Origin of the sequence: Enterococcus sp. AZ163 (assembly GCF_050498925.1) — a bacterium.
Taxonomy (GTDB): domain Bacteria; phylum Bacillota; class Bacilli; order Lactobacillales; family Enterococcaceae; genus Enterococcus_A; species Enterococcus_A ferrettii.
In genome coordinates this window covers 852,501-1,083,186 of the sequence record NZ_JBIPAO010000001.1, presented here as the reverse complement: position 1 = coordinate 1,083,186, position 230,686 = coordinate 852,501, and the positions used below count along the sequence as shown (strand labels likewise).

Annotated in this window: 185 protein-coding genes, 1 pseudogene, 1 riboswitch and 1 other annotated feature (2 of these 188 only partly in view); of the genes and pseudogenes, 50 read left to right on the top strand and 136 right to left on the bottom strand. The window is 39.5% G+C overall.

The window, feature by feature from the left end:
* The 5 genes from spx to IGI46_RS05195 all read right to left on the bottom strand — a co-directional run.
* Positions 1 to 141, bottom strand: partial view of a transcriptional regulator Spx gene (spx, locus tag IGI46_RS05215; protein ID WP_429973053.1) — the beginning only. Its footprint begins 285 nt before the window's first position; the window shows 141 of its 426 coding nt (coding positions 1–141); it begins with the start codon at positions 139 to 141; the stop codon falls past the left edge of the window.
* 492 nt (positions 142 to 633) lie between these two features.
* Positions 634 to 966, bottom strand: a complete 333-nt coding sequence (locus IGI46_RS05210) for a MoaF-related domain-containing protein (protein ID WP_429973052.1) — start codon at positions 964 to 966, stop codon at positions 634 to 636.
* Positions 967 to 1,094: 128 nt separating this feature from the next.
* Positions 1,095 to 1,685 (bottom strand): hypothetical protein, encoded by a 591-nt coding sequence (locus tag IGI46_RS05205; protein WP_429973051.1) that lies wholly within the window; start codon positions 1,683 to 1,685, stop codon positions 1,095 to 1,097.
* A gap of 142 nt (positions 1,686 to 1,827) precedes the next feature.
* Positions 1,828 to 2,064: a hypothetical protein gene (locus IGI46_RS05200; RefSeq protein ID WP_429973050.1), complete on the bottom strand. Its 237-nt coding sequence runs from the start codon at positions 2,062 to 2,064 to the stop codon at positions 1,828 to 1,830.
* A 298-nt stretch (positions 2,065 to 2,362) separates the two neighbouring features.
* The gene (locus IGI46_RS05195) at positions 2,363 to 3,145 is read right to left on the bottom strand and encodes a PhzF family phenazine biosynthesis protein (protein WP_429973049.1); all 783 of its coding nucleotides are present in this window, start codon (positions 3,143 to 3,145) and stop codon (positions 2,363 to 2,365) included.
* A gap of 1,248 nt (positions 3,146 to 4,393) precedes the next feature.
* Between IGI46_RS05195 and IGI46_RS05190 the strand changes: the two genes are divergently transcribed.
* Positions 4,394 to 5,878, top strand: coding sequence for a helix-turn-helix domain-containing protein (locus IGI46_RS05190; protein WP_429973048.1), 1,485 nt, complete (start codon positions 4,394 to 4,396; stop codon positions 5,876 to 5,878).
* Between the two features lie 298 nt (positions 5,879 to 6,176).
* On the opposite strand, the gene IGI46_RS05185 is transcribed toward IGI46_RS05190, so the two are convergent.
* The 7 genes from IGI46_RS05185 to IGI46_RS05155 form a co-directional block, all read right to left on the bottom strand.
* Entirely contained in the window at positions 6,177 to 7,412 is a 1,236-nt protein-coding gene (locus tag IGI46_RS05185; RefSeq protein WP_429973047.1) for a hypothetical protein, read from the bottom strand.
* A gap of 12 nt (positions 7,413 to 7,424) precedes the next feature.
* Entirely contained in the window at positions 7,425 to 8,183 is a 759-nt protein-coding gene (locus tag IGI46_RS05180) for a hypothetical protein (protein WP_207705349.1), read from the bottom strand.
* Positions 8,184 to 8,198: 15 nt separating this feature from the next.
* Entirely contained in the window at positions 8,199 to 8,735 is a 537-nt protein-coding gene (gene lepB, locus IGI46_RS05175; protein ID WP_207705350.1) for a signal peptidase I, read from the bottom strand.
* On the bottom strand, positions 8,732 to 10,894 hold the full coding sequence (locus IGI46_RS05170) for a glucosaminidase domain-containing protein (protein WP_429973046.1): 2,163 nt from the start codon (positions 10,892 to 10,894) through the stop codon (positions 8,732 to 8,734). Before IGI46_RS05170 ends, lepB begins: the two co-directional genes overlap by 4 nt.
* A gap of 9 nt (positions 10,895 to 10,903) precedes the next feature.
* Positions 10,904 to 12,616, bottom strand: coding sequence for a class C sortase (locus IGI46_RS05165; protein ID WP_429973944.1), 1,713 nt, complete (start codon positions 12,614 to 12,616; stop codon positions 10,904 to 10,906).
* A 107-nt stretch (positions 12,617 to 12,723) separates the two neighbouring features.
* Positions 12,724 to 13,389 (bottom strand): pilin N-terminal domain-containing protein, encoded by a 666-nt coding sequence (locus tag IGI46_RS05160; RefSeq protein WP_429973045.1) that lies wholly within the window; start codon positions 13,387 to 13,389, stop codon positions 12,724 to 12,726.
* A 1-nt stretch (position 13,390) separates the two neighbouring features.
* Positions 13,391 to 18,103 (bottom strand): SpaA isopeptide-forming pilin-related protein, encoded by a 4,713-nt coding sequence (locus IGI46_RS05155; RefSeq protein WP_429973044.1) that lies wholly within the window; start codon positions 18,101 to 18,103, stop codon positions 13,391 to 13,393.
* A gap of 183 nt (positions 18,104 to 18,286) precedes the next feature.
* Between IGI46_RS05155 and IGI46_RS05150 the strand changes: the two genes are divergently transcribed.
* The gene (locus tag IGI46_RS05150; RefSeq protein ID WP_278253201.1) at positions 18,287 to 18,418 is read left to right on the top strand and encodes a hypothetical protein; all 132 of its coding nucleotides are present in this window, start codon (positions 18,287 to 18,289) and stop codon (positions 18,416 to 18,418) included.
* Between the two features lie 177 nt (positions 18,419 to 18,595).
* On the opposite strand, the gene IGI46_RS05145 is transcribed toward IGI46_RS05150, so the two are convergent.
* The 16 genes from IGI46_RS05145 to IGI46_RS05070 form a co-directional block, all read right to left on the bottom strand.
* Positions 18,596 to 20,389 (bottom strand): SpaH/EbpB family LPXTG-anchored major pilin, encoded by a 1,794-nt coding sequence (locus IGI46_RS05145; RefSeq protein WP_429973043.1) that lies wholly within the window; start codon positions 20,387 to 20,389, stop codon positions 18,596 to 18,598.
* Positions 20,390 to 20,610: 221 nt separating this feature from the next.
* Complete coding sequence (locus tag IGI46_RS05140; protein WP_347298792.1) at positions 20,611 to 21,360, bottom strand: winged helix-turn-helix domain-containing protein; 750 nt, start codon at positions 21,358 to 21,360, stop codon at positions 20,611 to 20,613.
* 560 nt (positions 21,361 to 21,920) lie between these two features.
* Positions 21,921 to 23,027, bottom strand: a complete 1,107-nt coding sequence (locus tag IGI46_RS05135) for a tyrosine-type recombinase/integrase (RefSeq protein ID WP_429973042.1) — start codon at positions 23,025 to 23,027, stop codon at positions 21,921 to 21,923.
* 2,348 nt (positions 23,028 to 25,375) lie between these two features.
* Positions 25,376 to 26,125, bottom strand: coding sequence for a hypothetical protein (locus IGI46_RS05130; RefSeq protein ID WP_429973041.1), 750 nt, complete (start codon positions 26,123 to 26,125; stop codon positions 25,376 to 25,378).
* 24 nt (positions 26,126 to 26,149) lie between these two features.
* Positions 26,150 to 26,842, bottom strand: coding sequence for a hypothetical protein (locus tag IGI46_RS05125; RefSeq protein ID WP_429973040.1), 693 nt, complete (start codon positions 26,840 to 26,842; stop codon positions 26,150 to 26,152).
* A gap of 230 nt (positions 26,843 to 27,072) precedes the next feature.
* On the bottom strand, positions 27,073 to 27,633 hold the full coding sequence (locus tag IGI46_RS05120; protein ID WP_429973039.1) for an RNA 2'-phosphotransferase: 561 nt from the start codon (positions 27,631 to 27,633) through the stop codon (positions 27,073 to 27,075).
* A 304-nt stretch (positions 27,634 to 27,937) separates the two neighbouring features.
* Complete coding sequence (locus IGI46_RS05115) at positions 27,938 to 28,153, bottom strand: hypothetical protein (RefSeq protein ID WP_429973038.1); 216 nt, start codon at positions 28,151 to 28,153, stop codon at positions 27,938 to 27,940.
* A 211-nt stretch (positions 28,154 to 28,364) separates the two neighbouring features.
* Entirely contained in the window at positions 28,365 to 29,057 is a 693-nt protein-coding gene (locus IGI46_RS05110; RefSeq protein ID WP_429973037.1) for a hypothetical protein, read from the bottom strand.
* Positions 29,058 to 29,144: 87 nt separating this feature from the next.
* The gene (locus IGI46_RS05105; RefSeq protein ID WP_429973036.1) at positions 29,145 to 29,498 is read right to left on the bottom strand and encodes a DUF3969 family protein; all 354 of its coding nucleotides are present in this window, start codon (positions 29,496 to 29,498) and stop codon (positions 29,145 to 29,147) included.
* A gap of 275 nt (positions 29,499 to 29,773) precedes the next feature.
* Positions 29,774 to 30,427, bottom strand: a complete 654-nt coding sequence (locus IGI46_RS05100; protein WP_429973035.1) for a hypothetical protein — start codon at positions 30,425 to 30,427, stop codon at positions 29,774 to 29,776.
* Positions 30,399 to 31,883, bottom strand: a complete 1,485-nt coding sequence (locus tag IGI46_RS05095) for an RHS repeat-associated core domain-containing protein (RefSeq protein ID WP_429973034.1) — start codon at positions 31,881 to 31,883, stop codon at positions 30,399 to 30,401. Before IGI46_RS05095 ends, IGI46_RS05100 begins: the two co-directional genes overlap by 29 nt.
* Before the next feature lie 17 nt (positions 31,884 to 31,900).
* Complete coding sequence (locus tag IGI46_RS05090) at positions 31,901 to 32,038, bottom strand: hypothetical protein (protein ID WP_429973033.1); 138 nt, start codon at positions 32,036 to 32,038, stop codon at positions 31,901 to 31,903.
* Positions 32,039 to 32,495: 457 nt separating this feature from the next.
* Positions 32,496 to 32,843, bottom strand: a complete 348-nt coding sequence (locus IGI46_RS05085; RefSeq protein ID WP_429973032.1) for a DUF3969 family protein — start codon at positions 32,841 to 32,843, stop codon at positions 32,496 to 32,498.
* 12 nt (positions 32,844 to 32,855) lie between these two features.
* Complete coding sequence (locus IGI46_RS05080; protein WP_429973031.1) at positions 32,856 to 42,293, bottom strand: DUF6531 domain-containing protein; 9,438 nt, start codon at positions 42,291 to 42,293, stop codon at positions 32,856 to 32,858.
* 22 nt (positions 42,294 to 42,315) lie between these two features.
* The gene (locus tag IGI46_RS05075; RefSeq protein WP_429962340.1) at positions 42,316 to 42,963 is read right to left on the bottom strand and encodes a hypothetical protein; all 648 of its coding nucleotides are present in this window, start codon (positions 42,961 to 42,963) and stop codon (positions 42,316 to 42,318) included.
* A complete protein-coding gene (locus IGI46_RS05070) occupies positions 42,926 to 43,540 on the bottom strand; it encodes a class B sortase (protein ID WP_429973030.1) in 615 nt (204 codons plus the stop codon). The genes IGI46_RS05075 and IGI46_RS05070 overlap by 38 nt, the downstream gene beginning before the upstream one ends.
* Positions 43,541 to 44,378: 838 nt before the next feature.
* Positions 44,379 to 44,555, top strand: a riboswitch (Lysine riboswitch).
* A 120-nt stretch (positions 44,556 to 44,675) separates the two neighbouring features.
* Between IGI46_RS05070 and IGI46_RS05065 the strand changes: the two genes are divergently transcribed.
* Positions 44,676 to 46,274, top strand: coding sequence for an ABC transporter permease subunit (locus tag IGI46_RS05065; RefSeq protein WP_429973029.1), 1,599 nt, complete (start codon positions 44,676 to 44,678; stop codon positions 46,272 to 46,274).
* Between the two features lie 17 nt (positions 46,275 to 46,291).
* Positions 46,292 to 47,035: an amino acid ABC transporter ATP-binding protein gene (locus tag IGI46_RS05060; protein ID WP_207704857.1), complete on the top strand. Its 744-nt coding sequence runs from the start codon at positions 46,292 to 46,294 to the stop codon at positions 47,033 to 47,035.
* A gap of 25 nt (positions 47,036 to 47,060) precedes the next feature.
* Here the strand turns inward: IGI46_RS05060 and IGI46_RS05055 are convergent, their stop codons facing one another.
* Positions 47,061 to 47,660 carry a TMEM175 family protein gene (locus tag IGI46_RS05055; RefSeq protein WP_429962337.1) on the bottom strand — a complete coding sequence of 200 codons (600 nt, stop codon included), beginning with the start codon at positions 47,658 to 47,660 and terminating at the stop codon, positions 47,061 to 47,063.
* Positions 47,661 to 47,817: 157 nt separating this feature from the next.
* On the opposite strand from IGI46_RS05055, the gene IGI46_RS05050 reads away from it, so the two are divergent.
* Positions 47,818 to 49,326 (top strand): helix-turn-helix domain-containing protein, encoded by a 1,509-nt coding sequence (locus IGI46_RS05050; RefSeq protein WP_429962336.1) that lies wholly within the window; start codon positions 47,818 to 47,820, stop codon positions 49,324 to 49,326.
* A gap of 1,372 nt (positions 49,327 to 50,698) precedes the next feature.
* Here IGI46_RS05050 and IGI46_RS05045 read toward each other — a convergent pair.
* The 7 genes from IGI46_RS05045 to ispE form a co-directional block, all read right to left on the bottom strand.
* Complete coding sequence (locus tag IGI46_RS05045; RefSeq protein WP_207701411.1) at positions 50,699 to 51,667, bottom strand: ribose-phosphate diphosphokinase; 969 nt, start codon at positions 51,665 to 51,667, stop codon at positions 50,699 to 50,701.
* Positions 51,668 to 51,769: 102 nt separating this feature from the next.
* On the bottom strand, positions 51,770 to 53,137 hold the full coding sequence (glmU, locus tag IGI46_RS05040; protein ID WP_207701410.1) for a bifunctional UDP-N-acetylglucosamine diphosphorylase/glucosamine-1-phosphate N-acetyltransferase GlmU: 1,368 nt from the start codon (positions 53,135 to 53,137) through the stop codon (positions 51,770 to 51,772).
* Positions 53,138 to 53,233: 96 nt separating this feature from the next.
* Entirely contained in the window at positions 53,234 to 54,052 is an 819-nt protein-coding gene (gene purR, locus IGI46_RS05035) for a pur operon repressor (protein WP_207701409.1), read from the bottom strand.
* A 144-nt stretch (positions 54,053 to 54,196) separates the two neighbouring features.
* Positions 54,197 to 55,030: a metal ABC transporter permease gene (locus IGI46_RS05030; protein WP_429962335.1), complete on the bottom strand. Its 834-nt coding sequence runs from the start codon at positions 55,028 to 55,030 to the stop codon at positions 54,197 to 54,199.
* Positions 55,003 to 55,683, bottom strand: a complete 681-nt coding sequence (locus tag IGI46_RS05025) for a metal ABC transporter ATP-binding protein (protein ID WP_429962334.1) — start codon at positions 55,681 to 55,683, stop codon at positions 55,003 to 55,005. The genes IGI46_RS05030 and IGI46_RS05025 overlap by 28 nt, the downstream gene beginning before the upstream one ends.
* A 19-nt stretch (positions 55,684 to 55,702) precedes the next feature.
* Positions 55,703 to 56,629 carry a metal ABC transporter substrate-binding protein gene (locus IGI46_RS05020; RefSeq protein WP_429962333.1) on the bottom strand — a complete coding sequence of 309 codons (927 nt, stop codon included), beginning with the start codon at positions 56,627 to 56,629 and terminating at the stop codon, positions 55,703 to 55,705.
* Between the two features lie 225 nt (positions 56,630 to 56,854).
* On the bottom strand, positions 56,855 to 57,706 hold the full coding sequence (gene ispE, locus IGI46_RS05015) for a 4-(cytidine 5'-diphospho)-2-C-methyl-D-erythritol kinase (RefSeq protein WP_207701405.1): 852 nt from the start codon (positions 57,704 to 57,706) through the stop codon (positions 56,855 to 56,857).
* 152 nt (positions 57,707 to 57,858) lie between these two features.
* On the opposite strand from ispE, the gene IGI46_RS05010 reads away from it, so the two are divergent.
* Positions 57,859 to 58,263, top strand: coding sequence for an Hsp20/alpha crystallin family protein (locus IGI46_RS05010; RefSeq protein WP_207701404.1), 405 nt, complete (start codon positions 57,859 to 57,861; stop codon positions 58,261 to 58,263).
* A 40-nt stretch (positions 58,264 to 58,303) separates the two neighbouring features.
* Here IGI46_RS05010 and mprF read toward each other — a convergent pair whose 3' ends face one another.
* The 9 genes from mprF to yfmF all read right to left on the bottom strand — a co-directional run bounded on the left by mprF (position 58,304) and on the right by yfmF (position 70,249).
* The gene (gene mprF / locus IGI46_RS05005; RefSeq protein ID WP_429964926.1) at positions 58,304 to 60,865 is read right to left on the bottom strand and encodes a bifunctional lysylphosphatidylglycerol flippase/synthetase MprF; all 2,562 of its coding nucleotides are present in this window, start codon (positions 60,863 to 60,865) and stop codon (positions 58,304 to 58,306) included.
* 183 nt (positions 60,866 to 61,048) lie between these two features.
* Positions 61,049 to 62,605: a ribonuclease Y gene (rny, locus tag IGI46_RS05000; RefSeq protein ID WP_429962332.1), complete on the bottom strand. Its 1,557-nt coding sequence runs from the start codon at positions 62,603 to 62,605 to the stop codon at positions 61,049 to 61,051.
* Between the two features lie 308 nt (positions 62,606 to 62,913).
* Positions 62,914 to 63,966, bottom strand: coding sequence for a recombinase RecA (gene recA, locus IGI46_RS04995; protein ID WP_207701402.1), 1,053 nt, complete (start codon positions 63,964 to 63,966; stop codon positions 62,914 to 62,916).
* 117 nt (positions 63,967 to 64,083) lie between these two features.
* Complete coding sequence (locus IGI46_RS04990) at positions 64,084 to 65,331, bottom strand: competence/damage-inducible protein A (RefSeq protein ID WP_429962331.1); 1,248 nt, start codon at positions 65,329 to 65,331, stop codon at positions 64,084 to 64,086.
* Positions 65,332 to 65,489: 158 nt separating this feature from the next.
* Entirely contained in the window at positions 65,490 to 66,071 is a 582-nt protein-coding gene (gene pgsA / locus IGI46_RS04985) for a CDP-diacylglycerol--glycerol-3-phosphate 3-phosphatidyltransferase (RefSeq protein WP_207701400.1), read from the bottom strand.
* An 18-nt stretch (positions 66,072 to 66,089) separates the two neighbouring features.
* Positions 66,090 to 66,959 carry a RodZ domain-containing protein gene (locus tag IGI46_RS04980; RefSeq protein ID WP_429962330.1) on the bottom strand — a complete coding sequence of 290 codons (870 nt, stop codon included), beginning with the start codon at positions 66,957 to 66,959 and terminating at the stop codon, positions 66,090 to 66,092.
* Positions 66,960 to 66,973: 14 nt separating this feature from the next.
* Positions 66,974 to 67,699: an elongation factor P 5-aminopentanone reductase gene (gene ymfI, locus IGI46_RS04975; protein WP_429962329.1), complete on the bottom strand. Its 726-nt coding sequence runs from the start codon at positions 67,697 to 67,699 to the stop codon at positions 66,974 to 66,976.
* 2 nt (positions 67,700 to 67,701) lie between these two features.
* Positions 67,702 to 68,994 (bottom strand): EF-P 5-aminopentanol modification-associated protein YfmH, encoded by a 1,293-nt coding sequence (yfmH, locus tag IGI46_RS04970; protein WP_429962328.1) that lies wholly within the window; start codon positions 68,992 to 68,994, stop codon positions 67,702 to 67,704.
* Positions 68,987 to 70,249: an EF-P 5-aminopentanol modification-associated protein YfmF gene (gene yfmF / locus IGI46_RS04965; RefSeq protein ID WP_429962327.1), complete on the bottom strand. Its 1,263-nt coding sequence runs from the start codon at positions 70,247 to 70,249 to the stop codon at positions 68,987 to 68,989. Before yfmF ends, yfmH begins: the two co-directional genes overlap by 8 nt.
* A gap of 142 nt (positions 70,250 to 70,391) precedes the next feature.
* On the opposite strand from yfmF, the gene mscL reads away from it, so the two are divergent.
* Complete coding sequence (gene mscL / locus IGI46_RS04960) at positions 70,392 to 70,838, top strand: large conductance mechanosensitive channel protein MscL (protein WP_429962326.1); 447 nt, start codon at positions 70,392 to 70,394, stop codon at positions 70,836 to 70,838.
* 96 nt (positions 70,839 to 70,934) lie between these two features.
* Here the strand turns inward: mscL and IGI46_RS04955 are convergent, their stop codons facing one another.
* From IGI46_RS04955 to IGI46_RS04875, 17 genes are all read right to left on the bottom strand, one after another.
* Positions 70,935 to 71,180 (bottom strand): Veg family protein, encoded by a 246-nt coding sequence (locus IGI46_RS04955; protein WP_010756310.1) that lies wholly within the window; start codon positions 71,178 to 71,180, stop codon positions 70,935 to 70,937.
* A 108-nt stretch (positions 71,181 to 71,288) separates the two neighbouring features.
* Positions 71,289 to 71,870 carry a sigma-70 family RNA polymerase sigma factor gene (locus tag IGI46_RS04950; RefSeq protein ID WP_429962325.1) on the bottom strand — a complete coding sequence of 194 codons (582 nt, stop codon included), beginning with the start codon at positions 71,868 to 71,870 and terminating at the stop codon, positions 71,289 to 71,291.
* Between the two features lie 70 nt (positions 71,871 to 71,940).
* Positions 71,941 to 72,465, bottom strand: coding sequence for an NYN domain-containing protein (locus tag IGI46_RS04945; RefSeq protein WP_429973028.1), 525 nt, complete (start codon positions 72,463 to 72,465; stop codon positions 71,941 to 71,943).
* Entirely contained in the window at positions 72,465 to 73,259 is a 795-nt protein-coding gene (gene rlmB, locus IGI46_RS04940) for a 23S rRNA (guanosine(2251)-2'-O)-methyltransferase RlmB (protein WP_207701392.1), read from the bottom strand. Before rlmB ends, IGI46_RS04945 begins: the two co-directional genes overlap by 1 nt.
* Entirely contained in the window at positions 73,243 to 73,647 is a 405-nt protein-coding gene (locus IGI46_RS04935) for a Mini-ribonuclease 3 (protein WP_429962324.1), read from the bottom strand. The genes rlmB and IGI46_RS04935 overlap by 17 nt, the downstream gene beginning before the upstream one ends.
* Positions 73,647 to 75,056 (bottom strand): cysteine--tRNA ligase, encoded by a 1,410-nt coding sequence (gene cysS / locus IGI46_RS04930; protein WP_429962323.1) that lies wholly within the window; start codon positions 75,054 to 75,056, stop codon positions 73,647 to 73,649. The genes IGI46_RS04935 and cysS overlap by 1 nt, the downstream gene beginning before the upstream one ends.
* Positions 75,049 to 75,582 carry a serine O-acetyltransferase EpsC gene (epsC, locus tag IGI46_RS04925; RefSeq protein WP_207701389.1) on the bottom strand — a complete coding sequence of 178 codons (534 nt, stop codon included), beginning with the start codon at positions 75,580 to 75,582 and terminating at the stop codon, positions 75,049 to 75,051. Before epsC ends, cysS begins: the two co-directional genes overlap by 8 nt.
* Positions 75,583 to 75,697: 115 nt before the next feature.
* Positions 75,698 to 75,905, bottom strand: a binding site (T-box leader).
* A complete protein-coding gene (gltX, locus tag IGI46_RS04920; protein ID WP_429962322.1) occupies positions 75,902 to 77,359 on the bottom strand; it encodes a glutamate--tRNA ligase in 1,458 nt (485 codons plus the stop codon). Its footprint overlaps the feature before it by 4 nt.
* 89 nt (positions 77,360 to 77,448) lie before the next feature.
* The gene (locus IGI46_RS04915) at positions 77,449 to 78,600 is read right to left on the bottom strand and encodes a PIN/TRAM domain-containing protein (protein ID WP_429962321.1); all 1,152 of its coding nucleotides are present in this window, start codon (positions 78,598 to 78,600) and stop codon (positions 77,449 to 77,451) included.
* A 131-nt stretch (positions 78,601 to 78,731) separates the two neighbouring features.
* Positions 78,732 to 80,102, bottom strand: coding sequence for a DNA repair protein RadA (gene radA / locus IGI46_RS04910; RefSeq protein ID WP_429973027.1), 1,371 nt, complete (start codon positions 80,100 to 80,102; stop codon positions 78,732 to 78,734).
* Positions 80,103 to 80,132: 30 nt separating this feature from the next.
* Positions 80,133 to 80,648 (bottom strand): dUTP diphosphatase, encoded by a 516-nt coding sequence (locus IGI46_RS04905; RefSeq protein WP_207701385.1) that lies wholly within the window; start codon positions 80,646 to 80,648, stop codon positions 80,133 to 80,135.
* 129 nt (positions 80,649 to 80,777) lie between these two features.
* Positions 80,778 to 81,716: a cation diffusion facilitator family transporter gene (locus tag IGI46_RS04900; protein WP_429962319.1), complete on the bottom strand. Its 939-nt coding sequence runs from the start codon at positions 81,714 to 81,716 to the stop codon at positions 80,778 to 80,780.
* 79 nt (positions 81,717 to 81,795) lie between these two features.
* Complete coding sequence (locus IGI46_RS04895) at positions 81,796 to 82,356, bottom strand: TetR/AcrR family transcriptional regulator (protein WP_429962318.1); 561 nt, start codon at positions 82,354 to 82,356, stop codon at positions 81,796 to 81,798.
* Entirely contained in the window at positions 82,353 to 83,249 is an 897-nt protein-coding gene (locus tag IGI46_RS04890) for a phytoene/squalene synthase family protein (RefSeq protein WP_429962317.1), read from the bottom strand. Before IGI46_RS04890 ends, IGI46_RS04895 begins: the two co-directional genes overlap by 4 nt.
* Positions 83,239 to 84,726, bottom strand: a complete 1,488-nt coding sequence (locus tag IGI46_RS04885; RefSeq protein WP_429962316.1) for a phytoene desaturase family protein — start codon at positions 84,724 to 84,726, stop codon at positions 83,239 to 83,241. The genes IGI46_RS04890 and IGI46_RS04885 overlap by 11 nt, the downstream gene beginning before the upstream one ends.
* Positions 84,727 to 84,857: 131 nt before the next feature.
* Entirely contained in the window at positions 84,858 to 85,577 is a 720-nt protein-coding gene (locus IGI46_RS04880) for an alpha/beta family hydrolase (protein WP_429962315.1), read from the bottom strand.
* Between the two features lie 150 nt (positions 85,578 to 85,727).
* Complete coding sequence (locus IGI46_RS04875; protein WP_429973026.1) at positions 85,728 to 87,266, bottom strand: hypothetical protein; 1,539 nt, start codon at positions 87,264 to 87,266, stop codon at positions 85,728 to 85,730.
* Between the two features lie 223 nt (positions 87,267 to 87,489).
* On the opposite strand from IGI46_RS04875, the gene IGI46_RS04870 reads away from it, so the two are divergent.
* Positions 87,490 to 88,737: a C39 family peptidase gene (locus tag IGI46_RS04870; RefSeq protein ID WP_429962313.1), complete on the top strand. Its 1,248-nt coding sequence runs from the start codon at positions 87,490 to 87,492 to the stop codon at positions 88,735 to 88,737.
* Between the two features lie 82 nt (positions 88,738 to 88,819).
* Here the strand turns inward: IGI46_RS04870 and IGI46_RS04865 are convergent, their stop codons facing one another.
* The gene (locus tag IGI46_RS04865; protein WP_207701378.1) at positions 88,820 to 89,563 is read right to left on the bottom strand and encodes a TIGR03915 family putative DNA repair protein; all 744 of its coding nucleotides are present in this window, start codon (positions 89,561 to 89,563) and stop codon (positions 88,820 to 88,822) included.
* A 4-nt stretch (positions 89,564 to 89,567) separates the two neighbouring features.
* Complete coding sequence (locus IGI46_RS04860) at positions 89,568 to 90,866, bottom strand: putative DNA modification/repair radical SAM protein (protein WP_429962312.1); 1,299 nt, start codon at positions 90,864 to 90,866, stop codon at positions 89,568 to 89,570.
* Between the two features lie 419 nt (positions 90,867 to 91,285).
* On the opposite strand from IGI46_RS04860, the gene IGI46_RS04855 reads away from it, so the two are divergent.
* Entirely contained in the window at positions 91,286 to 92,251 is a 966-nt protein-coding gene (locus IGI46_RS04855) for an ABC transporter substrate-binding protein (protein WP_207701376.1), read from the top strand.
* A 52-nt stretch (positions 92,252 to 92,303) separates the two neighbouring features.
* Here IGI46_RS04855 and IGI46_RS04850 read toward each other — a convergent pair whose 3' ends face one another.
* From IGI46_RS04850 to IGI46_RS04835, 4 genes are all read right to left on the bottom strand, one after another.
* On the bottom strand, positions 92,304 to 92,798 hold the full coding sequence (locus IGI46_RS04850; protein ID WP_207701375.1) for an acyl-CoA thioesterase: 495 nt from the start codon (positions 92,796 to 92,798) through the stop codon (positions 92,304 to 92,306).
* 63 nt (positions 92,799 to 92,861) lie between these two features.
* Positions 92,862 to 94,445: an oligosaccharide flippase family protein gene (locus tag IGI46_RS04845; RefSeq protein ID WP_429973025.1), complete on the bottom strand. Its 1,584-nt coding sequence runs from the start codon at positions 94,443 to 94,445 to the stop codon at positions 92,862 to 92,864.
* Positions 94,446 to 94,637: 192 nt separating this feature from the next.
* Positions 94,638 to 96,020, bottom strand: coding sequence for a M24 family metallopeptidase (locus IGI46_RS04840; protein ID WP_429973024.1), 1,383 nt, complete (start codon positions 96,018 to 96,020; stop codon positions 94,638 to 94,640).
* 12 nt (positions 96,021 to 96,032) lie between these two features.
* A complete protein-coding gene (locus IGI46_RS04835) occupies positions 96,033 to 96,788 on the bottom strand; it encodes a DeoR/GlpR family DNA-binding transcription regulator (RefSeq protein ID WP_429962308.1) in 756 nt (251 codons plus the stop codon).
* Between the two features lie 344 nt (positions 96,789 to 97,132).
* On the opposite strand from IGI46_RS04835, the gene IGI46_RS04830 reads away from it, so the two are divergent.
* The 6 genes from IGI46_RS04830 to IGI46_RS04805 all read left to right on the top strand — a co-directional run bounded on the left by IGI46_RS04830 (position 97,133) and on the right by IGI46_RS04805 (position 102,610).
* Positions 97,133 to 98,056, top strand: a complete 924-nt coding sequence (locus IGI46_RS04830; protein WP_429962307.1) for a LysR family transcriptional regulator — start codon at positions 97,133 to 97,135, stop codon at positions 98,054 to 98,056.
* A 347-nt stretch (positions 98,057 to 98,403) separates the two neighbouring features.
* Positions 98,404 to 99,384 (top strand): uroporphyrinogen decarboxylase family protein, encoded by a 981-nt coding sequence (locus IGI46_RS04825; RefSeq protein ID WP_429962306.1) that lies wholly within the window; start codon positions 98,404 to 98,406, stop codon positions 99,382 to 99,384.
* Positions 99,385 to 99,461: 77 nt separating this feature from the next.
* Complete coding sequence (locus tag IGI46_RS04820; protein ID WP_429962305.1) at positions 99,462 to 100,319, top strand: transporter substrate-binding domain-containing protein; 858 nt, start codon at positions 99,462 to 99,464, stop codon at positions 100,317 to 100,319.
* Positions 100,320 to 100,330: 11 nt separating this feature from the next.
* The gene (locus IGI46_RS04815) at positions 100,331 to 101,023 is read left to right on the top strand and encodes an amino acid ABC transporter permease (RefSeq protein ID WP_429962304.1); all 693 of its coding nucleotides are present in this window, start codon (positions 100,331 to 100,333) and stop codon (positions 101,021 to 101,023) included.
* Positions 101,024 to 101,163: 140 nt separating this feature from the next.
* The gene (locus IGI46_RS04810) at positions 101,164 to 101,940 is read left to right on the top strand and encodes an amino acid ABC transporter permease (protein WP_207701367.1); all 777 of its coding nucleotides are present in this window, start codon (positions 101,164 to 101,166) and stop codon (positions 101,938 to 101,940) included.
* Positions 101,879 to 102,610, top strand: coding sequence for an amino acid ABC transporter ATP-binding protein (locus IGI46_RS04805; protein WP_429962303.1), 732 nt, complete (start codon positions 101,879 to 101,881; stop codon positions 102,608 to 102,610). Before IGI46_RS04810 ends, IGI46_RS04805 begins: the two co-directional genes overlap by 62 nt.
* 41 nt (positions 102,611 to 102,651) lie before the next feature.
* On the opposite strand, the gene IGI46_RS04800 is transcribed toward IGI46_RS04805, so the two are convergent.
* The 3 genes from IGI46_RS04800 to IGI46_RS04790 are packed head-to-tail and all read right to left on the bottom strand — an operon-like array spanning position 102,652 to position 107,225.
* Positions 102,652 to 103,413 carry a nucleotidyltransferase domain-containing protein gene (locus IGI46_RS04800; RefSeq protein WP_429962302.1) on the bottom strand — a complete coding sequence of 254 codons (762 nt, stop codon included), beginning with the start codon at positions 103,411 to 103,413 and terminating at the stop codon, positions 102,652 to 102,654.
* Positions 103,414 to 103,437: 24 nt separating this feature from the next.
* On the bottom strand, positions 103,438 to 105,987 hold the full coding sequence (locus IGI46_RS04795) for a metallophosphoesterase (RefSeq protein ID WP_429962301.1): 2,550 nt from the start codon (positions 105,985 to 105,987) through the stop codon (positions 103,438 to 103,440).
* Positions 105,984 to 107,225, bottom strand: a complete 1,242-nt coding sequence (locus IGI46_RS04790) for a class I SAM-dependent methyltransferase (protein WP_429962300.1) — start codon at positions 107,223 to 107,225, stop codon at positions 105,984 to 105,986. Before IGI46_RS04790 ends, IGI46_RS04795 begins: the two co-directional genes overlap by 4 nt.
* A 122-nt stretch (positions 107,226 to 107,347) precedes the next feature.
* Between IGI46_RS04790 and IGI46_RS04785 the strand changes: the two genes are divergently transcribed.
* The gene (locus IGI46_RS04785) at positions 107,348 to 108,550 is read left to right on the top strand and encodes a WYL domain-containing protein (RefSeq protein ID WP_429962299.1); all 1,203 of its coding nucleotides are present in this window, start codon (positions 107,348 to 107,350) and stop codon (positions 108,548 to 108,550) included.
* Position 108,551: 1 nt separating this feature from the next.
* Positions 108,552 to 109,466, top strand: coding sequence for a WYL domain-containing protein (locus IGI46_RS04780; protein WP_429962298.1), 915 nt, complete (start codon positions 108,552 to 108,554; stop codon positions 109,464 to 109,466).
* 95 nt (positions 109,467 to 109,561) lie between these two features.
* Here the strand turns inward: IGI46_RS04780 and IGI46_RS04775 are convergent, their stop codons facing one another.
* Complete coding sequence (locus tag IGI46_RS04775) at positions 109,562 to 109,957, bottom strand: Lrp/AsnC family transcriptional regulator (RefSeq protein WP_429962297.1); 396 nt, start codon at positions 109,955 to 109,957, stop codon at positions 109,562 to 109,564.
* A 113-nt stretch (positions 109,958 to 110,070) separates the two neighbouring features.
* Here IGI46_RS04775 and IGI46_RS04770 point away from each other — a divergent pair, with 113 nt between their 5' ends.
* Complete coding sequence (locus IGI46_RS04770) at positions 110,071 to 110,613, top strand: cysteine hydrolase family protein (protein ID WP_429962296.1); 543 nt, start codon at positions 110,071 to 110,073, stop codon at positions 110,611 to 110,613.
* Between the two features lie 116 nt (positions 110,614 to 110,729).
* On the opposite strand, the gene IGI46_RS04765 is transcribed toward IGI46_RS04770, so the two are convergent.
* Entirely contained in the window at positions 110,730 to 110,972 is a 243-nt protein-coding gene (locus IGI46_RS04765) for a hypothetical protein (RefSeq protein ID WP_429962295.1), read from the bottom strand.
* A 305-nt stretch (positions 110,973 to 111,277) separates the two neighbouring features.
* Here IGI46_RS04765 and IGI46_RS04760 point away from each other — a divergent pair, with 305 nt between their 5' ends.
* Both IGI46_RS04760 and IGI46_RS04755 read left to right on the top strand, forming a co-directional pair.
* The gene (locus IGI46_RS04760) at positions 111,278 to 112,693 is read left to right on the top strand and encodes a peptidoglycan amidohydrolase family protein (protein WP_429973023.1); all 1,416 of its coding nucleotides are present in this window, start codon (positions 111,278 to 111,280) and stop codon (positions 112,691 to 112,693) included.
* 218 nt (positions 112,694 to 112,911) lie between these two features.
* On the top strand, positions 112,912 to 114,444 hold the full coding sequence (locus IGI46_RS04755; RefSeq protein ID WP_429962293.1) for an LPXTG cell wall anchor domain-containing protein: 1,533 nt from the start codon (positions 112,912 to 112,914) through the stop codon (positions 114,442 to 114,444).
* Between the two features lie 51 nt (positions 114,445 to 114,495).
* Here IGI46_RS04755 and IGI46_RS04750 read toward each other — a convergent pair whose 3' ends face one another.
* Both IGI46_RS04750 and IGI46_RS04745 read right to left on the bottom strand, forming a co-directional pair.
* Positions 114,496 to 115,542 carry a galactitol-1-phosphate 5-dehydrogenase gene (locus IGI46_RS04750; protein ID WP_429962292.1) on the bottom strand — a complete coding sequence of 349 codons (1,047 nt, stop codon included), beginning with the start codon at positions 115,540 to 115,542 and terminating at the stop codon, positions 114,496 to 114,498.
* 123 nt (positions 115,543 to 115,665) lie between these two features.
* On the bottom strand, positions 115,666 to 115,884 hold the full coding sequence (locus tag IGI46_RS04745) for a transcriptional regulator (protein WP_207701355.1): 219 nt from the start codon (positions 115,882 to 115,884) through the stop codon (positions 115,666 to 115,668).
* Between the two features lie 140 nt (positions 115,885 to 116,024).
* Between IGI46_RS04745 and IGI46_RS04740 the strand changes: the two genes are divergently transcribed.
* The 5 genes from IGI46_RS04740 (at position 116,025) to IGI46_RS04720 (ending at position 120,486) form a co-directional block, all read left to right on the top strand.
* Positions 116,025 to 116,342 (top strand): helix-turn-helix domain-containing protein, encoded by a 318-nt coding sequence (locus IGI46_RS04740; protein WP_207701354.1) that lies wholly within the window; start codon positions 116,025 to 116,027, stop codon positions 116,340 to 116,342.
* A 474-nt stretch (positions 116,343 to 116,816) separates the two neighbouring features.
* Entirely contained in the window at positions 116,817 to 119,000 is a 2,184-nt protein-coding gene (locus IGI46_RS04735) for a hypothetical protein (protein WP_429973022.1), read from the top strand.
* Positions 119,001 to 119,012: 12 nt separating this feature from the next.
* Positions 119,013 to 119,531, top strand: coding sequence for a hypothetical protein (locus IGI46_RS04730; RefSeq protein WP_429962290.1), 519 nt, complete (start codon positions 119,013 to 119,015; stop codon positions 119,529 to 119,531).
* A 55-nt stretch (positions 119,532 to 119,586) separates the two neighbouring features.
* Positions 119,587 to 120,222: a hypothetical protein gene (locus IGI46_RS04725; RefSeq protein ID WP_429973021.1), complete on the top strand. Its 636-nt coding sequence runs from the start codon at positions 119,587 to 119,589 to the stop codon at positions 120,220 to 120,222.
* Positions 120,223 to 120,249: 27 nt separating this feature from the next.
* Complete coding sequence (locus IGI46_RS04720) at positions 120,250 to 120,486, top strand: LPXTG cell wall anchor domain-containing protein (RefSeq protein ID WP_429973020.1); 237 nt, start codon at positions 120,250 to 120,252, stop codon at positions 120,484 to 120,486.
* Positions 120,487 to 120,561: 75 nt separating this feature from the next.
* On the opposite strand, the gene IGI46_RS04715 is transcribed toward IGI46_RS04720, so the two are convergent.
* From IGI46_RS04715 to IGI46_RS04675, 9 genes are all read right to left on the bottom strand, one after another.
* Positions 120,562 to 121,434: an ROK family protein gene (locus IGI46_RS04715; RefSeq protein WP_429973019.1), complete on the bottom strand. Its 873-nt coding sequence runs from the start codon at positions 121,432 to 121,434 to the stop codon at positions 120,562 to 120,564.
* 9 nt (positions 121,435 to 121,443) lie between these two features.
* Positions 121,444 to 122,814: a glycoside hydrolase family 1 protein gene (locus IGI46_RS04710; protein WP_429973018.1), complete on the bottom strand. Its 1,371-nt coding sequence runs from the start codon at positions 122,812 to 122,814 to the stop codon at positions 121,444 to 121,446.
* Between the two features lie 15 nt (positions 122,815 to 122,829).
* Complete coding sequence (locus IGI46_RS04705; RefSeq protein WP_207704590.1) at positions 122,830 to 123,624, bottom strand: MurR/RpiR family transcriptional regulator; 795 nt, start codon at positions 123,622 to 123,624, stop codon at positions 122,830 to 122,832.
* A gap of 10 nt (positions 123,625 to 123,634) precedes the next feature.
* A complete protein-coding gene (locus tag IGI46_RS04700; RefSeq protein WP_429973017.1) occupies positions 123,635 to 126,256 on the bottom strand; it encodes a glycoside hydrolase family 38 C-terminal domain-containing protein in 2,622 nt (873 codons plus the stop codon).
* A gap of 62 nt (positions 126,257 to 126,318) precedes the next feature.
* Complete coding sequence (locus IGI46_RS04695; protein WP_429973016.1) at positions 126,319 to 126,771, bottom strand: PTS sugar transporter subunit IIA; 453 nt, start codon at positions 126,769 to 126,771, stop codon at positions 126,319 to 126,321.
* A 20-nt stretch (positions 126,772 to 126,791) separates the two neighbouring features.
* A complete protein-coding gene (locus IGI46_RS04690) occupies positions 126,792 to 128,327 on the bottom strand; it encodes a PTS fructose transporter subunit IIC (protein ID WP_429973015.1) in 1,536 nt (511 codons plus the stop codon).
* 173 nt (positions 128,328 to 128,500) lie between these two features.
* Entirely contained in the window at positions 128,501 to 129,544 is a 1,044-nt protein-coding gene (locus tag IGI46_RS04685) for a galactitol-1-phosphate 5-dehydrogenase (RefSeq protein ID WP_429973014.1), read from the bottom strand.
* Positions 129,545 to 129,558: 14 nt separating this feature from the next.
* Entirely contained in the window at positions 129,559 to 130,830 is a 1,272-nt protein-coding gene (locus IGI46_RS04680; protein WP_429973013.1) for a PTS galactitol transporter subunit IIC, read from the bottom strand.
* A gap of 193 nt (positions 130,831 to 131,023) precedes the next feature.
* The gene (locus tag IGI46_RS04675) at positions 131,024 to 131,233 is read right to left on the bottom strand and encodes a helix-turn-helix domain-containing protein (RefSeq protein ID WP_429973012.1); all 210 of its coding nucleotides are present in this window, start codon (positions 131,231 to 131,233) and stop codon (positions 131,024 to 131,026) included.
* 137 nt (positions 131,234 to 131,370) lie between these two features.
* Between IGI46_RS04675 and IGI46_RS04670 the strand changes: the two genes are divergently transcribed.
* Positions 131,371 to 131,697, top strand: a complete 327-nt coding sequence (locus tag IGI46_RS04670) for a helix-turn-helix domain-containing protein (protein ID WP_429973011.1) — start codon at positions 131,371 to 131,373, stop codon at positions 131,695 to 131,697.
* A gap of 61 nt (positions 131,698 to 131,758) precedes the next feature.
* Here IGI46_RS04670 and IGI46_RS04665 read toward each other — a convergent pair whose 3' ends face one another.
* Entirely contained in the window at positions 131,759 to 132,442 is a 684-nt protein-coding gene (locus IGI46_RS04665; protein WP_429973010.1) for a hypothetical protein, read from the bottom strand.
* Positions 132,443 to 132,467: 25 nt separating this feature from the next.
* Entirely contained in the window at positions 132,468 to 133,625 is a 1,158-nt protein-coding gene (locus IGI46_RS04660; protein ID WP_429973009.1) for a hypothetical protein, read from the bottom strand.
* A gap of 455 nt (positions 133,626 to 134,080) precedes the next feature.
* Between IGI46_RS04660 and IGI46_RS04655 the strand changes: the two genes are divergently transcribed.
* Together IGI46_RS04655 and IGI46_RS04650 are read left to right on the top strand one after the other, a co-directional pair.
* The gene (locus IGI46_RS04655; protein WP_429973008.1) at positions 134,081 to 135,139 is read left to right on the top strand and encodes an AAA family ATPase; all 1,059 of its coding nucleotides are present in this window, start codon (positions 134,081 to 134,083) and stop codon (positions 135,137 to 135,139) included.
* Positions 135,139 to 137,382 (top strand): S8 family peptidase, encoded by a 2,244-nt coding sequence (locus tag IGI46_RS04650; protein WP_429973007.1) that lies wholly within the window; start codon positions 135,139 to 135,141, stop codon positions 137,380 to 137,382. Before IGI46_RS04655 ends, IGI46_RS04650 begins: the two co-directional genes overlap by 1 nt.
* 90 nt (positions 137,383 to 137,472) lie before the next feature.
* On the opposite strand, the gene IGI46_RS04645 is transcribed toward IGI46_RS04650, so the two are convergent.
* From IGI46_RS04645 to IGI46_RS04610, 8 genes are all read right to left on the bottom strand, one after another.
* The gene (locus IGI46_RS04645) at positions 137,473 to 137,649 is read right to left on the bottom strand and encodes a hypothetical protein (protein WP_429973006.1); all 177 of its coding nucleotides are present in this window, start codon (positions 137,647 to 137,649) and stop codon (positions 137,473 to 137,475) included.
* A 496-nt stretch (positions 137,650 to 138,145) separates the two neighbouring features.
* Positions 138,146 to 138,616, bottom strand: coding sequence for a hypothetical protein (locus IGI46_RS04640; RefSeq protein ID WP_429973005.1), 471 nt, complete (start codon positions 138,614 to 138,616; stop codon positions 138,146 to 138,148).
* Positions 138,617 to 139,432: 816 nt separating this feature from the next.
* Positions 139,433 to 140,569 (bottom strand): hypothetical protein, encoded by a 1,137-nt coding sequence (locus IGI46_RS04635; protein ID WP_429973004.1) that lies wholly within the window; start codon positions 140,567 to 140,569, stop codon positions 139,433 to 139,435.
* Positions 140,570 to 140,620: 51 nt separating this feature from the next.
* Complete coding sequence (locus IGI46_RS04630; protein ID WP_429973003.1) at positions 140,621 to 142,393, bottom strand: DUF2075 domain-containing protein; 1,773 nt, start codon at positions 142,391 to 142,393, stop codon at positions 140,621 to 140,623.
* A 113-nt stretch (positions 142,394 to 142,506) separates the two neighbouring features.
* The gene (locus tag IGI46_RS04625) at positions 142,507 to 143,229 is read right to left on the bottom strand and encodes a hypothetical protein (RefSeq protein WP_429973002.1); all 723 of its coding nucleotides are present in this window, start codon (positions 143,227 to 143,229) and stop codon (positions 142,507 to 142,509) included.
* A complete protein-coding gene (locus IGI46_RS04620; protein ID WP_429973001.1) occupies positions 143,186 to 145,210 on the bottom strand; it encodes a DEAD/DEAH box helicase in 2,025 nt (674 codons plus the stop codon). The genes IGI46_RS04625 and IGI46_RS04620 overlap by 44 nt, the downstream gene beginning before the upstream one ends.
* 181 nt (positions 145,211 to 145,391) lie before the next feature.
* Positions 145,392 to 147,929 carry an AAA family ATPase gene (locus IGI46_RS04615; RefSeq protein ID WP_429973000.1) on the bottom strand — a complete coding sequence of 846 codons (2,538 nt, stop codon included), beginning with the start codon at positions 147,927 to 147,929 and terminating at the stop codon, positions 145,392 to 145,394.
* A 106-nt stretch (positions 147,930 to 148,035) separates the two neighbouring features.
* Positions 148,036 to 148,656: a TetR/AcrR family transcriptional regulator gene (locus IGI46_RS04610; RefSeq protein WP_429972999.1), complete on the bottom strand. Its 621-nt coding sequence runs from the start codon at positions 148,654 to 148,656 to the stop codon at positions 148,036 to 148,038.
* Between the two features lie 114 nt (positions 148,657 to 148,770).
* Here IGI46_RS04610 and IGI46_RS04605 point away from each other — a divergent pair, with 114 nt between their 5' ends.
* Together IGI46_RS04605 and IGI46_RS04600 are read left to right on the top strand one after the other, a co-directional pair.
* Positions 148,771 to 149,487 carry an alpha/beta hydrolase family protein gene (locus IGI46_RS04605; protein ID WP_429972998.1) on the top strand — a complete coding sequence of 239 codons (717 nt, stop codon included), beginning with the start codon at positions 148,771 to 148,773 and terminating at the stop codon, positions 149,485 to 149,487.
* Positions 149,487 to 149,852, top strand: a complete 366-nt coding sequence (locus IGI46_RS04600; RefSeq protein WP_429972997.1) for a serine aminopeptidase domain-containing protein — start codon at positions 149,487 to 149,489, stop codon at positions 149,850 to 149,852. Before IGI46_RS04605 ends, IGI46_RS04600 begins: the two co-directional genes overlap by 1 nt.
* A gap of 262 nt (positions 149,853 to 150,114) precedes the next feature.
* On the opposite strand, the gene IGI46_RS04595 is transcribed toward IGI46_RS04600, so the two are convergent.
* From IGI46_RS04595 to licT, 4 genes are all read right to left on the bottom strand, one after another.
* Entirely contained in the window at positions 150,115 to 152,013 is a 1,899-nt protein-coding gene (locus tag IGI46_RS04595; RefSeq protein ID WP_429972996.1) for a beta-glucoside-specific PTS transporter subunit IIABC, read from the bottom strand.
* A 12-nt stretch (positions 152,014 to 152,025) separates the two neighbouring features.
* Positions 152,026 to 153,456, bottom strand: a complete 1,431-nt coding sequence (locus IGI46_RS04590; RefSeq protein ID WP_429972995.1) for a 6-phospho-beta-glucosidase — start codon at positions 153,454 to 153,456, stop codon at positions 152,026 to 152,028.
* 17 nt (positions 153,457 to 153,473) lie between these two features.
* On the bottom strand, positions 153,474 to 154,907 hold the full coding sequence (locus IGI46_RS04585; RefSeq protein WP_429972994.1) for a glycoside hydrolase family 1 protein: 1,434 nt from the start codon (positions 154,905 to 154,907) through the stop codon (positions 153,474 to 153,476).
* A 99-nt stretch (positions 154,908 to 155,006) separates the two neighbouring features.
* Positions 155,007 to 155,840, bottom strand: coding sequence for a BglG family transcription antiterminator LicT (gene licT, locus IGI46_RS04580; RefSeq protein WP_429972993.1), 834 nt, complete (start codon positions 155,838 to 155,840; stop codon positions 155,007 to 155,009).
* Between the two features lie 917 nt (positions 155,841 to 156,757).
* Between licT and IGI46_RS04575 the strand changes: the two genes are divergently transcribed.
* The 3 genes from IGI46_RS04575 to IGI46_RS04565 all read left to right on the top strand — a co-directional run bounded on the left by IGI46_RS04575 (position 156,758) and on the right by IGI46_RS04565 (position 161,984).
* Complete coding sequence (locus IGI46_RS04575) at positions 156,758 to 157,936, top strand: hypothetical protein (protein ID WP_429972992.1); 1,179 nt, start codon at positions 156,758 to 156,760, stop codon at positions 157,934 to 157,936.
* Between the two features lie 287 nt (positions 157,937 to 158,223).
* Positions 158,224 to 160,575 (top strand): MucBP domain-containing protein, encoded by a 2,352-nt coding sequence (locus IGI46_RS04570; RefSeq protein WP_429972991.1) that lies wholly within the window; start codon positions 158,224 to 158,226, stop codon positions 160,573 to 160,575.
* Positions 160,576 to 160,823: 248 nt separating this feature from the next.
* Positions 160,824 to 161,984 (top strand): MFS transporter, encoded by a 1,161-nt coding sequence (locus IGI46_RS04565; RefSeq protein WP_429972990.1) that lies wholly within the window; start codon positions 160,824 to 160,826, stop codon positions 161,982 to 161,984.
* Positions 161,985 to 162,089: 105 nt separating this feature from the next.
* Here IGI46_RS04565 and IGI46_RS04560 read toward each other — a convergent pair whose 3' ends face one another.
* Genes IGI46_RS04560 through IGI46_RS04550 form a run of 3 tightly spaced genes read right to left on the bottom strand, consistent with a single transcriptional unit; the run spans position 162,090 to position 164,428 of the window.
* On the bottom strand, positions 162,090 to 163,190 hold the full coding sequence (locus IGI46_RS04560; RefSeq protein WP_429972989.1) for a sensor histidine kinase: 1,101 nt from the start codon (positions 163,188 to 163,190) through the stop codon (positions 162,090 to 162,092).
* On the bottom strand, positions 163,191 to 163,847 hold the full coding sequence (locus tag IGI46_RS04555; protein WP_429962261.1) for a response regulator transcription factor: 657 nt from the start codon (positions 163,845 to 163,847) through the stop codon (positions 163,191 to 163,193).
* A gap of 8 nt (positions 163,848 to 163,855) precedes the next feature.
* Positions 163,856 to 164,428, bottom strand: coding sequence for a hypothetical protein (locus tag IGI46_RS04550; protein WP_429972988.1), 573 nt, complete (start codon positions 164,426 to 164,428; stop codon positions 163,856 to 163,858).
* A 240-nt stretch (positions 164,429 to 164,668) separates the two neighbouring features.
* Here IGI46_RS04550 and IGI46_RS04545 point away from each other — a divergent pair, with 240 nt between their 5' ends.
* Positions 164,669 to 165,469 carry a Cof-type HAD-IIB family hydrolase gene (locus tag IGI46_RS04545; RefSeq protein WP_429972987.1) on the top strand — a complete coding sequence of 267 codons (801 nt, stop codon included), beginning with the start codon at positions 164,669 to 164,671 and terminating at the stop codon, positions 165,467 to 165,469.
* A gap of 21 nt (positions 165,470 to 165,490) precedes the next feature.
* Positions 165,491 to 166,435, top strand: coding sequence for a LacI family DNA-binding transcriptional regulator (locus IGI46_RS04540; RefSeq protein WP_429972986.1), 945 nt, complete (start codon positions 165,491 to 165,493; stop codon positions 166,433 to 166,435).
* 56 nt (positions 166,436 to 166,491) lie between these two features.
* Here IGI46_RS04540 and IGI46_RS04535 read toward each other — a convergent pair whose 3' ends face one another.
* From IGI46_RS04535 to IGI46_RS04465, 15 genes are all read right to left on the bottom strand, one after another.
* Entirely contained in the window at positions 166,492 to 166,986 is a 495-nt protein-coding gene (locus IGI46_RS04535) for a macro domain-containing protein (RefSeq protein WP_429972985.1), read from the bottom strand.
* A gap of 61 nt (positions 166,987 to 167,047) precedes the next feature.
* Positions 167,048 to 167,833, bottom strand: a complete 786-nt coding sequence (locus tag IGI46_RS04530; protein WP_429972984.1) for a TSUP family transporter — start codon at positions 167,831 to 167,833, stop codon at positions 167,048 to 167,050.
* Between the two features lie 16 nt (positions 167,834 to 167,849).
* Complete coding sequence (locus tag IGI46_RS04525; protein WP_429972983.1) at positions 167,850 to 168,953, bottom strand: SPASM domain-containing protein; 1,104 nt, start codon at positions 168,951 to 168,953, stop codon at positions 167,850 to 167,852.
* Positions 168,954 to 168,979: 26 nt separating this feature from the next.
* A complete protein-coding gene (locus tag IGI46_RS04520) occupies positions 168,980 to 170,470 on the bottom strand; it encodes a sulfatase-like hydrolase/transferase (RefSeq protein ID WP_429972982.1) in 1,491 nt (496 codons plus the stop codon).
* Between the two features lie 58 nt (positions 170,471 to 170,528).
* Entirely contained in the window at positions 170,529 to 172,433 is a 1,905-nt protein-coding gene (locus tag IGI46_RS04515) for a beta-glucoside-specific PTS transporter subunit IIABC (protein WP_429972981.1), read from the bottom strand.
* 105 nt (positions 172,434 to 172,538) lie between these two features.
* Positions 172,539 to 173,363, bottom strand: coding sequence for a PRD domain-containing protein (locus IGI46_RS04510; protein WP_429972980.1), 825 nt, complete (start codon positions 173,361 to 173,363; stop codon positions 172,539 to 172,541).
* A gap of 264 nt (positions 173,364 to 173,627) precedes the next feature.
* On the bottom strand, positions 173,628 to 174,611 hold the full coding sequence (locus IGI46_RS04505) for an ADP-ribosylglycohydrolase family protein (protein WP_429972979.1): 984 nt from the start codon (positions 174,609 to 174,611) through the stop codon (positions 173,628 to 173,630).
* Positions 174,612 to 176,540 (bottom strand): beta-glucoside-specific PTS transporter subunit IIABC, encoded by a 1,929-nt coding sequence (locus IGI46_RS04500; RefSeq protein ID WP_429972978.1) that lies wholly within the window; start codon positions 176,538 to 176,540, stop codon positions 174,612 to 174,614. It lies immediately after the preceding gene.
* A gap of 108 nt (positions 176,541 to 176,648) precedes the next feature.
* Positions 176,649 to 177,479: a PRD domain-containing protein gene (locus IGI46_RS04495; RefSeq protein WP_429972977.1), complete on the bottom strand. Its 831-nt coding sequence runs from the start codon at positions 177,477 to 177,479 to the stop codon at positions 176,649 to 176,651.
* 151 nt (positions 177,480 to 177,630) lie between these two features.
* Complete coding sequence (locus IGI46_RS04490; RefSeq protein WP_429972976.1) at positions 177,631 to 178,833, bottom strand: M20 family metallopeptidase; 1,203 nt, start codon at positions 178,831 to 178,833, stop codon at positions 177,631 to 177,633.
* Between the two features lie 16 nt (positions 178,834 to 178,849).
* Positions 178,850 to 179,665, bottom strand: coding sequence for a PTS system mannose/fructose/sorbose family transporter subunit IID (locus tag IGI46_RS04485; RefSeq protein WP_207703277.1), 816 nt, complete (start codon positions 179,663 to 179,665; stop codon positions 178,850 to 178,852).
* Between the two features lie 9 nt (positions 179,666 to 179,674).
* Entirely contained in the window at positions 179,675 to 180,436 is a 762-nt protein-coding gene (locus IGI46_RS04480) for a PTS mannose/fructose/sorbose/N-acetylgalactosamine transporter subunit IIC (RefSeq protein ID WP_207703278.1), read from the bottom strand.
* Positions 180,437 to 180,451: 15 nt separating this feature from the next.
* Positions 180,452 to 180,940 carry a PTS system mannose/fructose/N-acetylgalactosamine-transporter subunit IIB gene (locus tag IGI46_RS04475; RefSeq protein ID WP_429972975.1) on the bottom strand — a complete coding sequence of 163 codons (489 nt, stop codon included), beginning with the start codon at positions 180,938 to 180,940 and terminating at the stop codon, positions 180,452 to 180,454.
* A 28-nt stretch (positions 180,941 to 180,968) separates the two neighbouring features.
* Entirely contained in the window at positions 180,969 to 181,370 is a 402-nt protein-coding gene (locus IGI46_RS04470; RefSeq protein ID WP_429962252.1) for a PTS sugar transporter subunit IIA, read from the bottom strand.
* 126 nt (positions 181,371 to 181,496) lie between these two features.
* On the bottom strand, positions 181,497 to 184,316 hold the full coding sequence (locus IGI46_RS04465; RefSeq protein WP_429962251.1) for a sigma 54-interacting transcriptional regulator: 2,820 nt from the start codon (positions 184,314 to 184,316) through the stop codon (positions 181,497 to 181,499).
* 483 nt (positions 184,317 to 184,799) lie between these two features.
* Between IGI46_RS04465 and IGI46_RS04460 the strand changes: the two genes are divergently transcribed.
* Both IGI46_RS04460 and IGI46_RS04455 read left to right on the top strand, forming a co-directional pair.
* The gene (locus tag IGI46_RS04460; RefSeq protein WP_429972974.1) at positions 184,800 to 187,109 is read left to right on the top strand and encodes a MucBP domain-containing protein; all 2,310 of its coding nucleotides are present in this window, start codon (positions 184,800 to 184,802) and stop codon (positions 187,107 to 187,109) included.
* Positions 187,110 to 187,246: 137 nt separating this feature from the next.
* The gene (locus IGI46_RS04455) at positions 187,247 to 188,680 is read left to right on the top strand and encodes a helix-turn-helix domain-containing protein (protein ID WP_429972973.1); all 1,434 of its coding nucleotides are present in this window, start codon (positions 187,247 to 187,249) and stop codon (positions 188,678 to 188,680) included.
* Here the strand turns inward: IGI46_RS04455 and IGI46_RS04450 are convergent, their stop codons facing one another.
* The 5 genes from IGI46_RS04450 to IGI46_RS04430 form a co-directional block, all read right to left on the bottom strand.
* A complete protein-coding gene (locus tag IGI46_RS04450; protein ID WP_429972972.1) occupies positions 188,681 to 191,236 on the bottom strand; it encodes an HAD-IC family P-type ATPase in 2,556 nt (851 codons plus the stop codon).
* 514 nt (positions 191,237 to 191,750) lie between these two features.
* Entirely contained in the window at positions 191,751 to 192,746 is a 996-nt protein-coding gene (locus IGI46_RS04445) for a choloylglycine hydrolase family protein (RefSeq protein ID WP_429962247.1), read from the bottom strand.
* A 365-nt stretch (positions 192,747 to 193,111) separates the two neighbouring features.
* The gene (locus IGI46_RS04440) at positions 193,112 to 194,446 is read right to left on the bottom strand and encodes a hypothetical protein (RefSeq protein ID WP_429972971.1); all 1,335 of its coding nucleotides are present in this window, start codon (positions 194,444 to 194,446) and stop codon (positions 193,112 to 193,114) included.
* Positions 194,447 to 194,919: 473 nt separating this feature from the next.
* Positions 194,920 to 195,327: a hypothetical protein gene (locus IGI46_RS04435; protein ID WP_429962245.1), complete on the bottom strand. Its 408-nt coding sequence runs from the start codon at positions 195,325 to 195,327 to the stop codon at positions 194,920 to 194,922.
* 541 nt (positions 195,328 to 195,868) lie between these two features.
* Entirely contained in the window at positions 195,869 to 196,477 is a 609-nt protein-coding gene (locus IGI46_RS04430; protein WP_429962244.1) for a hypothetical protein, read from the bottom strand.
* Positions 196,478 to 196,577: 100 nt separating this feature from the next.
* Here IGI46_RS04430 and IGI46_RS04425 point away from each other — a divergent pair, with 100 nt between their 5' ends.
* Both IGI46_RS04425 and IGI46_RS04420 read left to right on the top strand, forming a co-directional pair.
* On the top strand, positions 196,578 to 197,150 hold the full coding sequence (locus IGI46_RS04425; RefSeq protein WP_429962243.1) for a TetR/AcrR family transcriptional regulator: 573 nt from the start codon (positions 196,578 to 196,580) through the stop codon (positions 197,148 to 197,150).
* 128 nt (positions 197,151 to 197,278) lie between these two features.
* Positions 197,279 to 197,449 (top strand): hypothetical protein, encoded by a 171-nt coding sequence (locus tag IGI46_RS04420; RefSeq protein ID WP_429972970.1) that lies wholly within the window; start codon positions 197,279 to 197,281, stop codon positions 197,447 to 197,449.
* 471 nt (positions 197,450 to 197,920) lie between these two features.
* On the opposite strand, the gene IGI46_RS04415 is transcribed toward IGI46_RS04420, so the two are convergent.
* The 4 genes from IGI46_RS04415 to IGI46_RS04400 form a co-directional block, all read right to left on the bottom strand.
* Positions 197,921 to 198,244 carry a hypothetical protein gene (locus IGI46_RS04415; RefSeq protein ID WP_429972969.1) on the bottom strand — a complete coding sequence of 108 codons (324 nt, stop codon included), beginning with the start codon at positions 198,242 to 198,244 and terminating at the stop codon, positions 197,921 to 197,923.
* Between the two features lie 36 nt (positions 198,245 to 198,280).
* Positions 198,281 to 198,565 carry a hypothetical protein gene (locus IGI46_RS04410; protein ID WP_429972968.1) on the bottom strand — a complete coding sequence of 95 codons (285 nt, stop codon included), beginning with the start codon at positions 198,563 to 198,565 and terminating at the stop codon, positions 198,281 to 198,283.
* Positions 198,546 to 200,591, bottom strand: coding sequence for an AAA family ATPase (locus tag IGI46_RS04405; RefSeq protein ID WP_429972967.1), 2,046 nt, complete (start codon positions 200,589 to 200,591; stop codon positions 198,546 to 198,548). The genes IGI46_RS04410 and IGI46_RS04405 overlap by 20 nt, the downstream gene beginning before the upstream one ends.
* Before the next feature lie 218 nt (positions 200,592 to 200,809).
* Positions 200,810 to 201,673 carry a helix-turn-helix domain-containing protein gene (locus IGI46_RS04400; RefSeq protein ID WP_429972966.1) on the bottom strand — a complete coding sequence of 288 codons (864 nt, stop codon included), beginning with the start codon at positions 201,671 to 201,673 and terminating at the stop codon, positions 200,810 to 200,812.
* A 177-nt stretch (positions 201,674 to 201,850) separates the two neighbouring features.
* Here IGI46_RS04400 and IGI46_RS04395 point away from each other — a divergent pair, with 177 nt between their 5' ends.
* The 4 genes and pseudogenes from IGI46_RS04395 to IGI46_RS04380 all read left to right on the top strand — a co-directional run bounded on the left by IGI46_RS04395 (position 201,851) and on the right by IGI46_RS04380 (position 204,950).
* Positions 201,851 to 202,207, top strand: coding sequence for a hypothetical protein (locus IGI46_RS04395; protein ID WP_429972965.1), 357 nt, complete (start codon positions 201,851 to 201,853; stop codon positions 202,205 to 202,207).
* 222 nt (positions 202,208 to 202,429) lie between these two features.
* On the top strand, positions 202,430 to 203,272 hold the full coding sequence (locus IGI46_RS04390) for a rolling circle replication-associated protein (protein WP_429972964.1): 843 nt from the start codon (positions 202,430 to 202,432) through the stop codon (positions 203,270 to 203,272).
* Between the two features lie 34 nt (positions 203,273 to 203,306).
* Positions 203,307 to 203,589 (top strand): annotated as a pseudogene (locus IGI46_RS04385) (helix-turn-helix transcriptional regulator).
* 65 nt (positions 203,590 to 203,654) lie between these two features.
* Positions 203,655 to 204,950: a site-specific integrase gene (locus IGI46_RS04380; RefSeq protein ID WP_429972963.1), complete on the top strand. Its 1,296-nt coding sequence runs from the start codon at positions 203,655 to 203,657 to the stop codon at positions 204,948 to 204,950.
* 23 nt (positions 204,951 to 204,973) lie between these two features.
* Here IGI46_RS04380 and rpsI read toward each other — a convergent pair whose 3' ends face one another.
* Complete coding sequence (gene rpsI, locus IGI46_RS04375) at positions 204,974 to 205,366, bottom strand: 30S ribosomal protein S9 (protein WP_207671589.1); 393 nt, start codon at positions 205,364 to 205,366, stop codon at positions 204,974 to 204,976.
* 15 nt (positions 205,367 to 205,381) lie between these two features.
* On the bottom strand, positions 205,382 to 205,828 hold the full coding sequence (rplM, locus tag IGI46_RS04370) for a 50S ribosomal protein L13 (RefSeq protein WP_342662608.1): 447 nt from the start codon (positions 205,826 to 205,828) through the stop codon (positions 205,382 to 205,384).
* A gap of 313 nt (positions 205,829 to 206,141) precedes the next feature.
* Here rplM and IGI46_RS04365 point away from each other — a divergent pair, with 313 nt between their 5' ends.
* Together IGI46_RS04365 and argH are read left to right on the top strand one after the other, a co-directional pair.
* Positions 206,142 to 207,350, top strand: coding sequence for an argininosuccinate synthase (locus tag IGI46_RS04365; protein WP_429962235.1), 1,209 nt, complete (start codon positions 206,142 to 206,144; stop codon positions 207,348 to 207,350).
* A 327-nt stretch (positions 207,351 to 207,677) separates the two neighbouring features.
* Positions 207,678 to 209,054 carry an argininosuccinate lyase gene (gene argH, locus IGI46_RS04360; protein WP_429972962.1) on the top strand — a complete coding sequence of 459 codons (1,377 nt, stop codon included), beginning with the start codon at positions 207,678 to 207,680 and terminating at the stop codon, positions 209,052 to 209,054.
* A 63-nt stretch (positions 209,055 to 209,117) separates the two neighbouring features.
* Here the strand turns inward: argH and IGI46_RS04355 are convergent, their stop codons facing one another.
* Positions 209,118 to 209,585, bottom strand: coding sequence for a Dps family protein (locus IGI46_RS04355; RefSeq protein ID WP_429962233.1), 468 nt, complete (start codon positions 209,583 to 209,585; stop codon positions 209,118 to 209,120).
* A gap of 120 nt (positions 209,586 to 209,705) precedes the next feature.
* On the opposite strand from IGI46_RS04355, the gene IGI46_RS04350 reads away from it, so the two are divergent.
* Positions 209,706 to 210,398: a prepilin peptidase gene (locus IGI46_RS04350; protein ID WP_429972961.1), complete on the top strand. Its 693-nt coding sequence runs from the start codon at positions 209,706 to 209,708 to the stop codon at positions 210,396 to 210,398.
* A 23-nt stretch (positions 210,399 to 210,421) separates the two neighbouring features.
* Here IGI46_RS04350 and msrA read toward each other — a convergent pair whose 3' ends face one another.
* The 3 genes from msrA to rpoB form a co-directional block, all read right to left on the bottom strand.
* Positions 210,422 to 210,943 carry a peptide-methionine (S)-S-oxide reductase MsrA gene (gene msrA / locus IGI46_RS04345; protein ID WP_429962231.1) on the bottom strand — a complete coding sequence of 174 codons (522 nt, stop codon included), beginning with the start codon at positions 210,941 to 210,943 and terminating at the stop codon, positions 210,422 to 210,424.
* Between the two features lie 304 nt (positions 210,944 to 211,247).
* On the bottom strand, positions 211,248 to 214,901 hold the full coding sequence (gene rpoC, locus IGI46_RS04340) for a DNA-directed RNA polymerase subunit beta' (RefSeq protein WP_429962230.1): 3,654 nt from the start codon (positions 214,899 to 214,901) through the stop codon (positions 211,248 to 211,250).
* A gap of 71 nt (positions 214,902 to 214,972) precedes the next feature.
* The gene (rpoB, locus tag IGI46_RS04335; protein WP_429962229.1) at positions 214,973 to 218,593 is read right to left on the bottom strand and encodes a DNA-directed RNA polymerase subunit beta; all 3,621 of its coding nucleotides are present in this window, start codon (positions 218,591 to 218,593) and stop codon (positions 214,973 to 214,975) included.
* A gap of 704 nt (positions 218,594 to 219,297) precedes the next feature.
* Between rpoB and IGI46_RS04330 the strand changes: the two genes are divergently transcribed.
* From IGI46_RS04330 to IGI46_RS04315, 4 genes are all read left to right on the top strand, one after another.
* Positions 219,298 to 220,287, top strand: a complete 990-nt coding sequence (locus IGI46_RS04330) for an ABC transporter substrate binding protein (RefSeq protein ID WP_429962228.1) — start codon at positions 219,298 to 219,300, stop codon at positions 220,285 to 220,287.
* A gap of 28 nt (positions 220,288 to 220,315) precedes the next feature.
* Positions 220,316 to 221,251, top strand: a complete 936-nt coding sequence (locus IGI46_RS04325; RefSeq protein WP_207705037.1) for an ABC transporter permease — start codon at positions 220,316 to 220,318, stop codon at positions 221,249 to 221,251.
* Positions 221,226 to 222,029 carry an ABC transporter ATP-binding protein gene (locus tag IGI46_RS04320; RefSeq protein WP_429962227.1) on the top strand — a complete coding sequence of 268 codons (804 nt, stop codon included), beginning with the start codon at positions 221,226 to 221,228 and terminating at the stop codon, positions 222,027 to 222,029. Before IGI46_RS04325 ends, IGI46_RS04320 begins: the two co-directional genes overlap by 26 nt.
* An 84-nt stretch (positions 222,030 to 222,113) precedes the next feature.
* Complete coding sequence (locus IGI46_RS04315; protein ID WP_429962226.1) at positions 222,114 to 223,070, top strand: biotin--[acetyl-CoA-carboxylase] ligase; 957 nt, start codon at positions 222,114 to 222,116, stop codon at positions 223,068 to 223,070.
* Between the two features lie 39 nt (positions 223,071 to 223,109).
* Here IGI46_RS04315 and sstT read toward each other — a convergent pair whose 3' ends face one another.
* The 5 genes from sstT to IGI46_RS04290 all read right to left on the bottom strand — a co-directional run.
* Positions 223,110 to 224,342: a serine/threonine transporter SstT gene (gene sstT / locus IGI46_RS04310; protein ID WP_429962225.1), complete on the bottom strand. Its 1,233-nt coding sequence runs from the start codon at positions 224,340 to 224,342 to the stop codon at positions 223,110 to 223,112.
* A gap of 237 nt (positions 224,343 to 224,579) precedes the next feature.
* Entirely contained in the window at positions 224,580 to 225,929 is a 1,350-nt protein-coding gene (gor, locus tag IGI46_RS04305; protein ID WP_207705041.1) for a glutathione-disulfide reductase, read from the bottom strand.
* A 60-nt stretch (positions 225,930 to 225,989) separates the two neighbouring features.
* Positions 225,990 to 227,231, bottom strand: coding sequence for a peptidase U32 family protein (locus IGI46_RS04300; RefSeq protein ID WP_429962224.1), 1,242 nt, complete (start codon positions 227,229 to 227,231; stop codon positions 225,990 to 225,992).
* A gap of 12 nt (positions 227,232 to 227,243) precedes the next feature.
* On the bottom strand, positions 227,244 to 228,164 hold the full coding sequence (locus tag IGI46_RS04295) for a peptidase U32 family protein (RefSeq protein WP_429962223.1): 921 nt from the start codon (positions 228,162 to 228,164) through the stop codon (positions 227,244 to 227,246).
* 110 nt (positions 228,165 to 228,274) lie between these two features.
* Positions 228,275 to 230,686: the 3' portion of an ATP-dependent Clp protease ATP-binding subunit gene (locus IGI46_RS04290; protein WP_429962222.1), read on the bottom strand. It continues 87 nt past the right edge of the window; the window shows 2,412 of its 2,499 coding nt (coding positions 88–2,499); the start codon falls outside the window, past its right edge — the gene reads right to left on this strand; its stop codon occupies positions 228,275 to 228,277.

The following is a 230,686-nucleotide window of genomic DNA, read 5'->3' as shown; positions in this document are numbered from 1 at the left end:
TGAAAGTATCTCTTTAATTTCATTTTTAGTGAGAGGTTCAGAAAAAATATTACGTTCTATAAAATCTAATCCAGCTTCAATTAACCATGCTTTAGCTTTTCTGCATGAAGTGCAGCTTGGAGAAACGTACAATTTAATCATTTTGACTTCAACCTTTCTTTTTTATTTAATAGGAATAACTCTTTGATGAGATAAATTTACCATTTCCCTTTTATTTTGTTAAATAATTAGTTTTTTATTTTTCCAATTTTACTCTATTGCCAATTCATGTTCCGTATTTAAAATAACATTGTTTTGAAAAAAGAAAGAAATAAACCCTTTCTTTTTACAGTAAAAATGCGGCAGAATAGTTACTGCCTACCCTTTTGATAACACCGTTGTTTTTGCTCATAACAATAAATCAAAATTTTCTCCAATGAAGAAAATTTTGATTCTTTGTTGCGAACAACGTAAAATAGTTTTTTATTATCGTTTGGTTTAGTGATACTGGCAGTTTATTTAGGGTATAAAAATTTTATTTACACCTGATAGGATATCCGTATCAAGATTTCGAGAAATACAAAAAGAAGCAGCAATACCTACTAATTTGCTAGTAGCTATTGCTGCTTTGACTGGAGTCGTTAATCAACTATTTTAAGAAATAAAGTGGAACGGTCCCTCATGAATAAATGGTCTTCGTCCACCGCGGTAATTCTCATCGGTAAAGGTCATAAAGCTTTTAACAAAATTGTTGGGTACATCGACTGTGTAAGAAACACAAAGTCCAGATTCTTCCACCCAGTCAATGGAATAAATACCGCCAGGATACTCTTCAAAGTGAATCGTCTCCACATCTGTTGCTCCAGCATCTTCTTCTCGAATGGATGTCCAGCGTAATTGATTATCTGGTAAAAAGTCAATTCGAAATTGTAATCCTGAGTCAAATTTTATTTCTGCCGCTTTGCCTTCAAATGGGTTGCTCTTCATCACTGCACCTGCTTTACTTAATATTGTGTATATTTTCACTTATCTTAAGCTTACATAGTTTGGGTTAGTTTAGCAATCTCTTAAGAGAAAGTTTTGTTTGTATGTTGTCTAATTGATCTTTTATCTATTTATGCCGTAACAAAAGAATTCAGCATCTCAGTAATAAGATCAGCATTCTTTTCAAAGAATGACGGAACTCCCATAAGATTAACAACAATATAGTCTGTCTCGGTCTCTAAGAAGTAATACTGAATTTCAATCTTTATCCCTTCTGTAACACCAGTAAAACTATATTCGCTTCCTGAATAATGCGCTGTTTGATACTCTGCTTCCATAGCACTTCCCTCTTCGATTTGGAAATCTTCCGTTGAAACAATCTGCTCCTTCATCCCATTTTTGAAGATTTCAAACCCGTTCACATCGGACTTTTTTATCCCGTAAACCATGATTCCTTGCACGCCTAATTCTTCTCTGGCACTAAACGGAATAGTTTCCTCTTCTGGTTGAATCTCCCACTTATCCAATATTTCTATTTTGTAAGGCGTTCCCTCAATTTGAAACGCGGCCTCTTTTAATTCGATCCTTTTCTCAGAAGAAGAAATTTCCGTTACAGCAGTCGATTCTGTAGTACTTTCTGACTTAGTAGTTTCCTCTGTTCCACCAGAACTACACCCTGCTAAAATACCTGCCATCACTACCAAAATAACCCATTTTTTCATTCTTGCTCTCCTAACATCCTTAGTTTGACACTTTTATAAAATCGTGATTGCCACTTCTACATTTTTAGTTTTTACAAAAACTTCTAGTGATTGTTCTCCAGAAGTTTCCTTTAGTGATCTTCATGCTGCTAGTTACTACTTCTTAATCAGAAAAATCTTCCAGTTTTGAATCAAGCCCCAGATCTGACCATTCATATTCAATAATAGGGTGCATCTCGTCTTTGCTTAAATTATCAAATTCATGTGCAAACCCTATTCGTAAATAAAGTGGAAGATAACGAGAAAAGTGTTTCTCTATACTAGATATTCCTACAAAAATCATAGATAACTCATTTTCGTCATACATAGCACGAAACTTTTCTAAATGCTGCAACTTCAATCGATCACTTTCATCAACAATGATTCAATCAATATATTTATAAAAATCTCTCTAGTGTTTTTCCTCCTCACCATATTTATCTATTAAATGGATAGCCCTTACTATGTTAATTCGACTGCACATCATGCTACTATCTGAGCCGACACGAGTCATTTTCTGTACACTTAAAATTTGATTGCAGTTGATCGTTGCTACTGTTTCGTTTATTAATTAGATCCTGTTTTTAGTCTCTATTTTTTACAGAACTTTTTTCAGTTTGTTCATTTTAGATTTATATCCATTGTATTGATCCTCCTAATTAAATTTGATCAATAGTTAATTCACTAATTGCATATAAAATTGCTTGTCCAGCTAACTCAACCTTGTCCTTTGTTACTGTGCATTGGAGGGTTCCTCCACGAGCAGAGGCTTGCCTTGCGACTAATGTCTTTTTATTCAGTTTTTGTGCCCAAAGTGGGGAAATATGACAGTGCCCAGAACCACAGACAGGGTCTTCAGAAACGCCAAGTTTTGGTGCAAAGCTTCTGCTAACACAATCAAATTCTTGACCAGCTGCAGTCACATGTAAAAGAAGTCCAGGGAGCTCTTTTGCTTTTTCTAAATCAGGTTGAACCATTCTTACCGTTTTTTCGTCAGTTAAGACACAGACTAAATCACGCCCCACGTAGGCTTCTAGTGGTTTAAAACCAATGACTTCTTCCATTTCTTGTGTGATTTCTACTGGTGTCAAAGCATAACTTGGGAACTGCATTTGATAGAGTAGCTGCTCACGTCTTACGATTAATTCCCCACTTAGCGTATCAAAAATGACAGTCTTTAAATTTTTATCAATATAATTCATCAGAACAAAAGCAGTAGCCAGAGTTGCATGACCACATAAGTCAATCTCACCACCGGGTGTAAACCACCGCAAATGGTAGTGATTGCCTTCTTTGACAGTAAAGGCAGTCTCTGAAAGATTATTTTCTTGCGTGATTTTTAACATTAACTCTTCGGATAACCATTCTTCTAAGATACAAACTGCGGCAGGATTACCTTCAAATAGTTTTTCTGCAAAGGCATCGACAATATATTGTTTCATGTTTTTACACTCCTTTTCCTGAGAAAGTACAGACAATGAGCTCAACTTCACAAAGAATAGTTAAGGTCATTTTTTAACGCTACACAGGTTATAGCTAGTTCATAAAAAAATGTTTGTAACTTTGATTAAATATAGGTTAATCTCCCATTGCAGTAAATAATTTCATGTACGAATCACTCCTTTTTTACTTATCTTTGTAGCGTCAGTAGTCAGTATAAATATAATGTTTTGCAGAAGATCATCGAATTAAATAGTCTTACCAAGGTGACCTAAGTATCGAGCGATGCTTCAATCTAATTATGTCGCATTCTCTTGAAGAAAAAACAGAACATCACCTCTTGAAGTTACTTTTTCCACAAAAGACCGATTGTACAAACAACGGAGATTCAGTGTAACTATAAAAAAGATAGCTACAATCTTACGCCAATTAATTTCGAGCAAAAATCTCATTAATAAAAGAAAGACCATATACAAAATAAAAAACCATCGAAGAGGAATGTTGATACTTGTAAAAAGGCTTAACAAAAATAAAATTAGTGAAGAAAAACCAATAAATAGCCACGTTTCCCCAAAAAAATTATTGGAATATCGAAGATACTCCTGTTTCTTTTCTTTGCGAAATAAAAATGTACTATCCTTCCATGGAAGATATGGTGTAAAAAGTGAAAGACTACCAAAAAAGCCACTCACACAAAATCCAATAAGTAAAAAATTGTAATTGGTTCATTCCAGATCACTCCTGTTACTTTTTTGTTTATTATAGACTACGACAAAATCCTCTGTCTACAAGCGAGTGATGGCTAAATATTCCCTTACTCAGTTGGTAGAGTATCCTGCTCGTAACCGTCGGAGTGCAGGTATGTAAAATCCAGAATCTAACAAAAGTGTTAGATAAATAAATGGATAAAGGCACATACTTTTGCTATGCTTACACACTAGATTAGACATCTAAAAAATATTGGAATAATGATAGTTATAGCAATGATAGGTGTAAGTTATTTTGGATACGAATACCACTCAGAAATATATAAAACTAAAGCTGCTTATACTACTATTCCAAACGAAGTCCAAAAGAAAGAATCCTCAGAAGATGCTGATAAGAAAGTAGTGGAAAAAAGCTATTTCTATAATTACAAGCTTAGATTTGTAAGGGAAATAGAGTATAAATTGTCAGGGACTGACCCACATGATTTCGAACCAGACTCTCGAGTCAAGGCTGAGGCTAATAAAAAAGGGAGGTTTCTTCTATTGCAAGTAGAATTATTCAAATTACTAGAAAATCGAAACAAATTTTGTTACAAGATAATTGAACTATTTCAAGTTGAGCAGGATTGGGTAGAAGTCCAAACGGTAAGTACGAATTTAGAAATTAGTGAACGCAGCGTCCAACGTTATTTTCACTATCTCGATGAAACCATAGAGGAGTATAATCAAACAAACAACAAGCACGTCAAATTCTTTTACGAAAAATTCAAAGGAATAAAACTAGATTTTTCGGATTCCTCAGTTGAACAACTAAAAATTCATTTAGCATGCAATGACGAAAACTTGCAACTCTTACTTGATTTATGCCTTTTGAAAACCGATTATATCAAGAAATACTCCGAAAAAAAATTTATCAGTATTTACTCTATTAAACAGTCGGTTAAAAAAATTAATCAACTATTGTCTTCATTTAACCTGATCGTTGATGCCAATAAACTGGAATTTGTAGGAGAGGAAAAAACGGTGCGTTTCTTCTGTTACATTTTCTTATGGACGCTTTTCAAAAATGGGAATTGGCCCTTTGAATACATAGATGAAGATCGATTGCACCGAACGGTTGATCATGTAGAAGACGGATTCGGATATTGTTTTACGGCTGTTCATAGAAAAAAAATTGCCTATTTTATAGCTGTATGTTTGCTGCGAAGTAAAAAGAAGTTCTTTATCGTTGATACAGAGAATTGGGATCAATATATTAATTTCAGTGCCTTTCGAAGAAAAGAGCTAGTTAAGACAGTCGAACGAGACCATCAAGTGTTTGAAGAAAATGAATTTATGTATATTTTCGTCATTCTGGAGATGACCCACTGGATGTACCGGCCTGGCAAAGTAAAGGATCTTATCTTGGAGCATCACCAAACAAGAAACACAGATGTGTATGTAGCAACAAATCTCGCATTTAAAAAATTTCAGAAAGACTTTTTTGAGATTCCTAATGGGATGCAGGAAATTTTTTACACCTTCTTCTTTTGTACTCATCTACAAAGTAGGATTTTTCCTGGTATCTACTTCGATTTGGATGACTTTACCTCCTTGGGCGAGTCTGGTTTTCCTAAAAATTTGACGATGAAGTTAAAAGAATTTATTCGAGAAATGAAGGTCTTATCCCAGCTCGAGATTTTTGACGAAGAAGAATTATTATTAAAACGGTATCTGTTGCTTTTCTCATATTTTGAATACTGGTCAAGCTTTGAACCAAAAGTCGAAATTGCTATTGATGCAGATCTCTCTTTTCTAGTAAGAGAACGAATGAGGAAAATGATTCAAAATCATTTTGACAGAAGATACAATTTAGAGGTGATCATTTCAAACCCCTCTCTCAAAAGAAACTGTTTGGTCGTGACTAATATGCCGTCTATTAACGATACAAATACTGGCAATATTTGTGTGGTAGACCCACCTTTGCGTCAAAAAGATTTTTTAATCATTGAAAAAAGAGTGGATAAACTTTTACGCGAATTGTATTAATGCTAAGGGCAAACTTCTGGCTGCTAGTTACCTTATTGTAATGAATACTTTAATTGAAATCAGTGAAACAACTGTGGGTTTGTCAACTAAACTGTGGAAATTATCTAACTAATAGTCTTTTTACAAGTAAGGATCTATCAGCAGCCTACCCAGTCATAAATGGTCTGATCGAATTCAGCTAACTTCACTTCTCTTTCGCATTGATATTCTCGATTCTAACCGATAGGTAGAACAAACTGTGTAAGTTGCTCAACTAAGTCGAGTGGCTTACACAGTTTATTCTATACGCTTGTTTTTTCTAATCTTCTTTAACAAAGTGTAACAACTGTTTTTCCATTTTTTCGTAGATTATTTGATACTCCTGTTGTGAGGCTACCAGGCTTCGATATAATTCTTTTGACTCGTCCTTCTGTTTTTGTATTTTTTCTTCCGCAACCAACATGATTTTCTCTGCCTGTTTTTGTGCATCCTGAATGATACCGTCTCCTTGCTTTCTGGCAGAAAGTAAAATTTTACTGACTTCTTCTTGGTGGAATAATTTATCCTTTTCTTGTTGTTCTATTTTCTTTTCCAATCGTTGTGTTTTTTGTTTTTCCACATCATAAGTACCTTGTAGTTCTGCTATTTTTTTATTTAATTCATTGACTTGTTCAGCAGTAGCGATCAACTGATTGTTTTGAATTGCCAGTCGTTTACTTTGCTCGTGCTCTATATCTTTTTTTTCCAGAATTTTTTTGTGTAAAGATTCTACAGTACTCGTTAATTCCATATTCTCTTTCTCTAAGATTTCAAACTTATGATGTTCCTCTGTGGCTTGTTCCTGTAAGTGAATAATATTTCCATGTGCGGCATATAAGGCTTCTTTTAATTGACTGAATTCTTTTTCATCTGCTTCATTTGACGTACTTTCTGTAGAAGGTATCAATCCTTCTATTTTTTTTGTTAAGGTATTATTTTGTGAAATGAGCGCTTCTTTTTCACTTAATAATTGCTGCATTTTTGGTTTTAACTCTTCTATTTTTCTTGATAACAGTAGAACCTTATCTTTTAATTGCTGCCTTTCATAGATCAATTCTTGATTCATCAATTCATCTTTTTCTTCCTCTGAAATTTTGTCCGATAGTTTCTTGTTCTCTCTTTCTAGCTGCTCATTTTGTACCGTTAGTTTCTTTGTAATAGCTGTGACTTCAGACTGGTTATTCAACATGTCTTGTTGTATCTTTTCTAACAACTCTAATTGCTTTCGTAATTGATGATTCTCATCTTTTAGTTTTTGACTATCACTTATTTCTTCTTTTATTTTCATAGGTAATATTTTTGGCGCTACGCTCCCTTGCCGACTCTTTTCTTCTTTAGAATTGCTTACAGCTGCGATAGAAGTAGGCTCTTCTTCTATTCTTTTCTGAGGCCCATTTTTTACCTTTTCTAGCTCGTCATCCACTTCCTCAGATAATTCATTTATCTCTTGCAATAGACTCTTACTAAAAAACCAACTATCTTTTTCTCGTTTCTTCTGTTTTCTTGTCATATCCATATCAATACTCCTTTACTTATTTGATGTTTCATCAACTAATTTAAACGATTGTTTATCATCCTTACGATCATAGGTGCAGCTATAAACTGTCGTATTTTTTTCGGAACTATTATTAATCTGAAAATGTACCTGTGTTAATTTAGGAACATCCTTTGCTTCTACTACAAACTTTTTAATATTTTCCTCAATGATCTCTTTACTGGATGACTGATTTGAATCACCAACTAGGGATAAACTAAGCGTTTTAGTGGGAATATCTATCGATAATATACATGTAGAGTAACCAAAATACGGAACTAATCGTTCACTTAAATCATTTTCAATACTTGATTGTAAATCAGTTTTCTTTTCTTCCTGAAATAATTTCTCCCATGAGTAATCTACTAAATTAAGCCCTTTTTTGGGATAGGTCTCCACAGGGATTTTTGTAATAAGCTGCTTTTGTTCCTTTTTTAATGCATAAGTTTCGTCATTTAAACGTCTACTTTCTGCTTGTAATACTTCTACATTTTTCTCTGTCTGAAAGGAGTACATAGACACACATAAGATGACTAATCCAATAAGAAATCCGTTGACTAAAAATACTTGGATATGTTTTGATTGCTCTTTTTCCTTAATATATCGCAGTTTTCTCTTTGCTTGGTGCGAGACAACTCCCTGTTGTTCCACTTTTCGAATACGTAAATTAATATAAAATCGATAACCATTCAAACTTAATATAATCAAAATCAAAGACACTATAGCTACTTTTAGAATAATCGATAGAAGCATGCGGAACCTCCTTTCTTAGTTAATCGGTCGTAACTTATAAAATGGATAAAGACTGTACTGGACTTTTCCTTCTATATCTGATAATTGAACGAGTCCGAAAGAACGGCTATCCTTTGATACCGCTGTATGATCTCCTAAAACAAAATAATAATCCTTAGGAATTGTTGTTTTTCCTGAAAGTTGATGCGCCACTCTAGGATCTATCTCAAAGATATACGTTGTTGAAAACTCCTTATCTCCTATACTTAAAATTAAACGATTCCCTTGGATGAGCATAGCATCTCCAGGTAACCCTATAATCCGTTTGACAAACATTCCGGATTCCTTTGGCATAGAAAAACCAATAATTGAATACCGACTAATTGGTGATTTCTTATTCACTAATACATAATCTCCATCCTGCAGAGAGCCTTCCATAGAAGTTCCTGCCACAGGATGAATTAAATAATTTGTATGCACCCATAACAAAACAAAAGCAACCATACAACAACTAAAAATGGCTAAAAGTATTTCTTTTAAAGGGTTAGTCTTTTTCTTTCTTGTTCGTTTCATTGCGGTCTTATATAGGAAACTAGCTGAGATTTTGCTAAATCATTTGGAATCACTCGATAGGAGATAACTGTCCCCCCTACAACATTCCCTTCAGAAATTAAAATACCTTGGTCTGTTACGGCCTCCACAAAAGCAACATGTCCATAGCGAGCATCTGAACCCGCTGTACCAGGACTAAAGGATATTAGATAACCTGCTTTAGGTGTCTGAGTGACTTCATAGCCTAACGAACGACCTTTCATTCCCCATTCTCCCCCATTTCCCATGTAATCATCTACATGACCGCCTAACTGAGCGACACGATTATAAGCGTACCAGGTACATTGCCCCACAGGGTATGATCCTGAAAGATTATAGTTCTTTCCATCGTAGTCTGGAAATGTCATTTTCTTCCGATAGGCTTCAGGAATGCTGTCTTTACTCTGCAAGACAACGCTCGTGGCTGCTCCTTCTGCTGGTAGCTTTTCATCATACTTTGTTAAATGATACGCTGAAATAATAGAGCTAATCTTGTGATGATATAAGGTATCTGTCGCATACTTTCCAGTGAGCGATTGGGCAGCTCTTAAATAATTTTTGGCTTCTGACCGCCAAGCTTCTTGATAGTACTCCGAATTTCCAGAAATCCCTTCTCTAATAAGCGTTACGTAGTCCCCAAGAGACTCTGCATAACTAGGATATTTTCGAAATGCTGCAGAGATTGTGTAAAGTTCGCCCGATCCATTATCTTCTTGTGTCGCCAAGTTAACGCTCTGCCCTTCGTAGCTTCCTTTTACACCAAATAGATTGTAATTAGGTGCGGAGGATAAACCACTTGATCCAGACCCACTTTCTAGAATTGCTTGCGCGATCATAACGGAGGCAAAAACATCATATTTTAATCCCAATTTTTGTGCATCTTTCCCTATTTGGTCAATAAATTGCTGCGTGTTTTCTGAAATATCTATTTTTATATTTGATGGGTACGTTGATAATATCTCTTTCCCATACGTTGTTTTAGTGAAATTGTCTGTCCGTTTCCCGATAATCGTTTCCCCAGATTTTCTTTCAGATAGTAAGGCGACCTTCACACTGTTTTCTGTTTCATCGTTCTCTTTAGACTTTTCTCTTTTAACAGTTAAATAGTGATCTTCTCCTAAATACATCCCTATAGGTTTATTTTTTACTAGTAAAGTGTCTCCAGGTTGTAATCCTTCTAAATGATCGATCGATTGGCTCTCCATAGCCGTAAACTCTTGATCAAATAATTGAAGATACATTTCTGACAATAACTGTTCATTTGTATAGGTTTCTTCTTTTTCTCCCAATTTTCTCAATCCTTCATACACAAGAAGCCCTTGATTCTCGTTACCAAAAGAAGAAAGTAAGGGTAGTTCATAACCGTTTAAATCAGATTCTGCCACTTGACTCACTTTTAAATCTTCATCTAATGTCACTTCATGTTCTCCTAAGGGATTTGTATTTCCAATAGTAGGTAAGGGTGAATAATTTGTTGATACTGATCGTTGAGACGGATAAGGAACGATATTCGGTTGTTGCACGCTCGGGACAGTCGCTGGTTCATTTTTCCCACTTTCTTGATTAGGTTTTATCGTACTCTCTGTAGTACTAAAGCTACCACTGCCAGGTTTGGTTGTACTCTCTGTGGAGTTTGAACTGTTGCTTGGCTTTGTCGTACTCTCTGTAGCACTAGAGCTACTACTGCTGGGTTTGGTTGTACTCTCTGTGGAGCTTGAGCTGCTGCTTGGCCTTGTTGTACTTTCTGTAACACTAGAGCTGCTACTACTTGGTTCGGTTGTACTCTCTGTGGAGCTGAAGCTACTACTTGGCTCCGTTGTATTCTCCGCAGCACTAGAACTGCTGCTTGGCTTTGTCGTACTCTCGTCACTGGATTGTGACACTAATTGTTCCGGTTCTGCAGGGGCTTCCACTACTTCAGAAGGGAAGTCAGGACTATCCTGCAGCTGACTATTGTCTGCAGGTGTCGTTGGTTCAACAGTATCCTCCACAATAGAAGCCTGCGTCGTCTCTACACTTGTTTGGCTGCTTTCACTCATAGTTATCTCATCACTTGCCTTAAGACTCTCTCCCTGGGCCATGTAAATAACCCCTCCTAAAGCGAGTACCACTAAACTACTTCCTAAAATTAGTTTTTTCATTTCTTTCTCCTATCTTATTAGTGCAAAAAATAGTATGGGTAAAACTAAGAAAATAAACATTGGTACCATTGTTTGAAGGGGCTCTGACACAAATTTTCCAGCAATCATCATGGCAAATTGCTGAAAAGGAGGAATCGGTTGTTTCTTTACTAACTTTTGAGGGCTTGCTCCCTTTTTTTTCTGAAGACCTAATTCCTTCAATCTTTCTTTAGGCGCCTCGTTCACAGATTCTTGGGTAACTAATTCCCCTTGGACGACCTCACGGTAGGGTGTTCCTATGTTTCCTTCACAGCGAAGTAATGTAATCAATGGTCCGCCATTGACCTGCTTTTCCACTACACCTACTTCTGTATCCTCGATTACTTCATTACGCACTACTTTATACGTATAGACATCTTGAAAATCAGTGGCATAAATCAAATCTCCGTCATTTAACTGCTTAATACGATGAAGTAAAACATCCTGATCATAAATATTATGGGCAAGTAAAACATAATTATCCTTCCCTAACTGTTGGTCCGAACGATAGGTAGCTGCACCTGTCAAAAGATTTTCATTAGTCAAACCCGCCAGAATAGGTAAATCAATGGATACCTGAGGGATCGCTAACTTACCTACTCCCCAATTATTTGTCGATTCCATTAACATACTTTTGGCTTTTGCGTAATCTGATACATTGACACTGGCAATTTGTCGCTCTTCATAGTTTGCCCGTTGAATTTTGTCCAAATTATAATTACTCAAACTCTCAGTTTCACCAATCTCTATAGGCGCAACTGCCGTGTCTTCTTGCATTGTAAGATACCCATACGTCGCAATTCCTAAGATCGTTAACATAAATAGAAAGATAATAATAAAGTATGACTTTGTTATCAAAAATAAACGTTTCAACCGTTTTCGACCTTTATCCATCTTCTCTGGATCTATTGAGCGGAATTGTTTTAAGTAATGACGATAGAGAAGCAATAAAAGTAAAAATAGTAAGAAATTAAATAGAAGAGCGAATAAGACAATATTTTGGTAACTCCACAAATTTCTCTTTTTAACCTGCTGTTTTAACGCTTTTTGATAAGGAATACGATGACCGGTTACCAATAAGCGATAGGTGTTTATCCCTGGCGGCGTGCACGTTAATAAAGTAACTTGATCCTTTCCCGGATTAATATGCACCTTCTCAACTTCATTTGGCAAAATCTCCTCAAATGAGTCAATTTTATAAGCTAGCTTTTTTCCTAAAATATTAATGTAGAAGATATCCCCTTTTTCTAAGCTTTTAATATCACTAAAAAGCACTTGGTTTTTCACGCCACTGTGACCAGTAATCACCGATCGCGTATTTTCTCCACCGATGGGAATGGAACTCTCTTCATAGTGACCCAAGCCTTTATCTAAGGTCTTATAAGAAGTGCCATGATAAAAAGGCATTTGTTTGATAGATATTGCTGGAATATCGATAGTTCCCATCACTTTAGAAGATTGTTTAATGACTTGCTGGTAATCAATTTTCGGCACTTCATTTCCTTGTTGCTTTTGAAATATGTATTGGTTATATTGTTGTGCCAATTGATATTGTTGTTCTCTTTCTTCCACGGTTAGATGTTTCAACTCTTCATTATATGAACTTGAGGCAGAACTGCGTTCTCGATTAGCCAATATATTTCCAACAATTGGATACAATAAGACCAGTACACCAGAAACAATCATAATAATGGCAAACACCATTAATCCAGAAATTTTCTTTTTAGGTTTCGTTTTTTCTTGCTTAGCCACAGACGGTCTCCTCACTTTTTAGAAAATCAGGAGTAACCGTTCGGTTACTCCTATTGTTACTATTTGTAATGATTTTTTTTTCTGAGGGTCCACAATCCTAACATTCCCATAATCATAAGAAATCCTAAGATCATTATTAATGATAAGTAAGTACCTATATTGCCACTTGTTTGAGGCAGTCGACCAGAAGCAGTATTTCCTCCTCCAGTTTTTGTTCCTGTAGAAGGAACCTTTGTATCAATGACACTGGATTTTGGATAGAGATATACTTCATTTAATGCCGGTCCTGACCGTTGCGGCAAAGGAAGTTCTAAAATAACTGGCTCCATCACTTTAGATAAGAGACTGTTGCTTTGTTCTTCAACCCTGTAAGTTCCTTGCGCCAAATGGCTCACCTTAGCGAGTCCATTCCCATCTGTCGTAATGGTTGTTGAAAATGCATCTGCTCCTTCTACTGGTTGGAAATCTGTCGTTTCCTGTACTGGAGAAACCCGAGTAATGACATAACTGATTCCTGCTAAAGGGGTGAGGCCGTCTGATCCGCCCTCTGCTTTCGTCCCATCTACAGGAAAGGTCTCTGTCTGTTTACTGTCCGTAATTTTATATTTGACAATGGTAATAGACAAGTCAGTCTCCTCAGCCTGTACCTTGTCCGAAGAAAAGGTCAGACAACTGATTGGAAGAAGCAAGATCATCAGTAACCCGAACAGTATTTTTTTTATCATCTTATTTTCTTCCTTTCACTTTTCTGGGACGGTAATACAACATCACCACTAGAAAGCCTAGCAAGGTGATACTTGTCGCGACAATGAGAAGAAGCATGAATACACTATTTCCCCCGGTAAATGGTAAGGTAGTTTTTTCATTATTAGAAACATATAAGGGAATCGTTTGGTTTCCTTGGTTTACGGTTATCTTAATTGGGTCTTTTAATTTTTCGTACCCACTAGGCGCTTTTGTTTCTACCAACGTATAGTCTCCAGGAAAAAGTTTATCGAAGGCAATCAATCCGTCAGCATTCGTCGTAGCCGTATCAATTTTTTCTTCTTGATTTCCTGTGTAAATATCAAACACAGCACCTGATAGTGGTGTCCCACTAGCCTTTTCCGTATCACTCAACTTGCCATCTTTATTGGCATCTATTGCGGTTCCTTCAATATATTTGAATAAACGAACATTTCCTGGACGAATCAAACCAATATTTATATCTTTTACATGATAAATGGAATCATCTGTCCCATAGATTGACGCTAAATCATTGACCGTAGGTAACAGATATTCGGGTGTCTTATAATCTGTTGGACTGGCTTTTGAATTTAACTTTGGATCATTTCCTACTAATTGTTTGGTGACTTTTACTTCTTTTTTAGTAACCATGTCGTTTACTATAAATTCTGCGACATAGTCTCCTTCTGGTAAATTTTTAAAGGTATATTTCCCGTTGGCATCTGTTTTAATTAAGGAATCGCCAGAAGCATCCACAAACTTCTCACCTGTAAGACTTTCCTTCACTAGCTCATCTTGGTAACTAGTATTGTCTTTACTAGTACGATAAAGCTTGACTGGAATATCTTTGGCATAATCTTCTGGTGCGGTACTAGAAGTTTTATTCCCAATTAATCCATCTAAACTATCGTCATACCAAGCGACGCCAGAGATATCTCGACCTACCACGCGAACTCCTCGGTTCACCCCTTGAACAAATTGATTCAAATCAGAGTTTAATGAGGGGGAGTTCACATAAATATCTCCCGCCTGTTGTTTATCTGGTCGTAAGGTAATTTTGAAGGATAGTGTCTCTCCAGGATCCAATTTATCATAGGTAAACATGATGGCTTTCGCATTTTTTACGACAGATAAATCACTGCCAATGGTATACCAACCAGAGTTCAAGGCAAGGCTATTAGGATCTCTATCTGCAGCTACGGAGTTATTAGTGTATCGCTTTGTCCCTGCAGTACTACCGGACACCTGATCGACATTCACTACAGAATACGTACCATTATAATTGGTACCACGATCGTCTCCTATAAAGGGTAAGACATCTAATACCCTTATATTACTCATGGCTACGGTCGAATGGTTTTTAAAGGAGACCGTATACGTAAAATCTGTTGGGTGTGTCTCACTGCTATTGGCAGGATCCACTTGATTTCCTGATTCGATATACGGTTTATCCACTACTTTATCGACGGTTATCGTCCCTGAATTGGTGACAATCACACTCGTTCCTGCCGTTCGTTGACTTTCTACAGAAGAATCGCGAATGGTGTCATCTTTTTCTAGCCAAATATCACTGACCACAGAAGCTGTTAACGTGGCTGAATTTAACACAAAATTCAACTGAGAAGGCACAATTGATGTGTCAAACGTTACTTTAGGATTATAGGTACTACCTGCCGCATAATCTAATACCCAAGTCAGTGTCCAACTGCCGTCCGAATTTTTTTCCATCCCACTAGGATCCGGCAATGGGTTCCCTTGGTAGTCTACCGCCGTACCATTGGTATATTGGACTTCTTTTGGAATCGTCACTTTAAACTGAACCTTATGATTGGAATCTGCACCACTATCTATATTGCCCTCAACCGTCCATTGAATCGGCTCTGATGGAATATAAGCTGTTTTATTGGCACTGATGGTAGGACGAATAGTCATCGATCGAATGTATAAAGACTCTGTCCATCCACGTATAGGTGTCATTCCCGTCTTTTGAACTCCTTGATCTGTATAAATAGGTGCTTTATAGTTTAAATCATTGGAGGTAGTTGGATAATACTGAATCTGTTTGCCATCTAAATCGTAGACAAATGCATTGGTAAATAACCCATTGGGATTACCAGAAGCATCTTGAATCCCTACTTTTCCACTTGCAACTAAAGGGATATAGGTCCCAGGATTACCAGTCCCTGTAGGTTCTACAACGGTGTATACAAGTTTCGTTGCAGAAATTTCTCCATTAGCCTGTGCAGTAGCTATATCGGGATACCATGTATACTCTTCGTCAATCTGGTTTTGATTACGATAGCTATTGTTAGGAGAACTAGTTCCCACCCCGTAGTATTGTTTATTTAATTGCGTACCACCAGTCCAATCATTAGGTGCATAATACCTGCTGGAGTCATATTTAAAGCTATTGCTATTCCATCTGGTATATTGAATTAATTTTTTTGCGCGATAATCATTAAAACTTACATGACCTCGTCCCCATATTTTATTGCCTTGAGCAATCGTTCCATCACCATCTGATGACCAATCCTTATCTGAGCCTGGAGTAGTACTCAATCCTTTCTTTGCATTGTCTGTAAAAAGACTATAAGATTTTATAGTACCTCCCCATTCCGCATTCCAAGAAGTCAATAAACTAGAATCAACATCTTGTTCAACACCCTCGTATTTTACTTTTGATACACTTAATGTATAGTCCATACTAACTGAAGTTGCGCCAGTCCCTGCTTGTTTCTCTAAATACTCATAAGGGAACAGTACTTGCATGGCTACAATTGAGAAAGGTTCGTCTGTGGGATCCATTTGTTTACCACTCAGGAACCATTTATTTTTTCCTACACTAGCTGGTGCATAATCTGTATTAGTTATTTTTATAGTATTGTTAGAAGAAATATTTTCGACTTTAGGATTTCCAGTGTCATAAATACCAGCATATATGTTCTGAGCAGTTGAAGTAGGTGGAAATGTTTTTCTAGTATAACCATAAGGTGCATTAATTCCTTGCCTATTCATTGGTTTATAAATAGTTGAATAAGCACCGTATTCAGAGGTATATTTGGGATTCGTAACCGTAATTCCAGACAAACCATCATACATGATCACTTCCATGGGATCTGTATCCGTTCCGATGGACAAATTTTTGTCCTTTCCATTTGCGTTGTATACCATCTTTTGATCAATAGAATATTCTATCCCTCCCACCGGATAGGTGCTTCCTTTGATACTGTTTTTCGCAGTTCCTGTCCTCCCTGGTAGAGGTTTCAGTTGAGCATAAGCAGCCACAGTACTAATCATGGTGTTAGGTTTATCTTTATTGCCACCTGTTGCCTGTTCAAAACTAGTTTTTTTAGAACTGTTCCAAACTAATTTGACATCTACATAAGGCTTCGCAGTAAGCTTTGCTTCTGCGCCTGTAGCCATCTCTGGTATCACACTACTGTCTACTACTTGGTTGACGGCTACCGTTGACCCATCCGTTTTCTTTGCGCTAACGATGGTTAAAGTAAACTGAGGTTGGATTAAGTCACCATTAACCCCCCCATAGGTATCGACATTTTCTGTAAACCATCCTTGTCCTGTCCCTGCTAAAGTTGTCGTCACACTGTGTTTGGAAGTTTTTGAACCATTTGCTTCTGTTGTGACGGTCCCATTAGTAATTTCTGCTGTTTGCCTTAACTTACCAGAGGAATCTTTTCTCCATGCATTCGGTAAGACCGTATCTAAACGAACCTCTAACGATTCATAATCTGAACTAACTGGAATACCATAATTAATCGTATATTGGACTGCATCGAAAGTACGAACCAAATCATTGTCTTTCCCACTGTCATATCCATCCCCACTTTTTGTATCAAAGGGGGCAATACCTGTTTCTTTCCCTACATCTACAGTCACTTTAAAAGGGGTGTCTTTACTAACTGCCCGTGATTCCAATAATGAGTCGCCAGATACCCCTTCATCCATTTCTTCCTCAGGTAGGGCAGTTCCTTCTGTTTCTTCAGGAATAACAGCTTCTTGGTTCTCTCCCTCTGTTTCTTCTGAAGGATTTTCAGGAGTTGCTTCAGGGACTACAGGATTAGCATCTATTGGTTCATTTTTAACAAACTTCATTAAGGTTTGTTGATTCTCAGGCGCAAAAGCTTCCTGAACAAATAGTTCTATTCCTTCCTCAGTATGTTTTGTCACTCGAATCTTTTGTCCTTGATTAGCCTCTAACTTTAGATAAAGATCTTTGTTGCCATTCCCAATGTCTACTTGTAAATAAGGGACCAATTCCACTTTAGGGATTTCAGAAGAAGTCGTTGTTTCCTCTGTTTGTTTTGTCTCTTCGGTTACTTCAGCGCTTGTTTCAGTTAATTGAGACTGCCAACTTTTAAGAGTTTCTTTTTGCGTAAACTCCTCTTGACTCATTTCAGGAAGAGAAACCTCGTTTCCTGACTCACCAATAGGAAGGACTTCAAATTGACTATTCATTGGAATCTTTACTACTGTTGTTGTAGTAGATTTTAAAGTCAACTCTGCTGACTCTTCTTGTGTTTCAAACCCTGTCGCAGGAGCAGCTTCTTCTCCTGTAGTAATGGATACAAAAGGATTTTCATTAGAGGCTTTTAGTCGGTCCCCTCGAGGAATCATTACTACCAGTATCCCTATAATCAACAGGAGGGGGAAGACAATTACTCCTACTCTTTTAAGATTTAATTTCTTCCGCATCATTTTCCTACCTTTCTTCCTTCCTAAAGAGAAACTTTAGGTAACATTATTTCCTTAACCACTATGACAACCACTCTTTCTATAGAGGTTTGAGAGATTTCAATAAATAAACCACTAATTACATACCTTTTTTTATAGTGACGCCTCGTCATTCATTGGTTCTCTAGTGTTAGATGATCCAAAATGAAAAGACGAATATTTTCATTAATTATTTACGATCGTTTGTTGACTAACTTAATAGATATCGTGACTGAATCAATACAATTTTTTTTGTTACTTGCTGGCGAAAATATTACTCACGAACTATTTGTTTAAGAAGGATAATATAGTTGATTGAGCTGTTTATAGTACTGTTTAACTTTGTATAGTATCTTTCATAGTTTTAGTGACACAAACTTTTAGGGATAGTGAATATACTTACTCACTATCCCTAAAAGGTATGATTTAGGAATAAGAAAAATATTCTTTTTACTTTTCCTTTCAGTTTTTCAATTATGCAGCGCGGCGTTTTTTCTCAATCACTACTGCTGCAGTACCTATTGTAATTGCTCCCAGGGCGATCACAATTAGTAAAGTCATTCCCGCACCCCCAGTAAATGGTAAATCACTTTTCTTTTTATTTTCTACATCTACGACAAGATTCGTATCTGTATCTAATTTAACTGTGACTTGTACTGGTTTTTTCAATAATTCATATCCAGATGGTGCTTTTGTTTCCACGATCCAGTAATCTTTTTGAATTTTGTCTTTTGTCCAAGTGGCTTCACTAGTGATACTCGGATCTTGTTTGCCGTCGCCATTGGAATCTGTAAACCAATTAAGAGCTAATCCGTCAAATTGTGCTACACCACTGGCATTAGAAGTTGAAGTAAGATAAGTAATACCACTAGGCAAAACAGGATCTGAAGATCCATCATCTTTTAATGTGTAAGATTTACCATCGGAAGCTAAATACTTCTTCGCATTCGCATTCGCTTCACTATCTGCAATATAAAATTCAGCGCCTTCTAATTTTGTATCTTTCGATTCTGCTGTTTTATTAATCTTGAATCCACCATTATAAGATTCTGGTTCATTACTTTCTTTTTCCACTGGTTTTTGTCCAGGTATTAAATAATTCAAATTGTATTTATTTGAAATTGCTCCGTTAAAGTCTTTATTTACGTGGGTCTTATACACTACTCGTAAATAAGGCATTTTCTTCTCTGTTAATTCTTTCATTCCTGCTTGTGTTAAATCTACAACTACCTTTTTAGCGTCTCCTGCCGTTGTGTTGGTCACAGGATTTCCAGCTGCCACTTTTGTACCATTTAGAGTGACTGTATACTGTTTATCATTTGTTAACGTGGTCCATGAAGAACCATCGATAGAAGATTGTACTTCGATATCATCTAGTAATAAGGCAGTGTTTAAATCATCGGTTACAGTAACGTAGTTGGCATATACTTCATCTCCTGCAGCTACTGGTTTATCTGCAGTCGTTCCTGAAGTTGGATCATACACATCCGTAATAATCATTTCTTTATCTGCTTTAAAATATAAACCGTCTGGAAGCTTAGTTGTTGCTTCCCATTGGAAGTTGTTTCCAGCTTTAATCGAGTACCCTTGCCCTTCTTCAATGGTCTTATCTAATTCAGCGTCTGTCACAATATTTTTTGGATAGACATTCACGTCGTAGATAAGTTTGCTTGTATCATCTCGTTTTGTTTGTGGTAACCACACGAAAAATGGATCCATCGGTTTCGCTACCTCACCAGTTTTGCCTTCTGTATCTGTGTAACTATATTTACCGCTAGAATCTTTCACTTCTCGTACCAGATAAATGCCATCTGCCTCTTTTTTATTAGTTAAGTCTTTGCTTACATTAAAAGTTAAACTACCATCGGCACCTGTCTTACCTGTCATTTTCGTGAAACTTGAATCAACTGTATAATCGGTTCCCTCTTTTTGTTTTAACGGATCTGTTAATGACACGCCATCTTTAGGTATCACACGAATCAATTCAAAGTTGACATCCTTCATGACTTTCTTTCCAGCCAAATCAGGCGCTGAACTAGGATCTAAGGTTTCTCCATCTCCTCGCCCACCTAATTCAGAAGTACTTTTGATTTCATACTTCCAAACGGTAACTGTCCGATCTGTTGTCGTATCTGAACTGGCATTACTACTAATGGTTTGTTCTGCATAAGCACTTGCACCCAATCCTATAGGTAATCCACCGCCTAACATCACCAGTGCAGCTGTTGTCACTACTAATTTCTTTGTGAAACGAATCTTTCTATTCATCTTCATACCCCTTTTGTTTTTTATATTGATAATACAACCTACTGTTATTTCTTGATGTACGTTGTTTATAAATACCGATTTTATAAAAACCTTTAAATAACTTTTGGACCAGCAGCTAATTCTTTGTAATGTCTGGTATAACCCGTTTATCCATAAGAATGCCTCTTTGGAAATGGCAACACTTTTTAAACATGAACTTCAGCCAACAATCTCACAAACCTTCAATGCATGAAGGCTGTGTTATTTCCTAAAGCTTGCTGCTTTCCCCTCAACTCTCGTCCAATCATTTCTAATTGGTATCCTTTACCCCAACAAGTAGAAATTAATAAGTTTTCAATACCTTTAGCCTTGAATTTTTGTTTAATTCGTTTGATAATACAGGAAAGTTGACTCATATTTGAAAATGTCTCTCCGTCTGTCCAAAGTTGTTCGCATAATTCTTGACGACTGACAATATTCCCTTTCGCTTGAACTAATGTATGTAGTACTTCTTTTTCTTTCTTAGACAAACGGATGTGGTAGGTTTCCAATTCATCCTCAAAAAACTCAAAAGAAAAGAATTTCGTACTCTTCAAGCTATCTTCATTTTCAATATTTGTGTATGCTCGAAACATTTTTTCTCGAATTTCCGAAGCTAATGCTTCAGGGTCTATCCAGTCATGTATTCCTTGTTCTAGCCAGTAAAGCTTTTCTTCTTCTTCCAATTTAGTGTCTGTTTCTCGTAATAAAACGAGCGAATGATCGGAGAAGATCTCTAGTAATAGTTGCGTTTGCTTATCACCAATTGTGTTGCTAAATATGACTACCTGAAATTGTTGGCAAATCAAACTGACTATATTTTCTCTTTGCAGCTGACCTAATAATTGCGAGGAACACCAGACTTCATTGTTTAATGATTGCAACTTGTTCTGTAAACTCTTAGTTGCCAGAATATTTTCAGTTAAGACTAAAATCTGATATATATCTATCACCCTCCTTCAAAAGATTCAATTGTTTATAAAGAATCGAAATATTCTGTTATGAAACTGTAGGTGTACTTTCTGGAACTTTTCCTTTCACCTCCATATCGATGGTCATCTTGTTTTTCTTTTTCTGTTGACTAACGGTGTGTCTATCTAGGAGGGTGCCTCTTTCCCTAAAAAATTTTTTTAGGCGGCGCAACCTTTTTTTCTAACGGTTTATTAAAAAAGGCATTTCGATAAGATGCAGTATTAAGCTTGATAAGCAGCTAATCGATTACATCTATCAGAGACATCCTCTACTTGTTTCTGCGAAAAACAAGAATCCGATCAAAATCCTTGTCATATCAACATTTTTCATTGTGACCAGAAATACTGACGGGTAATGCTCTTGATTTAATAGATAAATAAATAACAGCTATTAGTCCTATTACTCCCTTAATCTATTATCCTTGTCCTCAAAAAAAGTCTCTTTAAGCAGCTGAAAAAGATAACGCTTTCTTTAAAAAAAAGAAAAAAAGCCACCCCATAAAAATATTTACTTTTTTTTTTTTAATCTCTTCAGCGATGCACTAGGCTTTTATTAAGTTTTCCATCGATGAGATAATCCAGACACGTTGCTCCAACATCGAATCTGCATAAATATCTAAAGTCATTTGTGTAGACGAATGACCTAATAAGGAGCTTAAAGAAGCGATATCTGCTTTTGCTTCTAAGCAACGTGTCGCAAAGGTATGTCTCAGTTGATGAAAATGAATGTCTAACAGATTAGACTTTTCTTTCATCCGTTGAAAATGATAGGTAAGTACTCTTGGTTCACAAGGCTTATTATTTACTGAGAATACATAGTCACTAGTTGTTTGTTTTTTTAGTCTCAGCAACAATTTCTTAACCTTATTGGATAACGGAATAATCCGTTGGGAAGCAATACTTTTCACGGTCCCATAGTGCAGCTTCGTATGGTTCGTATTAGGCACCATAATTCGTTGAAAAGTAGATTTCACATGAATTAGAGAATCCTCAAAATCAATGTCCGCCCATTTTAGAGCAGCAATCTCTCCAATTCTCAATCCTGTGTGCAATGCCAAAATAACCGCTCTACTGTTGTTATTTGAATCCAACTCAACATTTTTTTCTAGGAGAGCCTGTTGCTTCTGTGATAAGGCACCTACTTTGTTCCTTCCTTCCTTTGGCAATTGAATAGTCAAACAAGGATTCTTAGTGATTAATCCTTGTTTAAATGCTTGATTTAGCATACTGCTCAATAATCGCATGACAACTTTAATGCTGCTTGTTGACAACCCGTAGTCCTTCCAGCGTTCTAAACTCTCTTGAATATCTTTAGCGGTAATGTGTTCAAGAAAAGTGGAAGAAAAATTGGGAAGCAGATAATGATCAATTTTATAGCTATAACTAGCTAGTGTAGACTCTTTAATTTGTTTATCACGAATCTTCAGAAATTGTGTGGACCATTGTTGAAAGGTTACATTTTTCGATCTCTTATCTAGAATCGGCGGTAACTGATCTTTTATAATCTGCAGTGCTGATTTGACTTCTATATAAGATTTCCCATAAATAGACCGGTATTTTAATCGCCCATTTTTTTTTCTTCCGACAGGGTATCGTCCCTCCCAACGATTATCTTTTCTGAAATAGATGTTCTCTCCACTTCGTGCCATAAAAATAACAAACTCCTTTCTTAGGTTTGACGAGAAATTGTGACCACGAATTAAAAACAATTTTTCGTCATTTCTTTGTCAATTTCTCCTACTATTTTATTTTTATTTATTTATAATAGGCGATTATCATGTTGAATCTCTATTTGACTTGTTGTATACTCAGGATATACTAGAAAAGAAACTTCTTTTTTGATCCTTTTTTTCATGTTTCTCTTATTTTTTTCTTGTTTTTCGCAGAAACAATACAGGTTCTGTTACAAAGACTCTTAACAAGCTCATATTTAGGTTAAAAGGAAAACAGTACTATTAATATTGTGTGATTGACACAAACGGATTAATTTTAGTTAGTTTGCTACAAAAAAACTGATACATAAGCTGCACATACATTCTTGAAACGGCTGAAGAAAAAATTCAGAGAACCATACGTTCTAATAACCGAGACAGCCCTCTCTATTAGTAATACTTTAAAAAATGAAAAAATGTCTCCTATACTACGACAGACTGCTGAATATTCGAACAGCTTTGTCTACGTTTGAAGGTCTTGGAAACTTTTCAAGGAGTATATAAAAAAGCCAAAAAGACGAAACTCTTTTTGGCTTTTCAGTCTGTACAGAAGTAAAGATGTTAGTAGAATTCCCTGCCTAATCTATCGTCAAGAATATCCAAGTACGACTTATTTTTAACTTTGCAACAGAACTGCATTTTGGATATCGCATGACGGGAATATTTTATTGGTTAATTCACACGTTCCTATTTAGAATGGGTAACGACACAAGTTCTTTTGCTGGGAACTGATGATTTGAGAGGTAAAGACGTGTCAGAGTAATCCCATTACCTCGTGTGTAACTCTGCAACAGAGAGAAGTTATAGTGATGAATACTCTACTTGTTCTTTCGTTGGAATTTCAGATATTCTTCCACTGGAAAAATCGAAGATCATTTGTGAAACGTCTATTTATATTGCAGTAATAGTACTAAGATCTATCCTGTGCTATTTCAATTATCCTAGCCCGCATTACGCTCTGCTAAATATAATGCGTTAAATGCACTCAATGTTGACTGTACCGATGCCAATCCCTTCTATTGGGCTAACGTTTTTAATCCAATTCTAGCAAAAGCAGCATTGCTGGATACTTCCATGAGAGTCCTATTTGTAATTATTCTGAAAGAAAGAGTAACTAGAGTTAGACGTAGTCCCTCTGTAAAATAATGATTGATAAATCCTTCTTTTTTTTTGCGATAAAATCCGTTCCTCATTAACACCCTACCTGCTTAATAATACCCAACAGTTTTTTTCCTTCCTTCTATTTTTTTGTTATAAATCTATACTTGGTACAGCACAAAAAATTCCGAATTAACTAGAAAATTTTTATATTCAATTCAATAGTTCTCGTCAAAGCACTTCACCTCTCTGGTGAAGCTAGAATACCGCACATTTTTGGGTAAAATTAGGGATTTTATGACGGATATTCCGACAAATGTTTTTGTTTTCTATGTTAGGAATCAGAACAGAAAAAGAGAAATAGTTATTTTCAGTAAAAAAAAGGCTTCCCAAATTAATTGAGCAACTAATAAAAGTTGATTCCTATTGTACCAACGATTATAGCTATCTATCCCAACTATGGAAGCCTCTATTGTTTTAAATGCTTGGAAATTTATGTATTCACACTTCAAAATTGATTGAACCCTCTCCCTTCTAGCACCATCAACTGCACAACCTTTACAGAAACAAGAAATTTCTATTTCATTTTCTAAATGCTTATTTTCTTTTAATAATCTCCCCTTTTGTTGAAAGAACGTTTCTATCTCCTAATGCACAATCTAAGTACACCACTACTTGGCAAATCTGACTTTGAATTATAATATTGTCAAGGTTTAGATCATTTTTGAGGAGAGAATCTTTATGAAATGTTTGTTACCGCTTTTGGATATACACCACAATAGAATATCCCCTATCGAGCAAATCATAAAAACTGATATAAAAAAGCTCGCACACTTTAAATAAAACTAATTTTGAAATCTCTACAGTTGAAACGCAGTACATTGTGTTCTTCTTCCACTATTGTGTATCGTATATTTTCCAATTGGTATGAGCTTATATCAGTAATAGAAAAAACTGTTTTATACAGTCCCTCTAGTTCGTTTAGCTTCAACTCTTTGATGCCGATAAAATTTACCCATCTCCAATAATATACGGGTAGCTAAAAAAAGTTATTCTTAGATTAATAGTTATTTCTTCAGCTTCGATAAGCTTGCACATTGCTAACGACTCTATATACCCAAACTTTGATTGTTCATTGTAGAATTCAAGTATTTTTTTATTCGGTCTCATAGCTTGTAGTCTCCTTTTCAATCAACCGCTTTAATTATATCAATGTATAAATTGTAGTCATAAATATCAAATGTAAATTGGTAACCATTTGAAGTGACCGTACTTGCTTCTCCAGTCTCAAACAAATCATTAAAAGCTCTAAATACTTTGTCATTATCAACTTCGTAATTTAGTATAAACGCTACCGTGATAGCTGCTAGTTCTGGTGTTGCTGCTTCCTCTCCAGCAATCATAGATAATCCAAGTAATTTTCCCTCCTGAATATGAACCCAAGTTTGAGCATCATTTTTATCATCGGCAATAAAAGTACCATCTTTGACTGTACTAGGAAATCTAGTTTCGGCATTTTCATCCATATCGTTGATAGCCTCATTCATCTGATCAGCAAAAGTATCATAGGAATCAATTGGTTCTCTCTTGGGTAATTCGATTTCAACATTAGCTCTTTTTCCATTTTTAAAGATCACCTTGAGCTTCAGCTTTTTATCAGTGATTGATGCTGGAATGCTTAGATCAAAATTTTTCCCATCTATTGTAACTTGATCTCTTGTGCCATCCTCTCTGATAGAAGTTACTGATTTTATCTCAAATTTTGACTCTCCTGTGATGTAATCAGAAAGGCCGCCACTTTGGTCTACATGTGTTTCAACAGAAGGAGCTTTCTTTACTGGCATTCCTCTTGGTGGTCTTTTCAGTGTACAGCCACTTAAAATAGCAACCAGAAGGAAAAAAATAATCACACATTGTTTCATTCTAAACGCTTTCATGTTAGTAGCCTTTCTTTTTTTATATCAGATTCCAAAATGAATAACAAATTTATCCTCAGCTATAGCCATTTCCAAAATTTGCTTCAACGTATCCCATTCATCACCTACAAAATATTTTGCTTGCTCTGATTCATTGCCTGCCAAAAAGGCTTCCACCGTTTGAAATAGTTTTTCAGCAATTTTAGGCGTAATAATGGTTATCCCGTAGTAATTGAATCCTTGATCTACGTTATTCAGGTTATTCCAGTACATTTTTACATTCTTGAAAACGTCATAATTTTCTTCAATAAATTGATCTTGAATTTTAATGCTGATGCTTTTATACTTGCTTGGATTGAGACTTTCTGGTATTTCTTCGCATAAAACAAAGTCATGAATAAGACTTCCTGTTAAGGGACTCCCATCTATGTGCAAAACTTGTTTTCCATTAGAAAGACAGTCTTCTAAGAATGACTGGAATTTTACATACTCCGGTGAATTACTCCCTTTTAAAACTAGACAGTTATGAAGGTACAGGATATCTTCCCTATTAAGTAACGCATCAATTCCACTAAGTCCATAAATTTTCTTTTCCGAATTATATTCTGTGAATTTATGCTTACTAAAGAAACTCTCTAAATCTTCTATTAGAAGGTTTGATATTTGAATATATTCGTCTTCTTGTACAAATTGAATTTGAAAATTTTCATCGTATTTATAAAATTTGTGATTTAGCATCTGCACCTCCAAATGGTTAATAAAGAAAAGACTGGAGAGTTTATTCAGCTTTTTCATGTTTTCCACTGACTAATTTCTTCCCAGACTTTTTCCACTATAAGTTAGAAACTTCGGATAATCGGAAATTTTCAACTCATAACTAGATATAGGTTAAAGTAAAATACAATCTAATTCATTGTGATGCTTACTCATTCCTGGCATCAATGGGCTGTATAGATTGCAGAATTCTTCTATCTTGTTTTCAAAGCTTCGATAAATTCTGGCGGAATACTATCTGCTAGCCAAACCTTTTCATTTCCCAAATAAAACGTTGTTCCTTTTGCTCTAGCATTTTCTGTATTGATCACTAAAATAATTGGCTGCTTATCCTTTCTTTTTCCAACTAAGATAGCTGTTTCAATATCTTCAGATAAATGAACATATTGTCGAGACATTGGAGATAATCCCCTTGCTTCAATCTTAGGTAAAAACTTATGCGCCGTTCCATGATATAGAAACTTAGGAGGAACAGCCGCTTCTTTTACTATTTTCATAGGAATGGAATGTCCATATAATGCTCGAATACTATTCCCATTGATTTCATGTCTCTTCTTCTCCGATTTCACAATCATTTTTCTTAAATCATCCAGTCCTACCTCTTGCCATTCAGGAGACTGATGAATGGCTTGCAATAATTGATTGATTTCAACCCAGCCCTGTTCATCTAATTCCAATTCATATTCCCATGGAGCATGACGTAAAGCATAAGAAACTTCTTTACTTAGTTTAGTATAGTTTATCTTATTAGACATTGTTTCCTCCTATTTATATCTATCTTTTTCGAATAGCTGGCGCCCTAGTAATCTTCATTTTTGAGATAGTTAACCACTGTCTATCTATCACTTCTAAACTCTAGTTCAAAACAAAATCCACGCAGATTTTTAGTAGATGACACATATACATACTTACTATCATCTTTGAAAAACATATTGGAGAAATTTGCTTCAATCCCTCTTTTTATATTTTAGATTTATTAACTTTCAAAATTCCTCTCGCCATTCAACTCCTTTAAAGGACCTATCATATATATGATACAGCGCAAATACTACATTTGGTTTAGACACACACAAATCCTCCTTCCCATTGGGTTTTACCAATTCGGGTAGAACTGACAAAAAGAAATTCTTCATTGATACGCCATTCTTTCATTATTTCTACTTTGGCTTTCTGGGCCTCTTTTTTTGTTAAATACAAACCTATAAGATTATATTTTTCTGTCGTGAAATTACCATGGTCGATCTCTTCATAATACTCTAGCAAATAAATTTTCATTCAAAACACCTTCCGTATTATACGAATTAATACTTTGCATCTCTGTAATAATACCTATTAATCTCCCAGTCGCTTCAAATTAGCACTATAGGTTTCTCTTCGAGCTGCTTGGCTTCCATTATCTGTTGTCTACCACGATCCATCATTCCAAGAAATTTGATCTGCTAACACTATTCCAATTTTTTCTCTTTGACTATATTTCAGGGTGATACTAAATCCCAAAATGAATAACAAATTTGTCCTCAGCTATAGCCGTCTCCAAAATTTGCTTCAACGTATCCCATTCATCACCTACAAAATATTCAGCTTGCTCTGATTTATTTCCCTTCAAAAAAGTTCGTCCTGTTTGAAGGATTTTTTCAGCTATCTCAGGAGTAATGATGGTTATCCCGTGATAATTGAACCCTTGTTGTAGAGTATCCAGGTTATTACAATACATATCTACATCCTTAAAAACATCATAGTTATCAAGAATAAATTGATCTTGAATTCTAATGCTTATACTTTTATATTTTCTCGGATAAAGATCATCGGGTACTTCTTTACATAGGACAAAATCATGAATCAATCCTGCTGTCGAAGGACTCCCGTCTACGTGAAAAACCTGCTTGCCACTAGAAAGACAGTCTTCTAAAAACGACTTGAATTTCACGTATTCTGGTGAAGTATTACCTTTTAAAACCAGAAAATTTTGAAGATATAGGATATCTTCTGTATCAAGTAATGTAACACCTTTACTTAATCCATAATATGTCTCTTCCGAATAATATTCCATGAATTTATGCCTACTCAAACAACTTTTTAAGTCCTCTATCAGACGATTCGATATTCGAATAAAATCTTCCTCTTGTACAGAATCAATCTGAAAATTTTCATCGTATTTATAAAATTTGTGATTTAGCATCTGCACCTCCAAATGACTTATGAAGAAAAACTACTCGGTCTAACGATTATATTTTGACTCATTCTGCTTGGTATGACATTGCCGTAATCATTTTTTATTCAACCATTTTTCCTCACCATAATAGATTCCTTCTGGTTTAATTTCCTTCAATAATTCCTTTGCATTGTCATATAATTCTTGTATGTTAGCTTCTAATCTGTCTGGCAACAAGGACTCTATATCTTCCAACTCCGTTCCTAAATGTACAATGTCGATTATTCTTTTATCTATCCCTTTTTTTCGCAAAACTTTCAAAGTATATGGGCTAAAGAGATATTGTTCACATTCTTCTATTGCTAATATCCCACTTTTTAAAGAGTCCAATAATCCAATAATACACACCAACAACATTATGTTCGCATCTGTTTTACTACGAGCGGATAACTTCATTTTGGTTCGCATCTTTTTCCTCCTGCTTATTTTCTTCATGAGATCTTATACACATTAATCAGTTAATAAGTATAAATATCAAAAGAAATTGGATTTTTCAAATCAAAGTTAGCCTCACTGGCTTTCTTGCCTGATTCAGAACTATAATTACTCCCGTTCTTCATACTTTGAACAGTTAGTCCTAAGACTGTTGTAGCATGCGCAGCTATTGCTTCTGAAGCTGTTGTCGCTGCAGTGTACGTAGTCTGAAAGCTATTTGCCTAACATTTACAATTGAAAAACCTAGATTATCTAAAAAATAGATTGTTCTCATTTGCAATTTTTTCATAAAGTTTTTTATCTTTATCATTATCAATAATAATTGGGAGACTCAGGTCATAATTGGCAATTAAAATCATAGGATGTGAGTTAAAGTATAAACTGTTCCATATTTTTTCTCGAAGAAAACCCTTGATAAACAGTTTTAAAAGATTTATATTTTCAATCTTATATATATAATTATCACCATTATTTAATATATCGATTTGATTCATATAAATTAGTCTATCTATCTTATCTAATGCCTCGAAATCATTATCTATTGATTCTATTATCTTACGCTTGTCATCTTCACCTCCAAAATCTATATAAGCTTCGTTATCATTTATTTCAAATACTCTCTCAAAAAAAGATAAATACTTATTTTCTTGACTTAGTCTGAAGTATTCATTTGACAATAGATCAAGTCTCGGGTCTCCTATCTGCATAGTTTCTTTAAATACATCTAATATAGCAACTTTTTTAAGCCTTGTCGCTTCAACCACTACATCATGATAATCTTCCACATCGAAAAATAATTTATAAAGCTCATTATCAAAACTACTTGATGAAAAATCCATTTTTTCTAATTCAGGGATCTTCCCATCTTGAATGTTAATCTCTGATTCGTTGCCCATCTTCATTATAGGTTCCTTCTCTCTTATCCTTTTCGAAATCTCTTTTATTTTTATATTTCTTCCATTTACTTCCACCATGACTGTCTGTCACCGGAGCTTCGTCTTCAGACCATACATTTCCTTTACTATCCACATATCCTATTCCTTTTTTGCCAGACCCACGACCATCACGTTTTATTCTTCTACCTGATTTGGGATTAAACGGCTCGAGGTCTCCTCCTACAACCATGTCATTCGTGTCGCCATGTTCAATATAATTAACAGCTTTATTCGTTAGATCCCAAACAGTATAAATCCAAACTGCTTTACCTAAAATTTTTACAGTTGTTTTCCCTATCACCTTACCAGCAGCAGGAAGACTCCCTGTCGCTCCTGGTGCTAGTGCAACAACCCCTGCAGATTGATGTTTATCTTTTTTGGCTTTGGGTGCTGTTTTACAGAATTTCGTCAAGGTTTCTTTCATGGATTTATTCCAATTCCTTAACAGGTTCATTGCTTCTTTGGTCCTTCGCTCCACACTATTTCCAATTGCATTAGCATAAGCAATATTGATCTGTTGCTGGCGATAAACATTTTGTGCAACTTGCTTTACAGCATTCCCAAAACCAAAGCTACTTGAAGATGATTTTCCAGAAATAAAGCTATTGTTATTTCTTACACTTGGATAAGGATTTACTCCAATAAGATACTTGACATTTTCGACAGTTCGTTTGACGCTATTAACAATCCTGTTAGCAACGGACTTCATTGTATTTCCAAACGACTTAACACTAGCAAACATTTTTTTCTTATGCCCAGTCGGATCCGTATAATTAATCGGATTATTCTCAACATAGGTATACCCATTTTGACTAAGTGGATTGTCTTCTTCGCCTTCGTAACTATCTTGAGTAAGGAAGGTTCCAGTTTGACTATCGTAGTAGCGTGCCCTTAGATAATTATACCCTGTTATGTCTTGTGCTTCACCTGTATAACCGTACGGATTTCCAGTATCATCTACTTCTTCTGACATTCCGAATACTGAATAGCTATTCGTGCTGTTAAGCTCTCCATCCTGCGTCATGCCTGTCACACTACCTCTGGCATTCGTCAGATATTGATACTCTTCCTTCGTTTGTTCATTCATGTAGCTGAGCCGTTCGTTCCCATAGGTATAGGTTTCGCGAGCTTTTAGTTCGTCATCATACGTTTGAAGTACTTGCGTATTTTCTTGGTTAACATCATTTACGTAGTTATGTACTTCGTAATAGTTGTAGCTATCCTCTCGAGTTGTATAAGGAATTAATACCTCCTGTACCTCAGAAGAGTAAGTCACTTCTCCTTCACCCGGCAGGTTGCCTAAGCTTGGTGGATTAACAACAATCCTTTCCTCATTTGCCCGATCCTTCGCAATTTTTTGATGATAGGCATGTGAGACCGTATCAAAGACATCCATCCAAAGATTACCTACTGTTTCCGACAAACTTGAAATTCCTTGAATCACATTTTCGCTGAATCCTTACCAGAAGAGTGAATTTTCTTCTCCAGTCGGACTTGTTTTCGGCGATTTTCTGCCACCAGTGTTAGGAATTGAGTTAGACGAAGATGACGATTTACCCGAAGAAGAAGTCTTTGCATCCTTAAAAAAATAGCAAAAAAATAAAGTGTACAGAAAAGAATCATTTTCTGTACACTCATATAGTATTATCTCCTGCTGAAATACTTTTCGAATATGACTGATTTTCTAATTGAAATACATGACTCTCAACATAAATTATCTCTCGTAAAAAGTGTCTCAGCTATTGACTCTGATCCAGTTTATAAAATCTTTCCTTAATGTGCAGTCTGTCTCGGTGCTTTTTGACTCAATCCCATGTGTGCCTATGTGGAAAATCATGTGTGCCCTCATCAGAATAATTAAAATCAATATCTTCTCTAACTTTACCATTTTTATCATAATATCCCATTGCTCTACGCTCCCATCTGAATTTAGCAAGTCAGCAGACGGATTGGGGCCTCCCTTTGCTGGGAGCATAAGTTAATGGGTAAAGAGTATTAAATAGTAACTAACTATTAGAGACTTCTTTATATCTTATCAATATTGATCTAGCCATTTTCTATCCTCATTAAAGTCAGGGTTAAATTTAATTTTCTTTAAAACGCGTTTAGCTTTTTCCTTTAGTTTTCTTATTTCAATATCTAAATCATCAGGAAACAATGACTCTACATCTTCTAACTCACAGCCTAGTTCAACAATTTCAATAACCTTTTTCTCCAGCCCCTCTTTTTCTAAAATACTTACAGAATATGGGCTAAATAAATATTGTTGACACTCATTGATTGTTAATAGCTTATTTTCTAAAGACTCTAATAAACCTATAGCAGATACTAATATTAGTTTATTAGCATCTCCTTCGTTTTTAATCGTAATTTTCAAGTTCATTATTTCCTCCTATTATCTTGGATTACTCCAGCCATCTACAACCTTTACATCAAATACTTTTCCGGATTTACTTTGGAAATAGTGTATAGAAATTTCTTTTCCGTTACTATCATATCCGTCTTTATAAACCTTTTTCCATTCTCCAGATTCAATTTTCCTCATTTCTTCAAGTGCTTTCTTGTTATTTACCTTGTTTGTTTTAGTTCCATTTTGTCTTCCTTTAAACCCTTTAGGATATTTTGGTGCATCTTTTATTCCATTATAAACATTTTTTATGCCTGATCCAGAACTATAATTATTCCCATTCAGACTATTCTGCATCACCATGTTCGCGTGTGCTCCAATTGCTGCAGTGGCGGCTGTTACTAATGCCATTTCTGCTGCAATCATACTTGGCATCGCTGGGGTTGCCGTTCCACCACTACCAACTTCCACAAACAAATCGAATGCTCCGCTTCCAACAGTACCTGCTGCAAACGTTAATCCTGCTGCAACATACTCTGTCATTGCTTGAGCTAAACCAGCTAGTTTCCCAAAGAATACACCATTATTGTATGCTGGATTTTCCTTAATCCAATCTTGATCTAACCACATTGCTAGTCTTGAATTTATAGGAAGTACTATATTATTATTGTGTAGCGTCTGCTTGATATATCCAGCACCAAATGAAGCTCCTGTTTCAATAATATTTTTTCCAGCCTTTTTAGCCTTAGTACAGAAATTGGTCAATGTATTATTTAAAGAATCTCCCCAGTTTTTAAGCAGGTTCTGCCCTTCCTTAGTCTTTGGAATACCCTTATTTCCAGTAGCCTTAGCATAGGCACTGCTAACATATTGTTGACGCTGAGAAGTTTGAAACGCTACTTGCTGCGCATAACTATTATGACCGTAACTAATTGGTGCTCCAGCTGCAGTTGGATAGTAGCCTCCGAAAGAAGAACTATATCCCGCTGCATAGTTTCTGGCTACCGCTGGTGAAAGGAAATTTTGTACCCCAGTCAAAGCTTTGCTGACAACATTTTTAGCACCGTTAAAAACATTACCAACAAACTTTTTAGCACTGTTCCATGCGTTACTTACAAATTTTTTGGTACTGTTCCATGCATTACTTACGAATTTCTTAGTACTATTCCATGCGCTGCTAGCCTTTTTCTTCACACTAGACCATGCACGTTGGAAAATATTCTTCTTATGCCCAGTCGGATCCGTATAATTAATCGGATTATTCTCAACATAGGTATACCCATTTTGACTAAGTGGATTGTCTTCTTCGCCTTCGTAACTATCTTGAGTAAGGAAGGTTCCAGTTTGACTATCGTAGTAGCGTGCCCTTAGATAATTATACCCTGTTATGTCTTGTGCTTCACCTGTATAACCGTACGGATTTCCAGTATCATCTACTTCTTCTGACATTCCGAATACTGAATAGCTATTCGTGCTGTTAAGCTCTCCATCCTGTGTCATGCCTGTCACACTGCCTCTAGCATCCGTCAGATATTGATACTCTTCCTTCGTTTGTTCATTCATGTAGCTGAGCCGTTCGTTCCCATAGGTATAGGTTTCGCGAGCCTTTAGTTCATCATCATACGTTTGAAGTACTTGCGTATTTTCTTGGTTAACATCATTTACGTAGTTTCGTACTTCGTAATAGTTATAGCTGTCCTCTCGAGTGGTATAAGGAATCAATACTTCCTGTACCTCAGAAGAGTAGGTCACTTCGCCTTCACCTGGCAGGTTGCCTAAGCTTGGCGGATTAACAACAATTCCTTCCTCATTCGCTCGATCCTTCGCAATTTTTTGATGATAGGCATGCGAGACAGTGTCAAAGACATCCATCCAAAGATTACCGACTGTTTCCGGTAGACTTGAAATTCCTTGAATAACATTCTCGCTAAATCCGTACCAGAAGAGTGAATTTTCTTCCCCATTCGGACTTGTTTTCGGTGATTTTCTGCCACCAGTGTTTGGTATCTTGTTAGACGAAGACGACGATTTATCTGAAGAAGAATTCTTTGCATCCTTTTCTTTTCGCTTAAAGAGCTGATAAGCTGTTTCATCTTCTGTTCGGCTAGCAGTAAATACGCGATTGTCATCGCCATCATACAGAGCTGCCATCAGGAGGCCTTGATTGTCTTTTACCGCAAGCAAACGATTTTCCGTATCATAGATATAATCTAATACTTCGTCGGTACCGCTTTGTTTAATCCGATTACCATTCTTGTCGTACTCATAACGGATGGTTTGTTCAGGATTTTCCATACTGATCAATCGATTATTGTCATCATACGTAAAATTAGTCGTTTGTTCTTTCCCATCAATGGTTTCCGTACTGGTTAGTTTGTTTCCAGCTAGATCATAAGAATATGCGTAGCTAGCTAACTCATTCTTTTTCTTCTTATCAGAGACCGTCATTTGAGCAACTTGACCAAGACTGTCATACTCATAGGTTTGAACGATAGTCTTGCCATCTTGAGTAATCGTTTCTTCAGAAACATAGTTATCTGCATCGTAAGCGTATTGATAAGAGGCAATTGTTTTTCCCTTCTTATCTTGATGGTCGATTTTCTCCACTCGATTATCCAAGCGATAACTCAGCGTTGAGACCGTTCCATCCTTACGTTTGATCTTCGTCATGTTTCCTGCTTCGTCGTATTCATAGGTGGTCGTTTTATTGTCACTATCGGTTACCTTTGTTAGTCGATCTAATTCATCATAGTTGTATTTGACCTCTGATCCGTCCGCATAGGTCAGCTTCTTGATATTTCCATAGTCATCGTAGTCGTACTTAATTAGACTACCATCGCCTTGACGAACACCAGTGATTTCATCTTCCTCATTGTATTCGTAATTCGTCTGACCGGTTAAATCATTCATGGATACCCGACGACCTTCTGCATCATAGGTATACATGACCGTACCATCCGATTTTTCTGAATAGTTCACCTGCAGAAGTTGATCTAACTTATTGTAATCGTACTTGATCGTTTTCCCGTTGGCTTGCTGAACACTGTCCAGACGATTGTCTACGTCGTAGGTATATTTCGTCGTGTCTCCTAAGCTGTTCACTTTTTCGACTGCATTGGACAACTCGTCATATTTGTACTTTGTCACTTTGCCATTTCCGTTGGTGATTTCAGTTACATTTCCGACTGAATCGTAGGCATAGCTGGTTTTAGAGGCTTTATCTCCTGATCCAGTAATTGCTTCGATTAATTGGTCAGCCTTATCATAGCTATAGCTGTTTACCCGCTGTCCACCGGAAGTAACATTGGTTAAATTATTGTTCCCATCGTAAGCAAATTCGTTGAAGGCTCCTTCACTGGAGGTTACCTTTGTTAGTCGATTGTCTTTATCATAATTGTACGTTGTGATTCGTCCGGCTGTATCTGTCTCAGCGATTAAACGGTTTTCTTCGTCATAACTGTTAGTGGTTACCTGTCCTAATGGATTAACGGTTTCTGTAAGATTCCCATTTGGATCGTATTTGTAGGTTTCTTTGCGTTTGCCATTAATTGTTCTTGTGGTTAATTGTCCCACAGGATCATACTCGTAAGCTGTTTGACGACCGGTTGGCTGAGTCACTGTTTCCAAGCGGTCTAACACATCATAGCTATAATTTGTTTTTATACCGCTAGGGCTTACTGCTTCAACTAAATTCCCAACATCATCATAATCGAAAGTAGTGGTTAAATCAGCAGGATCAGTGGTGGTAAGCAGTCGTCCAGCTTCATCATAGGTGTACTTGGTGGTACGTTTTGATTGATCTTCTTGCTGAATCAAATTGCCAGACACATCATAGCTATAGCTTTGAGACAATCCTTTAGGTGCTGTCTGTTGACTTAAGCGCCCAAGCTTGTCATAGGCATAGCTATATTTGGCACCAGTTGGCAAAGTACGACTCATCGCTTGTCCATAAAGGTCGTTTTCATAGGTTGTTTGGTGCCCATTCTCATCAGTTTCCGACAGAAGACTGCCCGTTTGGTCATAGGTATATTGACTTACACCACCCGTTGGTTTTGTAACACTTGCCAAGCGGTTCATTTCGTCATAGGTATAGCTGGTCGTATTTCCTTCTCCACTTGTTTCTGTCAGTGGATTGCCCAGATTGTCATACGAATAACTTTGTACGGCTCCTGTTGGACTGACTTTCTCCATTAGATGATTCAATGGATCGTATTTTAATGCTGTTGTATTTTCTTTTGCATCTGTATAAAGGATTAAGTTTTGATTGGCGTCGTATCCATAACTGGTTTTTTCACCCTTTTCATCGGTTATGCTCGATACATTTCCCAGTACATCATACGTATAGGTAATGACTCCTCCGGCTGGATTCGTTTCTGTCACAATTTGATTAATATCATCATAAGTGTAAGAGGTTATCCGTCCTTTGTCATCTGTTGCTTCTTTGAGATTGCCATTTTTATCGTAGCTGTACGTCGTTAGTTTTCCTTCAACATCTGTCGAGGTTAACATATTCCCCATGTCATCATAGGTGAAGGCTTCACTTGTTTTATCGACATATTCTACCTTGAGTAAGTTACCTTGAGTGTCATAAGCATACGTAGTGGTTTCACCTAGACTATTAGTTTCTGTGAGACGTTTGCCGTGATTATTGTAGGTATATGTCTCATCTAACCCCTGATTGTCCTTCACATGAACCACTCGATCACTTGCATCATAGTCGTACTCAGTGACTAAACCGTTCGAATGTGTTTCTTTCACCAATCGGTCCAGAGCATCGTAGCTGTTAGTTAAGGTTGTCCCATCTGGTTTCTCGATCTTTTCTGTTTGAGCGGTTGGGGTGTAGGATAGCTTGTGAACATTCCCATTCTCATCTGTGATAGCTGTTGGATAACCGAGTTCGTTATAGGAATAAGTCTTTTGGTTGCCGAGAGCATCTGTGGAACTGGTTATTTGTTCTATCTGATTATAGGAATAGGTTGTTTTATTTCCTAATCCATCCGTTACAATTGCTGGGAGATTGTGACCGTTATACGCAGTGCTGGTTGTGTAACCTGCTGCATCGGTAACACTCGCCTGGTTGCCGTTACCATCATAAGAAATCGATGATTTGTTCCCAAGTGCGTCAGTAATTGTTTCCAATGCGCCGCCTTTTGTATACGTATAAGAAGTCTTCTTCCCTCGAGCATCAGTGAAAGATAAAATATTTCCCATTGCATCATAGGTGTACGTATTTATTTCTTGGTTGGGATGAGTCACTTGAGTTACATTTCCCAATGAGTCATAGGTATAGCTGGTAGTTCGCCCGTCTACTGTTTCACTTAGCTTATTACCATTAGCATCATACTCATAAGTAGAGACTACTCCGGCCTCATCAGTACTCTTAATCACTTGACCTAGATCATCATATTCCATGATCACTTGGGTTCCATCAGGATGTTCCGTTTTAATGATATTACCGGAGGCATCATAGGCATTGCTGGTTACCTGATTTAATGGATCCGTGATAGTTGCGATTTGATTAGCTACTTCATCATAGGTATATGTGCTGTTATTTCCAGCTTCATTAGTATCGCTTAGCAGTCGTCCTAGTGCATCTCTTTGATAGGTCAACGTTTGACTAGCAGCATCTGTTTCACTTAATAAACGATTCCGCTGATCATAGACATAAGTGGTGCTATTCCCTTCAGCATCGGTCATTTGGATTCTATTGCCGACACCGTCATAGACATACGAATAGCTGCCGCCTTCGCCATTTGTCTTGGTCAAGGGGCTTCCAACTGCATTATAGGTATAGCTCGAAGTAAAGCCATTTCCGTCAGTTTGAGCAATCACTTGACCAGCGCCGTCAAAGGTATACGAGGTCTTCTGTCCATCTGGTGTAGTTTCACTGGTTTTCCGTCCCTCGTTGTCATAGGTCATTGTCGTGACTCCGCCCAACGGATTGGTCATACTGACTGGAAGACCATGGGAATTATAGTCAATGGTCGTTGTCCCTTTGAGAGGATTCACTATTTTATTTAAAAATGCCCCAGAATAACCATAAGATGTTGTATTCCCTTCAGAATCGGTCGTGCTAGTCACACGTCCTTGTTTATCTACTTCAAAAGCTGTACTCGGACGATCATTGATTTGAATAGCCTTTAAATTACCAGAGCCATCGTACGTATAGATGGTTTTCTTTCCGTCGAAGTCAACTTCACTGGTAATATGATTTTTTGCATCATAGGTTGCTTGCTTTACAGCACCATCAAATCGTGTTTCAGTTAGGATATTTCCATTGTCATCGTAGGTATAGCTAGTGGTCTGACCTGCTTCATTTGTCTCACTCGTCAGCCGGTTAGCTGCATCATAGGTGTTAGAGACACTTGTTCCATCAAGATAATCGATTCCCGTTGTCCTGTATTGCTTATCATAATGATAGGTGGTACTATTTCCATTCCCATCCGTTGTAAGTGTTTGCCCATTACTATACTCAAGAGTAGAAACTGCACCTGTGCCATCTACTTGTTTTACGACACGACCTTCTTTGTCATACGTGTTTTCAATAATCTTAGTACCATTTCCATCATACCAAGCAGTCATCAGGCCTTCTTTGTTGTACTCATAACGAGTTTTTACACCCGTTGAATCAGTAAAACTGGTCAAATGTCCATTGTCATCATATTCATAAGTTAATTTGGACCCATTAGGCACAGTAATACTTCCGATATACCCTTCTTCGTTCATAGAAACATTGTAAAGAGCTCCTGTAGGATCAGTGATTGCTGTTAATTGTGCATTCTTATTATAATCAAGCTTAGTAACGTTCCCTTTTTCATCTTTCTGACTCGCCAGAAGACCAAAATAATTAAAGATTTTTTCTTGATTTTCACTATCTGTAATATGGTATTCTTTGACAGTGTATTTTTCTTTTCCATTGCCAAAATCGGCTTCTTTTGTTTCTTTATCTTTCACTGACAGAGTTAAGTCGTAACCTTCAGGCGCCACATACTTGTTGCCCTCTTTTTTAAACTTTAAGATACTGCCATCGGTCCGCGTATAATAAAGATTGCCTTTTTCATCACTGGTTACCTGCTCGTTGTAAGCAAACGACCAACCTCGACCAAAGAGACTATTATAATCTGCCCCTTTAGAATTGTATGAACGGGTTATCTCGAAGTCGCTAGTAAAACTCGGAATCGATACATCGGTACGATCTAAATAAAAGTTCCCAGTGTTTAGGTTAATTGGTTCGAAGCCAAACTCACAGTGAAGACCTCGCCCCATTAGTAAACTATCAATATCCTCTTTTGTTCCATCAGAAAGCTTTGGTGGATTATAAGGTTTATCCGCATTCTTTTTCGGATTACGAATAAAGAGTGTATTATTACTCAAAAGGAGCATATCCTGCACACGATTATCATAAACAATTTGTGCCAACGGAACGCCATAATAAGCTGCTATTTTAGGCAGAGTATCATATTGAGTAACCTTATAGACAACGAATTTTTCGCTATTCTTCTTTCCACTGCTATTTCCATCCTTTTTACTCTCAGCGTCTATCGTATAAACTTTATTAAAATCAGGACTAGTAAAAGGGATTCCAGTTTGCCAATTGGATAATTTGTCTCTATATTTGGTTGTTCCCTTTGGAAAATATGAATCAAACAAACTCGAATTAGGATACTTGTAGGAATAACTTGCATAAGACTGTCCGCTATAGCTCTTTCCTGCGTCACTCAATTCGTAATCGACAATCGCTCCAGGAGTAGTTAACCCATCTGAAAACACCCCTTGAAATTGCAGCTTCCCGCTTTTGTCTGTCAGCATCATGGAACGAAGAGCAACAGAAGTATCCTTAAGTGGATAATTTGCATCAACCGGATCAGGAATCGACCAATTAATCGTCATACTTGGTCGTTTGTCCGGAGTGAAGTCTACCTGTCCTGGGCCACCAGTTGAATAAGTTGTATAGAAGGCTCCACCATAATCATTTTCATTAGTTGCTTGAACAACGATTCCATAGTTTGGACTTGTTCCTTGAACCCAGCTGTTTACCGCATCTCGAATATCAAAACTGTGCATTCCATGCTTTGCCGAACTAATCGCATTTTCACCTGTGGGTTCTTGCGATAAACCTACAGAATTATCCCAAGTCAATGCGTTAATATCAAAATCCTGAGTAAGCTTGTAGCTGGAAAACGTTGCATTGGTTTGAGGATACTGGATATATTGGTACAAATTATAACTAGCATTATCGATTTTTGCTTCTTTCGGAATCTTCGAAAAATCATAGTTTACTTTGGTATAGATCCTGGTACGACCTACGTCCTTAGCATTCCATATACCGGTCATTGCTTGTGTGATATATCCAACATACCCATAGCCACGTCCCTGATAGGTTCCATGAACAGAACTGGTTACCGTATCAATCAGGTTTTCAGTCGGAACCGTTACTGTAGGATCGATTCGAACAGGATATGCTCGATTCGTATCCTTAAGCCATTCTTCACTTGCGTCAATTGTCAGTTCATACTTATCTTTTTGTTCTTTTAAGCTTAACTGAATCTCATCACTCGTTTCCCCAGCATTATCGATCATTACAGGTGCAGACAATACAAACAGAACTTCCTTTTTCCCTTTTCTAGTAATAATAACCTGATTGTTTTCTACAGTTGCTGAGTATTTATCAGAAGAAAAATAGTAAGTAAACTGATGCTTCTCTCGCCATTCCTCCAAAATAATTTCTTCTTTGACACCATTATCAGTAATTGTATACTGGACATCATCTGCTTCATCGACATTGTTGTACAAAAGAGCATTTTCTTTTACTGTGGCATTTTCATAGGTCACATCTTTAGGAATTAACTCTAATGTATCTTTTCCTTTAGAAACTTGAATCCCTTGATTTTTATCTACTTTACTAGGCAGCACAACATCTACTGGACTACCGTTCGGTTTAAAGACTGTTTCATTACCTTTATTGTCGGTTATCAGACTTAAATCAACAGGTATTTCCGTTCCCTCGTCATCTTTGTACGTTTTTACATCTCCACTGATATAAGTGATGAAATGTGTTTCATCCACTTTATAAATTTGTTCTTGTCCATCTACTAAAATCGGTTCGCCATATTTTTCTCTTAAAGCTTCTTCTTCGATACTGTTCTTTTTCTCTTCTACTTCTGGTAAGCGAACCTCATAGTCTTTTGGTTCTTCAGCTTTATTTTCCGTTGACTCTTCCGGTTGGGTTTTAACTTCCTCTTCCGACTGCTCACTAGAAGACTGACCTGTTTCCTTTACCTCTTTAGTAGAAGGAACCTCAACTGAATTTCCTGCATCAGGAATAACAGATTCCTGAACACTCTCAATCGTATCCTTGTAATAATTTTCTGCCTTGCTTTGATCAACGGCCTCTTTAATATCCTCCGCATATGCAATGGGCATACTCCCCATTAACAAGCTTACCAACATGACATGCTTAACAAAATTTCCTACTATTTTCTTCATACCTTTACCCCTAACAAAATTTTTAAGATCGGATCAATTCCTTATAAACAACTCCTATTGCAATAACTAAGTCAGCAATAAACATCGCTAACGAACCCATCATTGGGAAGGCCAGACTAATCCCTATAGATATACTTAATAGTAGAAATACACCCAGTAACATTTTTTTTAATAATGGATTTTTCCAACTAAAGGGTTTCTCTAACAGGAGAGTGAGACAATAATAGATAAAAGCAAACCGTAAAATTCCTTGTATATAAGTGGTCACAACCCAAATGAAGCTCTTCACCCATTCATAGCTCATGGCTGTGGACCGATAAATCCCCTCTCCAATTAATCCAAGGGCAACTCCAGAAATTAGAACCACCAGTACGTAATTTCTAATTGCTACGCGTGCCTTGTCCTTGGAAGAAACGCGTTTATAGAACTGGTAAAACAAAATCAGCAACAGGCCTAAGCCTACACTTATCGTTAAAACACCTAAAACATAAAATAGATTGGCGTTCCTGTTAGCATCAAACATAGAAACCAACAGCTCATTTAAAAATAAGTAATTGCCCATTCCATAAAACATCAAACCTAAAACATACATAAAAAAATAGAGTCTTTTTGGCGCTATCTTTAATTGATTTTTAAACTGGTCTTCTTTCTCTTTCAATCGCGTGAACAACAAATCTTCTCCCCCCATCTTCCGCATCACAAGTAGATAAAATTAATAACCTGTCAGTAGTTTTTCTCTTTAATTCACGATAATTCCCACCTAGCTCTACAGAAAGCTCTTTGATTTGCCCAAAATAAGCATTTACGGCATTCTTATTTTCTAGATGAAACGTATGATAAATGTGTTCATCGGTAAAACTGTATGCCGCAAAAACCTCATAAGAGATCTTTTCCTGCTGTGTTTGGACGGTAACTCGCTTATTTTTGTTAAAAAATTCAGGATCCGCAAAGTATGATAGTGTGCCAAACATAGTCCCATCCTGTGTGGCATGACCATAAATAATAGTTGCCAAATCATTGAAATCCTTTGCATTTACTCGTTCTGTAAAAATTGCGCCATAGATCGATTCGTTATGATCGACATCATGGCTAAGATAGTAGCTGTCATCAGTTGGATGCTGTGCAACAGGATAATCAATATTCGTATCCTCAACATGCAAGTATGCATAGACTTCTTTGTCGTTGCTGAGAGAACTAAGCGTTTTTTCAGAAGCTGCCTCCATTGACAACTCATTTAAGTGAGTCACCTTAACCCAACAGAAACATAGAATGCCTAGTATTAAAATAAAAGTAAGGAATCGCTTCAATTAATCACCTCTCCTTCAAAGTTCATTTGCGAAGAGACCAACAAATAGCTCTTCACTTTTCGTCATTTCACCAGTAACCATTAAAATAATGCAGCTTATTTTCAAAACGAAAAAATATAGTAACTACCAACAAACTTCATCTCCCACCTCTTTCAATTTACTCACTATGCACGAAACAATCTGTACAAAAATATAACTCATTGATTTCTTTTGCTTTTTCTCACACCCGCAAGTTATTTGCGTCATAAACGCTGAAATATCTACTCAAACACAGCCTCATTTTTTGTGAAATCAGTAGACCTGCCACTCTTCATTAAAAAAAGTAAAATATTAATAAAAAGGGCATATTAATAAAAGTATAAAATATTTGGGAATAAGAAGAGGTTTTTCATCATAAAAGACTCTTTTTGGTTCATAATCGGTAGTATAATGAGATTCTTCTCCCTCTCAACTACGAGGTTCAGATGAAATTATTCAACACTAAAAATAAAGATTAGAAGTTTTTGCTGTACAAAAATAGTATATAAATAAATCACATATAACTTGCCTGCACTTATTCAATCTTTTGGAAAACTCGTACAAGTCAGAAGTATCAAAAGTACTTTTGTATTGCTTAATTTCTTGAAAATCTACTTTTTGAACAAACAATTTTCCAGAAAACATACCTGATTTTCAAACAGGTTTAAATAACCTTCGTTTTCTATTTCCTTCCCATTGACATTTATTCAGCTAGCCTTTAGACTGTAACCTACAATAACTAAATACGAGATGCCTCAATCAATGAGGTAGAGGTCGCGAAGCTTATTAATCCTGTGGAGTGCAAGAGACATGAAGAAGCAGGTCTAGGAAGTTTCGCCGAAATGTACAGAATTCTCTTTTTGTTCTGTATGTTGGGACGCAAGCGAATAACTTGCGGACTGTCTTAGCAGTGATGCTAAGTTGCGCTATGTTTTGTGAGAGGAACATCTTATAGTTGCAAGCGGCCTTTGTTTTCTGGCGGCTTTTTTCTTTTTGTTGGATTTACTTCGCAAGAACAGGCACCTGTCTCGTTTATCATAGTAAAGGGGAGAAAAACATGAACAAAAGATTTTTTTCAGTTATCGCATTTATCGCTTTGTTTGTATCATTTCTAGGTCTGCCGCTGGTGTCACAGGCAGATGATAAAACACCAGAAGGAGAACTGCGGGTCGGCATGGAAGCCGGCTATGCTCCATTTAACTGGACGCAAAAGGATGATCGCAACGGCGCGGTCCAAATCCAAGGAGATAAATCCTATGCGGGTGGTTACGACGTCGAGATTGCAAAGAGAATCGCTGATAAAATGAATCGTAAGCTGGTCATCGTTAAGACTGAATGGGATGGCCTGTTGCCAGCCTTACAATCAGGCAAAATTGATGCCGTTATTGCAGGGATGTCACCGACGGAGGAACGACGTAAGGAAATTGACTTCTCTGATGATTATTATGAATCACAGCTAGTTATTATTACTCGCAAGGATTCCAAATATGCAAAAGCTACTTCCTTAAAAGACTTCTCTGGAGCAAAAATTACTGCCCAGCTAAGTACGTTCCATTATGGCGTTATTGATCAAATTCCCAATGTAAACAAACAGCAGGCCATGGATAATTTCCCTGCTATGCGAGTTGCCCTAGAATCAGGTACGATTGATGGGTATGTCGGTGAACGTCCTGAAGGGGTCACCGTTGAATCAGTAAATCCAGATTTGAACATGGTAGAGTTTCCAGAGGGTCAAGGATTCCAGACTAACCCAGAGGACGTGCAGGTATCTGTAGGTATGCGTAAAGGTGATCCTTTATTATCCGAAGTAAATCAGGTTTTAAGCACTATTTCTGCTGATGAACGTACGGATATTATGGATCAGGCGATTAAAAATCAGCCGGCTAGCGAAGAATCTACTACAGAAAGCGGCAAGCAAGAAAATGTATTTGTCCGTATCTTGAAACAAAATGGCATGATGTTCTTACGAGGAACAGGTATGACTCTGTTGTTAGCAATTGTTGGTACGACTGTTGGTACTGGAATCGGCTTGTTAATCGGGGTCTTTCGGACTATACCTGAATCAAAAAATAGCGCCAAACGCGGTATGCAAAAGGTGGTTGGCTGGCTGCTGAATGCATATATCGAAATTTTCCGCGGTACACCAATGATCGTTCAATCAGCCGTTATCTACTATGGAATTGCGATGGCTTTCGGAATCGACTTGAACCGAACCGCCGCTGCTTTGTTTATCGTTTCAATTAACACCGGAGCGTATATGTCTGAAATTGTCCGTGGTGGTATCTACTCGGTTGATAAAGGCCAGTTTGAAGCAGCTCACGCGATTGGGATGACTCATGGACAAACCATGAGTAAAGTGGTATTGCCACAAGTATTGCGCAACATTTTACCGGCAACTGGTAATGAATTGGTAATCAATATCAAGGATACTTCTGTTTTAAGTATTATTTCTGTTTCTGAGTTGTTCTTCCAAGGGAAATCCGCGGCTGGAACCAACTATCTGTTCTTCCAAACCTACTTCATTATCTGTGTAATTTATTTTGTCTTAACCTTCTCAGCCACTCGTCTATTGCGCCTTGTCGAGAAGAAAATGGATGGCCCAGATGCTTACGCACGTTTAGAAGAAACCGACGTTGCAATTGAAGCAGACAAATAATTTTAGGAGGTATTCTTATGGACAGCATTATTCAAATCGAACACTTGAAAAAAAGCTTTGGCGATAACCTCGTCTTAAAAGATATTAATATGACCGTGAATAAAGGCGAAGTTGTGACCATTATCGGGGCATCCGGTTCTGGTAAATCAACATTCCTGCGTTGCATTAATTTACTAGAAGCACCGACTGGCGGGAAAATCCTTTATAAAGGTGAAAACGTCTTAGCGGATGGCTATAACCTGCCAAAATATCGTACTCATTTAGGCATGGTTTTCCAATCCTTTAACCTGTTTAACAACATGAATGTTTTACAAAACTGTATGAGCGGCCAATTAACGGTGCTGAAACGCAACGAGGAGGAAGCTCGCAAGGTAGCGACTGAAAACCTGGAAAAAGTTGGAATGGCTCGTTTCATTGATGCTAAACCAGCTCAATTATCCGGTGGTCAAAAACAACGGGTGGCCATCGCTCGTGCATTGTCAATGAATCCTGAAGTAATGTTGTTTGATGAACCAACCTCTGCCCTAGATCCAGAGATGGTTGGTGATGTGTTAAGCATCATGAAAAACTTGGCAGAATCTGGCTTAACCATGGTCGTGGTAACTCACGAAATGGCCTTTGCCAAAGAAGTTTCTGACCGGGTCATCTTTATGGATCAAGGCTTGATTGCTGAAGAAGGCTCACCAGAGGACATCTTCGTTCGACCAAAGGAAGCCCGTACCAAAGAATTCCTGCGTCGGGTACTTCATCCAGAACCATAAAGTTAAAAGGAGCTTGATCATTCGATCAGGCTCCTTTTTTTGCAGGAAGTATCTTATGATAATACTCATCCGCCTTGCGATATGAAACGACCCACAAGCCAGATACCAAAAAGCGTCCCAGCATGCCGACTGCCGGATAAATAAACACGCCAGCCAATAAAATTAAATTAATAATCATTGACAAGCGGCTACGTTTATCGCGGCTTAAAACCTTCACTACATGACTATTGGGATCATTGGCTTGAATCACTTTTTTTGAAAATATGCCGAATGAAAAACTCCACATCCCATAAACCACTACATAAGCCAGCTCAGGCCAAAATTGATTGGGATTACGACCTACCCAGCTGGTAACTGCTGGACACAGCGTCAGCCAAAACAGCCAGAAAATATTGGCCCAAATCACTCCATAATTTATTTTCTCTGCCATCTGCATAACGCGATGATGATTCACCCAAATCACCGCTACAAAGATAAAACTAACTACGTAGGCTAATAGTGTGTTAAATATACTATAAAGAGATGCAAATGTCGGCGGATCTGGAATCTGAATATCTAAGACCAGGACGGTCAAAACAATTGCGACCACTCCATCAGTGAATGCTTCGAGTCTTGATTTTGTCATGTTTATCACCTTCATGCACAGCATACACGAAAAAAACATTTCCTGCATAAATTTAAACTTTTATAGCGGTTTCGTACCTATAAACTGACAGTTTTTAACAAATAAAGTACAATGTAGACAAGTCTCGGCTATTAAGCCTGTAAAGGAGGAAAATAAGATGCTTTATGAAGAACTGATGCTTGATTCATCGCTCCTTCTACGTTTTAAAATTTTCCACTATTTGAATCAATCCAGTATGCAAATTTTTCCAGTCAACCAATTATCTGATGTAATGGATTTGAACTACCAGCAAACAGTAATTGAATTAAATGAAATTGATCAAGAATTAAAAGATATCCATCCAGAGCACGAAAGTATTATGATGCGGGCCGGGAAGATTAATTTAGATAATCTCTCAGCTACTGTTGATGAGTACCGTTATCATTTATTGAAACAGTCTGTGCCATTCCAATTCATCTTATATTTTTTAAATGAAGAGATACCTACAATTAAAGCTTTTTGCGATGAATATTTTGTCAGCCGCTCCACTATTTCCCGTAAGATCAATCGGTTAAAACGCTATTTAAAAACCTTTAACTTACGTTTTACATACACCGAAGCAGGAATGTCTGGAGATGAACGACTGATTCGAATTGCGCTGTTTGATATTTTATGGTTAGGAACTCGAGGGTTAGATTATCCTCTGGAAGTCAATCAACAATTAGTAGATCAATCTGTTGAAACCTTTCAATCCTATTTTCCGCTGTCTCGTACCTATTTCGGCGTGCGGGAATTACGTTTATTCGCGGGAATTTCCCTACTGCGTCTAAACAAACAACATTTCACTAAATACGATTCACGCTACAATTTCTTGATGAAGGACAATCCTTACTACGATTTTACTTCACTAGGAAAAATTATTGACGTGCCATTAACCACTAGACAATTAAAGGGTGAGACCAGTTTCATTTATTTTCTGGCTCATTATGCTCCTTTTTATACTGTTCGTGATGACAGCAGTCTGAAGCAAACGATCCATGATTTTGATACTCGGCCAAACCCGGTGAATGCTTTTGTAACTGAATTTCGCCGTTTTGGCAAAAAGGCTCTATTTCCAGACAAGCCAGAGATTTTGGATGATCCATTGATTATCGGCAATCTGTTAAATATAACTTTTGCCTACTATATCTTCCGGCAACCCTTTCCAAATATCATGAGTATGGTGTTTAAGCCGAGTCAAAATCAGTCTTATGGTGAACATGTAATAGAACAAAACATTATGAATTTCATGCAAATAGTCGGTGAAAATCCTGACTATCAGTTCATACGTCCCGTGGGTGTACTGCTAGGAAAATCCTTCAAACACTTACTGATGCCCAGCTTCAATCAATTTCCTTATGCTCAGAATTTAAGGCTTGGAATTGCTATGGAGCATAATGCCATGTTTGTTCAGGAACTGTACCACTTCTTGGAGGACCTGCGCTTTGTTCAGGCAGAACCTTATGATGCTTCCTTGAAGGAGGACTATGATTTAATCATCAGCTCTTCCATGCTGTTAAGAAGCGAAAAAACGAAGCTGCCGATTTATGTTCTCGATCATAATTACAAAGAAAAAGATCTCATCCCTCTATACACGAAGCTGCGAGAAATTTATGGTCAGAAAAACCGGGCAAATGCGAAGTCATAAGAAATCGTTAAAGAAAAAGAAAAATTCAACGAACAAAATTCATCGATTTCCTATTCTTTGATCATGATTCTGTCACATTTAGCTTGTATTATATAGACATACCAACAAACAACCCTAACACTTTTTCATTTTTTAACTCCTTGCCTGCCGGCCACCCACCGGCAGGCTTTCTTGTTGTCGATTCTGTTTTTTGCAGATTATTAGGTCAGATTAATCCATTGGCTGGGCTTGTTAAAATTCGGAAGAAAAGTCAATTTTCCAGAAACTTAAAGATATATGATGAAGTTTATTAGAGCGTTTTTTTGATATTGACTCTATTTCTTATCATTCTGAGGAAAAATGAGTTTTTCAGAACCTATATAGTTAAACTCTTTTCAAGTTTTATGATTTTCCAATACTTCGTTCACAATTCTTTCACATTTTTCTTGTATTGTATATGTATACCAACAAACAACCCTAACACTTTTTCATTTTTAACTCCTTGCCTGTCGGCCACCCACCGACAGGCTCTTTTTTTAGCTATCTTACTCTCACAGGAAATAATCTAGAAATACAAGGGATCATTAAGTGTCTGTTTGCAAGCCAAGAGCACAATTATATCGTGAAAATTGCATAGCACGATTTTTTTGCAAGTTTTATGGTTTTCCCATACTTCATTCACAATTCTTTCACATCTTGCTTGTATTATATAAATATACCAACAAACAACCCTAACACTTTTTCATTTTTAACTCCTTGCCTGTCAGCCACCCACTGACAGGCTTTTTTGTATTTTTATTAATTTGATTTCAATATATGCAGAAAAATTGATAACATCTTTCAGTTAAAGAAAAACAGCAACTATGTCATAGAAACATTTTTAAAGTTTTCCAACACTTCATTCATAGTTCTTTCACATCTTGCTTGTATTATATAAGTATACCAACAAACAACCCTAACACTTTTTCATTTTTAACTCCTTGCCTGTCAGCCACCCACTGACAGGTTTTTTTAGGTGTTTCTAAAGTTTTTCTTGCCTATACGATTTTTCAACGTTTGTCAAGACTAAATTCATGACTTTTTCACATTTATCTTGTAGTATATAAGCATACCAACAAACAACCCTAACACTTTTTCATTTTTTTTAACTCCTTTTCCCGTCGGCCACCCACCGACGGGTTGTTTTTTTGCCAGTCCAACTTTTTACAGCTTATCCTGCTCGATGCAAATTCTAAAAATATTCCATCATCTCAGCTTCATGCTGTTTAGTTGGATGGTAGGCGTTCGATATTATTTTCAGTTTAGAAGGCTCAGGCCTTATTTTTTTATCTAAAAAACCATTTCAGCACAAAAAAATGGAACCAGTTTTCTGATTCCATTTTGTCTGACTTATTTATTTTTTAGTTTCGAAAAGTGGACTGACTGGTTTGTTTTCATGAATACGTTTAATTGCATCCCCCATCAATTCACCTACACTGATTTCGTCAATTTTATCGATTTTGCGATCATCTGACAAATAGATTGAATCAGTTACTACTAAATGTTCAATTGCAGAGTCTTGGATACGTTGCATAGCAGGGCCGGATAACACAGGGTGCGTACAAGATGCATAAACTTGTTTTGCTCCTGCTTCTTTTAAAGCATTGGCTGCTAAGGTAATGGTACCGGCTGTATCGATCATATCATCGATAATCACACAAGTTTTACCATCAACGTTTCCGATGATGTTCATTACTTCCGCTACGTTCGCTTTTGGTCGTCGTTTGTCGATAATCGCAATCGGCGCTTTCAAAAATTCGGCCAATTTACGCGCACGAGTTACGCCGCCATGGTCAGGAGAGACAACAACTACATCATCGCCGCAAACACCTTGTTCAATAAAGTAATTAGCGATTAAAGGTGCCCCCATCAAATGATCCACTGGAATATCAAAGAATCCTTGGATCTGTGAAGCATGCAGGTCCAATGTTAACAGGCGAGTTGCTCCTGCTTTTTGGATCATGTTTGCAACTAGCTTCGCTGTAATCGGTTCACGAGCACGAGCTTTTCGATCTTGACGTGCGTAGCCATAATAAGGCATTACTACGTTAATAGTTTTTGCACTTGCACGTTTTAGAGCATCAATCATGATTAATAGTTCCATCAAATTATCATTTACCGGACTACTGGTTGACTGAATAACATAGACATGCGCACCACGAATACTTTCTTCGATATTGACCTGAATTTCGCCATCGCTAAATTGCGTTACTGAGCTTTTTCCTAACTGCACACCTACAGCATCAGCAATTTTTTCTGCTAACGGACGATTCGAGTTCAAGGCAAAGATTTTCAATCTTGGATCAAAATACTGTTTTGACATGGGTCCCTCCACTTTCTTTTTGCATACGTTACCGATTATATACTATTTCAAGTAAAATACTAGTCATTTTTCTAAAGGAAATCAAGCTATCCAGCTCAAAATTTAGAAAGGAATATGGGATGCGTAGCCTTCCTTGTTCACTTGTCTAGCTCGTGCGATTGCCATATCTCCACGTTTTACGTCTTCGGTAATCGTCGATCCGGCAGCCATTACACTGTGATCCTCTATATTAAGCGGTGCAACCAAATTAGATCCAGAGCCGATAAATACATGGTCACCAACCGTTGTATGGTGCTTGTTCTTACCATCATAGTTAACAAAAACAACTCCGCAGCCGACATTAATATCTTGACCTAAGGTGGCATCTCCAACATACGTTAGGTGGCCAACTTTAGTTTGTTCACCGATGGTAGCTTTTTTGGTTTCTACAAAGTTTCCGATATGCGCATGCTCACCGATATCTGATTGAGGGCGTAAATGAGCATACGGTCCTACATCCGCATTTTTGCGAACAATACTTTCCTCAACTACTGAAGATTTAATTTCAACATTGTCTTCGATCGTGCTGTCGACAATTTTCGAATGGGCACCAATTACACAATCCGCACCAATCACTGTCTTGCCTTGTATTTGCACACCAGGCTCAATGATTGTATCTGATCCGATTTCTATGCCGGCATCAATATAAGTGCTGGCTGGATCAATAAAGCTGACACCATTAACCATGTGCATTTTGTTAATTCGTTCCCGCATGATTTGATTTGCTTTTGCCAAGGCAATGCGATCATTTACACCTAAAGACTCTTCAAAGTCTTCCGTTTGGTACGCAGCCACGGTTTTGTCTTCGCCCTTTAAAATTTCAACGATATCAGTTAAGTAATATTCACCTTGAACATTGTCGGTACCGATTTTTGCCAAAGCTTCGAACAAAGCCTGGTTATCGAAGCAATAAGTTCCTGTGTTGATCTCTTGTACCCGTGCTTCTTCCAGGGTTGCATCCTTTTGTTCAACAATTTTCTCAACGATGCCTACATGATCTCGCAAAATCCGACCATAGCCGGTTGGATCTTCTGCATGAGCCGTTAAAATCGTAGCACTTGCCTTTTTCCCTTGATGATAATCAAATAAGTTGTCTAAGGTTTGTGTTGTTAATAGTGGTGTGTCGCCACTGATAACTAGGGTCGTACCCTTTTTGTCTTTTAGAAATTCAGCTGCCTGCAATACTGCATGGCCCGTTCCCAGCTGCTCTGCCTGCAACGCATACTGACTGCGTTCACCTAATTGGGCCTTCACTTTTTCTGCGCCATGTCCCACAATAGTTACAATTTCTTTCGGGCTGGTTTCAATTACCCGTTCAATGATGTGTTCCACCATCGGTTTGCCCGCTACTGGATGCAGCACCTTGTACAGTTTTGATTTCATGCGAGTTCCTTTACCCGCAGCCAAAATAATGGCGTATCGATTTTCCAAAATAGTCACTCCTACTTTCGTAATCCTTCTCTGATTAAGTGTAGCTCACTGCGTATCCATTTTCAATTGGCAATAAAATAAGCAAGGAACCCTTGCTTATTCGTTGAAACAATTCCCTGGTACCACTGTAATGGTCTTTGTACTGGTATCGACGTCTTTTACATAAAGCAAGGAACGGTAATCAGTAATTGCTCGTTCACCCTTAAAACGTGATTCAGCAAATACAGTAATCCCTACCAATTCAGCCTCGAATTCTTCGATTAGACTCTTCATTCCGTTGACGGTGCCGCCGCCCTTCATAAAGTCATCCACGATCAAGACTCTTGAGCCACGTTTTAAACTGCGCTTAGACAGTTCCATTTTTTCAATCCGTTCAGAGGAGCCAGAAACATAATTTACACTTACTGTAGAGCCTTCAGTAATCTTTGAGTCACGACGAACAATGACAAAAGGTACGTTTAAGTAGTAGGACACCGCTTGAGCGATCGGTACCCCCTTGGTTGCTACTGTCATTACAGCATCGATTTCTTTATCTAAATATTGCGCAGCGATAATTCTTCCCACCATCCGCAGCAGGTCAGGTTGACCCAGCATGTCAGATAAATATACGTATCCGCCTGGCAACAAACGATCTTCTTCTGATAAGCGATCGGCTAATGATTCAATATATTCCTTCGCGGCTTCTTTAGTAATGCTCGGTGTGTAAACCACACCTCCGGCTGCTCCAGGAATTGTTTCTAAAAAACCAGTCCCTCGTTCCTTAAAGGTCTTTTTCACAATTGCTAAATCTTCACTGATGGATGATTTCGCTGAACGGTAACGGGCAGCAAAAAAAGTCAGCGGAATTAACGTATGAGGGTGGTCTAGTAAATACTGCGTTGTATCGATCAAACGCTCACTGCGACGAATTTTCACGTCATTTTCACTCCTATCCTAATCTATCGTTACTCATTATAAGGGTTTAGCCCGAAAAATTCGAGCATTTTCTGGTTTTTGACGGAAAAAGTTCGGCTTTTCTAATAAATTGCATAAAAAGAGAGGAGAAGCCTTCGCTTTCCTCTAATCATTTTGGTTTCTTTTTCGTTGAAACAGCATTTTCAGCCGACGAAATACGTTCATCAGCAAGAATAGACCAATAAAGCACAGCGTAATCGTTGCTCCTGGTGGAATATCCATATAGAAGGTACTGGTCAATCCGATGATAATTCCAATCAATCCGATGATCACACTAATTAGAATAACCACATTAAAGCTCTTGCCCGCACGCATTCCTGTTGCTGCCGGAACGATCATAATTGCTGAAATCAGCAGAGCACCTGCAATTGGAATCATCACTGCAATTGCCACACCGGTTACCACGTTAAAAATCATAGACATTAGCCGGACTGGCAATCCATCAACTGCTGCAATGTCTTCATCAAAGGTCAACACATACATTGGCCGTCTGAATAGGAAGAACAAAATAGCAACTAGGACGAATAAGGCGCCTAAAAAGCCAACCTGCGGCCAAGTAACCGTAATGATCGAGCCGAACAAATAAGACTGGATACTGATAGCTGAGCTGCCCGGAGCCAACTTCATCAATACTAAAGCAATCGCTAAGCCAGCGGCCATCAAAATCGCAATTGAGATCTCTGAGTAAGAGCTGTACATATTCTGCAAGTACTCCATCATAATTGCTGCTACGACCACAACCAGCAAGGTCGTCAAAGTTGGATTCAAATTTAAGAAAAATCCTAAGGCTACCCCTGCCAGCGAAACATGAGACAAGGTATCAGCCATTAGCGACTGCCGACGAATCACTAGAAAGACTCCCAGCATCGGTGCAATCCCCGCAATAAAAATCCCTGCCAAGAAGGCTCGGATCATGAATTCATATGAAAGCAGCGCCATTGAGAATCCTCCTTCCGCACTAAACGGATTTGCCGATCCACATAGCCCTTAATATCATCGTGATCATGGGTGATCATTAAAATACTTTTTCCATGCTCATGAGCACTGTGCTGCAGCAATTCGTAAAAATTGTTCCGAGAATGTTCATCCATCCCGGTTGTTGGTTCATCCAGGATAAACAAATCAGGATCATTAGCAAAAATCCGGGCCAAGCTGATCCGCTGTTTTTGTCCACCAGACAGCTCACCCACTCGTTTATGCCGCATATTCCACATACCTACGGCCTCCAAAGCTTTTTTTACATGTGCGTGGTCCCGCTCCGTTAATTTTTTGAACCATTTCCCCTTAGGATAGCGCCCTGAGTTGACCAATTCCAACACTGTGCTGGGAAAGCCAGCATTAAAGGAAGCAACCTGCTGGGGAATGTACCCCATCTGTAATTTACCCCCCGCCGTATTTTGTTTGGCAATCGTCACTTGACCACTGCTGGGCTTTAAAAGGCCAAGCGTAGCCTTAATCAGTGTGGATTTGGCTGCTCCGTTTTCACCAGTTAAAATGACAAACTCCCCCGGGTCTACATGGTAGGAAACATTTTCCAATACAGGCTCATCATCGTAGTAAAAAGAAAGATTTTCTACTTGTATATAAGACATTGTCATTTCTCCTTATTTCTTACTTAATACTTTCTTTCAGTGCGGCTAGGTTTTCTTCCATCACAGTCAAATAGCTCTCGCCGTCTTTCATTTGTTGATTCGTTAAGCTTTCCAGCGGATTTAGCACTTCCAATTTAACCCCTGTTTCCTGTGATAAGGTTTCAGCTACTTTAGAAGAAGCATTTTCTTCAAAATAAATCACGCTGACATGGTTATCATCAACGTAGTGCTTCAATTCACTCAAACGAGCAGGTGAAGGCTCCTGATCTGGTGAAACTCCTGCAATCGCTTCTTGTGTTAGGCCATATTGCTTAGCTAAATAGCCAAAGGCCGCATGCTGCGTCACAAATGTTTTGTTGGAGGCATCCGTGAAGGCTGCTTGGTACTTCTGATCCAAGTCTTGCAGCTTTTTAATGTAGTTTGCTGCATTTTTTTCAAAAACGTCTTTATCATCAGGATACTTCTTACTTAAATCATCACGAATAGTCTCTACCTCTTTGATTGCTAAGACAGGATCTAACCATACATGAGGGTCTAACACATGGCTATGGTCGTGTTCTTCTTCGCCCTCTTCTTCAGAACCTTCCATTAAAGAAATGCCCTTAGAGGCTTCAACAATTGCCGTCTTTTTGGTGTCGACAGTGTCTGTCAGGTTTTTCACCCATGTTTCTAATTCCGGACTGTTATAAACAAAGACATCCGATTCTGCTATTTTCGCTAGATCCTTAGCAGAGGGTTCATAGTCGTGAGGTTCCGTACCAGCTGGAATTAACAGCTTCACATCGCCTTTATCACCGACTACCTCTTTTGTGAATTCATACATGGGGTAAAAAGTCGTCATGACTTGCAGTTTATCGTTTTTTACAGTGTCTTGCTTCTGATTGCCGCATGCAGCCAGCAGACCTGCCGCAGCTATTGCTACTATGAAAAGAATACTTTTTTTCATTTTATTTCACACCTTTCAAATGCTTTTGATCTAAAACAATCTAACAGATGTTTTTCTATCCGTCAACTCAAAGCGTAAATTTTACGTTTTAATAAATAAAAAGCTTATCAAACCGTAAAATACATGTCAATTTATTCATATGACGAAAAATAAATATATTTGAATAGCGTTATTTTTTGTTAGCTTCAGCTGTCAAAAACAGAAAAAAAGACCCACAAGTGGATCTTACTTTAAGGTTCGAACAAGATAGACTTCATCACAGAACCCTTTTAATGCATTGTAAATATGTTGTGCCCGTGAACGCTTGTGGCATAACCCATAAACCGTGGGACCGCTGCCGCTCATCATCGCGGCATCCGCTCCATATTTCAGCATTCGGTCTTTGATTCTTTGAATAATCGGGTGTTTCTTGATCGTTACTACTTCCATCGAATTTCCCAAGTTTTCAGTCATCATCTGATAGTCCTGCGTTTCAATCGCCTTGATTAAAGCCGAGATGTCAGGATGGTATAAGTCCTCCATAACAATCTGCGAAAAAATACTGCGGGTTGAAACACTCATTCGCGGCTTCACCACCACTACCCAGCACTGGGGCATCGATGGCAGCAGTGTTACCTTTTCGCCAAAGCCTTCAACCAATGCGGTCTGACTATATACACAATAAGGAACATCCGAGCCCACTTCAGCTCCTAAAGCCGCCAGCTCTTCAATCGATAAGCCAAGCTGCCACAGACGATTCACTGCCCGCAAGGCAGCAGCAGAATCCGTCGAGCCACCGCCTAAACCAGCTGCAACCGGAATCTGCTTATGGATATGCACCTTCAATCCAGTGTCGATCTGATAACGATCCTTCACCAGCTCCAATGCTTCATACACATGATTCTTCTTGTCAGTGGGTAAGAAAGCCTTATTGGTTTCAATGATAATTTTATTTTTAGGAATTTCCTCTAGATGCAAACGATCCGCCAGATCAATACTTGCCATAACCATTGATAATTCATGCAAGCCATCTGGACGTTTACCAAGAATGTCCAAGCCAAGATTAATCTTAGCCGGCGCTTTTTCCATGATTTCCATTTTCTCACCTATTCAAATTTTTCACTAGGAAATTCTATCATAGCTCCTCGTAAAAGTATAGTTACTCCATTTTATCATGCTTTCGATATTATCGGTTGAATATTTTCTCAGGAACGCTTACGATTAAAGAAAAAGGAAAGAAGGAGAGCATTATGGCAGGACTATTTCCAAGAAAAGACTGGTTAGACGGAGAAGAGTTAGTCGGACGATTGTTGAACAGCTTTGGCGATGATCGAAAGTTAAACGTGGACGTAAAAGAGTTTCCTGAGCGCTATGAAGTGACCGCAGACTTACCTGGCTTTACTAAAGAAGAGATTACGGTTGAGTACGACAGCGAAATCTTAGCTATTTCAGCTGAACACTCGATTAGCAAAGAAGAGGATACTGGCCGCTATTTACGAAAGGAACGATCCACCACGGCTCTGCGTCGTCAATTTGTTGTAAAGAATGTGGCGGAAGATCAAATCGCTGCGGCTTTTGAAAATGGCGTGCTCACCCTAACGTTACCTAAAATTGAAGCCGATCGCCCACCCCGTAAAAAAATTGATATCCAATAAAAAATACGACCTGAACTCCTTTGGAATTCAGGTCGTATTTTTATACTTCAATCATCTCATCGGTTAAGGCGACACCCTTGTTTTTGCCCCGTCCAATCAACAGCAGCAGCTGCAATGCTGAAAATAAGAAGCTGCTGGATTTCATGTAGGCAAAATAGCGCGGCCGCCAATAATCTACGTACAAGGTTTTCTCCTCCGTTACTTGTTGGAAAGCATAGAAGGAATTCCCATATTTATAAATCAAATTCATAATCCGCTCACCTAAGAAGGAATAGGAGGTTTCCCCCACCTTAGCCAAAGGAGCCATCCCTTGATAGACCTGTTGAACTCCCTGCCGTTTCATTTCGTCCATCAGCTGAAGCTTCAGGAAGGTGGGCAGCTCTTTAGGAACATCATTACGATAACGCAGCAAATCATACGAGCTGCGGTTAGCATCGATCGGCTGTTTGGAAATGAACCCCACAATCCGATTAGCTGGGTCTCTGACGATCCCCACCTGACTCGCGTCAAGATAAGCACGGTCAAAGCGTCCGACAGAAAAATGCTTTTCCTTTTCTCCGTTTAACCATTCCTCTGAGATCTCCCGCATTTCTTCATAGACTTCATCTGGAATTGTTTTGAAATAAATGAACTGGTAACCTTCATTCGTCAACCGTTTAAATTCGAAACGGTCAGAAAAGACTTCCCTCGGATGAGAACGAAAATCAGTCACACCATTTTCTCCAATTTTATCAAAATGGAAGCCTAAATCATGCAGCAGCAAAACATAGTCATCGGAAATCTTATAAAAGGCTAACTGGTAACCTAAACGATCTGCATGCTCCAGAAAAGCAATCGTTGCAGCCTGCCACTTTTCCCGATTACCGATAGGATTTCCTAAGACAAAACACTTATTCGCTTTCGTTTGAAACCCAAAAACAATCTGATCGTTGCCATTTTCCTGATAATAATAGTACGTATAGCCTGGTAAGCGCAAATAATGGCCTGCCGCAGTTCCACCATAACGGTTAATTAAGTAACTGAACCGTTTCTCATCCCAAGTTGTTCCCAATTCTTCCTTGCCTTGAGTCAGGTACTGGTACAAAAGTGCCAGACACAAAATTGAAAGAATCAAGCCAACAATTCCTGAAACCCAGATTTCCTCTGAAGGAAAGGCGAAGTAACGATTAGGAATAGCTTCCGCTCGCCAAAATTGTCCACTGTGATAACCAGCTACTGCATAGAAAATAAACAAGATTCCAAAAATCAAACCATCGACAATCAGCGCTCCCCATGAATAAACAAAACGTTTTCGTGAAAATTCCTTACGCGATGCCCAGACAATCAGAAGGACAATCAGATAAGCAACAATTAAACGCAAAGAAGCGGTCTTAGAAACCGTATTAACAATCCCAAAGACCAACAGTACAATTGTCGGCCAAAATGCTTTACGTACTTTCTCAGCAATCCCACGGGCCAATCCCAATAGCAGGAAGCCAACTAGCAGATTCAAGGTTTGATCCAAAAAATCGAAGGAATAAGGCAGCAGTACTTCAAATAGACGGCTTAAATTCGAGAGGTTGGTAAAGGTTGATAATAGAATCATCATGATTCCGGCAAAATACACGGCACACACTAACACCGCATGAGCTGCCTTTTGTGATAAAATACGAGGCAAATTATCAAAATAACGGTTCATTCGTACACTGGTACTGGTCAAGAAGATCAGAATACCTGATAAGAATGGCAGTAAATAATAAAATACCCGATAAAACAGAATCCAAACGACTGCCTGACTTTGACTTAATCCTAGATGTCCTAACCCTAGAATCATCATGACATCAAAGGTACCAGCTCCTCCAGGAATCATGGTAAGCATCCCAAAGCCGGTGGCGATAATAAACATCGGATATACTGCACTGATCGCCAATTCAATCCCCATCAGGTGGCCCACTGTTAAAAATACAGCCAAAGCCCCCAGCCATTGACCTAATGAGGCCAAAAAGAGAATCGCAATTCGTTTGAGCTTAAACTCCTTAAATAAGGTCTTTCGGCGAGAATAAACCAGTGCTCCTAAAAGTGGCGCAAAAACACCACCTAATAATAGCCAAATGCGGTATCTTACAAAGGGGTTATCCTGGCGAAATAGAAATAAATCCAAGGCAGTAATGAAGGCTAGTATCGACAGTCCGCTCAACATAAACAAAGCAATTTTTGAGACGGTTGCCAAAACTTTTTTTCTTTCCATATTTTTGCCATAAAAACTCGCCCGCAGGCTTGCTCCTACGACCCCGCCAAATCCAGCTAAGTTATTTATCGTATTTGTCGTCCAAGCGGCAATCAGCCAATCACTGACATCCATCCGGGGACGACCTTCATCTTCTAATGTTCTAATCGCTACATAGTCATATAGGAGCATCGGGACTACACCAGCCAAACCGGCTCCTAGCATCCCTAGTAAAGACCACTGATCCTGCTGCTGAATCGTCTGCCAAACCTCATGCCAGCTCATCCCCTGGGCAATATGGGTTACTTGATTGGCCACGAAAAATAAAACAACACCAAAGAAAAGAATCTTCAATAAGGTAGCATGACGTTTAAACCATTCGCTCATGGGCGTCATACGTTTTTTCACTTGATTTCTCCTACTCATCTTTTCTATTATCGTAGCTTATTCTACCTCATTTGCCAACTTCAAACTGCCTAATTTTACGAACTTTTTGATAAAAAAATTGACAGACTATAAAAAAACTTTTTAAAAACAAAATAAGACAAAAATCACGAAGGATTTTTGTCTTATCAATTACTATTTGGCGTAATCAGTTGCGCGTGTTTCACGGATAACTGTTACTTTGATATGGCCTGGATAATCCAGTTCGTCTTCAATTTTGCGACGAATGTCGCGAACCAAGCGAACCGCTTCCAAGTCAGAAATTTCTTCTGGTTTAACCATTACGCGAACTTCACGTCCAGCTTGTACGGCGAAACTAGATTCAACTCCTTCAAAACTGTTGGAGATATTCTCCAAGTTTTCTAGTCGTCGAATGTAATTTTCCAATGATTCACTGCGGGCTCCTGGACGAGCTGCCGATACTGCATCAGCTGCTGCCACCAGCACCGAAATCACTGAAGTTGCTTCTGTGTCGCCATGGTGAGAAGCAATCGCATTGATCACAATTGAGTTTTCGCGGTATTTAGCTGCCAATTCGGCGCCAATCTCAACGTGAGAACCTTCAATTTCGTGATCCAAGGCTTTCCCGATATCATGCAGTAAGCCTGCACGCTGCGCCATTTGGATATCTTCTCCTAATTCGGCAGCTAAGACACCCGTCAGCTTGGCAACTTCTACGGAATGGTCTAGAACATTTTGACCATAGCTTGTTCTGAAATGCAGACGACCCAAAATCTTAATCAAATCAGGATGCAGGGTATGCGCCCCAACCTCGAATGCGGCTTGTTCACCGTATTCGCGAATGCGTTCATCCATTTCCTTACGAGATTTTTCGACCATTTCTTCAATCCGGGCTGGATGAATCCGTCCATCTTGAATCAACTTCTCTAAGGTCATGCGGGCAATTTCCCGTCTAATCGGATCAAACCCTGACAATACGACTGCTTCAGGTGTATCATCAATGATTAAGTCAATTCCAGTCAATGTTTCTAATGTGCGGATGTTCCGCCCCTCACGTCCAATGATTCGACCTTTCATCTCATCGTTTGGCAGTGTGACAACAGAAACAGTTGTCTCAGAAACAGCATCGGCTCCACAGCGTTGAATAGCCATTGCCAAAAGGTTTTTCGCTTTACGATCAACCTCTTCTTTTGCCCGCTGTTCAGATTCCTTCACCATGACTGTTAATTCATGGTTTAGTTCTTCCTCTGTTGTTCTCATGATGATATCTTTCGCTTCATCTTTAGATAATGATGCGACTTGTTCTAGTTTTGTTTGTTGTTCTTCAATTAGTTGCTCTACTTCTTTTTCTCGCTCGTCAATTAATTGCTGTCTAGCACTGAGTTTTGTTTCCTTGTCTTCCAGTGAGTTTTCACGCTTCTCTAGAGAATCATCTTTACGATCTAAAGTCTGTTCTCTTTGAAGCAAGCGATTTTCTTGCGTTTTTAGTTCTTGTTTGCTTTCTTTCAACTCACTTTCAATTTGTGCTCGATACTGCTGGTTTTCTTCTTTGGCTTCCAACAAAGCTTCTTTTTTTAAGGTTTCAGCTTCTTTTCTTGCTTGAATAATAATCCCTCTAGCTGAGTTTTGTGCCCCATCAATTTCTTTTTCATGACGTGATTTGGCAACCATGAATCCTAAACCAAGACCGACAATTAAACCGATGATAGCGAGGAGAATAGGAACTGTCATTGAATCCACCTCCGTACTATCTTATTTTTTTTATGTGTAGTTTTTTGATAAACGTGGTTAAAATTATCAATATGCCTACTTGCATGCGTGTGTATAGTCACACAACTTTATTCTAATGTTTGAAAGATAGGGTGTCAACTTTATTTGACGGATGCCATTGTTTTTAGCATAAATAAAATACCTGCAGAATCTTTTTAAATCCTTTCAATCTTTTCTATCAGTGATTTAAGCTGCCATAGTAGGCCTTGAGAGCTTCCGAGCACAAAAAAACACGAACGAGATAAAATAGCTCTCGTCCGTGCTCTCATTTAATCTTCTAGAGGCAGTTCTTCTTGTCCAGGCTCTTCTGCATCCTCAGGAACCTCGATTGGTTCACCGATACCATAGGCAGCACGTACACGAGTAGAAACTTCCGCAATCATATCAGGATGTTCTGCTAAATATTTCTTTGCATTTTCCCGACCTTGACCGATTCGTTCTTCCTTGTAGCTGTACCAAGCACCACTCTTGTCGATGATGTCTTGTTCAGCTGCCATATCCAGAAGTTCACCTTCTTGTGAAATTCCTAAGCCGTACATGATATCAACTTCCGCTACTTTGAAAGGCGGAGCAACTTTATTTTTGACTACTTTAATCTTAGTACGGTTACCAACGATATCTGTACCGTTTTTCAGCTGTTCAGCACGACGCACTTCTAAACGAACAGTTGCATAGAACTTCAACGCACGTCCACCAGGAGTTGTCTCTGGATTACCAAACATGATACCAACCTTTTCACGGATTTGGTTAATAAATACGGCAATCGTTTTGGTTTTGTTGATAGAACCAGACAATTTCCGCAGTGCTTGAGACATCAAACGAGCTTGCAGTCCCACGTGGGATGCACCCATTTCGCCATCAATTTCAGCACGAGGTACTAATGCTGCTACCGAGTCGATAACAATAATATCTACTGCACCACTGGATACCAATGCATCAGCAATTTCCAAGCCCTGCTCACCAGTATCTGGCTGAGAAAGCAGTAATTCATCAATATTAACACCCAAGTGTTGTGCGTATTGCGGATCTAATGCATGCTCCGCATCGATAAAGGCTGCAGTACCGCCTTGTTTTTGTACTTCAGCAATCGCATGTAATGCAACTGTTGTTTTACCAGAACTTTCTGGTCCGTAAATTTCGATAATACGTCCACGCGGATATCCGCCTACACCTAACGCGACGTCTAGAGCCAGCGAACCACTAGGAATAGTTGAAATTTGTTGGTCAATCTTATCCCCTAGTTTCATGATGGAGCCTTTTCCGTAGTTCTTTTCAATCTTCTTCATTGCAGCTTCTAAGGCTGCTTTACGATCATCTGCCAAGCGCGAATCCTCCTTATAATAAAAACATTTCAGTGAATGGTTTTCTTCGGGTCAGTAGTATTAGTTTATCGGTTTGCAGTCAAAAAAGCAAGCAAAAAACGAACAAACATTCGCATTTTAATCTTTATTTAAAATTGCGTGACGGATTAAATCTAGTCCCTTCATAACCGCGCTATGACGCACATATGAACGATCACGAGAAAAATGATTTTCCGTTACAAGAGTTTCTTTACCCTTCTGTGCCAAGGCAATGTAGACAGTACCCGGTATTTTCCCTTCCAACTCATCTGGACCTGCTACACCGGTGAAGGAAACTGCAAAATCTGTTCCTACTTTAGCTAAAGCCTGTTCTGCCATCGCTTGCGCACATTCTGGACTCACTACACCATATGTGTCCAATAAGACTGGATCAATACCCAAGAATGCTTCCTTAGTCGCTTTCGAGTAAGTAACAAAACCACCAGGGAAAACCTCTGAAACTCCCGGAATTTGTCCTAAGGTCGCTTGGAACTCACCAGCAGTCAGACTTTCAGCTGCTGTAACTGTTAACTGGTGCTCCTTCAATAAATCAACAGTTACTTCTTCCAGACTATTAGTGTCGCCATAGCCATAGAAATATTCGCCAACCTTAGCCATAATTTCGGCTTCTGCCTGATCCAATAATACCGTTGCCGAAGTATCATCTGCTGTATTGGCTGTAATTCGCAAGGTAACTTCATTTGGTTTGGCATACGGCGCTATAGTTGGATTGGATTGATTTTTAATCATTTCAGCCAGCTCAGTTACTAACAGTGACTCGCCAATACCATAAAAACGCAGGACACGAGAAGTCAATACTTCTTGTGTTGGAAATTCTTTTTGTAATAATGGTTTTGCTTGTTCTAGAAACATTGGCTTTAATTCACTAGGAGGTCCAGGCAATAAGATGTAATTGTTCTTTTCGCCTTTGTAAAGACATCCGATCGCAAGTCCAGTCCGGTTTTTCAAAGGAATACCGTCCTTTAATGTTTCTACTTGCCGTAAATTATTTGGAGTCATTGGATGCTGACGATTTTTAAAGAAGGTCATCATGTGTGCGTATCCTTCAGCATCTTGAACCAAGGGGACCCCCACATGGTCAGCTAATACATTCTTTGTTAAATCATCGTCAGTCGGTCCTAAGCCGCCGCCTAAGATGATTAGATCACTGCGAGTATCCGCCAGCTGCAGTAATTCCTCCAAGCGTCTCGGATTATCTCCGACGACTGTGTGGTAATACACCTCGATTCCTAAATCCGCCAATTGCTCTGATAAAAAGGTTGCATTGGTATTGACTACTTGACCCATTAATAATTCTGTTCCGACAGCAATGATTTCTGCTTTCATTTCATTCACTTCTTTCTTAAGATACGCAATTTCCCTTCAACTATACCAGAAAAAATAAAATTTCGGGACTTTTTTGCAGGAATTTCAATGACTTGCAGGCATCGCGGATTTTTAGGACGCAAAAAAACTGCGAAGCGCACTTCGCAGTTTCCACATTTTTACATTGAGCCTTTGAATAAGCCTGTATTTTTAGCAAAATAATCGTATCCTGAATAGACTGTAAAGAATAAGCAGACATACAACATAATTTGATCCACGGGAATGCCTATGTAATTAAACGGCACATTATTCAAATACAGCAACACAATCCCAATCATTTGGGTAGCAGTTTTGATTTTACCCGGCATAGCTGCTGCCATCACTCCGCCACCTTGTTCAACAATCAGTAAACGTAATCCCGTTACTGCTAATTCACGGCAAACAATAATTGCAATAACCCAAGCAGGTGCTTTGCCTTGTTCTACTAAAATAATAAAAGCAGTCATCACCAACATTTTATCCGCTAACGGATCGGCAAATTTACCGAAGTTGGTCACTAACCCTCTGGCGCGCGCAATTTTACCATCTAAATGGTCGGTATAACTGGCTATCGCAAAAACGATTGCTCCAACTAGCTGTGTAATCGGCAACGCTGTGTCTCCAGCCATAATCGTACCCCAATCCCACGGGGCCAACACAATAATCATAAATAACGGAATCATAAAAATTCGGATAACCGTTAATTTATTTGGTAAGTTCACTGTCTTGCTCCTTCCTTATCATTCCGCATAATTCATTTTTAAGCGAATATTCTTTTGGCTTGCTGAATTATTAGGTTGATAATCCAACGGTTCATCGTTTATTTGCACATCTGCATAACGAGCAATCCCAACAGTAATCAACGCTTCTGCTGTGTCAGCAGGTAGTTCAGTGGATTGCGTTTCGTTTGGCTGCAGGGTGTACTGATAAATCAATGCGCCATTTACTTGAACACCAATCCAGACACGTTCCTTGCCAGTAAAGGTTAACTTAACCGGAGCTTTAATTTGATCAACCTTCATTTGAGCTTCACTGGCGGTATTGTTTTCCATTGTAATTGCCATTTTGGGTTCTTTCGGCTCAGAGGACGATTCACTCGTGCTTTCCACCGTCGAACTGCTTTCGCTGGTACTTTTTGCTGCGCTTGAACTCACTGATCCCTCTACAGCCATTGAGTTGTTTGGAGCTATAATTGGTTCACCTTGATTATCCAACCACATCATATATCCTACTACCACAATAATCGATAATGCAACCAAGCCTAAAAGCACCGCCGGCAAACTCGCCTTGACGCGTCTTTTGGTGGGATGCTCAGCATGCTTATTTTTGCGGGAGCCTTCTACGGGTTCAATTTCAGGGTAGACCGGCTTAGGCTGGTCTTTTCCGTCATAAACATCTAATAAATAGTTGCCATCCAGTTTAACCTCTTCGGCATACTGGCGGATAAATGCTCGCAAATAATAATCACTTGGCAGCAAGTGAAAGTCATTGTCTTCTAAAGCTATCAAATAACGTTTTTGAATTTTCGTTTTTTGCTGCAGCTCATCCAGACTAATCCTTTGATCGATTCGGGCTTTTCGTAATGTTTCACCTATATTTATACTAGCCACTCGTTTTCTACTCCTTAATCCATCCAGCCACCGGCAACCACCAATGTAGTGCCTGTTGTATAGCTGGCTTCCTTTGAACATACATATTTACATGCCGCTGCCACTTCTTTGGGTTCGGCCATTCGACCTAAAGGAATATCTGCTGCTAAGCTCACTTTTTCAGTTGTTGACCAGTTTTGATTCATTTGAGTGTTAACCGCTCCAGGAGCTATAGCATTAACCGTAATGCCTAAGGTAGCTACCTCTTTAGCATACGCTTTAACAAAGCCTTCCTGCGCCCCTTTAACGGCACTGTAGACTGTCTCCATACTACTGCCGTGCTGACCGTAGACCGAGCTGATAAAAACGACTCGTCCTCTACTATTTTGGGCTAGTTTTACTTGCAGCTGCTGCAGTAATAAAAGCGGGGTTTTCACATGAATCTGCCATAGGCTGTCCATTTGCTGACTCGTTATCTCCGGTAATAATTCATACACCGTAAACCCTGAAGCAAAAATGATGCCATCGACTTGAAATAACTGACTCACAAAAGTTGAGATTGCAGATTCCTCTAGCATGTTTAAGGATACCACAAAAAAATCTTGCTGAGGATAACGTTGCCGCAAGTCTGAAACTAAACTTAATACTTTTTCCTGATTGCGATGATAGTGACAGTAAAGCGACCAGCCTTCCTCTGCTAGCGCATAGCAAATCGCCTGTCCAATATCTCCACTGGCACCCATCACAAGACCGTAAGGCATGCTTATCCCTCCTTACGCATATAAAAACGACTGAAAGCCTCTTCCTTAATTAACAGCTGTCCAGCTGCCAAAATATCCTCCAGCTGTACACTTTGAATCAATTCTGGCATGTCAAACAACGTCCATTCACCAAATAGAGATTGAGTAAACTGGTTCGCTACATACTCTAATGCGTTCAACGACTGGAAATACTTACCTAGCATTTTTTTCTTCAGCAATGCTAAGTTCTCTTCATTGATCTCTGTGTCTTGTTCAAAATTCAATAAAATTTTCGTCACTTCTTCAGCCAGGAGCTCAGGCTTATCTGTGTCTCCACCAAAATCGGCAAAGTAAAAGCTGCGATCTAGAGAAAATTCATACCCAAAGCTATCATCAATGATTCCTTCGTTGTATAGACGTAAATAGTTTTGAGAGGTATTTCCAACTAAAAGCTGAAGCAGTAAATCAACTGACAACTTAAAAATCAAGCGTTCCTTGTCGTTTTCTGGCAAAGAAGCAACTCCTTTAACACCTAAAATTGATTTCGGCATCGCAATTGGCATTGACTGCTCGCTCACCTTCACGATATCCTCCAAGGCTTCTGCTGGAAACTGGCGTTGAATCGGTTCTGGCGCTTCAAATTCTTTTTGCGCTTGATTTTCTCGAATAAAATCCATTAATGCTTTCGGTTCCAAGTTGCCGACTACAAATAACGTCATGTTACTAGGATGGTAAAAAGTACGATAGCATGTATACAAATCCTCTGCTGTAATTTCTGCAATAGACTCTATCGTGCCAGCAATATCAATGTGCAGCGGATGTTTAGGATACATATTTTTCAAAATACCGAAAAACTGCTGCCAGTTGGGATCGTCCTGGTACATTTGAATTTCTTGGCCAATAATCCCTTGTTCCTTTTGAACGGATTCCTCCGTAAAATATGGCTCCTGCACAAAATTCAGCAACGTAGCCAAATTCAGCTCTAGCTGATCGGTCGTTGAGAATAGATAACTCGTGCGAGTGAAGCTGGTAAACGCATTGGCGGAAGCCCCCTGTTCACCAAATTTTTGGAAAACATCGCCTTCCTCTTTTTCAAACATTTTATGCTCTAAAAAATGTGCAATTCCATCAGGAACCGTCACAAATTCTTCACCACCACGAGGAATAAAGGTATTATCAATAGAACCGTAATTAGTGCTAAACAGCCCATAAGTTTTGTGATACCCTTCCTTTGGCAGCAAATAAACGGTTAAACCGTTAGGCAAAATTTCTTTATATAAGGTTTCATTGATTTTTTCATAGACTTGCTTATCCATTTTGCTTTCCTCCGTCTAAAAAGAAGATCGCTTGCAGCTGTAACTGTTTAGCAACCTGCTGCACCTCTTCTTTAGTCACCTTCTCTAAGCGTTTCAGCCAATTTTCATCCGATAATTGACTGCCAGGCAGCCATTGATCCAAATAGGCAATTTCAATTGTATTTTGCGGACGATCCAGACCTAATAAATACTGGTTTTTCAGCATTGCCTTTGTTTGCTGGAAGGCTAGATCGGTAAAATCACCTAGCTGTAAAGCCTCTAGCTGTTCTGAAACTAAACGCAGTACTTTATTGCGATTTTCGCTGTTAATCCCTGTCTGAACACTCATGTACCCTCGAAAAGTATCAAAGCTGCTAGACGCATAGTAGGCCAAGCTCTCTTTTTCTCGTACATTCATAAACAATTTCGAATGAGGAAAGCCTCCGAATAAACCATTGAAGACCAATAATGGAAAACGTTGCGCATCTTCGTAGTAGATGCCCGTTGAATAAGCCAAATTTAGTTTGCCCTGGATTACAGCTTCCTGCAGCTGTTGTTCACGAATAACATTGCTGACTGTTTGATCATAATAAATTTCTGGCGAGCTTTCTTCACGATCCGTAAATGGCAAGGCCTCAAACAAGTCTGCAACTTCCGTTTCGGTCACATCTCCTACCACAAAAAGATCCAATTGATCTTTGGTTACTACCTCTTGATAATAGTCGGCCAAGGTTTTAGCAGTCTCCTGCTTCAAATCAGCCACTGTGCCAAAACTAGGGATCTGTTGTGCTTCATCAGTAAAATAAGTCTCCTGTAATTTTAAAGAAGCCAAGGTTTGCTTGTCTTCCTCCAGGCTTTCTAAATAGCCCTTTAGGTTTTCCTTTTCTAGTTGGAAGGTCTGCTCGTCAAATTGGCCATCTTTAATATTAGGATAAAAAAGAACCTCTTTAAACAGGTCCACCGCTTGAGCCAATATCGTTGGGTCATCTACATACTTTCCATTTACAACACTGATTCCAAGATTCATCCAGTGCAGATTTCCTTTACGTCCAACACTCAAGCCAAAACCTGCTCCATAAAGCTCCGCTAAATGAGCACTCAGTTTCGTTTGATCAGGATAATTCAGTGAATTTGTCTCTAATAAGTTCGCTAATAGTGTCCGGGTCGTCATTTTTTCTCTGTGCAGCCGCGTTGTAAAGCGTCCGTAAATTTGAATCGTTTTATATTTTTTCGTCGGTAAGACGTGAAGCCGAATGCCTTTTTTTATTCGAATCATATACAAGCTCCTTTAATTGTCATTACCTTCAATTATAGCACAGGAAAATGGGTAAAGCTGGCATTTGCTATAGCAAGCCTTTTGTTTCATCTTTTTTAGGGAGTTCGCTATACTAGTTAATGTAAAGGTAAGGAGGAATAACATGATTAAAGAATTCAAAGACTTCCTAATGCGCGGCAGCGTGCTTGATTTAGCTGTTGGGGTCGTTATCGGGAGTGCATTTACCGCTATTGTAAATAAAGTTGTTGAGGGTCTGATTACCCCATTGGTCGGCTTAGTCGTTTCGTTATTTACACGAGGTCAAAATTTGGAGGATGCCGTTTCAGTCTTAGACTGGTCACCAGTCAAGGGTGTAACCTTTGCTTTTGGCGATGTCGTTAGTGCTATTATTACTTTCTTGATTACTGGTTTTGTCTTGTTCTTAATTGTCAAAACAGCCAATAGAGCAAAAAAATTAGGCACCAAAGAAGAAGCAGAAGAAGAATTAGCAGCACCAACAGCAGAAGACTATTTGGCAGATATCCGCGACATGTTAGCTGAGCAAAAGCATCTCCAAGAAAATACCAGCGACAAAGATAAAATGGAATAAGCACCTAAAAAGCGAGCTTGGGATCACACCAAAGCTCGCTGCTTTCTAACATTTTAGGCAAAGTAAAAACCACGGAGCATTTCTGCTCCATGGCTCTTAGACTGCTTCAGTTAAAAATTCAATTTCTACTGTACGTGTTAATACATCGGAATAACTATAAGATACCCGTTCAAAAGAATTTTCTTCAGGATCCAAATCGACTACAAACACAGATGGATAGATCTCTGTTAGAATTCCTCTGCGTTGTGTTTGACGTTTTCTGCCTGTTTGAGCGACTAGTAAAATCGGACTGCCTAAGCGATCTTCTAAGCTCTGCTTGATGGTTGCTAAAGTTGTTGGCATACAGTTCACCTCAACCTACAGTATAACAGAAAAAGATGAATTTTACAATGTTATCATAAAAGAAATTGCTTTGCAAGCCTTATCAACACCCGCCCGCTTTGTATCCGGTTACAAACAATCTTTTTGATAATATAACTCTTTTTTAAGTTTTCTTTTGGCACGCCCTAAAGCACTCTCGGCTTTTGCAAGGTCTATTTCTAACTCCTTTGCAACCATTGCAATATCACTATCATTTATGTAAGCATCAAGCATTCTTGCTTCAAGTAAAGAGTACTCAATCGTAAGATTATTGAGTATTTCTCGAACAATCATCCTTTCCTCTATTTGCTCATTGTAAACTAACCGTTGGGCAAGATACCCTACACCTTCTCCTTCTACCGAAATCGTATTTTTATTACTTCGTCTTTTTTCCGCCTCTTGTTTGCGCAGTTCACAAACAATCCGGTTTTTTAAAACTCGTTTAAAGTAGAGTCCGAAGGTTGCATGGCTGCCATGCTGATAATTCATGATTGAATCATGCATAGCCAGCCTTCCTTCTTGCAGCCAATCATCCTCATCAAAGATTCGTATGTAGTAAACCTGTTGCATCGCATACACAACACCCTTATAAGCGGAAAACAGTTTTTCAAACGCTTCTTCATCACCCAGTTTTGCTTTTGCCAACCAATCTTTTAATTCTTCCAATTCCATTTAACCACTCCCTCCTGAATAAAAGGATACCTGATTTTTTTCAGATTAGAAGTGGTTAGAGAAATACTTTTTATTTTTGACTCAATTCGTCCCTTTTTTGGGACAAATCTTGTAATTGTCGCTCGTTCCAAGGAGAATTCCGGCGAAAATCAGTAAATTGCGTGTCTTTTGCATCGCCTAAAATAGTTTCTTCCATTTTTTTGAGATCCTTGTACAATTCACGAGCAGAGGTCCGCAAAGCCCCCTGCGAAAAAACAGTCCACTGCTCAGCTAAATCACTAGTTGCCACTGTAACCTGAGTCAAGCGATCATTCAGTTCGCCTGCAGTACGTTCGATATAGCTGTCAGCAGTTTCATCCTCTTTGGTAAAGACCACTGTCAGTTGATACTTTTGATAGCTTTTCTGAATACCAGGAACCAGCTGGGCATCAAATACTACAATTATTTCTAATCCTTGGTATTTAGCATAGTTGGACAGACGATTCAGCAATTCCTCACGAGCTTCTTCCAAATGATCCTGTTTTTTTAGGGTGGAGAGTTCAGGCCAGGCACCGATCATATTGTAGCCATCCACTAACAGCAGTTGCTTTTTCATTAGTAGCCACTTCGCTTTCTGAGTACTTCGTACATTAAAAGACCCGCAGCAACCCCAGCATTTAAACTTTGAACATGTCCCGTCATTGGAATAGTCAACATTTCGTCAACTTCTTTCTTCAGACCTGCGCTCATGCCCCTGCCTTCATTTCCAATGATCAAAGCAATGGGACCGTCCACCTTCCATTGATGATAAGCCGTTCCGTTCATGTCTGTTCCGAAAATCCAGTAGCCTGCATCCTTCAGCTGCTTGATGGTCTGACTTAGATTTGTTACTCGAGCGATCGGCACATATTCTACTGCACCCGTCGAAGCCTTAGTTACCACTGGCGTAATCCCAACGGAACGATGCTTCGGAATCACAACGCCATTTACTCCGCTGGCATCTGCTGTTCGCAAAATTGAGCCAAAGTTATGGGGGTCCTCTAAGCTATCCAATATCAATAAGAAGGGTGCTTCAACAGCTGCGGCCTGTTCCATCAGCTCATCTAAGGTTAAGTACTGATAAGGTGTGATAGCTAACAATATTCCTTGATGGACTCCGTGATCACTTAAGGTGTCCAGCTTTTGCTTAGGCACCCATTTGACTGGAACTGACTGAGTCTGAGCCAATCCTTTCAACTGTTCGATTTTTTCTCCACGGGCATCTTCTTGTAAAAATAATTTGTTTCCCCGACCTGCCTGCAATGCTTCTACCGTAGCGTGGTGTCCGAAGACAAAATTTTTCTCTTCGTTATTGTTTTCTTCTGGTAAATTTACCGCTTTTTGCGGCTTACGTTTACGTTTCTCTTTCATCCAGTTCACCTACTTTCTTAATACACCAACTCATTAATTCTTCTAAACGCTCTTTTTCTCCCAGTAAATGCAGATACCCCATTACCGCTTCAAAACCGGTTGACATACGATAGGTCATTTTATCGGTATTTTTCGCTGATGTATAGCTTTTCGCATTCCGACCTCGACGATAAACGCCGTGCTCTTCCTCGGTTAACAGATTGACCTCTTCCATTTCATGAATCAGCATTGCTTGGGCTTTAGCCGAAACGTAACGAGTAGCCATATGATGTAGTTTGTTGGGGCGAGTTTGTCCAGAAAGGACTAGAAAATCTCGCACATAGCTCTCATAAATAGCATCTCCTACATAGGCTAAGGTTAATCCGCTTAGTTGTTTTACATCAATCATTAGGCTCTTCTCCAACGCGTACCCTGCGGTGTATCCTCTAGTATAATTCCTTGATCTTTCAGTTGATCACGGATTTCATCGCTGCGGGCAAAATTTTTGTCTTTACGGGCTTGATTACGTTCAGCAATAAGTTGGTCCACTTCTTCGTCTAACAGTTCAGCTGTCTCAAAGGTAATACCAAAAACAGCCAACAATTGCAGAAACATTTCCAGACCATGCTGTATGACAACAGCAGAAACCTCAGCCTTTTCAATGTATTGATTCAACCATTTAGCCAATTCATAGACCACCGTAATTCCATTGGCTGCATTGAAATCATCATCCATTTCTCCAATAAACCTTGCTTCCAAAGTCTGGATTGCTTGAATATTTTGTTCATCATCTGCTAATGTGTCTACTGCAGTTTCTTTACGGAAGTTAACATTCTCAACTGTATTCCGCAGCCGTTGCAGATTAGCTTGTGCATCCCTTACTGTCGCCTCACTGTAACGAATTGGACGGCGATATTGAGTAGTTGCCATAAAAAAGCGCAACACCTGCGGATCAATTTCCTTCACCATATCATGAACAGTTACAAAGTTTCCCAACGATTTACTCATTTTTTCATCATCTTCGCCAATAGTTACATACCCGTTGTGCATCCAGTAATTGGCAAACTTTTTGCCCGTTTTTGCTTCACTTTGAGCAATCTCATTTTCATGGTGAGGAAATTCCAAATCTTGTCCGCCACCATGGATATCAATGGTATCACCTAAATGCTTGGTTGCCATGACTGAGCATTCAATATGCCAGCCTGGACGACCTTTACCCCAAGGGGATTCCCAAGAAATCTCATCTGGCTTGGCTGTTTTCCAAAGTGCAAAATCTAATGGATCTTCTTTTTGCAACTGCTCTGCTCCAGTTCGTTGACTGGCTCCGATCTCTAATTCATTAATTGATTGATCACTTAATTCACCGTAGTCTTTAAACTTGCGCGTACGGTAATACACATCTCCATTTGATTCGTACGCATAGTCTTTTTCAATCAATGCCGCGATAAAGTCAATGATATCAGGAATATGATTGATTACTCGTGGATGCAAAGTTGCCGGTTTAACATTTAACGCAGCCGTATCCTCTTCAAAAGCCGCAATAAAACGATCCGCTACTTCAGGAGCAGTAATTGATAATTCTTTCGCAGCTTTGATAATTTTGTCATCAACATCGGTAAAATTTGATACATAGTTAACTTCATAGCCCCGATATTCAAAATAGCGACGAATAGTATCAAAAGCAATTGTACTGCGTGCATTTCCAATATGAATGTAATTGTAAACGGTTGGTCCGCAAACATACATGCGAATTTTTCCTTCTTCAATTGGATGAAACACTTCTTTTTCTCGGGTCAAGGTATTATATATTTCAATCATGTTGAACCTTCTTTCCATTAATTTTAACTACTTTAGCTGGTACTCCAACTGCCGTAGCTTGATCAGGGACATTGGCTAAAACAACAGCACCCGCTCCTATTTTTGCGCCAGCTCCTATTTCAATGGGCCCTAATATTTGGGCATTGGCCGAAACAAAGGCTCCCTTACGAACTGTTGGGTGTCGTTTCCCTGTATCTTTACCTGTTCCACCTAATGTTACACCATGGAACATAACAACCCCTTCTTCGACTTCTGCTGTTTCACCAATCACTACCCCAGCACCATGGTCGATGAAAACTCCCGAGGCAATTTTGGCGCCAGGATGAATTTCAATTCCAGTTAAAAATCGCCAAAACTGAGAATGAATCCGCGCCAACAAGAACAGGTTTTGTCGATAGAAAAAATGGGACAGCTTATGGAAAAATAAAGCATGTATCCCAGGGTATGTTAACACGACTTCCACACTTGACTTAATGGCAGGATCATTTCGTTTGGCAGCATCTATTGCTTCTTTCCACCATCCCATTTTAATCGCTCCTTTATACTCAGACAACGAAATTCCCTTACTTGCAACTACCAAGAGAACGACCGTTAATATGTTCGAGCAGTAACAACAAAAAACACGCATCATTTGAGTTTCCTCAAAAGACGCGTGTTCACGTGGTCCCACTTTTGTTCGCAGCTTTGCTGCCTCTAACGGGTAACGTCCGTTTTTACGTTTTTGACTACCATTCTTTCGTCAAAACCACTCCAAGATGCATTTCACAGGCTAATCCCTGTCTGTTTGCACCACCCACAGACTCTCTAAAAAGGATTTTTTCTGCTACTTCTTCTTTTCGATGTGTTTACATTACTTGATTTAAATGTGCCAAAGCCTTTTCCTTACCTAACAATTCGACGGTTTCAGGTAATTCAGGTCCATGTGTCACACCGCTAACTGCGACGCGAATCGGCATCCAAAGGTTCTTGCCTTTGATACCTGTTTCTTTTTGAACAGCTTTAATGGCTGCCAAGACACTTGCAGCATCTACAGTTTGCATGTCTTCCAACTGCTCTTTAAAAGCACTTAAAACCATTGGTACTGATTCTTGTGCCAAGACTTCTTGAGCAGCTTCATCTAGTGCCGGATGTTCCTCAAAGAATAATTGAGAAACTTCTACGATTTCTGCAGCAAAGCTCATTTGCGGCTGATACAAACCAACTACACGCTTCACCCAGTTTTTACGCTCTTCACTTGGATTTTCTTCTACTTTACCTGCTTTAATTAAAAACGGCAGACACAATTCAGTCAACGCAGTTAAGTCCATCTCTTTGATGTAATGGTTATTTACCCATTCTAATTTCTTTTGGTCAAAGGCAGCTGGAGATTTGCTTAAACGTTTAGTATCAAACATTTTAACCAATTCTGCTTGAGAGAAAATTTCGTCTTCACCAACTGGCGACCAGCCTAATAACGCAATAAAATTGAACATTGCTTCTGGCAGGTAGCCTAATTCGCGGTACTGTTCGATAAATTGCAGAATTGATTCATCACGTTTGCTCAATTTTTTGCCTGTTTCACTATTAATAATCAAAGTCATATGCCCAAATGTTGGTCGAGACCAGCCAAAGGCATCGTAGATCATTAATTGTTTTGGTGTATTGGCAATATGATCATCTCCCCGCAAGACGTGGGTGATTTTCATCATGTGATCATCTACTGCTACCGCGAAGTTGTAGGTTGGCATACCATCACGTTTTTGAATAACAAAGTCGCCACCAACATTATCTGATTCAAAGTTGATTTCGCCTTTTACCATATCTTCAAAGCTGTAGGTTGTATTGCGCGGTACACGGAAACGGATAACTGGCTCTAAGCCCTGTGCTTCTTTTTCCGCTTGCTGCTCAGGAGTCAAGCTTGCACATTTGCCGCCATAATGAGGCATTTCGCCGCGGGCACGCTGTGCTTCTCTTTCTACTTCTAATTCTTCTTCTGTGCAATAGCATTTGTAAGCTAAATTGCTGGCTAATAATTGATCAATCAGCGGTTGGTAAATTTCTTTACGCTCCGACTGACGATAAGGGCCGTATTCTCCAGGCTTGTCAGGAGATTCATCCCAATCCATTCCCAACCAAGCCAAGTTTTCTAGCTGGCTTTTTTCACCATCTGCAATGTTGCGCTTTTGATCGGTATCCTCAATACGAATGATAAATTCACCATCATTGTGACGGGCAAATAAATAGTTGAATAACGCTGTCCGGGCATTTCCAATGTGTAAATGTCCAGTTGGGCTTGGTGCATAACGCACACGAATTTTTGACATGTGAACTCCTCTTTCCCGCATAATTAAGCAGATAATTGCGCCTGCTTTACTGCTCAAATTGTACAATCAATCGGCTGTTTAGTAAAGGGTCAATCCTTTTTCCCCTCTTGATACTCAATTTTCTTTTCAGGAGAATCATCCTTAATGTTGCGATTGGAATGGGCCGGCTTGGCAAAGATCATACGACCAGCCGCTGTTTGTAGGGCACTCGTCACTACAACTTCAATATGTTCATTCATGTAATGCTGTCCATCTTCAACTACAACCATCGTTCCATCATCCAGATAAGCTACCCCTTGCTGACGCTCCGTACCAGCTTTTACTAGTAGGACATTCATGTTCTCGCCAGGGATTACTACTGGCTTCACTGCATTAGCTAAGGCATTAATGTTCAGCACAGCCACATTTTGAAATTCTGAAACCTTATTTAAGTTGTAATCGTTTGTGACAATGACACCGTCTAGCAGCTTCGCCAATTTAATCAGTTTACTGTCGACTTCATTAATATCCTCAAAATCACCATCGTACATTTCTACTACAATACCGTCTTCTTTTTGCAAAGAATTCAAAATATCTAATCCACGGCGTCCTCTTACTCGTTTCAAACTGTCCCCAGAATCAGCAATGTATTGCAATTCATATAAGACAAAATTAGGGATCATCAATACGCCTTCTAAAAATCCACTCTTTGCAATATCGTAAATCCGGCCATCAATAATCACACTCGTATCCAAAATTTTATATTTATGGAAATGATCATCGGCCTTACGATCCAGTACTTCACCTTCAGGGTTTTCCGTTTTTTTCGTTCGTGGGGTAAATATTTTCTTCCACTCATCAATCCGGGTAGTTCCCACCCGAAAGCCCAAATAACCTAAAAGAATCATGATTAAAATCGGCAGCGCACTATTTACAAATGGAACCGCCAGATTATAAAGCGGGTTAGTTACAAACAGGCCTAAAGTCAGACCAATGATTGCCCCTACCGTTCCAAACAGTAAATAAGTTAAGCTGAATTCGTTTAATTGTTTCTCGATTTTTTTTACTCCAGTTGTAATTGGTTCAACGAGGGCTAAAGATAATAATGAAAAAATAATTGCGCCAATCAAGCCGTTCGTCAAAGAATTATTTAACCAGAAGTTGTTTGTTTGTCCAATTGCCATCCAAGCTGCCGGCAGCAAAGTAATCCCCATGCTGATTCCAACTAAAACGATAATGACAGTTAATACACGTTTTTGCATAACTTCCCTCCTAAGTAGTCATTTTTTCTAGCAAACCCTGTTATTCTGTATCAAGGTCTGTTAAGAAATTCACTTTAACACCTGGACTGATGACTTGTATTGCCAACAGTCTAGGCAGATAAATTGTTGTTTTATTTAAATACTTTTCGCAGTGTTTCTCCTAAAGTAGCAACCGGGATCAATTCGACCCCTTTAGGTGCTTTCCAGTCACCCATGTTATTTTTAGGCAGATAAACTCTTTTGAAGCCCAGTTTCTCAGCTTCTTTTATTCGTTGCTCTATACTATTCACTCGGCGTATTTCACCAGTCAAACCGATTTCACCGATGAAACATTCTGTAGCCTCAGTACCTTTTTCTTTATAGCTGGAAGCAATCGCTACCGCTACTGCCAAATCAATTGCGGGTTCGTTTAATTTTACCCCGCCAGCTGCCTTTAAGAAAGCATCTTGATTTTGCAGCAACAAGCCCGCTCGTTTTTCCAAAACCGCCATGATTAAGGAGATTCGGTTAAAATCTAACCCAGTCGTCGTACGTTTGGCATTCCCGAATACAGTCGGCGTGACTAATGCCTGAACCTCCACTAAAATCGGACGACTACCTTCCATTGCTACCACTATCGCCGATCCAGTTGCTCCTTCCAGCCGTTCCTCCAAGAAAACTTGAGAAGGATTAGCTACCTCAACCAGTCCGGTTTCTCGCATTTCAAAAATGCCAATCTCATTGGTTGATCCGAAGCGGTTTTTTACCGCGCGCAAAATACGGAAGCTGTGATGCTTTTCCCCTTCAAAATACAAAACGGTATCCACCATATGCTCCAGCATTCGTGGACCAGCAATATTACCCTCTTTGGTTACGTGACCTACGATAAAAATCGCAATACCATTTGTTTTGGCCAATTTCAGCAATTCCGCGGTGGTCTCCCGCACCTGACTGACTGATCCTGCTACGCTGGAAATGTCTGGTTGCGTCATCGTTTGAATTGAGTCAATAATAACAAATTCTGGTTTGATCTTTTCAATCACACGACTAATTTCACCCATGTCTGTTTCCGGATATAAATAAAAGTCTGTATCACTAGAACCTAAGCGTTCTGCTCGCAGTTTGATTTGCTGCGCACTTTCTTCTCCTGAAACATACAAAACTTTTCCACCCGTAGCTGCCAGCTGATGAGAAACCTGCAGCAGCAAGGTCGACTTCCCTATTCCAGGATCACCACCGATTAATACCAACGAACCTGGCACCACACCACCACCGAGCACCCGGTTTAACTCAGCTAATTGGGTCTCAATTCTCGTTTCCTTTTTGAAAACAACATCTTTTAACAAGGTTGGCTGGGCCTTTTCACCGGTTAAGCTAACTCGATTGCGCCGATCCTCAGTATCTTGAACGACTTCTTCCACCATCGTATTCCAACGGCCACAGTTGGGACAACGACCTAAATATTTTGGCGATACATAGCCGCACTCTTGGCAAATAAACTGTGTTTTGGCCTTTTTCGCCATGGTTCACACCTCTTTAATTTTAACATAAAACTATTTTTTTGGATGCTGATCAGAAGAGCCGAATCCGCCTGTTCGTTCATTTACTGCACGGTCATTGTCTGCTTTCAAGAAAGGCAGAAAAATTCCTTGGCCAATTCGTTCACCTTTTTTAATCGTCACATCTGTTAAACCAAAATTCGTAAATTGGAACATAATATGCCCTTCGTTATCTGGGTTATTGTAGTAGTCGCTGTCAATCACGCCTACCCCATTACTTAAACTTAAAAAGCGCTTCAAAGGATTACTCGAGCGATTAGCTAATTGCAGGTATTCGTCCTCTCCCATATACGCCTTAATTCCTGTCGGTACCAGTACTGGCTTAACCAGTTTTTCTTCTGCATCTGCTTTTCCAGTAACCTGAGCCACTAGTTTTTTCCAAAATGTCGGAATAACAATATCTTCAGCCGATTCAAAATCGTAACCAGCCGCATTTTTAGTTGCTCGCTCTGGCAAATTAATACCTTTAGCTTGATAGTTCGTAACTACTTCAAATCCTCTTTTTTTCATAAGACGCTCCTTTAAAAATCATAGTGTTATTCTACCATAGAGAACGTACGTTTATGAAAATGTTTTGCGAAAACTATATGGAAATTTAGTGAATCTTAGGGATTTACTCTCAAGTGAAAAAGAGCAAGTCTATTCGTTCTGCTCTCGTAGGGAATAATTCGGATCAAATTCATCAATTTCAATATAAATATACGCCTTCTTGTCTGGCAACAAACTGCGAATCTGCCGTTCAATTTCATTAATTAATTTGTAACTGATTCCCTCATAATCATCGTTAATATCCATCTTAGCTGCAATCAGTACTTCTTCAGGACTTAAATGGACCGTTTTTACATCAATTAATCGTTTCACTTCAGGGCGCTGGAAGGCCTGTTGGATCTTCGCTAAATCGTTTTGAGAAACACTTTCCCCCACAATTAAACTGTAAAATTCTCGTGCCAAAAAGATTGAAGCAAACATCAATAACAGCCCAATCAATAATCCACTTAAAGCATCAAACATCGGGTTGCCGGTAAAAGTAGTCAGCAGTGTACCAATGATCGCCAAAACCAATCCGATCACAGCACAAAAATCTTCTGTAAAAATAATCAATATTTCACTGTGACGGCTCTCATGCAAAAACCGAAATAACGGTAACTTTTCGGTATTTAACTCATGAATTTCCTTTAAAGCAACACGCAGCGAGCTTCCTTCAACTAAAATACCAAAGACTAAAATGACTAAGACAATCCATGAATTCTCTACTTGATGATTCGGATGGAATAATTTCTCCAAGGCCTCCATTACACCTAATGCGCCCCCGCCAAAAAACAACATAGTAGCTACAATCGTGCTAAAAAAATATTTTGCACGCCCTTCACCAAATTGATGCAGGTCACTTTGCCCACGTTCCGCTCTTTTATCACCAAAAAGCAGCAGAATTTGATTGCTGCAGTCGACTATACTATGAATACTTTCATTCAACATCGCAGCACTGCCGCTGATCGCATAGCCTACAAATTTACTAATAGCCACTAAAATATTCGCAATCAAGGCTGCTAAAATAGCTGTTGGTCGCTGCTTATCCATACTCTCATCTTCCTTCTATTTCAATTCTTGCCCTCAGTATATAACAGAAAGAAGCTGAACCCGCAAATCGGCGCTCAGCTTACTCGTTTACAATTCCGTATAAAAACATATCAATCGCTGCAGGAAAAGAATTTCCCTGCTTATCATATGTATCAGGCTGCAAATAGGCTGCTAACAAAATGAACAACTGCTTCACTGCAAGTTCTACCTGAAGTTCTGGACGTAAGGCAACTCCTTCTTTTTTCAACACTTCAATAAAAGGTGCTTCATAAGAACCCTGCCACAACAGATATAGTTCTTCTGCTGACGCCTGTGATAAAGCATAATGCATGTCGTGCATCATCATGTAAAAGTCGAAGGGATGCCGCTGCCGCAAATAAACCATCATTTCTGTCAGCTTTTCGGTTAACGTCGAATCGTTTTCCTTAGCTAACTCTCGCAGCTGCAAACCAACCTCTTCTGACAAGGAACGCATCACAGCAACATAAATATCTTCCTTCTTTTTAAAATGATAATATAAATTAGGCTGCGTAATTCCCAGTGCGTCAGCAATTTGTCGGGTCGAAGTAGCCTCGTAACCTTGATTCATAAACAGCCGCTCAGCCGTTTCCAAAATTTTTTGGTACATGGTTGGGTTCACGATTTAATCGACTCCTTCTGCCGACTAATTTTTTGCAGTTCTTTGCGAATCGCTTGAAAAATACGCAATTTTCTAGCCTGCTTTACTACATGCCGCTGAGTGAATACTTGGTAGTCGTTTTCCCGAATCACCTGCAGAATTTCACGATAAAAATAACTGGCAGCCAACAGCGGTCCTCGGCAATCTTCATCAATCCAAGGCATCATTGTCAGTCCCTTTTGATAGCTTTCTTCAGCCCGCTTGGCTTCGTATTCCCATAATCTGGCGAACGCCTGCGTTTGACGATGCTCTTTGAGGTCCTCTTGCGTCACGCCATATTCGGCCATTTTATCTTTTGGTAAGTAAATCCGTCCCTCGGCTTCATCCTCGCCAACGTCTCGCAAAATATTGGTAATTTGCATAGCTTCGCCTAATTCCTTGGCCTCTTCAACAATTTTCACCCAATCCTTTGAAAGGATCGGCAATAACATCAGACCTACTGAACCAGCCACATAATAACTGTACTCTTCCAGCTCTTGTTGCGTTTCAGGCTGGGTGAAGTTCACGTCTCTACGTTGCCCTTCCAACATGTCATAAAAAGCCTGTATATCTAACGGATAATGTTCAAATACAACAGCCAATGCCCGCCACATAGGCTCGTCTGGACGCTCCCCTTTTTGAAACGCCCCTAATTGCGCCTTCAATTCAGCCAGCTTTTCTGGATTTTTTTCAACATCAATTGCATCATCTGCCCGTCGGCAAAAAGCATAAATAGCATACACGCTCATAGCTTTTTGCTCCGGCAATTTTGAAAAGGCAGCATAAAAACTTTTTGAGTGATGCTCAATGATACGCTCACAGTAATCAAAATCTGCTTGGTAGCGTAGAAAATCAGCAACCAGTTTATCGGTCATCACGAACCAGCTCCTCTACTGCTAACTTGGCACTCTGCATCACAATTGGTACTCCCGCACCTGGATGGGTACTGCTGCCGCAAAAATATAAACGGTCTGCATAATCAAACTTATTGTGAGGACGATAATAGTTACTCTGTTTTAACGTTGGTTTTAAGCCAAACGTCGCGCCTCGATAGGCATTAAAATTATCGGCGAAATCTCTTGGTGTATACTGCTCCTCAAAGACAATATGCTCATCAATATCTGAAAAGACGGTTTCCTGCTTGATTTTATTTATCACATGATTGCGGTAAATGGTGCTGGATTCCTCACTCCAATCCGAAAACTTAGACAATTCTGGTACTGGAATCAGAACATATAACGCTTCATGACCTTCCCTAGCCATTTCGGGATCTAATAGACTTGGCACGTATAAATAGTAGGAAGGATCCTCTGGCAGAACACCTTGATCAAAGATATCGGTAATATTTTTCTCGAAATCTCTAGCAAAATGGATGGAATGCAGTGCTTCTACATCATATTTTTTATCCAAACCTAGATAAAGCAAGAAGCAGGAACAAGAATATTCCATTTTATCAATTTTTTGATCCGTGTATTTGCCACGGTCTTTTTCATTAGGCAATAAATGCTTCATGGCATAAGGAAAATCAGCACCACAGACAATTGCATCTGCTAAAATCCGTTCTCCATTCACCAGTATGCCTACTGCCTCTTTATTTTCTATTATAATTTCCTGTACTTCCGTGTCACAATAAATCTCTCCACCCAGTTCCTCAAACAACCGTTTCAACCCTTGGGCTAAAGTATACATACCGCCCTTCATAAAATGAATGCCATACAACAGCTCAATCATCGGAATGATGGTATAAAGTGATGGGCCCTGATAAGGTGAAATCCCAATATATAACGTTTGGAAGGCCAGCGATTTGCGCAGTCGATCATCTTTTACAAATTTAGAAATCGAACTATAAGCATCCCCGAAGGTTTTTAATCTTAAACCATTTAAAAGTGATTTAGGATTGTAAAAATCCCAAAACGAACGGAAAGAGCGCATAATAAAGGCATCCTTAGCAATAAGGTAGCGTTTATATATATCCGCTAAAAAGGCAAAATAGCCCTGAGCATCTTCTTCAGAAATCCCTTCAAGCATCTTTGTTAATTCAATTAAGTCAGATGAAAATAATAACGGATCATCATCTGAAAAATACAATTTCAGCATCGGATCAATTTTTTCCATTGGAATATAATCGTCAGGATTTTTGCCGCAAAATTCAAACACTTCTTGATAAATATCTGGCATCATAACAATGGTGGGGCCTACATCAAAGGTAAAACCATCCTTTTTGATCTGATTCATTTTTCCGCCGACTTGGCTATCTTTCTCATAGAGCTGAACAGCATAGCCCATTTTTTGCAATCTTACCGCAGCAGTAAGTCCTGCGACTCCTGCACCTATTACTATTACCTTCTTCATTGTCATTCTCCTCCTTTTATCATTTTATAACTTATCAATTGATAAGTAAAAATATATAACTGAAAAATATGTCCACCAATGGTCTCCAGGAACATAAAAAAGCTGATTACTTAGCATAATCAGCCTTTTATCTAGTCTACTTTTTCTTTGAGCCAACTAATTAATCGTTGGGATACTTGCAGATTTTGGTCATCAATCGTTGCCTTTCCATCACCCTTTTGAGGTCCATAAGAACCAAATCCTGCATGATTGCCTCCGGGAATTTCTTGATAGTCTGCGTTTGCTGGCAATTCCTCTTTCGCCTCTTGATAAGCTTTCTGATTCAATACCTTATCATTTTCCCCAGTCAGAGACAGTACTGGTACCTTAACATCAGCTAAACTTCCTTTTTCATCAGGATAACTAGCTAAGAAAAACACTCCTGCTAAATCCTGTTGGTGCTCGACTGCAAAACGACTAGCCATTACGCCGCCCAAAGAATGTCCCCCAAGTACATATTTGCGATCTGGCTGCTCAGTTAACACCTTATCTCCGCGATTCGGTGCTAATACCGCTAAATCTAACGGCATCTTTACTATGTAAACCGGATAGCCCGCTTGTGCTACTTTTTGAGCCCAAGGACTATAGCTCCCTGGATCAACCAAAGCGCCGGGATAAAAAATAATTATCGGCTTCGTTTCATCCTCTGAGGGAAAATACAACCAGTCACTGTCATCCTCCGCTTGATTCGTTACCTGCTGTGCGCTGCTAGTAGGAGAATACGTTTGTGTTTGCAAATAAACAAACCCACCTGTTAACACGACAACCAGTCCAATGAGCACTATTAGAAGAATCTTTTTCCATTTTTTCACTGCAATCGTTCCTTTCTTTCATTTCCATTCCATAATACCATCGGATGCAGAAAATTTTGCAAAAGTTGCTTTAAGAAACTATCAGGAAACCTCAAAAAGACCAATTGTCATCATTCTCAGACAACAATTGGCCAGCGGTTTCTTCAATTCCTAGCCTTGGCGGAATAAGTAAATCTTTGTCCAAGGAGTCATAGACTTAATGTTGGACATATTATTATGTGGGAATGTGCTATGCCAGATTCTATCATGATTCGGAGTATTTCCCCAGAAAAAGCCAAGATGACAATCATAGTTTGGTTTAGAATAATCTGGTTCAAAATACAAAATATCTCCTTTTTTAGCTAACCCGCTTTGCAGCAATGATCCTACTGAAGTAAATGTTTCGTACTGAACATTTTTAGTCAAGGCATCTCGCCAGTTGTAGCCGTTAGCGACTCCACCCCAAGCATTAGCAACATTGGTAATAGCAGCCAGATTACCACCAGCTCTTTTAATTACACTTGCGATAAAACCGGTACAGTTCATACCAGGTCCATTGCCATTAGGATCACCGTTAGGACTCATAGAAGTACTGGCATTGCCTGTCAAACCCTTGAAAGGGGTATATAAATAATAACGATCATTTTCATGTTTAGCCAATTCACTGACAATTTGGTCACGAGTGAGTCCAAAGAAGCCTGAAGCCCACTGAATAACACTTTCTGGTTGAAAAGGAGTACTATACCAGCCAATTCCTTCATAACGCCAGCCCTGATTTCTTAAATTGTCTCGTTCATTACCGTTTACGGTGTAGTGATGGGCTCCGACGCCCCCATTAGGATTGTATACACGATAAACTGGCATTCCTGAATCTAGTGTGTGCCAACCAATTCCTTCATAACGCCACCCGATTCCTTTAAGCATATTGCGTTCATTGCCGTTCATTGTATAAAAATGTTCACCTGAGTTAGGATTATACAAGCGATATACTTCAAGCCCGGATAATATCGAGCGCCAACCGATTCCTTCATAGCGCCAGCCTACCCCCTTAAGCATATCCCGCTCGTAACCGTTCATCGTGTAAAAATGTTCGCCTGAATTAGGATTATAAATTCTATACACGGGTACATCTTGTACGACTGCTCGTTGTTCAGCTGCTCTAGCTTTGGTTGGTACTTCTGTTGTTTGAGCAGCTGCTTTCATCTGCTGCGGCACTTTTACTGGTGTCTGAACAGGTTTAACCGGCTCTTGTCTGTTGGCTTCAGGTGCTTTTTCAACTGGTTGATTATTATTTGTTGTGTCCACTTGATTGGTTTGTTCTTCGTTTACAGCGGGTACTTTTTCTTGATTCTCCTCTTGGCTATTTTGATTTGATTGATTTTCCTCAATCGGGGCTCCCGCTTCAGTTGAATCATTTTCCCCTTCATTCAGTGGTGGAGTCGAAGGTTCCACATTTTCAGCAGGTACTTCTGGGGTAATAATTTCTTCTCCCTTTGTATCTGTCTCTTGGTTATTCTCCGCAACACTTGAAGGCGTTTCCATTTCTGCTGAAGGATATACCGGGCTGTTTTCGATAACCGTCGCTTCACTTACAACCTCAGAAGCAAAAACAGTTTCGTTTTCTTGCGTATATAATACTGCGGAAAATAACAATCCTCCTACGATCAGCAAATATTTCTTATTGCCTTTCTTCTGCATTCTAAAATCCATTCCTACACCTCCTAATTTTTCAAAAAAATAATTCTTATCTTGAATAAATTTTAAACTATTTGATTTACTCTTGTCAAAGAATCTTGATCATTTATGATAACATTTTTTTCTATTGGTTTTACAGAGTAATCTATAGCATTTTAAAACTGCTGATGATAAAATAAACAAAGTACTTCTGTTACTTATAATTTATGTTTCAATAGATTACGGAGGAGATCATACGATGAAAAAGAGTGTTTGTTTGTTATTTTGTACTGCTTTTCTTTCTTCAATCTTTTGGGCAGGAACGGAAAGCCTAGCTATTGAAGATTCTTCGACAACTGAATCAACTGTTGCAGAAACCCAAGTTTCCAGCGAATCAGAAACTTCTGAGAACCCCGTTGCCTCTCCAGCACAGGCAGCGCCTTCCGTAGAAGTCAATGCAACTGCTGATCAGTCAACAGATATGGCTGAACCCTCTATGGCAATGACACCTACTACTTTTGCTGCAGCCCAAACGACAACCGGAATTCCCATGTATCGGCTGTATAATCCCAATAGCGGGGAGCATTTCTACACAGCGAATGGGATCGAAAGAGATCAAATAGTCAACGCTGGCTGGTATTATGAAGGAATTGGATGGTCCGCTCCGACTGGCGGCCAACCCGTTTACCGACTTTACAATGCAAATGCAGGAGATCATCATTATACTTTAGATGCGAATGAACGGGATCATCTAAAAGGGGTTGGTTGGCGTTATGAAGGAATCAGCTGGTACTCACCCGCTAGCGGACAGCCTCTTTATCGGCTGTATAATCCTAATGCAAAGGCTGGATCTCACCACTATACCTTGAATGGTGCTGAAAGGGATAATCTGCAGCGAGCTGGATGGCGTTATGAAGGAATCTCATGGTATGCTGTTGGTGGAGCCGTTGGTGTCAGCAACAATGTTCTGCTTAATGCTCCTTATATCAATCAAAATACGGCTGGGATGCCGATGGGTTGTGAAGCAGCCTCCCTGCTGCAAGCCTTACAGCTGAAAGGGTACGCTAAAAATTACAATCTAAAATCCTTCATCAAGGAAATGCCGTTGGCTAGTGACAATAATCCCAATAATGGATTTGCAGGTCAACCAGATAAACTTATGAACAATGTCTATCAATCCATTTACCCAGCACCGCTAACTAACTGGGGCAGCCGTTATGGTAAGGTTGCAAACATCTCAGGTTCTTCTGTTGGAAGCCTTAAGCAAGAGCTGCGTAATGGGAATCCAGTTGTTGTTTACGTAACATTAAATTTTGAGAGCCCTCGCTATGGTAATTATTTCTGGGGAACAGGAATAAATAATGCTCATATCATGACCTTAGACGGATTTAATGAAAGTAATAATACGTACCATGTATCTGATCCTAACGCTGGAAAATATTGGATTTCTGGAGCAAAATTTGAAGCCAGCTATAACTTGAAAAAGTTTGCTGTAGTTGTTCGCTAAGACAACAGCAAAAGACCTCGCTAAATTATCAGCGAGGTCTTTTTTGTTATTTTTAGGGAGAATTCGACCTTGTTTTTGCTTACTAATCAAACTCCACCATATTTCCGCGAAATCTTAATGGTAAATGACCCATTTGAACCTTCGAATTGGTCCGTTCATTAATGGTCACTGCGGATAAAAAAGCCCGCCATTGACTTTGAATCTCTTGTTCTTCCACCGTTTCTTTTATATTTGGACAGTCACTATCTTCAATGAGAGTGACTGCTCCATGATCAATCATTGCCAGTAAACGGTGGGTTTCATCATAGATCATCATTTGTTCGTTAGGGTAACGCTCCGCAAAATGCGGACATAAAAATGGTAATGAATAGTGTTTTGGTGCGATCTTACTAAATAGAATATTGCCGACATATTCAAAACGAACAAAGCCCGTAAATAGATGGACTTCCCCCAATAATGTTTTGATGGCCTTTCGCACAGCCAAAACTGCAGGATGACCTATATAGTTTTCCAACGAATCTTTAGTTCCTAAAGCAATTTCAATAGCATCCAATAAGGAACGCTCCTTGTTGGCTAAAGTAGCATAAAAACCGGTTTGAATAAATTGAAGGTTTTCAGCAGTTAAGCGTTGTTGCAGTCGACGGTAGATTTTTTGAGCCCTGGCTTCGTTAGTCGTTGTCCATTCACCCATGAACAGGCTTTCTGAAGCGGTCTCTGGTGTGAGAATCAAGACTGGAAAGGCTTTACGGGAAAAGGCCTGATCCACTAAGCACAGGAAGCCATAAAAACTGCCATCATACTCCCAGGTTTCTGTTATTTCCTCCATCTACTCACCAACTTTCTTTAGCATGTTCAAAGCGTTCAACGTCGAACAATGATAACTGCTCTGCTTTATTTTGAGTATTTAGCTGCTTCAAAGTCTGATATTGCTTGGAAGAAATCAACGAGGTAATGACCCACTCAGGATCACGAATCAGTCCAGCAGGGGTTTCGTGATTGCAGGCAATAAAATACTGCGCCCTTTTTATAACAATCCCCAGCTTCTTCAAATCACTCAAATGCAGGCGATAATATTTCCGGGCTTTTACGATATTTTGAGCACTCTTAGGACCAATACCAGGTACTCGAAGCAGCATATCATAAGAAGCTGTTTGGACATCTACCGGAAAACGATCATAATTTTGCACAGCCCAATTGGCTTTAGGATCAAGATACAGGTTGAAATTGGGCTTGTCATCCGACAAAATCTCATCTGCTGAGAATCGATAAAAACGCATCAGCCAGTCTGCTTGATATAGGCGATGTTCCCGCAACAACGGTGGCTCGGTCGTAACAGCCGGGAGCAAAGAATCCTGATTTACTGGAATATAAGCAGAGTAATAAACTCGCTTCAGCTCATAACGTTGATACAAATTTTCAGCAATTTTTACAATCGAGCGGTCACTTTCTGGGCTGGCTCCAATAATCATTTGTGTTGACTGACCAGCAGGGACAAAGCTCGGACCTTTTCTAACAGCAGGCAAAAAGGCTTCTTCCTTTTTCTTTGTAGTAATCTGCTTCATAGGTTTGTATAAAGCGTAAGGATCTTTGTCCGGTGCCAGCAGCTTCAAACTTTCTCTAGAAGGTAATTCTACATTAACGCTCATCCGATCCGCTAAAAAGCCCAGCTCTTCAATCAATTTCTCATCAGCACCTGGAATGGCTTTAACATGAATATAGCCGCGAAATCCCTTTTCCTCCCGTAAAATCTTTAAGGTTTTGATCAGCAATTCGCAGGTGTAATCGACATTTTTGATAATAGCTGAACTAAGGAACAATCCCTCGATATAGTTCCGCATATAAAAATCCATCGTCAAATCAGCTACCTCCTGCGGTGTAAAGGTAGCACGTGGAATCGCATTGGATTTCCGATTAATGCAATAATGACAATCAAAAATACAGGCATTCGTAAATAATAATTTTAATAATGAGACACACCGACCATCAGGAGTAAATGAGTGACAAATTCCTGATACAGCTGTACTGCCTACTTTTCCTTCACGAGTATTGTTGGTCACTCCACTGCTGGAACACGACACATCATACTTGGCTGATTCGGCTAGAATTTCAATCTTTCTTGTCAGTTCCATGGAATCCCTCCTAAACTATACGAACGTATGTTCTTATAATAAGCGATGCTTCGTTAGTTGTCAAAAAAAGCAGGCATTTAGCCAAGAAAATAAAAAATATTTAAATTTCTTATTTACATCTCATTTTTCTCAGTGTATACTAATCTTCAATTAGAAGTTGGAGGTCATCCTTATGATGAACAGAAATCACTCACAACTGAATAACAGCTTTTTCTTTAGCTTTTTTAGATAGGTTTGTATTCATCAAGATGGATGCAAACGACCTACGTTTTGTATCTATCTATGATGGCTAAAGAGTTTTGACGTACCACCAGCCACGTAGAAGTAATCGAAGTGGCTGAAGAATTCTATTCTCGTATTCCCATCATCCACTTAGTTTACTGAGTGGATGATTTTTTTATGGAAAAGGGGAAAATAAAATGAAAAAGAATGTATTGTTAGGATTAGGTTTAGTTAGCTTATTGGTATTAGGGGCCTGTGGTAAAGGGGATGCAGCAACAGATGACAACGTGAAAAAGGTTGGCGTTCTGCAAACGGTACAGCATGGTTCTTTTGATGAAGCCTACGAAGGATTCAAAGAGGGCTTAGCAGAAAACGGTTATGTTGAAGGAGAAAATCTGGAAATTTCTTATCAAAATGCTCAAAATAATCAAGACAACCTAAAGAGTATGAGTGAAAAATTAATCAAGGATCAACCGGATTTATTATTAGGGGTCGGTACACCTGCTGGACAATCCATTGCCAACGGAACAGCTGATATTCCGGCTCTAGTTACTGCTGTGACTGACCTGAAAGCGGCAAAATTAGTAAAAAGTTATGATAAACCCGGTACAAATATGTCAGGGACAACGAACCTTTCACCAATCAAGAAACAAATTGATTTGCTGTTGTCAGTTGCACCGGATGCTAAAAAAATCGGTTTATTATACAACGCTGGGGAAGTAAACTCACAAATTCAAATTGACGTAGCAACAGAATATTTGGAAGAGCTTGGTTTGGAAATCATGGTTAGAAATGCAACTTCAACCAACGATGTTCAACAAGCAACAACCTCCGTAGCCAGCGAAGTAGATGCAATTTATATTCCAACTGACAGCACCTTTGCCAGTGCAGCAACAGTGGTTGGCGAAGTGGTAAAAGAACATAAAGTTCCTTTAGTCGCAGGTTCAGTCGATCAAGTAAAAGAAGGCGGATTGGTCACTTTAGGCGTGGATTATGTTTCTCTAGGCAAGCAAACTGGGGAAATGGCTGCAAAAATTTTAGATGGCGAGGCAGAACCTCAAACAATGCCTGTGGAAAGTGCGAAGAATTTGGCGTTCTATGTTAATGAGGACATGGCAAAAGCATTAGGCATTGATCCTGCTAGCATCAAAGAACCAAAATAAACAAAAACAGCAGCCTCACTTGATAATGTTGAGGCTGCTGTTTGCGTTATTTTTACCACGGCAAACGTGTATCCACATGCTGGGTTAATTCCATACTTTCTTGGCGTTTTTCATTACGAACGGCTCGACGTTCTTCATACCCTGCACAAATATACTTTTCCTCCTCAGATTCTGGGGTAATGTCCGGCAAAGTAATCTTTCTATCCAGGCTGGTGAAAGTTAAAAAGCTGGTGGCTGCTAAATAGCGCTGACTTTTTAACAAATCTTCGCCGATCACCTTGACGAACACTTCCATAGACCGCTTGCCAGAGCCGGAAACATAAGCCTCTAAACAAACAGAATGTCCTTCATGCAGTGGCAGCAAAAAGTCTAAATGATCCAGTGAAGCCGTAACTAAACTAGTCCTAGCAAAACGTGCTGCTGCAATTCCGGCAGTTTCATCCATCCAATGCATCAGTTGACCGCCGTAGAGAGCTTTGTGCATGTTCATGTGGGGATACATAATCAAATGGGTCTGAACTGACCGTGTTTCTTTACAAGTTGGCATTGCTTCTTCTTCCCTTCTATTTCTTCCCTATCAGTATACAAGAAAGTCAAACAGTGTTGGTAATTAGTGACTTAAAAATCGTTGTTTTACCTTTTGGATTTGTCGGGGCAAGCCCACAAACGTATAAATAATTGTGCCAAGCCCAGCAATAAGGATAGAAATAAGCAAGGCGCCCACTCTCGTTTCTACTATAACAATGTTTTTTAGCTGTAAATAGGCAATCAAGCACAGCACGCTCATTCCGCCAGCAGCTAAGAGCAACTGCTTCAGGTAATTCCTGACATAGTGTAACGGCTGAATTTGGTAGTTTTGACAAATCGTTTGGTAGCATTGCATAGTTATTATTAGAAAAGCAAGCCCTGTTGCTAGATTTAGACCATAGCCTTTAGTCAGCCAAACCAACGGAAATTGCAGGATCAGCTTAATCACTAAAGCTCTCGTTACCAACGTGACCGCTGCACGATGCAACCCCACGGCCTGCATGATTGACAGCAAAATTGAACAGATACTCAGAATCGCAGTAGTCACGATTGCTACTCGCATGTAGCCTGTCGTCGCAGGATCATATCCGAAGAATACCGTATACATCGGTTCTGCCAATATAAGCATTCCAAGCGTAGCCGGCAATAAAAACGTTAGTGCTAGACGCAACACATCGGCAATTCCTACCAACAAATCGTCTTTTTCTCGCAGTTTGGTCAATAAAGGCAGCGAAGTAACCGAAATGGACCCGATAATGGTAATCAGCAGCACCGTTAGCTTGTTAGGATTGGCTGAGGCTTGAGTAAAGAGTACTTCAATCTGAGCCAGACTTAGTTGATGAGTTATCGTATGCAAAATTCCTTTCAACGTTACCTGATCAATCAACTGGGCCAAAGAAATTGCTGAGCCTACATAAATAAATGGCAGTGATTCACGAATCACCGAAAGGACCATTGGACGCTGTCCCTGTAAAAAGACACTTGGCCGAAAAATAAAGAAACGCAATCGAAAATAGTTTTTGCGTTTTCCAATAAGAATGAGATAAACAATACTCACTAGCCCGCCAACACAAGAGGCCATCGTACTGATCACCACAGCAGAAAAAATGCTGCCATGCAGAATCATACGGATATAGAATGTTCCCGCTAAAATAACAATTACTCGGATCAGCTGCTCTAAAACGTGCGATATACTGTAAGGAATCACATCACTGACACCTTGGAAATAACCTCTTAAGGCACTCAGTATGGGAATTATCATTAGCGATGGACACAAACTGCGAATCGCCCAGACGGCTTCCTGCACATCACTAACTGGGCTGATGCGGCTCAATAGAGGCGCAAAAATGAACATCATTACCGCCGAAACAATCCCGATTCCTTCCATAATTCCTAAAGAACTCTTGAAGAGCAGCTGAACCTTTGGCGTATCATCCTTTTCCGCCGCGATTTTTTTAGCAATTCCACTAGGAAATCCTGCAGTTCCTAAAGTTAAAAACAAGGCATAGGGCAAATAGGCTACATTGTATAGTGCCTGTGCTTGTTGTCCGGCATCCTGCGAGCCCATCATCATCAACCAAGGGATTAAATAGACAATCCCTAAAATCTTACACAATAAATTAGCCGAAGACAGCCAAAAAGTGCCTGATAAAAGATTCTTTTTCATTTGTTCACCCTTATTTTTCTCAGTATGCTCTCATTATAGCGAAGTTTTTTGACAGCACCTGAGCGGATCAAAACCTTTAATGAATTGTTTACCTTCCAAGTTCATTAAGTTTGGTGATTTGGGCGTTCATTCATCGTATGCCAGCACAAAGAAAAGCACTGCCTAGCTTTTGCCGGACAGTGCTTCTATCGTTTATTTCACAACTAACGCTTGGTCCTTCGCTAAGAAGAAAGGTCGTAAGTAGGCTACCGTGTTGGATAGCGGCAGCACATCTTCGGATAACGAAATATTCAATTCGCTGCGAAGGTAGTTGCGGCGAGTTTGAATTCGAGCCCATAATTCTGGGTACTGGGTTTTAATTTCCGCCTGCAAGGCTTCGTCAGCTAAAGCAACACATTCTTCTGCACTGGTTCCTTGATAGCCCGCGATCGAAGGAATAATATCAATCTGGAAAATCATTCCGCTTTTTAAAACTTCATTGGATTCTGGATAAACGGGTGAAGACATCCATTCTTCATCGGCAACTAAATGGCCCGGATTCAGTTCCCAGCCGTAAGTCTCTTTTGGCAGCACTTGTTCAATTGCTTGATAAAATTCGCCACCTGTTTGGCCAACACTGGTTTCTTCCAGCCAAGTTGCCATCGCCTTAAAGTAAGGATAGACTACTTGATCTAAATAGTCAGTCTGATTTTCTGGCAATTGATTCGTCTGTTCAATGACAAAACCAGAACGGCTGGATAATCCGCCTTTGTAGCCAATCGTCAGTGAAAGCGGCTGGCCTGTCTGGACCTCTTTATGGGTAGGATAAAAATTGGCTTTTTCAAAACGAACCCCTGCTGCAGCAATCGTTACTACTGAATTCAACTGACCTTCACCGTTTAAAATTTCGCCTAATTCACTTTCCTTAATGCCAGGCTGCACCGCATTCATCGCTTGCAGCATTCTCGTAGAAGCCAAATTTGCGCCGTATTCATAATGAGCCAGCTCGTTGGGATTATTAACGGTTCGAGCACCATAACTGCCATGAATAAATAGATCGCAGGCATTCCACAATTCAGCAGCCCCAGCTGCTTCCTCTAACGCCTGAATGATGAAATAAGGAACATCCAGCATTCGTTTACCATCGGCCATTTTAGGTGTAAACATTTTCCAGCCGGCTACGCCGATCTTTTTAGCCTCACCAAGTCCTATCTCTGTAAAAATTTCACTTATTGGACGCTCATTGTCCATTGGCTGATTAGGCAATGAAAAATACGGTGTATGATAGAGCTTCGCATCGATACGAGTGTATTTAGACATCTTCAAATTTTCATTTCCTAGAACTAGAGCAGCTTCCCCAGTCTGATGGATGATTAGTAATCCCTCTTCAAAACGAGGATAAAAACCAGTTAAGTATTCAAAGTTTGAGCCATGCTCCTTGTCGGCGTAGACAACCAAATAGTCATATCCAGCAGCCGTCATCTGCTCCAAAATTTTTAATTGGCGCTGCTTCATCGTTTCATCGCTTAAAAATACAGGTGCAACATCTTCATGAATTGTGGGTTGCTTGACAGTAGTTAGTTCGATCGTTTTCATTTAATCTTCTCCTTAAGGAATAATTAGTTCAACATTGTTTTCTGCTAAAGCAGTGATAAATTCAGCTGCAGGCGCTTGATCGGTTACCAAAACATCAATTTCACTTAGTCCACAAATCTTGAACAGTCCCGTGGTTCCAAGTTTGGTGTGATCGGCTAGAGCAATGACCTTTTTACTTTGACGAATCATCTGACGTTTAACCAGTCCTTCTTCCTCCGTATGGATAAACATACCTTCTGAATTGATTGCAAAAACCCCTAACAAAGTATAATCCACCGAGTATTCGCTGATTTTCTGGACCGTTTCTGCTCCGTAAATAAAGAGCTGCTGCTTATGAAGCTTACCGGGCAAAATACTGATTTCATTGTTGTCCAGCTGAGCCAGCAAGGTTGCATGGGTCAAAGAGTTAGTAATTGCTAATAGCCCTTTCCCTTCTAAATAAGGGATTGTCGCCTCAACAGTAGTAGATGAATCCAAAATCAGTGAGGAATTGTTTGCGATTTGCTCAGCTGCCAACCGTCCCATTTGATTTTTAAGCTGCTGATCACGACTGGATCTTTCCTGATAGTCAAAGATCAATGCATCTCGACTAACCAACATGGCGCCACCATGAATTCGCTTGACGATATTTTTTTGTTCTAGCTTAATTAAATCGCGCCGAATGGTATCTTTAGAAACTGCTAGCTCTTCAGCCAAAGCTTCCAGAGATGCACTCTTTTGCTGCTCCAAAATGCTCTTAATTTTACTCAACCGCTCTTCTATCAACATTGTTGTTCTCTCCTTCTTTCCTACCATACCACCTTTTGCATTCTTTTTCAACATAAATATGCAAAATATTGCAAAATAATGCATAGCCTTTTGGTTCTGCTTAACCTTATTTTATTTGACTATCATTAAAAATATGCTATTCTTATTCATAATATTTTAACAAAGGAGTGGATGTGATGCGTATCAATCGGCCAACCCGTTTCTTTCCCATGAACTGTCAGAACATGATGTGTCGATGCGCATCGTGTTCTTTGGCGTACGTTTAGATTGCCATAGGCGATCCAGCCAGGGGACTTGATGGAAATCAAGTCCCCTTTTCTTTTACCCAGAAAGGGAGTCTTATTATGAATTTTCAACAATGCCGTTATGCCGTGGCAATTGCTGAAGCAGGCAGCTTTAGTCAAGCCGCAAAGGATCTATTTGTTACCCAGTCTAGTCTTTCTACTGCCATTAAAGAGTTGGAGACCTCTCTAGGTATCCGTTTGTTTCATCGATCTAAATCAGGTACTCGCTTAACTGAAGATGGCAGCGAGTTTTTAGTGGCCGCACGCCGGATTTTGGCTCAGGTCGAATTATTGGAGAATCAATATCAGCCGAATAAGAAAAAAGATTTTATCGTAGCCGCTCAGCATTATGATTTTTTATCGCAACCTTTTTTAACTGTCTTTCAACAGTTTCAAACCGAATGCCAGCACTTTCATTTAATTGAGACAACGACTCAAAAGATTATTGAAGGCTTGCAAAGCTTTCGCAGTGAATTGGGAATCCTATACCTAACACCGACAAATAAACGTTCTTTAGAACGGCATTTTGCACAAGAACAGTTAACCTTTCAGCCTTTAGGAAAATTTGTCACTCAGATTTTCCTGCGCAAAGACCACCCATTGGCTGACAAAGTACAGATTACCGTTCAGGATTTGGCTGACTATCCACAAATTCGTTTCAACCAGGAGGAATATGAATTTTCTCATTTTGAAGAGGATCCTCTGGAAATCCCTACGGAACAAGCTGTGATTTATGCCAATGATCGCGGTACTCTGTTGAATCTGTTGTGCGGCTCAGATGCTTACGCCTCCGGTTTGGGCATTGTAGAAGGCTTCGCCAAGGAACAAATTGCTTTGATTCCTTTAGCCGATTCCGATATTCATACCTTAGGCGTTGTTTATCATCAACAGCGCTCCCTGAGTGAAATGGCTGAGCTTTTCATCGAAGAAGTTCAAAACGCCGTAGACCAGTCCATTGTATCTATTGAAAAATCCAATGGCTGACCATCAATAACAACAATTATCCAAATGACCTTTCTCTTGGTATAGTTAGAAAAAGTTAAAACAAGGAGGAGAACACGTATGTTAACAGTCACTAGTTCTGTAATGACAACTGAATCAAAGAACATGGCTTGTCAATGCATGCCGTGTTCTTTAGCGTACCCTTAAAGGAATGAAGCTCATTCTAAATGGTGCACTAAAGGACTTGATGCCGAATCAAGTCCTTTTTTCTTTGGTTTAGTTGAGAAAACATTCACAAGTCCATTAACCCTAAGAAGCTATTTGCCCTGTCCTTGTCACAATCTGTCCATTACTTGCATCAATTTCAAAACAAAAAAAGGAGTGTTTACATGTCAAAAAGAGAGTTGGTTTTACGTGCACTGCATCAACAAAAAGTGGAAAGAGTTCCGGTTGGTTTTTGGTTTCATTTTATTACTAATGAAGAGGAGCTTCGACAGCCGATTCCTGAAATAATCGAACGAAACATTGCAGGTCATCAAACATTTATCGCTGAGTTCCAACCAGACTTTGTCAAATTAATGAGCGATGGGTTCTTTTATTACCCTAATGAACAAATTGCCCAAGCTAGAACAATTGATGACTTGAAGGACATTCAATCGATTGGCAAGGAGCATCCTTGGATTCAGCAGCAGGTGGCATTAGTAAAGGAACAAAAGAAGCACTTTTTAGAGGATATTGCAGCTTTTTACAATATTTTTGCACCAGCTACCTACTTTAAATGGCAGCTGCCTGGAGGTGAAGCTCAGTTTGCAGAATTCTTGCTAGAGAATCCTGAACTGACACAGCACGTATTAAATGTGATTGCCGAAGACATCTCACACTTGGTAACGGCTGTTTTGAGTCAAACCGATATTGACGGAATTTACTTAAGTGTCCAAAATGTGCAGGATCAGCGAATTTCTTCTGACATTTACGCACGATTTATTCGCAGCTCCGACTTAATTGTTCTTGAGGCAGCCAATCGAAGCTCAGCCAACAACATCCTGCATATTTGCGGATACGAAGGAGCTACAAATGATCTGTCCCTTTATAAAGATTATCCTTCCGCAGCTGTCAATTGGGCTGTTGGTCCTGAGCAGGTTTCCTTAATTGAAGGAAAGAACTTATTTGACCGAACAGTAATTGGCGGATTTGATAATACAGCGAACAGTATCCTTTACCATGGGAATCAAACGGACATTCAACAAGCAACGCAAGCTTTGCTGGAAGAAGCCGGTGAAGTTGGTATCATTCTAGGAGCAGATTGCACAGTACCCAGCGATACTCCACTGGAGCATTTGCAATGGGTTCGGGAAGTTACTTATCAGTAAAATAGTATTCAGCGTTAACATCAAACGTATTCTTCTATGAAAAATACGTCCCATCATATGAACAAGGAGGCAGCAAAATGAAAAAACTAGTTATTGGTTTAGGAATCATCTTGGTACTGGCCGGAGGGACCTTCTGGGTCAGGCAAAGCAACCAGCAGGAAGCCGCCGATGAACAGGTGACAACCATCAAAGTCGCCCACACTCAAAATTACGTTCCTTATGATTTCATTAATGAAAACGGCGAATCCGATGGGTATGAAGTTCAGGTATTAAAGGCCGTCGATAAAAAACTCCCCCAGTATAAGCTGGAATACACTGGTACTAGTGACGATGATTTGCTCATTGGATTAGAGTCAGGAAAATATGACGTGGGGGTTAAGGGTGCTTGGTACACCGCTGAACGGGCGAAAAAATTTATTCTGCCGGAAGAAAAGATCGGCGCCAGTATCATTGGTTTTACCATTCGTAAAGAAGATGCTGGAACCATCACAGATATTGACTCGTTTGCAAAAACAGGAGGCAAACTAGTCCCGATCTCCCCACAAAATGCGCAATGGAATGTGATTGAGGAATACAACAAAGAACATACCGATCAACCAATCCAGTTAACAGCTGCAGAAGCCTTTAACGTAGCTGATGCCTATGCCTGGGTACTAGAGAAACGGTATGACGCCTTTTTTGATATCAAGCTTTCCTATGAGGAGGCGATTCAAAATGAAGAAGGGGCTTATCATCAATATGCTGATCAGCTCACTTATGTTCCTTACAAAGGAATTCCAACTTACCCGCTAGTGCATCGTAATGAACAGAATAAGGAATTTGCTAAAGCTTACGAAGGAGCAATTCGTGAATTAGAAGCCGATGGTACTCTTCAAGCGCTGTCGAAAAAATATTTTGGTGAAGATGTTTTTCAATTTATTGACAAGAATGACTAAGGAGGAATTCGATGGTCTCTTTTGATCCGGCACATATCCTTCAGGTGCTGCCTAAGCTGCTGACGTATTTACCCGTTACGCTGGCAGTTGTAGGCATTACGGTTCTTTTAGGAACACTTCTAGGCGGAATCGTCGCCTGGGGGCTGCTTGCTTCAGATAACTATTTGAGAAAAATTGCGGAGAGCTATGTTTTTGTTCTGCGTTGTACACCGCCGATTGTCCTATTGTTTATCGTTTTTTATGGCTTTCCCCGCTTCCTTAATTGGTGGCTGGGTATCCAAAGCGATCGCTGGTCTCGGGGAGTCTTCGTGATAATCGCCATGACTTTATTGTTTGCAGCTATTATTTCCAAAGTCTTTACTTCGGCCTACTTGTCGGTACCTAAAGGACAACTGGAAGCCGGATTGAGTATTGGGCTGTCCCCTTTTCAAACATTTTATCGTATCTTATTGCCGCAGGCAGCCCGTATTGCTTTGCCCAACTTTTCTACTGCTTTACTTAATTTGATGAAGGATGCCGCTTTGGCCTACACCATCGGCTTAATTGATGTGTTAGGCGGTGCAAACCTTTTGATTAATCGCAACTTCGGCAACTTTTCGCTGGAAACTTATACAGCGGCTGCGATTATTTATTGGGGCTTGGCTTTCGTACTGACCTTAGCCACTCAAGCTGCTGAACACCTTCTGACACCTAAAGGATACTAGTTCCACTATTCCCAGCTTCGTTTCCACAGAAAATAAATCAAACGAAGCATGCGAGTTAAGAGGAAGGGTATCCAGTCTGAGCACCAAACTGATTTTTCAAGGAAAAATGATTGCCTTGATATAAAGAGGGAGTGAATGAAATGGATTGGCAATTTATCATCGAAACCTTTTTCTTAACCTTAAGAGGGGTTCCTACTACTTTGGCTATTATGGCAGTAGCCTTTGCTCTGAGTTTTTTGCCAGCTTTACTGCTTGCCTTGGCACGAATCCACAGGGTTAAAGGAATAACTGGTTTTTCCATGGTTTACCTCGCTTTTGTGCGGGCGACACCGCCGATTTTACTGATTTTATTCTTTTACAGCTTGCTGCCTAGTGTCTTAAATGTTTTCATGCAGCGGATTGGAAGCTCGGTAAATGTCTTTGACTTTAATCCAATTTTCTATGCCTTTATCGTTTTTGGCTTTTTAACCACTGCCAGCTTATCGGAAGTATTTCGTTCGGCCTTAATGACCGTAAACAGAGGCCAACTGGAAGCCGGTCAGGCCATTGGCCTAAGTAATTTTCAAACCTACCGGCGGATTATTTTTCCTCAAGCTTTGGTTTCGGCATTGCCGAATTTATGCAACCTGATGATTAACTTAGTCAAAGGGACCTCTTTGGTCTTTGTCATGACGGTGCAGGATATTACCGCTATCGCCCGCGTACAGGCTGCTTATGGTTACCATTATTTTGAGGCTTATTTTGTCATCTTTGTTGTGTATTTACTGCTATGCGGAGCAATTCAAGGCGTGTTTTCGTTGCTCCAGCATCGAAATTCCCAACGTACTAGTAAAAACGTTCGAAAGGAGCTTTCCCATGCTAAACGCTACTCATATTCACAAAAGCTTTCAGCAGCAATCAGTTTTAAAAGACGTTAGTTTGCAGGTAAATCAAGGAGATGTCATCGTTATCCTCGGCCCTAGCGGATCAGGAAAAACTACCTTCTTGCGTTGTCTAAACGGCTTAGAGAAGGCGGACAGCGGTGAATTATCACTTGCCGACAATGCTTATGACTTAGCCAAAATTTCCAATAAAGAAATTTTAACCCTCCGGAAAAAAACTGCCTTTGTTTTTCAACACTACAATCTGTTTGCCAATAAAACCGCTTTGGAAAATGTCTTAGAGGGCTTAATTATCGCACGTAAGATTCCTAAAGCGGAGGCTTTGAAAACTGCCCACGAAGCCATCGCCAAAGTGGGATTGTCTAGTCATGAAAATTACTATCCTCATGAATTATCTGGTGGGCAGCAGCAGCGGATCGGAATCGCGCGAGCAATTGCTGTAAAGCCGGATGTGTTGTTGTTTGATGAACCGACTTCGGCATTGGATCCCGAATTGATCGGCGATGTACTGCAGGTGATGCGTCAGCTGGCGGAAGAAGGCATCACGATGGTGGTAGTTACTCATGAAATGGGCTTTGCTCGTGACATTGCCAGCCATGTAGTTTTTATGGATGAAGGTCGAATCATTGAAGAGGGACCCCCTGAGGAATTCTTTGCGGCACCAAAGGAAGAACGTACGCAACGCTTTTTAGCTCGGATTAGTTGAAAAAGGAGAAACGCTGCTTTAGTATACAGCGCTTCTCCTTTTTATGCTTTCAGCCAGCTTAAAAAGAAAGCATTGAGCTTATCTGAAGAGATGGCTGGGCCTTTATCCAACCCCTGCACATAGGCACTAAAGAAGGTCAGCTTTTCTTCTAAAAATTGATTCAACTGAGGAATACAGGTTTCCAAATCCAGCTCATCCCCCTGTTTCTTTCTAGCAAGCAGGTCATTTATGATCTGCAGCAAGTCTGCAGGTAAATCAAGCAGTGTCAGCAGCTCTTCAAATAAAACTGGCGGCCGCTGATGATACGTCTGAATCCACATACAAGCCAATACTGGACGCAAAACATAAAAATATTTCTTGATCCGCACCTGCTCCTTTTTCAAATACTCTCGATAGTTGCCCTCTGCCATATGCAAGTAATGATAAATCAAACGTTGTTCGTTGAGATTTTCTTCACTCAATTGCCGAAGTTCAGCAATGAATTGTGGGTTTTCGCAATAAACTAACGGCGAGTTCAACCACTCCAATAAAGCCGGATTGCTTTTTTGCAGCAGCTTTAAGGTTTTATCTAAATCCCAGCCGCAAATATCCAACTGATCACTAATGGGGATTTCCAAATGGTCTGCTGTCTTTTCCAGTTTTAAGTACCAATTTTTGGGACGTCGATAAATGAATCGCACATCAAAATCGCTGTCTTTGGAGGGAAATCCCCATGCACGACTGCCGCTTTCAACAGCGTATAAGATATCAAGCTGTTCCTGCTGTTCAATTCTACGCAGAGCTTGTTGAATTTTTTGTTCCATTTTCTTTCCTCCCTTATTTATAATTTATAGTCTTGGATCGAAGGCTGATTCCTTCTCCATCTCAAACAAAAGATTGGCTAAAAGATTCAGGTATTCTGTGTTTTCCTTTGTCAGCTCAGCTTTTGGCAGCTGCAAGAGTTCTCGAGCCAGCTCATATTCCTTGATCGAGGTTCGCAGCTTATGGGAAATATTTTTCCCCTTAATCAGCTTTTGATAATAATGGGCGCTGTGATAAGTAAAACCATAGATTAGTGTTAGATAGGCTTTATTTCGAACCTTTAAGAAAGGAGCCGCTCCCTTCTTCTGCGTTTCCGGCTTAATTACGATACCTTCCATTTGCTGCTCCAGCGTCATTTGATCAAAATAGCTTTGAGCTTGTTCTTCGGCATTGGCTGCTGTTAGATCCAGCAGTAAAAATTGGTCTCTATTTAGAAGCTGATAAATTTCTGAAGTAGGCTTGTTGACAACCTCTTCTCTATCTTGATACACAACCTTCAACAGATCAAAGGCTTTGAAGCTCAGTGGCGCATCTTTACCGTACAACTCAATTTGTTGTTGATACAGGTGCAGGGCCTCTTCCTGTTCAGCAAACGAAACTTGGTTGGGCAATACCTTCAATAATTCACGAAATTGTCTGGCAGCATGTTCCCCGTACTTTTCAGTCAGCTGTTTTTTTGATAAATGATAACTGTCAGCCGTAAAGTCAGAGGCGTTTAGCTTGGCTGTCAGCTGCTGGAAGTGTTCTGAGAATTGACTGCTCTTTAGAAAATCCAGTTCACCCTCAATTCCTTTGGCTACTGGCCAATATTCTTGGTCGATTAGATTTTCGCCTAAGGCACGCCATGGCAGCAGTTCTCCATCTAATAGAAGCATTTTTATTTGATTTTTTTTCATATACGAAGCAAATTGCTGCTGCAACTGGGCAAAAACCTGACCCATTTCGGGTAGATGAATCTTGTAGCCCTTGCGCGAAATTGCATAGCAGTCCTCTAGCTTTTCATGAAGATAAACGTTGGCTCTGGATCCCATATATTTTGGCTCCAGTACAACTTGTTGCACGCCTTGCTGACGATAATAAGCCAGTGCTTCTTGCAAAGATTCCAGATCATTTTGTTCGCTGTTTGCTGCTGCAGGCGCCATTGTTCCTGAGAGATACTGCACCTGATTATTAGCCATACGCAGCACTCTTTTTTGTTCCTTTTCAGTCAATCTTTCCCATGATTGTAGTTTGGGACGACCGAAAAGAACTGGCAGCTCTTCAGTTTGTTCATTGATAGAACCTACCGCTGTTTTTGCATTGCCTTTAGCAAAAATTTTAAGAGCACTTAGCTTGTTGCCATAAACAGTCCCTGTATCGATCCCATATTTATTTTTCACCCGGAAAATATCTTTAGCAGCAATATGGCCAAAAATGTGAATGGGCAAATTATACATACTTTCTTCTTCCAACCATTGCAGCTGCTCCTGCACCGGCTTGTCACGATTCAAGCGGAAGTTTCGCTGATTGCGCAGCGCAGCACTGTCCATTTTACCTAAAAATTGTTGGTGACATGGCGCATGGGTCACGATGAAAGACTGCTTTTCATCGCCAATTCGACGAAGAAACGGCTGACTTTGCTCCACTAGCTGATTAAATTTTGCCAGAAGCTGCGGCTGAGCTTTTAAGGTATGAATCGAAGTAAAATGCTGATCAATGACTGTCTGCTCGGCGCCCTTTATTTCCCCTTTTAAATACTGGTATACAAAATGTTCATGATTTCCGACTATCAATTGAAAATAGGCCCGATTTTGAAACAGGAACTCAATCATTTCTGCTGTCTGTTCCCCTTTATCAATCCAATCGCCCAGTAAAATTAAATCCAACGGCTCCTTGCTGGCAATTTCCAATTTATTTTTGTCTACTTGATACCCCAGCTTTGAAACCAATCTTTTTAAATCTGCGACCGACTCGTGGACATCACCAATTACGGCATAATCTTTTTGGTTGGATAGTAATGTAGCTAGATACGCAGACTTATTTTCTACTTCAACAGTGATCTCTTGAAAATTTTTATGTTTAATTCGATGCACCGCAGCATAGTTTTCCTTTGATAGCTTAGGCAGTACCTCTTTTTTTAAGCGGTCTACATGCTTCGTAATTAGCACTTTGGATCGCTCGGAGGCATAGAATTCTTCTCTGGCATAATCGAAGACTACTGCTTCTACGCGGTAATGATTTTTCTCAGCAATTTCCCGAACCTCCTGCCGAAATTCTTCGGCCAACCCGATGGTATCGACAACAACGAACTCTGCATTCACAGGATAGCTAGTTAAAAAATCCAGTTTTGATTTTAGATAGGGAAAGGCAATTCCTGATGCCTCCATCATACTAGCTGCATATTTGTCATAGTCTCGCCCCAACAATTCGCGACGCATGTCATCTGAAGACAAATGATGACTATTGGTTTGGAAATTTTTTTCGGCTGCTTGGAAGGACAGCTGGGGCAGTAAGACTTCTTTCGTAAAGGTTGTCTTCCCCGATTCAGTCGGCCCAATTAATAGAAAAATCGTATGAACTTGGGTGGTTATTTTCATGCTGTTTGCTCCTTTTTAATCCGTGCTCCTTGGGTAGTGGCAATTCCGTTAACTTGATCACCGGTAGTGAAAAATTCAAGTGTATCAGTGTTGCCAACAATTTCCGTCAACCACTGCTTAAATTCTACTTCAGTAAACTCAAATTGATGATCCTCGTGTCGTTTTCGATCCGCTGACAGTCCATAAAAGGAATTAAAATCCTTATTGGGTGTTGAAAGGATCAGTTGATGAAAGGGCAGCTGAAGTAATTTTTGCAGCAGCTTCTTCGCTTCATCTTTTGACATATGTTCGATGACTTCCATTAATAAGATGTCCATCGAAGCAGGCACATCGGCCTCTTCAAGTGATGCAAATAGCTGGATATTGGTTAGCTCCATGCGCTCACTTCGCTCCTTGGCATAGGCCAAGACATCTGGATCAATATCAATTCCGATATACTGATTGACCTTCTTAGCAAGGTGAAAATACGCACCTCCACCACAGCCAACATCTAAAATTGCATGGTTTAGATCCAGCAGTTCTTTTACCTTCTCGATTCGGGAATAGCTGGTCCCGCGGTAAGTAAAGGAAATCTGCTCCTGGCTGTTTGCCTCTAGTTCTGCTTGATACTTAATAAAAGACTGTTTACTATACAAAAATTTTCGTACAAATAAATTGCGAACATAATAAGGTGCTTTGATGGCGTGTAAAGATTGAATGCAGCGCTGAATGAGCGTATCACTCTCATCTAAAAACGTGCTGCTCTCTTTTGCCAGCAATAAGAGAAGTATATAGCTCCCATGAAGCAGCTTATAAAGGGAATCCGCTGCTATCGTGATCCGATAAAATCCAGTTAACAGCAGCTCCTCCTGAATGTCAAAATCTGACAATACTCGTTGAAGGGAGTGAAAAAGCTCGAGCTTTTTTATTTCAACCATCGTAATCGTCAGCTGGTTGTCAGATTTCCCTGCTTCCGGCTCCTTCATCGCAGACTTTAAGAATTCTGTCATTAATGCCAGATAAGCCTGCGGTGCAGAATACTGCTTAACATTCAGATAATGCTGCTGCTCTTCGCGGGTGGACCGAAACGAAAGCACTGTACCATAATCCTGAAAATACAAGCAATAAGTTTGTGGTGTCTCATACCAACCAAAGCTAGTGCCGTTACGAATACCTCGCAACAGCAATCCCCCTTCTGGATGCTTTTTGATTAATTGGGTAAATTCCGGATGGTTGGAAGTTACTGTCATGATTGCCATTTTTTTGTCCTCCTGTTGTTTAACTGTCTTCATCTTACCCAATCACTCAAAATAGTTCTTTTAAAAAAGGGTGCGAACTTGATACAATGAAAGATAAATCAGTCCCAGGAGGTGGAGAGGCATTGGCGAAAAAATTTCAAGAGCTGGTAAAGCAATTCAGTACGTTGCGCAGCTACACACGAGAATTCTTAATTTACGGCTTTAAAAGTCGAGAAGAAATTACGTTGTCCAGCCCGCGAACCTACGACAATGAACGACGCCGTTTGGAAAGCCTGCTGCAGGACTATGTAGAGGTCCAAACAGTTAACAATAAAAAGATTTATCGCTTAGTCTTACCCGCAAATCAGGCAGACAATCCGCTGCACTGTTTGTGGCAAACCAAATCTTTTACTCGAAATGATATTTTTCTGCATTTTGTTTTGCTGGATATTCTAGCTTCACAAAAAAAATTGACCGTAAATGAGCTGGTTCAACAGGTGGACAGCTACTTGGAGGTCTTTGAAGACGACTATCTGATCGACAGTCTGACGATTCGCAACAAACTCAATGAGTATGCTGAGCTAGGAATTTTATCCAAAACCAAAGAGGGCAAACAGTGGTTTTACTCTTTAGAGGAAGAAATCAACTTCAGCCCTCAACAGCTGCGAGCCATTCAATTTTATAAAGAAACAGCTCCTATGGGGGTAATTGGGGATTTATTGTTGAAACGAATTCCCCATCCAGACTCTCCCTTTTGCTTTAAACATAAGTATGACAGTCAAACATTAGACAGCGAACTATTGCTTACTTTGCTGCAAGCAATTAAGCAGCAGCAAAGAGTCCAGCTAACCAAAGTTAATGGTGTGGAGCTGAGCCTGACACCGTTGAAGGTTTATTCCAGTTGCGAAAGTGGACGTCAGTATTTAGTAGGTACTCATTCGGGAAAACTATATTCTTTACGCTTAGACTATTTGGAAAAAGGTCGTCTGTTGGGTAAGACAGAAAATTACCAGCAAGGCTTAGACAAGTTGGCTGCTGCAGAAAAAACAGCCTGGAACTGCTCCTTTACGATGACCCGAACAGTCAACTATCGAATTCTACTGCACCTGCCTGAGCCTTATTTGTATCAGCGGCTGCTCCGGGAAAAACGCCAGGGGAGCGTGACACCACTAGGCGATTCCTTGTATGAATTTTCAATTGATTTGATTGATCCCAAAGGCATGGAGCCTTGGCTGCGTACTTGGATCGGACGAATTGTACAAATCAATTCGCCTAATCGAACCTGGGAGAACCAGTTTTGGAAGGATGTATCCGCGATGAAACACTTATACGGGTTGGAGGAATAGTATGGAGCTTTTTTCGGAAATTCACAGTTTATATTACCAGTTGATGGCCCAGCTGCTGCAGACTAAAACAGCGGACGAACAGCAGGAGCTGCTAGAACAAAATGGGTTTAAGGAAACACCCTTTGAGATGTCTGCCTATTTAACTGAGGACAAAGATGGCTGGCACTTAACCAAGGACAAGCATACCATTTTAAAGCATTCACCTAAGTCTTTTCCCCTAACGAAGCTGGAAAAAGCTTGGTTGGCTGCCATTCAACAGGAGCAGAAATTTTCCTGCTTCAGCGAGCCCTTTGATCTTGAAGAATGTGAGCCTTTGTTTAGCTGGCAGGACATTCATTACTTTGATCAATTTGTCAGCGAGGACAGCTTTACTGGCGCATACGCGCAAATTGTTCGCAAGCTGCTGCAAAGTATCGACGAACAGCAGGTAGTGCAGTTAGACTATCAGGCTGCAGGCAAGCAGCAAGCAACCCGTCACCTTTTCCAACCTTTAAAGTTAGAATACTCGGCAAAAAATAATAAGTTTCGCGTACTGGGCAAGCGGAAAAACGGTCGCAGCTGGAAAACAGTGACCTTTAATTGTTCAGACATCCAGTCTCTTGAGCCTGCCAAAGACAGCTCGATTGAAGGAATGGTTTGGTCTCCGCCTAGACTCTGCAAAATTGTTTGCCATCTGATCGACGAACGAAGTGCTTTAGAGCGCGCAACCTTCCATTTCTCCAACTATCGCAAAACGGTAGAACGTTTAGGGGATAATCAGTATCGCTTGACGGTTTTCTATGAGAAGAAGGACGAGACGGAATTATTGATTAATGTCCTCTCCTTTGGTGCTCGGATGAAGGTCGTTGAGCCCGATCATTTTGTCCAGTTGATTAAGGAACGGTTGATTCGGCAGAAGGAGCTAAGCCATCTTTAAGCTACCTCTAAGCTACCTGCGAAAAGGGCAGTGACGGACAAGCGCGAAAAATAGATCAAAAGCACCAAGAGCAGTAGTCTCTTCGTACTTTTGATCTATTTTCTTTTGTCGATTAGTACAGTTTCCACGCTGTAGCGAGCCCATTTAGAAATGTCCTCGACAAACTGATTCAACTGATCCTTGGTAAAATGAGCAACCACTACATAGCAAGCTTGACCGCTCACCTTGTAGAACTCCTCAACTTCCTTAAATTGATTAACTGCCGCTTCGACGGCTGCAAAATTGGCTGACTTCATAAACAGACGAATAAACTGCTTATCCGAATAATTGATCGCAACTGTAAACTTTTTAAGCATGCCTTGCTCTTTCAGCTTGGTGATCCGATTCCCCACTGCTTGTCCAGTTAAGTGAACCTGCTCCCCGATTTCCTTATTGCTAAGACGGCTGTCTGCCGCTAAAATCTGCAAAATTGCTTCATCTAATTGATCCATACCCTCACCTTTTTCATGTTGAAAGTTTTTCCCTGAATTCTTTTTCACCGGGTTCTGTCTTGCGTCACTGCTTTTTCCTATACTAAATGTACCAACTACAAAGGAGAAGACAGATGAAACAAGGATTACTCGTTATTGATGTTCAAAATGATTATTTTTCCAGAGGCAAAATGCCCTTAGCTCAACCGGAAGCTGCACTGCACCAGGTTAACCTTTTAGAGGCATATTTCCAACAAAAGAGCTGGCCGATTATTTATATTCAGCACGTCAATTTCAAAAAGAATGCGACTTTCTTTCAGCCTTGTACCACAGGTGTCCAGCTGCATTCAGATCTGCAGCTGAGTGCTGAATCTATTCTAATCAAGAAGCTGTTTCCCAACAGTTTTCATAGAACCAAGCTGGAAAAAATCTTGAAGGAACTAGGAGTCAACCAGCTGGTCGTCACTGGAATGATGACCCACATGTGCGTAGACTCTACCACCAGAGCCGCTTGCGAGCTTGGCTTTCGTCCCATTGTCATCTCTGATGCAACAGCAACTAAAGCGTTGACCTTTTGCGGTGAAGCTGCCCCGGCTCAAGCAGTTCAAGCAGCTTTTCTTGCAGCACTTGGCAACTTTACGACAGTTTGCAGTACAACAGAATACTTAAGCAGCTAAGTGGGCAGCCGTATGCTCCATTTGGGAAAGCTATTCTGCAAATTGCCAGGTTTCTCTATTGTTCGAGCAACGATACAGACAAGTAAACATCTTCCAGTGGTCAATGCTGTTGTTTTTCAGCAGATAAGCTGTCGTTTCCAATTGATGGGTCTCTGTTTGATAAACCGCGTTAGGTGACTGGAACAGAGCCAAACTGCCTGTCTAATCCCCCTCCCGCTCTTTAAAGGAACTACCGCAATTGCTGGTATAAAACAGCTTTTCCCAAATCGATAAAAGCCCAAGATTGGATTCACAAAACTGACATATTGAACCGGCTGAGGTACACTGGTTTCATTACCGATTTTCTTTGTCATCGGCATTGATTTTCTCCTTGGAGGATAGTCATTCAATAATAAATAGTTCTAGATTCATAAAGCCCTCGTCATAATCTAGTTTTTCTTATTATCCTATAGAATAAACAGGTTGAACAGAGAATTAGAAAGATTAATAGTAAAACATTGGTTCATGAGAAGCCTTTGAGTGTGTTTGTAATTTTTAAAGCCCGCTGCAATGCGCTTGCTTAATTTTAAAGCTTAAGCTTGCAGAAAACTGTTTACGTTACAAAAATAATCACGTAGAATATCAATTAGAATAGAATGATTGTTTTTTAATTTAGGGGGATTAGATGGAAAAGAAACGATTTAAAATGTACAAAAAAGGGAAACAATGGTTGGTTGCTCCTATCGTTTTTATAGGTTTGTTAAGTGCTGTTGGAATGGCGACTGGTGGAACTACAGCCTACGCTGATGAAGCACCCGCCTCTCCTAGTTCAGAATATATTCAAGTCGAAACTCCCCAGGCCGATGTGACTCCTGTGAAACCTGATGAGTCCGCAGTTTTGCCTGAGGATAACCAAAGTAACATTACACCACCTGCTACTGATCCCGGTGAGAACAATCAAACGGAAGAACCAGTAGTTGATCCGATTGAAGACCCGTCGACCGAGGTCAAAGATCCAGCTGTTGATCCGGGTGAAGATACTTCTGCTGAGGATAAAGATCCTGCTCCTACAGAGGAGGATTCTTCAACTGAAACAGAAAATCCTGTTGAGGAAACCGAAGAACAACCTAAAACAGACCCTGTTGATTCTACAGAGGCTAATAAGCCTACGGAAACAACAACGGACAAGTACAAAGAGACAGCTCCAAAAGCTCCAGCTCAACCAGTAAAAGCGCAAGCAAAAGCTGCTGCAGCGCCTGCTAGCGCAAAGGCTGCGGAACAAGCAACCATTCAAATCTATCGCGTGTACAATCCGAATTCAGGGGAACACCTGCACACGATGAATGCCAATGAACGGAACTTTCTAGTCAACCTGGGTTGGCGTTATGAAGGTGTCAGTATGCTAGTTACTCCAACTGGGCATCAGCTACACAGAATTTATAACCCAAATTCTGGCGAACATCACTATACATTGAACATGAATGAAATTAATATGCTGAAACGAGCAGGCTGGCGTTATGAAGGGATCGCATGGCATACCCCAGCTACTGGCGTATCAATCTATCGTGTTTATAATCCTAATACCCGCGGAGCCGGTGCACACCATTACACAATGGATGCCAACGAAAGAGATACACTGATTCGCTCCGGCTGGAGAAATGAAGGCATCTCTTGGTTTTCAGCGGGGACTAAGCAGCCGCAGGAAATTCTAATGGACTGGTTCTACGCCCGTCAAGGACAAGTAACCTACTCCATGACCAATCGGAACGGTCCAAATTCCTATGATTGTTCTAGCGCTGTCTTTTATGCTTTAATGGAAGCCACTTACCTGCCTATGGGAACCTGGGTTGGGAATACAGATAGCTTGTTTGCTTTGGAGAACAAAATTCTTATGCCAATTTCAAGAGACCAAGTAAGACGTGGAGATATCTTTATTGCTGGTAAAAAAGGCAATTCTGCAGGTGCTTTTGGCCATACCGGTGTTGCAACCAGCAACAGCAGAATCATTCATTGCAACTACAAGGACAATGGCATTTCAGAAACACTGATCGCTGGACGTACAGGTGACCCTTGTTACTGGTACCGTTTGGTAAAACGCTAATTTAGACTTAAACAATTAGGGCACCTCTTGATGATTAGGCAATCGTTCTAATCATCAAGAGGTGCTTTTTATGTATGGATTTCTGTTTATTTTTAATTTATTTTGTATTTATTAGTCTTTATGTATATACTATTAACTGAAGAATAAAGCATCTTCCCTATTTGTTTAATAAAAACTTATCGGGAAGAAACGATGTGAAACTGTAAGGAGGAGAATCATTGAAAAAGTTTGTTGGTTTATTGATTATCGCCTCATTTTTTCTGACGGGCTCCGCTTCATCCTTAGCGGCAACCTACAACACTAGAGAAAAACCAAACGAGGCAATTGAAGATGCAAGTATTTGGAACAGAGATGTCGGTGACGGCATTGATACCTTCAAGTACGAAAATGGGCATTGGGTACCTTTTGAAAGTACGTCAAAAAGAAGAAGCGCAGCCAGAGAAGACTATCTTGAAAAAGTAGTCGCGCCAAACAAAGAAGCGCGGAAACAAGCAGAGGAATTGCAGCAGGGCTATATCGCCGAAGTAAAAGAGGATGCTGAAGTCTTTGATCATTTAACAGAAGACGAAAGTATGCTGGTTGCTTACACCGACGAACAAGGGAGCCACCAAGTAAGAATCCCTAAGGTTGAGATGCCTGACGAAATTGCCGAGCCTGCTAAATTCTTTATTAGTGAAAATGTTCCCGAGATGCTGCCAGTTTTAGCAACAGCTGATGTAGCGGAACCTGTCACTCAAAGTTCGAATCAACCGGCTGCTCCTGAATTAAAGGAACTGACCTATAAAGTAGAAAATAATAAGGTCTTAACTAAAGCTGATCTTCTTGAGAAAGTAACCTACGAAGGTGACAAGAGTGATATTTCCATCGAAATTTCTTCTAAGATGGTTTATGCTGCTCAGAACAATACCGCTTATTACCATGATTTAAATAGTTTATTAGCCGTGACCACAGTAGATAAGATTAGTGTTTTGTCCGAAGAAGATGCTCTTGCAAAAGGTTTGGTTTCAGCTCCAAATGAATCCAATCAACTGACAAAGATTAATCTATCCCTGCCTGGTCAATATACAATTACTTTAAAAACTCAAACAGCTGGAGTTACTGCTGTTCTCAAGGTTGAAGGCAAAAATGACACAATCCCTGAGCCGATTCCTACTCCAACCCCAGAGCCTCAACCACTAAAAATCGAGGTCAAGGATCATACGTATCCAGTCGAGGTTGGTAAATATTTGGATGAAACGGCCTTGTTAAGTTTGGCCACTTATAATGGTGATAAAAGCAAGCTGAAAGTTTCAATTGCTACAGACTATGTATACGTTACACCTAATGCTGAAGTTTATCATATTGATCTGCACGAATTATTAAGCAAAGCGAATTTAGAAACAATCACTGTGATGACTGAGCAGGAGGCCATCAATCAAGGCCTGCGCTTAGCGACCGAGAACAATGATAAGGGCGGAATCGATACGATTGATCGTTCACTGCCAGGAAAATATCGCGTAACTTATACAGACGGTCAAACCACCGTCACTAGTGTGATTACGATTGGTGAAGTGAAGGCCGAACAAGAACCAATCACCACACCGGTAAACAATACCAGACAAACGACCACAGCAAAAACCTACCCTACCACTCAGGCGAAAAATCTGCCTAAAACGGGGAGTACTTCCTCGAATGTTTTGATTGTGTTGGGTATAGGGATTGCCGCTGCAGCAGCCTTCATCTACTGGAAAAAATCGACAAAAAAAGCCTAAAAACTAGTTTTAAGGACAACTGCCCATGGTAGTTGTCCTTTTTTGTCATGATTAAGTTTTAGGGACAAGCAAAACCTGCCAGCTGGCAATATCCTTATTCCTCGCCAAATCAAAAGCCAGCATAATATCATCTAACGTAAAACGGTGAGAAATTAAGGTCCCTGGCTCCAGTTTTTTTTGCTCAATCAACGAAAGGGCAGCTTCCCATTCATTTCCAGGAAAAGGAGCGGAGTAAGCACTTGAGAGTCCCATTATCGTATATTCTCGAAGAAATATATTAGTAAAGGCTTGCTGACGAAGCATTACATTTGAGGGAGCTTGCCCATAAAATCCTATTGTTCCGCCTTTTTTGGTAATCAGCAGGCATTGCTCTTCTGCAATAGATAAACCAATACATTCGATTGCAACGTCTACACCTCTTCCCTCCGTCAGCTGTGAAATCTGCTCCTCGATCGAATCACGCAGCAAATCAATGGTATCCGTCACGCCATGAAGCTTGGCTTCCCATAAATTGTTTCGATCGGTATCCAAGCCAATAATTCTTTTTACCCCCGCTTGGCGCAGCCATTGAACATTCAATAAACCAAAGGTGTTCAGTCCAAATACTGCAACCGTATCACTTGCTTTGATCGCCAGTTTTTCCATGCCATGGACTATTTCAGCAATTGGTTCCAGCATTACCGCCTCCTCAAAGGCAATTGTTTCTCCTATTGGAAGTACGCTTTCTTCAGGTACAAGTACATATTCAGCAAAACATCCATTAAGATGAGTGCCAAGCTTCTTTCCCTCTTCACACCAATGCTGATGTCCTCTCTGACAATCTGAGCACTCACCACATGGAATGAACGGGACAGCAGTTACTCGGGTACCTACTTGCAGTGATGAAACCTCACTTCCGATCTCTTCTACAACTCCGGCAAACTCATGACCAATGATTTTCGCAGTTTTATGCCTTCCTCCGCTTTCCACTTGACGAATATCTGAATCACAAATACCAACAGCTTTCACTTTAACAAGCACCTCACTTCCTCTGGGAGCTGGCCGGTTCATTTTACGCAGGTTAAAGCTGTTAAATTCATTTAGTACTGCGGCTTTCACAACAATATACCTTCTTCCTGTCTTTACTTTTCCTCTATTGCGGCAATTACTCGGATACATCGTGTAACCAATCATAGAAAAGTACGCTAAAACTCATTTAAATTTTTTAATTCTATAAATAAATTATTGACTCAAAACAAACAATTTGTCAAAATCTTTTTCAGATAATTCGAATGCCAACAGCAATTTCGCTATTAATTGACTCCCAACACCTCTATCTCCATTCAAAATCCGATAAATGGTTGAGGGTGCAACCTCCATTCTCCCTGCCAACGAATAAACATCATCCCCGTTTTGCCTCATCATGCGCTCCAATTCCAGTTTATTTAGTCTAATTTTCATTGGTCCACCTCCGTTGCCTTATGTCAATAAGATAAATCAAATATTGACAAAAGGCAATAGTTTTACTATTTATTATACAATTGCCTTTTGTAATTGTTGCCAATTGGCTATATAGTAATAATGAAGAGAGGGGATTTCTTATGGACTTCGGAAAAAAATTAAAAGACCTGCGTGAATCGAAGGGATTAGGTGTGAATCAGCTGGCACTTAAATCTGGCGTAAGTGCCTCGAACATCTCGCGTTTTGAAAACGGTCAAAGGAAAGGCCCGACTCTTGAAACGGTAAAAAAATTATCGAAGGCGTTAGGAGTGTCTATTTCCTATTTTGATGATGACCAGCTGAAGCCGGCCGAACTAATTGCCGCCCATATCGATGAAGATATTATTGAGGAACAAATCGAAGATATCATTAATTATATTGAATTTATTAAACAAAAGAATGCTCAAAATAAAGAATAGAAGGATTTCTCGCCATTACTATTCTATTCCACTCAAATCACAAATAATCAAAAGAAAAAAGAGTGAATCCACTCTTTTTTCTTTTGCCCTCTCAAAAAATGATAACGCACGTTATTTTTCTCCATCCAATCCTCAATCAAACACCTCCAGATCAAGCTTTTGTTCAAAATGAAGCAGTAAATTTGTCTTATTTGAACTTCTCCCTTACAATAAGTTAATCAAAATCTTCCTTATTTATCCTAATTATTATATAACAAAAACAACGGATAATGATTTTGTAATTAAAATGTATTCAGTTGATAAGTGAGCGACAAGAAATATTATAATTTATTTCTACAAGAAAACAAGACATTAATTTTATCTTAAAAAGAGAAAAAAATATTTATCTCCTCCTTTTTTTGGGATAAAATATGAAATGTATTATAAAATAGTTATTTTCCTTAAAATAGCAACAAACCGAAAGGGGTGGTTAGAATGAAAAGGAAGATCACATTCCTAGCTACGCTTTTTTTGTTTATGAATGCTGCTCAGCTACCTGCCTGGGCGGAAGAAACATCCACTATCGATACCTCTTCCACCGAACAAACAAGCCAAACGACGAGTATAGAACAAGAAAGCACAACTGAAATAGCATCTACGGAGCACGAAGCCGAGTCTTCAAGCACTAGTACAGAAGAGTCCATAACTCATGAAGACTCCACGGATAATTCAACCGAGAGCTCTAGTGAAGCTGAACAAGAAGTACAGGAAGCACCCACAGCTAAAGTGGCAGCGCTGGCCGCAGCTGGAGATGGCACTGAAACGAATCCGTACCGGGTAACAAACTTTCAGGAATTGAAGGATGCCCTAGCCACCTCAGTAGCGTCTGGACAAACACAATATATTCAGCTGCAAAATGACATTGTTTATAATACTACTGGTACTTCTATCAAGCAAAATACAGTAATTGACGGCAATGGTTATGCTCTTTTGTACGATGGGACAGCTTACGGTACGGCTCACTTTGGTACAGGTGCAAACAATATAAGTGTTACATATAAGAATTTAACTTTTGGCAACAGTACTTATCCCAACAGTTCTTGGTATGGGATTCTCTATACCTCGAATAGCAATGTTTCATTCACCGTTGAGAATGTTAATTATACTATCCAAAGGGGCAGTCAACCTTTTTGGGGAAACAATAATGCTGGGAATACCTTAACCTTCAAGGGAAAAAATAATTTTAGTTCCTCTGGTAATTCTTACGGTGGTGAATTTGTTGAGGGCTATCGTTCTGTTACCTTCGCTGAAGGCAGCGACACTACTATCTACAATGATTCAACTGATGCTACCGCTATTTTCTATAGTACCAGCCAATCAGTCACGGTAGAAAAAAACGCGTCACTAGCCATTGAATCCAGCAAGACGTATCTTTTTTATGGCGGTGCTGCCTTAAATGTCCAAGAACAAGGGAATTTCTCCTATAAAAATATTTACGGAGTCAACTCTACGTCAAGTACAGCAACCTTATCTACAGGAACACTGACTGCTAACTTTGCTAAGGACTCAATTGGACATTTCACAACGGATGTTAACGGCTTTTCTGGTTCCAATCCGATTATCAATCTGAACTCACCAGATTACGTTGTTTTTGATTCAACAAGCTCATCTAGACAAGTTCTGGGTTCAATGAATCCCATCTTTAGACGAGCAGATTCAGATACGTCTTTGTATAAGATCGCCTATTTAACTGCGAGTGGACAAAAGGATTACGTTCCTAGAGTAGCTACGGGTTCAAGCTACACTGTTACATCCAGCAATATTGGCAGTGGTTATTCAGTCGCATACGCCAAAATGCCTACCATTGAAGATGTGTCAGCGACTCCAACTACTGGACAAGACATTAGTACTATCGATGCACAAATAAACAGTGCTGCACCAGCAACTGCTGTAAGCAGCAAGGTTCAATATAAGCTAGCAACCAAGCAGCTCTATAGTGGGGATATTACTGCTGATGCTTCTCAAACCAGTATCGAACAGGCTGGAACAGCAGAGGGAGTCGCTCAGACAGCGGACACTGTTCTGCCAGGAAATACGACACCAGCTGGAGCAGATTCGAAGCACGCATTTACTCAGTTGCCTGCCCAAAATTACTATTTGTATGCCAAGGCTAACGATCAACGCATAACAGGTTATACCTTCGATACTTTGTGGAAGGAAACTTCAGCGGAAGTACCGCCCTACGTACAGATCTTATTTTCAACTAATGCGATGGCATTCGACAGTCCGATCCCTGGGCAATTTGGTAAACAGCAAAATCTAGACAGCTATACCGTGCGCAATGCTGGCAATGTTCCAACAGAAACGCGTTTGACCAAGATTACTCGCAACAGCGACAGCTCTGAAAAGCTTTCCTTAGTTGATCAATTCGATACTCACGATCAGGAGCTGATTTTATCACTGATTGCTGAAAAAGCAGACAGTGGCGAAAAAATAACCTTGGGCCCTTTAAGTGAGCAGGATCCCTTGAATCTAGATGCTGTTACATTGAATCCTTTTTGGGATACCGATGCTCAGGCTGACCTGTATTTGGCTGGAGATTATTCCGGACCAATGATTGGTCCACAAAAATTCAGCTATCGTTTTTCTTTTGCTATTTCAGAAATTACGACAAATTAGAAGGAGGCAATCATGGAAGAAAAAAAGAAACGCAAAAAATGGTTGCTGCTTTTAGCTCTTTTGCTGCTGCTTATTGGCGGCTACGGCATTTACCACTTCTTTTTCGCACCGAAGCCGCAGGCAATGTCGGTGATCAGCGGTGATTTTTTACCCGAAGGAAAAGATGCGAAGAAAATGTCGGATAAAGAGTTGGCTGATCTTGCTCAGCAGAAAGCAGACGAAAGCAACTTTAATATGATGATTGCTTCAGAAGCAACCATCAATAGCGAAACTCAGCAAGGGCAATTACCGATCAAGAATCCTGAAAGCAATGCCTATCCGGTCAATGTCGAAATCAAAGACGATCAAACCGGTGACATCATTTACACCTCTGGGGCAATTCTTCCCGGAGAGGAAATTGATCAAGTTCACTTGGACAAGCCGTTAGCCAAGGGAACGCATCAAACTACGGCAACCTTTAGCCTGTATGATGCTCAAACGAAGAAAAAACAGGGCGAGGTCTCAGCAGGTGTCACGATTTTAGTGAACTAAATTTGGGCTACACAATTAATTTTGTTTATATATATATACTTAGGAGGAAAACAGAATGAAAAAATTATTAGCTATATTATTAACAACCGGCATCGCTTTAGGAGCTGCGCCGCTTGTCTTTGCCGCAGACGGTACTGAAAGTGCCAGTCAACAAACAGTTAACGGTCAATCGACTGCAGATATTGAGATCAACGGAACATTAGGTGCCGATAACACTGATCCAGATGCAAAAATCCCAGAAGGTGATGTAAACTGGATCAACGTTACAGTCCCTACTAAAACCATCTTCTACAATACTGCAAGCGATACTAGCATTAAAGCGCCAAACTATTCAATCGTTAACAACTCTGGCCGACCAGTTACCGTTTCAGCAAATGGCTTCACTGGAGATGGTGGTAACCCAACATTACCAGAGGACTTCAACTTGAAGCTTGACGTAACAGGAGCAGCAGGCGTTTCTGCTACAACTGCTTCTACCAGCTTGGTTACTAACGGTTCATTGGCAACACCATTGAACTCAGAATTAATCACTTTAGCGAACAGCAAAAATCAATTGGCTGCTGCGGATACTGCAGCAACACCTGAGAAAAACAAAGCAACCTTTACTTACTCTGGAAGTGCAACAGCTGAGTCACAAAAACAGCTAAAATACACCTTGAACCTGAAATTTGATGCAGTGAAATGGAACTAACCATTTCCTGCTGGATGAGGTGATTACATGGATACGGATATCGAGATTTACGGTCAATTAGGACTTGAAGCTCCTGCTACTGAAGCTCCTGCTGAATCAGAACAGCCGCCTGAAAAAAATGAGCAGCTTGTTCCTCACTATGTGGTGCAGCAGCAATCGTATCCTAAAACCGGTGATACCGATCAACTATTTCTTTTCTCTTTCTTGGGCCTGCTGCTGGTTATACTGGCGGTTTGGCTAAAGAAAAAGCTGAGTGAGTCCTAACTCAGGGAATACTAAAAGACAAGCAAACTTGATCTTCATACGATCGAATTTGCTTGTCTTTTTTCATAGTAGACGCTATTTTTCGTTCTTCGCAAGGGTTCGTTCAAAATTTAACGCCGCTCCAACTAAATTGGCATCGTTTTGAAACGCACAGCAGCGAACCTGCGGCATGATTTCTTCCACCTGCTCCTCTTTCAACAAATGCTTGAGCCGACCAGCAATCTCTTCTGCCAGTTCTGGTCGTTTTGAAACACCGCCGCCTAAAATGATCAGCTCAGGATCCAGCGTTACTTGAATATTGTACAAATTATTGGCAATCCTTTGATACATGTCATCTAAATAGTTAGCAGCCAGTTGATCTCCTGCTTCACTTAACCAAAAGAGGTCCTTGCCTTCAACTGCTTTAGCGGTTTGCTTCGTATAGAAATTTGCGGCCTTCACTAAGGTACCATTTTGACTAAAGGTCTGCGTATCCATACTCTTCATTAAACCAAATTCGCCGCCAAAAAGATTGCTGCCTTTATAAAGCTGGCGTTGAATAAAAATCGCGCCACCAACCCCGGTACCTAAAACCACAAACACCATGTTTTGGGCATCTCGGCCGGCTCCTAGCTCTACTTCCGCAATCCCGGCACAGTTGGCATCATTTTCAATCGCTACTGGCAGGTTTAAGCAGCTTTCCAGTTCGTCAAAAATCGGTCGGTGGTGAATGTACTCAACCGCGCTGATTCCCAGAATCTGTCTTTTGGCAACATCCACCGCACCAGGTGAGCTGATTGCTGCCCCTTCGATGGGTTGCTCGTATTGCTGAATCGTTTGGCGAAACTTATCGAATAATGCTTCATAATTTTGCGGCGTCGCAAAAGAATCTACCTTTGTCAAACGTCCATTGGTCCATAAGCCATGCTTTACTGCCGTTCCGCCAATATCAAATACTGCTAAGCTCATTCTCTTCACCTAAAATCCATTTTTTTCTGCGGTTGCTTTAAACCACAAACCACTCTTCTTCACCGAACGTTCATAGGTCGCTAAATCCATGGAATAAAAACCATAACGATTCCGATAGCCGTTTAACCAGGACCAGCAGTCAATAAAGGTCCACGCATGATAACCGAAGCAATTGCTGCCTTCGCTAATCCCCTGATGCAAATAGTCCAAATGCTCCTGCATAAATTCAATCCGGTAATCGTCCTCGATCATCCCAGATGCATTCATGAAACGTTCCTCGTCGGCTACGCCCATTCCATTTTCACTGACGTACCAAGGAATATTGTGATACGTTTCCTTCATCATTATCGCTACATCATAAAGCGCTTTAGGGTAAATTTCCCATCCGCGATAAGGATTGATCCTCTTTTCCGGCCAATCATAGGCTGCGTAAAAATCATGAGGCATTTTGGCTGGAGACTCGGCATGTTCAGGCGCCTGCACTCGCCGCGGCTGGTAATAATTTAACCCGATAAAGTCCACTGTATTTTCTTCAAGCAGTGCTGCATCGCCAGCTTTTACCGCTGGAAGCAAATCATTCTCCGCTAAAAGAGTCACCAGCTCCTCTGGAACATTTCCCAGTACAGCCGGATCTAAGAAGCTGCGCGTGTTCAACAGGTCAGAACGCTGAGCTGCCAATTGATCTTCCGCCGAGTCGCTTCGGGGATAGCTAGGAGAAATATTCAAGATAATCCCGATTTCACCCTTTGGCAGGACCTTCCTAAAAGCTTCCACTGCTTGAGCATGGGCCAATAAGGTATGATAGCCCACTTGAACTGCCCGTTTAAAATCAACAATCGCCGGATAATGGTATTGATACAAATACCCACACTCCACATGGACCATCGGCTCATTAAAGGTCGTCCATTTTTTTACCAGGTCGCCAAATAATTTAAAAGCTGTTTCAGCATAATAAGCAAAAGCCGCCACTGAATCCCGGCTTTCCCAGCCTCCTTGATCCATCAGCCACATCGGCAGATCAAAGTGAAACAGATTAATAATCGGTTCAACGCCATGATCCAGCATTGCTTGAAAATACTTACGGTAGAAGATAACTGCCTCTTGATTGACCGTTTTCCCATCTGGTAATAAGCGTGTCCAGGCAATCGAGGTTCGCACCGAATTCATACCAATTGCCTGCATTCGCTGGCAATCAGCTGCGTACTTATCGTACATCTTGGACGTATCTGCTGGTCCTTGATTCTGATTGAACTTTTCTGGTGCCTCCGTAAACCAGTAATCCCAGGTAGAGGCTGATTTGCCATGGCTTAAGCTTTGTCCCTCTGTTTGAGGAGCCGACATGGCTGCTCCCCATAAAAAATGCTCAGGAAATTTTTTCATTGGTTCATCGATCCTTTATTTGTGTAATATTTGCTCCGATTCCAGCCACTGCTTGAGAGAATCGGAATACAGATGAATGTAGCGTTCGTAGACCATATCCAGCTGAATGAGGATCGGAATTTGCGGGGAAATGTTCCCCAGCGATTCTTCTCGGGTAAAGCTGGCTGCGATTAGCACTACGTTGGCGTAAGGAATCAGCTGAGAAAACTGATTGGAGGTAATCAACAGGATTGGTACCCCGCGAACTTTCGCGATCTTCATCGCCTCCAGCAGCTCCTCATCATCCCCCCGCAAGGTTGAGACCACAATTAATTCATCCTGATTGGCAAAATTAGCCGACATTAAAATCGAATTCTCATCAGCAATGACCCGTACATATTTGCCGACTCGGGAAAACTTAAATTGAAAATCAGCTCCGGCATAGGAATTGAATCCTTTGCCGAAGAAATGAATAATTTTGTGCTGATGTAAATAGCCGCAAAAAGCATCGACTATTTCTTTCGAATACGTACTGTCACTGCGCGTTGCCAAGGAATGATAGGCCGCCGTCACTTTAGAAGCTACCGACAGATCCGACTCATCCTTATCTAGCGACAGCTTATACAAGAAGATCAGTTCCTTGTAATTGTTCAAGCCGATTTTTTTACAAAATCTGGTAATCGATGCTTTTGAGACCGCCAAATGCTCAGACAGCTGGTCTATATTTTTAGGGGCCTGCTGCTTACTCAAAAAATAATCGGCGATCACTTGCTCCACCGCTGTAAAATTTAACCGACAGGACTCAATTAATATGAAAATATCTTCTTGCATGTTCTTCTCCTCAGTTCACGATCTGAATCGTTTTTATTTCGCCAGGTTTGACTGTTCCAATAGTAATTTTATCATTTTTTTCAACTGGTAAAATGGGAGTTCCTTTAAGATCCGCAAAGGTATAGCTCATTTCGGTCGGTCCTAGAATGTAGCCACCCTCTACTGCTTCATGGGTACTTGGATTAAACACTCTCAGCTCAAAGCCCGCACCTGCCTTTGATTTTGCCAATGAGCTGAACACCAGCTTTTCGCTCACCAAGGTAAGCTGTTCTTTTTGAACAAGCTTCTCCGGTAAAGGATTGGAAACAAAATATTTCAGTGTCGAGGTGAAGCGATTCATTTCCTGCAGCTGGTAAAACGGACAGGACAAAGCATAATTCAGATAGTCCTTTGCCAGTTTGGCTGGGTAATATGTTTGCTCCAATTGCAGCGCGAATTTGAAGGTCATTTTTTTCTGCAGCTGACTATCAGGTGTTGCAATGTACTTAAACTCATTACCAGAAGCAACCCCTGGCCGACGAAGCAAATCAGGTCGTCCTAAGAACCCAACAGAACGAAACAGAGTCAAAGCCATCGTTCCGAAAGCTTCACCTACAAATTGATATTCCTTCATGCCTTTGGTGAACACCGTCCAACTGGAGGCTTCATTGTGACTGTTAACATAGCTCAGCATTGGAAAAATCGCTGTCGGTTCTTCTCGCCAGCCCAGCTCCTGCCAGTCCGTAATATGCCGATCCTCTACCTCACGCTTGATCGTTCCAAAGGGGGTATCGGTATAAGAGAACTCATTTTGATGAGGGGTGTTGATCAATACCCGCATCCGATGATCACAGGCTGTGTTGTCAATTTCCAAATGGCATTCAAGCTGACGACTACCTTTTTTCAACGAAAGCACCAGTTCATAGTCTACTGATTGGCTACGTTGTTTATTTTTTCTCTCGGTTAAATCCTTCGCAACATACCACTTTCCAGTAAATTTAAGTTCTGATAAAAGCGGACGTTCATTCACCTGACAATCGGCATCCGCTAAGCTCAATAGATACTGATCGTCCTCATACGGCGGAGAATAATCATAGGTATCTCCTTCGTCTCCACTATCCTCAAAGGTTAGAATGTTTTCATACTGCTGATTGTCCTGTTTGGTAATTAGAGTCAGCTGACCCGCTTCGAAAAACAGCCGGTAGTAGTCATTTTCAATCAAAGGTTTTCCAGCTTGCATTTGATCCGTTTCAGGCAAACTGCTTTGTGCTTCAACCACCTGATAGGTTTCAAAGTTCAAGGAAGGCAGCTCTACCTCTAACGCAATTTCATGAATGAAATAGTATTGCTCTGGATTCTGATCCTTTTCCAACCGACGAATGGAGCCAGCATATTCTTTCTTCGTTTCCAGTAAATCAAAGGGAATAGACTGTCCGTCTTTTTCGATAGTGAACTGCTCATAGGTAGTAGACAGCTCACAATGCATTACCTTTTTCACTGGCCAAGGAACCGTGTTGAAAATCACTAGATCATCATTGGCTGCTGCCGCTCGCGACTCCGCAATTTTCCGAGTCAGATAATCGACTAAGGAATAGGACAGCTGATCTGCTTCAACAAAGCGATCCAAAATAATTTGATTGGTTTTGTCGCTGTTGCAACCGCCTGCTGAATCATGGGCTTGGTTTTTGTTCAACAGCTTCCAAATCCGATCAAGAAGCCCTTTTTTGTAAGGAATGCCATAGGACTCTGCCATCACCATTAACGGCTCCAGCTGATAAATCATCCGCCGCTCGATCTTGTCATTTAAATATTTATGATCGTAGCGCGAGGAATAAATCGAGCGATGAATTTTCGATACCGAGCTGGAAATAAACTCGCCTTCTACCGTTGGCAGGTCGTTTTCCTTAATTGCCTCAAAGAAATCTTCATAGCTGCTTTCCACCAGCTCAACCTCAGGCAGTGCCTGATTGTACTGGTGGATTCGTTCCCGCAGGTTAAAATCGACATACCGCTGATCACCGCCCACCGGCAAGACCAACTCATTACCCGTCGCTCCTTCCCCGATGGTCTCGATCAGCTCCTGATACTCATCGGTATAAATCAAGCCGACACCTACAAAATAGCCGTTCTTAATATTGGAAGCCAGCACCTGCGAGCCATCCTCCGCCTGCCAGTAAAATTCCCGCTTGGTGGTAACATCATTAGGAACTCCGCGCCAAAAAACAGTTTGATCGATGCCAAAGCCATTATAAATTTTCGGCATGTCTTTGCTTTGACCAAAGGAGTCCGGCAGGTAGCCAATTTTCATGGCACCACCCAGCTCTTCGGCCAGCTCCATCCCCAGCTGCAAATTTCTAACAATTGATTCCCCACGGACAATCAGCTCGTCGGTTTGCGTATACCAAGGACCAATTTTCAATTTGCCCTCAGTCACTAACTTTCGCAGCCGCTCCTTTTGTTCCGGGAAGCTTTGCAGGTACTCATCCAGAATACTCATTTGACCATCCAGCAGGTATTGATCAATTTTGTTTTCCTCCAAAGCCGTCATTACCTCGTCCAAATGATAGGTTAATTGAACAAACGACTCATTATTGGTAAAGTACCATTCAAAATCCCAATGGGTGTGGTGGATTACGTGAACTTTTTTCTTCATACTCTCAGTCCTAACAAGCAATTTTTAAATAAAACTGGAGCAGCAGCTGCCCCAGTTTCCGATTAAAAAGCAATCTGATCGATAATTTCCGTTAATTTTTCTGGATCATTTTCGTTTAAGACGCCTTCTCTAAAGTTTTGATCAATTAATTTGCGGGCAATCAAGCTCAACAGCTTCAAATGCTCCGCTGAACCCTCCTCAGGAATCGTTAAGGCAAACGCCACATTTACCGGCTTGCCATCCAATGCATTCCAGGGAATATCCTGTTCAAATTTCACTAAAAACATGCCCGGCTTTAAATTAGTGGTGCTTTTGCAATGGGGAATGGCAATGTGATCCTTAAAACCAGTTGTTGCCTCTTTTTCCCGTTCCTTTAATCCTTCAAGATAAGTCTGTTTATCTTGGACAAAGCCTAACTGATCTGCGAAATCCGCAATCACCTGAAAAGCTTCCTCTTGAGTAGTGGCCGTTTGATCCACTAAAATATGTTTCTTGTTAAATACTTCTGCATTCATCATTTATCATCCTAACTAGTTTAGTCGTGGGCCGTCTCAATAAAACCTTGCTCAGCCTCGTCTTTTTCCTCTTGTTCAATAATTGCTGTCTCTACAGTCTGCTTCCGAGTAAAGCCGATCAGCAGTGCCGTAGTCAAAATCCCAGCACAAACACATAATATCCAAGTAATGAAAGGAACTGGCTGTTCAATGTAGCCAATAAAAGTTCCTAACGGCGAACCAATCCCGCCATAGAATTTACAGCCGGTCGCTGCAGCTAGTCCGCCAGCTACTGCTGAACCCACCACATTGGAGAAAATCATGCGAAGCGGATCAGCTGCTACGAAGGGAATCGCCCCTTCTGTAACACCGACAATTCCCATACCAAAGGCTGCCGTTGCGGCCACTTTTTCGTCCTTTGAAAATTTCTTCTTGAAAATAATCGTTGCCAACCACACACCCAGAGGCGCTACTGAAATCGCTGCTTGTGTCGCAGTTCCTGGAACAAAGTTCGCTCCGTCAATTCCATATTTAGCTAAGGTGTCGGTGAAAATCGCTGTACCAAATACCAACGCCGTTTTATTAATTGGACCGCCTAAGTCAAACCCAATCATCGCACCACAGATAGCGCCAATTAAGATCGGTGCCCCCGCATAGCTGTTGTTCAAATTCGTTAGCCCTTCGTACATCGCATCCATTCCAATAGCAATTGGGTTTCCAATAATATAGAGCACAATCAAGGTAATAATAGCAGTCGCTACAAATGGAATAATCATAATCGGTACAATCGGCATCAATAAACGCGGCCATTTAATCTTCTTCAGACCTTTAACCATGTAGCCAACAATAAATGCAACAACAATCGCACCAATAAATCCGCCACCAGCTTCTGTGTTCAGAAATTCTGGATCATTTACCAGGTAAGCTCCAATCATCGCCGGAGCAATCGCTGGCTTATCAGCAATCGAATTAGCGACAAAGCCGGCAAACAATGGAATCATTAGCTTGAACCCGATTTGTCCAACATAGAACAGCTTGGACATCAAGAAGCCCATCTGTGTTTTCGTGTCAAAACCCCATTCCACAATCCGACCTAAGTCATCCCGTTGAAACGCATACAAGTTCGCAATTGTTAAAATCAATCCCGCCGCAATAACCATCGGCACCATGTAGGAAATTCCGCTCATAATGTGGGTGAAGAAATTGACCTTGTCTTTGTCATTCCCGACTTGGATCTTCCCAACCTTGGAGCCTTTTTTCCCAAAGACCTCCGCCTCGTCAAATGCTCGATTAATCAACGCTTCAGCATCCTCAATCGCCGGAATGGATTTCGTCACATACAATCGTTTTCCGCTAAAGCGAATCGGATCAATCTTAATATCCGAAGCCACCAAGACTAAATCAGCCTGCTCAATATCAGCAGCAGTTAGCACATTCTCTGCACCAATTGCCCCGTTCGTTTCCACCTTTACCTGATAGCCCATCTTCTTGGCAGCCTGTTCAATCGATTCCGCCGCCATGTAGGTATGAGCAATTCCCGCCGCACAAGCGGTTACCGCAACAATTCTTTTTTCCATGTTGTTCCCTCCATACTAAATGTCTTCTTTAAGAAATTAAACTATTCAGGACGAAAAATAAAGCGGTTTCCCGCTTTCTGGTATTAGTATCGAAGTTTGGGTTTGGGGTGGTATTTGTTTCAGGGGGGAGAGAATGGGAAAAAAGCAGAGCGGGTTTGCTCTGCTTTGGTTGATTATTGTTGAGGAAATATCATCACCTTACTATAGCTTTCCTTGCGCTGAACCGTTAAGTCAAAAGCTTCCTGTAGCTGATCTAGTGAAAAACGATGCGAAATCAAACTTTTCACTTCAATTCGTCCTTGCTGCAAAAAATCTATCGTATGCTGCCATTCTTTGCCAGGAAACGGTGCGGAATAAGAATTCCAGAAGCCTTTAATCGAATACTCTCTTCGGAAAATATTTTCAAAAGCCTTTTGCCGCATCATCACATCAGAATAAGCAATTCCTTGATAACCAATTTTTCCACCTTTTTTCGTTACCAGCAGACATTGCTCCTCCGTAATACTCGAGCCGGCACATTCCAGCGAGATATCCACGCCCAAGCCATCTGTCAGTTCCAAAATTCGTTCCTCCAAAGGTTCCCGCATCACGTTAATTGTGTCGGTCACACCATACATAAAAGCTTTCTCTAGCTTCGCTTGATCAAGATCTATCCCGATAATTTTCTTGGCACCAGCGATTTGCAGCCATTGTACGCTCAGTATGCCAATCGTGCCTAAGCCGAAAACTGCTACCGTGTCACCCAACTGAACATCTAAACCTATTACACCATGAGCTGCCACCGCCAATGGTTCAATCATCGCCGCCACTGCAAAGGACATCTCACCAATATTCAGCACATTTTCCTCTGGCACAACCACATACTCAGCAAAGCCGCCATAGCGCTGTGAGCCAATCATCTTGTAATCCTCACACAGCTGATACTTTCCTGCTCGACAGTAAGGACATTCCCGACAAGGAATCAGCGGTGCCACCGCAACTCGATCACCAGCCTGCACCTGTTGAACCTCCAGCCCAACTTCTTCAACTATACCTGCAAACTCATGCCCCATCACCATTGGCAGCCCGTATTTCCATTCACTCTGCATCTTATGAATATCCGAGCCGCAAATCCCCGCTGCCTTCACCTTAATCAATACCTCATTCGGCCCAGGAACAGGCTTTTCAATTTCACGTACATCAAACTCATTTAATCCTATCAGTAATCCTGCCTTCATGTCATTGACCCCTTCTATAAGATTCCCGAAACCAGCTGCGCAAATTTCAAAATAATCCAGTTTAAGAAATTGCCACCCATATCTAAGGACGACAGCTGTGAAGCTCCCTCTGGAAACTCATAAACACCTCGCATCATTTCCGTATGCACAGGCGCAAAATTCGTCGCCATCCACAAAGCAAAGGCAATCACGATCGTACCAGAAATCACTGACTGAATAATATTTCCCTTGCGGTTGGCAACAATCAAGGACACATAAAACGGAATCGTCGCCAAATCACCAAAAGGCAGCACCTGATTTCCCGGCAAAATGACTGCTAGAAACAAAGTAATCGGTACTAGTAGCAGACCCGTAGCCAAATTCGCCGGATGACCTGTCGTTACCGCCGCATCCATCCCCAGATAAATCTCCCGATCCCCATAACGCTGCTGCAGGAAATCCCGCGCCGCTTCCGAAATCGGAATCAGACCCTCCATTAGAATCTTCACCATCCGCGGCATCAAGAACATAACCGCTCCCATGTTGATCCCCATCTTCATAATGTCGCCAACACCATAGCCCCCCAAGAACGCAATTACTGCACCAATAATAATTCCCATCATCATCGGTTCACCAAAAATACCAAAACGTTTCTGAATCGACTCCGGATCAGCATTCAGCTTGTTAATGCCCGGAATCTTACCAATCAACATACCCACCGGAATCCCAATCAACCCAAAGGCCGCTGTCGAACCTGTTGGCAGACTGATTCCGTCCAGTTCATAAAACTCTGCGACTAGCGGTGCTGTTTTATCGGCAATCAACAGACAAGCGATCTCATATAAAATTGCACACAGAATCGCAAAGAACCAATTCCCATTCGTCACAATGTAGCCCGTCGCTCCCGCCGCAATAAAATGCCAATAATTCCACAAATCAATATCCAGCGTCTTAGTCACCTTCAAAAACAACAGCAGCAAATTCACCAGCACACAAATCGGAATCAAGATCGCCGAAACCGGTGCCGCCCATGCCGCTGAAGCTGCAGACGGCCAGCCCGTATCAATCACCGTTAAATGAAACCCAAACCGTTCAACCATTGCCTGTGCTGCCGGACCAAGATTATCTGACAAAACCCCAATCACCAGATTGATCCCCACAAAACCAATCCCAATCGTTAAACCAGACTTCAACGCCTTGCCAAAGGGAACCTTAAAAATAAGTGCGATGATCAAGATCATAATCGGCAGCATCACCGTAGGCCCCAAGTTCAAAATATACTGCACTACATCATTAACCGCTTTCAATAAAACTCCTCCTTCTTGTCTGAACCGCTCTATTATTGGTAAATATAACCTTTTATTTTCTCTATAGATTTCCCTCCATTTCCTGATTTATATTCCAATCACCCTGGGGTTTTGGGTAGAATTAGGGTGATAGATGGTTGGTGTTCTCAATGGACCTTGTTCTTCCATCGCAAGGTCAAAACTTTTCGATAGTTCAATAATCACGTTTCGTGATTTCTTCATCAAAAAAAAGATAACCTACAGGTAATTGATAGAATTGCGAAATAGTCTTTTTGGTAGTATCATTTCCGCTCTTCACACCTTGTTCCAACTTTTGAAGTAAGGAAATAGAAATACCAATACTTATTGCAGCCTCTTCTTGAGTCAGACCTAACTTTTTTCTTGCAGCTCGCAAGCGACTCATTCGAAACACCCCAATCACATTTCGTGATTAAAATATATCATCACATTATGTGATAGTCAATAGTTTCAATCACTTTTTGTGATAAATCTTTTTTATCACGTTTAGTGATAGTACAATCACAGTAAAGGAGGGATCACATGACTATTGGTGAGAGAATCGCTTATCTAAGAGAACGGCGAGGAATGTCACAGGCACAGTTAGCTAAAGAACTAAATATTGCTCAAAGTACCTTAGCCATGTGGGAACGAGGAAAACGTGGGTTAAAGGATGATGTAATTAAACAACTTGCTGAATACTTTTCTGTGTCTTCGGATTATTTACTAGGGATTGAAAACGAGGATGATTATACTCCCAATTCTAAGGTGAAGAGAATAGCTGCTCATATTGATGAAGATATAGTGGAGGATCAGGTAGAGGATATTATTCGGTATATTGAGTTTTTGAAGCAGGAGAAAGACTCGTAAAACGAAGATTTTCCAAAAAGTGCCTAACCGATTGCTAAGCACTTTTTGGATTCTATGGTATTTAACTTTTCAACAATGTTAATAAGCTTGTAACTACCCCTGCAACTTCTACAGTAATTTTTGCTAAATCTATTCCATACTTTGATAAAAATGATTGCTTAACATCATTATCATTTGGATGTCTTAATACAGCATCAATATCCTCTTCCAGTATCCCATTACTGACCATTAAATCTTTATAGTCACTTACAATACTGGAAAATGAGCTATTTACTATATTTTGATGTGCATCTCCACTCCCAGTTGTCACTTGAACAGGTCCATTTGTTCTATCAATTTTAATGTCGGATCGTTTGAGCTCATTTTTAGGTATTACCTTGTAAACAATATAAGGACCTGTCTTCGATTTTTTACTCCCGTCACTATTATATAGAATATCGTAATATTCATCATTTAGTAATTCAGAAATTTCATATGCGTAACCTTGGATATTTTCAACTTCTGTGCCTTGAGCATAATTATCTAAAATAAACTGCTTTTTCATTGGTTGAGTCTTTTTATTATACCTAAAAAATAAACCTGTACCATTATTTGATGGCAAACTATTAAATCTCCCGCCTAAATCCTGTGTACTATAGTCTGTGATTCCGTCTCTTTCTTTTTCCTTCTTAGTAATATATACCCAAGCTACGATACTAATAGTTATTAACACTATCATAAAAAAATTTTGCTTAATAATCTCCACTAAGCTCTCCCCCTCATTTTTCGGTTTACAACCCTTCAGTAATCAACTCATTAAATACAACTTGAATAAATAACTTTTCATCTATTGTTGTGCCTAATGAACCGATTTTTCCAAAAAGTTCAATTAACGAGTACGTATTTCCGATAACTTCTTCTCTATATAAAGCATCAATACTCTCTTTTGAATTTTTGCTTAACTCATTCCTCTTTGCTCTAGAAAGCCTGTTAAAAATCAAGGAAAGTTGATCTCGATCAAGTTTTTTTCTATTCTTTATACTTGAGATATGTTGAACTGTCTCCTCCGCATATTTTGATAATTGGTTTAAATTTTCTAGTTTAGATTGAATTGTGGGTACAGTGTAAGTATGTACTATACTTACAACTGTATCTCCAATTGCTCTAAATTGATTTTGTTTTGTATCAGAAATTGAATAGATAAACTCCATAGAAAGGCTTCCATCAGTGATTTCATTATTTGATAATCTGATACCAACCTCGACAATCGTATCTCGGTCAATGAGTATTTTTTCTTCTTGTACGAACATTATATCCAAACAAGAATCTGTAATATAGCCGCTCTCAACAAATATATGAGCTTTATTACTTTCTGAATATCTATGAAGAGAGTTTAAAGCTAAATATATCGCAATATTGTTGTCATAGTTCTTATACGTTGTAGTTGTTAACCCTCTCAAAAAAAGATTTTCACCTTCCATCAAAAATCGATACTGTCTTGTTTCATCTTTTTGTGTAATCATAAGTTTATTAACATTATCATTGAGCATATCTTTCTCTCCATGGGATAAACAGAAACGACCAAATTTCTTCAAACTGAACAATGAATCCAAGAAAGAATCTGTAAATTTGTAAATTCCTTTTGCTTTATAACCGTCTAGATTCAGTATTATTTCATTGTCATGAAAGAAACCGCTAAATTCAATCTCAGAAAGCGGTAATGTTAGATCCATCTTCTCATTATCTACACTATTGTATAGATCGATTAGTTCTTTTGAACCTTTAACGTTACAACTATTGTTTCCATGAATCCAATCAATAGACTCTAATATTAATGCATCTTCTTCAGGATCTTCATCTTCTAAACGCAATAATTTACGAACTTCACCATTACTAGCGTAACCGTTTTCTTCATTATTCAAAAAGTATTTCTTAATTAAAAACTCCATGCTTATACATCTCCTTGTTAGTTTAAATTTTATACAACACTTTTAGTTGCGTAGGAACTACTCTAAATAATTGTATTCATTCGAAACTAACAGATTCATTATATTTTTCCAAAGCTGTCTAATAATCTCTTTCATGGAAATTCCCCTCTTTTCATTTTTTAAAGAAAAGGGAAATAGATACTGCTATTTAGATCCATCGTCAAATAAAGCCACTTTACAATGTTTTTGATTGTTGCTATACTTTGGTTGATAATATTGATCTAGCGATGCTTTTCTCAGGAGCTGCTATGTCTATTTCCCAAAACAGTAGATTCCCGTCTACTGTTTTTCTTTTTTCTTCATTTCACATACTAGCAAACTTTTCATGGCAAGTCAATTAAAAGTTGTCCCATTTTTATTTAAACCTGTCCCAAAATATGATATAATCGATTTTGAATAATTAGGAGGTACATATCGTGAAAAAACAAAACATACTGAATCTCATAAAATATCACGTTGAAAGAAATGAGAATGCATTTAGAAATGAAGCAATAGAAATTGCCAAACGTTTTGATAGCTTAGGGGATTATGAATTAGCGGAATACATTATGGGTTTGATTACAGAGTCTAATCTATATGTACCACAAGTTAGTGATTTTGAAAGTGAATTTTTAAAAGCACTCGATGTAAAATCACTGCCATCTCTAAAGTTGCCTACAGAAATTACTGATGATATTAAAGGAGTCATTAATGCAGTAAATCATAATATTGGTATAAACAAATTTTTATTCGAAGGCTTACCAGGAAGTGGAAAAACTGAGGCAGCAAAGCAAGTTGCTAGATTACTTGATCGAACTTTATATTATGTAGATTTTGATAATCTGGTTGACAGTAAACTTGGACAAACAAACAAAAATATTTCTAATGTTTTTAGTGAGATCAATAAACTTCCCTATCCAGAAAAAACTGTAATTTTATTTGATGAAATTGATGTAATAGCTTTAGATAGAATAAATAGTAACGATGTTCGTGAGATGGGAAGAGTTACATCTGCAATTTTAAGAGAATTAGATCGATTGACGGACTTAAACAAAGAAATTGTAATCATTGCTACTACAAATTTATATAAAAACTTTGACAAAGCACTATCCAGACGTTTCGATGCTGTAATCAATTTTAATCGTTATACAAAAGAAGACCTAATAGACGTTGGTGAATTCTATTTTTCATCTTTTATAAAGAACTTTTCTAATCTCTCAAAAGATGTACGTTTATTTAAAAAAATATTGACCATCACAGAAGAATTGCCCTATCCGGGAGAGTTGAAAAACATAATTAAAACATCTTTAGCTTTTAGTGATGTAAATAATAGCTATGACTACTTGAAGAGGTTATATAATACATTAATTGGAAATCTTGAGCAAACAGATATTCAGCAGTTATATGCTCAAGGCTTTACGGTGAGAGAAATTGAAAAGCTAACAGGAGAATCTAAAAGCACTGTAGCTAGAAAATTAAATGAAGGAGCAGGCTAATGGCAAATAACGTGTTGGAATTGCGTGGTAATAAATTTGTTCAAGCTGCCAGAATGGGTGGCGGTGGCGGTCCTAGTATGAATAGTAAAAAGTCAGTGACAAACAAAGATCTTATCCAGTTAGAAAAAAAATTAGGGCAAATCCGATCCTATTGGATAAGAATTGATCGCCCTTTTCCAGGAGTTTTGATTAGTGTTCATTACAACAAGATTGTAGCAAAAAGTAACCGCATTGCTGGTTTGCTACAAGGAAAAAAATCTAACAATGCAATTGTTGGCGCCAAATTCAACAACAACAAAACCAGACACATTATTACGTATTATGTAAACAACGACGATTTAGAAAAAAGCATGTACCTTTTACAAAATGCTACTACTGTTTTAAATAGCAAATTTAATGGTCGTATAAACAAATCTATTTTTGATGATTCAAAAATAATGAACCGTATCGATTTCAAAAAGTTTAATATTAGCAGATCTTTGTTTAAGCAAGTGATAGCTGATGTTTCTTACATCGATGATTTTGAAATAGAGGATGCTTCCGACAATTCCCCTCAAGAAAGTATCATCACCCTATACGATACAAAAACAGATACAAAAATTTTATTAAAAAAATTAGGCATTAATATTCTTTCTCATCGAATTATTGATGACCATACTGTACTGTTAAATGAAAATGAACTGGAAGTCTTGTTAGAAAAAGCTCCTTATCTTGTAGCCATGGCAACTACAGATTTATCCGAGCTTTCTCCAGAGGCTTTTGTTGAAAAGCAACCTCAAGAAATAATGAATATCCCTAATCCTAGTATAGAACCAACAATTGGAGTTATTGACACACTTTTTGATACGCAGGTTTATTTCAGTAAATGGGTTGAGTATCATGAAATGATCTCAAAAGATATTCCCAAAAGTGCGAAAGATTACAATCATGGAACAAGTGTATCTTCAATTATCGTAGATGGCCCTCGTTTAAATCCTTGGTTAGACGATGGTTGTGGCAGATTCAAAGTTCGGCATTTTGGAGTAACCACTGGGGGGAGTTTTTCTTCTTTCATGATCATAAAAAGGATAAAAGAGATTATTGCAGGAAATAGAGATATAAAAGTATGGAATATTTCTCTAGGAAGTAACCAAGAAATAAATGATAACTTTATATCTGCTGAAGCATCTTTGCTAGACCAAATCCAATACCAATATGATGTAATTTTTGTTATTGCAGGTACTAATAAGCCGAATGATGAGGTTGATAAAATAGGCTCTCCTGCCGACTCGATCAACAGTATGGTTGTAAACTCTGTAACTAAAAAGGGTCTATCAACTAGGTATACTCGTAAAGGAATCGCTTTATCATTTTTTGCAAAACCAGATGTTAGCTACTATGGAGGCAGTCAAGAGCAACGTATTAAGGTTTGCGAACCTTCAGGTGAAACCCATTTAGCTGGAACTTCCTACGCAGCGCCTTGGATTGCACGCAAATTATCTTATCTAATTGACATTCTTGGTTTAAATAGAGAACTTGCTAAAGCTCTAATTATTGATGCAGCAAAAGGCTGGAAAGACAAACCCACACCAGAGGAAATTTCTATTTACGGCCATGGTACTGTTCCAATCAGAATAGAAGACATTGTTCAAACCGCAGATGATGAAATTAAATTCTTAGTAACTGATATCAGTGAAAAATGGAATTCATACAATCATCGCTTTCCAATTCCACTTCACGATGATAAATATCCTTATGTTGCTCGAGCAACCATGTGCTATTTCCCTATTTGCAATCGTGCACAAGGAGTAGATTACACAAATACTGAATTGAATATACATTTTGGTAGAATCAATGATGAAGGAAAAATTATTGATATCAAAGGAGACAAACAAAATCAAGAAGATGATTTAGATTCAGAAAAAAGTTTCATTTATGAAGTTGAGGCCAGAAAAAATTTCCGTAAATGGGACAATGTGAAATATATCGCTGAAAAATTGAAAACTCGTTCAAGAGCTAAAAAGGCTTATGAAAAGTATAAAAATTGGGGGATGGAAATTAAAACCAATAATCGTCTTGATCCTAAACATGGTAAAGGGCTTCGTTTCGGTGTAGTTGTTACTATTAAAGAAATTAACGGTGTGAATAGAATTGATGAATTTATCAGAAATTGCTCTTTAAATGGTTGGTTAGTTAATGAGATTAACATCCGTGTTAGAGAAGATATCCATCAAAAATTGAATGAAGATATCGAGTTTGAATAGGAGTTTTTTTTCTGATACTATAATTCTTTTACAAAGTTGGTAGAATGAATCAAAAATAGCACTCAATCATTTTTATTTGATCGAGTGCTTTTACATAATTACTGGCTCAGGCCATTCAGGTAATTTGTCAGATTCTTCTTTTAGACGCTTACTAATCAATTCTCTTTCTTCAGGGGTAAGGTCAAAAGGTAACGGCCCAACCGCATCAATTTTTGGCGAATGCTCAATAGAATATTTAACCGCTGCTTCAACTAAATCTTTTCGCATTTAATACTACACTCCTTTCTGAATTCTTTAGTCACTGTTATAAAAGCCTCATCTACATTCGTAGCATAAGATTGCTTGGTATATTTATCAGCTCTGCCATCAAAAACATATTCAGAAAAGACTTGTTTCCTGCTGGCTATAGTTTCCTTGTAAAATCAGGTAAAATGAACCCAAATTATTCTCTAGCGGTGTAGCCTTGGATAAGGTTAATCCAATGAACCCTCAGACGCGAACGCTTAGCCACTTAGATAAAAATTTTGATACCTCCAGCACACTTAGAGTGCATGCTTTGTCATGATAATAATGTACTGGAAGTTTTTTATTACGAGTAAAAAATAGCTATAGATAATGAATTTTTTAATCCAAAAAAAGGCAAAGAAGTTTGATCAGTACATATCAAATCGTGTTGCTATTGGTAGTTCTTTAATATCTTTGAACATCTTATTTCCATCGTACCAGAACAAGATGCAACGTATCCGCACCCCTCTTAAAAATATTAAACAGTTAACCCATAGATACAGTAATCGCACAAAAATCGTTTAATCTTTTGACGATCAGCTGTTCCATAGAAGTCCATAATCAACTTATTAAATCTTTGCAATTGTTTCTCTTGCACAATCATAATTCCTATACCAGCTTGAATCATCAATTCATTCATACAAATGGATGCGGTTCGCTTATTACCATCCCTGCGACAAGCTGTAAAAAAATAATCCAAGGTCTTTTCTGTCTCGCTACGATCCTTGGTAAGAATTGTGTCTATTAACTCTATCACAATATTCTCTTTTGCCACTTTTAGAGAATAAAATGCCCACATACCTACCACACCTGTTCTTAATATCCCAAGCATTCCTGGCAACAATTCACCATAAGTGATAATTCTATGAACTAGTTGGGTATAGGACAAATTAAAAAAGGCAGAAATATCATCTAAAACAAATTTCCACACACTTCTAAGATTCAACACCTTTTAAATACCATCAGTTTTCAAACCAAAAACATTCATTCCATCAATGATAGTTTTCGTATCAGAAAAGGTAATATTGATATTTTACATTCGTGCCTGATTATAGATGTTTTCAACTAGCATTTTTTTCGCTAAGGAAAGATTTTCTTCTTGGGTTAGATTATATTTGTTGAGATAAGACATAGAGAACCTTCTGTATCATTGGAAATAAAAAATTTGGATTGAATACTAACTATTGGGCAGTTCAATTACCATATCGACTGAACTCATTTACCTTTAGTTCTATACAATACTGTTGAAAACGCAGATTAATTATATCATAAAAAAAATTTCCTTCCGCAGCTTGGAAGTATTTCTATGTTCGATATAAGACTCACCAAATTGTGAAAACAGAAAATTGGACTCAAAATGATGCAGCCGAGATATTAGGAATTATCCGAACAACTTATTCATCTTACGAATAAAGCCGCAGATTTCCTGACATAGACATTCAAAACAAGATTGCTGACTATTTTTGTTTACCTTCACAGGCGTGAGGGAACTGAAGAGCATGCGCTCTCTGACAAGCAGCTTAGGATTGTTTTGCATGTAGATGATGATTTGAGCGAGGAACGGATTGAAGAGCTTGTTCATTATATTAAGTTTATGAAGCAGCAAAATAAGAAGTCATAAATTTGGGTGACTCTCTTAAAAAACAAGCTCATCCAAGTATTTTGTCTGCTTGCTTCTTTACTGTGTTCACATCCATTTTTGGCGGATTCAAAAAATAATTATGCAGTTTTTTCTCGCATGAATAAATTTACAAACTCGTATTAATCAGTCACCCAATATATCATTCATTTCCTCGCACCAGCTTTTTAGGACTTCAAACAGATTTCTAGCAGAGAGTTTTAGAGCTCTACATTTCCCATCCTCTAAATCCTTTTCCCATTGCCGAACATTTTCTGGTTCGTCTAACACGGGGTACTTTATAGTTTCCGTGTAGTGGTAAATTTTATTTTCATAATGCGGAACAATGAAAACAACCTGACTATCATCAAAATAAATCGTCGCATTGTAATAGGAAGAATAGACTGGTGCTAAATATGTTGTCTCTGTACCATTTTCATACTCACACAACAACCATTCAGTATTTCCTTCCTTTTGAATATCTAAATTATTTTCTTTAAAGTATTCCATATAGTCAGTATGACTTCTTATCTTTTCGCATGTCTTGAAAAACTTTAATATCCTCTTGTCTGAATTTTTACTACACAAGTTCATTATTATTTTCTGAGATAAGTCTGTTAGCAATTCATGAGTGAAATCAAAGCAATTATTGTAGTATCCTTCTTCCCCTACTAGAGAATCAACACCTTCAGGAGTGCGAACCATAAAATCTTCATCACAGTCCTCAAAATAATAACTAGCTTCCTCATCAAGTTCCAGCAACTCAGGATATAAATTATTAAATATCACATCAAAGGTTTCAGTGAAACAACATAAAAGTTCATCAGGTTTCTCAGTGAAGTCAATACCTAAATGTGTAATAGCATTTCGATAATTTCCTAGTTTTTCCAACACACCGCGAACTTTTTCATTAACCTCAAACAGCTCTTCATAATACCTTACCGACTGGGTATAAGTAATTGTTTTCATACTGGTATTTTGAATTAAACAATCTTCCAGTTTCAAACGATTTTTTTTAGATAGTTCTCTAGCTTCATCAACTATCTGTTTAAAGGGTTCTCTATCAGTTCTCAAAAAAATAGAAAGACTATCTTTAGTTTTCTCAATGATGATCGCCTTTAACAATAATTCAATCGCATTCTCTAAGAATGACAAACTAATCTTTTTATGCTTTGAATCTGAATAAGCTGAAAGAGTATCTTCTTCACCATAATAAAATAATTGGAAATTCTCAACAGCAATATCTAACGAATTAACGGCATTTTCTAATATTGTAAATTTCATTTTTCTCTCCAATAATGTCTTAAAGATATCAAAAGACTTAAAGTTTAACTACTAATTTTCAAGCTTACCTTTTCCAGCCTTTTTCAGTGCCTCACGAAGTTCTTCATCAACTGCATAAATGTACAATCCGTTAACACCTCTTGTCAGCAAAACATTCAGTTCATTTTTGAGTAAAAAGTCTGAAACATCTAATTTTTCCCCATTCTCAGTTCCACGCATTTGAATAGCCTTTTTATTTTTACTTTCATTTTTATCAAATACAATTTTGCCATTCCGATACTTCACTGATGGACCAATAATGACTCCTGCATAGTTCAGGTCGAACCCTTGGATTGTGAAGGTTGATCCTACTTCATTGATTGTTTGAGCTTGTTCCGCCCAGGCGCGATTACGATTTATCCGCTTTTCTTTTTTGGATTGAGGAAGTTGCAAATTCCAAGGCAATTTCCAGTCTCCAATTTTTACATACCAATAGTCTTCATTTTCAGGTTTGCGTTTGTCAACATACTCCCAGTCAAAAGTAGCTAGAATACGAGATATTCCCGATTCTTCGTTTTTTGACCTTTCTCGAATTTTTGTATACATTGTATCCGGGTCATCAAATATTCTAAGGTCGTATTTTTTTGAGTCGACAGGTATATTTTCGATCCTTCTATTATCAATTAAACCTCTAATCCAACTTATTGTTTCTTCATCAGCATTGATACGCAGCTGATTTTCTAGATAGATATAATTTTTTTTATAAGCGGCTTCATGAATCTTATTGCGCATTTCGATTTCATCCCAATATTGTTCCCTAGAGAGAATTTGATTTCTATCAAGCACAGCAACTACAACTTTTGCTCTTTTAAGCAGATCATCTAACTGGTTTTTTCCTCGATAAGATTGCTTACCCTGAGTCCATAGCAAATGTGCCTCATCTACAATTACAATATCTACCTTCTCATCTTCAGAGTGTTTATTAATAAATCTCGTAGGTTTTGAAACGATATCAGGATTCCTTTTTGACAAAATTCCTAACTTAGATGCTATCTGTTCATAAACTTTTAACTGCTGATCGTGGTTGACTAATAGATATTGTTTGGTTCCTTGAATAACTATATTCTCTGAATTTTTTTCAGCAAGCTGATTCAACTCATAAAACAGACTGCTCATTAGCACTGTTTTTCCAGAACCCGCTTCTCCCTCAACAATAATTAATTGGCCCTCTTTTCCGCGGTTTAATGCCTCGGTAACCTTTATAATAATATCTTCACGCGCAGTCATCTGTTCTCTAGTTAACTTATGAAATGGAGAAGCTTTAAAAATTGCAGAGTCTCTAATGATTCTTTCTAACGGAAAAAGTTCTTTGTTCTTCTTCTGTAGCTTCCTCCAAATTTCTGAAAAAACAGTACCAAGTTCTTCAACCGTATAATAGTCATTTTGCGGATTTGTACGCCGATTATTTACACTAACAACAGCTTCAACACTCGATAGATATTGCATTAAACGATTTTCAATATCTAAGGTCAACGATTTATTGAAATGCTCATGCCCTATGACAAACATTTTCGCCCGTTCAGACTTGAGTAATGCTTTCCAATCCTCACGAGTCTTTGAATCGTTAGATAGATGTTCACTAGTTCGTCGCTTAATATCTGTAGTCTCGCCTACATAGACTGAATATTTTGAAGAATCTACTTCATCATTAACAATGTATACAGTTGGATAATTGAAGATAAGTTTTTGATCCTTTTTGCTTTTGATCTTCTCTGTAGTTTTCAAATTTGAAAGGTCATCATTTGTATAGTCTACTTCATAAATTATCGGTTTTGGTATTTCCATAGTGCACCTCGACAATAAAATTTTTTGTTGATTACTCGTTTGTATTATTTAACGTACAAATTTCTTTTTATTGAACTAAAGCAAAAAAGTAAATCCTAAATTTTAGTTTATAATTATTCTGATATAAATGAACATTCTTTCTCTTTCTCACAAAGAAATTTCACGAAATAGTCTAAATCATAAAGCTTGCTCAAACCTAGTTTTAAAGTTGTCTGTTGAGAATAAAAAATATCAAAATGAAACAAAGGGTGTATTTTTCCATTCGCATTCTTTTTATCTTCGTCGAAGCGAATATAACTAGGTTCAAATAAAAACAATTCTAATAATATATCATCTAAGTCTTCTACTAATTTTTTTGAGAGAAATAGTTCTTCTAACGTATTTTCAACCAACTCACAAAATTCTAGTTGAATTCCATAAACTCCTCTTGATTCACTAAGAATTCCTTTATCTAATAATGATAATATCACTTGAATGTGTGCACTCTGTATATCCGTAGCTTGACTGAAAGTTTTCAAAGTGTAATTATTTGCGTTTTGTTCAATTTTAAAAGGAAACTGAAAACTGAAGTGCTTGTTCTCAGCACTAGGTAACTTTTGACTAAAAAATATTCTCCTAAATTCCGTGTCAATTATGAGTTTACCCTCAGCATTTTTTTTACTCACTAGATTTCCTGTTAAAATCAACTTACTTGTTTCTAATATAATCTTCCAGATCTTTTCTTTTGAGTCCACTCTAGAATTTATTAATCTTTTTATTTTTTTGTTATAAAAAAACTCCAAAACCATTCTATCACCTACCGTATAAACTGTAATTTGCATTAATAATTTTTTCAATATCCCTTTTAGTCACGTTATTCTTATTTTTACAGTGAGCATCTACAATCTCAATCAGCATCATTCTATCTGCCGAATTAGTAATGTTATAACGCCTGAATATTTCATTTCTCATTTCATCTATACTTTGGTATTTAGCTTCATCTATTCGAAGCTCCTCTACTGAAAGAATCTCTGATTCTTTTGGCTTTTCTACTACTAGTTTGTTAGTCTCAACTATATCTTGGAGTTTTTCGCTCCACAAAGCACACAAATCCTCATTATTCTCAGTCATAATTAGATACGTTGTTATAAATGATCGAGTTAAGGTCATGTATAGAACATTTCTTAGAGAAATATTTTGAGAAATACGATCGTCTGTTACACAGATAACAAACGGAAATTCTAATCCTTTTACATTATTTCTATTGCTTACAAATAGCGTATTCTCAATTTGTTCTTTGTTTTCATAGCCTCTTGTGATATCCCATTGAAATTCCTCATCAATCTTGAACTCTAATGCGTCTATTTGATTATAAATCTGTCTATTAGCATCAATGAAAACTATACCTATATCATTAGGCGTTACAGTTGGATTGTTGTTTTTGATATCCTTAATTGTGTCAATAATTGTATCCAATATATCGCCACTTTCTGTTTCTTCAATTACAACGGGTGAAAAATCTAATTCATCCTCTTCTGAATCATCAAACCTTCGAATTTTTGGTCTGGTTAGTTCATAGCGGTTTCCATCAGTCTTTATTTCATAACCACAAGATTTCAATTCATTATCATTCAGCCAATTTATTACTGGCCGTTCATAGAGCCCTAGCCCCAACGCTTGAGAAAACATTAATGTCCTTGGATCTGTTCTGTAACATTTATTCAAAAGAAAATCTGGAGAAACATCAGTTGATTGTTTTACGAATATAGTTTGAAATATATCTCCTGCAATGTAGACAGAATTTTTTGTCACCATACTGCATAAATCGAAAAAAGCTTCTGAGAAATCTTGACTTTCGTCAATGAGAATATAGTCGAACAAGGGGGATATATCTTTTTTTTCATTCAGATCTTCTATTGCTTCTAAGCACACTTTGTTGAAATCCCCAAAACTAAATGAATGAAAAGGTATCCCATAATGCTGACATATTTTTGAATACAAGCCTGAATTGAGTACTTTAGCTGATCCCCAGCTGTTAAACACAAATAACCTCTCATTCCAAGCAATTTGTTCTTCCACTTTCATAAAAGTGAAAAAATCAGGAATCCTATTTCTCAAACTATTTGCTAATACCTTATTATGACATGTAAAAGCTATTTTACTATCTTCTTCTTTTGTATATAATTCTTTCAACTTATGAAGTAAAAGTTCTGTTTTTCCTGTACCAGCAAGTCCTTGTATACGTATAGTTGGTTGATTAATTTCTTCAAAAATAAAACGTGTTTGATCACCATCAAATAGCACAATCTTCTGCTTAACTTTATCTAATAAAGTTTCTGGCTCTTCTATGTCTATACTATCAATATTGTTTATACTTCCCGTAAGAAGGGAAACAAGTAGCTCAGAAACTCTTTTCTCTTTATCACGAGTATGCTTGTATTGAGGTAAATCATTTAAAAAAAACTCAACGTTACTAGGCTCATCATCAATAGTAACAATTTGCTGTTTTTTCCACTTTCTGGGTCTTCCTAATTTCTCTTTGTATTCAAATTTATCTGACAAATATCCTAAATCTTCCATAAAGTCTTCTACAAACTCGTAAAAATCATCGTTGCTATCTCTTAGATTCACAATAATTATTTGATAGCCTGGGATTAACAATACAAAAGCATCTTTATAATCGTATTCTTCATTATTTTTCGATAATGGCTCCCTTATGAGGTATACTTGTTTGTTGTTAGCTATTGCAAACTGATTCAATCCTTTTTGCCATTCAACAGGAATACATTCTCTATCAATCTTCGTAAAAAAATTATTGACCATTTTATCACTTTCCAATCTACATAAAATTCAAATACTTTTAAATATTACCAACTCATTGATTGATAATCGGATTTATTTCAAACCTTTAAGTCATTTTATCTCTTAATCCCCAATTTTATAATAATAAAAATGCAATTAATAATCACTGAGAATCTTACTGCTAATAAATACTTTATCTTTTCCACTAACTTACAAACTACTTCGGCTTATTCCTTTTAACAAAACTTCTGCATTCTGCTAGATATTCAGTCAGCTGCTCCGGTGTAGGAATTTCCTCACCTAATCCACTTGCCCTATCGTGAACCCAATTGGAGCATTTACTCATTCCTTTTTCTACCTCTTGGTACAGTTCTTGGGTAAATGCAGCTCGCTTCAGACGCTGGGTTTGTATCGCTGGATTGAATCGCTGAACCGAATTATTAAATAATATTTCTTCAATCGTACGCTCCCAGGTTTCCCTCAGCTGTTCACACCATAGTTTAGCTTCTTCACCATATCTGTCATAAAGTTCAATGTTGCCTAAACTATATTCTTTATAGGTTTTTCCAACTGATTGCAATTTATCTTGCAAGTAACCTATTCTTTCTTTTACAGGAGCTCCAATCCATGGTACCGTATTTTGAATAATACCGGCATCCTGATTTATCTTTCTTATCGTAACCACATCACACTTAATCCTTTGCTCTTCACAAAGCTTTTGAACACACATCAAGAAAGTTATGTCGTGAGTAAGAATAACTACTTGTTTATTATCTGCTTCTTCAACAAGTCGATCAGCTATTATGTCCCTTCTTTTATAGTCTAATGAACATACAGGATCATCCAATACAATACAGACATTGTCTCTATTTAGATTTGTTTCCGCTAAAAAATTCGCTAAAGAAATGGATCGCTGTTCACCTTCACTTAGAATTTCTACAGGCTTTCGTCCTTTAACAGACAAAGTACTTAAAGTGGCACCTCTGCGTCCTCGTTGTTTAATTTCAGCAGAAAAATTTGCTTTCAATTTTCTACATTCCTCATCAAACTTGTCCATATACTCCTGAGTTACGTATTTCGTAAATAATTTTTTTTGGAAATTCGTTAGCTTACCTGTGGTAATACTGATAGATCTTGCCTTGTCCACCCATTGAAGATTCTTTATAAAAACTTCAATTTTTGGAAGTAAATTGTTTAATTGCAGTTTATCCCGATAAAGACCCTCGTATATTTTTAAATCTTTTATTTTTTTATCGATACTATCAGCATCTAATTTACTAACTTCCTTCTTTAACAATGTGTAAGCTTTCTCAAAGGAGTCAATATTAAAACGGTACTCTTTAACTTCTGTTTTCCAGTCAAGACTGTTAAGATTATCAATGAGTAAAGAGTTGAGCTCTTCATATTTTGTCTCCGCCTCAATCAATAATTCACGAAGCACTAAATCATTCTTCTTTAACCAATCATCGAATTTAGACTCTTGAACTAATAAATGAAAATCTTGCTTTGAGAAATCTTGAATGATTTTCTTTATGTTTGATTCAGCAGTAACTAGATTCTGTTCAGCTACACTTTTTAAATACTTCCAATACTTATCAATTACCTTAATATGTGTTATATCTTGTCCACAAAAAATACAGTGTTCAATTTCTTCTTGGATAGAATTATAGTAAGATTGTGCAGTCAAAATAAAATCTTTCCATTCAGCAGAACCTAACCTGTAAATATTTTCACCTTTAAGTTGCGCAATTCCTTCTTCTGCAGAGAGCATCTTTAATTGATTCCTCTCAATTATTAACTCTTTGGTTTTCATTATTCGAGTATCAGAAAACTTGTTATTAAGCACCTCTATTCTTTCTCTAATCTTATTCAGCTCATTCTCATATCTTATATACTCTTGTTCTTTTTCTTTAATATTCAGCGCTTGAAGTTTTACCTTTTTTCTCATCTTTTGCTTGTATGTTTCTTCATCTACATCAGTTATTTTAGCTAGCACTTTCAGGTAGTTAATATCAGTTTTACTATCAATCTTTTCTACACTTTGTCTGATTATAGTTTCATTGGTGAAGTAATCTAAAAATTCATTTTTAGTATTAATTGCTGCCCGCTCATCGTTTAGCCTTTGCTTGATTGCGGAGAAGCTTTTGGCATACTTATCGAAAAATTTGAATTCTATCGGTGCGAAGGATACTTCCGTTTCACAAGTTAAATCATTGGTGGCACTGACGCTATCAAACACAGCTATTTTCTTCAAAATTTCTTGATCACCAATATTAGGATAAATGAAATCTAAAAGTTCACCATCTTCATTTACAAAGTTGAAGGTTGCACTAACTTGTGTGTTCGTTCGATTAAAAACGTTTGGTAATATATTTTTATCTCCTCTTGAAACAAAAGCATTGTTAAAAAGCCGTGTATAACCAGACTTACCGCTACCATTTTCTCCGTATATTAAAGTGAGCTGTTCTCCGATTTCTAACTTTTCATTATTCTTTAGCGCATTGACACCAATAACATTTGAAACACTTCGCCATTTTATTTTGTCTTCTTCAGTAGAGTGATCCACGAGGCTTAGAAAATCTAACTTTACTTTCTCTAAACTCTCTTCTGATAATCCAAATTCCTTTTTAAATAATAGATAGATTTCCTCTAGGTCATCCTCACTTAGAGATTTACCTTCAAGAATTTCATTTGCTAAGTACTGCTCCCAATAAGTTTGCCTTTTAACCCAACTAACAATTTCCCTATTAATCATTAAGTATCCTCCTGTATGCCTTTTCACATATATCATACCAAAAAAATTAACTAGTAGTATATGAAAAAAGTAGTGAGATATCTGGGTCTATCTATACGACTGTTCTTTACCCAATCATGTAAGCCCCAACCAACACCCCCAACCCCTCACTCAACTCCAACTCATCCTCCCCATCATAATAAGGACTCGTCATCTGGTACCAGCTGTAAGTCAAATGGGAAACCAGCGCAGTCAGCTTCTCGTATTCCGCATCCTCAATATCATCTCTCATAACTCCAGTCTTCTTCAACGTCAAAAAGATTTTCAGATAAAAATCAGTCAATCGCTTTCTGAACTTCAGCAATTCTTCCTTCATTGAAGGAAATTCTTCATGGATATTGACGATGTATTTGTAGTAATACATGTTGGTCTTTCGGATTTCTTGAATTTCTTTAATTGAATTTTTTAACAGGTCTAGGGCATTTTCGTCAGTGATTTCGGCATCGACGAAATGAAAGAAGGTGCTGTAGAGCTCTTCCTGCAGCCGCAGCATGATCGCTTCTTTTTTGGGAAAGTGATAGGTTAGGTTGCCGATGGTGGTGCCGGCATGTTCGGCGATATCTCGTAAAGAAACGTCGCTGTAGCCGCGTTCCTGGAATAATTCTTTGGCACTTAAATAGATTTTGGTTTTGGTATCTGTCACACAAGTCACCTCGTTTTTCTTTCGCTGCTGGTTAAAAATCAGCACAGGTTTTCTTCTATTTTATAGTATACACCAGAAAAAAGGCTATTGACATCTCGAATAGTACAGTGTACTATAAAATCGTAAACAGTACACTGTACTAGAAAAGGAGCGATTAGGATGGATATTAGAAAAAGACCACCTGCACAGGATATTGGACGGATTTTAGGAGGCGGTATGTCGCCGGAGGATTTTCTTAAAATGATGGCGGAAACTGAGATGAACCTGGAGACCTTTCAACCGGTTGCCCCAGAGGATGCTCGGGATTTCGTGGAAGTGTGTGAACGTTTAGGGGATGAAGCTTACAGCTATGCCAAGCAGAATGAGAAAGCTGGGCATAAGGAAACAGCTAGTGAATACTACTTCAATGCCAATGCAATGTATCGTTTAGGGGATTACGGGATCAAGGCCTTTGACGAAGAGAAGTATCGAATTTATGGCAAGTTGGTAGACAGCTTTAAGCGGCATAAGCAATTATCACAAAATGAAAGCGTTCAATATATTGAGATTCCTTTTGAAGGCAAAATGATGCCAGCTTATCTTGCACTGCCTAGCAATGCACCGAATGACGTTCCAGTAATCATCTGTGTGGTTGGGGCGACCGGCTTCAAGGAAGAAAATTTTGTGATTGCGAAAACAGTGGTGGATCGTGGTTGTGCAGCACTAATTTTTGATGGGCCTGGTCAGGGTGAATGCAATTTAAATCGTGAGCTGTATTTGACTGAAGATAATTATGATGAGGCTGTCTTGGCAGTGGTTGATTACATTTTAGAAAATCCAACGATTGGCAATACGATTGGGATTATGGGAGTAAGCTTTGGCGGTTATCTGGCTTAGTGGTTCGAGGAGGCTGTTCACAGCTGGATCAATTGACAATGCATACCTTTGCGGGAGTTGAACGTTTCTATCTATACAACTTCTTGAATAAGTTCAACGTGGAAACCTTGGATGAAGCAGCGGAAATTTCTCATCGCATGAATTTGGATGATGTGCTGAAAAATATTACCTGTCCAATCTTGGTAGAGCATACGGAGGAAGATCCGGTCATCGGTGTGGAGGGTGCGAAAACCATTTATCGCAATGCTTCCAGTACTGATAAAGAATATTATGAGATTAAAGGCAATGTTCATTGCGGCAATAATGAAGCTCAGAAGACATGTACTTATGGTGTGGATTGGCTGCTGGATCGGATGATGAAATAAAAATGGCAGCCTATGATTGGTTTTTCCGCAATCATAGGCTGCTTCATCACTTTTACTATCTTTGCTTTACTTAATTGAGTTCGCTTTTTCCATACTCATCTTCAACGTTTCTATATTGAACAAACTACCAAAGGCTTAAATCCTACTTTCTGGTAAAGTCTAATGCTTCTTTACAAACAAAAGGAATGAAAGAGTCTAATACTCTCAAACACTGCCTTTTCAGCTATCGACTTACAACGATAATTCACGTACTCATCCCGCCTTACCCCATCACCTGCAACAAAACAGATTCTTCATCCACTGGACAGTCAAAGCTGTTCTTGTTAATCTGTTGAAATTCTTGATAATTCGTCACAACAACTGGAGTAATAACTTTATAACCAGCCTTCTTTAAGCCCTCTAAATCAAACTCCATCACCAGCTCACCTTTTTTCACGGCAGCGCCAGCTTCTTTTAAAAGGGTAAAGCCTTTTCCGTCTAATTCGACAGTGTCGATTCCGATATGAATCAGCAGCTCCAGTCCTTTGGTTGATTTAAAGGCAATTGCATGCTTTGTTCGAAAAACCATTGTAATTTCGCCATCAAAAGGAGCATATAGTTTGCCCTCAACTGGCTCGATTGCTACGCCTTTGCCAACGATTTCGTCAGAAAATGTTTTATCCGGAACCATTTGAATATCTAATAAAGCACCTCTTAAGGGACTTGAAACTTCTTCAGAAACCGTACTAGTCTCAGTCTCAATCAGCGCATCGCCGACCTCAACTTCCTCAAATTCTTGTTTTTGTGTTGCGTCTTCCTCGCCTAATGGACTAAATTTCAAGAACATGGTTAGTCCAAATGAAAGGACAAAGCTGATGATCAAGGCGATAACGATAGCTATTAAGCCCTGTGTATTGCCATCTGGTGCTATATAGGTTGGCAGGACTAGAATATTCGGTGCACTAAATGAATAGGTCCGAACACCTAAAAGCACACCCACTAAACCAGCAATTCCACCTGCCAGCATCGCTGCATAAAAAGGTTTTTTCAGTTTAAAAGTGACCGCGAACATTCCTGGTTCGGTAATTCCAAACAAAGCTGAAATCCCTGTAGAAGCAGCAATGGATTTTTGTTCCTTGTTTTTCGTTTTCAGCAGGACTGCGAAAATAGCACCCGCTTGGGCAACGTTACTAATTAAGCAAAACGGCAGCCAAAAATTGTCATATCCTGTATTTGCTAAGTTTTGAATGGCGATTGGCATGATTGCAAAGTGCATTCCGGTCATTACCAACAATGGATTTAATCCTGACAGAGCAAATCCGGCTATAGGGCCCGCTGTAGAGAACAGCCAATCTAAGGCAGCGGAAAGATAGGTTCCGATATAATTTCCTAAAGGAGCCAAAACAATCAATGCAATGGGGATCGTAATAATCAACGTGACTACCGGTGTTAAAATAAATCGAAATACATTTGGTATATATTTATCGGCAAAGTGATACACGTAGCTCATGAGCCAAATGGTCAAGATGATCGGAACAACCGATGAACTATACCCTAAGTAAGGAACATCCAGACCGAAAAATTTCAAAGGTGCCAAGCCTTCAGCTGCGCCATTAATCAGTGTCGGATACAGCAGAACACCGGCAGCAGATAATCCGATAAATTCATTGACTCTGAATTTTCTTGAAGCAGAGACAGCAATCAAGAAAGGCAGAAAGTAAAAGGCGGCATCTGAAATCATGTAGAACACGGTATAAATACCAGAATCGGCAGTAACTAGTCCAGTCAGAGAAAGGACGGTTAAAATACATTTCATCATACCGGCACCGATGATAGCTGGTAAGATCGGTGTGAAGATTCCTGAAATGACTTCAAGTATCGTACTGAAGGGATTGGTTTCTGCTTTCTTTTGTTCAGTTGCAGGCTTCATTGCCGGCTGACCGATTTGTTTTTCTACTTCTTTGTAAACCTCGGCAACATCATTGCCAATAATAATTTGATACTGATTTTTTCGATTTTGGGTTCCTAAAACACCCTTAATTGCTTGGACCTTTTCATCATCAACCAGAGCCGGATTGATAAGATTAAATCTAAGTCGTGTGGTACAATTCCAAGCTTGGTCAATATTTTCATTGCCACCGACCGCTTGAATAATCTGATTAGCCATTTCATTGAAATTCATTGTGATCCCTCCCTATACGTTTTCACCGTTACTGGCGATGACTTGCTTATACCAATTGAATGATTTCTTCCTGCTGCGCTTGAAGGTTCCTTGGCCTTGATCATCTAAATCCACATGAATAAAGCCATAGCGCTTAGACATTTGACCTGTCCCGGCACTGATAATATCAATGCAGCCCCAAGGTGTATAGCCCAGTACTTCTACTCCATCCTTGACTGCTTCCTCTAGAGCGAGGACATGCTTTCTTAGATAATCGATGCGGTACTCATCGTCAATTATCCCTTGCTCATTTGGCTCATCCAATGCACCTAACCCATTTTCTACGACAAAAAGCGGTACCTGATAGCGGTCATACAACGTATTCATGGTGATTCTTAAGCCCATCGGATCAATGATCCAACCCCATTCGCTTTTTGGCAGATAAGGATTTTCCAGACTTGAGAAAATATTTCCATCGGTCTTCTCTGCACTGGAAAGCACCTGATCATCGGCTGAAACGACCTTGGTTGAATAATAGCTGAAACCGATAAAATCAACGGTATGTTTTAAAATTTCTTCGTCTTCTTTTTCTTGGTGAATGACTAACTGGTTTTCTTCAAAAAAGCGCTGACTGTAGCTAGGGTATTTCCCGCGCACTTGAACATCAATAAAGAAGAAGCCTTCCCGATCCAGCATTTTTGCTGCCCAGATATCGTTAGGATTGCAGGTATTAGGGTAAGCCTCACCTGCAGCCAGCATGCAGCCGATTTTATTTTCTGGATCAATTTCTCTGGCTAGCTTGGTTGCCAGTGCTGAGGCAATCAGCTGGTGATGTGCCGCCTGATACTTGGCCTGCAAGCTGTTCTCGAATTTTTCTGGATCAAAGCTGCCGCCTAAAAAGGGCAGTACTTGCAGGATGTTGATCTCGTTAAAGGTCAGCCAATACTTGACCTTTCCTTTGTAGCGGTTAAACATCACTGAAGCGTATCTTACGAAAAAATCCACCAGCTTTCGATTGGTCCATCCATCATAATTTTCGTATAAATACATAGGTGTGTCAAAGTGATTCAGCGTTACTACCGGCTCAATGCCATAGTTTAGGCATTCATCAAATAATTCGTCATAAAACCTTAATCCGACTTCATTCGGTTCTTCTTCATCCCCATTTGGAAAAATTCGTGGCCAGCTGACCGACAGCCGCAGGCACTTGAAGCCCATTTCCGCGAACATCGCGATGTCTTCTTTGAAAAAATGATAGCCATCAATCGCTTTATGGCTTGGATAATAGTCAAAGGTCTGGCTCACTGCCAAGCTCGGATGATACATGACATGCACCCGGTCCTCCGCCTTAGTAGGTAAATAATCGACTGGTCCAAGCCCCTTTCCGCCTTCTCGATACCCTCCTTCGTACTGATTTGCGGCAATTGCTCCACCCCATAAAAATGTTTCGTCAAATCCTGCCATATTTCTTCCTCCTCTTTTTATCGTTCTGCTCCATTGGTTGCGATGACTTTTTTGTACCATTCAAAGGATTTCTTCTTATATCTTTGCCCAGTACCTTTGCCGAAATTGTCGTAATCGACATAGACAAAACCATAGCGCTTCTCCATTTCCTGTGAGGAGGCACTAACTAGATCAATCGGCCCCCAAGCACAATAGGCAAATAGCTCCACACCGTCCTTGATACATTCTTCCAGCTGCTCAATATGTTTGCTTAAGTAAGTGATCCGGTACTCATCATTAACAGTAGTTCCCTCCAGCTTGTCATACATTCCTAAGCCATTTTCTGCAATCATGATCGGTTTTTCGTAACGATCCCAATACTGAGAAATACAGTTGTACAAGCCCTTCGGATCAATCGACCAGCCCCATGGATTTGCCTTCAAATAGGGATTTGGACTGGTGGCAAAATAATCCTTGCCATTTTTTTCAATTGAAACCATCTGAGAAAAGTAATAGGATACTGCTAGAAAATCCATCGTATTTTCCTTTAAAAGCTCCTTGTCTTCTTCGGTCTGCTGAATACGGTACTGATTATCCTCGAAGAAACGTAAAATGTAGCCCGGGTATTTTCCGCGAAACTGAACATCGGTCATATAATAGCTCATGCGATTGTGCTGGAGCGCCAACACAACGTTTTCCGGATTGCTATCTTCTGGGTAAGCAGTCAGATCAGCCAGCATCGTGCCTATTTGCAGCTTTTTGTTTAACTGTCGGGCCTTTTTGACGATTCGAGCACTAGCTACCATCTGATTATGAACAGCTTGAAATTTGGCTTCCTCCATATTCTCCACCTGATCAATACAAGTACCGATTGAATTAAAGGTTTCGATGTGCAGCAAATTGATTTGATTGATGGCAATCCAATAGGTGACCTTTTGACCAAAGTGCTCCAGCAAAGTTTCTCCATACTTTACAAACAGATCAATCACCTCTCTATTGTGAAAGCCGCCGTATTTCAAGGTGATGTTGACAGGAATTTCATAGTGAAGCATCGTCACAATCGGCTCCATCCCATTCTGAATAATTTCATCCAGCAGACGATCATAAAATGCCAGCCCCTTTTTATTAGGTTCAGCCTCATCGCCATTAGGAAAGATGCGGGCCCAATTTATCGATAAACGAAAGGTTTTGAAGCCCATTTCTTTTAGATACCGCAAATCTTCTTTGTAGCTGTGATAAAAATCAATCCCGTGCCGTTTTGGATAATAATGCTCTTCATCTTGCATCGCCGTCAGCACTTGGGCCTTCGTCATATTGGATACATGAAGCTTCGAGGTGTCTACCTCAGGATCATACACAAACAAATCCGCAATCCCGATTCCCTTGCCGTCCTCCTTCCACGCACCTTCAATTTGATTTGCCGCAATGGCTCCTCCCCATAAAAAATCTTTTGGAAAACTGCTTTCTCTCATTCCTTTTTGCTCCTTTCAAAAATAAAAAAGGCGATACCCAAAACCAGCCTAAAAAAGCTCGTTTAAGGTATCGCCTGCTTTACCAGTAACAATCCTGTTTTATTTTTCAGTGACTCGTTGAAGATGCACCATCAGGTAGAACTTCTCATCGTCATTGATTGCTATGTCTTGTGTTTCCTGCATGTATTGATCAATTTTCTCAACACAGGCATAGGTTTTCGGCCAAGAGGCAGCTAGCTGCTTCAGCATTGAAATATTGGACTTCGGAAAATCGGCATTGGTTACTGCCCGATGAGCGAAAAACTTCAAATGAACCAAAAAGCGCTCGTAGGAAATGTCCTCTGTACTCAATTCGATCGAAAAGTGATAAGAAACAATGTTTAAAATGTCTTTGACAATCTTGGGAATCTGCATGGTTTGATGCATTTTTTCTTGCTTTTGCTGTGCATTCACAAAATGAAGCGCAATGAACCCTGCTTCGTCCTCCAACAAGTCCGCACCTAACTGATTTTTGATCAAGGTAAGTGCATGAGAAGCCACTTCAAATTCCTTTGGATAAATTTTCTTTACTTCCCACAGCAATGGGTTGGTTAAATCCAGCTGCTCTTCGTGACGCTGAATAGCATTCTCAATATGGTCGCTTAAGCTCAGGTACAAATATTTGTTTAATTTAATGTCTAGCTTTTTCTCGCCATAAATGATGATTTTCTCAATAAGCTCCAGCTGTGATTTTGAGGTATTGGCTAAAAAGTCTGCAAACAGCTCGGAATTTTTGCCAGATTCCATGCGGAAAACTTTTTCTATTTTGGTTTCATCAACTGATTCGCCTGGTCGAGAATGAAAGGCTAAGCCGTTTCCAATAAGGACAATTTCATTGCCTTCTTCATCTGTCGTCATCAGTACATTGTTATTAAATTTCTTCTTGATAATCATCCTTAAGAAAATTCACCTCCTAAAAAACAAAAAAGAACACGCAAATACACACAATTATCTGTGGTATCGCCTGCCTCACCAGTAACAATCCTTGTATTCAGTTGTGACCGTTTACACAAATTATGATAGCATCGTTATTATTCTTTGTCAATACTCCATTTTTAGTATTTTAGTTTGTTATCTATCAAATATGTTGATCGAGAGTTTAGCTGGTAAGCATTTTCTCTAAATCTCTATTTTGTATAATTAAGGTATTAACTGTTTTACCTAACTTCACTTCTTTTACGATGATCGCTCACTTTTTGAATGAAACTAAGGAGCAATGAGCGAACGAAATCGTGCAATCTTCTGAGGACTTACACGATTTCATTCTTCGTTCAAAACTGAGGCCTTGTTGTTTAGACTAAATAAAATAGCTGCTTCGTTTATTTTACTATCCAAGATAACCAAAAACCATCACTTCTATTTTGAAATGAGCGCATACAAGTTTTTGGATAATGCTTATATCTCTGAACTTGTGCCATTCCACTCTAAATCGGCGAGTAAAAAAATCGTTTAGCTTCTTAATTCTTCAAAATTATAATTGAAACCTGAAAAAAATTTATTCCTTCCAATTTAGACTTCCCTTAAGCAATTCTTAAACTTATTAATCGAAAATCCGACTAAAACCCCTTAATAACTCGCTATAATATCACGAAAAAGCCCTAGAAAAAATAACAATACATTTAATAATAATCGTTATAGTTATATTTACAGACAGGAACAAATATGCTAAATCACAGGGTTCGTGTTAGCATATTTGTTCCTTTAAAAAAAAACACTTGATTTTTTATTGGAATATATTACAATGGAAGCGGATACCAAAACAACATGAAAAAATTCATTACACTTACAATTATATATGAGGAGATATCGCCATGACCGTAAAAAAACTTCAGCAAACCCAGCTTCTATCTATGAAAAGACCAGGACTCGAGCGCCGCTTTTTCGAGCACTATGCAGAGCATCACGCAATTCAACACATAGTGGAAAGCTCCGTTTTTGTACTTGTTCGCAATGCTTTTTCACCCGTTGATTTTTCCTTCTTAGCTCAAGACTTAATTTGTCGTTTATTTTTAGAAAGCGATGTGCAGGAGCTAGCCTCTGTCCGCCATTTTTGCGTCTATTTTAAAGAATTTTTCACCCCTGAAGAGTGGGAAAAGGTCCTTTCCCGATTATTTGAAAACCACGAAGAGTATTTAGCAGTTACGCAAGCGACTCGCGAAAAAACCGATCATCTACATAAGATGCTGCACTCTGGCAGCCGCGAAGTAACAGAACTTATGAACATTTCCACTGTCTATAAAGACGCCAATGGCAAAAAGCATCGCTTTACTCTAAAGGATGCTGATCCTTGCTACACGATCGAAGAAACCACTGCCCTATTATCCATCTTAAACACACTAACCATACTTGAAAAAGACGGCGTAAGACGCTTCACGGAATTGGTCCGCTACATTTATTTGCCGACTGAGCCCGTTTACGATAGTGAGCGTGAAGCATCAGTAGAAACAGAACCGAATGTTGACATGATGAGAATTATGCTGCCACGAATCTCAGAAGCCCTAAAATATTTGGAAAATCTATCAGAAATTGGTGAAGCGGATGGCTCACCAGCACCTGCTGTATCCATGGAGTCTAGCGACAATTCGAAAAATAATGTCTACGCAGACAAGACTCCAGAAGAAGCGATTGAATTCTTACTGGATGGCTTTATAGTGCCTCCCGAGGCAGATGACACAGAGCTGGTGGATCGGATTCTGACAGCCTTTGTACGTGGGATTAAGCTGAAGGATGCCCAGGCCGAATTTTTTACGGACGATGAACCAGAGAATTTGCCTGATTATGAACCTGACAAGAATTTCAGTAAAAAAGTGGCCACGAAAGAACTTCCTGAGAACAAGAACGACAAAAAAAGTGCTAAAAAAAATGAAACCAAAAAGCAGACCTCCTTTGAAAGTCCGGAAGAGCTTCGTAAGAAAAAAGAGCGGTGGGAACAGCTGCGGTTGAAAAGGCGCGCAGACAAAAAGCGCGGCAAGAAGAAAAAGCGGAAATAGGTTAAATTTTTTACGTTAACGAAAAAAGTCGATAAGCACAGACAGATGTGCTTATCGACTCAAAAACTGCTGCGGTTTCTTTGCAATTAAGTCTATTTCAAAACTAACTGTACGGAAGCATCGTTAATCGAGCTAGCTGTCAAAAATCAGATGCTTAAAATCCGTATGCTGTCTGAGCCTGCTAGTTTGCTGCTTTTCTGCCTTGATTTTACAGAAAAGCTATACCAATCAAATAAGTTGAACAATCCCTCTTTTGTAGATAGTATTTACTGACAAGGAGGCACATCATGAAAATAGTAACTAAAATTATAACGGTATTTTTACTTGCTGCTTTGTTTCCGGTAAGTGCTCTAGCTGCCGAAACCCAGCCTCAGGCATATGGAGATGTTCGACTGGAGATTGATGGTCAGGAATTTTTACCCGGGTCAATCTTTGACGGTCAGGTCATTAAATCTGGCAGTGAAAAGAAAATCGTTGTAGTTAGCAATTATCCTTGGACAGTGGTCAATTCTGCCTCTGCGGATGGGGAAGTTTCCGTATCCCCTACCTCAGGTGATGCTGGAAGAACAGAAATTTCTCTATCTTTTATCAAAGGCGGAAACGTTAGCCTGATATTTGAAGAACAAGGCAATAGCCAAGACCGAGACCAATTTAACTTTAATATTACTTCCTATGGAAAGTTGATTTTACGGTATGAAAACGAAGCGGGTGAAACGATATCTCCCGATGAGATTAAGCATGAAGAACCCTCATGGTTTTGGTACGATTTATCTGGTGAAACACCAAAAGATATTTCTGGCTATGCTTTTAGTGCGGTTAAGGCTGGCAGTGCCCCTCTATCTGGAAGCTTAGGGGAAGGGACAAAGGTTATTACCTATGTTTATAAGAAAATATCCAGGGAAAGCTCTATCACTATCCGTTATGTAGATGAAAACGGCAATGAGATTCAACAGAGGCAAACGGTTCAAGGTCTGGTTGGCAATGACTATCTGGTTGAGCCATCTGCTATTGACGGCTTTGCTTTTAAAGAGATTCAAGCAGACAGTGATCCAATTCGAGGAAAATTTTCTGCTGAGCCACAGGTTGTTACTTTGGTTTACTCCAAGTTGCCGAATGTTCAATTAGGGCATCTCTTAATTAGATATGTCGATGAAGAGGGCAACGAGATTCAGCAGCGACAAACGATTCATGGATTAGTTGGCAGTGATTATCTGGTTGATCCTGCTGTGATCGATGGCTTTGCTTTTAAAGAAGTACAAGCCGATAGCGATCCGGCTCAAGGGCAATTCTCTACTGAACCTCAATCGGTGACCTTTATTTATTCCAAATTGCCAAATGTTCAACTGGGACATCTTTTAATCCGTTACGTGGATGAAGAGGGCAATGAGATTCAGCAACGAGAAACGATTCATGGGCTAGTTAGTAGCGACTATTTAGTCGAACCGACTGCTATCGATGGTTTTGCTTTTAAAGAAATACAGTCAGGCAGCGATCCAGTTCAAGGGCGATTTGGTACTGAATTTCAAATGGTGACCTTTGTTTATGCTAAGCTGCCGAATGTTCAATTGGGGCATCTCTTAATTAAATATGTTGATGAAGAGGGCAACGAAATTCAGCAACGACAAACCATTCATGGATTAGTTGGCGGTGATTACCTCGCTGAACCAGCTACTATCGATGGCTTCGCTTTTAAAGAAGTACAAGCTGATAGCGACCCGGCTCAAGGACAATTCTCTGCTGAACCTCAATCGGTGACCTTCGTTTATTCCAAGCTGCCGAATGTTCAATTGGGGAACCTTTTAATTAGATACGTTGATGAAAACGGAAATGAGATTCAACAACGAGAAACCATTCATGGATTGGTTGGTAGTGAGTATTTAGTTGAACCGACTGCTATCGACGGCTTTACTTTTAAAGAGATCCAAGCTGATAGTGATCCTGCGCAGGGGCAATTCTCTGCTGAACCTAAATCGGTGACCTTCGTTTATTCCAAGCTGCCGAATGTTCAGTTGGGGAACCTTTTAATTAGATACGTTGATGAAACTGGGAAAGAGATTCAACAGAGTCAAACGCTTAACGGACCGATCGGAGAAGGCTACGATGTTTCCTCTGATCAATATAAATTAAGCATTGATGGTTATGTGCTCGTTGAAGAAAAGCTACCGAATAACATGAAGGGAGCCTTCACTGCGCAAGAACAAACTGTGACCTTCATATACAAAAAAATTGATCCTCCTATTGTAGTAGATGAAGGCATCGTAACTACTAACTATCTTGACGAAAATGGCGAACCTTTAGCTCCTTCAGAAACTCAAGCTGGACAGATAGGTCAGGAATACACAACTACTGAAAAAAGTATTAGCGGATATGAATTAATGCAGACTAAGCTACCAGAGAATGCTGCGGGCAGTTTTACTAAGGAACCAATTACTGTAAATTATATCTATGCCAAGCAGCAAAATTCAGTAGTCACAGACAAAACTACTCCTGTCCCTTCCAATAAACAAACAGGAGCTGCTCATTCAAGTACAATCTACCCCAAAACTGGGGAGCATACGTCACTTGTTCTGACACTGACAGGATTGAGCCTCTTATTCTTAGCTGGTTTGCTTATCTATAAACGAAAAACTGCTAAATAGCTTGATAAAACCAACCCATTTACTAGAAGCTGACTTCTAATGATTGGGTTGGTTTATTATTTTGTCTATATCGCCCGTTAAAGTAAAGTTGTTCATGATTAGAATAATTGGCTGTTATACTTCTAGACATGTCGATCCTTTTCATAAGTAATCTATCCTACCAACTTTGAAACCGCCATCAAACTTTTATACACCTGTTCCTCTTTTTAGAGTAAAATGAATTGATTGGCTTCTGAGGAGGAGAAAACGTGAACCACATCCACAAATTAAGAACCAAGTTGGCAATATTAGCCATTTCCTTAATGCTGACGAGTGCATCGGCTATCAATGGTGTTTTGCCCATTATGAAAAGTGACTTGCGTATCTCGCAAGCACAAACGGAAATCTTAAGTACCTTGCCTAATCTATTTGTCATCATCTCTATCCTACTATCCAGCCTTATTGCAGACAAAATCGGGATGAAAAGAACGGTCACGTTAGGCTTATTGCTGGTTGGTGTCGGCGGCAGCTTACCTATCCTAATCAGTAGTTATCCGGCCGTCATTCTTTCCCGTTTGATTTTAGGAGCTGGGTTGGGACTCTTTAATTCATTGGCAATTAGTTTTATTAGTATTTTTTATGAAGGTCATTTGCGGGCCTCCTTACTAGGCATTCGGAATGCTTTTGAAAATATTGGTCAGGCGATCTTAACCTTATTAGCTGGTTTATTGTTAACCTTTGGATGGCGTTATTCCTTCTCCGTTTATCTGCTGGCTTTTCCATTAATCTTGATTCTTCACTTCTTTGTTCCTGAAACAAAGGTGCCAAAAGCAGCAGTTGAGGAGCGGAAGAATCCCTTAGCTAAAGAAAAAATTGATTCCTCCATTTATAGTCTCTTCCTGTTTGCAGTCTTGATGATGATAAGTTATTTTGCCATCATTGTTCGTTTTCCTTCTATGGCTGTAGCGCTTAAAGGGGCGAACGTTAATTCAAGTATTTTTTTGGCTATCATGCCTCTTTTTGGCATTATGGCCGGCTTGTTGTTTGGCATAATGAATCGAGTATTTAGAGATAAAACAGTTTATTTGTACCTTATACTGCTGTTTACTGTAAATCTTCTTGTAAGCTTAGCGGATCATCACTTTACGTTACTGGTTTTGGCCTTGTTTTTATCGGGGGTTCCTGTTGCTTGGATGGTTCCTCATATTTTCAATTATATTGGCAGTATTTCTAAAACCAGCACGCAGTTGAACTTTTCGACCTCTCTAATGGTTGTTGGGTTCAATTTAGGCGGCCTGCTTGCACCTTCTGCTATGCAGTTCATTCAAGTTCTTACCAGGAGCAAAAGCTTATATGCACCTTTTCCATTTTTTACGATTCTTTATGCCCTGATTTTAGCGGCCTTGTTGCTTCGACAGCTTAAAAAATAGTGCCAAGGAACACAACTAGTCGTGTTCTCCTTGGCACTATTTTTACGTTGATTGATTTCTTGTCATGGAACTTCTCTACGATTACCGAAATGTGACTCCTGTCTTCTAAAAAGCTGCTGTCACCTCGACAAAGCCAGCTTTATTTTCGATCGTCAGGGTACCTCCATGAAGCAGTACAATTTCTCTGGCAATTAAGAAGCCTTGCCCGGTTCCTTGGTATTCATGGGGAGCGAGCTTACGTCCTTTGTTCATTTTTTTTAGCGTACTAGCTGCAAGAGGCTCTTTGGCAGGATTTTTAATGATAAGTTTTTTTTGACTAATAAGAAGCTCCGCTGAGTTGTTATCCCGGATAGCATTGTCTAGCAGATTGACAAGGAGCCGATTCAACAAAACCTCATTGCCTTGGACCATCTCTTCATTCTCAACCTTCAGCATCACCATTGGATAATTAGGCTGTAATGCATTAACTAAGTCAGATAAACGAAGGGCCGTTTTCTTTGGTTCCTGTCCTTTCAAATCTCCCATGATCAATAGTTCTTCGATGGTTTTTTGCAGTGATCTAGACTCATCTAAAATATTTTGAGCCATTTTCAACTGATTTTCCTCTGACTGCTTCGTCCGCAAAAGCAGCTCTGAATAGCCGGAAATTAATGTTAAGGGCGTTCGTAGTTCATGCGACAGGTTTTGAATGGGCCGATACAATTTTTTTAGTTGCCAATAAAGCAAAGCCCCCACCGCCACAGACAACCCTAGTCCCGAAGCAACAGCCAACAGAATTTGCTGGTGGAAGCTTTTATATACCCGACTGATATCTTGAACATAAGTGATTTTTACCGTTCCGTCATTACTAGTTCCTTGCTTTTCCAAAAATAAATAATGGAAACTGCCAGCTGATAATACGCCGCTTGAACTGTCCAACTGGTGCTGTGTAACAGATGGAAGCGAGGAAATTTTTACCGTTCCATCCTGCCGGGTCACTTTAAAATACAATTCTTGCGACTGATGAACTTGCTGCAGCACATGGAGGATACTGCTATCCTGATCCACTAAATAGCTATCCAGATTTTCTGTAGTCAGCTGAAGGTTTTGCTGCTCCTGCTTTAATTCCTGGTAAAAATCCGTGGTCAGAAACAGGAACAAGAAAGCAAACAGGATGATCTCCAATAGAGAAAAGACAAAAAGGAAATTTTTCTTCCATAATTCCATTTAGGAAACCTCCAAACGATAACCCAATTTAAAAACGGTGACTAGCCGTTGATTTAACGCCAGCTTCTTTCGCAATCGCTGGACATGAACATCGACGGTTCGCTCATCCCCGTCATAGTCCATCCCCCAAGCCTGCTGCAGCAGCTGTTCTCTAGTCAGCGCAATATTTTTATATTGAATAAAGGTTTCCAGCAGGGCGAATTCCTGCGGGGTTAATTCGATTAAACCTCCTTGTAAATAAACCCTTCGTTCCTCCAGCAAAACCTCCAGCTGATCCAAGGTGAACCGTTCCTTAGGGCCTTGGAATCTTCTCAATACAACCTCTACTCGTGCCAAAAGCTCAGCAATCGCAAACGGCTTTACCAAATAATCTTCACCGCCTAAATTCAACCCCTTTACCCGATCAGAAATTTCACTGCGGGCGGTCAAAAAAATCACCGGAATTTGATACTTGTTGATCATAGGCATCAGCTGAAAACCATCCTTATCGGGTAATTGAACATCCAAAATAATCAAATCAAGCAGATTTTTTTCGATTACAGTGAGAGCCTCCATCCCAAAAAAAGCTTGCAGGCATTGATGACCATTGGTTTCCAAACTCATAGTAACCAGCTGATTAATCTTTTTTTCATCTTCTACAACTAATATCTTTGCCATATTCTTCCTTACTCTTTAGGATGACTTGACGCTTGAAACAATGCAGCAGAAATCTCCATGATTATTTCGACGTTCAAGTCCTTAATTTTTCCCTCAGGATCCACCTGATACTTCTCCAAAATTGCTAAAATGGGGGCCTCCGAATCATCCTCTTCCCCCATAGCCATTACGTCTCCTTCCATCGACTCCAGTGAATAGGTAAAATCTTCAGCAGTTGACGGTTTTTCATTTTTAGCTAAAATAGGTGCTTCTGCTTCACTGTGTAAATAATAGGAAGCCTGAAGATAATCAAACTGTTCTTTCGTTAATTCCCCTACTGTTGTTTGATTCTTGTCTAGCTGATACTTTTGGGTCAGGTCAGTTATAATTCGCGCATCAAATGCTAGCTCGTTTTCATAAAATACGGTCAAGGTCTTTTCATCTGCCGGTTGATAATTGCTGTCGTTTTCCTTTTGTATTTCGATTGTTTCATTATTGGCGAAGGCCTTTTCAACCATTCTTTGATAACCTAAGAGCCCAAAGACAAATACCGCTACCACGATCAAACTAATTCCTACCAGCTTTTTCCATAAATGCTTCATCTTGCATTCCTCCTTTGTTGTCTTTAGGATAAAGGTAAGATGTTGCCAAGTTGTAAACACTGCAACTATTCGCGCTTCATTATAGCAAAATTCTTGATACTCAAAAAGATCAATCTGTAGTATCGTGTTTCTTTCCATTCAAACTTAGTATCAGTAGCCTTCGTTGCCAATAAGTTCTTGACCTGGGATGCGTTTCAGAGGGTATTATATTCATAGAGACATTAAAAAGGAGTTGGAAAAATGGGGATTAAAATGATTGCCGTAGACATGGATGGAACATTTCTAGATGATCAAAAGAAATACAACCAGGAACGATTTCAGCAGCTGTTCCACCAAATGCAGGAAAAAGGCATAAAATTTGTTGTTGCCAGTGGAAATCAATACGACCAATTGAAAAGCTTCTTTCCTGACAACCATAAAGAAATATCCTTCGTTGCTGAGAATGGCGCGAATATTGTTTTAGAAGGGGAACACTTTTATAATGCCCGCTTAGATACGGAGGTTGTGTTAAATGCACTAGCGAAAATCGAAACCTTGGACCCAACTGCTGTGGTTCTATGCGGCCGAAATAGTGCGTATGTGTCCGAGCAGTTGCCGGATGATCGCTTTGAAGGTGTACAATTTTATTATCCTAGTATTAAGCGCTTGGAGCGTTTTGAGGATATCAGAGCTGAACAGGATGAAATCTTCAAATTCGCACTGTCCTTCCCTAACATTAATATTCCCGGAAAAGTAGCTGCCTTAACGACTCTCTTAGAGGGAGACTTGGTCCCTGTTTCCAGCGGTCACGGCGATATTGATTTGATTATTCCCGGCGTTCACAAAGCCTATGGACTATCAAAGCTGTGCAAGGCGTGGAATATTTCTCCTGCCGAACTAGCGGCCTTCGGAGACAGTGGAAATGATATCGAAATGTTGGAATATGCCAACTTCAGCTTCGCGGTGGAAAATGCACAGAATGCAGTCAAAGAAGCTGCCGACAAAATTATTGGAACAAACAATCAGGAGAGTGTGCTTGATATGATTGAAGCACTGCTATAAAAAAGGGGATGCGACTGAATAGTGAATATTCGTGATATTGCTAGGATGGCAAATGTTTCACTGTCCACGGTCTCAAGAGTTATTAACGAGGAACAATATGTGTCTGATGAAAAAAGAAAATTGGTTCAAGAGGTCATCAAAAAAACCGGCTATACCAAAAACGGCAATGCCGTAAAATTGAGTACCGGTAAAAGTGGCGTAATCGGTGTACAAATTCCTTACAATAATTCCTGCTACGACCATTTAATCGACAGTGTTTTGCTGGCAACCAAAGAAAAAGGCTATCAAGTACAATTGCTGCCTACCTATTATGAACAAGAAACCGAGAGCTACTACTATTCCATGCTGGAGCAAAAATTATTTGATGGTTTAATCCTGACTTCACGAACGCCGCATCCGATTAGTTGGAGCCGACTGATGGCGAAGGGCAAGCTAGTTTCGACTGAGAAGTTAGAAGATACAGAAGTGCCCATGATCTATGCGGACCGGGAACAAGCCTATGACCAGCTATTCTCACAGTTACACGCTAAAAAAATTCAAGACGTTGTATTTGTGACGAAAAGAAGTGCTGATCAAAGTATCACTACCCAAAATAAAATTAAAGCTTTTGAACGATATTTCGGCCCAGCAGTCGAAGGAGAAAACTATTTTGTAGAAATTGATGACTATGAGAGTGGTTATTCGTGGGCAAAGGAACTCGCAGCTAAAGGAATCATTCCTACCTATCTTTACACCAACGGAGACACTACTGCAGCCGGAATTCTATCAGCTTTTCAGGAGGCCGGCTTCGTGCATAAAAAGGACTTTTCTTTGGTTGGTGAAGGCAATTCATCCTATAGTAAACTGCTAAATTTCTCTACTATCGATTTTTCTTCTAAGGAAATTGGTCAGGCCTGCGTAGATTTTCTTTTATCCGATCAGCAGCAGGTTTGCTGCAAAAAAGAAGCGCGGTTTATTCTTAGATAAGAGAAAGCATCCTAGGATTGATTTTTTTCCTCAATCATAGGATGCTTTCTTACTAGCTATTCCATTAACTGCTCAAAAATCGGCAGCCAGCTTTCCCGAATCACTACAATATTCACCTGCAGGTCTTCGTTTTCCTTGCGAGAAGCTACCTCATAAAGAATCCGTGCAGCTTCCTCTTTGGGATAATGATAAACACCCGCACTGTTTATCGGAGTTGCCAGAGAATGAATCCCCTTCTCATGAGCAAGGTCAAAAACAGCTTCATAAGCTGTGTACAACTGGTCTTCCTCTCCATGCTCGCCATCTCTGTAAATTGGGCCAACCGCATGTATGACGTATTCGGCATTCAGCTTATAAGCTGGAGTAATCACAGCTGTCCCTGTAGGCGTTCCGCCGATCTGAAGCATCGCCTTACCCAACTCTGGACCTGCTGCACGATTGATTGCGCCATCCACTCCACCGCCGGGAATCAGCTGAGCATTTGCCGCATTTACGATTGCATCAACATGGAAATCTAGTTTAGTAATGTCTCCCAGGATAAGTTGAATCATGAGCTTGTCTCCTTTCAAGGATGAACGTCTAGCTGCTCACAGGGCTTCTCTTACTAAAGTTTCACATCCAGCAAATGATTTGATAACCATTATAAATATTTATCAACAAAACAATCAAAACTACCAATTGAAAGACAAAGGTCACTCTTTTGGCTGACAGGATATTACTAAACTTAGCTCCTATAATCCCTCCTATTATAGCTGCTGGAATGATATAGATCAGCATACTTAAGTCATAGCGGGCAAATCCTGTTGAACAGGCTATCGTAATCAACTTAGCCAATTGGGAGAAAAAGATCGTACAAATTGAATATATCGTGGCCTCCTTAATCGGTAAAGCAAACATCAGCATTAGCAGTGAGACATTAATTGGTCCACCGCCAATTCCTAGCAGGCTGGCTAGAAAACCCAACAATAATCCGCAAATAATGTAGGCTACTACCGAACGAAAATGAAAACTTCGCCACTCATACCGAGTATATAAAAAGGCAAAAAGCAAGGTCATAATCGTCAGAATAATTTGAACAAGCTGAACCATTTTTTCATCAGTGAGGAGCTTCAAAAGTACCTCGAAGGTTACATTTCCAAGAATCCCTCCTAAAACAGCACCTGCAGAAACGCCGCTAACAATCTTCCAATTAAATTTCCGACCGCTGCTCACTTGACGAGTGGTCGATACAATCGACATAGTAAACACAGCTACTGTTGAATAGAAGGAAATAGCTGCCACCGAATGAGCACCGATGAAATCAAAGATAGGTTTAATTAATACACCACCGCCCATACCGGAAATGGCCCCTAAGGTATTTGCCAAAATAACTACTAAAAAGTATAAAATCCCAATCATACTATTTGCTCCTCTTTTACTGATGTATAGCTTCCATAATTCTATTGATCTTAGGCAGAAATACCTGAAGCACCTGCTGATAACCACAAAAACCTGTCTCATCTACATAAACAGCATCCTTCATTCGCTTGCACCCACCACGACACGTATTCAAAAATGGGCAAGCTTGACAGGTATCCGACAGGTCTCGTTTTTCACAAAGAAATTTCCGAGAAGCATCCTGCTCAAACAATTCCCGCAACGTTTGTTCCTGTATATAGCCCATGCGATACTCGTCCAAAACATAGAAATCGCAGGGATAAACACTTCCATCCGCTTCAATCACATACTGCACCTGGCAATTGCCTAAGATACCGCAGGCCGTGACTTGATTAGTCACTAACAACTGAATTAGATCATCAAACAATTTAATACTGATATAATTTCCCTGTTCAAGCTCCGACAGCCACAAGTTTATCAACTGCTGATAGAAGGTCGCAAAGGTTTTCGGAGTCAGTCCATAATTACTTCTAGCTTTAGCATCTAAATCCTCCAAGCAAGGAATAAATTGCATGTAGTGGATCTGGTTCTCTTTGATGAATTGAAAAACTTTGTCACAATCCTTCGCCAGCTGATTAGTCAACACACACAAAATATTATACTCTACCCCATAGGCATCTAAACGCTGCTTCGTTGCGAGCACACGCTGGAAGGTTCCTTGTCTTTTTGTATCCACCCGATTTAAATTGTGGTGATAAGAACTGCCATCGATTGATAATCCGACTAAAAATTTATTTTGCTGTAAGAATTGGCACCACTGGTCATTAAGCATTATACCATTTGTCTGAATGGCATAATGTATCACTACTCGCTTCTCCTGTGCCTGAACATAAGAAACAAGCTGCCGATAATATGTCAAACCGGCCAAGGTCGGTTCGCCCCCTTGAAAGGCCAAGGTTAAATGATCACCATCCTCCAAATCTACAAAAATTTGTTCGATCATTTTTCGCATCGTTTCTTCCTTCATCTTACCATAGGAGCGGACCTCTCGAATTGAGCTGACATTGGCATAGAAACAATACTTGCAGCGTAAATTACACAAGGAGGAGGCTGGTTTGATCAACACAGAGATATGCTTCATAATCGTTTCCTCCTTTTTCATCCTAGTTACTCATTGGCTAAGTAATAACCTTCCAAGCCTAAACGAACATATTCACTGTGAGGTGCATCAATTTTTTGCATCATGTTTGCCAGCTTCTCTATCATTGATTCCTCCAGCTTTTGGTCCTGCAGTGGCTTTTCCTGTTTTGGATCTTCTGTTAGATCAAACAAAAGATGCCCTATCGAATAGGAATCAATATAGGTTGACGTCTCAATCTCAGTATACGGATATTGATTCGTAAAACGATTGCCCGGTTTCAAGCACATTGTGTCCAAGGCTTTCTTTGGTAAAAAACCTCTTAATTGAGAATAATCTAAGGTCTGAATGGTCACTGGACCATTGTCCTGTCGTACCGATGCTCGCATATACACATAACGTCCGTCAGAAACACTGACGTGTCCGCCATTCGTTCCAAAGATAATCCAATCATGCAGTTCTTGGGCTTCATTTCTTACAATAGGAAGCAAAGATTTCCCGTCCATGTCAAACGTATTCTCAATGCTAAAATAATCTAGCAATGTGGCTGGAATATCAATGGTTTGACTAAGCACCTGTGTGCTTGTCCCTGCTTGACTGTTAGGATAACTGATAAAGAAAGGCAGGTGGATGATCTCTTCATACATCGGTGCGACATTTTTTCCCAACCAATCGTGTTCTCCCAGTAAAAAGCCATGATCGGTATTTACAATAATTAGAGTGTCCTCCCACATTTGATGCTCTTCCATAAAGTTAAGCACTTTTCCTAAATGATGGTCACACATGGAAATCAATGCTGCATACTCTTTTTGCAGCTCAATTAAATCATTATCGGAAACCTCTTCCGTTACCCGTCCATATTTAGGCCAAAAATAAGGTGCCTCTTGCGGCTTGTCAGCATAAAGCTTTCGATACTTATCAGGTACATAAAAAGGTTCATGAGGATCAAAGCATTCAATTTGCAGGAACCAATTGTCTTCCTCCTGATAAGTCTCCAGAAATTCCAGGCCCGCTTTGATCGTTTGGACACTGGACATTTCTTCTTCCGTTATCTGTCTGGTCCGGTTAGCAAAGTGTTGTTCAACAGACACTCCTTGCTTATTCAAAGGATTTAAAGGTCCATGCTTCTCGCCCAATTTCCTTGGCAACCAGCGATCCCCTTCCTGTCCGCGAAAACCTTCCCAAGTAGAATAACGATTGTGATAGGTCGCCCCGCCATCTTCAAAATAATGGGAATGATCGGTGACCAAATGACAATAAATTCCATTTTTTTGCAGTACATCAAAAACTGAATAATCAAAAGCCTCCAACTGTCCCCACATGCGATGCATAAAATTGTAACGACCCGTGTGCAGCTCTCTTCTTGCTGGCATGCAAGGCATGCTTCCTCCATAAAAGTTATCAAAACAAATCGTTTTTTCTCGTAGTCGATCAAAGTTAGGGGTATGAATCCACTCATTTCCATTGGTTGATAAAAAATCCCTAGCTAATGTATCAAACATTAACATTACTGCACGCATTTTCTTCCTCCGCTCTTTTATGACAGGCTTAGCTGGTGGAAACATCAGCTAAGTTATCTTAATTAATTATTTTTATCCTTTTCTCAGCAACTTCTCCCAACACCTCTAAGTAATCTCTAGTATTTGTTACCACAATTGGTGTCTCAGTGGCAAAGCCTGCTTCCTGAATTTCTTGCGGGTCAAAGGTAAGCAGCAGGTCTCCTTTTTTTATGCTATCGCCTTGAGAAACTTCCGCTTGGAAATATTTTCCTTCCAAATTGACCGTGTCCATTCCTACATGAACCAATACCTCTACACCGTCAATAGACTTCAAACCGATCGCGTGATTCGTCGGAAACAATACTTCTACCGTTCCATCAAATGGGGCATACACTTTCCCCTCAGAAGGCTGCACGGCAATTCCTTTTCCTAACAAGCCTTGTGAAAAGGCCGTATCTTGAATTTCGCTAAGAGGAATTACCTTCCCGTTAACCGGCAAATCAAACTCTATTTCTGTCATCAATTGTTTGTTTTGAACGGCAACAGCATCCGGGACTTCTTCAGCATTTTTAGCTTCTTCTCGATCTTCAGCTGGATCATAGAAGAAGGTCATGGTTAGGACAAATGACAAGACAAAAGCGACAATAATGGCAATCACATAACCATAAAAACCACTGCCGATCCCAGTTTCAGGATTAATGTAATTTGGAAGACTGAAGATTCCCATACCACCCATAATGTACGACTTGGTCCCAAAAATTCCCATAATCAATCCGCCAACTGATGCGGAAATCAACGTTGCAATGAACGGTTTCTTACGAGGCAGGGTGATCCCGTACAACGAAGGCTCGGAAACACCAAACAAACTGGAAATAAACGCCGGGATACCAATTGCTCGAACGGAGTTATTTCTTGATTTGATGATAACTGCAAGTACCGCACCAGCAGTTGCAAAGGCTGTCGATTGTCCTAAAACCATTACTGGATCATAGCCTAAAACCCCAATATTGTTGATGGCGATCGGTATAATTCCCCAGTGAAGACCAAACATTACCAGCACCTGCCACACTGCTCCTACCGCAACCCCAGCAATAATCGGATTGAAGGTATAGATCGCTAACACAAACGCCCCTAAAATATTCCCAACCCAAGTTGCAATTGGACCAATTACGATAAAGGTTAACGGCACCATGATTAATACAGTCAAAAAAGGAACCAAGAAACTACGCAACACACTTGGCATAATCTTCGTAACAAATTTTTCCAGCTTCGCTCCAAAGAAAGTCGAGATTACAATTGGAATCACACTGGAGCTGTAGCTCATTAAAATAACCGGAATTCCTAAAAAGGTAACATAAACCGGCGACTCAATAATGGTTCCTGCGAATAAGGTATAAAGCGGCTCAACTCCTTGTGTCAGACCAGCTAATGCTGGGTAAACTAAGGAAGCTCCGATCGCCATACCAATAAAAGGCTTCAGTCCGAATTTTTTGGCTGCTGTATATCCCAGGAAAATAGGAAAGAAGTAGAAAAAACAATCTCCCGCAGCCTGCAAAATAGCATAGGTACCTGATGTGTTCGAAATCCAACCTAACGATACGAACAAGACATTCAACCCTTTGATCATTCCCGTTGCTGCCAACAATCCTAGTACTGGAGTAAAAATACCTGAAATAATATCGATAAAGGTATCTAATGGTCCCTTTTTCTCTTCTTTTACTTTTGTTTCTCCTCCGGATAACCCCGCATAATCAACAAATTCTTGATACACCTCCGGGACGTGATTGCCAATCACAACCTGGTATTGCCCGCCACCTTGTACAACGGTTACTACTCCTTTAGTTTTCTTCAGTTTTTCTGTATTCGCTTTGCTCTCATCCTTCAAATTGAAGCGTAGGCGAGTAATACAGTGAGTTAAACCCAAAATATTTTCTTTCCCGCCAACTTCCTGTAAAATTTCTTGTACCAATTCTTGATAAGCCATTTTAAAATCCCTCTCCTTATTTTTTGCATTAAAAAAAGCAAGACAAATAAATACTTCTCAAATAAGAAGTCTTCATTAGTCTTGCCTGCTTTACCAGTAACAACCTTAATCGTTCTCTATTAACTTTTGAATATGCAGCGACAAATATAATTTTTCATCATCGCTTAAATGAACGTGTAAATATTCCTCTACTAAAAGCATTGTTTCGTAAGCTTGAACATATTGCTCCTTCACATGATTCAGCAAAGGGTTCTCTTTTTGATCCTTTGAATGATTTTCCAACCGCTGAAAGAAAAAACGCAGATGGGTCACAAATCGATCAAATGCTAGCGAATCTTCATTGATTTTGATTTTGTTGGATATACGAATAAGCGTAATAATATCACGAATCTTTCGGGCAATTAAGCGAACGTCTTGTGGCGGGTTAAGTTCATCAGTCAGCTGTGCATTAATCAAATGCAGTGCGATATTTCCAGCTTCCTCTTCCGGCAGACTTAAATTGCAGCGTTCCTCAATCATTTGCAGAGCGGTTTTACTAACCTCAAATTCCTTTGGATAAAACTTTTTAATCTCCCAAGATAATCGGTTGTGGATCAGCATTCCCTGATCGTGCAGCTTAACCAAATTATACAAATGATCGGTTAAGGAGACATACAACGTTTCACTTAGTTCGTGAACCAATTCCTTTTTAGCCAAGGAGATGATATCATCAGCCAGTGACACATACTTAATGGGTATTGATTCCATGATCGTTAAAAATCGTTCCGAATTTTTCTTTTGGTGAAGCACAAAAATTTTCTCAATCTTCGTTTCATCTGCTTCCTGTCCGGGCTTTTTTTGAAAGCCTAAACCAGCACCAATCCAAATAAAGTCTTTCCCATCTTTTCCGACCAAAACAGCATTATTATTTAAGATTTTTTTGATCTTCAAGACGCCCCCCACCCCCTTGTATCTATTAAAAAAAGCTACACCTCAATACACGCATTTTGTATACGCATAAGAAAGGTGTAGCCTGCTTTACCAGTAACTATCCATTTGATTTGCCTTTACTATACAACATTCAAAAACTGGTTGCAAGCGTTTTATGAAGGTTTGTTCACAAAAAACAGTTCCCGATGTTGATTAATTTAGAAGTAAAAAAAGGAGATTTATCAGCAAAAGTATCAGCAGAATACTTCAAAATTACTCGCTATTTTACCTAACAAACGGCAAAAGCTCGTCAGCCAGCTGTTCAAAATCCAGTTCATTGACCTCTTCGATTTGACGGATCATTTCTTTAGGCAAATCTGGCTGCATACCGCCGCAAATTGCAGCACTGATGGCGCCAATAGTATCCGTATCCCAGCCGACTGAAGCACTTAATTGTGCTGCCTTCAATGGATTACCAGCTGCTAACTCAACGATTGCAAAAGTGCTGGGGATCGTCTCGATTGTTTCCATTCCAGTCCCAATTTCTTCGTACAAGCGTTGCAGAATGATCGATTCATCGGATTCTTCTTGCAGAATTTTTCGAGCCTGCTTCATGCGGAAGGCCAGGGAAGCGGCTGGAAAATCATGACCATACTCTTTGGCAGCATCGATTGCGGCAAGAGCAAGCTGCCAAATTGCTTCGATCGATTGACCGCCACGAACAGTATAGCTTACTGCGGCCGCGACAGCGCTGGCACCTGCAATAGCAATTTTTGTGTTGTGGGTTGGCAGGCAGATTTCTGCGACATTTTTTATCAGCTCGGGAAGCTTGCGGTAATCGCTGATTAAGCCGATGGGAGCAATCTTCATAGAGGCGCCATTGGTTGTACCAGTTACTCCCGTTTCTTCAATAGGCACCCCCTGAGCAATTTTGTCCAGAGCCTTCAAGGTCGACGGTCCAGAAACAAAAGCTGAGACAGGCGAGTTATCATTCCATTCCCGTAATTCTGCCACATAGTCGGCCACCTGAATACGGCCTTTGTTCTTCTTAATCATCGATAGAATCATCAGGACATTGATGGTATCATCCGTGATTGCTCCAGCTGCCAGTTTACGGCCAAAGACATCATTTTCGTTGGAGGCAACTAGCTCTGTGACACCATTAGGAAATTGTTGGCGGATTTTTTGCTGTGACCAGCACTCGGTGGGCATGCCCAATGCATCTCCTAAAGCACCGCCGGCTAATACGCCCCATATTTTTTCTCGCATTTAATTTACCTCCGCTAAGTTGTTGAATTCCGTTTGATTGTTAAAAGGAATCACCGTCAAAATTTTCTCTCCAGCTTTGATGTTGCCAGCCTGTTCACTCATTACATCTAAAAACTGATCGGTATTCGTTACAGCAATCAGCGATTCTACCGAATAACCAGCTGCTTTGATTTTTTCTAAATCTACCTCAAGAATTTTTTCACCTTGAACGACGGTTTGGCCTTTCTTCACTAGTGGTTTAAAGCCTTCCCCTTCCAATTCGACGGTATCAATTCCAATATGAATTAAGATTTCGATTCCCGTATCGCTGACGATTCCGATTGCGTGTCCGCTGGGAAAAACAGTTTCGATCGTACCATTTACCGGTGAGATGATTTCGCCATTTTTCGGCACAATTACGATGCCATTGCCTAAGGCTTTTGAAGCAAACGTTTCGTCAGCGGAGCTTTCGATAGGTTTTAATTCACCAGTGACCGGAGCCACAATTACTTCCGTTTTTACTAATTCCTTCTTCGGCTCATCCACCACATCATCTTCTTTTTTGAAGGTCATGTAGGTTAACACAAAGGCCACTACTGAGGTCGCAATCGTTGCGATAATTGCCATAATTAAGCCATTCATGCTGCCAGTTTCAGGATTAATAAAAGCAGCAAACCCTAAAATACCAAAGGACATAGCATACATTTTCGTAGCGGAAAAAGCCAAAATCAAGGAACCTACTGCCCCACCGATCATTGAAAAGGCAAAGCGTTTCTTCACTGGCAGACTGAATCCATAAATGGCCGGCTCAATAATACAAAACAGACCCGATACCATCGCTGGGATTGCTAAGGCTTTTTGATCCTTCGAGCGTGTTCGCAGGAACACTGCCAGCACCACAGCTGTTTGCGCAAAGTTGGCAGTAAAGGACATTGGGAAAATGTAGTCCACTCCTGATTGTGCCAGGTTGGTAATCCCAATCGCTGAAATTGGCCAGTGCAAACCGAAGATGACTAACGGTTGATACAGTAATGCAACGACCAAGGAAGTCACGATTGGTGAGATGTCATACAAGCCTGACACTCCAGCACTGATTAATGAGCTAAGTACATTGGTAATTGGTCCAACAATTAAAATTGCTAAAGGAACGGTAATTAAAATCGTCAAAAAAGAATTCACATTATGAGCAATTACAGCGGGCACAACCTTCTTTAACCATTTTTCCACCTTTGAACCAACATAGACGATGAAGATAATCGGAATGACGGTATATTGATAGCCAGTAGCCGGGAACAGAATCGGAATACCAAAAAAGGTATTGTAAACCGGTGTTTGGAACAACGTACCCTTAAACAACGTATACAAAACATTGCCATCCGATAAGCCAGTCATCAATTCTGGAATAATCAATGTCGCCCCCAGCATCATGCCGACAAAGGGATTCATTTTGAACGCCTTGGCACTGGTATAACCTAAGGTAACTGGTAAAAAGTAGAACACTGCTTGCCCCATCGCATGCAGTATGATGTAGGCACCATCGGTTACAGACAACACCTGAGTAGCCGTCAGCAAAGCCAAAATCCCCTGCAGCAAACCAGAAGCAGTCAAAATGCCCAGAACCGGTGTGATCACTTTGGTAATCGTATCAACTAAAGTACTAAGCATCCCTTTCTTTTCTTCTGCCACCGCAGCTGTTGCATTGCCATTCAAATTCTCCTGAACCACCTGAAAAACTTCTGCTACGTGCGTTCCAATGACGACTTGGAAACGCCCACTGGCAAATTGTGCACTCATCACATCCGGTGATTGAACGATTTCTTCCTTTTTGACCAGCGAATCATCCTTCAAGGTAAAACGCAGTCGAGTCATACAGTGCGTCACACTTAGTACGTTATCCTTGCCTCCTACATTTTTCAAAATGAACGTTACCAGCTCTTGATACTTTTCCATCCTGCCTCTTCCTTTCTTTTTTGGGGTATCAAAAAAGGCAACACTCAAACAAGAGACGCTGTACATCTCTTGCTTGGGTGTTGCCTGCTTTATCAGTTACAATCCCGTTTATTTAATTAGCCGTTGGACATGTAGAATTAAATACATTTCTTCCTCCGGGTAGATCTGACAATGTAATTTGTCCTGCAGATAGCTCTTAATAATCCCGACGCTCTCTGTAGCCTTCGGATAAAACTGTACCACCTGATCGAACATCTCGGGTACCGCTTCTCGTCTTGGTTCATTTATTATGACACGTTGGATGAAGAATTTCAAGTGGGTCACAAAGCGAATATAATTCAAAGAATCCATATCCAGCTGAATGCCCAAGCAATCCTCCACGATCAAAACAATTTTTTGCAGCGTCTCAGCCGTCAATAAAGTCTGAGTCGTATCATTCCCTAATCCACCGTTGATAAAGTGCAGCGCAATAAAACCAACCTCGTCTTCATTCAGCTCAATGCCTTCATAATAAGCAATGGTTTCCAGTGCCTGCAATCCCGCTGCGTACTCCTTCGGATAAAATTTCTTGATCTCCAGCAGCAATGCATTGCGAATGGTCTCCCCCTTACGGAAGCGATTAACGGCATAATTAATGTGATCCGCCAAGCCGATGTAGGTATTGCCGTCGAAATTCTTCTTCAACTCAACTTCAGCATTCTTGATAATCACCGTAACCATCTCTAATCGGTTCACCGGCACCTCTTCAATAAGCTGAACAAAGCGATCCGTCACATTCGGAGAATCCACCACAAAGGTCTTTTCAATCTTATCCTTTTGGATGGTCTCGCCGACCTTTTTGCGAAAGGCAATGCCTCGCCCAATCAGAATGCGCTCTAACCCTTTGGTATCAATCACCAGCACTACATTGTTGTTAAAAATCTTTTTTATTCTAAGCAACTCACACCACCATCCCCAGGTCACGCTTTCATAGGTTATGCTACAGGTTATTTTATTTTTGTCAAGAAAGCGGGAAAACACCTAAATGGATGTGTACTCTTTTTTTGAATGGATGAATCAAGCTAGAACGTGTTCGCGAAGCAGTCTCACTTTAGAATTCCGGTGATTGCTGCCGTTCTCTCAGTTCCGCCCAAGCATCCTCAATCAGCTGTGGATCCAGCAAGCAGTCAATCGCACAATAAGCCAACAGCTTGCTTGAAAAAATCCCCACATATTCAGAGCGTTTGGAGATAGCCAGTTGCTTGAACTGTTCCGTATGGTTGGAAATTTTTTCCTCGGTTAATAAAGAAATGTAAGGATTCAATCCAGGAACAATCCGCTGAACATTGCCAAAGTCTGTGGCACCATTATCAGCTGGTGCTCCAGCCATCACCGGTTCACCTAGCAGAGCCATATTTTGCTTGCCGACTTTTTCAAGAACGTCATTGTCAATTCTTCCTAAATAACCGGGCATTTCATTAATGCTGCAGGTGCAGCCAGTAGCAATGGCCGCTCCCTCCGCACAGCGCTTAATTTTTTCAACAGCGTTTGTCAGTGCCAAGGAACCAAAGCTGGTAATCAAACATTTTGTAGTTGTTTGCTCAGGAATCAAGCATTCTGAGATTCCACCCTCCTGCAGAAAGTAGCTGACTCCGATTTCTTTCGGCAGCTGCTGCCGTACTAAACCAATCGCGTTAAAAAATAGGGTCATGGCATCTAGTGCATTAATTCCGTCCTCGGGATGAGCTTCCGCATGGGCTGTTTTCCCTGTGAAGGTGACGTCCAACTCGAATTCAGACTTACACTTACCGGCAATTCTTGAAACCCCAGAGGTCGGATGCATTAACAAGGCAATAGCGACATCATCAAACACGCCATGGGCAATGTGGATGATTTTTCCGCCACCAGATTCTTCAGCTGGGCAGCCCACCAAGCGCAGGGTTCCTTCAAGCTCGTGCTTTTCCATTACTTCTTTTACCGCTAGTGCAGAGCCGATTGAGGAAACCGCAATTAAGTTGTGCCCACAGGCATGCCCAATCGGCAATGCATCGTATTCACCGCAAATCGCAATGACTGGTTCCTTCACACCTGTTGGACAGCACTCTGCAACAAAGGAAGTTTCCATCTCTGAAACACCTTTTTCGATCTTACTAAAGCCATGCTTTGCCAAAAAATCCGTTAATACCTTTTGGGCCTTGAATTCTGTAAAAGCTAGTTCAGGATTCTCGTGAATGTAACGGCTAATCGCTAACAGCTCTTCCTCCGCCTGTTCAATAACCTGCTCGGCTTCTTTCTTGATTGTTACAGCCTCCATCGCTTTCTCTCCCTTTTTATAAGATGTTGAAATAGGATCCGATTAGTGAAAAAATCAGAATTGCGACCACAATCGCAATGTAATTGTCTTTTTTCTTCAAATAGAAATACACTGAAAAGATTGCCAGTAAAGGCAGCAGGCCTGGAACAATCTCATCCAAAACGTTTTGGATCACAATCGGATCCGTATTCTTCACCTTGATTTCAGTAATGATCTCAAAGGTGATATAGCTTGCTGACAAAGCACCCATCATAAATAATCCCATAGCTGAAGAAGCATCAATCAACTGATTAATCAGTCCATCCTTTAACACTTTGTTAATTGATTTTGTTCCCAAATTGTAGCCTAAGCTGAATAGACGGTTACAGATCAGGTAGCCGGCAATTGGGAATAAGAAAACAATTACCCCACTTAACACATTTCCCTGAAGCGCCAAGGTTAAAGCCATTGAAAGAACGACCGTTTTCAACGTACCCCAAATCAGAGTATCGCCAATTCCAGCAATCGGTCCCATTAAACCAGTCTTCAAGCTGGTAATGGTTTCACTAGGAATAGTCACACCGTTGGCCTTTTGTTCCTCCATTGAGATAATTACGCCTAAAATCATTCCGCCAAACGTCGCTTCTGTATTGAAAAATTGCAGATGCCGCTCGATTGCCTCCACCTGTTCATCTCTTTCCGGATATAATTTTTCAATGCAATAGCTGATACTAGAAGCAAAAGGCACGGCCTGCATACGTTCATAGTTGCTGCCCAGCTCCGCAAAGGTATAGTAGCGGAAAAAGCTTTTATTCAAATCTTGTTTAGTCAGTTTAATCTCTTTTTTATCCATGTTGTCCTCCTAAGATTCATTCGCCACCGTTTCGTTTTTGTTGGTATTTAAGAAAATGAAAATCGCGACACACGCACCAAAGATAGACGCACCCATTGCATTCAGTTCAAAGTACTGTACCAAAAAGAAGGCAATGAAAAATAATGGCATATATTTACGTTTCATAATAACGGAAATAGCAATTGCAAACCCTAAGGCCGGCAAAATCCCCCCAGCCACTTCCATCCCATGCATAACCCATTCTGGAATGGCTGTAATAATTTTTCCAATGATCGTTGGTCCAGTTGCTACAGCCAGCAGCACAATCGGGAAGGAGAGCAAAAAGGCGACGGCCACTGGGAAAATCAGTTGATATTTTCGAACCATTTGTGCTGGATTTTTCTCAATCATGTCATCCAGCTTGTGAATACCAAAAATATTGATGGTTTTCTTCACTTCATACAACAAACCGCCGATAACTCCAAAAGGAATACCAATGGCCACAGCAGCACCAGGCTCTAGTCCATTTTGAATCGCGATAGGGATCGCAATCAATGCCGCCAATCCGCCATCTGCAGGTACAATGCCTCCTGGATAAATCATACCGATATACATCAGCTGGATTTGCGCTCCAATCAGCAATCCTTTGCTGGTATCTCCCATGATAAAACCTACAATAATTCCAGAAAGAATTGGTGTTGTAATAATTTCTGAGAAGGTGTAGCCTAATTCTGAAAATGCTAAAAATTGTAAAGTTGCACAAACTAAGGCAACGAAAATAATCTTATCCATCACTCATCCTCCTGTTTAACTGTAGAATTTTTCTAAGGCTTTTTCTAACGACATCGTTGGCTCTGAAGGCAAGACATTCAGATAGATAACCAGCTCTCTTTTCTTTAATTCTTCTAAAACAGCGACATCCTCCTTGCTAAAGGAAATGCCTGGTAAGATGGTTGTGCCTCCTCGTTTGCCCCCTAATCCGCCAATTTGAATTTCTTTTAGTGGAAATCCCAGCTTCGCTAACTCCAAGGCTGTCCCAACATCCTTTAGCAGCAGCAATACATTTCCATCACCCAGTGTCCCATCCGCTTGTTTTTGACAAATTTCGTTCACCCCATAAATATCGACCTTGATGCCAGCTGGTGCAGCCATTTCATAAACCTCAGCTAAAAAATCATTGCTAGCCAGCTCGTCATTTACAATAATGATTCGATTAATCATCATTTGCTTTACCCATTTGGTAACGACTTGTCCATGTATTAAGCGGTAATCCATTCTAATTAGCTTGATATCCATTTCAACTTTCCCCCTTTTTAACAGCTTCCTACCTTCTCAACAGTTTTTCCTGCAGTACACAAAAATTTTGTTCATAATTTGTTTTACAGATCGCCGAAAGCTCCGCTTCCTCCATTCCTTGTCCTCGAGCCTCCAATAATGTAATCAACAATGGAATATTTGCACCGGTAAATCCTATACAGCCATACTTTTTGATTAAAACACTAGAAACATTTGCGGGTGTCCCACCATACAAATCCGCTAAAAAAATGACTGGTCCGTCTACCTCCTTTAATTGCTGTTCAATTGTATCCAGATAGTCTTCCGGAGCCACCTCCTTCAATAAAGGGAACGTTTTTATCTTTTCGATTTTTCCATAAATCATCTCTGTACTTTCTACAATTGCTTCACATAACCGTCCATGACTGACGACGAAAATCCAACTATTCAACTCGTTCGCTCCTTTCCTCTCTCTACTTTTATATAAGCAAGCGCTGTGCCAAAAAAAGAAAAGGCTTTTCCCCTTTAGGAAAAGCCTTTTCTAAAACACACTAGTTATATCGCTTCTTTTTCTGTGTTAATCTGTGTCAAAAATTCCCATGATCAAACGAACCTCGGCTTCGGGAATCTGAAGCGGAAAGGCGTCTTCAATCAGCTGCAATGCTTGCTTTACTCGGTGGAACAGCTCTGAGCTTAATTCTTCTGAAGACGTTGCTTCAGCAAAGGAGAAGGGCTCATTCAAAATCAACCGTTCAATCATACAGCTTGTATGCAAAATGAAATTAATTTTTTTGTGACTTTCCAGCTCAGCCGGCACAAGATCCTTCAGCAGTTCAAAGACACTGCATAATACATCATAGGCCTTTTGCGGGTCTAAAAAATCCAGATAATCCGTTAAGAAATCGCGAACCATATAATTGGGAAGCTCTCTCTTAGGTTCCGAAACATGCGATTTATTTACAATAGCTTCCAGCCTTGAGAAGCCATTGCCGATAATCAATTCATCTACCGGAATATACGGTACAGCTGGTAAAGCCAAATCAACCGTCCCCACTACTGCCAGCACTTCACTTGAGTATTCCGTTTCATATTCCTCAGCCTTGATTCGATTATCGTGAGAAATCACTTGAATTCCCAGATAATTATTCTTCAACAAATAGTCTTCAATGATTTTGCAGATCCGCTTTGCGGTGCCCACTCCACTGATACAAGTAGTTACAATCTTGGTTCTTTTCTCATGGAAAAGCTCCTCTTCTGTTTCGCTGCCAACAGATTCGCCAACGAAGGGAAGAAAGCGACTAACACTATTTTTTAGTGCTGCTACATCTACTGGATTAACCGCACTTTTTCTGGCTGCTTCTAAAATTAACGGTGTGCCATAAATCTCAATACACTTTGTCGGAATACTGGTCGCTCGGGTAATCATCTTAGGAAAAGCCAGCAAGGAGCCCATGTCCGCAAAAATCAAAATTCCCTTACCTTCATTGATCTCCTTAGCTTTACTAACCACCTTTTCAAAAAATGATTTAACCGATTCGTTTAGGTCCATGTCCATTCCATGAACATAATCAATGTTCAGCAGCTGATTAACCGTCTGTGCCATGTATTTGGCCGTTCCATTCCCATGACATAAAATCAGAATCGCGACTTTCCCATTGAGTCGTTTTTCCTCATAATCACTTGCTAGAAAAGCTGTCAAAAAAATCATTTCCTCTTCGGGAATTTTGACCGACAAATACTCCTCCAGCATTTCCTTGACCATCGTCGCAGTTGCATAGATTTGAGGGTCTTGACTTAAAATTTCTCGCAATTCAGCAGGAGCCGTGTCTAAGCTGGTACCGTTAGACACACGCTCTAACAATGAACTAATGTGCAGTGTTAGCGAGACATAGACTTTGCGATCAAATTCCTTGGCTAACCGATTTTCTGCTGCTTTTAGGGCATGGTACACTGCGTGATAAATTTTTTTACTAACCAATTTATATAATTCATCATTGCCAATATCGATTTCATTCAACTGGTATTTCTCATTTAAAAATTCAGCATAATCGTCAATAAACAACGTAATCTCTTCGATTGTTCGCTGCCGATCCTTTTTCTTATCCTCACTTTTCAGATATAGATTTTTCATCTGTTGATACAAATGCTGATTGACAGAGTAGTCTTGAAGCTTATTCCTGCTGTTTTTGCCTGAAAAAATAAAATAATCCGAGGAATGATCACGAAAAATCGCATGCAGCGGCTCCCGATAATCCTTGTGATCAAGTGTACCTTCTTGAATATATTGGGGAATGTCAGAAAACTCTACTTCCAAATGCTTTCTGTCTTGAATGGAATAGTCTAGATAAGCACGGGCACACATTAGCTGAATATCAGCCTTCAGCTGGCCAACATTGCCCTTTGCTTCATATAATAAAAGTCCTTGAATAACATCCTTTGCTACATAGATGTCCTTTTCTAAAACCTTCGATTCAGAATTAAAAAACGCTTTGATTAACTGGAACTTTTCTTTGATTGACCGCTCCTTTAATGCAGGAAGATGGATCGAGAGGGGAATTCGTCGTAAAAATGTTCGAAGAAGCGTAGACTCGGTGTCCTCAGTCGTTGCACAAATAATCCTGACTGCGGCCTTAATTGGAGGGCTGGTATCGCCTAACCGATTGTAAACACCCTTATCCAGCAGCGTGAAAAGAATTTCTTGTCCCTGCGGCGGTAAGCGATGTACCTCATCTAAAAACAAAACTCCGCCGCTTGCTTTATCGATAATTCCCGCTTTATCCTCCTGTGCTCCAGTATAGGCTCCTTTGACATAACCAAACAATTGACCCAGCAGCAGCTGAGGATTATCTGAGTATTCAGCACAGTTGAAGGTAACAAATGAGGCCTTTCTGTTAATCATTTTGTGCTCAACTGCGTATGTATAAGTGGCCTCTGCAAAGCTGGATTTCCCCGATCCACTAGGTCCTGACAACAAAATATGTAACCCGTTTGGCGGATAAATAATCCCAGCCTGTGCTTGCTTTATCGGTAAAGAGAGACTGCGATCATTGCCAATCATTCGAGAAAAGGTCATGTATTTTTTTTCAAGTTCTGATTCAGTCTGTGTCGAGACCGTTAAATTTAAACTGCTCAGCTGGTGATCAATAACTTGATCCTCTCCATACAATGCTTGCAATTGTTTCACGGTAAAATAGCGCACAGGTCGTCCTTTAATTTTGATTACCGTTTTCTCACTGACTAAGCTATTCAAATCACGACTCGTGTTACTCCGATCAACCGAGGCTTGTTCCGCAATCTCTGTTGTTTCATAGCCGGAGAAACCCTGTTCGATGTCAGTTAGGGTCACAGTCTCACACATTTTAGATAAAGTAAAAAATATTTTATTCTTCCTATTCATTTTATTCCCCTCCCCTTCTATTTATTTTACATAACATTGAATCGTTTAGCTATAGACGCAGGTGACTTTAGCTAAACCTTCTTTTTGAACACTTAACAGATCTTTGGCTTACTGACTATCATGACAACCATCCGATTCATTTTTATAAATAGACGCGCTTTTCATTATTGAAAAAAATTTGTTCACTCAAATGAACTTTCTTGAGTATGGCCCACGAAAGATTTTCTTCTCCATTTGGAAACACCCAAAGTTGTTTTTAACGCATTTTGTTATTTCTTTGTTATTTTCAACATTATTTTCTGTTGCCTTCACGGGAAAAAGCTGTTAAAATAAACTCCGGCTATTCTCATAATATACTCATAAAATTATTTGCTTTATTTAATAGCCAAAATAAACTATCCCCATAGGACTGACTTCACTAGAACAGGTACTGAATTATTAGTAGCTTGTGTAGTCTGGATTATTCAAAAGGAGAAGATACAAATGAAGTGTATATTTATAAAGAGGAAATACCTTATTATCACGATTTTTCTACTTGCTTTAAGCTTAATAAACACCCTCTCAGCACATGCAGATGGATGGAAATACTACAATACTGGTGATACCGAGTTTGCCACCGGATCATTTCAACGCAGAAATGGCTGGCATACAGCTGAGTTTGAGTTTGATACCGTTCAGGTGTTTGCTTCTTTGGATAACCCTAAGAAAACAACAATTACCAATCCACAACCTGGAGAAGACTATCCGCTGCTTGTCTTTACCTTTGCTGGTGCCGGTTATACTCCCATGGAAGCTGACTTCAGCTATACTACGAGTAAAGATATCATGCTCGACAATTCTTTGATCGGTCACGTGTACACGACCTATTCCAATCTCGGCTTCACACAAATAGCTAAATTTGATAGCCCCAACGCAGAGTTAGTACGAACTTACGAAAACATCACTATCGAGTCAAGTGTTTCTTACTACCTGCAATTTGGAAGCGTAGATTTAACTAAAAGACCGCAAATAACTGTACGAAGAACCGCTACACTAGATGGCCATGAGTATACTTTGTATAATGCTGGTACTCCCTATCTTCATTCGGATCTATCTACCTACGATATGACTGGTTATGTGCTTGGTGGTCCAATCACGTGGCCCAGCGATGGTATGTATGGTCTTACCCGACTGACCGAACCCGGCATTCCTAATAATGGTGTTTACATTAAAAACTCTGCTGCAATTAGTGGTAAAAAGCCAAAAGCACCCGCAGGTCCGGTTACTGTACGTTATCTTGATGAAAATCAACAGCCCATCCATGACGAAAAAAAAGTTTATGGCCTAGTTGGAAATCCTTACGATGCTTCAACTGATGAATACAAATTAACGATTGACGGGTATTCTTTAGATGAGAGCAAACTGCCTGCAAATGCCTTAGGAACATTCACTTCCAACGGACAAATTGTTACCTATAATTATACAAAAAATAAGGCTGCAGCTAAGGATGTCACTATTCGTTATGTCGATCAGGAAGGGAATCAAATTCATGATCCGAAAACAATCAGCGGTTTCGTCGGGGACAGCTACGATGCTTCCAGTGATGAATACAAATTAGTTATCGATGGGTATACACTGGACGAGACTAAGCTGCCAGAGAATATCAGCGGAGCCCTCTCCGACCAAGATCAGACTGTTACCTTTGTCTACGCTAAAAACCAAGTGAAGGCTAAAGATGTCACTGTTCGTTATGTCGATCAACAAGGTAAGCAAGTTCACGATCCACAAACAATCAGCGGTTTTGTCGGGGACAGCTACGATGCTTCCAGCAATGAATATAAATTAGCTATTGATGGGTATGCATTGGATGAAACTAAGCTGCCAGAGAACATTAACGGAGTCCTTTCCAACCAAGATCAGACTGTTACCTTTGTCTACACTAAAAATCAAGTGAAGGCTAAAGATGTCACTGTTCGTTATGTCGATCAACAAGGTAAGCAAATTCGCGATCCACAAACAATCAGCGGTTTTGTTGGCAATAACTATGATGCTTCTTCTGAGAAATACAAATTAGTCATCAGTGGTTATTCACTGGATGAGAAAAAACTACCACAAAATATCAAGGGTACTTTCTCTGATAAAGAGCAATCTGTCACCTTTGTTTACGCTAAAAACCAAGTAAAGGCCAAAGACATCACTGTTCATTACGTCGATTCAAAAGGCAAACAAATTCACGTTCCACAAACGATCAGTGGTTCTATCGGAGATAGCTATGATGCTTCTGTGGACAAGTACAAATTAGCCATTACCGGTTATTCATTAGATGAGAAAAAACTGCCAGAAAATATCAAAGGACTCTTTTCGGATAAAGAACAGTCTGTTACCTTTGTCTACAAAAAAATAGATGATCCAGTTCCAGCTAAAAAAGGGACTGTAATTGCTCAATATATCGATGAAACAGGTACGCCACTCATTCCAGAGGAAGCTCAAAGTGGATCGCTAGGCGAAAAGTATACTACTAAAGCAAAAAGTATTGATGGTTACGAGCTAATCCAAAGCAAGCTTCCCGAAAATGCGGACGGCTTCTTTACTGAAAAGCCGATTACAGTCACTTACGTCTATGCCAAGCAGCAAAAACCAGTAATCACTGACAAAACTACCCACACTCCTACTGGTAAAGAAACACTGTCCACTTATTCAAATACACTGCTCCCAAAAACTGGTGAGAATAAATCCATTGTTCTTACTTTGTTAGGATTAGTAATTTTGATTTTTGCAGGTGTGTTTATTTATAGAAGAAAGAATAATCAGTAACTTAAAAAACAACCTAGCCCCCTCTTGGAAGATGGCTAGGTTGTTTTGGCCTTATCATAAATTGCACTAAACTATGTTGTTGAAAATTGACCCTTCTCCGGTTTATTCGTATTCTTATATCAGAAGGATGTGTTTTCATGTATTCATTACTGAAAAAAATTATCACTGAAAAAGATATCCACCGACAGGTTTCCTTATTGGAGCAGCTCCTCAATCATCCAAACATCACGGCAAAGGAGCTTTCTCAGAAAATCCATACAACCCAACGGACAATTTTCTCCGATCTACAGCTTATTCGCGACCAGCTGCCGCCTGGCTGGCAAATTGATTCTAGCAGTCAAGGTATCCAGCTGATTAATGAGGAACAACAGCTGGCCAATGACTTATGGTCGTTATTTCTCCCGCAATCGGTCAGTGTTCAGTTTATTAAGTCCCTATTTTTCACCAAAGAATTGGCTACAGCCAGATTCCTACAGGAAAATGGTCTTTCACTGGAAACCTTAAAACGGCATACGGCAAAGATTAATCAGCATCTGAAGCCCTATCATATTCAAATCAAACTAACAGCTAAAACTGCTCAGCTGCTAGGCAATGAAAGTGCCATTCGCATCTTTTTCCATCGCCTGCTGACGCCCTTTACGCATAACAACTATTTCTTTGAAGACTATGCGATTCACGAAGAACACTATTCGCACTATTTGAAGCAGCTTACGCAGTCGCCCTTAGCGATAGAAACCGAGCAAATTTTTGGCACCTGCTGGTTTTTTATTAACACTATTCGCCTTAAAATTAATTGTCGAATGGACGATTTTACCTTCAATAAAAACGATCCTTTGTATCAGTTTTATCAGATGTCCCTGACTGAGTTGTATCAAAAAGAAGGGGTCTATTTAAAAGAAGAAGAAAGCTTTTTTGCCTTTTTCTGTTTCCTGGAAAGCTGGAATTACAACAATTCCTTTGGTGAAGCAATTGACTTGGCCCAGCATTATCCAACGTTAGCTGCTGTTGCTAATCAATTGACGGAACAGGTTGCCAACCAAACTCAAATTTCCCTGCAGCAATCACAGCTGGCGGAAAATCTTTTGCTGCTCTTGTTAAAATACAATGAATCCACCTGGCTGTCAGAACAATTCCAATTGGAATATCAGGAACTGCTGACAGAGCGAAAAGACGATGATCGCTACCGGAGTGACGAGGAGCTTTTGCCGATTCTTCAACCCGTTCTGCAGTTGGACAATCCGGTTTATTTGCTAAACTTGATCTCGCTTCTGGAGCAGCAAGCCTTGTTTGCCCTTCAGCCACAAATTATGACCGTTTATTTTATTTTTCAAGGCGAACCAGCCTGGAAGGTTTTTCTCCAGCAGGAATTAACTGACCTGTTGGGCCGACGGGTTCATTTGCAAAATCTTGAAGCCTTGCAGCTGCAGAATACTGCCTTCGAACCGCAGGATATCATTGTTTCCAATATTCCTTTGGAAGCTATGCCGGTGCCCGTTGTTTATATCTCGACGATTCCCACAAAAAATGAGCTGCGGCAATTAACCGAGCTCACTTTAGAACACTATCTATAATCAGCTAAGATCACTGGAGGTTTGGCTCTGACTGCGGATAATTCGTTTAGTCAGGCCTTTTTCCACTTCAACAATCAAGAACAGCAGCGCTGCATTGGCAAAAATAATTAACTGCTGTGTGCCGCTCAAAGTAGTCGTTCCAACCCATTGCTGCATAATTGGCAGAAATAATACGGCCGATTGCAGGACTGTTAAGATGCCCAATGAAATAAACAATGGCCGATTCTGGAACAAGCCTTTATTGATTGAAGGATTGGTCAATTCCCGACAATTAATCATGTAAACTGCTTGGGCCAACACAATATTTTGCAGGAGAATCGTCTGCTGTAATGCTTGCCCTTCAAATCGCATCGCCAAGAAGTAAGCTGGCAGCATGATCAACAGCGAAACATAAATAACTCTAAACAAGCTGTAGCCAGTTAAGATTCCTTCACTGGCATCCCTTGGCGGCTGGTTCATACTATCCTTGCCCGCCTTTTCGAAGCCTAGAGCATAGGAAAGCGTAATAGTCGTGACCATGTTTACCCACAAAATTTGAATGGGCGTTAATGGCAAAGGCCGGTTCATCAATAGAGCAAAGATGACTATTAAGCCCTGTGCTAAAGCTGTCGGCAGAAAGAAATTGATCGTTTTCTTCAGATTGTCAAAAATTTTCCGGCCTTCCTTAACGGCTTTAGCAATGGTATGGAAATTATCATCCGCTAAGACCATATCCGCCGCCTGCTTGCTGACCTCGCTGCCTTTAATGCCCATCGCAATACCAATATCGGCTTTCTTCAGCGCCGGCGCGTCATTCACACCGTCACCAGTCATACCAACAACTTCACCGTTGTCCTGCAGAGCACTAACAATCCTTAGCTTGTGCTCTGGTGTTGTTCGAGCGAAGACATCCACCTTTTGAACCTTTTTTGCCAATTCCTTATCACTTAACAGATCGATTTCAATTCCCTCTAAAACCGTATCGGTATGCTTCAATCCGATTTCTTTCCCAATGGCTTTAGCGGTATCCTTGTGATCTCCCGTAATCATTTTCACAGCAATACCAGCGGTTTGACATTCTTTTACTGCTTGAATTGCACTAGCTTTTGGCGGATCAATGATTCCAGCTAAGCCGGCGAAGGTTAGGTTCGTCAAGGCTTCATGTGTCAGTTCCTGTTTTTCTGACACCTGTTTAAAAGCAAAGCCCAAAACCCGTTGCCCTTGTTGCGCAAATTGTGAAGCCTTCTTCTGCCATTTTTGTCTTTCTCCTGTCGTTAAATTCGCCTTATCTAATAAAACCTCCGGCGCTCCTTTGACAAACATAACTGCCTGATCACCTTCTGAATGAAGCGTCGCCATGTATTTATAGCTGGAACTAAAAGGAATTTTACTTTTAACTGTCTTCAATGCTTCTGTCTGATCTTGGTCTTCCACGTAATGTAGTAAAGCCAGCTCAGTCGGATTTCCTTTTAATTCTGCAACTGTTTGATTATCCGTCAGCTTTAGTTCTTGGCAATTATTCATGATTTCCACTACTCTTGCCTGCTCATGAGTGGCTACATTTACCACAGTCATTTCATTTTTAGTCAGGGTTCCAGTTTTATCTGAACAAATTACCGTCATAGAACCCAGTGTTTCTACGGATGGCATACTCTTGATAATCGCGTTTTCCTCAGACATTTCCTTAACACCCATCGACAAAATCATCGTCAATACGGCTGGTAATCCCTCAGGAATCATTGCCACAATCAATGCGATCATCGCCGAGAACATCAACTGCCACTCCATCCCATAACGGAAGGTGGTAAAAAACAGCAGGAAGATAATCAGCACAATAATGCCCCGAAAAATCTGCCGGTTCAATTGATGGATCTTCTTCACTAGCGGTGTCGTTTGCTGCTGAACGGACTGCAAGGCCTGATTGATTTTCCCAATCTCCGTCGCATCCCCCGTCTCAACCACAACCCCAAAAGCCGAACCCGTTTGAACCATGGTTCCTGAAAAAGCCATATTCTTCTGGTCCCCAGCAGGCACATCATCTGACAGCAGAGCTGTATTTTTCTCAGCCGCTTCTGACTCACCCGTTAAGATCGACTCTTCAATCAGCAAATCATGAACTTCAATCAAGCGAAGATCCGCCGGTACCACATCACCAGCCTTCAATGCCACAATATCTCCTTGAACCAGCTCCTCAGTTGCAACCGTCTGTTTGGTTCCATCAATCAGGACCACCGCTTCTTGGCCCATCATCTGCTTCAAGCCATCCAGCGATTCCTCCGCCTTACGCTCCTGCCAGTATCCGACAAAGCCATTCACGATAACCACTAGAAAAATAATTCCACCTTCGACATACTCACCAGTCACAAATTTCAATATTGCCGCTGCCAACAAGACCAGCATCAATAAATCTGTAAAATGCTTCAAAAACTTTTGCCACGGCTTCAGCTGCTGACGCTCCTGCATTTTGTTATAGCCATGTTCTTCCAGCCGCTGACTTCTTTCCTCTGGAGATAATCCAGCTGTCGTTGTATTTATCTGTTTCATGATGTCCGTACTTTTTACTTGATACCACTTCATGAGACATGCCCCCTCTTTTGTTGATAATCTAAGTATAGGGGCAATTGACGACTGATAATGGTCGATAATTTCAGACGACTGTGAAAAAAGTGGAGGTTTCTATCTCTTTGTTTTAAAAACACTTATTCTGTTCGCTCTTTTTTAATAGAGGAAACATGGTAGCTTTTTTTACGACAATAAAAGGAAGTAATGAAGGACAACCCAAAGCTGCAGTCCGCTAATACTGAGTGCAATTACTCTATTTTGACCTTACAAACAAAAAAGACACTTTCCAGTGCCTTTAACCTTCTGTATAAACAAATTAATGGTTTAAAAATCTCATGCTATGTCTGTAGGCATTTCGAGGTCATAACTAAATATGATCTATTCAATAGCTGACATTGATTACAAATCCTAAAAAAGTTTTACCTCTGTTCCTCGATCTAGACAAAAATAGGTGAATATCTCTTACCTAATTCAATTTGGTATTTAAAACAGTCCCTGCATCTATATAAAACATTTCAAATAGATTAAACTATTTTTCTGAAACAATGTTCATGTCTTGCTCAGATAACACTTTAAACTCTGCTGGTTCAGTCAAATGATCAAGTAATGTATCAGTCAATTCAATCTTTTGAATTCGATTATTTTCATAATTAGAAAAATAATAGGTACGACTTTCACTGCACATGGCTGCTACATATTGGGTATAGTCAGCATCACCATCTCTTTGAATGACTACACCCTTTGGTATCCTAACAGTGTTTAGAACATGCCAACAGTTGGATACAGCTTGTTCCTCACCCGCAGCCTTTTCAATTGCATACTTGAAAAACACAGCACGTACAAAACGAGAAGGAGGGGTAAAATCTCCAGGTAGACCAATTGATCCTGATCCTTGCCCAAAAGGATGAATTTCTCGATTCGCCACATGCTTATTTTCTACTTGCTCCGGAGCTATGTTGACATAGTTATTTAAATTCTTGAGATGCCAATTTAATTCAGGACTATTTGTCATAACTCCGACTGGATTTTCTTGAATTTTCAAATTTAAGTCAGTTGGTTCAATCACTACAGAACGACCAGTGGTATCTGTCAGAATCCAATGTAACGGAGTCACTATACCTAATAACGGAACATCAGCTTCTACAATACAAATATTATTGATGTTTTTTTCTAGTTCAGCAATATTTTTGTATTCAGTCAAAATTAATAAAGGTATTTCATGTGGTGCAACAGACACTTTTCCTTCAATAGCCACTTTACTATAGTTAACTTCATCCGGAAAATACAAAGATGCACAGCTTAGCCCATGTTCATTTACACCATCTGCAAAAAAATATTGCCCTAACTTTCTGCCTGCCCCAACAAATCCATATTTTCCAACTCTGACAGTTCTTTCAAAATCACTTTGCCATTTATAATTTCTAGGGCACACAACTGGGTTGCCTTCTAATTCAAATCCAAAATCCATCGTTCTCGCTAAGAAATGTTTTTTTTCGGTTGACTCGCTTGTAAAACTAGTACACATAATAATTCCTCCTACATTTAAAAAAAGAGACTTAGCAACTCATTTATTCATTTTTCAAAATAAATATTTTACGTTCTATACGGTATCTAATGATCATTCTCAAAACCTTATGTTTTCTTTTTAAATCGACTGACACTGATGATACTATTCTATTTGCCAGCACGAAATTGAACAAAACAATACGTCGGTACTAGTTCTTACTAAACTAGTACACTATCCAACCCCTTAGAGTGAAAAAAAACATTACATAAAGTAAATCAGAAAATATTTTTACCAATACTCACATCTGAGCTACTTTCTATTGTACGTGACGCACAATAGACAATTTCCCCCGAAAAATAATCCTCACTTTTCGATTTCACCATCTAAGTAACTGCCCCTCCATGCTTAGAGACAGTTAAAATAATTTCTGTTGAATACTGAATTTGCTCATACATTAATTCCATTTCAGGCTTTATGTACTCACGATGTACTTGAAATAAGAATTCAGGCATAGTAATCATTGATACATTAGGAATATTCCGTTTAAAAATCGGCATTCCTTCACCAAAATAAGGAGTTTCATTAGCATCTAAAAATTGAATAATATCTTTTGTTTGGCTTTTTTTTAAAATTTCAGAAACGATTACTTGTTGGTGTTGATTAGAAGTATATAAGTAATTCGTTTCCGGGGAGTCAGTTTGAATATATTCATTTTTGCTATTATCATATGATGCTAAACACCCCAAATGTTCTAACGTTAAAGAAAAGATAGCTTTCAAATGTCCTTCTTTTCCATCCCATAATTCTGGAAATTTATCCAGCCAACGACCGGTTGCTTTGTTTTTAGGTCCACCAATTTGGTCTTGTTGAAAGTGTCCGCTGACAAACGAAAAGACGAGTGTTTGCGGCAATTCAATGCCATTTTTTTTGAAAAAAGATAGCATACTCAATAGGGCAATTGGACCATTTTCTTCAATTGCATTAGGACCGTCAGTATGCGTTGTGATTAGTATAGACTCTTTTTTTTCTGACGAAGTTCCTGGTATTGTTACGTAAAAGGTTTCAGTCGGGCTGTCTAATGCATACGTCCCTGTCAAACATAAAGTAACAGGTTCTTTTTTAGTCAATTTCTTCAAAACTTGCTTATTTGCTGCAGATATCCAGACTGCCGGTATATCTAGGTATGCATTCGTAAATGGTAATACTTCATTTTCTGTTAATTCAGAACTGACTTCATCCCAAACAAATATAACTCCCGCTGCTCCTTTCTCCTTGGCTTTCTTAATAAGTGACAGAGCCATTCTTGAAGCAATAAGTGGATGGCTTATCACTCGGTCTAACAACTCAATTTTCCCATCCTTGCGCATCGAAATATCAAAAACAACAATTTTATCAGATATATCTTGAGTAAATGTCCTGTCCAAAAAAACAATGTCCTTTGTAATGCCTGCCTCTGGTGTTAATCCTGAATAAGGAAAGTATCCACTTACCTCAATACTCTCTCCCGCAACATATACGTTATATTTTTCAGGCTCCCAATAGTTAAAATAATGCGTTTCTGATACCGGACTAAAGCCAAGATCATTAATTTCATTTTTTAACCACGAAATAAATTGTTGGTGGCCTTTACTACCAGTCAATCTCGGAGGGAAATTATTTAAAGTATTTTGCCATTCAATCAGCTTTTGATAATTGTCACTTGTCCAACTCGCATTCATTTCTAAATAACTCCTATTTATCTTCTTAATTTCCAACAGATGCATCATAAAATTTTACAGATTTCTACTAACTATAAATACCCTGTCTAAAAAAATTAAAAGCTGCTATTGCTATTAAAAGGATAGCTGCTCCTTCTAGAAAAAATTTAGCCATTGAATCTTTTTCATTCAATCAATTTTTTACAGTCTTACTACAATTCAAAGGAATAGGGTGTTTAAATTACCAAATTTTATCTGTCCTTTTCGTTTTACTAACGTTAATTAAGTACATTATCCTTCACTTAATTCCATTAGCTGACCTATTGTTTATTTTACGTAGTTATTTCGTTAGTTACTTATTGACAAAGAACCTAAACTATTCTCCCGCAAATATTTAAAAACGCCTAAGCCCTTAGTTTTCGTTCCAGGCTTAGGTGTTTGTTTATCATTAAACTCTCTAGAAAATTCCTCTTATCCTGTCAAAATATTTTCATTTATTTCTGTTCTAATTTTTCAGCTTTTTTAAGAATTTTTTTGGCTTCGTGTAAGGCTTTTTGTTGTTCTAAATAACTCTTAGCTTTACCATCAGTTTCATTCATGTTTGTCAAAGTTTGATCTAATTTGTTAAACTCCTCATCAATTTCTTGAGCGAGAGTCAATTCGTCTTCCGTTGCATAAACTACTTCGTCAACATCTCTTGTAACCTCTTTATCTACTAATTTCGCTACTTTTTTTGCTTTTCTGATAATGACTCTTATTTCATGGATAGCCTTTTCTTGTTCATAAAAATAGTTGATCTTGCTCTCTGTTTCGTCCATTTTTTCTAAAGTTAGCTCTAATTCATTTATCGTACGATTAATCTTAGTTAATACATTTACTTCTTTTTCTTCAATTTTTGACATTTTATTTTCCTTCTTTCAGTATTTATAGATGTTTTCCAATGACCAGCTTATACGTATCAATCTATCCAAATAATTATTAAGTTTGGCATACTCATCAACCTTATGTAGCAAATCTGGTTGCCTAAGACCAAACATAACAAAATCAAATGGCTTACTCTTGGTAAATTTAGCCGCCTCCGTAGTTCTCACAACTCTTAGAAGAGACATGTTATTACCTATTTTCTGTTGTTGAGTCTCTTGAATTGTCTTATTTAACCGAGAATCTTCAACTGATTTAATGGGGATTTTATTACAATCAATTATCACTGTACTTGTTTGTCTTTCTCTAAAGTCAATTGATCCATTGTTCTGCTTCTAGTTTGCCAATTTCAACTACTAAATTACTTCAATTTTTTTCATAATCGATTGTGCTTGAACTTACTCCCCTGCTCTGACAATAATTTTAGCAACTACAAAGTAAACGTCTTTTCGTTGCCATTATTGACGCGCTTATAAACTACTAAGTCATTCTTTATTAGTCATGTTGATTGCTCCTTTTCATTTATTTTGATGGTTTTAAATGTTTCAATCTATCAACCAGTTCCTGTTGCTTCGCTTCTGCCATAGCTTTCCACTTAGCCTTTTTTTCTTTTTTCATTTGAGCATGAGCTTCTTTGGCTAAATGTTTTTCAAGTTCTTGATTTTCATAGATTTCTGTTTGAACATCAACATAACTTTTTCTAATAATTCTTACTGCACCATTTTTCATTAATTGATGGTCCAATAGCTCAGTATTAGTCTCGTCAATAATGCTAATCAAAGCCAATTTATCTGCTTCTAATTCTTTTCCTACTTGCTTTAAAATACTTTGGTTGTCATCCAGTTCGTCCAAATCAAAACCAGAACCAATTGTCATACCCAAACCACTTCCTAAAAGGATACCAACAGGTCCACCTAAGATACCAATTAACCCACCTATTAATCCGCCAGTCGCCCAATTCTCTTCGTATTGACTTAAGTCAAAGCCATCTTTTATTTCTAATGACTTACCTGTATTCTTAATAATTCCAGCTGCAATAATACCTAGTGATTGACTGTCCTGTTTCAATTCAGATAGACTTTCGTAGGTTTGACTCTCTTCATTAAAGATTGCAATTACTACATTTTTCATTGTTGCCACGTCCTTAAAATTAGTATTGGTTCCTTGTATGCTTTATAGTACAATATGACTAGACAAAAAAGAATGTACAAAAAGGGGCTATGGTGTAAATTTGGACACACACGATAAACTGTACACAAATCATTCGTATAATTTAAACGAAAAGCAAACCAACAGTCATAAGCATTTAGTAAGGGCCCTCTACACATTAGTAAGTAAACACTCTTTTGACAGTATTTCTGTTAAGGATATTTGCAAAGAAGCAGGTGTTAGCCGCTCCAATTTTTACAATCATTTTGAAGATAAATATCATTTATTATTGTTTTATCTTAAAACTCTCCATCTGGATCTCCAAAGTAAATTAGACTTTACTGAAACCCATATGATCTTTGATGAATTTTTAATCCATATTTATACACACCGTGAGTTTTTCCGTTCCTTGATTTCGTATCAAAATGGCAGTGAATTACGCCGCCTTTTGGAGAGCTCCCTTTATGAAAATATCAAAAATTTTCTATGGAAAAAAACTACATTAGCTGACCAGCAAACTGAAAGTTCTTTAACGGTCCATGCCGTATTTTTAACAGGTGGCATCAGCTGCACTATCCAGTGGTGGGTTCTAAATGATTTTCCAACCTCTCTTCAAGAGATGAGTCAAATGATTAATAAATTTGTCACCCATTAAAAGAAAAAAACATAAAGGTTCAGAGCCAATTAATTTTGCTCAGATCCTTTATGTTTTTTTGCACTAGAAAATTTTTGCATGGAACTTCAAATAATGACATACAACTTATTTTACGTTAAGCTCATTCAATGAATACACCTGGAATGGAACTATTTTCCGATAAGGCTTTCTCTGCGTTAGGAGAAATACCTCAAATAAATTATTTCTCTTCTATATCTAAAGAATCTCCTTCCTCTTTTGATCGTCTCTCTGAAACTACAGCTTCGTTAAACACATTGGATTTTCAGGAGCTACCATAAAGTATTTTTACATTTGACATGCAAGAATACTGGGGAATCGATAGTAATACAAAAAAGACACCTTCCAAAAAATGGAAAGTGCCTTGAAATCTTTGATATAACAAAGATTAACGTTTTGAGAACTGTGAAGCTTTACGAGCTTTCTTAAGACCTGGTTCGACTCCCTGTTTTTTGAATTTGCTTGGAAAAGCCTTAGTGTCAATGGATTTAAGCTATATAACCAGTGAAAACTTTAACTGTTTTCAGATTATTTGAAAGCAATGGTGTCAACTTTTTATAAAATACTGCGAGCTGAATCGTTTACTTAATCTTGCCAAGTTAACATAAATATGAATTCAAGACTAAAAAAACTCAAAAATGGAACTTAGTACATCCTATTCATCATCACTATCACAGTACCCGTAGATAACAGAAAATTTTTATACCATCATATATCACACTTGATATAATTTTTATTGTCAATTTTAATATTTACCATCCAATCTCGGATTCCGCAACTCCTATTTGTAATAAATACTCTTTGAAATCTTGGACGAAGTCATCTTCCTTATCTGGCGCGTTACCATCCTGGCTAAATCTTTCAGTAGACTCCTTCCAATAAAAATCAGAACTATATTTTTGATCCAGTGAATTCCATTCTGCTTCTCCCAGAAATGTTACTTGACCAACTATCGTTTCTATTTCCCCAGTCTCTTCCCACGTTTCTTCATTTATGATTGGAACCTCTACACTAAAATCATACGTTTTTTCGAATTCGTATAACTCGAAATTATTTTCATTACCTATTTTTACCATTTGCTTTACCCTCTAATTTCTAGTAATCTATGAAATTTAATCGTCTATAACAGGAAACTGCGCCTGCACTTCTTGGCGAATATTCTCAACATTATTTGAAAAATCAGAAATTTTTTGAATAATTTGTTGCACAATCTCTTTTTCAATGGGATTACGAATTTCCTCCAACTCTTCAATACTGGGAATCGTAACATCTTCTTCTGATTCATAAATAGTGTTTAATATCATTAATAAATCATCTCTAGAAAGATTTTCTGGTTCCACATTTTTTTCACCAACAACAAAATTTGCTTTTCCCGAATTAACTATCAAGACTTGCATATATTTCTCCTTTCTTATTATATGTTTCTATTCCTGCCTCCATCGCCTCTACAAATTTTTCATAGCTACTTTCAACTATATTTGAGTTTGTAGAAATAAGATGGGAAGAAAACTCACCCGTAAGTACACGATACCCATTTTCTTTATCTTTCGTAGTCACTATTAGATAATCCGGCTCGAGTAAAGCTCCCAATGTTGAATTATGAGTAACTACAAAGACAGTGCTATTTTTAGATAAGTTCCGTATAGCATCTCTTAATTCTTTTCGAATGTATTCATTATCAAGAGAAGCTTCTGGTTCATCTATCAAAATTATTGGTTTTGTTTTTGCTGTATCTAATCTCAACATTAAAGCGAACCCAACAGCCTGTCCACCAGATGCTGGGACACCATCTGAATCTAACAAATCAACTTCTAAATGTAATAGATATCTCTCTAAAATAGAGGAATTAAAAAAATTCATATTTTTCAAATTATTTAAGAATTTAATGTACTGCCCATTATTATAAGGAATAAATAAATCATCTTGAACCGCTTCTTTTGTACCACAATCTCTTCTAAACTGACTGGCATTTGTAAACGGGGATAGCTTTACAATTATCTGATACCCATATATTTTTTCTTTTTTTAGTTCAGTTTCACAAACAATATTTCTCATAAAGTTGTTAATTTCTTTTTCAGTCTGATTTTTTTGAATTACTCTTGAGAGCTCACAATCAACAACAGGGGTAATACCAGTTTTTGACTGTACTATTTTTTTTACAGAACCAAGTATTTCGTTCACTTTTTTTCTAATTTCATTATTTTGTAGTTTCTGAACAAATAAATTTCTAACCTCATTGTAAGTCTCAATAAAAACTTTCCTTTTTTCTTCTGAATCATTCAACAACTCCCACAAATCTTGACTATTAATTAGTTCAGCTAAGTTTTTTAAATGGATTTCTAAGTTTTTTATAGAAATTTTTTCAAAATTTGATTCTTTGATGAGTTGATATTTAGATGTTGAATTACTTGCAGTTACATCTTTAGCAAATTGCTTTACACTCTCAAGAAAGAACTCTACGTCTTTGTTCAAGTCTTCTTCGGTATCTTTAAGAAAACTTTGAATAGCAGATAGTTGTGTGCCATAATGATTCTTCCAGACATCTAGCGCATTCTCCCCTTGTACTTTCCGTTGTTTTTCAATGAAGCTTTTAGCATTGGATGTTTCAAACTGGGCTATCTCATATATATCTTCACGTTCATAGTATTGTTTTATCGCTTCTAAAAAAGTAGTTTTTCCAGTTCCTCGCTTGCCTACTATCAAATTTAGTCCTGTTGAAACAGTATGATTATCAATATCAATAATGTCTCTTAAATAATCTGCATTAATTCCTACTTTGTCTTTATCTGATATACAATTCTTTATTTCTTGGAATGAACAATTATCAATTTGCAAGAAAGTATTCTTATTTTTTAATACCTCAATATTTCTTCTTTTTTCCTCTGGATCATTATCATCAGCGTGAGCATCACTGAATAGAACTGGTGTCAATCCATCTTCCATTTTATAAAAGGATTGAAATTTTAACTGGTTTGTTACTCCACCAACTGCGCACACTTTAGATAACTTTTCTGGTACCGATAAAGAATTACTTTTTCCTAGTTCAAATATGTAAATTCCATTCTCCCAATTATTCATGTTTTCACAAAAATCTTTAGTGGATATTTTCCCCTTCTCACCCAATCTTTGACTCTTTAACCAAATAGATAGTTTTATAAGATTAGAAATATCCTCTTCTGGAAAAATAATATTTACATGACCGGTCTCAAGACTTAGTTCAATACCCGGAAACACTCTGGTCTCCGGCAAATCTTTCTTCACCTTTAAGAAATTACCTTCATCAAATAAATCATGATTAGTAATGGCTATTGCATCTAATTCTGCTTCTCGAACGTAATTTCGTAACCATTGTGATGAATATGAAAAATCGTAGTCTTTATCACTAGAAACAGTATGAATATGAAAATCAATTTTCTTTACCATTATCTATCCTCCAAATGATCCAATATAGCTTATTATACAATTGTGTTATCTATCACAACCGAGCGGACTCTTTTTTAAAACACATGTCTTTTAAAAGAATATCATAAAAAATGCAATAAATCTGACATTCCTGATTTTTTGTAGAACGATTTCTTAATGCTTGGAAAACTGTTGTGCTTTGTAGTTTTTTTCCTGATTCAATCGCTCATTTTTCCGTTCTACTTCCCAAACCAATCCTCCACCTGATCAGCACTTACCTCCCCATACAACTTAATCAAAGCCGGCCGCAACGTCTGAATAACTTCCACCAACTCTTCCCCGCCAAACATTCCTGTAAATGGTTTATCCGTCAATTCTTCGGACAAATCATTGATCAACTGAACCGTCTGTCGGTCATCCGCCAATATATTGATTAATTTACCAATCAAATACCGCTCTTCAAATGTACTATCTGAGGAAAAATCAAACTTGGCAACTTCTTCTTTGACCAGTTTTATCATAGTCTCTTTGTCACCATAATTGAATTCTCCGGCTACATCCATAAATTCAAAGATGTTGGTGGTGATTACTAAGATCGCTTCATCCTTTTTCGCCTGCGACAAATCACCGATAAAAGGCAGGTTCTCTATTTCTTGGGCTGCTAACTTCTGTAACTCTTGTTGGATGAATGTCTGTTGGATCTCATAAAAAAAGTCGTCAATAAAAATTTCCTCTGGGTAGCCAACTTCATTCTCCCAACCAGGATTTTTGAAATCGCCGGTATAGAATTCTTCTTTGATTATTTGAACAACCTCTGGATGGTCTTTAAGAATTACCTCTTGCCCTTTTAATCGTAAATAGTCCGCTATATATTCATCTATATCACCGTAATAAAACCACCCAACGGTTTTCCCGCTGATACTAGATAATTGCTTGATTACAGCAATCGGCGCCAACGTATACCCCTGAACATAGGCGCTGATCGTCGGCTTCTTTAATCCAAGTCGATTACCTAACTCTGTAAACGAAAGGTTCATCGACTCCTTGATCTCTTTGATTCGCTTTCCAACCTTAACTTTATCCGGTTGCAATAATTCAAACATCTACTGATTCCTCCACGTCGTTTTTTTCATTATATCACCCGTATAACTTTTCGTATATATTTTTTGCTGTTTTCTGTTGACATCGTATAAGATACCGTATATTATCTAATTATAGATGGCCATCTATTTTTTTAAATCGATCGTATAAAAAATCGTATATTAAAGGAGAACTATGTTATGGGAATCAAAATTACCGATCTAGAGTTACCAACAAGAAAACTAGAATCAGAATATCAAGTCGTTAGTGTCGCAAGATGGCAAAAAGATGGTGAAATCCTAGGCTGGAGCTATGAATGTATCTTAACGAAAGTGCGTTATGAAAAAATCTCTGTAAAAGTAGCGACTACTGCAGAAAACCCAATAATTTCAAATGATGAATTAGCACAGCAAGGCCTAATTACAGTTACTTTTGACAATCTGGCGATCAGACCCTGGGCGCAAGTGAATGGACGTTTCATTAATTATGGATTATCAGCCACTGCCGACTCTGTAAAGCTCGTAAACAAAAAGGGTGGAAACACTCCGACACACTAATTGCACTGCTCGATTGTAGAAGAATTTAGTCGGAGCCGGCTGGGCCCCAGCCCAGAGCCGGTTTCGGCGTAAAGAATTCTTCTATAAGTGAGCGGTTTGGAAAGACTGCGCAGCAGGATTTCCCCTTAACTTGATTTAATTTATAGACCAACATCAGGAGAAAAATGTCTGCTTCTCTCACCGTCCATTGAAAACTGAATAGTCACCAAGGAGTGATGATTTTTGAAAGCCTACAATCAAAAAATCATTGAAACTCCCACGTACACTGAAATTTATGAATATGAAGCAATTATTACACCTAAACAAAAAGCGAAAAAAATTGACATTGATTCTGAACGAAGACAAGAACTTGAATGGTTATATGAAGACATCGGAGAATTAGATAAAAGAAAAAAATTTGATGAATTATCCTCTCAAGGACAATACGATAGCTTGAAACGCAAACAGAAATACTATAAAAATAAACGTTTTGAGATCGCCCGATTGATAGATATGAATTTTGACAAGCAAACGAAATTTCTAACTCTCACTTTTAAAGAAAATATTCAAGATATTGATGATGCGAATAACGAATTTAAAAAATTTATCAAACGATTAAACTACCAAACTTATCATACGAAAAAAGCGAAACTAAAATACTTAGCCACGTGGGAAAAACAGCAACGTGGTGCCATCCACTACCATATCATCCTATTTACTTTTCCTTATATGCCTTTTGAGCAGCTAAGTGAGGTTTGGGGTCATGGATTTGTCACGATCAACAAGATCGACGTGGACAGCATTGAAAACCGCGGACGATATGTCAGCAAGTATTTCGACAAAGATTTAGAACTGAAAGAACACAAAAAGAAGGCCTTTTTCAAATCACGTAATTTGAAAGAACCAAAGGTAACAAAACGACTGGTAAATAAACCATTCGACACAAGTGACCAAGAAATCATCTATACAAGCGATTATCTCGTAAAACGTCCCATTTTCTTCAATGATAGGGACAGCGGCGAGAAATGTATGGATTTTCAAGAAAGCATTGTGCGGTACACCAAGATAAAAAATAATTCTGCATGAGCGAATCAATAAATTTTCTAAGGAAGTGAACCCTATGACAGAAATGACCATTTTACTGAGTAACGAGCAGTTGGGTGCGATCTCTAGCCAACTCAACAGCGTCATCGTCTCTCAAATCGAGCAAATCAAGAATCAAGAATCAAGAAAATCTGCAATATCGCTATATGAACAAAAAACAAACTTGTGAATATCTCCAAATCTCAAATAATACACTGGATAGTTGGATCAAAGAGGGGCTCCCACGAATTAAAATTCATGGATCAAACCGATTTGATCGAGTCGCTATCGATCAGTGGCTACAAGGTATGGCAAAATAATTCCGGCATCGCTATAATTCATTTATAGTATTTGATTTCGGCTCGCAAACTCGGAGGTAAATACTGTGGCAATTAGCAAAACAAAGAACAAGACCTATCGAGTAAGGCTCTACTACCCTCAAGATATTCAGGAACGCTTGGGGGTAGGCAAGCTTTACTCTAAGACATTCAAAACCAATAAGGAGGCAAAAGACGCAGAAATTGATTTTTATGCCTCGATCAAAGAAATTCGGGAAAGTAAGGATAAGACGGCTTTAGAATTAGGCGGTGAAGCATTATTCAAAGATTTCTATGAGGAAGTCTGGTTGGATGCCTATGTCGCTGGATTGACTTCTACAAACACAAATCCACCAACGGCGGTTACGGTAGCCAACACAAAAGATGTTTTTCGCCTGCATATCATCCCAATGTTTGGCAAGTATACGCTAAACTATCTGAACCAAAACAAGGCTTTTGTTTTAAAGGGGATGACGAAAAAAGCAGCAGAGTATGCAAATTTTAAAACGTTGAGAAGCTATGTAAATTCCATTTTTGATTGGGCAGAAGAACTCGAATATATCGAACGGAATAAGCTTGAAAAATCGTTGAAACGAATCAAAGCAACTAAGAAAAACCAGTTAAAAGCGGCGAGAAAAGAGGAAGACTTATACCTGTCTTTCGAGCAACTACAAGAATGGTTGCAAGCGACTCAAGAAGATTACGAAAATGGACTGCTTTCCTTGCAAGACTATGCTCTATTCCAAACGACTTTTTTCTTATCTGATCGAAAATCTGAGACTTACGCCATTAAGTGGAAAAATGTTGATTTTGAAAAATCTCAAATCACGATCGGCACTGCCTTAGATAAATTTGGTAATGAAAAAAGTACGAAGGGTAATAAAACGACGATTTTCCATATTCCCAATGAGCTAAAAATACTGCTTCAACAATGGAAAGCACAACAGCAGAAGGATTTGGCACAATTTGAGATCGAACAAACCGACGAACAGCTCGTTTTCACCTTTTTCGATGACAAAGGCAACGTCAATCAGCGATTGCATACGGATTACTTAAACTACCGTATGAATTCGATCGAGCGGCGCCATAAAAATCTCGCTCATGCGACACCCCATAAGTTACGCCATACTGGTGCGACTCTAGCCAAGAAGTCTGGCGTAGGACTTGAACAGATTTCAGAAGCCTTGACTCATAGTGATACCAACGTCACCAGAACCTACGTGAATACACCTAACGTCATCCAAATGCCAGTCGGCGAGATCGCCTATCGAAAACTAGCGCAAAATGTCGCAGACCGGAATGGTGTCAACAATGGTGTCAACTCAAAAAAAGACGCTTCGCAAACTGAATTGCGAAACGCCTGAAAGTGTTGATATATAAGGATATATTAACGTTTTGAGAACTGTGAAGCTTTACGAGCTTTCTTAAGACCTGGTTTCTTACGTTCAACCATACGTGAATCACGAGTAAGCAATCCAGCGCGTTTTAATGGAAGACGGAAGTCAGGATCAACTTCTAGTAACGCACGAGCGATACCATGACGGATAGCGCCTGATTGTCCAGCGTAGCCTCCGCCGTCTACATTTACGAATACATCGTATGAACCTGTTGTTTCAGTTACGCCAAATGGTTGGTTGATAACTAAACGTAGGTCAGCATGTGGAATATATTCTTCAACGTCTTTTTTATTTACAGTAATTTTACCAGTTCCTGGTACTAAACGTACGCGAGCAACTGCATTTTTACGACGGCCTGTGCCGTTATATTGTACTTGTGCCAATGAATTTCCCTCCTGTTAAATTAAGTTTGTGATATCTAAAACTTCTGGTTGTTGCGCTTCATGTGGATGAGTAGCTTCACCATAAACGTGAAGTTTCATGCCTTGTTTGCGTCCTAGAGTGTTCTTAGGCAGCATCCCTTTAACAGAAGTTTCAATCAAACGGCGAGAATTTTTAGCACGTAATTCGCCTGCAGAGACTGATTTCAATCCGCCTGGGTACATTGAGTGACGGTAGTACATCTTGTCTGAAGCCTTATTACCTGTTAATTTCACCTTGTCAGCATTAATTACGATTACAAAATCTCCAGTATCTACATGTGGTGTGAATGTTGGTTTATTTTTACCACGTAAGATAGAAGCAACTACAGTTGAAAGACGTCCCATAGGAACATCGGTTGCGTCTACTACGTACCATTTACGTTCTACTTCGCCTGGCTTAGCCATATATGTTGTGCGCACGATTTCTTCCTCCAATTTCAATTTCGAATGTTTGACAAACACTTGAGTTTCCGGGGCTCTCGTGGGGCAAACAATACCATTTACCATAATACTTCCTAATGCCCGTCCTGTCAACGTTTTTCTGTTGTCTTTACAATTTTTTTCCAATCTTTTTCTTCATTTACTATACAAACTTTTCTGAACAAAAATGCATAAAAAGACAGTATTACAAAATATTTTTGTATAAATATTTAAAAAGTGCTTGATTTTTGTATTTTATGATGCTAAGATAACTTCAACACAAAATTAGATTTCAATGAAAAAGGGAGTTTTCAGGATGAAAGAAAAAGTAATTTTAGCTTATTCAGGTGGTTTAGACACTTCAGTTTCTATCAAATGGTTAGTTGACGAAGGCTACGATGTAGTGGCTTGTTGTTTGGATATTGGTGAAGGCAGAGATACTGAATTCATCAAAAACAAAGCCTTGCAGGTAGGTGCTTCTGCCTCTTATGCGATTGATGCCAGAGAAGAATTCGCACAGGATTTCGTTTTAGTCGCATTGCAAGGAAATACTTACTATGAAAATTCTTATCCATTGGTTTCGGCTCTCTCTCGTCCTTTAATTTCGAAAAAATTGGTTGAGCTGGCTCACCAAACAGGAGCTACTACGATCGCTCATGGCTGTACCGGTAAAGGAAACGATCAAGTACGTTTTGAAGTTTCAATCGCAGCACTTGATCCGAACTTAAAAATCATCGCTCCAGTTCGGGAATGGAAATGGTCACGGGAAGAAGAAATCAATTATGCAGCGGAAAAAGGCGTGCCGATTCCAGCTGACTTGGACAATCCTTACTCTATCGACCAAAACTTATGGGGTCGGGCTTGTGAGTGCGGAATCCTAGAAGATCCTTGGGCAACACCGCCAAAAGGTGCTTACGACATCACAGCTGAACTAGAAGAAACACCTGACGTTGCGACAATTATGGAAATCAGCTTTGAAAAAGGCGTGCCCGTTGCTTTAGACGGCGAAGAAATGCTGTTGTCAGATTTGATCATGAATCTGAATGCCGAAGCTGGCAAACATGGGATTGGCCGGATCGACCATATTGAGAACCGTTTAGTCGGGATCAAATCACGGGAAGTCTACGAATGTCCAGCCGCAACGGTATTAATGGCTGCCCATAAAGAACTGGAAGATTTGACTTTTGTCCGGGAAATGGCGCATTTTAAACCAATTATCGAGCAAAAATTAGGTCAAATGATTTACGATGGTTTATGGTTCAACCCAATCATGGATGCCTTGAAAGCTTTCTTGGCTGAATCACAAAAAGTGGTAAACGGTGTTCTACGGGTAAAATTATTTAAAGGCAATGTCATTGTTGAAGGACGGAAGTCTACCAACAGCTTATATAATGAAAACTTGGCGACTTATACCTCTGCGGATACCTTTGATCAAGATGCGGCAATCGGCTTCATTAAATTATGGGGACTACCAACTAAGGTAAACGCTGAAGTACAAGCAAGCACTAAACAACCTAGTTTATAAGAACTTGCAAGGTGAACCTGATGTGAGACAGCTTTTACTTGCCGGTAAATAAGGCTGTCCGGTTCACATCTTGCCATTGCTCTTAGGTGAGTTTCTTTTCCTGTAAAGGAAATAAGGAAACCAGCAGTGTGTTTCATCCTGAGGTATCTGAGAAGATGCCTCCTCCCAAGCAATCAAGACCGTTTCTGCGGTCTTTGGCTTCATGAACTGGCCTTCTAGTTCATGAAGCTTTTTTGAATAAAAATGTAAAAAGTCTGTTTTCATTTAGACCGAAAGCAGCTAGTCTAATAGATAGCAGGAATTTTATCAGGAAGCGGAGGAACAATTATGGCAAAGCTTTGGGGCGGTCGTTTTGATGGCAAAAATGAAGCGTGGATCGATGCATTTGGTGCATCCATTCCTTTTGATCAGCAATTAGCGAAACAGGATATTACGGGAAGTTTGGCTCACGTCAAAATGTTAGGTAAAACTGGCATCATTTCTGAGGAAGATGCGGCAGCTATTACTGCTGGCTTGCATACTTTAGCTGAAAAATTAGCCAAAAATGAATTAGTTTTCACGATTGAAAACGAAGATATCCACTTAAACTTGGAGAAAATGCTTCACGATGAAATTGGTCCTGTAGCCGGCAAACTGCATACAGCCCGCAGCCGGAATGACCAGGTAGCAACCGATATGCATTTATATCTGAAAGAACATGTACAAGGCATCGTTGAAAAGATTACGGACTTCCGTGAAGTTTTAGTAGCTAAAGCCGAAGAACATACTGAAACGATTATGCCAGGTTATACTCACCTGCAGCATGCTCAGCCAATTTCTTTCGGACATCACTTGATGGCTTATTACAATATGCTTACCCGAGATCAGGAACGTTTAGAAGAGAGCTTGAAACGGATTGACTTATCCCCTTTAGGCTGTGCAGCTTTAGCTGGTACAACCTTTCCAATTGATCGTCAAATGACAGCTGATGAATTGGACTTTGGCGGGATTTACAGTAATAGCTTGGATGGAGTCAGTGACCGCGACTTCATTTTAGAATTTCTAAGCAACAGTTCAATTTTAATGATGCATTTGTCTCGTTTCTGTGAAGAAATCATTTTGTGGTGCAGTCATGAATTTAAATTCGTGGAACTGACGGATACCTTTTCTACTGGCAGCTCAATTATGCCGCAAAAGAAAAACCCTGACATGGCAGAATTAATTCGCGGCAAGTCGGGACGTGTGATTGGCGATTTAGTCGGCCTATTAACCGTTATGAAGGGGTTGCCGTTGGCTTATAACAAAGATCTGCAGGAAGATAAGGAAGGCATGTTTGATACCGTTCATACCGTAGCTACCAGCCTAGAGATTATGACCGGCATGGTAGACACCATGAAGGTTCACACTAAAACCATGCACGATGCTACAGAAAAAGATTTTTCCAATGCCACTGAATTGGCTGATTACCTGGCAACTAAAGGCATTCCTTTCCGTCAAGCCCACGAAATTGTTGGCAAGCTGGTTTTAAGCTGTACCCAACAAGGGATTTACCTGCAGGATGTTCCGTTGAATGAATACCAGGCGATCTCGGAATTAATCAAGGAGGATATTTACGATACTTTAGCCTCTAAAACCGCCGTGGTTCACCGGACTTCATTAGGCGGTACCAGTTTTGAACAGGTAGAGTGGCAGGTCCAAGAAGCAAAGAAAGCATTAAATAGATAAGAATAAAAAAGGAAAAACCTGAGCAGCCGTCAATATTCTGACAACCGCTCAGGTTTTTTCTAATTATGCATCAATTTCGGGTGCTTTGCCTAATTTCGCTTGCAGCATCCAAATTTTCTTTTCTACATCTGTCTTGTATTCAATGAAGATATCTTGTGTACAATCGTCGCCTTCTTCACCAGTTACATCGATTCCTTTTTGGTAAAGATCTGCCAAGTAACGATAGCCTTTAACTAAATTTTCCATCCGTTCAGGAATTGTACGGTCCCAACGACCTTTTTCATCTTCAATTCCAGTGTGTTCTGCCCATTCGCTTAAAGTTGAAAAAGGAGAACCATCCAAAGTAATCAGGCGTTCTGAAATGACATCCAATTGATCATTGATTTCATCCATGTAGTCATCCATTAATGGGTGCAGCGTTAAAAATTCAGGTCCGCGCATGTACCAGTGTGTTTGATGAATAACTACTGAAAATTGACTAAGATCCGCTACCAGTTGATTCAATACTTCTTTTGTTTTTTCAAATTTCATAAGTGCATTCCTCCTAAAGTTTGTCTCAATAAAAGCATAGTACACTTTGACCAAAAGTACAAAGAATTCGATAATTTTTTTTGTATTTTGCGTATCTTTCTTTAAAGGAGGATTTTCGTTATGCAATTTCTTTTGTTTCTACTCGGTACGATCGTTGGTTCGTTTCTTTGTTTGATTGCTGATCGCCTGCCTAAACACCAATCTATACTCTACCCTGGCTCCCATTGCACTTTTTGCGGTCAGCCCTTGCGACCACAAGAATTGATTCCGGTCTTTTCGATTATTCTGCAAGATTTTCGTTGTTCACATTGCCAGCACAAGCTGTCTCTTCGTTATTTGTTTTGCGAAGTATTCACCGGCTGCCTCTTTGTGCTCTTTCTTCCAGAACTAAGCTGGAAAAACGGCTGGCTGCTCTTTTGGTTGTTAAGCAGCTATGTATTGGCAATGATTGATTACGATACGTTCTTAGTAGAGGGGAGGATTTTAATTTTCAGCGGTTGTTCCCTCATTATCGGTGCCCTTTTTCTTGGTTGGCCGCTGCACTGGACTTATCCCCTCATTATGATTGCCGGTTTTTACCTGCTGCAAAAGCTGCTGCCAAACAGTATGGGAAGCGGAGATCTATGGATTATTGCCTTGTGGAGTCTATTTTTGCAAATTGATGAATTATTGATGGTTTTAATAATAGCTTCTGGCAGCGGAATTCTTTTTTACGCTGTGCAGCGGCTGCGCGAAAAAGTTTTGGTGGAAATTCCTTTTGTACCTTTTCTCTTCTTTGCTCTTTTAGTATTGCTGCTCCTGAAAAAAGCCTAGAACAATTTGCTCTAGGCTTCCTTCTATCTCCAATTTTTGCGAATAAATCCAGCACGGCCGGACCCTTCACTGTACATCTTGTAATGCAATTTATTCTTCTTATAGTAATCTTGGTGATAATCTTCGGCTGGATAGAAGGTTTTGGCTGGCTCAATCGAAGTTACGATTGGTTTGTCAAAATGTCCACTTGCCTGCAAACGTTCCTTTGAACGTTCAGCAACTGCTTTTTGCTCAGGAGAATTGTAAAAGATGACCGGGCGATAGGAATCTCCTCGATCAGCAAATTGTCCAAAAGCGTCAGTTGGATCGGTCTGCTGCCAGTAAATTTCTACTAATTGTTCATAGGAAATCACATCAGGATCGAAGGTAATTTCTACGGCTTCAGTATGCCCTGTTAAGCCAGAGCCGACCTGTTCATAAGTTGGATTAGGTACATGTCCGCCGGTGTAACCAGAAACAACTGTTTTGATTCCTGGCATTTGATCAAACGGCTTCACCATACACCAAAAACAGCCACCTGCAAAAATTGCTTTTTCTTCTGCCATTGCATTCATCCCCTTTGACTCTATCATAGTCGCTTTTGCCTGAATTGAAACAAATTTGCTCATAAAAGGAAAGATTTCGTAAATATGTTCAACTATTTATTTTTGCTTTAACAAAAATATGAAAGTTAGACTGACAGCTAGCTCTTTTTAAGGGATTCATTTTCGTACGCATACCATCCAACTAAACCTTTCTATTCGATTATTTGTTATTAATCAGCAACTTCCTTCTATTTTACTATCACTGCCAAAAGTTGGAATGGCAAAAAAACCTGCTCAATAATAAATTGAGCAGGTCCTTAATCTTTTATCCTAATGGATTGTTCAAAGCATCTTCGGCAGCTAATTGTGCTTCAATATCAGAGATACTGTAGACATTTTCACTGGCCACAACGACTTCTTTTGGTTCCATATTGCGGTAACGAGCCATACCAGTACCGGCAGGAATAATCTTACCGATAATAACATTCTCTTTCAATCCAAGTAATGGATCTTTCTTACCGCGAATGGCAGCATCCGTCAAGACCCGGGTAGTTTCCTGGAATGACGCAGCTGACAAGAAGCTGTTCGTTTCTAGTGAAGCTTTGGTAATACCAAGCAAGACTGGACGAGATGTCGCAGGTGAGCCACCAGCTACTAAAGTATTGTAGTTACGGTCTTTAAAGTCGGCAATATCCAATAATGTACCTGGTAAGATATCTGAGTCACCTGGGTCCATTACGCGGACTTTACGCAACATTTGACGAACCATTACTTCGATATGTTTATCACCGATTTCTACCCCTTGCATCCGGTATACTCGTTGTACTTCACGCAACAGGTAAGTTTCAACGGAGATTACGTCACGCACTTGTAATAAGTGTTTCGGATCAATTGAACCTTCTGTTAGTGGTGCACCACGGTGAACAATGTCTCCTTCTACAACTTTCATACGAGAAGTATAAGGAATAGTATATGTCCGAGTATCGGTTTCACCTTTGACTGTTACTTCTTTCGAACGGGTGGCAGCATCTTCAACGATTTCAGATACTTCACCAGTTACCTCAGTAATAACCGCCAAACCTTTTGGATTACGTGCTTCAAAAATTTCTTGGACACGAGGAAGACCTTGAGTAATATCGTCTCCAGCAACCCCGCCGGTATGGAACGTACGCATGGTCAACTGAGTACCGGGTTCACCGATTGATTGGGCAGCGATGGTACCAACTGCTTCACCGACTTCAACGTCATCACCAGTAGCCAAGTTGCGGCCGTAGCAATGTTTACATACCCCATGTTTTGTATTACATGTAAAGACTGAACGGATGGTTACTGTTTCAACACCAGCATCAAGCAAACGTTTTGCATCTGCTTCAGTGATCAGCGTATCGCCACCCATTAAGATTTCGTTCGTTTCAGGATGTCTCACCGTTTTTTGCGTATAACGTCCAACTAAACGTTCTTCCAGTGATTCAATAATTTCATTACCTTCACGAATCGCAGAAATTTCCAAGCCTCGGTCAGTTCCACAGTCGTCTTCACGAACGATAACATCTTGAGCAACGTCAACCAAACGACGAGTCAGGTAACCTGAATCGGCTGTTTTCAAGGCAGTATCGGTCATCCCTTTACGAGCACCGTGAGTAGAGATAAACATTTCCAAGACAGACAAACCTTCACGGAAGTTTGAAATAATCGGCAATTCCATGATTTGTCCATTCGGAGCGGCCATCAATCCACGCATACCAGCAAGCTGAGTAAAGTTGGAGATGTTACCACGGGCACCAGAATCAGACATCATGAAGATCGGGTTTTTCGCGTCTAATGATTCCATCAGTTTTTGTTGGATGGCATCTTTAGCTGCGTTCCAAACACCAATTACGCGTTCATAACGTTCATCATCGGTAATCAAACCTCGACGGAATTGTTTGGTAATGACACCGACTTGCTCGTGAGCTGCATCGATGATTTCTTGTTTTTCAGCCAAGGCCATGATGTCGGCTATCCCAACAGTCATACCCGCCATGGTTGAATGCTTGTATCCTAAATCCTTCATACGGTCCAACATCATGGATGTATCGGTTACTTTGAAACGCTTGAAGACTTCAGAAATAATGTTTCCTAGGTTTTTCTTCTTGAACGGTAAAATGATTTCTTGTTCCTTGATGATCGAAGGAATATCAGAACCTCTTTCGACAAAGTATTTGTCAGGGGTATGCTGCGTCAAGTTGAAATCAGTTGGTTCATTCAAATATGGGAACTCCTGAGGCATGATATCATTGAAAATAATCTTACCAACAGTCGTAATCATTAGACGTTCCTTTTGCCATTCGGTAAATGGTTTGTCGCCTAAAGTATTTGGATCAACAGCTACACGAGAATGTAAATGCACATAGCCATTACGCCATGCCAAAACAGCTTCGTTCATGTCGCGGAAAATCATGCCTTCCCCTTCACGGCCGTCTTCTTCCATAGTCAGGTAATAGTTACCCAAGACCATATCCTGAGATGGTGTAACAACTGGTTTACCATCTTTTGGATTCAAAATATGAGTTGCAGCCAGCATCAGCATACGTGCTTCTGCTTGTGCTTCTTCACCTAATGGTAAATGCACCGCCATTTGGTCTCCATCGAAATCGGCATTGTAGGCTTCACACACAAGTGGGTGAAGACGAATTGCCCGACCTTCAACCAAGATTGGTTCAAAGGCTTGGATACCAAGTCTATGCAAAGTAGGCGCCCGGTTCAGCAGAACAGGATGTTCACGAATAACTTCTTCTAAGATATCCCAAACAACATCTTCTTGGCGTTCAATTTTACGTTTTGCATTTTTGATGTTTGAAGCAATTTCCCGTTGTACCAACTCTTTCATTACGAAAGGCTTGAACAATTCGATTGCCATTTCTTTTGGTAAACCACATTGATACATCTTCAAGAACGGTCCAACAACGATAACTGAACGTGCAGAGTAGTCAACCCGTTTACCCAGCAAGTTTTGACGGAAACGACCTTGTTTCCCCTTCAACATGTGAGAAAGAGATTTCAATGGTCGGTTACCTGGTCCAGTAACTGGACGGCCGCGACGACCATTATCGATCAACGCATCCACTGCCTCTTGCAGCATCCGTTTTTCATTTTGAACAATGATATTGGGCGCATTCAAGTCTAATAGACGTTTTAACCGATTATTACGGTTGATTACCCGACGGTATAAGTCATTTAAGTCAGAAGTCGCAAAACGACCACCTTCTAATTGAACCATTGGACGCAAATCTGGCGGGATAACTGGAATAACATCCATAACCATCCAGCTTGGTCGGTTACCAGAAGAACGGAAAGCTTCCAATACGTCTAAACGACGGATAGCACGAGTCCGTTTTTGTCCTTGAGCAGTCTTCAATTCTTCTTTTAGTTCGGCAGATTCGCCTTCTAAATCAACTTGGTCTAACAGTTGTTTGATCGCTTCTGCACCCATGGCAGCGTGGAATTCTTGACCGTATTGATCACGCTTTTCACGGTATTCACGTTCTGTTAGTAGTTGCTTTCTTTCCAAGCTTGTATTACCAGGTTCAATAACTACGTAAGAAGCAAAGTAGATAATTTCTTCCAAGGCACGAGGACTCATGTCTAAAATAAGACCCATACGAGAAGGAATACCTTTGAAATACCAAATGTGTGTCACAGGAGCAGCTAATTCGATGTGTCCCATGCGTTCACGACGAACTTTTGAGCGAGTAACTTCTACACCACAACGGTCACAAACGATGCCTTTATAACGAATACGTTTGTACTTTCCGCAGGCACATTCCCAGTCTTTGGTAGGACCAAAGATCCGTTCATCAAATAACCCTTCGCGTTCTGGCTTTAAGGTACGGTAATTAATGGTTTCCGGTTTTTTAACTTCACCGTAAGACCAGCTTCTGATTTTTTCGGGAGAAGCTAAACCTATTTGCATACTTTCGAACTTATTAACATCGATCAAAAGGGTTTCCCTCCATTTCTTATACTCCGCAAGCCATCTAAACCACTAGATGACTTGCGTCAAACGGACTCTTATAAGTCTTCTGCTGTTTCAATTTCCTGGATTAAATCTGCGGCCTGGCTTTCACGTTCAGCAGCGGCTTTTTGTTCCAAGGCTTTAGCTGATTGTTGTTCAGCAAACTTGGTTAAAGCATCAACTGTGATCAAGTCGTCGTCATCATCATCCATGTCACGCAATTCAATTTCTTTGTCGTCGATATCCAATACTTGCATATCTAAACCAAGAGCTTGTAATTCTTTCACCAATACGCGGAAGGATTCCGGAACGCCTGGTTTTGGAATTGGTTCACCTTTGACAATCGCTTCGTAAGTCTTCACACGACCTACAACGTCATCTGACTTGTAAGTCAAGATTTCTTGCAAGGTATAAGCAGCACCGTATGCTTCCAGTGCCCAAACTTCCATTTCCCCAAAACGTTGTCCACCGAATTGCGCTTTACCACCTAATGGTTGTTGCGTAACAAGAGAGTAAGGTCCAATTGAACGAGCATGCAGCTTATCATCAACCATGTGGGCCAATTTGATCATGTACATAACACCAACCGAAATACGGTTATCAAATGGTTCACCTGTACGTCCATCATAAAGAACGGTTTTAGCATCGCCAGCCATACCTGATTCACGTACAGTTTCCCATACATCTGTATCGGCAGCTCCATCAAATACTGGAGAGGCTACGTGGATGCCTAAATAACGAGCAGCCATACCTAAGTGCAATTCCAATACTTGTCCGATATTCATCCGAGAAGGTACCCCTAGTGGGTTCAACATGACATCAACTGGTGTGCCGTCTGGCAGGTAAGGCATGTCTTCTTCTGGCATAATGCGAGAAACGACCCCTTTGTTTCCGTGACGGCCGGCCATTTTGTCCCCTTCATGGATTTTACGTTTTTGAACAATGTATACCCGTACCAGCATGTTAACACCTGGTGATAATTCGTCGCCGGCTTCACGAGTAAAGATTTTCACATCGTGAACGATTCCGCCGCCGCCGTGAGGAACACGTAATGATGTATCACGCACTTCACGGGCTTTTTCACCAAAGATAGCATGCAATAGACGTTCTTCAGCAGAAAGCTCAGTAACTCCTTTTGGTGTTACTTTACCTACTAATAGATCGCCATCATGAACTTCAGCACCAATGCGGATAATTCCCATTTCGTCCAAGTTCTTCAATGCGTCTTCCCCAACGTTCGGGATTTCGCGAGTGATTTCTTCAGGTCCTAATTTCGTATCACGAGCTTCTGATTCGTATTCTTCAATATGAATCGAAGTATACACGTCGTCTTTAACCAAACGACGGCTCATGATAATCGCATCTTCATAGTTGTAACCTTCCCAAGTCATGAAGGCAACTACTACGTTTTGACCTAATGCTAATTCTCCGTTTTCCATTGATGGACCATCAGCCAAAATGTCCCCAACTTCGACGATTTCGCCTAAGCCTACTAACGGACGCTGGTTATAGCTGGTACCAGAGTTGGAACGACGGAATTTAGTAATATCGTATTTATCCAAGGCGCCATTGTCGCGACGAACCCGTACTTCAGTTGCGTCTACAAATTCAACAACACCATCGTTTTTACATAATAAAGCAGCACCTGAGTCATGAGCAGCTGTATATTCCATACCAGTACCAACCCATGGAGAACGCGGTTGGATCAACGGTACAGCTTGCCGCTGCATGTTGGCACCCATCAAGGCACGGTTGGAGTCATCATTTTCCAAGAACGGAATACATGCAGTCGCTACCGCAACTACTTGTTTAGGCGATACATCCATATAATCCACTTTATCGATAGTTACTTCCAAGTTTTCACTAGTTGCTCGAGCCATAACTAGTTCTTCAACAAATGTCCCGTCATCGTTTAATTTGCTGTTGGCTTGGGCCACAACGTAATGATCCTCTGTGTCGGCAGTCAAGTAATCAATATGTTCAGTTACTCGGCCAGTTGCCCGGTCTACCCGGCGGTAAGGTGTTTCGATAAAACCGAATGTATTCACTTTTGCATAAGAAGCCAAACTGTTAATCAACCCGATATTCGGACCTTCCGGTGTTTCAATCGGACACATACGGCCATAGTGAGAATAGTGAACGTCTCGAACTTCATATCCGGCACGGTCACGAGTCAAACCACCAGGTCCTAAGGCAGATAGACGACGTTTATGCGTCAACTCACCCAGTGGGTTGGTTTGGTCCATGAACTGTGACAGCTGTGAAGAACCAAAGAATTCTTTGATACTTGCTACAACCGGACGAATGTTAATTAATTGTTGTGGTGTTAAAGTTTCAGTGTCTTGAATCGACATCCGTTCCCGAACCACACGTTCCATACGAGCCAGCCCGATCCGGAATTGGTTTTGCAGTAATTCACCTACGGAACGAATACGACGGTTCCCTAAGTGGTCAATATCATCCACGTTGCCGATGTTTTCCATTAAGTTCAAGAAATAACTCATTGAAGCAATGATATCTGCTGGGCGTACGGTACGTATTTCCGCAGGCGGATAGCCATTACCAATAACTGTTACTTCACGCTCTGGATCTTTCGGTGAATAAACTTTGATTGGTTGAACCGTCATTGGTTCAGTAACTACCGCATCATCTGAAGGGTAGTAAGTCACTGAGTTCAATCCTTTTTCCAAATGAGGGCCTAATTCTTCCATCACTTGGTGGGTTAAAACTGTTCCTTTTTCCACGATGATTTCGCCAGTTTCTGAATCCACTAAGGTTTCAGCTAAGGTTAAATTCAACAGACGAGTTCTTAAATCTAATTTTTTATTTACTTTGTAACGACCAACATTTGCTAAGTCGTAACGTTTTGGATCGAAGAAACGAGCTGTCAGCAAGCTTCGAGAGCTGTCGGCTGTTTTTGGCTCACCCGGACGAAGACGTTCGTAAACATCCTTCAAGCCTTCTTCGGTTCTAGAATCACTTGGGTTTTTATGCAAGTCTTTTTCAATCGTGTTACGCAATGATTCGCTTTCGCCAAACAATTCCATAATAGTATCATCTGAGCCAAAGCCTAACGCACGAACTAGAGTAGACAAAGGAATTTTCCGAGTACGGTCAATCCGTACATATGAAATATCTTTCGCATCTGTTTCCATTTCCAACCATGCACCACGGTTAGGAATGACTGTTGAGCCAAAGCCTTCTTTTCCATTTTTATCTACTTTCCCATGGAAATAAACACCAGGAGAACGTACCAGCTGCGAAACGATTACCCGTTCGGCACCATTGATAATAAAGGTTCCTTGTTCAGTCATTAATGGGAAATCACCAAAGAATACTTCTTGGGATTTAATTTCGCCAGTTTCGCGGTTTACTAAGCGTAAGATAACATGTAGAGGGGCAGAATAATTTGCATCGTGTTGGCGTGCTTCTGCGACGGTGTATTTTGGTTCCTTCAATTCATAGTCAACAAATTCCAATGACAGGTTTCCGGTAAAGTCTTCAATTGGCAAAATGTCTTCAAACATTTCTCTTAGACCTTCATCTAAGAACCATTGATAAGAATCTGTTTGAATTTCGATCAAGTTCGGTAATTCCAATACTTCACTGATGCGGGCAAAGCTTCTACGTGTGCGGTGTTTCCCGTATTTCACGTCATATCCAGCCAAGTTCTTCACTCCTTGTTAAAAGTCTGAAAACCGATCCGAAGATTCATGACATTTTTGTTACGAACGTTAAGTTCGTGTAACAAGAGACATTTTTTACGGCTTTTAGGCAAAAAAAAACCAAAAATAGAACGTTCTCTTGAAAAATTTTCGTGAGCTTCTACTTTTGTTTCCTTTATTTTAAACCGAAACGGACAATATTTCGTTCCTGTCTTAGATCATTTCAGATAGTTTTAGCAACTTCATATAATACATGAATCCAGCAAGAATGTCAATAGCTTCTGGAAATAATCGAGTTCTTGATGCAGGTTTTCTTAAACAAATTAACTCTACTCCTTCCAATAAAGTTAATATATAAACTCTCTTAATTTTCTGAACTTTTCGTTTTTATTATTGACATCTCATTTTTCTTACCTTATACTAATGAACAACCAGAAGTGGAGGTTTTTCTTATGAATATGATGACGATGAAAAAACCACAACTGAATAATCGCTACTTTAGCTATTTTAGATAATGTTTGTATTCATCACTGGATGCAAACAGGGCAAAACGCAAGTTTGTATCTATGATGGCTAGAGCAATTTCACGTACCACCAGCCACGTAGAGGAAATACTAAGTGGCTGAGGATAATAAAATGATTATCTCGTATGTACAATCATCCACTTAGCATTCTGAGTGGGTGATTTTTTGTATTATAAAAGGAGAGAAAAAAAGATGAAAAAAACTTTATTAGCAGGAATTAGCGTACTTGCCTTAGTAGCACTTGGGGCTTGCGGAGGCGGAAACAACGACACAACAGATAGCACTGGCAGTGCAGCGAACAGCGATGCCAAACATGTAGGAGTATTGCAATTGGTACAACATGCCTCATTAGATGGTGCCTACGAAGGATTCAAAGAAGGGCTGAAAGAGGGGGGCTATACTGAAGGCGAAAACTTAGTTATTGATTATCAAAACGCACAGAATAACCAAGACAACCTGAAGAGTATGAGTGAAAAATTAGTCAAAGACAAAAATGATTTGTTATTGGGAATTGCGACTCCTTCAGCACAATCACTACTAAATTCAACAACTGATATTCCAATCGTTGTAACTGCAGTAACTGATTTAGAAGAAGCGAAATTAGTTAAAAGCAACAAAGAACCTGGCGGCAATGTAACAGGTACTACAGATATGGTGCCAATCGATAAACAAACAGACTTGCTTCTGTCTTTAACTCCAGACGCTAAAAAAATCGGCATTATGTACAATGCTGGTGAAGCAAACTCTAAAATACAAGCAGATTTAGCACAAGAAGCTTTAGAAAAAGCTGGTGTTGAAGTAATCACTAAAACTGCTAACACAACTAACGATGTACAACAAGTAACTGAATCTTTAGCTAACGAAGTAGATGGCATCTATGTTCCAACAGATAACACGTTCGCTAGTGCTGCATCAATCGTTGGTGAAGTTGTTAAAGAGAAAAAAATTCCTTTAGTTGCTGGATCAACTGACCAAGTAGAAGCAGGTGGGTTAGCGACTGTCGGAATCAACTACAAAAAATTAGGAAAACAAACTGGCTTGATGGCAGCTAAAATCTTAGATGGCGACGCTGAACCAGCTACTATGCCCGTTGAAAGTGCTGACAGCCTTGAATTAGTTGTCAACAAAGAAATGGCCAAAGATTTAGGAATCGATCCAGATAGCATTAAAGAACCAGCGTAATATGCGCACCCAGAAAGAAGGATGAAGGATGAATATTTTGTCACTATTACTCTCAGCTACGTCACAAGGACTCTTATGGTCTTTACTTGCGATCGGTGTTTACCTGACCTTTCGTATCTTGGATATTGCCGATCTAACCGCTGAAGGAAGTTTTCCTCTAGGCGGCGGGATCGCGGCAGTTATGATTGTCAACGGTACCCACCCAGTGTTAGCTACAATTGCTGCCTTTTTCGGCGGCATGCTGGCGGGGTTGATTACAGGAATTTTGAATACAAAATTTCGTGTTCCAGCTTTGCTAGCCGGTATCATTACTATGACCGGTTTGTACTCCATAACTTCTCGAGTTATGGGCGCTCCAAACATTGCTTTGTTAGGTGAAGACACTGTTTTTACCCCAATTCAAAGCATGGGATTAATGAAAAACAATGCTGTGATTGCTGTCGGCGCTTTAATCGCTGTTTTAGTGATTGTTCTGCTCGTTTTGTTTTTCCGTACCGAGATCGGTTTAGCTATCCGGGCTACTGGCGACAATCCAGATATGAGTGAAGCAAACGGGATCAAAACTGAGAATATGAAGCTTTTAGGCTACATGATCTCTAACGGTTGTATCGCATTGTCTGGTGCGCTATTGGCGCAAAACAACGGCTTTGCTGATTTAAACTCCGGTGTGGGAACAATCGTTATCGGCTTGGCTTCTATCATTATCGCTGAAGTACTGCTGCACAATCGCCCCATTGCGACTCGTCTCATTACTATTGTCGCAGGTGCCATCATTTACCGTTTCATTTTGGCTTTAGTATTCGAAATGAACGTTCAGCCAACGGACTCAAAACTTGCTTCGGCCATCGTTTTAGTGGTTTGTCTATCCTTACCGCAAATTCGTCAAAAGCTAGGATTGAATATCCCAAAAAAAGATCGTAAGAAAGGAGTTGAGAACAATGCAACCAGTCTTAAAAATCAGTAATCTTCATCAATACTTTGAAAGAGGAACGATTAACGAAAATCATGTACTGCGCGGCATTGACTTAGCGCTGGAACCAGGAGACTTTGTTACGATCATCGGTGGAAACGGAGCCGGAAAATCAACTTTGCTAAATAGTATCGCAGGCACCTTGCCAATCGAAGAAGGCAAAGTCTTTCTAAACGATACAGACATTACTAAACAATCGGTTACCAAACGTGCCAAGAAAATCAGTCGTGTATTCCAAGATCCGCGTATGGGAACCGCCGTACGTTTAACAGTTGAAGAAAATCTAGCCTTGGCGATGAAACGCGGCTTCCAACGAGGGTTCGGTTTAGGTGTTCGCAGCAAGGACCGTGAATTCTTCCGAGAACAGCTGGCCACTCTAGATTTAAACTTAGAAAACCGCTTGGATGCTGAAATTGGATTACTGTCTGGTGGGCAGCGGCAAGCAATTACCTTGTTAATGGCTACCTTGCAGCGTCCTGAATTAATTCTGCTGGATGAGCATACTGCAGCGTTGGATCCAAAAACATCCATCACAGTGATGCACTTAACCGAAAAATTAATTCGTGAACATCAATTAACAGCCTTCATGGTTACCCATGATATGGAAGATGCTATCCACTACGGAAATCGTTTGATTATGCTTCACCAAGGACAAATTGCGATCGATATCCGACAAGAGGAAAAAGAACATTTAACCGTACCGAAATTAATGGAATTATTCCATCAAAACTCAGGTGCTGAATTAAAAGATGACGCATTATTGCTTAGCTAAAAATCAACTATTCATCCTTCTTGGCAGACTACTTTGCGGTAGTCTGCTTTTTTTGATACACTGACCAAAAAGGAGGCCATCTTGTTGTCGACAAAAGAAAAAGTATTACAAAAACTAAAAAATACGACTGGCTTTGTATCCGGCGAACAACTAGCACAAGAACTACAGCTTTCTCGCACGGCTATCTGGAAAGCAATTAAGGAATTAGAAAAATCCGGCTATCAGATTGAGCATCATTCAACCGGTTACCGTTACCAAGCTTCAGATGTATTAGACGCAGCGGAAATAGCAGCCGGTATTCAGGAACCATTGACAATACGTATTTTAGATACATCGGTTTCCACTATGAAAGATGCCCAATTGGCGGTACTAAATGGTGAGGAGCCACCAATTTTAGTAGTTGCTGATATGCAGGAAGCACCACGGGGCCGTTTCAACCGACCGTTTTTTGCTCTGGAAAAAGCAGGTATTTATATGAGCATTCTGTTAAAACCTGACACTCAGTTACATGAATTACCACAATATACCGTTTTGATGGCTGTAGCTGTCACTCAGGCTATTGATACTCTTGCCGGAGTCGATACTCAAATTAAGTGGGTAAATGATATCTATTTAAATGGGAAAAAGCTCGTAGGAATTCTCTCAGAAGCAATGATGGATGTAGAAATCAACAGACTTAAACATGTTATCATTGGTATGGGGATTAATTTTTCTGTACCTCAAGAAAAATTTCCACCCGAGCTGCAAGAAAAAGCGACCTCGCTATTTGCTGATGGGAAACCAACCATTACTAGAAATCAGCTGATTATCGAAATTTGGAATCAGTTCTTTCAATTGCTTGAACAAAAAGATTCTACGTATCTATCCATTTATCGTAAAAAATCTTTTGTTTTAGGTAAGAGGGTAACTTTTCAACAAAAAAATCAGCAATTTTCTGGTAAAGCGGTAGGGATCAGCGACACTGGTGAACTACTAGTCGACTTAGATGGTGAAATTACTGCACTTTCCTCCGGCGAAATCAGTTTAAGCAGTATTCAATAAAAAAAGAAAGCTCCTCTCGTCAATGAGAAGAGCTCCTTTTTAATTTGCTAAACGTTCCTTCAATTTTAAATCTTTGCCTTTTTTTCGCAAATCAGCTAATTCCGCCACTGCTGTGAAAAATAGATCATTGGATGAATTAACGGCTGTTTCCACTGAATCCTGAACGACACCAATGATAAATCCTACACCTACTACTTGCATCGCAATATCATTGGGAATCCCGAACAGACTACAAGCTAACGGAATCAGTAACAGTGATCCGCCGGCAATGCCTGAAGCCCCACAAGCTGATAGTGCAGATAATACACAAAGTATCAAAGATAAGCCCAAACCCACTTCGATTCCCAAGGTGTTTACCGTAGCCAAAGTCATAATCGAAATGGTTACAGCTGCTCCTCCCATATTAATAGTGGCACCTAACGGTAAAGAAATAGAATAAGACTCTTCACTTAATCCTAAATGTTTTGCCAACATCATATTAATCGGAATGTTCGCCGCAGAGCTTCGGGTAAAGAAGGCTGGAATAGCACTCTCTTTTAAACAGAAAAAGACTAACGTGTAAGGATTTTGACGAATCAAGATAAATGCAACGAGTGGATAAGCAATCAAGGCTACCACTAACATGGTTCCAACTAACAGTAATAATAACTGTCCATATTGGGCCAATCCCTTTACACCTGTAGTTGCAACCGATTGGTACACCAATCCTAAAATACCAAAAGGTGCTAGAGCAATAATCAATTGCACAACATGAGTAATAGCAGTCGCCAAATCATCTGCCAAGTCCTTCGTCCGTTGATCACGTGTCCGTAAAGCAAAACCAATTAAAGCTGCCCAAAACAGTAGAGCTAGATAATTGCCTTCCGCCATTGCTTGAATGGGATTTTGTACGATATTGGTCAAAATTGTATTCATCACTTCACTTAATGCTTGAGGTGCTTCTTGCATACCAGATACCTCCTGCAAGGTAATTTTTACTGGAAAAATAAAGCTGGCTACCACAGCAATCGCTCCAGCCAATAGGGTGGTAAATAAATACAACGCAATAATCGGCTTAATAAAAGTTTTTGTTCCTGTCTGATGTTTTGCTACCGAAGCTAAAATCAATACAAATACCAGAATTGGTGCAATTGCTTTTAATGCGCCTACAAACAAGTCTCCTAAAATAGCAATGAATGTCCATTGTGGAACGACAATACCTAGTATTGCCCCGATAATAATACCAATAACAATTCTTTTAATTAGGGATAAATTCTTAAAAAATTCCAACAAACCATTTCCTTCTCTCTACCTCATTTGCCATATTGAACAAAGCCATTTGCTGCTTAACCCACACAGCCACGTTCATTCTATCTTTAGTAAAATGAGATTTCAAGAAGAAATATAAGTTATCTTTCATTTGGCTTCCGTTTATCAAAAAAATAGTATTATGAGGTTAAAAAATACTACTATACTCATCAATTAGTTTAATGAGCATAGTGACATTTTTATCATTATTAAAGCGTTCGACTAACGCATCGTTACAAATTCTTCGCTGCCAGTAGGGTGGATAGCCACAGTATTATCGAAATCCTTTTTAGTAGCACCCATTTTGATCGCTACTGCAAATCCCTGCAGCATTTCATCCACACCCATACCAATGCCATGCAAACCAATAATTCGCTCCTCTTCACCTAAGCAAATCAACTTCATATCGCATTTTTGCCGATAGTCACTTAGAGCAAAATACATTGGTGTAAAACGGGAATGGTAAATTTTGATATCCTTTGAATCATACCGTTCGATTGCTTGTTCTTCAGACAAACCAATTGTTGCAATCGTTGGATGAGTAAAGATAACTGTTGGAATATTGTCATAATCCAGATACTCATCTTTCTTACCATTGAATAAACGTTCAGACAAACGTCGGCCTGCTGCAATCGCAACTGGCGTTAAATCAACCTTGCCGATCACATCTCCAATAGCATAAATACCTTCAGCAGTCGTATTTTGGTATTTATCTACGTTAACAAAGCCTTTCTCATTCAATTCAACAGTCGTATTTTCAATGCCTAACTTGTCTGTATTAGGCTGACGACCTCCTGCGAAAATGACACAATCACCTGTTAACGTTTCACCATTCTCGAAATAGACCGTAAAATTGCCTTGCTCATCTTTTTCTATCTTTTCAGCCACAAAATAAGGATGCAAGTCCATATTGTTATCGCGATAAATCTCCATTAAGTTCTCAGCCAGCATTTTGTCGAAAGTACGCAAGGGTTGACCATAACGAAAAGCCCAATGAACTTTCGTACCCATTCCCTGTAAAACACCACCCAATTCTGCTGCAATATAACCGGCACCTAGCATAATTGCTTCTCGCGGCTGTTTCTTCAAGGCAAAGAAACCATTAGAATCAATCGCTAGTTCACCACCAGGTATCTGCATTTGTGATGGTTGGCCACCTGTTGCAATCAAAATATGTGGAGCAGTATATTCCAGATCATTTACTTCTACTACATGGTCTGATTTAAAAGCCGCGTAACCATGGATACGTTTGACATGATTGCTGTCTAATCCACGATTGTAAGCACCATGCAAGAATTCAATATATTTTTCTCGACGATCCACTAATTGTTCGAAATTGAAGTTTTTTACATCAACGGATATTCCATAGCTTTCAGCATCACGTTCAATCATTTCCAGCATAGAACTAGCTTGCCACATCACTTTCTTAGGGACGCATCCCACATTCACACACGTTCCGCCAATTTCATGACCTTCAATCAGTAAAACCTTAGCGCCATGCATACCCGCACGATTTGCTGAAGCAATTCCGCCGCTTCCACCACCAATTACAATGTAATCATATTGTTCCATTAATGTTCCTCCTAAACCAGACAGCCGCCCAGACCATCCTATACTTAATATATTTGGGGGTTAATCTTTTTTCTTGCGAATCATATCACCGGCTTTTACCGGTTGTGCTATCGGCATCGTAAGAATCATCATCGGGTTCGGTGCTCGATCAATCGATTCACCCTCTTCATTTTTCATCTCATCCACAGTTTGGTGAAAGTGTTGGAAGTTGGGCCCATAAAATTCGATCTCATCTCCTATACGGAAATGATTCCGTTGCCGAATAGTAGCTATTCCCGCTGCTTCATCATAACTTAACACTTCGCCAATGAATTTATAAACCGGTATTTTTCGACGTGCACCAAATAATTGATCATTCTCAGTAGGTATATGATAATAGAAACCAGTAGATAATTCACGTTGTGCGACTTTCCACAACTCATCAATCCATTCCGGCTTGCAAATATAATTGTCTGGATCAGCCATGTAACTGTCAACTGCCGCTTTATAGACATTGGATACCGTTGATACATAATGAATAGATTTCATGCGACCTTCAATTTTCAAGCTGTCTACACCATTTTCAATTAAATCAGGAATATGTTCAATCATTGACATATCTACAGCACTCATTGAGAATTCTTCTGTCACATCGCCATTAGCAGTCAGGGAACGGTGCTCTTGAGCGTATGGTATATCAAAGAGTTCATATTTCCAACGACAAGACTGTGAGCAGCCTCCACGATTAGCATCTCTCATAGACATATGATTAGAAAGTGTACAACGACCAGAATAAGAAATACACATAGCCCCGTGTACAAAGGCCTCAATTTGAATATCTGTATGTCGACGAATTTCCGCCAATTCATCCATGGATACTTCACGAGCTAATACCACCCGTTCCAATCCCTCTTCCTTCCAAAACTCCAGCGTTTCATAATTGGTAGCTGAAGCTTGGGTTGATAGGTGAATTTCTAATCCAGGTGCCTCAGTCGAGCAAATTTCAATTAAGGCCGGATCTGAGATAATAACTGCTGATATTCCAATATCCCGTAATTTACGGAAAAAATCTCCCGCACCTTTCTCGTTACCTTCATGAGTTACCATATTAGCTGCTACATAGACCTTAGCATTATATTTTTTTGCAAAAGCAACGCCTTCTTCCATTTCCTCAAAAGAGAAGTTTCCAGCTCTTGAGCGCAATCCGTAAGCATCTCCGCCTATGTATACCGCATCTGCTCCATAATGGATAGCAGTTTTCAATTTTTCTAATGTTCCGGCAGGTGCTAAAACCTCCGGACGTTTTAATTGTTTTTGTCCCATTGTTTTGCTCCTTTATTTAATCGCCTCTGGGTCTAAATGATAAAAACCTGTATCCAACCCACGTTCTGCTGGATGAAACTGCTGAATCGTTTCTTCCACTGCTTTAGCTTGTTCCTCTGACCAATTTCCAGCTTCCAGTGCTTCTTTCGCTGCAGCAAATAATTGAGCAACTTTTACAAAAGTTTCTCCTGGTGTAAATAATCCATCTAGCTTCCAAGTAGTAAACCCTTGGGTATATAATTCACTCAATTCATTGATTAAATTAAGATCATTATCCGCAAAAATATGCGTGCCATGTTGATCTTCATAAATTGAATAATGAGTATCTTCCTTCTTAGGCTCGGACAAAAATAACCTGCGTTTGCGATCGATAGCTTCATCTTGTTCAGTATACTTAAAGTAATTTTTCAATAATGGCCGTTTAGACTGATGAATGCACGTTGCACCATACACCAGTACCTCAACTGGAATGTTTACCTGCTGAGCCAAAACCTTCATTTCCTCAAATGGAACTTCTCGGGCCAACAATGCTCCAACTGCCCCCTTTTTCTGCCAGAAATTGATTTGCCGGGCATTAGTCACTAAAATCTCTGCATCATAAATAAACGGCAACGGATAATTTCCTTTACGCAATACTTGGATTACCCCTGTATCACCAACAACAATCCGGTCCGGTTGACACTCCACTAGAAAATCTAAATATTCTGGTACTTGTTTCATTTTGTCCGGGTGCATAATAGCATTGAGTGCAATATTCACTTTTTTCCCATGCTGATGTGCATACTCAATCACTTCTTTTTGTTCCACTCGAGAGAAAGAAGCCGGCAAACGTAAACCAAACTCCTCTTCTCCTATATATAATGTATCAATTCCGACATTTAACAACGCTTTTGCCTGATCGATAGATTCTACGGTAGCAATGATTTCAATCATTCTTTATCCTCCTTTATGACTGTTTCATACTATCACAGCTCTAAGAAGTTTCCAACCAGCTTTAGAAAAAAGAAGCTCCCCTCCTAAGAGGAAAACTTCTCATATAATTACTAAACTTCTTGGGGAATTTTGTCTTCTTTTGATGCTCGAACGGTTAACGTTATCTTACCTTTACTGGCACCAATAGTAACCGCATCTCCCAATTGAATTTGACCAGAAAGCAACGCTTCTGCTAAACGATCTTCCACTTCTTTTTGTAACGCCCTTCTGATTGGACGTGCACCATATTCAGGATCAAATCCAACTTTCCCAATAACATCAAAGGCCGAAGCTGTAATCTTTACCTTAATCTCATGCTCAGTCATACGTTCAACAATCGAACGACTCATAATTTTCACAATTTCATGAATTTGTTCCTGATCCAATGACTGGAACACTACTGTTTCATCAATCCGGTTCAAGAATTCAGGACGAAACGCTTTTTTCAACTCTTCCAAAATACGTTTCTCCATTGCATCATGATCTTTCGTAATATCCTTAACATTAAAGCCTACATTTTTTTCTTCGCGAATCTCGGTAGCACCAATGTTAGACGTCATGATTAAAATAGTATTACGGAAATCAACTTTACGTCCCTTAGAATCAGTTAAATGACCGTCATCCAAAACTTGCAGTAAAATATTGAATACATCCGGATGAGCTTTTTCAACTTCATCAAGCAAAATCACTGAATAAGGTTTCTGACGAATCTTTTCGGTCAATTGACCACCTTCTTCATAACCCACATAGCCCGGAGGCGAGCCAATTAGTCGACTCGTACTGTATTTTTCCATAAACTCGGACATGTCGACCCGAATTAACGCTTCCTCACTACCAAACATTGCCTCAGCCAAAGCTTTCGCTAATTCAGTTTTACCAACACCAGTAGGTCCCAAAAACATAAAAGAACCTATTGGGCGATTGGGATCTTTTAATCCACTGCGAGCGCGACGAATTGCTCGAGAAATAGCTTTTACAGCGGTATCTTGTCCCACTACTCGTTTATGCAGTACATTTTCTAGATCGAGCAAACGCTGACTTTCTTTCTTCTCCAACTGTTGCAAAGGCACACCTGTCCATTGAGAAACGACCGACGCAACATCTTCATCTGTAACCCGATTAATATAGCCATTCTCTTGTTTTGCTTCAGTAATAGCCGCACGTTCCAACTCTTGATTCAACTGTTTTTCTTTCATACGCAAACGAGCAGCAGATTCAAAGTCTTGATTTTGAATTGCTTTTTCTTTCTCTTCAGTCAAATCGTAAATTTCTCGCTGTAATTCATCTAATTCCGAAATCTCATCCGTTGTATCTAACCGAACCTTCGCAGCGGATTCATCCATAAGATCAATCGCTTTGTCTGGCAGTTGACGTGAATTAATGTAACGAACAGATAGAGAAACTGCTGCATGTAAAGCTTCATCCGTAATTTCAACGCTGTGATGTTCTTCATAACGTGGACGCAAACCTTTTAATATTTGCTCAGCTTCCTCAGGAGTAGGCTCATCAACTTGTACACGTGCAAAACGCCGCTCCAAAGCAGAATCTTTTTCAATATATTTCTGATATTCATCAAGAGTCGTTGCGCCAATTGTTTGTAACTCGCCTCTTGCCAAAGCAGGTTTCAAGATATTCGAAGCATCAATTGCCCCTTCTGCCCCACCAGCACCAATTAATGTATGCAACTCATCAATAAACAGAATAATTTTTCCATCATGATAAATTTCATCGATAACTTTTTTCAATCGGTCTTCAAACTCACCTCGATACTTCGTGCCAGCAACTAAAGCACCCATGTCCATCATCATTAAGCGTTTGCCTCGCATATCTTCTGGAACATCATTTGAAATAATCCGCTGTGCTAACCCTTCAACAATAGCAGTCTTACCTACACCTGGTTCCCCCACTAGTACAGGGTTATTTTTCGTTCTACGACTTAAAATTTGAACAACGCGGCGAACTTCACTTTCCCGGCCAACAACCGGATCTAATCTCTTTTCCCGAGCCAATTTAGTTAAGTCTCTGGCAAGACTGTCTAATGTTGGTGTACCTTGAGAAGTATTTTGCTGATTTTTTGCTACTGGCTTGCGGCGACCCATTCCTTGTTGATTCTGGGAAACATTCTCTGTTACTCCCATCTTTTTTAATAACAATTGTCGCATTTTAGGCAAACTCAAGCCTAAATTCACTAAAATATGCGAAGCAAGAATCTCATCATCTCTTAATAATCCTAATAAAATATGTTCTGTTCCAACTAATTTCGCATTGAACCGTTTCGCTTCATCATCAGCAAAAATCAAAATTTGCTTTGCTCTTGGAGAGTAAGGCAGATAACTTCCTTCTGGATAAGTTTGCATAGAGCCATACCCCGTCATATGCTCAATTTCCTCGCGAATATCATTTTCATTGGCATTCATCTGTCTTAAAGTTTTTCCAGCAATTCCTTGCTGCTCAATGACTAGAGCCAGCAATAAATGCTCCGA

Bases quoted from the DNA above. Each gene is read 5' to 3' on its own strand.
- IGI46_RS05135 (WP_429973042.1), bottom strand. From the start codon at position 23,027: ATGGCACGAAGTGGAGAGAACATCTATTTCAGAAAAGATAATCGTTGG.
- IGI46_RS04800 (WP_429962302.1), bottom strand. From the start codon at position 103,413: ATGGAACAAAAAATTCAACAAGCTCTGCGTAGAATTGAACAGCAGGAA.
- IGI46_RS04915 (WP_429962321.1), bottom strand. From the start codon at position 78,600: ATGCAAAAACGTGTATTAACTGTCATTATCGTTTTAGTTGGAATCAGC.
- IGI46_RS04745 (WP_207701355.1), bottom strand. From the start codon at position 115,884: ATGAAAATTAGACTAAATAAACTGGAATTGGAGCGCATGATGAGGCAA.
- IGI46_RS04455 (WP_429972973.1), top strand. From the start codon at position 187,247: ATGTATTCATTACTGAAAAAAATTATCACTGAAAAAGATATCCACCGA.
- IGI46_RS04570 (WP_429972991.1), top strand. From the start codon at position 158,224: ATGAAAATAGTAACTAAAATTATAACGGTATTTTTACTTGCTGCTTTG.
- IGI46_RS04515 (WP_429972981.1), bottom strand. From the start codon at position 172,433: ATGGCTTATCAAGAATTGGTACAAGAAATTTTACAGGAAGTTGGCGGG.
- IGI46_RS04905 (WP_207701385.1), bottom strand. From the start codon at position 80,648: ATGAAAAAAAGAGGATTTGAAGTAGTTACGAACTATCAAGCTAAAGGT.
- IGI46_RS05010 (WP_207701404.1), top strand. From the start codon at position 57,859: ATGGCAGGACTATTTCCAAGAAAAGACTGGTTAGACGGAGAAGAGTTA.
- IGI46_RS04900 (WP_429962319.1), bottom strand. From the start codon at position 81,716: ATGGATAAGCAGCGACCAACAGCTATTTTAGCAGCCTTGATTGCGAAT.
- radA (WP_429973027.1), bottom strand. From the start codon at position 80,102: ATGGCGAAAAAGGCCAAAACACAGTTTATTTGCCAAGAGTGCGGCTAT.
- IGI46_RS05105 (WP_429973036.1), bottom strand. From the start codon at position 29,498: ATGCGAACCAAAATGAAGTTATCCGCTCGTAGTAAAACAGATGCGAAC.
- IGI46_RS04430 (WP_429962244.1), bottom strand. From the start codon at position 196,477: ATGAAAAATGTAGTAATTGCAATCTTTAATGAAGAGAGTCAAACCTAC.
- IGI46_RS04780 (WP_429962298.1), top strand. From the start codon at position 108,552: ATGGAGCTTTTTTCGGAAATTCACAGTTTATATTACCAGTTGATGGCC.
- IGI46_RS05155 (WP_429973044.1), bottom strand. From the start codon at position 18,103: ATGCGGAAGAAATTAAATCTTAAAAGAGTAGGAGTAATTGTCTTCCCC.
- IGI46_RS04760 (WP_429973023.1), top strand. From the start codon at position 111,278: ATGGAAAAGAAACGATTTAAAATGTACAAAAAAGGGAAACAATGGTTG.
- IGI46_RS04435 (WP_429962245.1), bottom strand. From the start codon at position 195,327: ATGTCAAAAATTGAAGAAAAAGAAGTAAATGTATTAACTAAGATTAAT.
- IGI46_RS04945 (WP_429973028.1), bottom strand. From the start codon at position 72,465: ATGAAAAAGCAACTGCTGTTAGTGGATGGCTACAATATGATCGGTGCC.
- IGI46_RS04635 (WP_429973004.1), bottom strand. From the start codon at position 140,569: ATGAAATTTACAATATTAGAAAATGCCGTTAATTCGTTAGATATTGCT.
- IGI46_RS05170 (WP_429973046.1), bottom strand. From the start codon at position 10,894: ATGAAAAAACTAATTTTAGGAAGTAGTTTAGTGGTACTCGCTTTAGGA.
- IGI46_RS04410 (WP_429972968.1), bottom strand. From the start codon at position 198,565: ATGCAAGTCTTGATAGTTAATTCGGGAAAAGCAAATTTTGTTGTTGGT.
- IGI46_RS04615 (WP_429973000.1), bottom strand. From the start codon at position 147,929: ATGATTAATAGGGAAATTGTTAGTTGGGTTAAAAGGCAAACTTATTGG.
- IGI46_RS04645 (WP_429973006.1), bottom strand. From the start codon at position 137,649: ATGCGAAAAGATTTAGTTGAAGCAGCGGTTAAATATTCTATTGAGCAT.
- IGI46_RS04990 (WP_429962331.1), bottom strand. From the start codon at position 65,331: ATGAAAGCAGAAATCATTGCTGTCGGAACAGAATTATTAATGGGTCAA.
- IGI46_RS05110 (WP_429973037.1), bottom strand. From the start codon at position 29,057: ATGCTAAATCACAAATTTTATAAATACGATGAAAATTTTCAGATTGAT.
- IGI46_RS04710 (WP_429973018.1), bottom strand. From the start codon at position 122,814: ATGAAAAAATTTCCTGAGCATTTTTTATGGGGAGCAGCCATGTCGGCT.
- IGI46_RS04835 (WP_429962308.1), bottom strand. From the start codon at position 96,788: ATGTTGATAGAAGAGCGGTTGAGTAAAATTAAGAGCATTTTGGAGCAG.
- IGI46_RS04670 (WP_429973011.1), top strand. From the start codon at position 131,371: ATGACTATTGGTGAGAGAATCGCTTATCTAAGAGAACGGCGAGGAATG.
- IGI46_RS04720 (WP_429973020.1), top strand. From the start codon at position 120,250: ATGGATACGGATATCGAGATTTACGGTCAATTAGGACTTGAAGCTCCT.
- ymfI (WP_429962329.1), bottom strand. From the start codon at position 67,699: ATGCCTTACGGTCTTGTGATGGGTGCCAGTGGAGATATTGGACAGGCG.
- IGI46_RS04825 (WP_429962306.1), top strand. From the start codon at position 98,404: ATGTCAAAAAGAGAGTTGGTTTTACGTGCACTGCATCAACAAAAAGTG.
- IGI46_RS04845 (WP_429973025.1), bottom strand. From the start codon at position 94,445: ATGAAAAAGAATCTTTTATCAGGCACTTTTTGGCTGTCTTCGGCTAAT.
- IGI46_RS04770 (WP_429962296.1), top strand. From the start codon at position 110,071: ATGAAACAAGGATTACTCGTTATTGATGTTCAAAATGATTATTTTTCC.
- IGI46_RS05145 (WP_429973043.1), bottom strand. From the start codon at position 20,389: ATGAATAGAAAGATTCGTTTCACAAAGAAATTAGTAGTGACAACAGCT.
- IGI46_RS04865 (WP_207701378.1), bottom strand. From the start codon at position 89,563: ATGGAGGAAATAACAGAAACCTGGGAGTATGATGGCAGTTTTTATGGC.
- IGI46_RS04685 (WP_429973014.1), bottom strand. From the start codon at position 129,544: ATGAAGGCAGGATTACTGATAGGATTAAATGAGTTTGATGTACGTGAA.
- IGI46_RS04850 (WP_207701375.1), bottom strand. From the start codon at position 92,798: ATGCCAACTTGTAAAGAAACACGGTCAGTTCAGACCCATTTGATTATG.
- IGI46_RS04935 (WP_429962324.1), bottom strand. From the start codon at position 73,647: ATGATTGATGTAAAACAACTAAGCGGATTAACCTTAGCCTATGTAGGA.
- IGI46_RS04765 (WP_429962295.1), bottom strand. From the start codon at position 110,972: ATGCCGATGACAAAGAAAATCGGTAATGAAACCAGTGTACCTCAGCCG.
- msrA (WP_429962231.1), bottom strand. From the start codon at position 210,943: ATGGCAGAAGAAAAAGCAATTTTTGCAGGTGGCTGTTTTTGGTGTATG.
- IGI46_RS04465 (WP_429962251.1), bottom strand. From the start codon at position 184,316: ATGAATAGGAAGAATAAAATATTTTTTACTTTATCTAAAATGTGTGAG.
- IGI46_RS05165 (WP_429973944.1), bottom strand. From the start codon at position 12,616: ATGGTGTTTGCCATTATTATGATTGTTTCTGGTGTACTGGTCTTATTG.
- IGI46_RS05210 (WP_429973052.1), bottom strand. From the start codon at position 966: ATGAAGAGCAACCCATTTGAAGGCAAAGCGGCAGAAATAAAATTTGAC.
- IGI46_RS04450 (WP_429972972.1), bottom strand. From the start codon at position 191,236: ATGAAGTGGTATCAAGTAAAAAGTACGGACATCATGAAACAGATAAAT.
- IGI46_RS05195 (WP_429973049.1), bottom strand. From the start codon at position 3,145: ATGAAACAATATATTGTCGATGCCTTTGCAGAAAAACTATTTGAAGGT.
- IGI46_RS04860 (WP_429962312.1), bottom strand. From the start codon at position 90,866: ATGGAACTGACAAGAAAGATTGAAATTCTAGCCGAATCAGCCAAGTAT.
- IGI46_RS04820 (WP_429962305.1), top strand. From the start codon at position 99,462: ATGAAAAAACTAGTTATTGGTTTAGGAATCATCTTGGTACTGGCCGGA.
- yfmF (WP_429962327.1), bottom strand. From the start codon at position 70,249: ATGATTCGAATAAAAAAAGGCATTCGGCTTCACGTCTTACCGACGAAA.
- IGI46_RS04530 (WP_429972984.1), bottom strand. From the start codon at position 167,833: ATGATTGGGATTTTATACTTTTTAGTAGTTATTTTGGCAAATACCTTA.
- IGI46_RS04605 (WP_429972998.1), top strand. From the start codon at position 148,771: ATGGATATTAGAAAAAGACCACCTGCACAGGATATTGGACGGATTTTA.
- IGI46_RS04815 (WP_429962304.1), top strand. From the start codon at position 100,331: ATGGTCTCTTTTGATCCGGCACATATCCTTCAGGTGCTGCCTAAGCTG.
- IGI46_RS04675 (WP_429973012.1), bottom strand. From the start codon at position 131,233: ATGAGTCGCTTGCGAGCTGCAAGAAAAAAGTTAGGTCTGACTCAAGAA.
- IGI46_RS04300 (WP_429962224.1), bottom strand. From the start codon at position 227,231: ATGGGACAAAAACAATTAAAACGTCCGGAGGTTTTAGCACCTGCCGGA.
- IGI46_RS04330 (WP_429962228.1), top strand. From the start codon at position 219,298: ATGAAAAAAACTTTATTAGCAGGAATTAGCGTACTTGCCTTAGTAGCA.
- IGI46_RS05085 (WP_429973032.1), bottom strand. From the start codon at position 32,843: ATGAACTTGAAAATTACGATTAAAAACGAAGGAGATGCTAATAAACTA.
- IGI46_RS04730 (WP_429962290.1), top strand. From the start codon at position 119,013: ATGGAAGAAAAAAAGAAACGCAAAAAATGGTTGCTGCTTTTAGCTCTT.
- IGI46_RS04535 (WP_429972985.1), bottom strand. From the start codon at position 166,986: ATGATTCAACTTATCCTGGGAGACATTACTAAACTAGATTTCCATGTT.
- IGI46_RS04350 (WP_429972961.1), top strand. From the start codon at position 209,706: ATGCAATTTCTTTTGTTTCTACTCGGTACGATCGTTGGTTCGTTTCTT.
- IGI46_RS04950 (WP_429962325.1), bottom strand. From the start codon at position 71,870: ATGGAATTGGAAGAATTAAAAGATTGGTTGGCAAAAGCAAAACTGGGT.
- epsC (WP_207701389.1), bottom strand. From the start codon at position 75,582: ATGGGATGGTGGAAAGAAGCAATAGATGCTGCCAAACGAAATGATCCT.
- IGI46_RS05180 (WP_207705349.1), bottom strand. From the start codon at position 8,183: ATGCTTCTATCGATTATTCTAAAAGTAGCTATAGTGTCTTTGATTTTG.
- IGI46_RS04405 (WP_429972967.1), bottom strand. From the start codon at position 200,591: ATGGTAAAGAAAATTGATTTTCATATTCATACTGTTTCTAGTGATAAA.
- IGI46_RS04595 (WP_429972996.1), bottom strand. From the start codon at position 152,013: ATGAATTTCAATGAAATGGCTAATCAGATTATTCAAGCGGTCGGTGGC.
- cysS (WP_429962323.1), bottom strand. From the start codon at position 75,056: ATGATTGAAATATATAATACCTTGACCCGAGAAAAAGAAGTGTTTCAT.
- IGI46_RS04695 (WP_429973016.1), bottom strand. From the start codon at position 126,771: ATGAATGCAGAAGTATTTAACAAGAAACATATTTTAGTGGATCAAACG.
- ispE (WP_207701405.1), bottom strand. From the start codon at position 57,706: ATGGAAATCATGGAAAAAGCGCCGGCTAAGATTAATCTTGGCTTGGAC.
- IGI46_RS05025 (WP_429962334.1), bottom strand. From the start codon at position 55,683: ATGTCTTATATACAAGTAGAAAATCTTTCTTTTTACTACGATGATGAG.
- IGI46_RS05120 (WP_429973039.1), bottom strand. From the start codon at position 27,633: ATGTCTAATAAGATAAACTATACTAAACTAAGTAAAGAAGTTTCTTAT.
- IGI46_RS04875 (WP_429973026.1), bottom strand. From the start codon at position 87,266: ATGGATTTTAGAATGCAGAAGAAAGGCAATAAGAAATATTTGCTGATC.
- mprF (WP_429964926.1), bottom strand. From the start codon at position 60,865: ATGACGCCCATGAGCGAATGGTTTAAACGTCATGCTACCTTATTGAAG.
- IGI46_RS05080 (WP_429973031.1), bottom strand. From the start codon at position 42,293: ATGAAGAAAATAGTAGGAAATTTTGTTAAGCATGTCATGTTGGTAAGC.
- IGI46_RS04555 (WP_429962261.1), bottom strand. From the start codon at position 163,847: ATGGCAAAGATATTAGTTGTAGAAGATGAAAAAAAGATTAATCAGCTG.
- IGI46_RS04855 (WP_207701376.1), top strand. From the start codon at position 91,286: ATGAAAAAGAATGTATTGTTAGGATTAGGTTTAGTTAGCTTATTGGTA.
- IGI46_RS05030 (WP_429962335.1), bottom strand. From the start codon at position 55,030: ATGGCGCTGCTTTCATATGAATTCATGATCCGAGCCTTCTTGGCAGGG.
- IGI46_RS04795 (WP_429962301.1), bottom strand. From the start codon at position 105,987: ATGAAAATAACCACCCAAGTTCATACGATTTTTCTATTAATTGGGCCG.
- IGI46_RS04415 (WP_429972969.1), bottom strand. From the start codon at position 198,244: ATGGTAAAAATAGGTAATGAAAATAATTTCGAGTTATACGAATTCGAA.
- IGI46_RS04830 (WP_429962307.1), top strand. From the start codon at position 97,133: ATGAATTTTCAACAATGCCGTTATGCCGTGGCAATTGCTGAAGCAGGC.
- IGI46_RS05115 (WP_429973038.1), bottom strand. From the start codon at position 28,153: ATGAAAATTTATTTGCTAGAGTATTATGAAGAGATCGACCATGGTAAT.
- IGI46_RS05060 (WP_207704857.1), top strand. From the start codon at position 46,292: ATGGACAGCATTATTCAAATCGAACACTTGAAAAAAAGCTTTGGCGAT.
- IGI46_RS04500 (WP_429972978.1), bottom strand. From the start codon at position 176,540: ATGGAAAAGTATCAAGAGCTGGTAACGTTCATTTTGAAAAATGTAGGA.
- IGI46_RS04490 (WP_429972976.1), bottom strand. From the start codon at position 178,833: ATGGAGGCTGTAACAATCAAGAAAGAAGCCGAGCAGGTTATTGAACAG.
- IGI46_RS04475 (WP_429972975.1), bottom strand. From the start codon at position 180,940: ATGGATATCAAGCTAATTAGAATGGATTACCGCTTAATACATGGACAA.
- IGI46_RS05020 (WP_429962333.1), bottom strand. From the start codon at position 56,629: ATGAAAAAAAGTATTCTTTTCATAGTAGCAATAGCTGCGGCAGGTCTG.
- IGI46_RS04525 (WP_429972983.1), bottom strand. From the start codon at position 168,953: ATGAAGCATATCTCTGTGTTGATCAAACCAGCCTCCTCCTTGTGTAAT.
- gltX (WP_429962322.1), bottom strand. From the start codon at position 77,359: ATGTCAAAAATTCGTGTGCGTTATGCACCAAGCCCAACTGGACATTTA.
- IGI46_RS04735 (WP_429973022.1), top strand. From the start codon at position 116,817: ATGAAAAGGAAGATCACATTCCTAGCTACGCTTTTTTTGTTTATGAAT.
- IGI46_RS04485 (WP_207703277.1), bottom strand. From the start codon at position 179,665: ATGGATAAAAAAGAGATTAAACTGACTAAACAAGATTTGAATAAAAGC.
- IGI46_RS04630 (WP_429973003.1), bottom strand. From the start codon at position 142,393: ATGGAAATACCAAAACCGATAATTTATGAAGTAGACTATACAAATGAT.
- IGI46_RS04690 (WP_429973015.1), bottom strand. From the start codon at position 128,327: ATGGAAAAAAGAATTGTTGCGGTAACCGCTTGTGCGGCGGGAATTGCT.
- IGI46_RS05125 (WP_429973040.1), bottom strand. From the start codon at position 26,842: ATGCTAAATCACAAATTTTATAAATACGATGAAAATTTTCAAATTCAA.
- IGI46_RS04325 (WP_207705037.1), top strand. From the start codon at position 220,316: ATGAATATTTTGTCACTATTACTCTCAGCTACGTCACAAGGACTCTTA.
- IGI46_RS04650 (WP_429973007.1), top strand. From the start codon at position 135,139: ATGGCAAATAACGTGTTGGAATTGCGTGGTAATAAATTTGTTCAAGCT.
- IGI46_RS05055 (WP_429962337.1), bottom strand. From the start codon at position 47,660: ATGACAAAATCAAGACTCGAAGCATTCACTGATGGAGTGGTCGCAATT.
- IGI46_RS04395 (WP_429972965.1), top strand. From the start codon at position 201,851: ATGGGAATCAAAATTACCGATCTAGAGTTACCAACAAGAAAACTAGAA.
- IGI46_RS04560 (WP_429972989.1), bottom strand. From the start codon at position 163,190: ATGGAATTATGGAAGAAAAATTTCCTTTTTGTCTTTTCTCTATTGGAG.
- IGI46_RS04715 (WP_429973019.1), bottom strand. From the start codon at position 121,434: ATGAGCTTAGCAGTATTTGATATTGGCGGAACGGCAGTAAAGCATGGC.
- IGI46_RS04440 (WP_429972971.1), bottom strand. From the start codon at position 194,446: ATGAATGCGAGTTGGACAAGTGACAATTATCAAAAGCTGATTGAATGG.
- IGI46_RS04775 (WP_429962297.1), bottom strand. From the start codon at position 109,957: ATGGATCAATTAGATGAAGCAATTTTGCAGATTTTAGCGGCAGACAGC.
- IGI46_RS04885 (WP_429962316.1), bottom strand. From the start codon at position 84,726: ATGAAGAAGGTAATAGTAATAGGTGCAGGAGTCGCAGGACTTACTGCT.
- mscL (WP_429962326.1), top strand. From the start codon at position 70,392: ATGATTAAAGAATTCAAAGACTTCCTAATGCGCGGCAGCGTGCTTGAT.
- yfmH (WP_429962328.1), bottom strand. From the start codon at position 68,994: ATGGATAAGCAAGTCTATGAAAAAATCAATGAAACCTTATATAAAGAA.
- IGI46_RS05090 (WP_429973033.1), bottom strand. From the start codon at position 32,038: ATGCAAAGACTTCTTCTTCGGGTAAATCGTCATCTTCGTCTAACTCAA.
- rlmB (WP_207701392.1), bottom strand. From the start codon at position 73,259: ATGAAAGAGAAACGTAAACGTAAGCCGCAAAAAGCGGTAAATTTACCA.
- IGI46_RS04460 (WP_429972974.1), top strand. From the start codon at position 184,800: ATGAAGTGTATATTTATAAAGAGGAAATACCTTATTATCACGATTTTT.
- rny (WP_429962332.1), bottom strand. From the start codon at position 62,605: ATGACAGTTCCTATTCTCCTCGCTATCATCGGTTTAATTGTCGGTCTT.
- IGI46_RS05100 (WP_429973035.1), bottom strand. From the start codon at position 30,427: ATGAAGATGGGCAACGAATCAGAGATTAACATTCAAGATGGGAAGATC.
- IGI46_RS05065 (WP_429973029.1), top strand. From the start codon at position 44,676: ATGAACAAAAGATTTTTTTCAGTTATCGCATTTATCGCTTTGTTTGTA.
- licT (WP_429972993.1), bottom strand. From the start codon at position 155,840: ATGATTATCAAGAAGAAATTTAATAACAATGTACTGATGACGACAGAT.
- IGI46_RS05130 (WP_429973041.1), bottom strand. From the start codon at position 26,125: ATGAAAGCGTTTAGAATGAAACAATGTGTGATTATTTTTTTCCTTCTG.
- IGI46_RS04700 (WP_429973017.1), bottom strand. From the start codon at position 126,256: ATGAAGAAAAAAGTTCACGTAATCCACCACACCCATTGGGATTTTGAA.
- IGI46_RS04660 (WP_429973009.1), bottom strand. From the start codon at position 133,625: ATGGAGTTTTTAATTAAGAAATACTTTTTGAATAATGAAGAAAACGGT.
- IGI46_RS04805 (WP_429962303.1), top strand. From the start codon at position 101,879: ATGCTAAACGCTACTCATATTCACAAAAGCTTTCAGCAGCAATCAGTT.
- gor (WP_207705041.1), bottom strand. From the start codon at position 225,929: ATGGAACAATATGATTACATTGTAATTGGTGGTGGAAGCGGCGGAATT.
- IGI46_RS04890 (WP_429962317.1), bottom strand. From the start codon at position 83,249: ATGACCGATAAACTGGTTGCTGATTTTCTACGCTACCAAGCAGATTTT.
- IGI46_RS04705 (WP_207704590.1), bottom strand. From the start codon at position 123,624: ATGCAAGAAGATATTTTCATATTAATTGAGTCCTGTCGGTTAAATTTT.
- IGI46_RS04505 (WP_429972979.1), bottom strand. From the start codon at position 174,611: ATGCGAGAAAAAATATGGGGCGTATTAGCCGGCGGTGCTTTAGGAGAT.
- IGI46_RS04545 (WP_429972987.1), top strand. From the start codon at position 164,669: ATGGGGATTAAAATGATTGCCGTAGACATGGATGGAACATTTCTAGAT.
- IGI46_RS04870 (WP_429962313.1), top strand. From the start codon at position 87,490: ATGAAAAAGAGTGTTTGTTTGTTATTTTGTACTGCTTTTCTTTCTTCA.
- IGI46_RS04575 (WP_429972992.1), top strand. From the start codon at position 156,758: ATGACCGTAAAAAAACTTCAGCAAACCCAGCTTCTATCTATGAAAAGA.
- IGI46_RS04840 (WP_429973024.1), bottom strand. From the start codon at position 96,020: ATGAAAACGATCGAACTAACTACTGTCAAGCAACCCACAATTCATGAA.
- IGI46_RS05050 (WP_429962336.1), top strand. From the start codon at position 47,818: ATGCTTTATGAAGAACTGATGCTTGATTCATCGCTCCTTCTACGTTTT.
- IGI46_RS04400 (WP_429972966.1), bottom strand. From the start codon at position 201,673: ATGTTTGAATTATTGCAACCGGATAAAGTTAAGGTTGGAAAGCGAATC.
- IGI46_RS05160 (WP_429973045.1), bottom strand. From the start codon at position 13,389: ATGATAAAAAAAATACTGTTCGGGTTACTGATGATCTTGCTTCTTCCA.
- IGI46_RS04725 (WP_429973021.1), top strand. From the start codon at position 119,587: ATGAAAAAATTATTAGCTATATTATTAACAACCGGCATCGCTTTAGGA.
- IGI46_RS05205 (WP_429973051.1), bottom strand. From the start codon at position 1,685: ATGAAAAAATGGGTTATTTTGGTAGTGATGGCAGGTATTTTAGCAGGG.
- IGI46_RS04590 (WP_429972995.1), bottom strand. From the start codon at position 153,456: ATGGCAGGATTTGACGAAACATTTTTATGGGGTGGAGCAATTGCCGCA.
- IGI46_RS04480 (WP_207703278.1), bottom strand. From the start codon at position 180,436: ATGGATAAGATTATTTTCGTTGCCTTAGTTTGTGCAACTTTACAATTT.
- IGI46_RS05045 (WP_207701411.1), bottom strand. From the start codon at position 51,667: ATGTCAAAACAGTATTTTGATCCAAGATTGAAAATCTTTGCCTTGAAC.
- IGI46_RS04445 (WP_429962247.1), bottom strand. From the start codon at position 192,746: ATGTGTACTAGTTTTACAAGCGAGTCAACCGAAAAAAAACATTTCTTA.
- IGI46_RS04355 (WP_429962233.1), bottom strand. From the start codon at position 209,585: ATGAAATTTGAAAAAACAAAAGAAGTATTGAATCAACTGGTAGCGGAT.
- IGI46_RS04295 (WP_429962223.1), bottom strand. From the start codon at position 228,164: ATGATTGAAATCATTGCTACCGTAGAATCTATCGATCAGGCAAAAGCG.
- IGI46_RS04420 (WP_429972970.1), top strand. From the start codon at position 197,279: ATGAATACACCTGGAATGGAACTATTTTCCGATAAGGCTTTCTCTGCG.
- lepB (WP_207705350.1), bottom strand. From the start codon at position 8,735: ATGAAACGAACAAGAAAGAAAAAGACTAACCCTTTAAAAGAAATACTT.
- IGI46_RS04955 (WP_010756310.1), bottom strand. From the start codon at position 71,180: ATGCCAACAACTTTAGCAACCATCAAGCAGAGCTTAGAAGATCGCTTA.
- IGI46_RS04790 (WP_429962300.1), bottom strand. From the start codon at position 107,225: ATGGCAATCATGACAGTAACTTCCAACCATCCGGAATTTACCCAATTA.
- argH (WP_429972962.1), top strand. From the start codon at position 207,678: ATGGCAAAGCTTTGGGGCGGTCGTTTTGATGGCAAAAATGAAGCGTGG.
- IGI46_RS04320 (WP_429962227.1), top strand. From the start codon at position 221,226: ATGCAACCAGTCTTAAAAATCAGTAATCTTCATCAATACTTTGAAAGA.
- IGI46_RS05185 (WP_429973047.1), bottom strand. From the start codon at position 7,412: ATGGATATGACAAGAAAACAGAAGAAACGAGAAAAAGATAGTTGGTTT.
- IGI46_RS05150 (WP_278253201.1), top strand. From the start codon at position 18,287: ATGAAAAGACGAATATTTTCATTAATTATTTACGATCGTTTGTTGACT.
- IGI46_RS04520 (WP_429972982.1), bottom strand. From the start codon at position 170,470: ATGCGTGCAGTAATGTTAATGTTTGATACATTAGCTAGGGATTTTTTA.
- IGI46_RS04365 (WP_429962235.1), top strand. From the start codon at position 206,142: ATGAAAGAAAAAGTAATTTTAGCTTATTCAGGTGGTTTAGACACTTCA.
- IGI46_RS04740 (WP_207701354.1), top strand. From the start codon at position 116,025: ATGGACTTCGGAAAAAAATTAAAAGACCTGCGTGAATCGAAGGGATTA.
- IGI46_RS04585 (WP_429972994.1), bottom strand. From the start codon at position 154,907: ATGAGAGAAAGCAGTTTTCCAAAAGATTTTTTATGGGGAGGAGCCATT.
- IGI46_RS04810 (WP_207701367.1), top strand. From the start codon at position 101,164: ATGGATTGGCAATTTATCATCGAAACCTTTTTCTTAACCTTAAGAGGG.
- IGI46_RS04550 (WP_429972988.1), bottom strand. From the start codon at position 164,428: ATGAAGCATTTATGGAAAAAGCTGGTAGGAATTAGTTTGATCGTGGTA.